The 226,020-nt window shown below is 54.2% G+C and carries 224 protein-coding genes, 2 tRNA genes, 1 other RNA gene and 4 pseudogenes (2 of these 231 cut by a window edge); 145 read left to right on the top strand and 86 right to left on the bottom strand.

All coding sequences use genetic code 11. The features are described from left to right. The 9 genes from FPV09_RS08445 to FPV09_RS08405 form a co-directional block, all read left to right on the top strand. Positions 1-427 carry the final stretch of an ABC transporter ATP-binding protein gene (locus FPV09_RS08445; protein WP_148883073.1) on the top strand. The gene continues 551 nt to the left of window position 1, outside the view, so the window shows 427 of its 978 coding nt (coding positions 552-978); its start codon lies beyond the left edge, outside the window; it ends in the stop codon at positions 425-427. A 92-nt stretch (positions 428-519) separates the two neighbouring features. Further along, positions 520-1,980 (top strand): radical SAM/SPASM domain-containing protein, encoded by a 1,461-nt coding sequence (locus tag FPV09_RS08440; RefSeq protein WP_148883072.1) that lies wholly within the window; start codon positions 520-522, stop codon positions 1,978-1,980. Between the two features lie 176 nt (positions 1,981-2,156). Then, a complete protein-coding gene (locus FPV09_RS08435; RefSeq protein ID WP_210411122.1) occupies positions 2,157-3,173 on the top strand; it encodes an ABC transporter permease subunit in 1,017 nt (338 codons plus the stop codon). 3 nt (positions 3,174-3,176) lie between these two features. After that, on the top strand, positions 3,177-4,358 hold the full coding sequence (locus FPV09_RS08430; RefSeq protein WP_148883070.1) for an ABC transporter permease: 1,182 nt from the start codon (positions 3,177-3,179) through the stop codon (positions 4,356-4,358). A 25-nt stretch (positions 4,359-4,383) separates the two neighbouring features. Continuing rightward, positions 4,384-5,904: an ABC transporter permease subunit gene (locus tag FPV09_RS08425; RefSeq protein ID WP_246112257.1), complete on the top strand. Its 1,521-nt coding sequence runs from the start codon at positions 4,384-4,386 to the stop codon at positions 5,902-5,904. Position 5,905: 1 nt separating this feature from the next. Further along, entirely contained in the window at positions 5,906-6,826 is a 921-nt protein-coding gene (locus FPV09_RS08420; protein WP_148883068.1) for an ABC transporter permease, read from the top strand. A gap of 5 nt (positions 6,827-6,831) precedes the next feature. Next, on the top strand, positions 6,832-7,749 hold the full coding sequence (locus tag FPV09_RS08415; RefSeq protein ID WP_148883785.1) for an ABC transporter ATP-binding protein: 918 nt from the start codon (positions 6,832-6,834) through the stop codon (positions 7,747-7,749). Positions 7,750-7,780: 31 nt separating this feature from the next. After that, complete coding sequence (locus tag FPV09_RS08410) at positions 7,781-8,779, top strand: ABC transporter permease subunit (RefSeq protein WP_148883067.1); 999 nt, start codon at positions 7,781-7,783, stop codon at positions 8,777-8,779. Continuing rightward, positions 8,769-9,998 (top strand): ABC transporter permease, encoded by a 1,230-nt coding sequence (locus tag FPV09_RS08405; RefSeq protein ID WP_148883066.1) that lies wholly within the window; start codon positions 8,769-8,771, stop codon positions 9,996-9,998. Before FPV09_RS08410 ends, FPV09_RS08405 begins: the two co-directional genes overlap by 11 nt. A 30-nt stretch (positions 9,999-10,028) precedes the next feature. Here FPV09_RS08405 and FPV09_RS08400 read toward each other — a convergent pair whose 3' ends face one another. Then, entirely contained in the window at positions 10,029-10,256 is a 228-nt protein-coding gene (locus tag FPV09_RS08400; RefSeq protein WP_014013114.1) for an Lrp/AsnC family transcriptional regulator, read from the bottom strand. 52 nt (positions 10,257-10,308) lie between these two features. Here FPV09_RS08400 and FPV09_RS08395 point away from each other — a divergent pair, with 52 nt between their 5' ends. Then, positions 10,309-10,956 (top strand): hypothetical protein, encoded by a 648-nt coding sequence (locus FPV09_RS08395; protein WP_058938976.1) that lies wholly within the window; start codon positions 10,309-10,311, stop codon positions 10,954-10,956. On the opposite strand, the gene FPV09_RS08390 is transcribed toward FPV09_RS08395, so the two are convergent. Further along, positions 10,924-11,250: a hypothetical protein gene (locus FPV09_RS08390; RefSeq protein WP_058938975.1), complete on the bottom strand. Its 327-nt coding sequence runs from the start codon at positions 11,248-11,250 to the stop codon at positions 10,924-10,926. The genes FPV09_RS08395 and FPV09_RS08390 overlap by 33 nt on opposite strands. Positions 11,251-11,367: 117 nt before the next feature. Here FPV09_RS08390 and FPV09_RS08385 point away from each other — a divergent pair, with 117 nt between their 5' ends. Continuing rightward, positions 11,368-13,233, top strand: coding sequence for an alpha/beta hydrolase family protein (locus FPV09_RS08385; RefSeq protein ID WP_148883065.1), 1,866 nt, complete (start codon positions 11,368-11,370; stop codon positions 13,231-13,233). On the opposite strand, the gene FPV09_RS08380 is transcribed toward FPV09_RS08385, so the two are convergent. Beyond that, complete coding sequence (locus FPV09_RS08380; protein WP_148883064.1) at positions 13,220-13,918, bottom strand: hypothetical protein; 699 nt, start codon at positions 13,916-13,918, stop codon at positions 13,220-13,222. The two genes, FPV09_RS08385 and FPV09_RS08380, sit on opposite strands and share 14 nt — an antisense overlap. Positions 13,919-14,073: 155 nt before the next feature. Between FPV09_RS08380 and FPV09_RS08375 the strand changes: the two genes are divergently transcribed. From FPV09_RS08375 to FPV09_RS08365, 3 genes are read left to right on the top strand one after another with little or no spacing between them, the layout of a single operon-like run. Continuing rightward, positions 14,074-17,049, top strand: a complete 2,976-nt coding sequence (locus FPV09_RS08375) for an OB-fold nucleic acid binding domain-containing protein (RefSeq protein WP_148883063.1) — start codon at positions 14,074-14,076, stop codon at positions 17,047-17,049. Positions 17,050-17,054: 5 nt separating this feature from the next. Beyond that, positions 17,055-18,377: a tripartite tricarboxylate transporter permease gene (locus FPV09_RS08370; RefSeq protein WP_148883784.1), complete on the top strand. Its 1,323-nt coding sequence runs from the start codon at positions 17,055-17,057 to the stop codon at positions 18,375-18,377. A gap of 6 nt (positions 18,378-18,383) precedes the next feature. After that, positions 18,384-19,784 carry a metal-dependent hydrolase gene (locus tag FPV09_RS08365; RefSeq protein WP_148883062.1) on the top strand — a complete coding sequence of 467 codons (1,401 nt, stop codon included), beginning with the start codon at positions 18,384-18,386 and terminating at the stop codon, positions 19,782-19,784. On the opposite strand, the gene FPV09_RS08360 is transcribed toward FPV09_RS08365, so the two are convergent. Beyond that, entirely contained in the window at positions 19,781-20,641 is an 861-nt protein-coding gene (locus tag FPV09_RS08360) for a class I SAM-dependent methyltransferase (RefSeq protein ID WP_148883061.1), read from the bottom strand. The two genes, FPV09_RS08365 and FPV09_RS08360, sit on opposite strands and share 4 nt — an antisense overlap. Before the next feature lie 80 nt (positions 20,642-20,721). On the opposite strand from FPV09_RS08360, the gene FPV09_RS08355 reads away from it, so the two are divergent. Beyond that, on the top strand, positions 20,722-21,435 hold the full coding sequence (locus tag FPV09_RS08355) for an RAD55 family ATPase (RefSeq protein WP_148883060.1): 714 nt from the start codon (positions 20,722-20,724) through the stop codon (positions 21,433-21,435). Further along, positions 21,435-21,878 (top strand): hypothetical protein, encoded by a 444-nt coding sequence (locus tag FPV09_RS08350; RefSeq protein ID WP_148883059.1) that lies wholly within the window; start codon positions 21,435-21,437, stop codon positions 21,876-21,878. The genes FPV09_RS08355 and FPV09_RS08350 overlap by 1 nt, the downstream gene beginning before the upstream one ends. Here the strand turns inward: FPV09_RS08350 and FPV09_RS08345 are convergent, their stop codons facing one another. After that, positions 21,879-22,814 (bottom strand): dipeptidase, encoded by a 936-nt coding sequence (locus tag FPV09_RS08345; protein WP_148883058.1) that lies wholly within the window; start codon positions 22,812-22,814, stop codon positions 21,879-21,881. Then, complete coding sequence (locus tag FPV09_RS08340; RefSeq protein WP_148883057.1) at positions 22,811-23,893, bottom strand: hypothetical protein; 1,083 nt, start codon at positions 23,891-23,893, stop codon at positions 22,811-22,813. The genes FPV09_RS08345 and FPV09_RS08340 overlap by 4 nt, the downstream gene beginning before the upstream one ends. A 63-nt stretch (positions 23,894-23,956) precedes the next feature. Here FPV09_RS08340 and FPV09_RS08335 point away from each other — a divergent pair, with 63 nt between their 5' ends. Next, entirely contained in the window at positions 23,957-24,508 is a 552-nt protein-coding gene (locus FPV09_RS08335; RefSeq protein WP_148883056.1) for a DUF531 domain-containing protein, read from the top strand. Then, positions 24,481-24,957 (top strand): signal peptidase I, encoded by a 477-nt coding sequence (locus FPV09_RS08330; protein ID WP_148883055.1) that lies wholly within the window; start codon positions 24,481-24,483, stop codon positions 24,955-24,957. Before FPV09_RS08335 ends, FPV09_RS08330 begins: the two co-directional genes overlap by 28 nt. A gap of 137 nt (positions 24,958-25,094) precedes the next feature. Here the strand turns inward: FPV09_RS08330 and FPV09_RS12235 are convergent, their stop codons facing one another. Continuing rightward, complete coding sequence (locus tag FPV09_RS12235; RefSeq protein ID WP_281288770.1) at positions 25,095-25,223, bottom strand: hypothetical protein; 129 nt, start codon at positions 25,221-25,223, stop codon at positions 25,095-25,097. 4 nt (positions 25,224-25,227) lie between these two features. Next, a complete protein-coding gene (locus tag FPV09_RS08325; RefSeq protein WP_246112255.1) occupies positions 25,228-26,010 on the bottom strand; it encodes a phospholipase D-like domain-containing protein in 783 nt (260 codons plus the stop codon). Between the two features lie 133 nt (positions 26,011-26,143). On the opposite strand from FPV09_RS08325, the gene FPV09_RS08320 reads away from it, so the two are divergent. Genes FPV09_RS08320 through FPV09_RS08310 form a run of 3 tightly spaced genes read left to right on the top strand, consistent with a single transcriptional unit; the run spans position 26,144 to position 29,641 of the window. Next, positions 26,144-26,440, top strand: a complete 297-nt coding sequence (locus FPV09_RS08320; protein WP_148883054.1) for a hypothetical protein — start codon at positions 26,144-26,146, stop codon at positions 26,438-26,440. Positions 26,441-26,495: 55 nt separating this feature from the next. After that, positions 26,496-29,237 (top strand): alanine--tRNA ligase, encoded by a 2,742-nt coding sequence (gene alaS / locus FPV09_RS08315; protein ID WP_148883053.1) that lies wholly within the window; start codon positions 26,496-26,498, stop codon positions 29,235-29,237. A 35-nt stretch (positions 29,238-29,272) separates the two neighbouring features. After that, positions 29,273-29,641: a hypothetical protein gene (locus FPV09_RS08310; RefSeq protein ID WP_148883052.1), complete on the top strand. Its 369-nt coding sequence runs from the start codon at positions 29,273-29,275 to the stop codon at positions 29,639-29,641. On the opposite strand, the gene FPV09_RS08305 is transcribed toward FPV09_RS08310, so the two are convergent. Beyond that, the gene (locus tag FPV09_RS08305; RefSeq protein ID WP_148883051.1) at positions 29,613-30,077 is read right to left on the bottom strand and encodes a hypothetical protein; all 465 of its coding nucleotides are present in this window, start codon (positions 30,075-30,077) and stop codon (positions 29,613-29,615) included. The two genes, FPV09_RS08310 and FPV09_RS08305, sit on opposite strands and share 29 nt — an antisense overlap. Positions 30,078-30,163: 86 nt before the next feature. Continuing rightward, positions 30,164-30,916, bottom strand: a complete 753-nt coding sequence (locus FPV09_RS08300) for a Nif3-like dinuclear metal center hexameric protein (RefSeq protein WP_148883050.1) — start codon at positions 30,914-30,916, stop codon at positions 30,164-30,166. Positions 30,917-31,015: 99 nt separating this feature from the next. On the opposite strand from FPV09_RS08300, the gene FPV09_RS08295 reads away from it, so the two are divergent. Next, on the top strand, positions 31,016-32,791 hold the full coding sequence (locus FPV09_RS08295) for a tRNA uridine(34) 5-carboxymethylaminomethyl modification radical SAM/GNAT enzyme Elp3 (protein WP_148883049.1): 1,776 nt from the start codon (positions 31,016-31,018) through the stop codon (positions 32,789-32,791). 15 nt (positions 32,792-32,806) lie between these two features. Here the strand turns inward: FPV09_RS08295 and FPV09_RS08290 are convergent, their stop codons facing one another. The 3 genes from FPV09_RS08290 to FPV09_RS08280 are packed head-to-tail and all read right to left on the bottom strand — an operon-like array spanning position 32,807 to position 36,662. Continuing rightward, on the bottom strand, positions 32,807-34,744 hold the full coding sequence (locus FPV09_RS08290; protein WP_148883048.1) for an NEW3 domain-containing protein: 1,938 nt from the start codon (positions 34,742-34,744) through the stop codon (positions 32,807-32,809). Continuing rightward, the gene (locus FPV09_RS08285) at positions 34,744-35,742 is read right to left on the bottom strand and encodes an ABC transporter permease (RefSeq protein ID WP_148883047.1); all 999 of its coding nucleotides are present in this window, start codon (positions 35,740-35,742) and stop codon (positions 34,744-34,746) included. Before FPV09_RS08285 ends, FPV09_RS08290 begins: the two co-directional genes overlap by 1 nt. Beyond that, complete coding sequence (locus FPV09_RS08280; protein ID WP_148883782.1) at positions 35,739-36,662, bottom strand: ABC transporter ATP-binding protein; 924 nt, start codon at positions 36,660-36,662, stop codon at positions 35,739-35,741. The genes FPV09_RS08285 and FPV09_RS08280 overlap by 4 nt, the downstream gene beginning before the upstream one ends. 205 nt (positions 36,663-36,867) lie before the next feature. Here FPV09_RS08280 and FPV09_RS08275 point away from each other — a divergent pair, with 205 nt between their 5' ends. Beyond that, positions 36,868-37,443 carry a hypothetical protein gene (locus FPV09_RS08275; protein WP_246112254.1) on the top strand — a complete coding sequence of 192 codons (576 nt, stop codon included), beginning with the start codon at positions 36,868-36,870 and terminating at the stop codon, positions 37,441-37,443. Positions 37,444-37,452: 9 nt separating this feature from the next. Continuing rightward, complete coding sequence (locus tag FPV09_RS08270; RefSeq protein ID WP_148883046.1) at positions 37,453-37,980, top strand: hypothetical protein; 528 nt, start codon at positions 37,453-37,455, stop codon at positions 37,978-37,980. 68 nt (positions 37,981-38,048) lie between these two features. Here the strand turns inward: FPV09_RS08270 and FPV09_RS08265 are convergent, their stop codons facing one another. Next, positions 38,049-38,681, bottom strand: a complete 633-nt coding sequence (locus FPV09_RS08265) for an HdeD family acid-resistance protein (protein WP_148883045.1) — start codon at positions 38,679-38,681, stop codon at positions 38,049-38,051. Positions 38,682-38,805: 124 nt separating this feature from the next. Here FPV09_RS08265 and FPV09_RS08260 point away from each other — a divergent pair, with 124 nt between their 5' ends. The 10 genes from FPV09_RS08260 to FPV09_RS08215 all read left to right on the top strand — a co-directional run bounded on the left by FPV09_RS08260 (position 38,806) and on the right by FPV09_RS08215 (position 46,474). Further along, positions 38,806-39,321, top strand: a complete 516-nt coding sequence (locus FPV09_RS08260) for a YkgJ family cysteine cluster protein (protein ID WP_148883044.1) — start codon at positions 38,806-38,808, stop codon at positions 39,319-39,321. 72 nt (positions 39,322-39,393) lie between these two features. Then, entirely contained in the window at positions 39,394-39,954 is a 561-nt protein-coding gene (locus tag FPV09_RS08255; RefSeq protein ID WP_148883043.1) for a hypothetical protein, read from the top strand. Between the two features lie 30 nt (positions 39,955-39,984). Continuing rightward, positions 39,985-40,491: a PUA domain-containing protein gene (locus FPV09_RS08250; protein ID WP_148883042.1), complete on the top strand. Its 507-nt coding sequence runs from the start codon at positions 39,985-39,987 to the stop codon at positions 40,489-40,491. Positions 40,492-40,648: 157 nt separating this feature from the next. Next, a complete protein-coding gene (locus FPV09_RS08245) occupies positions 40,649-41,671 on the top strand; it encodes a hypothetical protein (RefSeq protein ID WP_148883041.1) in 1,023 nt (340 codons plus the stop codon). Further along, positions 41,668-42,438, top strand: a complete 771-nt coding sequence (locus FPV09_RS08240) for an ABC transporter permease (protein ID WP_148883040.1) — start codon at positions 41,668-41,670, stop codon at positions 42,436-42,438. The genes FPV09_RS08245 and FPV09_RS08240 overlap by 4 nt, the downstream gene beginning before the upstream one ends. Continuing rightward, complete coding sequence (locus FPV09_RS08235) at positions 42,435-42,854, top strand: hypothetical protein (protein ID WP_148883039.1); 420 nt, start codon at positions 42,435-42,437, stop codon at positions 42,852-42,854. Before FPV09_RS08240 ends, FPV09_RS08235 begins: the two co-directional genes overlap by 4 nt. After that, positions 42,851-43,507 carry an ABC transporter ATP-binding protein gene (locus FPV09_RS08230; RefSeq protein ID WP_210411121.1) on the top strand — a complete coding sequence of 219 codons (657 nt, stop codon included), beginning with the start codon at positions 42,851-42,853 and terminating at the stop codon, positions 43,505-43,507. The genes FPV09_RS08235 and FPV09_RS08230 overlap by 4 nt, the downstream gene beginning before the upstream one ends. Continuing rightward, positions 43,464-45,083, top strand: coding sequence for a PEGA domain-containing protein (locus tag FPV09_RS08225; RefSeq protein WP_148883038.1), 1,620 nt, complete (start codon positions 43,464-43,466; stop codon positions 45,081-45,083). The genes FPV09_RS08230 and FPV09_RS08225 overlap by 44 nt, the downstream gene beginning before the upstream one ends. A gap of 99 nt (positions 45,084-45,182) precedes the next feature. Then, the gene (locus tag FPV09_RS08220; RefSeq protein WP_148883037.1) at positions 45,183-45,929 is read left to right on the top strand and encodes a KaiC domain-containing protein; all 747 of its coding nucleotides are present in this window, start codon (positions 45,183-45,185) and stop codon (positions 45,927-45,929) included. Between the two features lie 20 nt (positions 45,930-45,949). After that, positions 45,950-46,474, top strand: a complete 525-nt coding sequence (locus FPV09_RS08215; protein WP_148883036.1) for a hypothetical protein — start codon at positions 45,950-45,952, stop codon at positions 46,472-46,474. Positions 46,475-46,480: 6 nt separating this feature from the next. Here the strand turns inward: FPV09_RS08215 and speD are convergent, their stop codons facing one another. Next, positions 46,481-46,906, bottom strand: a complete 426-nt coding sequence (gene speD / locus FPV09_RS08210; protein ID WP_148883035.1) for an adenosylmethionine decarboxylase — start codon at positions 46,904-46,906, stop codon at positions 46,481-46,483. Between the two features lie 333 nt (positions 46,907-47,239). Here speD and FPV09_RS08205 point away from each other — a divergent pair, with 333 nt between their 5' ends. The 15 genes from FPV09_RS08205 (at position 47,240) to FPV09_RS08135 (ending at position 62,077) form a co-directional block, all read left to right on the top strand. Further along, positions 47,240-48,154: a protein translocase subunit SecF gene (locus tag FPV09_RS08205; protein WP_148883034.1), complete on the top strand. Its 915-nt coding sequence runs from the start codon at positions 47,240-47,242 to the stop codon at positions 48,152-48,154. Further along, positions 48,151-49,674 carry a preprotein translocase subunit SecD gene (locus FPV09_RS08200; RefSeq protein ID WP_148883033.1) on the top strand — a complete coding sequence of 508 codons (1,524 nt, stop codon included), beginning with the start codon at positions 48,151-48,153 and terminating at the stop codon, positions 49,672-49,674. The genes FPV09_RS08205 and FPV09_RS08200 overlap by 4 nt, the downstream gene beginning before the upstream one ends. Further along, entirely contained in the window at positions 49,674-50,366 is a 693-nt protein-coding gene (locus FPV09_RS08195) for a potassium channel family protein (protein ID WP_148883032.1), read from the top strand. Before FPV09_RS08200 ends, FPV09_RS08195 begins: the two co-directional genes overlap by 1 nt. Before the next feature lie 147 nt (positions 50,367-50,513). Then, entirely contained in the window at positions 50,514-50,825 is a 312-nt protein-coding gene (locus FPV09_RS08190; protein WP_148883779.1) for a V-type ATP synthase subunit H, read from the top strand. 2 nt (positions 50,826-50,827) lie between these two features. Continuing rightward, positions 50,828-52,807, top strand: a complete 1,980-nt coding sequence (locus FPV09_RS08185; RefSeq protein ID WP_148883031.1) for a V-type ATP synthase subunit I — start codon at positions 50,828-50,830, stop codon at positions 52,805-52,807. A 15-nt stretch (positions 52,808-52,822) separates the two neighbouring features. After that, positions 52,823-53,311, top strand: coding sequence for a V-type ATP synthase subunit K (locus FPV09_RS08180; RefSeq protein WP_014788773.1), 489 nt, complete (start codon positions 52,823-52,825; stop codon positions 53,309-53,311). 42 nt (positions 53,312-53,353) lie between these two features. Then, entirely contained in the window at positions 53,354-53,965 is a 612-nt protein-coding gene (locus FPV09_RS08175; protein WP_148883030.1) for a V-type ATP synthase subunit E, read from the top strand. Positions 53,966-53,970: 5 nt separating this feature from the next. Then, positions 53,971-55,071 (top strand): V-type ATP synthase subunit C, encoded by a 1,101-nt coding sequence (locus FPV09_RS08170; RefSeq protein ID WP_148883029.1) that lies wholly within the window; start codon positions 53,971-53,973, stop codon positions 55,069-55,071. Further along, a complete protein-coding gene (locus FPV09_RS08165; protein ID WP_058939585.1) occupies positions 55,068-55,376 on the top strand; it encodes a V-type ATP synthase subunit F in 309 nt (102 codons plus the stop codon). The genes FPV09_RS08170 and FPV09_RS08165 overlap by 4 nt, the downstream gene beginning before the upstream one ends. A gap of 6 nt (positions 55,377-55,382) precedes the next feature. Further along, positions 55,383-57,140 (top strand): ATP synthase subunit A, encoded by a 1,758-nt coding sequence (locus FPV09_RS08160; protein WP_148883028.1) that lies wholly within the window; start codon positions 55,383-55,385, stop codon positions 57,138-57,140. 5 nt (positions 57,141-57,145) lie between these two features. Further along, the gene (locus tag FPV09_RS08155) at positions 57,146-58,537 is read left to right on the top strand and encodes an ATP synthase subunit B (protein WP_148883778.1); all 1,392 of its coding nucleotides are present in this window, start codon (positions 57,146-57,148) and stop codon (positions 58,535-58,537) included. 27 nt (positions 58,538-58,564) lie between these two features. After that, on the top strand, positions 58,565-59,218 hold the full coding sequence (locus FPV09_RS08150) for a V-type ATP synthase subunit D (RefSeq protein WP_148883027.1): 654 nt from the start codon (positions 58,565-58,567) through the stop codon (positions 59,216-59,218). 89 nt (positions 59,219-59,307) lie between these two features. After that, entirely contained in the window at positions 59,308-60,075 is a 768-nt protein-coding gene (locus FPV09_RS08145) for an oxygen-binding di-iron domain-containing protein (protein WP_058938097.1), read from the top strand. A 9-nt stretch (positions 60,076-60,084) separates the two neighbouring features. Then, positions 60,085-60,846: a methyl-accepting chemotaxis protein gene (locus FPV09_RS08140; RefSeq protein ID WP_148883026.1), complete on the top strand. Its 762-nt coding sequence runs from the start codon at positions 60,085-60,087 to the stop codon at positions 60,844-60,846. A gap of 10 nt (positions 60,847-60,856) precedes the next feature. Further along, positions 60,857-62,077, top strand: a complete 1,221-nt coding sequence (locus tag FPV09_RS08135) for an alanyl-tRNA editing protein (RefSeq protein WP_148883025.1) — start codon at positions 60,857-60,859, stop codon at positions 62,075-62,077. A gap of 3 nt (positions 62,078-62,080) precedes the next feature. Here the strand turns inward: FPV09_RS08135 and FPV09_RS08130 are convergent, their stop codons facing one another. The 7 genes and pseudogenes from FPV09_RS08130 to FPV09_RS08100 form a co-directional block, all read right to left on the bottom strand. After that, entirely contained in the window at positions 62,081-63,352 is a 1,272-nt protein-coding gene (locus FPV09_RS08130) for an ABC transporter permease (protein ID WP_148883024.1), read from the bottom strand. Continuing rightward, on the bottom strand, positions 63,349-64,317 hold the full coding sequence (locus tag FPV09_RS08125) for an ABC transporter permease subunit (RefSeq protein WP_058938094.1): 969 nt from the start codon (positions 64,315-64,317) through the stop codon (positions 63,349-63,351). Before FPV09_RS08125 ends, FPV09_RS08130 begins: the two co-directional genes overlap by 4 nt. A 112-nt stretch (positions 64,318-64,429) precedes the next feature. After that, positions 64,430-65,260 carry a DUF7411 family protein gene (locus FPV09_RS08120; protein ID WP_148883023.1) on the bottom strand — a complete coding sequence of 277 codons (831 nt, stop codon included), beginning with the start codon at positions 65,258-65,260 and terminating at the stop codon, positions 64,430-64,432. A 30-nt stretch (positions 65,261-65,290) separates the two neighbouring features. Beyond that, the gene (locus FPV09_RS08115) at positions 65,291-65,974 is read right to left on the bottom strand and encodes a hypothetical protein (protein WP_148883022.1); all 684 of its coding nucleotides are present in this window, start codon (positions 65,972-65,974) and stop codon (positions 65,291-65,293) included. 310 nt (positions 65,975-66,284) lie between these two features. Beyond that, positions 66,285-67,181, bottom strand: a pseudogene (locus FPV09_RS08110) (radical SAM protein); the annotation flags it as partial. A 47-nt stretch (positions 67,182-67,228) separates the two neighbouring features. Continuing rightward, positions 67,229-67,930, bottom strand: coding sequence for a dihydroorotate dehydrogenase electron transfer subunit (locus tag FPV09_RS08105; protein WP_148883020.1), 702 nt, complete (start codon positions 67,928-67,930; stop codon positions 67,229-67,231). After that, entirely contained in the window at positions 67,908-69,140 is a 1,233-nt protein-coding gene (locus FPV09_RS08100) for a dihydroorotase (RefSeq protein ID WP_148883777.1), read from the bottom strand. The genes FPV09_RS08105 and FPV09_RS08100 overlap by 23 nt, the downstream gene beginning before the upstream one ends. 385 nt (positions 69,141-69,525) lie before the next feature. Between FPV09_RS08100 and FPV09_RS08095 the strand changes: the two genes are divergently transcribed. The 8 genes from FPV09_RS08095 to FPV09_RS08060 all read left to right on the top strand — a co-directional run bounded on the left by FPV09_RS08095 (position 69,526) and on the right by FPV09_RS08060 (position 78,770). Next, positions 69,526-71,931 carry an ABC transporter substrate-binding protein gene (locus tag FPV09_RS08095; protein WP_246112253.1) on the top strand — a complete coding sequence of 802 codons (2,406 nt, stop codon included), beginning with the start codon at positions 69,526-69,528 and terminating at the stop codon, positions 71,929-71,931. 180 nt (positions 71,932-72,111) lie between these two features. After that, a complete protein-coding gene (locus tag FPV09_RS08090; RefSeq protein ID WP_148883018.1) occupies positions 72,112-73,167 on the top strand; it encodes an ABC transporter permease in 1,056 nt (351 codons plus the stop codon). Positions 73,168-73,178: 11 nt separating this feature from the next. Further along, a complete protein-coding gene (locus FPV09_RS08085; RefSeq protein ID WP_148883017.1) occupies positions 73,179-74,648 on the top strand; it encodes an ABC transporter permease in 1,470 nt (489 codons plus the stop codon). Positions 74,649-74,658: 10 nt separating this feature from the next. Further along, positions 74,659-75,618: an ABC transporter ATP-binding protein gene (locus FPV09_RS08080; protein WP_058938085.1), complete on the top strand. Its 960-nt coding sequence runs from the start codon at positions 74,659-74,661 to the stop codon at positions 75,616-75,618. A 10-nt stretch (positions 75,619-75,628) separates the two neighbouring features. Then, entirely contained in the window at positions 75,629-76,636 is a 1,008-nt protein-coding gene (locus FPV09_RS08075; protein WP_148883016.1) for an ABC transporter ATP-binding protein, read from the top strand. A gap of 32 nt (positions 76,637-76,668) precedes the next feature. After that, positions 76,669-77,145 carry a hypothetical protein gene (locus tag FPV09_RS08070; protein ID WP_148883015.1) on the top strand — a complete coding sequence of 159 codons (477 nt, stop codon included), beginning with the start codon at positions 76,669-76,671 and terminating at the stop codon, positions 77,143-77,145. After that, a complete protein-coding gene (locus tag FPV09_RS08065) occupies positions 77,142-77,903 on the top strand; it encodes an NAD+ synthase (RefSeq protein WP_148883014.1) in 762 nt (253 codons plus the stop codon). The genes FPV09_RS08070 and FPV09_RS08065 overlap by 4 nt, the downstream gene beginning before the upstream one ends. A gap of 9 nt (positions 77,904-77,912) precedes the next feature. Further along, positions 77,913-78,770: an EamA family transporter gene (locus tag FPV09_RS08060; protein WP_148883013.1), complete on the top strand. Its 858-nt coding sequence runs from the start codon at positions 77,913-77,915 to the stop codon at positions 78,768-78,770. Here FPV09_RS08060 and glnA read toward each other — a convergent pair. Then, positions 78,767-80,092: a type I glutamate--ammonia ligase gene (gene glnA / locus FPV09_RS08055; protein WP_148883012.1), complete on the bottom strand. Its 1,326-nt coding sequence runs from the start codon at positions 80,090-80,092 to the stop codon at positions 78,767-78,769. The genes FPV09_RS08060 and glnA overlap by 4 nt on opposite strands. A gap of 220 nt (positions 80,093-80,312) precedes the next feature. On the opposite strand from glnA, the gene FPV09_RS08050 reads away from it, so the two are divergent. The 4 genes from FPV09_RS08050 (at position 80,313) to rnpB (ending at position 83,061) form a co-directional block, all read left to right on the top strand. Then, positions 80,313-80,720, top strand: a complete 408-nt coding sequence (locus FPV09_RS08050; RefSeq protein ID WP_148883011.1) for a DUF61 family protein — start codon at positions 80,313-80,315, stop codon at positions 80,718-80,720. Between the two features lie 5 nt (positions 80,721-80,725). Then, positions 80,726-81,001 carry a hypothetical protein gene (locus FPV09_RS08045; protein WP_058938078.1) on the top strand — a complete coding sequence of 92 codons (276 nt, stop codon included), beginning with the start codon at positions 80,726-80,728 and terminating at the stop codon, positions 80,999-81,001. Between the two features lie 40 nt (positions 81,002-81,041). Then, positions 81,042-82,664 (top strand): COG1361 family protein, encoded by a 1,623-nt coding sequence (locus FPV09_RS08040; RefSeq protein ID WP_148883776.1) that lies wholly within the window; start codon positions 81,042-81,044, stop codon positions 82,662-82,664. Positions 82,665-82,739: 75 nt separating this feature from the next. Then, positions 82,740-83,061: RNase P RNA component (gene rnpB / locus FPV09_RS08035), an RNA gene on the top strand. On the opposite strand, the gene FPV09_RS08030 is transcribed toward rnpB, so the two are convergent. From FPV09_RS08030 to priL, 3 genes are read right to left on the bottom strand one after another with little or no spacing between them, the layout of a single operon-like run. Beyond that, the gene (locus FPV09_RS08030) at positions 83,047-83,895 is read right to left on the bottom strand and encodes a DMT family transporter (RefSeq protein WP_210411120.1); all 849 of its coding nucleotides are present in this window, start codon (positions 83,893-83,895) and stop codon (positions 83,047-83,049) included. The genes rnpB and FPV09_RS08030 overlap by 15 nt on opposite strands. Further along, the gene (gene priS / locus FPV09_RS08025) at positions 83,892-84,965 is read right to left on the bottom strand and encodes a DNA primase catalytic subunit PriS (RefSeq protein WP_148883009.1); all 1,074 of its coding nucleotides are present in this window, start codon (positions 84,963-84,965) and stop codon (positions 83,892-83,894) included. Before priS ends, FPV09_RS08030 begins: the two co-directional genes overlap by 4 nt. Then, positions 84,958-86,193, bottom strand: a complete 1,236-nt coding sequence (gene priL / locus FPV09_RS08020; RefSeq protein ID WP_148883008.1) for a DNA primase large subunit PriL — start codon at positions 86,191-86,193, stop codon at positions 84,958-84,960. The genes priS and priL overlap by 8 nt, the downstream gene beginning before the upstream one ends. Positions 86,194-86,437: 244 nt before the next feature. On the opposite strand from priL, the gene FPV09_RS08015 reads away from it, so the two are divergent. The 3 genes from FPV09_RS08015 to FPV09_RS08005 all read left to right on the top strand — a co-directional run bounded on the left by FPV09_RS08015 (position 86,438) and on the right by FPV09_RS08005 (position 89,531). Continuing rightward, positions 86,438-87,184 carry an ATPase domain-containing protein gene (locus FPV09_RS08015; protein WP_058938074.1) on the top strand — a complete coding sequence of 249 codons (747 nt, stop codon included), beginning with the start codon at positions 86,438-86,440 and terminating at the stop codon, positions 87,182-87,184. A 68-nt stretch (positions 87,185-87,252) separates the two neighbouring features. Continuing rightward, entirely contained in the window at positions 87,253-88,419 is a 1,167-nt protein-coding gene (locus tag FPV09_RS08010; RefSeq protein WP_148883007.1) for a hypothetical protein, read from the top strand. After that, the gene (locus FPV09_RS08005; protein WP_148883006.1) at positions 88,401-89,531 is read left to right on the top strand and encodes a tripartite tricarboxylate transporter permease; all 1,131 of its coding nucleotides are present in this window, start codon (positions 88,401-88,403) and stop codon (positions 89,529-89,531) included. The genes FPV09_RS08010 and FPV09_RS08005 overlap by 19 nt, the downstream gene beginning before the upstream one ends. Before the next feature lie 10 nt (positions 89,532-89,541). On the opposite strand, the gene FPV09_RS08000 is transcribed toward FPV09_RS08005, so the two are convergent. Next, positions 89,542-89,850, bottom strand: a complete 309-nt coding sequence (locus FPV09_RS08000) for a DUF5748 family protein (protein WP_148883005.1) — start codon at positions 89,848-89,850, stop codon at positions 89,542-89,544. A 70-nt stretch (positions 89,851-89,920) separates the two neighbouring features. Between FPV09_RS08000 and FPV09_RS07995 the strand changes: the two genes are divergently transcribed. Both FPV09_RS07995 and FPV09_RS07990 read left to right on the top strand, forming a co-directional pair. Continuing rightward, on the top strand, positions 89,921-91,111 hold the full coding sequence (locus FPV09_RS07995) for a class I SAM-dependent rRNA methyltransferase (RefSeq protein WP_148883004.1): 1,191 nt from the start codon (positions 89,921-89,923) through the stop codon (positions 91,109-91,111). Positions 91,112-91,253: 142 nt separating this feature from the next. Continuing rightward, positions 91,254-92,057 (top strand): lipoate--protein ligase family protein, encoded by an 804-nt coding sequence (locus FPV09_RS07990; protein WP_148883003.1) that lies wholly within the window; start codon positions 91,254-91,256, stop codon positions 92,055-92,057. On the opposite strand, the gene FPV09_RS07985 is transcribed toward FPV09_RS07990, so the two are convergent. From FPV09_RS07985 to FPV09_RS07975, 3 genes are read right to left on the bottom strand one after another with little or no spacing between them, the layout of a single operon-like run. Further along, positions 92,054-93,034: an ATP-NAD kinase family protein gene (locus tag FPV09_RS07985; protein WP_148883002.1), complete on the bottom strand. Its 981-nt coding sequence runs from the start codon at positions 93,032-93,034 to the stop codon at positions 92,054-92,056. The two genes, FPV09_RS07990 and FPV09_RS07985, sit on opposite strands and share 4 nt — an antisense overlap. A gap of 12 nt (positions 93,035-93,046) precedes the next feature. Beyond that, a complete protein-coding gene (locus FPV09_RS07980) occupies positions 93,047-93,865 on the bottom strand; it encodes a dihydrolipoamide acetyltransferase family protein (RefSeq protein WP_148883001.1) in 819 nt (272 codons plus the stop codon). A 4-nt stretch (positions 93,866-93,869) separates the two neighbouring features. After that, the gene (locus tag FPV09_RS07975; protein WP_148883000.1) at positions 93,870-94,115 is read right to left on the bottom strand and encodes a biotin/lipoyl-containing protein; all 246 of its coding nucleotides are present in this window, start codon (positions 94,113-94,115) and stop codon (positions 93,870-93,872) included. 161 nt (positions 94,116-94,276) lie between these two features. Between FPV09_RS07975 and FPV09_RS07970 the strand changes: the two genes are divergently transcribed. The 7 genes from FPV09_RS07970 (at position 94,277) to FPV09_RS07940 (ending at position 99,340) form a co-directional block, all read left to right on the top strand. Then, entirely contained in the window at positions 94,277-95,281 is a 1,005-nt protein-coding gene (locus tag FPV09_RS07970) for a thiamine pyrophosphate-dependent dehydrogenase E1 component subunit alpha (RefSeq protein WP_148882999.1), read from the top strand. Beyond that, positions 95,269-96,252 carry an alpha-ketoacid dehydrogenase subunit beta gene (locus FPV09_RS07965; RefSeq protein ID WP_281288757.1) on the top strand — a complete coding sequence of 328 codons (984 nt, stop codon included), beginning with the start codon at positions 95,269-95,271 and terminating at the stop codon, positions 96,250-96,252. Before FPV09_RS07970 ends, FPV09_RS07965 begins: the two co-directional genes overlap by 13 nt. Before the next feature lie 25 nt (positions 96,253-96,277). Beyond that, complete coding sequence (locus tag FPV09_RS07960) at positions 96,278-96,580, top strand: DUF6506 family protein (protein WP_148882998.1); 303 nt, start codon at positions 96,278-96,280, stop codon at positions 96,578-96,580. A gap of 5 nt (positions 96,581-96,585) precedes the next feature. Further along, positions 96,586-97,023: an OsmC family protein gene (locus FPV09_RS07955; protein WP_148882997.1), complete on the top strand. Its 438-nt coding sequence runs from the start codon at positions 96,586-96,588 to the stop codon at positions 97,021-97,023. A 64-nt stretch (positions 97,024-97,087) separates the two neighbouring features. Then, positions 97,088-98,092: a thiamine pyrophosphate-dependent dehydrogenase E1 component subunit alpha gene (locus FPV09_RS07950; RefSeq protein ID WP_148882996.1), complete on the top strand. Its 1,005-nt coding sequence runs from the start codon at positions 97,088-97,090 to the stop codon at positions 98,090-98,092. A 1-nt stretch (position 98,093) separates the two neighbouring features. Beyond that, a complete protein-coding gene (locus FPV09_RS07945; protein WP_148882995.1) occupies positions 98,094-99,098 on the top strand; it encodes an alpha-ketoacid dehydrogenase subunit beta in 1,005 nt (334 codons plus the stop codon). A gap of 8 nt (positions 99,099-99,106) precedes the next feature. Further along, positions 99,107-99,340: a lipoyl domain-containing protein gene (locus FPV09_RS07940; protein WP_148882994.1), complete on the top strand. Its 234-nt coding sequence runs from the start codon at positions 99,107-99,109 to the stop codon at positions 99,338-99,340. A gap of 4 nt (positions 99,341-99,344) precedes the next feature. Here the strand turns inward: FPV09_RS07940 and FPV09_RS07935 are convergent, their stop codons facing one another. From FPV09_RS07935 to FPV09_RS07915, 5 genes are all read right to left on the bottom strand, one after another. Continuing rightward, complete coding sequence (locus tag FPV09_RS07935) at positions 99,345-100,088, bottom strand: methyltransferase domain-containing protein (RefSeq protein ID WP_148882993.1); 744 nt, start codon at positions 100,086-100,088, stop codon at positions 99,345-99,347. 29 nt (positions 100,089-100,117) lie between these two features. Continuing rightward, positions 100,118-101,407, bottom strand: a complete 1,290-nt coding sequence (locus FPV09_RS07930) for a serpin family protein (protein WP_148883774.1) — start codon at positions 101,405-101,407, stop codon at positions 100,118-100,120. A gap of 85 nt (positions 101,408-101,492) precedes the next feature. Continuing rightward, positions 101,493-102,761, bottom strand: coding sequence for a M20 family metallo-hydrolase (locus FPV09_RS07925; RefSeq protein ID WP_148883773.1), 1,269 nt, complete (start codon positions 102,759-102,761; stop codon positions 101,493-101,495). 13 nt (positions 102,762-102,774) lie between these two features. Continuing rightward, the gene (locus FPV09_RS07920; protein ID WP_148882992.1) at positions 102,775-103,110 is read right to left on the bottom strand and encodes a PqqD family protein; all 336 of its coding nucleotides are present in this window, start codon (positions 103,108-103,110) and stop codon (positions 102,775-102,777) included. Between the two features lie 51 nt (positions 103,111-103,161). Beyond that, positions 103,162-105,036: an OPT family oligopeptide transporter gene (locus FPV09_RS07915; RefSeq protein ID WP_148882991.1), complete on the bottom strand. Its 1,875-nt coding sequence runs from the start codon at positions 105,034-105,036 to the stop codon at positions 103,162-103,164. 296 nt (positions 105,037-105,332) lie between these two features. On the opposite strand from FPV09_RS07915, the gene FPV09_RS07910 reads away from it, so the two are divergent. From FPV09_RS07910 to FPV09_RS07895, 4 genes are read left to right on the top strand one after another with little or no spacing between them, the layout of a single operon-like run. Continuing rightward, positions 105,333-106,148, top strand: coding sequence for an MBL fold metallo-hydrolase (locus FPV09_RS07910; protein WP_148882990.1), 816 nt, complete (start codon positions 105,333-105,335; stop codon positions 106,146-106,148). Positions 106,149-106,157: 9 nt separating this feature from the next. After that, positions 106,158-106,382, top strand: a complete 225-nt coding sequence (locus FPV09_RS07905; protein ID WP_148882989.1) for a hypothetical protein — start codon at positions 106,158-106,160, stop codon at positions 106,380-106,382. 51 nt (positions 106,383-106,433) lie between these two features. Continuing rightward, entirely contained in the window at positions 106,434-107,042 is a 609-nt protein-coding gene (locus tag FPV09_RS07900) for an IS607 family transposase (RefSeq protein ID WP_148882988.1), read from the top strand. Then, on the top strand, positions 107,023-108,204 hold the full coding sequence (locus FPV09_RS07895) for an RNA-guided endonuclease InsQ/TnpB family protein (protein WP_148882987.1): 1,182 nt from the start codon (positions 107,023-107,025) through the stop codon (positions 108,202-108,204). The genes FPV09_RS07900 and FPV09_RS07895 overlap by 20 nt, the downstream gene beginning before the upstream one ends. A gap of 36 nt (positions 108,205-108,240) precedes the next feature. Here FPV09_RS07895 and glmM read toward each other — a convergent pair whose 3' ends face one another. From glmM to FPV09_RS07855, 8 genes are all read right to left on the bottom strand, one after another. Continuing rightward, on the bottom strand, positions 108,241-109,605 hold the full coding sequence (gene glmM, locus FPV09_RS07890; RefSeq protein WP_148882986.1) for a phosphoglucosamine mutase: 1,365 nt from the start codon (positions 109,603-109,605) through the stop codon (positions 108,241-108,243). A gap of 29 nt (positions 109,606-109,634) precedes the next feature. Next, the gene (locus tag FPV09_RS07885; protein WP_148882985.1) at positions 109,635-110,039 is read right to left on the bottom strand and encodes a UPF0146 family protein; all 405 of its coding nucleotides are present in this window, start codon (positions 110,037-110,039) and stop codon (positions 109,635-109,637) included. A gap of 32 nt (positions 110,040-110,071) precedes the next feature. Then, entirely contained in the window at positions 110,072-111,190 is a 1,119-nt protein-coding gene (locus tag FPV09_RS07880) for an ABC transporter ATP-binding protein (protein WP_148882984.1), read from the bottom strand. Between the two features lie 30 nt (positions 111,191-111,220). Continuing rightward, positions 111,221-115,282 (bottom strand): glucodextranase DOMON-like domain-containing protein, encoded by a 4,062-nt coding sequence (locus FPV09_RS07875; protein WP_148882983.1) that lies wholly within the window; start codon positions 115,280-115,282, stop codon positions 111,221-111,223. 9 nt (positions 115,283-115,291) lie between these two features. Beyond that, the gene (locus tag FPV09_RS07870) at positions 115,292-116,542 is read right to left on the bottom strand and encodes an ABC transporter permease subunit (protein WP_148882982.1); all 1,251 of its coding nucleotides are present in this window, start codon (positions 116,540-116,542) and stop codon (positions 115,292-115,294) included. Continuing rightward, positions 116,539-117,438: a carbohydrate ABC transporter permease gene (locus FPV09_RS07865; RefSeq protein ID WP_148882981.1), complete on the bottom strand. Its 900-nt coding sequence runs from the start codon at positions 117,436-117,438 to the stop codon at positions 116,539-116,541. Before FPV09_RS07865 ends, FPV09_RS07870 begins: the two co-directional genes overlap by 4 nt. 39 nt (positions 117,439-117,477) lie before the next feature. After that, the gene (locus FPV09_RS07860) at positions 117,478-118,824 is read right to left on the bottom strand and encodes an extracellular solute-binding protein (protein ID WP_148882980.1); all 1,347 of its coding nucleotides are present in this window, start codon (positions 118,822-118,824) and stop codon (positions 117,478-117,480) included. A gap of 204 nt (positions 118,825-119,028) precedes the next feature. Beyond that, complete coding sequence (locus tag FPV09_RS07855; RefSeq protein WP_246112252.1) at positions 119,029-120,933, bottom strand: alpha amylase N-terminal ig-like domain-containing protein; 1,905 nt, start codon at positions 120,931-120,933, stop codon at positions 119,029-119,031. Between the two features lie 73 nt (positions 120,934-121,006). Between FPV09_RS07855 and trmBL1 the strand changes: the two genes are divergently transcribed. Both trmBL1 and FPV09_RS07845 read left to right on the top strand, forming a co-directional pair. Then, positions 121,007-122,029, top strand: a complete 1,023-nt coding sequence (gene trmBL1 / locus FPV09_RS07850) for an HTH-type sugar sensing transcriptional regulator TrmBL1 (protein WP_148882979.1) — start codon at positions 121,007-121,009, stop codon at positions 122,027-122,029. Positions 122,030-122,085: 56 nt separating this feature from the next. Then, the gene (locus FPV09_RS07845) at positions 122,086-123,438 is read left to right on the top strand and encodes a glycogen synthase (RefSeq protein WP_148882978.1); all 1,353 of its coding nucleotides are present in this window, start codon (positions 122,086-122,088) and stop codon (positions 123,436-123,438) included. Here the strand turns inward: FPV09_RS07845 and FPV09_RS07840 are convergent. Continuing rightward, positions 123,435-123,797 (bottom strand): ribonuclease P protein component 2, encoded by a 363-nt coding sequence (locus tag FPV09_RS07840; protein ID WP_148883771.1) that lies wholly within the window; start codon positions 123,795-123,797, stop codon positions 123,435-123,437. The genes FPV09_RS07845 and FPV09_RS07840 overlap by 4 nt on opposite strands. A gap of 72 nt (positions 123,798-123,869) precedes the next feature. Between FPV09_RS07840 and FPV09_RS07835 the strand changes: the two genes are divergently transcribed. Both FPV09_RS07835 and FPV09_RS07830 read left to right on the top strand, forming a co-directional pair. Continuing rightward, a complete protein-coding gene (locus FPV09_RS07835) occupies positions 123,870-124,955 on the top strand; it encodes a radical SAM protein (protein ID WP_148882977.1) in 1,086 nt (361 codons plus the stop codon). 125 nt (positions 124,956-125,080) lie between these two features. Then, positions 125,081-125,722, top strand: coding sequence for a hypothetical protein (locus tag FPV09_RS07830; RefSeq protein ID WP_148882976.1), 642 nt, complete (start codon positions 125,081-125,083; stop codon positions 125,720-125,722). Positions 125,723-125,750: 28 nt separating this feature from the next. Here the strand turns inward: FPV09_RS07830 and ileS are convergent, their stop codons facing one another. Together ileS and FPV09_RS07815 are read right to left on the bottom strand one after the other, a co-directional pair. Next, entirely contained in the window at positions 125,751-128,951 is a 3,201-nt protein-coding gene (gene ileS, locus FPV09_RS07825) for an isoleucine--tRNA ligase (RefSeq protein ID WP_148882975.1), read from the bottom strand. A 241-nt stretch (positions 128,952-129,192) separates the two neighbouring features. After that, positions 129,193-129,545, bottom strand: a pseudogene (locus FPV09_RS07815) (hypothetical protein); the annotation flags it as partial. A 124-nt stretch (positions 129,546-129,669) separates the two neighbouring features. Here FPV09_RS07815 and FPV09_RS07810 point away from each other — a divergent pair. Then, positions 129,670-130,287, top strand: a complete 618-nt coding sequence (locus FPV09_RS07810) for a DUF116 domain-containing protein (RefSeq protein ID WP_148882974.1) — start codon at positions 129,670-129,672, stop codon at positions 130,285-130,287. Here FPV09_RS07810 and FPV09_RS07805 read toward each other — a convergent pair. Next, complete coding sequence (locus FPV09_RS07805) at positions 130,271-131,101, bottom strand: DMT family transporter (protein WP_148882973.1); 831 nt, start codon at positions 131,099-131,101, stop codon at positions 130,271-130,273. The genes FPV09_RS07810 and FPV09_RS07805 overlap by 17 nt on opposite strands. Positions 131,102-131,225: 124 nt before the next feature. On the opposite strand from FPV09_RS07805, the gene FPV09_RS07800 reads away from it, so the two are divergent. From FPV09_RS07800 to FPV09_RS07790, 3 genes are read left to right on the top strand one after another with little or no spacing between them, the layout of a single operon-like run. Beyond that, positions 131,226-131,753, top strand: coding sequence for a 4Fe-4S dicluster domain-containing protein (locus FPV09_RS07800; protein WP_148883770.1), 528 nt, complete (start codon positions 131,226-131,228; stop codon positions 131,751-131,753). A 5-nt stretch (positions 131,754-131,758) separates the two neighbouring features. Further along, complete coding sequence (locus FPV09_RS07795) at positions 131,759-133,630, top strand: aldehyde ferredoxin oxidoreductase family protein (protein WP_148883769.1); 1,872 nt, start codon at positions 131,759-131,761, stop codon at positions 133,628-133,630. A 14-nt stretch (positions 133,631-133,644) separates the two neighbouring features. Beyond that, positions 133,645-133,956, top strand: a complete 312-nt coding sequence (locus FPV09_RS07790) for a MoaD/ThiS family protein (protein WP_083500644.1) — start codon at positions 133,645-133,647, stop codon at positions 133,954-133,956. Here the strand turns inward: FPV09_RS07790 and FPV09_RS07785 are convergent. Next, complete coding sequence (locus FPV09_RS07785) at positions 133,864-134,172, bottom strand: hypothetical protein (RefSeq protein WP_058939364.1); 309 nt, start codon at positions 134,170-134,172, stop codon at positions 133,864-133,866. The two genes, FPV09_RS07790 and FPV09_RS07785, sit on opposite strands and share 93 nt — an antisense overlap. 124 nt (positions 134,173-134,296) lie before the next feature. Here FPV09_RS07785 and FPV09_RS07780 point away from each other — a divergent pair, with 124 nt between their 5' ends. Then, positions 134,297-136,027: a glycoside hydrolase gene (locus FPV09_RS07780; RefSeq protein ID WP_148882972.1), complete on the top strand. Its 1,731-nt coding sequence runs from the start codon at positions 134,297-134,299 to the stop codon at positions 136,025-136,027. A 104-nt stretch (positions 136,028-136,131) separates the two neighbouring features. Then, a complete protein-coding gene (locus FPV09_RS07775; RefSeq protein WP_058939366.1) occupies positions 136,132-136,350 on the top strand; it encodes a hypothetical protein in 219 nt (72 codons plus the stop codon). On the opposite strand, the gene cca is transcribed toward FPV09_RS07775, so the two are convergent. From cca to FPV09_RS07710, 13 genes are all read right to left on the bottom strand, one after another. Further along, entirely contained in the window at positions 136,273-137,640 is a 1,368-nt protein-coding gene (gene cca / locus FPV09_RS07770) for a CCA tRNA nucleotidyltransferase (RefSeq protein ID WP_148882971.1), read from the bottom strand. The two genes, FPV09_RS07775 and cca, sit on opposite strands and share 78 nt — an antisense overlap. A 9-nt stretch (positions 137,641-137,649) precedes the next feature. Beyond that, on the bottom strand, positions 137,650-138,204 hold the full coding sequence (gene thpR, locus FPV09_RS07765) for an RNA 2',3'-cyclic phosphodiesterase (protein WP_148882970.1): 555 nt from the start codon (positions 138,202-138,204) through the stop codon (positions 137,650-137,652). Positions 138,205-138,402: 198 nt separating this feature from the next. Beyond that, on the bottom strand, positions 138,403-138,705 hold the full coding sequence (locus FPV09_RS07760) for a hypothetical protein (RefSeq protein ID WP_148882969.1): 303 nt from the start codon (positions 138,703-138,705) through the stop codon (positions 138,403-138,405). Positions 138,706-138,868: 163 nt separating this feature from the next. Further along, complete coding sequence (locus FPV09_RS07755; RefSeq protein WP_148882968.1) at positions 138,869-139,459, bottom strand: hypothetical protein; 591 nt, start codon at positions 139,457-139,459, stop codon at positions 138,869-138,871. A gap of 68 nt (positions 139,460-139,527) precedes the next feature. Beyond that, positions 139,528-139,923 (bottom strand): hypothetical protein, encoded by a 396-nt coding sequence (locus FPV09_RS07750; RefSeq protein WP_148882967.1) that lies wholly within the window; start codon positions 139,921-139,923, stop codon positions 139,528-139,530. A gap of 205 nt (positions 139,924-140,128) precedes the next feature. Next, on the bottom strand, positions 140,129-140,593 hold the full coding sequence (locus FPV09_RS07745; protein WP_148882966.1) for a phosphoribosyltransferase: 465 nt from the start codon (positions 140,591-140,593) through the stop codon (positions 140,129-140,131). 137 nt (positions 140,594-140,730) lie between these two features. After that, positions 140,731-145,974 carry a vitamin B12-dependent ribonucleotide reductase gene (locus FPV09_RS07740; RefSeq protein ID WP_148882965.1) on the bottom strand — a complete coding sequence of 1,748 codons (5,244 nt, stop codon included), beginning with the start codon at positions 145,972-145,974 and terminating at the stop codon, positions 140,731-140,733. A 187-nt stretch (positions 145,975-146,161) separates the two neighbouring features. Beyond that, complete coding sequence (locus FPV09_RS07735; RefSeq protein WP_148882964.1) at positions 146,162-146,596, bottom strand: ferritin family protein; 435 nt, start codon at positions 146,594-146,596, stop codon at positions 146,162-146,164. Next, the gene (locus tag FPV09_RS07730; RefSeq protein ID WP_148882963.1) at positions 146,593-147,420 is read right to left on the bottom strand and encodes an HAD-IIA family hydrolase; all 828 of its coding nucleotides are present in this window, start codon (positions 147,418-147,420) and stop codon (positions 146,593-146,595) included. The genes FPV09_RS07735 and FPV09_RS07730 overlap by 4 nt, the downstream gene beginning before the upstream one ends. Positions 147,421-147,450: 30 nt before the next feature. Further along, positions 147,451-148,041, bottom strand: coding sequence for a TasA family protein (locus tag FPV09_RS07725; RefSeq protein ID WP_148882962.1), 591 nt, complete (start codon positions 148,039-148,041; stop codon positions 147,451-147,453). 94 nt (positions 148,042-148,135) lie between these two features. Next, positions 148,136-149,122 (bottom strand): DUF1616 domain-containing protein, encoded by a 987-nt coding sequence (locus FPV09_RS07720; RefSeq protein WP_148882961.1) that lies wholly within the window; start codon positions 149,120-149,122, stop codon positions 148,136-148,138. Between the two features lie 38 nt (positions 149,123-149,160). After that, positions 149,161-149,403 carry a hypothetical protein gene (locus tag FPV09_RS07715; RefSeq protein WP_148882960.1) on the bottom strand — a complete coding sequence of 81 codons (243 nt, stop codon included), beginning with the start codon at positions 149,401-149,403 and terminating at the stop codon, positions 149,161-149,163. Next, positions 149,394-150,152, bottom strand: a complete 759-nt coding sequence (locus FPV09_RS07710; protein ID WP_148882959.1) for a hypothetical protein — start codon at positions 150,150-150,152, stop codon at positions 149,394-149,396. Before FPV09_RS07710 ends, FPV09_RS07715 begins: the two co-directional genes overlap by 10 nt. Positions 150,153-150,209: 57 nt before the next feature. Between FPV09_RS07710 and FPV09_RS07705 the strand changes: the two genes are divergently transcribed. From FPV09_RS07705 to FPV09_RS07685, 5 genes are read left to right on the top strand one after another with little or no spacing between them, the layout of a single operon-like run. Continuing rightward, complete coding sequence (locus FPV09_RS07705) at positions 150,210-152,048, top strand: hypothetical protein (protein WP_210411119.1); 1,839 nt, start codon at positions 150,210-150,212, stop codon at positions 152,046-152,048. After that, entirely contained in the window at positions 152,045-153,067 is a 1,023-nt protein-coding gene (locus FPV09_RS07700) for a DUF4350 domain-containing protein (RefSeq protein WP_148882957.1), read from the top strand. Before FPV09_RS07705 ends, FPV09_RS07700 begins: the two co-directional genes overlap by 4 nt. Then, positions 153,064-153,993: an AAA family ATPase gene (locus FPV09_RS07695; protein ID WP_148882956.1), complete on the top strand. Its 930-nt coding sequence runs from the start codon at positions 153,064-153,066 to the stop codon at positions 153,991-153,993. The genes FPV09_RS07700 and FPV09_RS07695 overlap by 4 nt, the downstream gene beginning before the upstream one ends. Beyond that, the gene (locus FPV09_RS07690) at positions 153,990-155,270 is read left to right on the top strand and encodes a DUF58 domain-containing protein (RefSeq protein ID WP_148882955.1); all 1,281 of its coding nucleotides are present in this window, start codon (positions 153,990-153,992) and stop codon (positions 155,268-155,270) included. Before FPV09_RS07695 ends, FPV09_RS07690 begins: the two co-directional genes overlap by 4 nt. Next, on the top strand, positions 155,267-155,860 hold the full coding sequence (locus tag FPV09_RS07685) for a hypothetical protein (RefSeq protein WP_148882954.1): 594 nt from the start codon (positions 155,267-155,269) through the stop codon (positions 155,858-155,860). Before FPV09_RS07690 ends, FPV09_RS07685 begins: the two co-directional genes overlap by 4 nt. Here the strand turns inward: FPV09_RS07685 and FPV09_RS07680 are convergent. Then, the gene (locus tag FPV09_RS07680; protein WP_148883768.1) at positions 155,842-156,804 is read right to left on the bottom strand and encodes an NAD-dependent epimerase/dehydratase family protein; all 963 of its coding nucleotides are present in this window, start codon (positions 156,802-156,804) and stop codon (positions 155,842-155,844) included. The two genes, FPV09_RS07685 and FPV09_RS07680, sit on opposite strands and share 19 nt — an antisense overlap. 89 nt (positions 156,805-156,893) lie before the next feature. On the opposite strand from FPV09_RS07680, the gene FPV09_RS07675 reads away from it, so the two are divergent. The 13 genes from FPV09_RS07675 to FPV09_RS07615 all read left to right on the top strand — a co-directional run bounded on the left by FPV09_RS07675 (position 156,894) and on the right by FPV09_RS07615 (position 168,246). Continuing rightward, on the top strand, positions 156,894-157,889 hold the full coding sequence (locus tag FPV09_RS07675; protein WP_148883767.1) for a sugar phosphate nucleotidyltransferase: 996 nt from the start codon (positions 156,894-156,896) through the stop codon (positions 157,887-157,889). A gap of 102 nt (positions 157,890-157,991) precedes the next feature. Beyond that, complete coding sequence (locus FPV09_RS07670; RefSeq protein ID WP_148882953.1) at positions 157,992-159,083, top strand: AAA family ATPase; 1,092 nt, start codon at positions 157,992-157,994, stop codon at positions 159,081-159,083. A 410-nt stretch (positions 159,084-159,493) separates the two neighbouring features. Beyond that, the gene (locus FPV09_RS07665; protein WP_148882952.1) at positions 159,494-161,875 is read left to right on the top strand and encodes an STT3 domain-containing protein; all 2,382 of its coding nucleotides are present in this window, start codon (positions 159,494-159,496) and stop codon (positions 161,873-161,875) included. 94 nt (positions 161,876-161,969) lie between these two features. Further along, the gene (locus tag FPV09_RS07660; RefSeq protein WP_014788819.1) at positions 161,970-162,197 is read left to right on the top strand and encodes a ribbon-helix-helix domain-containing protein; all 228 of its coding nucleotides are present in this window, start codon (positions 161,970-161,972) and stop codon (positions 162,195-162,197) included. Positions 162,198-162,222: 25 nt separating this feature from the next. Continuing rightward, positions 162,223-163,362: a sulfate adenylyltransferase gene (gene sat, locus FPV09_RS07655; RefSeq protein WP_148882951.1), complete on the top strand. Its 1,140-nt coding sequence runs from the start codon at positions 162,223-162,225 to the stop codon at positions 163,360-163,362. A 47-nt stretch (positions 163,363-163,409) separates the two neighbouring features. Continuing rightward, positions 163,410-163,589 carry an antitoxin family protein gene (locus FPV09_RS07650; protein ID WP_139681552.1) on the top strand — a complete coding sequence of 60 codons (180 nt, stop codon included), beginning with the start codon at positions 163,410-163,412 and terminating at the stop codon, positions 163,587-163,589. Then, positions 163,586-164,038, top strand: coding sequence for a type II toxin-antitoxin system VapC family toxin (locus tag FPV09_RS07645; RefSeq protein ID WP_148882950.1), 453 nt, complete (start codon positions 163,586-163,588; stop codon positions 164,036-164,038). Before FPV09_RS07650 ends, FPV09_RS07645 begins: the two co-directional genes overlap by 4 nt. Then, a complete protein-coding gene (locus FPV09_RS07640; protein ID WP_148882949.1) occupies positions 164,039-164,974 on the top strand; it encodes a DHH family phosphoesterase in 936 nt (311 codons plus the stop codon). 5 nt (positions 164,975-164,979) lie between these two features. Continuing rightward, positions 164,980-166,410: an alkaline phosphatase family protein gene (locus FPV09_RS07635; RefSeq protein ID WP_148882948.1), complete on the top strand. Its 1,431-nt coding sequence runs from the start codon at positions 164,980-164,982 to the stop codon at positions 166,408-166,410. Positions 166,411-166,448: 38 nt separating this feature from the next. Then, complete coding sequence (locus tag FPV09_RS07630) at positions 166,449-166,700, top strand: DUF4258 domain-containing protein (protein ID WP_148882947.1); 252 nt, start codon at positions 166,449-166,451, stop codon at positions 166,698-166,700. Then, positions 166,697-166,915, top strand: coding sequence for a DUF2283 domain-containing protein (locus FPV09_RS07625; RefSeq protein WP_246112251.1), 219 nt, complete (start codon positions 166,697-166,699; stop codon positions 166,913-166,915). The genes FPV09_RS07630 and FPV09_RS07625 overlap by 4 nt, the downstream gene beginning before the upstream one ends. A gap of 29 nt (positions 166,916-166,944) precedes the next feature. Further along, positions 166,945-167,490: an adenylyl-sulfate kinase gene (gene cysC / locus FPV09_RS07620; protein ID WP_148882946.1), complete on the top strand. Its 546-nt coding sequence runs from the start codon at positions 166,945-166,947 to the stop codon at positions 167,488-167,490. Between the two features lie 15 nt (positions 167,491-167,505). Then, positions 167,506-168,246 (top strand): sulfite exporter TauE/SafE family protein, encoded by a 741-nt coding sequence (locus FPV09_RS07615; protein ID WP_148882945.1) that lies wholly within the window; start codon positions 167,506-167,508, stop codon positions 168,244-168,246. A gap of 69 nt (positions 168,247-168,315) precedes the next feature. Here FPV09_RS07615 and rfbD read toward each other — a convergent pair whose 3' ends face one another. The 6 genes from rfbD to FPV09_RS07585 all read right to left on the bottom strand — a co-directional run bounded on the left by rfbD (position 168,316) and on the right by FPV09_RS07585 (position 173,078). Further along, positions 168,316-169,179 (bottom strand): dTDP-4-dehydrorhamnose reductase, encoded by an 864-nt coding sequence (rfbD, locus tag FPV09_RS07610; protein WP_148882944.1) that lies wholly within the window; start codon positions 169,177-169,179, stop codon positions 168,316-168,318. 9 nt (positions 169,180-169,188) lie between these two features. Further along, entirely contained in the window at positions 169,189-169,746 is a 558-nt protein-coding gene (gene rfbC, locus FPV09_RS07605) for a dTDP-4-dehydrorhamnose 3,5-epimerase (protein ID WP_148882943.1), read from the bottom strand. A 2-nt stretch (positions 169,747-169,748) separates the two neighbouring features. Continuing rightward, positions 169,749-170,591, bottom strand: coding sequence for an ATP-binding protein (locus FPV09_RS07600; RefSeq protein WP_148882942.1), 843 nt, complete (start codon positions 170,589-170,591; stop codon positions 169,749-169,751). A gap of 13 nt (positions 170,592-170,604) precedes the next feature. Continuing rightward, positions 170,605-170,913, bottom strand: a complete 309-nt coding sequence (locus tag FPV09_RS07595; protein ID WP_148882941.1) for an STAS-like domain-containing protein — start codon at positions 170,911-170,913, stop codon at positions 170,605-170,607. A 95-nt stretch (positions 170,914-171,008) separates the two neighbouring features. Then, positions 171,009-172,010 (bottom strand): dTDP-glucose 4,6-dehydratase, encoded by a 1,002-nt coding sequence (gene rfbB / locus FPV09_RS07590; RefSeq protein ID WP_148882940.1) that lies wholly within the window; start codon positions 172,008-172,010, stop codon positions 171,009-171,011. A gap of 9 nt (positions 172,011-172,019) precedes the next feature. Further along, a complete protein-coding gene (locus FPV09_RS07585; RefSeq protein WP_148882939.1) occupies positions 172,020-173,078 on the bottom strand; it encodes a glucose-1-phosphate thymidylyltransferase in 1,059 nt (352 codons plus the stop codon). Between the two features lie 116 nt (positions 173,079-173,194). Between FPV09_RS07585 and FPV09_RS12190 the strand changes: the two are divergent. From FPV09_RS12190 to FPV09_RS07540, 11 genes and pseudogenes are all read left to right on the top strand, one after another. Next, positions 173,195-173,368: pseudogene (locus tag FPV09_RS12190) on the top strand (RNA-guided endonuclease InsQ/TnpB family protein); the annotation flags it as partial. Between the two features lie 442 nt (positions 173,369-173,810). After that, complete coding sequence (locus FPV09_RS07575) at positions 173,811-174,071, top strand: UPF0175 family protein (RefSeq protein WP_148882938.1); 261 nt, start codon at positions 173,811-173,813, stop codon at positions 174,069-174,071. Then, the gene (locus tag FPV09_RS07570) at positions 174,068-174,400 is read left to right on the top strand and encodes a hypothetical protein (RefSeq protein WP_246112250.1); all 333 of its coding nucleotides are present in this window, start codon (positions 174,068-174,070) and stop codon (positions 174,398-174,400) included. Before FPV09_RS07575 ends, FPV09_RS07570 begins: the two co-directional genes overlap by 4 nt. After that, positions 174,376-174,573: a DUF3368 domain-containing protein gene (locus FPV09_RS12255; RefSeq protein ID WP_342781737.1), complete on the top strand. Its 198-nt coding sequence runs from the start codon at positions 174,376-174,378 to the stop codon at positions 174,571-174,573. The genes FPV09_RS07570 and FPV09_RS12255 overlap by 25 nt, the downstream gene beginning before the upstream one ends. A gap of 141 nt (positions 174,574-174,714) precedes the next feature. Continuing rightward, positions 174,715-175,029, top strand: coding sequence for an AlbA family DNA-binding domain-containing protein (locus tag FPV09_RS12090; RefSeq protein ID WP_210411118.1), 315 nt, complete (start codon positions 174,715-174,717; stop codon positions 175,027-175,029). Further along, a complete protein-coding gene (locus tag FPV09_RS07565; protein WP_210411117.1) occupies positions 174,953-176,038 on the top strand; it encodes an ATP-binding protein in 1,086 nt (361 codons plus the stop codon). Before FPV09_RS12090 ends, FPV09_RS07565 begins: the two co-directional genes overlap by 77 nt. Before the next feature lie 157 nt (positions 176,039-176,195). Continuing rightward, positions 176,196-176,774 (top strand): MarR family transcriptional regulator, encoded by a 579-nt coding sequence (locus tag FPV09_RS07560; RefSeq protein WP_148882937.1) that lies wholly within the window; start codon positions 176,196-176,198, stop codon positions 176,772-176,774. Next, positions 176,762-177,139, top strand: a complete 378-nt coding sequence (locus FPV09_RS07555) for a hypothetical protein (protein ID WP_148882936.1) — start codon at positions 176,762-176,764, stop codon at positions 177,137-177,139. Before FPV09_RS07560 ends, FPV09_RS07555 begins: the two co-directional genes overlap by 13 nt. A gap of 5 nt (positions 177,140-177,144) precedes the next feature. After that, positions 177,145-177,519, top strand: a complete 375-nt coding sequence (locus FPV09_RS07550) for a hypothetical protein (protein WP_148882935.1) — start codon at positions 177,145-177,147, stop codon at positions 177,517-177,519. A 5-nt stretch (positions 177,520-177,524) separates the two neighbouring features. Then, positions 177,525-177,639, top strand: a pseudogene (locus tag FPV09_RS12290) (oligosaccharide flippase family protein); the annotation flags it as partial. Between the two features lie 474 nt (positions 177,640-178,113). Then, positions 178,114-179,199 carry an AAA family ATPase gene (locus tag FPV09_RS07540; RefSeq protein WP_148882934.1) on the top strand — a complete coding sequence of 362 codons (1,086 nt, stop codon included), beginning with the start codon at positions 178,114-178,116 and terminating at the stop codon, positions 179,197-179,199. A 780-nt stretch (positions 179,200-179,979) separates the two neighbouring features. On the opposite strand, the gene FPV09_RS07535 is transcribed toward FPV09_RS07540, so the two are convergent. From FPV09_RS07535 to FPV09_RS07525, 3 genes are all read right to left on the bottom strand, one after another. Further along, positions 179,980-181,293, bottom strand: coding sequence for an RNA-guided endonuclease InsQ/TnpB family protein (locus tag FPV09_RS07535; RefSeq protein ID WP_148882933.1), 1,314 nt, complete (start codon positions 181,291-181,293; stop codon positions 179,980-179,982). Positions 181,294-182,043: 750 nt separating this feature from the next. After that, entirely contained in the window at positions 182,044-184,038 is a 1,995-nt protein-coding gene (locus FPV09_RS07530; protein WP_148882932.1) for a UvrD-helicase domain-containing protein, read from the bottom strand. Beyond that, positions 184,035-186,989, bottom strand: coding sequence for a hypothetical protein (locus FPV09_RS07525; protein ID WP_148882931.1), 2,955 nt, complete (start codon positions 186,987-186,989; stop codon positions 184,035-184,037). Before FPV09_RS07525 ends, FPV09_RS07530 begins: the two co-directional genes overlap by 4 nt. 237 nt (positions 186,990-187,226) lie before the next feature. Between FPV09_RS07525 and FPV09_RS07520 the strand changes: the two genes are divergently transcribed. The 3 genes from FPV09_RS07520 to FPV09_RS07510 all read left to right on the top strand — a co-directional run bounded on the left by FPV09_RS07520 (position 187,227) and on the right by FPV09_RS07510 (position 189,233). Beyond that, the gene (locus FPV09_RS07520; RefSeq protein ID WP_148882930.1) at positions 187,227-187,652 is read left to right on the top strand and encodes a hypothetical protein; all 426 of its coding nucleotides are present in this window, start codon (positions 187,227-187,229) and stop codon (positions 187,650-187,652) included. Positions 187,653-187,850: 198 nt separating this feature from the next. Then, entirely contained in the window at positions 187,851-188,813 is a 963-nt protein-coding gene (locus tag FPV09_RS07515; RefSeq protein WP_148882929.1) for a hypothetical protein, read from the top strand. Positions 188,814-188,918: 105 nt separating this feature from the next. Further along, complete coding sequence (locus FPV09_RS07510) at positions 188,919-189,233, top strand: hypothetical protein (protein WP_148882928.1); 315 nt, start codon at positions 188,919-188,921, stop codon at positions 189,231-189,233. A 68-nt stretch (positions 189,234-189,301) separates the two neighbouring features. Here FPV09_RS07510 and FPV09_RS12230 read toward each other — a convergent pair whose 3' ends face one another. Beyond that, entirely contained in the window at positions 189,302-189,433 is a 132-nt protein-coding gene (locus FPV09_RS12230) for a hypothetical protein (protein WP_281288755.1), read from the bottom strand. 186 nt (positions 189,434-189,619) lie between these two features. On the opposite strand from FPV09_RS12230, the gene FPV09_RS07505 reads away from it, so the two are divergent. From FPV09_RS07505 to FPV09_RS07485, 5 genes are all read left to right on the top strand, one after another. After that, positions 189,620-190,081: an ATP-binding protein gene (locus FPV09_RS07505; protein ID WP_168194750.1), complete on the top strand. Its 462-nt coding sequence runs from the start codon at positions 189,620-189,622 to the stop codon at positions 190,079-190,081. 64 nt (positions 190,082-190,145) lie between these two features. Further along, positions 190,146-190,367 (top strand): DUF433 domain-containing protein, encoded by a 222-nt coding sequence (locus tag FPV09_RS07500; protein ID WP_148882926.1) that lies wholly within the window; start codon positions 190,146-190,148, stop codon positions 190,365-190,367. Then, positions 190,351-190,683: a DUF5615 family PIN-like protein gene (locus FPV09_RS07495; RefSeq protein WP_148882925.1), complete on the top strand. Its 333-nt coding sequence runs from the start codon at positions 190,351-190,353 to the stop codon at positions 190,681-190,683. The genes FPV09_RS07500 and FPV09_RS07495 overlap by 17 nt, the downstream gene beginning before the upstream one ends. 21 nt (positions 190,684-190,704) lie before the next feature. Beyond that, entirely contained in the window at positions 190,705-190,857 is a 153-nt protein-coding gene (locus FPV09_RS07490) for a hypothetical protein (protein WP_210411116.1), read from the top strand. A gap of 30 nt (positions 190,858-190,887) precedes the next feature. Continuing rightward, positions 190,888-192,417 (top strand): flippase, encoded by a 1,530-nt coding sequence (locus FPV09_RS07485; RefSeq protein ID WP_148882924.1) that lies wholly within the window; start codon positions 190,888-190,890, stop codon positions 192,415-192,417. On the opposite strand, the gene FPV09_RS07480 is transcribed toward FPV09_RS07485, so the two are convergent. From FPV09_RS07480 to FPV09_RS12225, 10 genes are read right to left on the bottom strand one after another with little or no spacing between them, the layout of a single operon-like run. Beyond that, positions 192,414-193,862, bottom strand: a complete 1,449-nt coding sequence (locus tag FPV09_RS07480; RefSeq protein WP_246112340.1) for an alkaline phosphatase family protein — start codon at positions 193,860-193,862, stop codon at positions 192,414-192,416. The two genes, FPV09_RS07485 and FPV09_RS07480, sit on opposite strands and share 4 nt — an antisense overlap. Positions 193,863-193,885: 23 nt before the next feature. Beyond that, a complete protein-coding gene (locus tag FPV09_RS07475) occupies positions 193,886-195,598 on the bottom strand; it encodes a hypothetical protein (RefSeq protein WP_148882923.1) in 1,713 nt (570 codons plus the stop codon). Then, a complete protein-coding gene (locus FPV09_RS07470; RefSeq protein WP_148882922.1) occupies positions 195,586-196,788 on the bottom strand; it encodes a glycosyltransferase in 1,203 nt (400 codons plus the stop codon). The genes FPV09_RS07475 and FPV09_RS07470 overlap by 13 nt, the downstream gene beginning before the upstream one ends. 32 nt (positions 196,789-196,820) lie before the next feature. Continuing rightward, positions 196,821-197,687, bottom strand: coding sequence for a glycosyltransferase (locus FPV09_RS07465; protein WP_148882921.1), 867 nt, complete (start codon positions 197,685-197,687; stop codon positions 196,821-196,823). A 24-nt stretch (positions 197,688-197,711) separates the two neighbouring features. Continuing rightward, positions 197,712-199,154 (bottom strand): B12-binding domain-containing radical SAM protein, encoded by a 1,443-nt coding sequence (locus FPV09_RS07460; RefSeq protein ID WP_148882920.1) that lies wholly within the window; start codon positions 199,152-199,154, stop codon positions 197,712-197,714. Positions 199,155-199,166: 12 nt separating this feature from the next. Further along, the gene (locus FPV09_RS07455; RefSeq protein ID WP_148882919.1) at positions 199,167-200,375 is read right to left on the bottom strand and encodes a glycosyltransferase family 4 protein; all 1,209 of its coding nucleotides are present in this window, start codon (positions 200,373-200,375) and stop codon (positions 199,167-199,169) included. 22 nt (positions 200,376-200,397) lie between these two features. Further along, positions 200,398-201,270, bottom strand: coding sequence for a glycosyltransferase family 2 protein (locus FPV09_RS07450; RefSeq protein ID WP_148882918.1), 873 nt, complete (start codon positions 201,268-201,270; stop codon positions 200,398-200,400). 18 nt (positions 201,271-201,288) lie between these two features. Further along, entirely contained in the window at positions 201,289-201,753 is a 465-nt protein-coding gene (locus FPV09_RS07445) for a type II toxin-antitoxin system VapC family toxin (RefSeq protein ID WP_148882917.1), read from the bottom strand. After that, positions 201,750-201,944, bottom strand: coding sequence for an antitoxin family protein (locus FPV09_RS07440; protein ID WP_246112249.1), 195 nt, complete (start codon positions 201,942-201,944; stop codon positions 201,750-201,752). Before FPV09_RS07440 ends, FPV09_RS07445 begins: the two co-directional genes overlap by 4 nt. Next, positions 201,922-202,053: a hypothetical protein gene (locus FPV09_RS12225; protein ID WP_281288754.1), complete on the bottom strand. Its 132-nt coding sequence runs from the start codon at positions 202,051-202,053 to the stop codon at positions 201,922-201,924. Before FPV09_RS12225 ends, FPV09_RS07440 begins: the two co-directional genes overlap by 23 nt. Positions 202,054-202,362: 309 nt before the next feature. On the opposite strand from FPV09_RS12225, the gene FPV09_RS07430 reads away from it, so the two are divergent. Beyond that, positions 202,363-202,440: transfer RNA gene (locus FPV09_RS07430), tRNA-Glu, on the top strand. Between the two features lie 10 nt (positions 202,441-202,450). Then, positions 202,451-202,528, top strand: a tRNA-Ile gene (locus FPV09_RS07425). A gap of 173 nt (positions 202,529-202,701) precedes the next feature. Here the strand turns inward: FPV09_RS07425 and FPV09_RS07420 are convergent. The 3 genes from FPV09_RS07420 to FPV09_RS07410 form a co-directional block, all read right to left on the bottom strand. After that, positions 202,702-203,010, bottom strand: a complete 309-nt coding sequence (locus FPV09_RS07420) for a hypothetical protein (RefSeq protein WP_148882915.1) — start codon at positions 203,008-203,010, stop codon at positions 202,702-202,704. A 164-nt stretch (positions 203,011-203,174) separates the two neighbouring features. After that, on the bottom strand, positions 203,175-204,104 hold the full coding sequence (locus FPV09_RS07415) for an ATP-binding protein (RefSeq protein ID WP_148882914.1): 930 nt from the start codon (positions 204,102-204,104) through the stop codon (positions 203,175-203,177). After that, positions 204,101-205,102, bottom strand: coding sequence for an ATP-binding protein (locus FPV09_RS07410; protein ID WP_168194749.1), 1,002 nt, complete (start codon positions 205,100-205,102; stop codon positions 204,101-204,103). The genes FPV09_RS07415 and FPV09_RS07410 overlap by 4 nt, the downstream gene beginning before the upstream one ends. A 216-nt stretch (positions 205,103-205,318) precedes the next feature. On the opposite strand from FPV09_RS07410, the gene FPV09_RS07405 reads away from it, so the two are divergent. From FPV09_RS07405 to FPV09_RS07355, 11 genes are all read left to right on the top strand, one after another. Continuing rightward, a complete protein-coding gene (locus FPV09_RS07405; RefSeq protein ID WP_148882912.1) occupies positions 205,319-205,672 on the top strand; it encodes an ATP-binding protein in 354 nt (117 codons plus the stop codon). An 8-nt stretch (positions 205,673-205,680) separates the two neighbouring features. Beyond that, positions 205,681-205,812 carry a helix-turn-helix domain-containing protein gene (locus FPV09_RS12285; RefSeq protein ID WP_148882911.1) on the top strand — a complete coding sequence of 44 codons (132 nt, stop codon included), beginning with the start codon at positions 205,681-205,683 and terminating at the stop codon, positions 205,810-205,812. A gap of 609 nt (positions 205,813-206,421) precedes the next feature. Beyond that, the gene (locus FPV09_RS07395) at positions 206,422-207,192 is read left to right on the top strand and encodes a type IV toxin-antitoxin system AbiEi family antitoxin domain-containing protein (RefSeq protein WP_148882910.1); all 771 of its coding nucleotides are present in this window, start codon (positions 206,422-206,424) and stop codon (positions 207,190-207,192) included. Then, on the top strand, positions 207,189-207,392 hold the full coding sequence (locus tag FPV09_RS07390; protein WP_246112248.1) for a nucleotidyl transferase AbiEii/AbiGii toxin family protein: 204 nt from the start codon (positions 207,189-207,191) through the stop codon (positions 207,390-207,392). Before FPV09_RS07395 ends, FPV09_RS07390 begins: the two co-directional genes overlap by 4 nt. A 491-nt stretch (positions 207,393-207,883) precedes the next feature. Beyond that, the gene (locus FPV09_RS07385) at positions 207,884-208,972 is read left to right on the top strand and encodes an AAA family ATPase (protein ID WP_148882909.1); all 1,089 of its coding nucleotides are present in this window, start codon (positions 207,884-207,886) and stop codon (positions 208,970-208,972) included. A gap of 700 nt (positions 208,973-209,672) precedes the next feature. Beyond that, entirely contained in the window at positions 209,673-210,464 is a 792-nt protein-coding gene (locus FPV09_RS07380; RefSeq protein ID WP_148882908.1) for a type IV toxin-antitoxin system AbiEi family antitoxin domain-containing protein, read from the top strand. Further along, positions 210,457-211,248, top strand: a complete 792-nt coding sequence (locus FPV09_RS07375; protein ID WP_148882907.1) for a nucleotidyl transferase AbiEii/AbiGii toxin family protein — start codon at positions 210,457-210,459, stop codon at positions 211,246-211,248. Before FPV09_RS07380 ends, FPV09_RS07375 begins: the two co-directional genes overlap by 8 nt. 88 nt (positions 211,249-211,336) lie before the next feature. Beyond that, on the top strand, positions 211,337-211,516 hold the full coding sequence (locus tag FPV09_RS07370) for a zinc finger domain-containing protein (protein WP_012572828.1): 180 nt from the start codon (positions 211,337-211,339) through the stop codon (positions 211,514-211,516). Between the two features lie 18 nt (positions 211,517-211,534). Next, complete coding sequence (locus FPV09_RS07365) at positions 211,535-211,810, top strand: elongation factor 1-beta (protein ID WP_014012768.1); 276 nt, start codon at positions 211,535-211,537, stop codon at positions 211,808-211,810. Between the two features lie 103 nt (positions 211,811-211,913). Next, positions 211,914-212,198, top strand: coding sequence for a DUF4258 domain-containing protein (locus FPV09_RS07360; protein ID WP_148882906.1), 285 nt, complete (start codon positions 211,914-211,916; stop codon positions 212,196-212,198). A gap of 56 nt (positions 212,199-212,254) precedes the next feature. Beyond that, positions 212,255-212,419, top strand: coding sequence for a DUF2283 domain-containing protein (locus FPV09_RS07355; protein WP_246112247.1), 165 nt, complete (start codon positions 212,255-212,257; stop codon positions 212,417-212,419). On the opposite strand, the gene FPV09_RS07350 is transcribed toward FPV09_RS07355, so the two are convergent. Beyond that, a complete protein-coding gene (locus tag FPV09_RS07350; RefSeq protein ID WP_148882904.1) occupies positions 212,416-213,441 on the bottom strand; it encodes a tetratricopeptide repeat protein in 1,026 nt (341 codons plus the stop codon). The genes FPV09_RS07355 and FPV09_RS07350 overlap by 4 nt on opposite strands. Positions 213,442-213,743: 302 nt before the next feature. On the opposite strand from FPV09_RS07350, the gene FPV09_RS07345 reads away from it, so the two are divergent. The 8 genes from FPV09_RS07345 to FPV09_RS07310 all read left to right on the top strand — a co-directional run. Next, positions 213,744-216,554, top strand: a complete 2,811-nt coding sequence (locus FPV09_RS07345) for an anaerobic ribonucleoside triphosphate reductase (protein WP_148882903.1) — start codon at positions 213,744-213,746, stop codon at positions 216,552-216,554. Between the two features lie 28 nt (positions 216,555-216,582). Beyond that, positions 216,583-217,296, top strand: a complete 714-nt coding sequence (locus tag FPV09_RS07340) for an anaerobic ribonucleoside-triphosphate reductase activating protein (RefSeq protein ID WP_148882902.1) — start codon at positions 216,583-216,585, stop codon at positions 217,294-217,296. A gap of 132 nt (positions 217,297-217,428) precedes the next feature. Beyond that, positions 217,429-218,556, top strand: a complete 1,128-nt coding sequence (locus FPV09_RS07335; RefSeq protein WP_148882901.1) for an ABC transporter substrate-binding protein — start codon at positions 217,429-217,431, stop codon at positions 218,554-218,556. A 2-nt stretch (positions 218,557-218,558) separates the two neighbouring features. Then, the gene (locus FPV09_RS07330) at positions 218,559-219,605 is read left to right on the top strand and encodes a FecCD family ABC transporter permease (RefSeq protein WP_148882900.1); all 1,047 of its coding nucleotides are present in this window, start codon (positions 218,559-218,561) and stop codon (positions 219,603-219,605) included. Continuing rightward, positions 219,598-220,374, top strand: coding sequence for an ABC transporter ATP-binding protein (locus FPV09_RS07325; protein WP_148882899.1), 777 nt, complete (start codon positions 219,598-219,600; stop codon positions 220,372-220,374). The genes FPV09_RS07330 and FPV09_RS07325 overlap by 8 nt, the downstream gene beginning before the upstream one ends. Then, positions 220,361-221,173: a class I SAM-dependent methyltransferase gene (locus FPV09_RS07320; protein WP_148882898.1), complete on the top strand. Its 813-nt coding sequence runs from the start codon at positions 220,361-220,363 to the stop codon at positions 221,171-221,173. Before FPV09_RS07325 ends, FPV09_RS07320 begins: the two co-directional genes overlap by 14 nt. Before the next feature lie 10 nt (positions 221,174-221,183). Continuing rightward, complete coding sequence (locus tag FPV09_RS07315; protein WP_148883764.1) at positions 221,184-224,936, top strand: cobaltochelatase subunit CobN; 3,753 nt, start codon at positions 221,184-221,186, stop codon at positions 224,934-224,936. After that, positions 224,912-226,020 carry the 5' portion of a VWA domain-containing protein gene (locus tag FPV09_RS07310; protein ID WP_148882897.1) on the top strand. 811 nt of this gene lie beyond the right edge of the window, so 1,109 of the gene's 1,920 nt are visible here — the first part of the coding sequence; it begins with the start codon at positions 224,912-224,914; the stop codon falls past the right edge of the window. Before FPV09_RS07315 ends, FPV09_RS07310 begins: the two co-directional genes overlap by 25 nt.

Here is a 226,020-nt window from a genome sequence, read left to right as displayed (position 1 = left end):
GCCGACGGTTTTTCTTGATGTCCTCACCAAGAATGAGATACATAATGCCATTTTAAGCCTTACTAAGGACTTTGGAACAACGGTCATCCTTACTACTCATGACCTTCAAGAGGCCGAAAAGCTCAGTGACAGGGTTCTGCTCTTCAACAAGAGGCCTATTCTGGAGGGAAAGCCTGAGAATATAGGCAGGAAGCTGGAGGTGGACTTCGACAGGAAGGTTCTCCTCGTGGTTGAGGGCTCCGCTCCGTGCCCTGGAGGCTACCTCGCCAGGTGCATCAGGAAGGGTAATTTCACCCACGTAACGGCCTACCTCAAGTCCACCGAGGTCAATGAGTTTCTCTCCAGGTTCCCCTCCGGGAAAGTATTGAGCGCGAGGGTTGAGAACCTGTCACTGGAGGACGTGTTCATGATTCTGTTTGGCAGTTGAATTCTATCGTTGGTATCTAGTTTATAACTGAGTTTTATCCAATCTTTCGAAAATTTTATAAATTTTAGTGGTGCTTATTATTCGGTGGTGTAATGAAAATCAGTAACACTACACCCAAGCCTGAGTTATATAATTTCGAAGTGGGTGGCAAGTACTTTGTTCTACATTCGTCCACGGGAACCCTCTTTGAGGTCGATAAGAAAACCTACGACTTCTGCAGGTTTGTGGCAGAACTGGGCTGGAGTGATGCCAGAGAGCGTTTTGTAATGGAGTACTCCGAATCTGACTGGGATTCTTTGATAAATGAGATTAAATCCGATGAGAGCCTGCGCCGGGTGTTCTTTGAAGCTAAACCCCCCGTAAAACCCTATCTTGGAATTATGAAATCTAAGATCTCCTCCCTCTCCCTTAACGTCATGGAGGACTGCAACTTTGCGTGCGTTTACTGTTACGGTGATGGTGGAACGTATCATACTCCCAACACCAGAATGAGTCCTGAAGTTGGTAAAAAGGCCATTGATCTGCTAATGAGGGAGGGAAAGAAGGTCGTTAACCTTCAGTTCTTCGGTGGCGAACCTTTGTTGAACTTTCCGCTGATTCGGGAGCTGGTTCACTACGCCAAAGGGAAGGCTGAGGAATACGGCAAAACCGTTACCTTCAGCATAACCACCAACGGCTACCTCATCACAGATAAGGTCATTGACTTTTTCCTCGAGAACAACTTCACGGTAACTTTGAGCTTTGATGGTCCCAGGGAGGTTCAGAACTATAATAGGCCATTGAGGGGGGGATTCCCCACGTTTGATGTTGTGGCCAAGAACGCTCGAAAGATGCTTGAGCGCGGCGTTAAGGTTAGCGTCCGCGCGACGATTCTGCCCGAACAGATCGGCAGGTACTATGAGATTTACCGGTTCTTCGTTGATTTTGGATTTAGGAGCGTTCATCTTGAGCCCGCCACCACCAGCACACCGCTAACCAAGGAGCATGCCAAACTCATTGAGTCTGCCCTGGAAAAGATAGCGAAGGACGAGCTTGAACACTACAAAGAGAAGGGAATCGTTTACACGAAGCTCCGTGAGATGGTTCACATGATTTACTCTGGCACCTACCGCCATTATCCCTGTGGCGTTGCCAGGAGCTACTTTGGAGTTTCGGCGGACGGGAAGATGTATCCCTGCCACAGGTTCGTTGGAATGGGAGAATTCGTGGTTGGTCACGTTGATGATTTCAGGTGGGAGAACGAGTTCATTCAGAAGATTCTGCGCCATACCGTAGATAGGAGGCCCAACTGTTCGAACTGCCCGATAAGGGCCTACTGTGGCGGTGGTTGTATCTACAACAACCACTACTACAACGGCGATATATTCCTCCCCGACGAGTTCCACTGCTCTTACATGTTTGCTCTTGTGAAGTGGGGTTCTTGGCTCTACTCGAATCTTGACGAGGATTGGTTGAATAAGGTCTTCTCACGCTCACCCCAATCTGGGGTGAGGGCCGAGGAAACCAATGAGGCCAAAACCCAAAAACCAAAGGAGGTGATGGAAAGTGTTTAAGAAGTTGAACGCCGAGGACAACCCGGTGGAGCCTAATTGGAACTGCTATATTGACACCTGCTTGATTGAAAGCTGTGGAACAGTGAGGGATATTGATTGCGAGTTGCGTGATATAATTTGAGTCTTTGAGCCTCCTTTTGATTTTTATAACCCAATTTTTTGTTGGGGGTGGTGAATTGCACAACTCGTTGGGGCTGTTTAGGGTTGCGGTGAGATTTACATTGGTGCTTGTGCTAGTCGCTTTTCTAGTGGGAACCGGTGTTAAAGCGGGACTTGAACAGCAGGCAAGGAACGAGCTTCTTGATTATCCCGATTACCTTGAACTCTATGAAAACGCCACCCGGCTAGGCATGGAGCCGGGTGATTACTACTTGAAGTATATAGCACCCAAAAAGCACCCCGAACTTGTAACCCCGACGGTTGTCGTGGGATTCGATGCACTGATATCCTCGTTAGCTCCTCCAAAAGATGAAATGTGGAGAAAGATTGAACATAGACATTTTGCTATATCAAGGAGGGAAGCCTTTCTGCGTACGTTCATTTTTCTTCTTGTCTCAGAGATTGTTTTAGTCCTTCTCTCGGTGGTGGTTGCTTTTTGGGCATTGAGAAGCCAGAGGGTAGCAGGCATTTTGAGTATCTTCTCCCGGGTAATTTCGGGTATCCCTGTTTGGTGGTTGGGGGTTGTTTTCATACTTCTTGTCATATACTCAGCACTTCCCGATGATATTCTTATCTCTCCCGGCCCCGGTGCGGGACTTTTGACTATTCTAAAGGCCATGATACTTCCAGTCCTTACAGTTGTCCTTATGTCTTTTTGGCGTCTTGCTGTGGAGTTCTATATGTTGCTAAGGCGAGAAATCCTTAGTCCCTACGTCAGCTACAAACGGGCTGTGGGACTTTCTGAAAACCGGATTTTGGTGTCTGTCTTTAAAGCGATCTCGGTACCCGCCCTCTCCGTATGGTTTTCCCACTTAATTGAGGTTGAGGGTATGGTCATTGTTGTTGATTACCTCTTCCGATTAGGGGGACTGGGTCAGATGATAGCTTCGAGCTTTTCGGGCGCCATGGCTGAAACTTTCTATTTTATTCCAAGTCTCTTTGCCTTTCCTCTTCTGGTGTTTATAGTGCTGAACCTTATCATTTCGATATCTATCGAGTTCATTAAACCTAAACTTGACCCAAGGGTGGGGTAAGATATGAGGGCAAACAGAAGGGGAGTTCTTATGATTGCGGTCTTTATTGCGTTCTTAGTGGGTGCACATTGCTCAGTTTCTTCATCAGATATGGAGCATTGGGACGACCGGCTCTACTGGAAGGATTACCCAAAAAACGCCCTTCCTGTATGGCATCCGAGTGCAGATATGGGGGTGCTCAGATTAGATGGGCAGGGAGAATTTGTGGTGTCTGTGGAAGCATTACCCACTAACTTGGTGCTTTCAAAAGCTACGCTTGTTATAACCCGTCCTGATGGTCGTTCAATCAGGCTTTCAGGAAATGGAAGTGTTAATTCCAATACTACCCTGGTTGCTGGGGCTAGGGCCTTTGCCAGAGAGCTGGGACTCGATGAGACAGCACTCATTCTCTATCAACCAACCCAGCTCCTCTTTCTTTCTGAAAACGGGACTCTTCTAAAAGGGGATTACATTTTTCGGATGGAGGTGGGGAGGGCTATACTATTCGGCAACGCGTACGGTCTGCTCGGCACTGATGGATACGGCAGAGATCTTTGGGTTGGTTTTGTAAAGTCCACGTGGGGTACTATTGTACTAACAGTCTTTACTGTGTCGTTCGTGATTCTCATTGGGCTACCATTTGGTGTAATCTCTGGCTATCACAGGAACGTTTTGGGTGATGCGGTGACGGTTATAGTGGATGCTTTTAACTCAATTCCAGCAATTCCCCTTGTACTGGTCATAATATATGCCGTTTCCCGTGTTGGTGCGTACACAAAACTTGTGGTCCCGGACTGGCTCACCGGGATTATTGTATCTATGTTCTTTTTCAGCCAGTACTCCAACTCTATACGTGGCATAGTGGAAAATGAAAAGGTAAAGGAATACATAGCAGCTAGTAAAAGCATAGGTGCTTCGGACATTTATGTGGTATTCAGGCATATCCTCCCTATTGTGCTTAGTTACACAGTCCCCTATGTCACCATGCTTTTCCCAAGGGTTATGGCTTTTATCTCAGTACTGGGGTTGTTCAACATAATTCCAGGTAATAATTGGGGATCCTATATCGCAGAGGCCCTCAAGCAAGGTGCGTTGATGGGGCGTTACTGGTGGTGGGTGATGGCTCCAGTGGCAGTTATTGCTTTCTTAGCAGTTGCGGTTTCGAATCTATTTGAGTATGTTGAAACTTCTGGAGTTCAACTATGATTGCTCTTTAGCGGGGGTTACCAAAGTGAAGGTTAAGCTCGCTATAATCTCGCTCTTTCCAGCTTTAGCAGTCGAGATAGACGTTTTCAGATTTACCACCCACTACCCGGATATTCCGACCGAGGAGCTTGCCCATCTTGTCACCGCCGACCTGCTCGCCAAGTGGCTCCCCGGTTTTCTCAAGTTCCTCCTGGTTCCCCTAATCTTAATCCTGCTCCTCTCGCGTTTCGGCTCGGACTTCGAGCGGGGCAACGTGGTATTACTCCTCTCAAAGCCCCTCACGAGGAGGCGCTACTTCCTCGGCTGGGTCCTTGAGGGATTGAAGCTTGCCCTGGTTTCCGCCCTGGGGATGGCACTCTCGGGAGCGCTCGCGATGCTCGCCCACGGCTTTGAGGTCAAAGACTACCTCATCGGCTCCCTTGCCCTTTCGCTCTCGCTCGTTGGAGCCCTCGGCATCGCCCTGCTCCTAATCCCCCTCGCGACTTCCCGGGACTCGGGGGTTTTCTTCGGGCTTGGAGCATTCGTCGCGCTCCTGCTCCTCGGAAAGTTCGATTATTCCTTCATCCCGACGGCTTACCTTGAGAGGGCCGTTTCCATTGGAGAGGGCGTTTCCATCTCCCATGAAGCTATTGGGCAACTTTTGGCCCTTTCCGTTGGCCTGTCGCTCGTTGGGATGGAAGCCTTCAGGAGGAGGGAGTTGAGGGGTTCTGAGTCTATCGCTGTCCCTGGTTTTTCCTTCTCTCTCCGCGGGCTCTACGGCGTTTTCCTCGGGTTAAGCCTTCAGAGCAAGCGCTTCATAGCTTTCGTCGCCCTGGCCGTCCTAACGGCCTTCCTTAACCTGGACACGCTTGGGGACTATTACGCCAGCCGGGGAGTTCCCGGTCTTTTAAACGCCCTAATTTCGACACTGGGTGGTGTGTTCCTGCCCTTCGTAGTCCTCCCTCTCGGGGCGGTCTCGATAAGCTCGGCCGTTGAGAATGGTACTGTTAGAGTTCTCCTCAGCAAGCCTCTGAGAAGGAGGGACTTCTTCCTCGGGACGCTTCTGAGCGACATCTTTGCCGTCTTCATCGGAACTACTCTCTATTTGGCCATTCTCGTTGCCTACGCCCTCCACTTGGGTGCCCCTCTGAACAAAACCCTCGAACTTGGCCTTGTCTTTGGCTTTCTTCTCTTCCTCTCGCTCGTCCAGTATTTGGCGCTCGGTCACCTGCTTTCAGCCTTCATGAGGGACAGGAAGGCGCTTTTCATCTCACTGGTCCTGGCCTTCCTCCTGGGCTTCGCCGTTCCAATCGCCATCATCGCAGCTTCAAATTCGGCAGAGGGTTCCTTTGTTGATGCTCTGGCCAAAAACTCCCTTCCCGTGCCGAGCCCTTTCCTGCACTACATCGTGCTTGAAACGGCAGTCTCTCCGAAGAAGCGCCTTCCGCCAAAGTCCCTTTCGGAGATTCTAAGCTATCCCGGCAATCTGGCTATGCTGGTCATACCTACGGTTGTTTATCTTGCAATCTCGTGGCTCAGGTTTAAGAGAGCCGACCTGAGGTGGTAGAATGTGGGGGCTTGAGCTGGAGCTGAAGAAAAGTCTGAGGACGAAGAAGTTTTGGCTGATACTGGTGTTGATTTTGCTGATCTATGCCATGGCCTTTAGAGAAGTGAAGGACAACCTCGAAGGCGCCACAAATCCTGGGGAAGTGCTCGTCACGAGCGTCGTTGGTTACATAGCGGTCAGTGCGTTCCTCTTCATCGGTGTCTACTCCCTCATGGCCGGCGCGACGGCCGTAAATTCGGACCTTGAAGATGGGACGGTGAGGGTGGCCCTCAGCAAGCCATTGGGGAGGGTTTCATACCTGCTCGGCAAGTTCCTCGGCCAGGCGCTCAGCATAGTCGTGGCGATGGCCTTTGCCACCCTGCTCTCCTTCGCGGTAACGAAGTACTACGGCCTCTCCCTTACCACTTCCCTCGTTGGGGATCTGATTCTCTCGAACCTACTGATACTGTTCGCCATGCTCCAGCTCCTCGCCCTTGGCCTGCTGATTTCTACGTTCGTGCGCTCCTCCAACACCGCCCTGGGGCTGGCCCTGGTCCTGTTCTTCGTTACCGGTCTCGTCATGCCCCAGGTGGTGGACGGCTTTGCGGAGGACAAAGCCAAGGAAGAGTTCGGAATTAAGGGCTGGAATGACTTCGATAAGCTCTCGAAAGACGAGTTGAGGGCCTATCGCGAGCGCCTGAACGAGCTTTACAGAGAGTACCACCTCAGATACCTCTTCTACGCCCCCCAGGTGCTCATGCTCGACATATTCACTAACATAGACAGAACCACCTTCAACGACGACGGCACGTACACCGTCGAGTACCTTGGGGTTAGGCGAGCCATAGCCGACAATTCCGCCCAGACTGCCTTGATAGTTGGACTTATCCCCGTCTACCTCGGATTGGCCCTCTTCAGGTTCAGGAAGATGGATTTGAGGTGATGGTCATGCTTAGGGTTGAGAACCTTGTTAAGGTTTATAAGGACGTTAGGGCTTTGGACGGTCTTAACCTTGAGGTTAAGCCTGGTCAAGTTTATGGCTTCCTCGGTCCGAATGGAGCCGGGAAGAGCACGACAATCCTGAGCACCCTCGGCCTCATCTTCCCTCAGGATGGGAGAATTGAATTGTTTGGCGAGGAAGTCTTCAGGGACGGCAAGTTTGACGAGGGTAAGCTCGTCAAAGCCAAGGCGAGGATTGGTTACATGCCCGAGCATGCTACTTTGTGGGATTTTCTGACTCCCGAGCAGACTCTCGAGGTTATCGCTGACGCTTTCGGGATTCCGAGGGCTGAGAAGGAGAGGCGGATTAGCGAACTTCTCGACCTGGTTGGTTTGAAGGAAGCTCGGAGTAGGAAGGTCGGCAAGTTCTCCAAAGGAATGCGCCAGAGGCTTCTCCTTGCCCAGGCGCTCATCAATGACCCGGAGCTTCTCATCCTCGACGAGCCGATGACTGGTTTGGATCCGCGAGGAATAGCGGAGTTCAAGGAGATTATTAGAGAGCAGAGGAAGGCTGGAAAGACGGTGTTCTTCTCCAGCCACATTCTGGCCCATGTTGAAGAGGTTTGCGACACGGTTGGGGTGATTGTTAAGGGTAAACTCCGGTTGGAGGACAGCATTGAGAACATCAGGCGGGAGTTCCTGAGGAAGGCTGGTTATACCATCATCATTGAGACTAACAGGCCGGTGGATTGGGGTTCGGTGGAGTGGAGTGTGAGTCCGCTCGGTGGGAACAAGTACCGGGTGGTTTCGCCAGAGGACATAAGGGAGGAGCTTCATGACTTTGTAGCGAATCAGGGGGCGAAGATTCTGACAATGCAGGTGAAAGAACCCAGCCTGGAGGAAATATTCCTCAAACTCGTCGGGTAGCCTTTGTTTCAATTTTTCGCGAGGTGATCCCATGGGCCGAGCTATCTTCCGCGCGCTCCTCAACTACCTCCTCCTCATCCTGCTCGTGGCCGTTATATCCGGCATAGGGATAAAGGATTACAGCTTCTACCGTGCGGACATGGATTTCAGCCTGCTACCTTCGGCAGAGAGGGCCGTGATAGAGGCCAACGCGAGTTCCGTCGGAATGGACCCCTACGACTACTACATGCGTTTCGTGGCCCCGAGGGACTACCCCACCCTCGTAATGAACCCCCTCCATGCGGGGCTCTACACGCTCCACCACGCCCTCTTCAAGCCGGACTACGATTACCCGATACCCAGAAGGCTCATGGTGGCCAGAACGCTGGCGCTAATCCTCCTCTCTGAGGTCACGATAATCCTCATCGGCTTCCCCCTTGCAAAGCTCGCCCTCAAAAAAAGGCGCCTCCGCTCGGCCGTCCGCTTTCTCGCCAGGGTCTTCAACGGCCTCCCCGTCTGGGCGGTGGCGGCGCTCTTCTCGCTCCTCGTCATAATGAGCGCGCTCCCCAACTATCTGATAAACGGCCTCGGCACATCGACCTCCCTCACCAGGAACCTCGCCTACATGGCCTTCCCGTTGATTTCCATAGTTCTCGTCGCCCTCTGGGAGTTCGTCGAGGCCCTGGTAATACTCCTCCGAGACGAGTTCGGGAAGGAGTACGTGCGCGCCAAGAGGGCGATGGGACTGCCGGAGCGCAGGGTCGAGAGACACGTCCTCCGCGCGGTCATGCCGTCTTTCCTCGGCTTCCTCTTCCAGCACTTCGTCGAGGTCTCGACGCTCGCCCTCGTGGTCGATGCCTTCTTCGGCCTCTTCGGCCTCGGCAAGATGCTCCAGTGGGGCTTCCGCATATCGGGCGACCTCTACACCCTCGACCCGGACGTTTTCTTCTACCCCATAGCGGTCTTCATGGTGGTGAACTTCTTCGTCCTTCTGGCCGTTACGGTTCTGTCGGAACTCCTAGCTCCCGGAGGTGGCGGCGTTGAGGCTTGATCTCAAAGCAAAGGTCGGAATAGTGCTGATAATGCTGGTGATGCTCCTCGCGGTCGTTCCAATGCATCTCCTCGTGCCCCCTGAAAAGGCCGCCAACTGGAACTACCTGCCCTACTGGAACGACTATCCCAAGAACGCCCGGCCCATCTGGCTCCCTTCGGGCTTCAGAACCCTTGAATCGGTTGGAACGAATTTTTCAATGACCTTCGCGGTTGATGGCATCGTTCCGGGAAACGTGATGATCGAGGGTAACTCGACGGTCAGGCTCGTGATTCACCGCCCCGACGGCCTTTCCGTGGTTCTCGGTCCGGTGAAGGTGGACGGGAGGACGAGCATCAACTCCAACCCCACCCTCGCGACGGGGGCTTACGATTTTGCCGAGTCCCTCGGCTACGGCCCAGAGAGCAGGCCCCTCTTCACGCCCACCCAGCTTCTCTTCATGGGGTACGGCGGCGAGGTTCTGGAGGGAAGGTACACCCTTGAGGTCGAATCCTCCTCCCCCGTTGCCGTCACGGTCTTTGGCGATTCCTACGGTCTCCTCGGCACCGACTCCTACGGCCGCGACCTCTGGGTGGGTTTCGTCCTGGCCGGTAGAAGCACGTTACTCGTGTCGCTTGAGGTCTCTGTCCTTGTGATTATCATCGGCCTGCTCCTCGGTCTCTTCGCCGGCTACTATCGGAGCCGGCTGGCGATTCTTCTCGAGAGCCTGCTGAACTCCCTGGGGGCGCTCCCCGTCCTTCCCCTCGCGATGCTGATGATATTCTCATTCTCAACGACGGGCATAGCGATGACCAGGGAAATAAAAACGGAAACCCTGTCGCTGATACTTGCCCTCCTGCTCGCGGGCAAGTTCGGGAGTGCCGTGAGGGGCTTCGTCGTTCAGGAGAAGGTCAAGGAGCACGTTGCCGCGGCGAGGGCGCTCGGAGCGGGTGATCTCCACATCCTCAGGAGGCACATCCTAAAGCCGGTGATTCCCTACGCCCTGAGCCACTTCAGCCTCCTGTTCCCCAAGGTGGTCGCGCTCGTGGCGATACTCGGGTTTTTCAACATGATTCCAAGCGACAACTGGGGTTCGTTCATACTGGAGGGCCTCAACCAGAATGCCCTCTACGCGGGCAGATGGTGGTGGTTTTTAGCTCCTGTCGTCACGATGGTGCTTCTGAGCGTGGGCTTTGCCCTGCTCTGGGAGGATGAGACTTCAGAGGGGGTGCTGGCATAATGGAGAACGGAAGAACGAAGAACGAGAGAATCAGATGGCTATCATCGTCGAGGTCATCTGGATTTCGGTCATTTTCCTTATCTTCTCGGTTATGAACTGGTCAAGGTCCTTGAGCGTGTCGGTTTCGACCTTTACGACAAGGTCGTATTCGCCGTAGACCACGTAAGCCTCCTTAACCTCTGGCATGGCCAGAAGCTTCTCCATAACTTCCCTTTCCTTTCCAGCGGCCGTCACCATCAAAATAAAAGCCGTCACCATGGCTATCACCAAAAGTATTTTATCTTCGGAGTATTTAAGCTTATCGAGGCATATGTTCGACCACTTGATAAGCGAAGCTCAATTGGGGCGGTTTTACTCCCGCCTGAAATCGCTTGGATTCGAGAAAATTCGACCCTACGCCAAGGGAACCACGAGTCTCATCTTCTGCGCCCGGTTGGATGAAAAAAACGTCATAATAAAGCTCCAGCGGCCGGACTCCCCGAGGCAGAACTTCGCCAGGGAGGCCGAAATTATCCGCGCGGTGGAGCCATTCGGAATAACCCCCCCGCTCGTGGCTTACGGCGTCTTTGAGGGCCTTGAGTATCTTGTTCGGGAGTTCGCAGAGGGAGAGATAATCTTCCACGCGGACCTCGAAAAGCGACACATCTTTGAGATAGTTGAGAAAACTGCCCTGCTCGACAGGCTCGGTCTCGACCACGGCCAAATTCAGGGGGGAAAGCACGTAATAGTCGGCGAGAGGGTCTGGCTGATAGATTTCGAAAAGTCCGGCTGGAGGAAGCCGAAGAACCTCACCTCCGCGATGGCAATGGTGTTCCTGAACGACAACCACATCTCGCGCCGAGTTCGGAAGAAATTCGGGGTGGACCGGGCATTCCTGGGGGAGATGAGGGAGGAGGTACGAAACTATAAGAGAACCGGGAAGCTCTCAGGTCTTCTGGACCTTCTTTCTAGACTTTAGCCTGTCTGCGTAGAGGGCCAGGAGAGGTATCGCCACCGCCATCGCTATCAGGCCCATCCTTGGATCCCAGAAGTAGTCGAAGACCAGTATCACGGCTACGGCTATCGCCATCATCAGGAAGAGGTCCCTGTCGAAGAGCCTGGACTTTGCCAGGATGTTCTGCTGCCGGGTGACGTACGCGAGGTAGAGGGGTATCCCGACGGCGGCTATTGTCACCCCTGCGTAGGTTCTGAATGCCACGGAGATGAATATTCCCAGACCGAGTATGATTCCAACCCCTTGCTCCTCCCTCATGCTTCCACCTGACCCCCCGCTATCGGTGATGACCTTTTAAACCTTCTCGCGTTTGTTACTGCGCACGATAGTTAAGTTTATATACTTTGGTGTCCATGATAGGCCGGTGATAGCGTTATGAGCAACATCGAATGGGATGAGAAGACCTTTTCTAGGTTTGCGTACCTGGGTGACCCGAGGGTGCGGGTGAGCTCCGTCGCCTACGTTCTCACCAAGGCCAACCTACAGGACAACAAATACGAGAGCACGGTGGTCGTTGAGGATCTTGAGACGGGGGCGAGGCGCTTCATCGAGAACGCCTCCATGCCGAGGATCTCGCCGGATGGAAAGAAACTCGCTTTCACGCGTCCCAACGGGGAGAAGAAGGCAACGGAGATATGGGTGGCAGACGTTCAGACTCTGAGCGCCAAGAGGGTTTTAACCATCAAGAACGTCCGCTCTGTGGAGTGGAACGACGACTCCAGAAGGCTCCTTGTTGTGGGCTTCAAGCGCCGCGACGATGAGGATTTCGTCTTCGACGACGATGTTCCGGTCTGGTTCGACAGCATGGGGTTCTTCGACGGTGAGAAGACCACCTTCTGGATTCTCGATACGGAAAGCGAAGAGGTGATAGAGCGGTTCGAGAAGCCGCGGTTTTCGAGCGGAATGTGGCACGGCGATTCCATACTCGTCAACGTCCCGCACCGCGAGGGCTCAAAACCAGCGCTCTTCAAGTTTTATGACATCTACCTCTGGAAGGACGGCGAGGAGGAGAAGCTCTTTGAAAAGGTCCCCTTCGAGGCCGTTGATTCCGACGGAAAGGCGATTCTCCTGAGGGGCAAGAAAGAAAAGCGGTTCATCAGCGAACACGAGTGGCTCTACATCTACGACGGCGAGCTCAGGCCCGTTTATGAGGGTCCGCTGGACGTCTACGACGCCAAGTTGGACGGGGGGAAGGTCTACTTCCTGACCCCCGATGCCGGCAGGGTGAACCTCTGGCTCTGGGACGGGAAGGCCGAGAGAATCGTTGCCGGTGACCACTGGGTCTACGGCTTCGACGTCCACGATGGGAGGGCGGTTCTGCTTATAGCGATCGCCACCCGCGTCCCCGAGCTCTACCTCTACGACGGCGAGCTGAAGCAGATAACCGACTACAACGGCCCGATATTCGATCGGCTCAAGACCTTCGAACCGAGGCACTTCCGGTTCAGGAGCAAAGATTTGGAGATAGACGGCTGGTACCTGAGGCCCGAGCTCAAGGAGGACGAAAAAGCTCCAGTGATAGTCTTCGTCCACGGCGGGCCCAAGGGCATGTACGGGCACCGCTTCGTCTACGAGATGCAGCTCATGGCGAGCAGGGGGTATTACATAGTCTTCGTGAACCCACGCGGCAGCAACGGCTACGACGAGGACTTCGCGCTCCGCGTTCTGGAGAGAACCGGTCTGGAGGATTTCGAGGACATAATGGCCGGAATAGAGGAGTTCTTCAGGCTCGAACCCCAGGCGGACAGGGATAGGGTTGGCATAACGGGCATAAGCTACGGCGGCTTTATGACCAACTGGGCGCTGACTCAGAGCGACCTCTTCAAGGCCGGCATCAGCGAGAACGGCATAAGCTACTGGCTGACTAGCTATGCATTCTCCGACATTGGGCTCTGGTACGACCTTGAGGTTATAGGCCCGAACCCGCTCAAAAACGAGAACTACCGCAAGCTGAGTCCGCTCTTCCACGCGGAGAACGTCAAGGCGCCGATACTCCTCATCCACTCGCTGGAGGACTACCGCTGTCCCCTCGACCAGAGCCTGATGTTCTACAACGTGCTCAAGGACATGGGCAAGGAGGCCTACATAGCGGTCTTCAAGAAAGGCCCTCACGGCCACAGCATCCGCGGAAGCCCGAAGCACCGCGCAAAGCGCTACAAACTCTTCATCGAGTTCTTTGAGAGGAAGCTGAGGAAGTACGAGGAAGGGTTTGATATTGAGAAGATACTCAAGGAGGGCTAAGGCCTCTTTCTTTGAGCTTTTCTTTCAGCCTCTTTTCGCTTCCCCGGAAGTAGAAGAGGCACCACCCGTTCCGGCAGAACAGCTTCAGCTCGCCCCTGACGTCATTGATGTCCCCCTTTCCCCGCGTGACCCCCACGAAACAGCCCCTGCCCCTCCAGGTTTTCGGCCCTTTGGGCCTCCACAGCTTCCGCGAGAGGGCTTCCCTCAGGGCCCAGAACTCGAAGGCGCAGCTGACGGTTCCGAAGCGGTGGTTGTGTTCTATGAGCTTCACCATGAACCTGAGGTAGTCCCCGTCTCTTGGCAGGTGCTCCGGGTTCGGGAGGTGTCTGAGGATCTCTGCCGGCACGGGCTTTCCGTCCGCGTAGAGCCTCGCGGCAGTGTAGAACGGAACCCACTCGTCCCCCGTCTCGATCAGCCTCACCCCCTCCCCCTCCGCCGCGGGCAGGAGTTCATCGAGGCGGTTGAACCCGGCCTGAACGCCAAGCAGAATACTCTCTTCGAGGTACTTTCCGAAGCAGTCCATGGGCATTCTCACTACCCTTTCGAAGAAGTAGTTCCTCTCGAAGGCCTCCGCAACGGCTTCAAAGGCCCTGAGATTGCCCCGGTGAAGCACCCTGCTGGCTGAGGCGACGAGCAGGGGGTGGAGCAGGTGCCTCCTCCTGTCCGTGACTATTACCGTCTTCACGGTCCGTCTTTTGAGTGAGGCCTTAAATTATTTTCCCCAGTTGTAACGTTCCACCTTATTCAAACCTGGTTACTCCTGTCCCGTTTTGACACGAAAGCGTTAAAAAGAGCATCCATCAACTGGGTTGCTACGTTAAATAATCCGGAGGTCTGCTCATGTCAGGGAAGAAGGGTGAGAAAAAGCTCTACTACCATGGACTCAAGGAGCAGAAGAAGCTCAACGTATCGAGGCTCAAATACCTCTCGATTCTCCTGTCTGTAATCGGCGTCGCCGTTCTGCTCGTTGCCGCCCAGAGCGCCCAGGCACCGCTCGTCAGGGTGAGCGACGTCTACGGCAACTACCTGATGAACTACGCCGTCGTCAGGATAAACGGAACGGTCGTTACGGTTCCCTACGTCTCCCAGACCGGCGGAAAGCTCGGCCTCACCTTTACGGTGGACGACGGAACGGGGCAGATAGACGTCAGGGTCTACTCCCCGCTCGCCGACGAGATGATACGGAAGGGTCTAGTCCCCTTCCCCGGCGACGAGGTCACGGCCGAGGTTCAGCTCCGCGTGAGGGAAACCTACACCTACTCGATGCTTCAGTACCTCGACGGCCTGAATTTCCACTCGAAACTCTACTCCGATAATCCGCCCATCGTCAAGTCCCTCAACGCCAACATGAGCGGCTCCTACGTGGCCGTTGAGGGCATCGTCACCGAGTTCTCCAACGTCAGCTCTGGCTACCTGATGACCGTCGATACCGGTGACTCCCTGATTTCCGTGCTCGTTCCGAGGGTTCTGCTCGTCTTCAACAACCTCTCCGTCAAGGTCGGCGACACGCTCTACGCCCCTGGAATAGTCTACCTCTACAAGGGCACCTCACCGGAGATAGTCGTCAGGAACCTCACCCGGCTCTCGGTGACCCCGATCGAAGAAGCTCCCGTCGTTCCGATAGGCGAGGCACCCAACTATCCGGGAATGGTCATGGCTGTTGAGGGAACGCTCGCCGGAATAACCTACGAGAACGGCCGCTACGTTCTGACCCTCACCGATGGAGAAGACTACCTCGACGCCCTCGTCCCGAGGGACGTTCTCGCGAACCTCAACCCCTTCAACGCCTCGAGCGAGAGCACGGTCAGGGTCGCGGGAAGAATGGGGGACGACGGCAGGCTCGTCACGGCCTACCTGGAGGTCGTTAGGCCTGTGAAGACGGAGTTCGAGCCGATAGGAACCCTCACCCTCGATATGCGCGGCTCGATAGCGGCCGTGAAGGGCAACATCGAGGAGGTCGATAGAATAGGCTCGAACCTTAAGCTCGTCATCGACGACGGAACCGGAAGGCTGGACGTCTTCATCCCCTCGGCCGCCCTCGCCGAGCTGTCCAACGAGACGATGGCCCAGCTTAAGGTTGGCCTCGGGGTCGAGGTCGCCGGCTACCTCGAGGAGTACCGCGGAAAGCTCGAGGTGGTCGTTTACACCGGAGGTGGAATAAAGGCCCTTGGAGAGCCTCTCCCGCCGGAGGAGATAGAGCTCCCGAAGGTCACCGCGGCTCAGCTCGCTGACTATGAGGGCCAGCTCGTGGATTTCGCGGGTTCAATCGAGGGCGTAACCTACGCCAACGGCACCTACTACCTCACCGTGGACGGCGTTAAGGCTTCGCTCCCGAGGGAGGCCCTGCTGAACCTCAACCCGCTCGAGGCTGGAACCGGGAGTCAGGTCACGGTCAGGGGCCTGGTCGAGAGCTCAATCCTTGTGAAGGGAGAGAACCTCACCGTTGAGGTGCCGATAGCTCCAATTCCGCTCAGACCCGATGAGGTTACCCCCGAGATGGAGGGCCAGCTCGTCGCGGTCGTTGGTAAAGTAACCGACGTGGCCAACCTCAGCGGCAACCTCAAGATAGTCGTCGGCAACCTTCCGGTCTTCGTGCCGCGCTCAACCGCCAACGAGCTGGCCTACGTCCCGGCCAAGGGCGACCTGGTGCAGATCGGCGGATACGTTGAAATCTACCGCGACGAGCCGGAGGTGGTGCTCTTCAACCCGGCCTCAATCGAGAAGATTGAGCAGGCTGGGCCCGTTGAGGGTACCGTCTCCGACCTGAAGACCGCGACGGAGCCCCTCCTCCTGACGGTTGCGTGGGACTCAATTGCTTACCAGAAACCCGACTACGCCTTGACTTTCCACGACTCCACCGGAAGCGCAGCCCTTCTCGCCGAGCGCTCCCTCCTGCCCAACCCGCTTAAAGCAGGAACGGGCAGCACGCTGAGGATAATAGCCGACCCTCTCTCCGGCAGGATAACCGCGCTGAACGTCACCAAGGCCAAGCCATCGCTGATCCTCAAGACCGGCTCGGTGAGCCTCTCGATGAAGGGCAGAACGGTCGCAGTGAACGGAACGGTTTCGAGCCTCTTCACCCTCGGAAGCAACCTTAAGCTTACCGTAGATGACGGAAGCGGCGGAATAGCGGTCTTCATACCCGGCGGCGCCAACCTGAGCGTCGGAAAGGGTCAGACTGTGCTCCTCGCTGGCTATGTGGACGAGTACGACGGCGAGGCCGAGGTTATAGTCTACGACCTCGATGCGGTCGTGGTGGCGGGGAAGCCCTCCGGAGGAACCGCGGGAATCGGAGAGGTGAAGGTCTCGGAGCTTTCCGCCGCCACCGGAAGGGTGAACCTCACCGTCACCTGGGATGGGCTGAGCTACGAGGACGGCTACGTCATGAAGGTCCACGACGACACCGGAAGCGCTGAGCTTCCCGTTTCGCGCGATGTCCTTCCCGACCCGAGGGAAGCGGGAACTGGAAGCACGCTGAGGATAACCTACGACGCCGACGCCGGTGAGGTGGTTTCCATAACCGTCGTCGAGGCGGTTCCGGCGGAGGAATTAAGGACGGGCGACGTTACCCTCGACCTCCTCGGAACGACTGTGGTCGTTGAGGGAACCGTGGTGGACGTCTACACCGGCAGTACCTTCGTCAAGCTGACCATCGACGACGGAAGCGGAGAGCTGGTGGTCTTCATACCCAAGAGCGTGGCAGGGGACTTAACCTTCAGCGAGGGTCAGACGGTCAGGATTGCGGGCTACGTTGCCGAGTACAAGGGAACCGTTGAGGTCATTCCCTACAGGAGCGACTGCATCGAGGTGAGGTGATGGCCATGGTTCCCCTTTCAGACCTTTTAATCTGGTCCCTTGCGGGGGTGCTCTTTGGCGCCCTCATATCCTGGATTCCGGGCTTCCACATATTCAACATAATGGCCCTACTCGTTGCCGTCTTCGGCGTTGGCGAGCTGATGCCGGTTCAGGCCTTCCCCTTCTTCGCCATCGGCGCCATAGTTGCCTACGCCTACGTGAGCGCGATATCGAGCGTCTACTTCAGCGTCGCCGATGAGAGCGCCGTCTTCCTCCTCTTCCCCACACAGCGCTACCTCCTCCTTGGTAGAGGCCACGAGGCGGTCCTGCTCTACCTCATCGGAGCGGTAGCGGGAACCCTCTTCCTCGTGCTGGGTGCCCTCTTCATCTTCCCGAGGGTTCTCCCGCCAATCTACCAGGCCACGAGTCCGTACATCACTTACTTCCTCGTCGCCATAGTGGTCTTCATGTTCATGAGCGAGTGGCCCAAGGAGGGCGACCGCGGAAGGACTCCGGCAGAGAGGCTCTGGCTGGCCTGGAGGCAGATACTTGGCGGAATCCTGGTGTTCTTCCTCTCCGGCCTCTTGGGCTTCATAGTCATGAACACCAACCTCCTGCCGACGACGAGCGCCTACACCAGGCTCACGCCGATGTTCATAGGCTTCTTCGGAATGTCCTGGGTGATACTCAACATACTCTCCAACCCGCCGATGCTCGAGCAGGTTCCCGACGACAGGGTTGAGAGTAGCCTCTACAACACCCTCAAGGCCAGCTTCGGCGGCGCCCTCGGAGGAACCATAGCGGCCGTTTACCCGATAATCACCGGTGGAATGGGGGCTTTGATAGCGGGCCACATGACGAGCCAGCGCGGAGACGACGCCTTCATCATAAGCCAGGGTGTGAACAGGGTCATCTACTACGTCGGAGCCTTCACGCTCCTCTTCCTGCCCCAGCTGAGGCTCACGAGGGGAGCTGCTGCTTGGCTGGTGAGTTCAATATACACCCCCAAGAGCTACGCCGAATACCTAGCCGCGATAGGCGTTATCCTGCTCAGCGCGGGCATAAGCTTCCTCTTCACCTACTACCTCTCCAGGTTCCTAGCCAAGAGCTTCAACGTCGTCCACATCAAGAAGCTCTCCTACGTGGTTGCAGTGACGCTCGTCGTCATCTCCTACCTCCTCACTGGACCGATGGGGCTGGCGGTGCTCTTCGTCTCGACGGCGATAGGCCTGATGGCGGCTGCTTTCAACACCAGGAGGAGCTACTGCCTCGGAGGACTTATCCTGCCCGTGCTCATCAGCATGACCGGCCACACCGGCTACTTCATGTCCCTGCTCGGACTGGGGTGATGGAAGATGAGGGGATTCACCCACTACATCTCGGGTCTCGCGGCGGCGACCTTCTTCGCCGCCCTCGTCGGTGATCTGCGCCTTGGCATACTCATTCCGGTCATAGCGGCTGCCGCCGCTTACTCTCCCGACTTCGTGGACTTCAAGTTCGGAAAGTTCCTGGAGAGAAGGGACTACGAGATAGACCCTGCCCCCTGGGACGAGAAGAAGCACTACGCGCCGAAGCTCGTTAAGGTAAGCGAGCTGAGCGAGGAAAACCGCTACCAGTTCTTCGCCGTTGAGGGCAAGGTCGAGGAGATACTGGCGAGGGGCTCTGGAAAGGTCTCCTACAGGGTTCTCCGCGAGGACGGAAGCGAGGAGACCGTCACGGAGAGCTACAACAGCATAGTCTTCACGCTCAGCGACGGAACCGGAAAGATAACCGTCGAAGCCTTCGGCGACGACTACGAGTTCTTCGAGGAGGAGTTCGGAAAAATCGAGGAGGGCAAGAAGCTGCTTGTCTTCGGCTACGTCGATGTCGAGGAGGACGGCTCGCTCAAGCTCGTCGTCAGCGATGCCCCCCACCCGCAGGGCATAGCGGACACCATAGCGAGGGCCATCGAGGAGGCATACCGCGAGGGCGAGAGGATAGTCAAGATACACAACATTCGCCTTCCTGGCGACGTTTACAGGCGCTTCTGGGTTCACCTCGACCCGCCCAAGAGAGAAGTCCGCGTCGAGATGGGGCCGATAGTAACGCCAGGTGGCGTTGCCATAGGCGGCGACGTTCCTGAGTACAGGAAGTACGGCATAGCCAAGGTGGACGTGCCCTTCATTAAGACCTATCCAAAGCCCACCAGGATAGACTCATTCTCAGGCCCGGAGATAGCCTTCAGGAGGGCTGAGTTCAAGGGCAAGACGGTCGTCAAGGACAGGTTCCTGCCCTGGCACCACGGCTTCAGCCACTCCCTCACGATGGGCATGATAATAGGCCTCGTCGTCTTCGCTTTCTTCAAGCTGATCGGCTATGAGCACGCGACGGAGCTTGCCCTCGCTTCGATGATCGGTCAGTGGCTCCACGTCTTCGAGGACCAGCTCGGCTTCATGGGAAGCAACCTGCTCCCGCCGATAACCAAGGACGTCGTTCCGGGCTTCAAGCTCGGAGAAAGCGGCAGCGGTTTGACCAACTTCTCGACGGCCTGGCTGATGATAGCATTTATGATATGGAACTTCAACCGCTTCACCGACCCGAGGCCTATACCAATAAGCGACGCCAAGCTGCTGCTCCTCCTGGCCTGGCCGTCGATAATAGGCTTTGGAATAGCAATAGTCAAGAGCTTCAGGCTTAGAAAGGAAATCTCGGAGCTCATGGACTACTACACCAATCTCGAAGCCTTCGAGGAGCTGGAAGAGGTCGGAGGGATTTAATTCTTCCCTCCTTTGTTTTCCGGTTTCCTTCCCATAACCCCGAGCGCCTCCTCGACCCTTCTAACCCCGGCGAAGCCTGCCCTTCTCAGTCTCTCCATGACGCCCTTCTGCAGGTCCTTCTTCCGATACTTCTTCCCTGGGTTGCCGACGTAGTGGAAGAGCCTCCCACCGGGTTTAAGAACCCTGAACAGTTCGCGGTAGAACTCTTCGGAGTAGAGTTGCCCGGCCAGAGAAAAGCGCGGTGGGTCGTGGATTATCACGTCAAAGCTCTCGTCCTTGAACTTCTTCACGACCTCGAAAGCGTCGCCCTGAATCACCTGAATCTTTCCGCCGGTGAAGAGCTCCCTGCTCCAGGGGTTTATCCTGGCGAGTTCGAGCACGTTCGGGTCCTTCTCGATGGTTATGACATAGGCCCCTCTCTTTGACGCCTCTATTGCCGTATACCCCAGCCCCATGCAGGTGTCGAGAACCGTTTCGCCCTCTCTCGGTTTTACGGCGTTCACCTTGTTCCTCGTGTCCTGGAGGGGGTTTACCTCCTTCGTGCGGTGCATTCTGATGCCGTTTATCTCAATCGTGGGCGGAATCGTGGGAACGAGCTTGTAGAAGTGCTCTCCTGCGATGGCGGCTTTGTAAACCCCACCACCTCTCACGAAGTAAACGCTACCCTCGTCCCTCGCGATCCTCTCGATGACGTCCCTCTCAACCCTGGTTCCATCTGGGAACATGAACCCGTCCCCGTCGAGGGTTACCAGCCACGAACGGCTGGTTTTCCTCAGGTCGAGGTTGAGCCTCGCTCCGCCCTTCGCGAAGAGCAGTCTTCTCGCGTCTTTTGCGGTTAAAAAGTACAACTCGTCCATGAAACTCCACCACTTTGATGCATCTGTGGGCTACTCTTTTATATGACTTCCGCCCAAATTATAAATCGGGGTGTGTATCGATGGGCCTCCCCGAGAGGATACCGAGTGGTATTAAGGGTTTTGATGAGATAATTGAGGGAGGACTCCTGCCGGGTAAGACGTACCTCCTCATAGGTCCGCCTGGCAGCGGTAAAACTACCTTTGCCATGCAGTTTTTGATTGAGGGAGCGAGAAGAGGGGAGAGGGTGGCCTACGTTTCCCTCATACACAATCCCGATGAGGTCGTCAAGGACATGGCCCGCTTTGACCCATCCGTTTGGATTTATGTTAAGTCCGGCAAACTAATCCTGTGTGACTTTGGAAAGGACCTGTGGAGGAGGTCTGGAAAGCCTCCAGCGTGGGGCGGGGTCCTCATGCAGGTGCGGGAGCTCGCGGAGAGGAACAGGATAAGCAGACTTGTTATCGATCCCTTAACCGCTATAGAATTCCAAACCAGCGATCCCGCGGAGAAAAGGGCCGAGCTTTCGAATTTCATCAGGGCAATTGAGGACCTAAACGTAACGACGTTTCTTGTGGCAGAGCTGACGGATTTGGACAAGTACACCGAGGAACACTATATAGCCGACGGCGTTATAATGCTGCACTACTTCATGAGCGAAGACGGATCGGAGATGGTCAGGGCCGTTCAGGTTCTCAAGATGAGGCGGACAAAGCATCTTACCAGGATGTTTGCGATGAAATTCTGCAGCAGTGGGCTGGTGGTTCTCGACGAATCTCCCCTTGGTGAGGCATGATGGATAGGGATTCCAAGCGGAGGATACGCCTGGGAGATGTCCTGAAGGAGGAAAACACACTCGAAAAAGCTTACCTGGCCGGATATCTGATAGGCTACGGCGGACATTCGGAGTGGAGTGGCTGGGCCAGGGAACTTAGGCGGAATGTCTACTCCAGGGCAGGGTCGGAAAACCTTCTGGACGAGGCGAGGATGGCGTATCTCCGGGGCAAGAGGGAGGGCATGGATGCCCGCTACAGGGATATACAGCGGGGCATTTACAGGGTTTCAAAGGTTGAAAAGGTCAGGATGCGCCGTTCGACCGAACGTTTTGCGCTGTTTGAGGGTTTGGGGGAGGGGGGTACCTACAGAAGGCCAAGGTTTCTGAGGCTTGGAAGGCTGGGGAACTCTTTGGGGATGCTCCGCCGGTCGTATGCAGGCCTGCCGAGGTTTCTCAGGAGGTAGTCACCCGACGACCCGCTCAAAAACACGCTCGAAGTTTTCGAAGGTTACCGCTTTAACCTCTTTCTCGCTGAGGGTCTCCGAGAGCCTCTCTATCAGGTGGGGTATCCTCGATTCGTCCTCGAAGCCCTCAACGCTCCTCCCGCTCCAGCCACTGAGGTAGTAAACGAAGTCGAAGCCGAGCCCAACGTGGCGGTAGCCGGCCAGATCGACCAGGTACGTTATGTGCTCCACGTACCCCTCCAGCGTTGCCCGCTCCCGGTGGATAAAGCTCGGGATGGCAACTGCACCTATAACGCCGTCCCTCTCTGCTATCGCCTTTATCTGCTCATCCGTCAGGTTCCGCGGATGGTCGCACAGCCTCCTCGCGTTGGAGTGGGACGCTATGACAGGGAACGCCGTGACATCCAGGGCGTCCCAGAAGCCCCTGTCGTTGATGTGGCTGAGGTCAAGCAGTATCCCGAGCTCCTCGGCCTTTCCGACGACTTCAACGCCGAAGTTCGTCAGTCCGCTCCCCGTTCTCTCAAAGACCCCGTCAGCTATGGCGTTTCTCAGACTCCAAGTGAGCGTCAGAACCCTCAAGCCGAGGCGGTGGAAGAGCTCCAGCAGACCAAGGCTCTCCCCTATCGGCTCCCCGCCTTCAAGGCTGAGCCACAGGGCGACCTTTCCGTCCCCGATGGCATTTTTCATTCCATCGACGGTTGTGACCAGCTCAAAGCGCTCGCTCTCCCCGACGTCCTTAAGCAGGGAGTTCAGGACCTCAAAACCGTAGGCCGTTGCGTCTCCCCTTCTCTCCGGCCGCGTCCAGATGGCCATAACCCTGGCCCTAACCCAGGGACCGAAGAACCTCTCGAAGTTCCTCTCCAGCACAAGGCTCCTTCCGTTCATCCTCTCGTCGTGGATGAGCGTTGGCAGGTCTGAGTGGGCGTCGAATATCACAGCTTGCCCTCCCTCAGCGTCTCGATTTCAATGAGGGCTTCTTCTCTCACCTGGGGGTCCGGGATGTTGATTGCAAGTTTTTCGGCACTGTCGACATCTTCGTTGAGGGCCAGTTCGATGGCTATTGCCTTCATTGCCTCGCTCTTCTTTCGAATGTCCTTTATCTTTATGGCGAACGCCAGTGCCCTCTTGAGGCTTCCCAGCGCTGTGAGCAGTCTGGCTATCTGCTGAACGTTCGCCTCGGTGAAATGCGGGTTCTGACAGTTCTCAAAGGCCTTATCCACAACGTCAAGGTACTCTGGGTTGTTCACTCTTTTCATCCACAGTGCTATCTCAAGTGCCCCTATGAGTCTAACTACGCCGCTGTAGTTCCTGTCCAAGATCGCCAGCGCGTAGTGATTTTTGCCCTCCAGGAGCGCCCGCCGAATCTGGGGGAGACCAACGTCGTAGACGGTTTTCGTTAGCTCTATTTTCTTTTCAACTATGGCCGCCTGCTGGTTAACGTTGAGCTTATCGAATATATCAAAGGACATCTCATAAAATTTTAGCGCTCTGCTGGAGGGTACGCTGTCTCCCGCCTTTTCCAGAAGTTCCGCAATCTTCAGCAGGCCGTCTACTTTGAGGCGGTACGCCATTTCCGCGTTAATGATGCTGTCAAAAGCGAGGTCAAAAACCTCCAAAGCCTGCTCTGAGTATCCAGAGAGGGCCATGTGGTACGCGAGGAATGCCAGGGCTATTCCCTTCTCCGTGGGATCTTTTACCCTGTCCAGCTCCTCTATGGCGCTGTTAAAAAAGTCCGCCGCCTCATCATGATACTCCATTCTTCCTAGGGCGGAGGCTATCATCGAGTACCCCATAGCCCTGTCCGTTGGGTAATCTATTTTTTGTACTATGTACGTAGCATCATCAATTATGGTGGGTATCCAATCCGCCGGCCCTCCTTTGGAGTGTATCGTAATGGCCATCTGGGTCATGGCGTCCACTTTGTCCAGTGGGTCGTTGAGCCTCTCTATCTTCTCCAGTGCCTCCTCATAGTAGCCCCGTTCTATCAGGGGAATGACATCCTCAAGCGTCGTCATACTAACTTTTTAATTCGCTCTAAATCCTTATAAATATTTATTGATTATCCGAGGTGAGGAGTTATGCTGACGATAGCCCTGTACAACACCTACGACTCCAAGAGGCTCCATGAGGCCCACCTGCGCGCCATAGCCCGAGCGGGACCCATAGCGTATGCCTACGGCTTTCACCTGGCCCTGGTGGGCTTCCCCTTCGAGGGCAGGCCGATCGATGTGGCGGAGGAGATAAGCGGCCACACCACGATAGGCGAGGGCGGCAGGTACCTCATGGAACTGGCGGAGGGGAACCGCTTCCACCTTCTGGACTTTCCCAGGCGGGGCTTCCCGCCGCAGTTCGGAACACCCGTTGCCACCACCAGGAAGCCCAGTGCTGAGAAGGAGATAACACCCCTTGAGCTCGCCGAACGCGCCCTCCGCGGTGAGAGCTTTCTCCTCCTGGTGGGCCTCGGGCGGCACGGCCTCCCCAAGGAAATCTTTAAGACCGCCCGCTACCACATGGACATAACTGGAAAAAGGGTGAGCCTCGAAACGTGCACCGCCATCGGTGCCATTCCTGCGAGGATAAGCACCCTCATGGAGGCTCTGAGATGGAAGACGGGTGGAAGAAGGATATAGCATGGGTGCTGATAGCGGTCATAGTTGTCTTCATCTTCCAGTTCGGCCTTAAGGTTGCGCTCCACACCGACTCCCCCCTCGTCATAGTCGTCAGCGGCTCGATGGAGCCCGTCTTCTACCGCGGGGACGTCGTCCTGCTGAAGGGGATAAGCGAGGAGAACATCGACGATGTTCACATCAATGACGTCATCGTTTACAAGCGTCCCGGCTACGAGTATCCCATCATCCACCGCGTCAGGGGGATAAGCGAGGTGAATCTCGGCGGCAAGACGGAGAAGTGCTTCCTCACGTGGGGCGACAACAACTGGGCCCCTGACCCCGAATACCCGACTCCCTACGGTATGGTGCCGTGCGTCCCGGCCTACGCCGTCGAGGACAAGGCCCTGCTGGTGCTCCCCAAGATAGGTCTGATTCCCCTCGAAATCCGGGAGAGTCTGGGCCTGGGATGATGTGAGGGTAGGTGGCCGAGCGGTGCGATGAGGAACTAATCGGCCCCTGACCGGGAACTTTTGCCGGGCGGAGGCGTGATCTAAATTCGTTTTTATTTTGTTAGAACATCCGTAACCGCCGGGATTGGGGAGATGCCTCAGTTTTTCACCTCCACCTTGAACTCCCGCGCCTTTCTCTTCATTCTCCACTCCTCGACCTTCCTCACGAACGGGCAGCGGGAGCGCCAGCGCCAGTAGGCCCTTTTCAGTCCATCCAGCATTTTCATCGACCTAATACCCCCTTTTAATCTCCTCGAAGTACTCCAAGAGCGACTCCGCAATCTCCTGGGACTCGATTCTAACGCTCACCTCGTGATTCCAGTCCAGCGCGGCCTCGCTCCAGTTGTGACTTCCGATGTAAACCACCCTGCCGTCTATCACCACCATCTTTGTGTGGAGGGTTACCGAGGGGGAATCAAAGACCACATCGACCCCGTTGGAGCGGAGGTAGTCGTAGGTGGCCCTGTTGTCCTCGATGCCGTTTTCGAGTATCACGTGGACGCTCACGCCCCTCTTCCTGGCCTCCACCAGCGCCCTTATCAGGTCGTTGGCGTGATCGTAGCTATCGTTGGGGTCGTACTTCATGAGGAACATAGTGACGTAAACGCTCTCCCGCGCACCGCGTATGTCCTCAATGAGGCTCCTGTAATACGTGTCGTCCACCAACAGTTCTGTCGGGGGGGCGTTCTCCTCCCTTTTTGACCCCTCCAGCAGGCAGTCGCGGTACTTCGCGCTGAGCTCCTCCAGGCTCTCACTCGTCCGGGCTAACGTCGAGTTCAGGAGCCGGAGGTTCTCGATGCAGGCGGTGAGGTTCTTTCTGAGCTCCGTTTCAACGCTGCGGTTCTCGATGTACTTGGTTTCTGTCACGGTGAGGGTTTCGGTGACCGTTCTGGTTTTTTCCAGAGTAACGGTTTTCTCAGTGGTGGCTTCCAGGGTTGATGTTCTCCCAAGACAGCCCGCCACTGCGAGCATCGCTGCCACCAGTACGGCCGCTAGGTACACTTTTGATCGCATGGATGGTCATAGGAGGCACGCCTTAAAGCTTTAGCGGGTGAAACCTTTTAATGTCCCCGCCGTATCCCCTGTGGTTGGGATGATGAGTCTGGAGCCCCCTGATCGGTGAGGAGGTTTCGCGGGGCTGACCGAGATGATAAGGGAACGCCTCTGTCGGGAGTACTTGGAGGAAATCGACCGGCTGGAGCGCTCGCTCCGGGAGCTGGAGGAGGAGCTTATAGAGCTGAGAATGCAGCTGAACCTCAAGGTGGACGAGGCCAACAGGCTCGCCATAGAGAACGCAAGCTTGAGGCACAGGATTGAGATGATGGAGCGGCGCGAGAAACGATTGGTGGAGTTTCTCCGGAAGCTTAAGATTCCGGTAATATACATCGACGAGGAGAGGTTTGAGGACGTGGATGTGGACCTCGGTCCCGATTCGAAGGACTGAGGAAAACCTTAATAGCCCAACTTCATTTTCTACTTCAGTTTAAGAGGTGAGGCTAATGAGCATGGATATGACCACGAGGATGTTTAAGGAAGAGGGGTGGATAAGGAAGCAGTGCCCCAAGTGCGGCAAGTTCTTCTGGACGCTCGATCCGGACAGGAAGACCTGCGGTGACCCGCCGTGTGACGAGTACTCCTTCATCGGAAAGCCCGGAATCCCGAAGAAGTACAGCCTGGAGGAAATGAGGGAGGCGTTCCTGAGCTTCTTCGAAAAGCACGGCCACGGGAGGGTAAAGCGCTTCCCGGTTCTCCCCCGCTGGCGCGATGACGTTCTCCTCGTCGGGGCTTCGATCATGGACTTCCAGCCATGGGTCATAAGCGGTGAAGCGGACCCGCCGGCCAACCCCCTCACGATAAGCCAGCCGTCGATTCGCTTCACCGACATAGACAACGTCGGAATCACGGGCAGGCACTTCACGATATTCGAGATGATGGCGCACCACGCCTTCAACTACCCGGACAAGCCGGTTTACTGGATGGACGAGACTGTGGAACTGGCCTTCGAGTTCTTTACCAAGGAGCTCGGGATGAAGGGTGAGGACATAACCTTCAAGGAGAACCCCTGGGCCGGCGGAGGAAACGCGGGCCCGGCCTTCGAGGTGCTCTACCGCGGTCTTGAGGTTGCTACCCTGGTTTTCATGCAGTATAAGAAGGCGCCAAAGGACGCCGACCCGGCTCAGGTTGTGGAGATCAAGGGCGACTACTACGTCCCGATGGAGACGAGGGTCGTTGACACCGGCTACGGCCTTGAGAGGCTCGTCTGGATGAGCCACGGGACGCCTACCGCCTACGACGCCGTCCTCGGCTACGTCGTCGAGCCCCTGAAGAGGATGGCGGGTGTGGAGAAGATAGATGAGCGCATCCTCATGGAGAACTCCCGCCTGGCGGGTATGTTCGACATCGAGGACATGGGCGACCTGAGGTACCTCTGCGAGCAGGTAGCCAAACGCGTCGAAATCAGCGTTGAGGAGCTTACAAAGGCTGTGAGGCCCTACGAGCTGATATACGCGGTGGCCGACCACACCAAGGCCCTTACGTTCATGCTCGCCGATGGCGTTATCCCGTCCAACGTCAAGGCGGGCTACCTCGCGAGGCTCCTGATAAGGAAGAGCATAAGGCACCTCCGTGAGCTCGGCCTCGAGGTCCCGCTGGCGGAGATAGTGGCCATGCACATCAGGGAGCTCTCGCCGACCTATCCCGAGTTCAAGGAGATGGAGGACGTCATTCTCGACATCGTCAACGTCGAGGAGAGGCGCTACCAGGAGACCCTCAGGCGCGGAAGCGACCTCGTGAAGCGAGAGGTGGCCAAGCTCAAGAAGGCCGGCAAGGACGAGATTCCGCTCGAAAGGCTCCTCCTGTTCTACGAGAGCCACGGCTTAACCCCTGAGATCGTCGCGGAGGTAGCGCAGAAGGAGGGAATCAGGGTCGAGATCCCTGACAACTTCTACACGCTGGTCGCTAAGGAAGCGGAGAGGGCAGAGAAGAAGGCCGCCGCTGAATACGCCGTTGACTTCGAACTGGTCAAGGATCTCCCTGACACGAGGACGCTCTACTACGAGGATCCGTTCATGAGGGAGTTCGATGCCGAGGTTCTCAATGTCATAGACGACTGGGTGGTGCTCAACCAGACCGCCTTCTATCCGGAGGGCGGCGGCCAGCCGTGCGACCTCGGTGAGCTCGAAGTTGAGGGGGAGAAGGTCGAGGTCAGGGACGTTCAGAAGATAGGGAAGGTCATCCTCCACAGGGTCGAGAGGCCGGAGCTCTTCAGGCCCGGCGCGAAGGTTCACGGAAGGATCGACTGGGACAGGAGAATCCAGCACATGCGCCACCACACCGGAACCCACGTCCTCATGGGTGCCCTCGTAAGGGTTCTCGGAAAGCACGTCTGGCAGGCCGGTTCACAGCTCCACACTGACTGGGCCAGGCTGGACATAAGCCACTACAAGCGCATAAGTGAGGATGAGCTCAGGGAGATTGAGAGGCTCGCCAACAGGGCCGTCATGGAGAACAGGAAGGTGACCTGGGAGTGGCTTCCGAGGACCGAGGCCGAGATGAAGTACGGCTTCCGCCTCTACCAGGGCGGTGTCGTTCCTGGAAGGACGATTAGAGTCCTTAAGATTGAGGACTGGGACGTCCAGGCCTGCGGTGGAACGCACCTGCCCAACACCGGTCTAATCGGTCCAATCAAGATTTTGAGAACCGAGCGCATACAGGACGGTGTTGAGAGGATAATCTTCTCCGCCGGAGAGGCCGCGGTTGACTGGATGCAGGAGACCGAGAGGCTTCTCAAGAGAACCGCCGAGACCTTCCGCGTCCCGCCCGAGAAGGTGCCGGAGACTGCCGAGCGCTTCTTCAGCGAGTGGAAGGAGGCGAGAAAGGAGGTCGAGAAGCTCAGGAAGGAGCTGGCCAAGCTCCTCGTCTACGAGCTCGAGGGGAAGGTCGAGAAGGTTGGGGAGGTTGAGTTCATCGGAGCCGTCGTTGAGGGCGCGATGGACGACCTCCGCGAGGCCGCCAACAAGCTCAGGAAGGAGAAGCGCGTCGTCGTCCTCATCAGCAGGGAGGGCCACTTCGTCGTTGCCGTTGGCGACGGCCTGGACGTAAAGGCCGGGGAGCTGGCCAGGGCAGTAACCTCAGTCGCCGGCGGCGGCGGTGGCGGAAGGAAGGAGCTCGCCCAGGGCAGGGTGAAGAACCCGCTGAAGGCGGAGGAGGCGATAGAGGAGGTTAAGAGAAGGCTCGGCTGAGCCCCCGTTCTTTCTTCCCTTCTTCCATTAGGGGAGTGATTTGCATCAAGGTCAAAACCCTCACCCGGCAGGTCGTTGCTCTCTGCGGGGAGCTGGGCCTTAGAGCCGTTCCGGAATACCGAACGCCCGACGGCACGAGGATAGACATCGCGATCCTGCGGGATGAGCGAAAGCTCCTCGCGATAGAGCTTGAGGCCTCCTTCAAGTGGTTTCCCCAAAGGGTTCTCTACGATGTGGTTAAGGCCCACCGAGCGGGTTTCCCGGAGCTCTGGGTTGTCACACCCTTCCGCGGCAACCCTGGATGGGTTCGGGGATACGCTGAGGAGCTTGGGCTGACCCTCAGGATAATGGGAGAAGAGGAGGCAATTTCAAGGCTCAAGACTTGCTCTCCTTGCGGTACTTGATGTATATGACGTCCTCCGCATGCCACATGGGTATCTTGTCGCCGGTTATCAGTATTTCGGCCTGGCCCTTCTGGTAAACTATCTCCTTGGTAAGCTCCGGTGGGAGCTGGAACTGTACGTAAACTTCACCGGGGAGGCCCTCTTTCTCGACCTGGATTCTGAATTCGTCGCTGCCCCTGTAGCTCATATCTCCGTAGCGCACTAGGTATGAGGTTCCCTTGGGAAACGCTATCTTCAGCTCAAAGGAGTCCACGTGAGGCTCTATTCTCATGGTGAACAATCCGACGCCGTCCTTCGTTACGAATGTGACGCTTTGATTGTCAATGTAAAATACCTCTTTGTACTCTATACTGGCGGGTGGTATCTGGGCAGTGTGGAACGCGTAGGCCACTAGGGCTACAGTGATGACCGCCATGATTACCAGTGCCTTGTTCACGAGTATCCCCCTCCATAAGACTCTCCCGGAAGGTTATTAACACTTTTGTGTAGGTGTTTACGATGATAAAATGAAACGTGTCGGTTTCAAAGCCCCGTCGGCTCGTCTATGAAGAGAACCTCCACGTCAAACTTTTCTCTGAGGGCCCGCATCAGAGCCTTGACTCCGAGAGTCTCGGTCTTGTAGTGGCCGGCAACGAGGACGCTCTGGGGCAGATCGATGGCCGTTAGATAATCCGCGTGGGTGAATTCGCCCGTTACAAGCAGGTCGATTCCCTTTCTGTGCGCCTCCTCGAGTGCGAAGGCCCCGGCGCCGCTCACGGCACCGACGGTTTTTATCTCCCTCGCCCCGAACTCGTAGGTCTTCACGGTCGTTCCGAGCTTCTCGGCGATTATCTGCGCCACCTTCTCGATCGACTGCGGCTCATCGAACTCTCCATAGAAGCCCACGCTCAGCCCCCTGTACTCGCCGAAGGGGCCCCTGGGCTCAATGCCAAGAATGCGGAGCAGTTCGACGTTGTTGCCGACCTCGGGGTGGGCGTCGAGGGGCAGGTGGGCGGCGTAGAGGTTTATCCCGCTCTCCATGAGGGCCTTCAGGCGTCTGTAGTGTATCCCGGTGATGTATCCGAGACCGCCCCATATCATGCCGTGGTGGACCACCATCATGTCGGCTCCGGCCTTTGCGGCCCTCTCGATTGTTCTTAGCGTTGTATCAACTGCAAAGGCGACCCTTTCGACTTCCGCCTTCCCTTCCACCTGGAGACCGTTGCTCGACTTGTCAGGGTAAGCCTGAACGTTGAGGTATTCGTCAAGGAAAGCAACGAGCTCGTCGCGGTTCATTCTCCCACCTCATATTCACTTGGTGAATTATTCACTAACTGAATATGTCCTGCAAACCCTTTTAAAACCGAGCCTCAACTCCAGCCGAGAGGTGTTGAGATGGGCGAGGGTGAGTTTAGGAAGGCCGTTGAGGAGCTCGCGAGGGCCGTCATGAACGGCGAGATAAAGGGCCGTGAGGAGCTCAACAGGTATAAGATAGCCGTATCCAGGAAGTATCATCTCTCAAAGATTCCCGGTAACTCGGACATCCTCAAGGCCATCCCGGAGGACAGGCGCGAGGAGTTCAGGGACCTGCTCAAGAGAAAGCCGACGAGAACGATAAGCGGCGTCGCTGTAGTCGCCATGATGACCAAGCCCTTCCCGTGCCCCCACGGGCGCTGCATCTACTGTCCCGGAGGACCGAGCGTCGGCTCCCCCCAGAGCTACACCGGAAGGGAGCCCTCCGCCCTGAGGGCCGTTCAGAGCGCCTACCATCCGTACATCATCATGATGCGTCGCCTTAAGCAGCTCACAGACATAGGGCACGACGTGGACAAGGTGGAGGTCATAATCCAGGGCGGCACCTTCCCAGCCGTGGACCTGGACTACCAGGAGTGGTTCGTCAAGTGCGCCTTCAAAGCGATGAACGACTTCCCGCACTTCAAAGACATCGAAAACCTCGAGGAGAAGCTCGTCAGGCTGATAGTCCACAGTGATGAGTCCGTCTTGGAGGAGGACCCGAAGTTCAAGGAGGCCTGGGAGAAAACGCACGCAAAGCCCTACTATTACCTCGAAGACGAGCAGAGGAAGAACGAGAGGGCTAAGGTCAGGATGGTTGGTTTAACCATCGAGACGCGTCCGGACTGGGCCTTCGAGAGGCACATAGACAGGATGCTGAAGCTCGGAACGACAAGGGTTGAGCTTGGAGTGCAGACCATATTCAACTTCATCCACGAGAAGACCAGAAGGGGACACGGCGTCGAGGAGATAGTTAAGGCCACCCAGCTTTTGCGCGACGCGGGCCTTAAAATCAACTACCACATAATGCCCGGCCTGCCGGGAAGCAACTTCGAGAGGGACCTCTACACCTTCCGCGCCATCTTCGAGGATCCCCGCTTCCGCCCGGACATGCTGAAGGTGTACCCCACCCTGGTTACGGCAGATGCACCGCTCTACCGCTGGTGGAAGGAGGGTAAATACCGCCCCTACCGCACGGAGGAGGCGGTGGAGCTTCTCGTCGAGGCCTACAGGTTCTTCCCGAAGTGGGTTCGCGTGATGAGAATCCAGCGCGACATCCCGGTTCAGCTCATCGTTGACGGCGTCAAGCACTCCAATCTAGGTCAGCTCGTCTTCAATGAACTCGTAAAGAGGGGCATAAGACCGAGGGAGATTAGGTTTAGAGAAGTCGGCCACATGATGGAGAAGTTCGGGGTTCAGCCCGAGGTCGAGCACATAAAGCTCCTCCGCGAGGACTACGATGCCGCCGGGGGAAGGGAGATATTCCTGAGCTTCGAGGACACAAAGAACGACGTTCTTATCGGCTTCATCCGCCTCAGGATTCCGAGTGAAAAGGCCCACAGGAAGGAGATAAACTGCTGTCCCTCCTCGATAGTCAGGGAGCTCCACGTGTACGGGCCGCTCGTGCCGATAGGTGGGAAGCCGAAGTACGAGTGGCAGCACAGGGGCTACGGAAGGGAACTGCTGGCGGAGGCCGAGAGGATAGCGAGAGAGGAGTTCGACGTGAAGAAGATGCTCGTCATCAGCGGGGTGGGGGTTAGGAACTACTACAGGAAGTTTGGCTACCGGAAGAACGGGCCCTACGTCGCCAAGAGGCTCGATAAAGGCTACGCGGACTTTGAGACGGGAGGCCACTTCGATGGACACCTGAACACATAGAAATGGAAAGGGAGATCAGCGCCTTCCGTATCTCCTCAGCAGGAGCCCCAGCACCAAGAGCGCTCCGAGGATTATGGCCAGCCCCAGGTACGTCTGACTGCTTCCCTTGCTCACGGTAACCCTGATGCTTGCCTCCTTAGTTTTCTGGTCGCTGATGGCGTTGAGGGTGATGAGATAGTCCCCGGCATCCACGTTCTCGGGAACCGCCACCTCAATTGTGAACTCTACCTCATCATCCCTCCTCAGGGAAGGCACTTTCCGCGGCTCCACCTTTACGTTCCATCCCTTGGGAGCCTTGACTTCTAGCCTGACATTGGTCAGCGGGCTGGTGCCCGTGTTATATACCCTGACCGTGGTCTTCGCCTCGTCTCCAGCGTCCACCTTCAAACTGTACCGTTCTAGAGTCACCGTCAGTCCGTAGCTGCCGGTCAGTTTTGCCGTGAGGTTTATCTCCCGCTCTTCCCCGCTCCCAGCTGAGGCCACACGGAGGGTTGAGCGGTACGTTCCGAGCTCCGCCGTGTCGGGGGGTATCAGGAGCACGTAAAGTTTTTTCTCTTTCCCCGACCTGACGTATGCGCTGGTTATCCCCGTGTGTGATGATGGGTCTTCCACCACCATCCCACCCCAGTTTTGCGGCACGCTTAGGCTCAGTGAGTACGTATCGTCCTCTGTTCCGAGATTTTTCAGGGTCACTTCGTAGGTGAAGACCCTTCCGAGAACCTGACTCTTCGACGGCTCAGGAACACTGATGTCCATGTAGTAAGGCAGTCTGCGCATGCTCACATGGAGTTCCTTTCTCCTGCCGGCCTTTATCTCAACGTTTTTCTCGACCTTGCGGTAGGATTCCTTCGAGACCCTCACGGTGTAGTGCCCCTCTGGAGCTTCGATTGAGGCGGTCCCATCGGAAAGTGTCTTTGCTTCCGTCACAGTCTTCCCGTTCCGAAGGAGCTCCACCTTGGCACCGGCCACGTAGGTTCCTGAGCCTTCATCCGTGACCCTGACCGAGAGTGTGCCGTTTTCACCGGCGTGGGTTTTGTTCACGTAGACTCCAAGCGTCTCCTCGGCATTCCCAGCCTTCACTTTAATTTCATACTCGCCGACGGATGCGTCGCTGGGCACGCTGACGACTACATCTACCAGGGCCTCTCCTGAAACCTTAACTGCCCGCACAGGCTGTTCACCGGCCATGAATTTCGCATTCCAGCTCTCGGGGACTTCTGCGCTTAGCGGCAGTATGGCGGGCGTTGAAGAACTTATGTGAAGCTGGAAGGACACCTTTTCACCGGCTTCAACTTCCTTTACCGGATAGTTGCAGTAAATATCTACTCCACTCGCCTCAACGGTAACGATGAGCCTCAACTCGCTCTCCCCAGCGTGAAGGGTTACCGGGAATTTACCGGTTCTCTGGGATGTTTTGACAACAACGGTCACCTGGGTGCTCTCTCCTTGTTGGAGGTAAACTCCATTGATTTCCGAATCTCCTGTTGTTATCTTGGTATCCCATCCTGCAGGGGCGTCTATGGAGAGGGGAATAAAAGCGTCCTTCCCCTTGTTCTTTATCGTTATAGTGAAGGTCACCTGTCCCCCAGGTTTGGTTATCTTGCTGGGGAACTGGGTTTCCAGTGCTATGTTGCCGGGGGGACTTTCTACGCGGATATCGTCGCCGGAGAGTATGATATGAACCGCACCCTCCTCTGGCTTAAGGCTGCCCGCCGTCATGTTCAGGCCTTCCGTAACCTTCACAGTGTCCCCGAATGAGAGAACATACGTGGTTCCGTTTATCCTGAAGGCGGCTTTCCCATCGCTTGAAAAGTCCGCGAACTCTATGGGAATCCCGTTGACCGTCACGCTCTGCCCCACGTGAAGGGTTAGGCTGATGGTTTCAGCGGACGCCGCGGGGACGGCCAGAAGGAGGAAAAAAAGGACTGCCGTGAGGGCCTTCTTCATCTCCATCACCTTATTTCCGCCCGTACGAATCCAAGGTATGCCGCGACAAAGCCTATTATCAGATACGCCAGCAGGAAGACGATTTCCCTCTTGGCGAAGGACAGGCTCTCGGCCAGACTGTACGTCGGCTGTTCGGGGCCCTCAATTCCCGGGGAATACATCGCGTCCTTCCAGGATTGCGCGTGGGGATTGAGCACGTACTCCGATATCTGCTGGAAGTCCGCCCTTGGGGACAGGCTGCTGACCGTTTCGATGGTGTCAAAGTATTTCTTGCTCCACTCCTGTATCAGTTCGTCGTACTCCTCCCACAGCTTTTCCTGTGCCTGCAGTTCCTCCAGGGTCACGTTCTCGGAATAGTCTATGAAAGCCCCTTCCGGTGGCTGGGGCTGTGGTCCTGCCACGTGATCTGCCACGATTGGCGCCACGGCTTCAAACACCACCGTGACGGCCAGGAAGAGAACCAGGGCGTACATCAGGGCGCTGCCGCTGGACTTGGAGTGTGCCGAAAACGCAACGGCTATTCCGAAGAACACCAGCAGGTACAGGTAGGCAAAAAAGAAGTACACCGCCAGTCTGGTGATTGCAGTGCCGTCCACTGTGACCCCCATCCACATCAGCGTTCCTAGAACGACGAGGAACGTTATCACCACCGCCACCGCCAGTGTCATGGCGCCCCCGAGGAGTTTTCCTAGTATTACCTGATCCCTGTAGACCGGATGGCCCATAAGGACCTTGAGAGTCCTGTTCTCCCTCTCACGGGTTATCGCGTCAAAACCGAGTGCGAGGGCGAATATTCCCCCGATGAGTCCCAGGTAATATGTGACCCCCCACATGACTTCGTAGACCTTTGGACTTTCCCCTTCCATGCCCCGCCACGTCATCATGCCTGTCTTTACCTGTGCCAGTGCGAGCAGGGTTATGAGAAGCAAAAATCCAAACAGAACCAGAAAACGCCTGCTGGTCATATAGTCACGGAACTCCTTGCTCGCTATTGCCCCTATCATTCTTCCTCCCTCCCGTAAACCAGCTCGAGGAAGACCTCCTCCAGCGTTGGTTCATGCAGGTGAACATCGATGACGGTGTAGCCCATGCCCGTTAGTTCCTCTACCAGCTCCTCTCTGATGTCCCGGGATGCGTAGACGGTCAGTCTGTTGCTTCCCGCTTTGCGCCACTCTATCACTTCGGTGTTCAGGTCATTAAGAACGAGCGGCTGCTTTGTTTCCACCGTTATAAAGACCCTCCCCTCAATGAATTTCCGCTTTATCTCCTCCTGGCTGCCGCTTATGAGGAGTTTTCCCCCGGATATTATCCCTATCTCATCGCTTACCTCCTCGACCTCCGGGAGGATGTGGGACGAGAAGAATACCGTCTTTCCATCTTTCTTCAATCTGCGTATCAGTTCCCTCATTTCCACAGCGCCCCTGGGGTCAAGACCGTTGGTCGGTTCATCGAGGAAGAGAACCTCCGGGTCGTTTAGAAGAGCCTGGGCCAGCAGAAGGCGTTGCTTCATACCGGTGGAGAATCCCCCCACCTTTCTATCCGCGGCGTCTTCGAGTCCCACAAGCTCGAGCAGTTCCCTTGCCCTCTTCTTGGCATCTTCTTTGGGAATCCTGTAAAATTTGGATATGTACATGAGGTTATCGAAGGCCGTCAGATTGGGGTAGAGTCCGCCCTCCGCGGGCATGAACCCGCTTATCCTTTTGACCTCCACCGGCTTTTCCTGAACATCTATCCCTGCCACGTAGGCCCTGCCCTCCGTTGGCTGAATGAGGCCCAGGAGGAGAAGTATCGTCGTTGTTTTTCCCGCCCCGTTTGGTCCCAGAAATCCGTAGACAGTCCCTTTTTTCACGGTTAGGTTTAGGCGATCCACGGCGGCAATGCCGTCATAAACTTTCGTGAGGTTTTCAGTTTCGATTATGTTCATCTTAATCACCCAACATAGTAGGGAACTCACTTTAATATAAGCGTTTTGGTTTGGATGGGTGAAGGTAAACAATACTTATTTCGTACGTTGTTTTTGTGATGCGTTGATTTGCTTTAGTGTTTGTCCTTAGGGGCAAGATAAAACATTTTCAGTTCAGTAAATCTTTTAAGCACCGCTGAACAAGTATGGACTGGGGTGTGTCTGAATGGAGAAAGGTGGTAAACCCCGAATATCATATGAGACAACCTTCAGGGTGAAGGTTCTCATCCTGACCCTCATCTTTGGAATCGCTATATTCATGATAGTCTATTACCCCATCATCTCCCATCAGGTTGACCCGTTTAAAGTGGAGTCCCCCAGGGGCCAGATACTACTGGCCAGGAATTTCTCCATCGGGGGAACCAACTACACGAACGCAGTTCCGTTCACCGCCGAGAACAACGCCCTCGTCCTGGGGGGAAGCGATGAACTGGACGAAACCCTCACGATCTCCTTGTCCACACCGCAGTGGTGCGCTGACCTGTGGGTCTGGGGAGGCTCGGCCAATGGCTGGGTGAGGAAGTACGATTGTGCGAGGGAGCTTCAGCTGAGCAAGTACGCCTTCAACAGGGTTCCAACCCACGAGGCCAAGGAGATAGCCCGCTGGAGCCTGGAGCCGGGATACGTCCTTGTTTTCCACAAGAACGGTCCGGTTCAGAAATATGAGCTCGTCAACTTCACCGTGACTTACGGGGGAGAAAGGGATTGGGGAGCCTTCAAAGTGTCCTTTAAAAGCTCGTGAGGTGTTCTTATGAAACTCTCCTATGAAACTGCTTTTCGTCTTAAGGTTCTTCTCATAGCATCGCTCTTCGGGCTGGTGATATTTTACATCGTGTACTACCCGATAATATCCTACAACCCGGTGCCGTACGGCGTTGCCTCGCCCAAGGGGCAGCTGCTGGTTATGAAGAACATGACGTTCGGCGGCATGAAATGGGAGAACGCCGTCGATCTGTACAACAACCTGGTTCTGAAGGGTGACGAGGACTACGGGGACTACGTGGTTCTTGATCTCAAGACCCCCGGCTGGTGCATGGACGTGGTCGTGTGGAGCGGGACCGCTTATATTAGAAAGGCGAAATGCGTCAGGAAGGTCACGATATCGAAATACACCTTCCGCATACCCCCCGGCTCCTACTGGTACCTCGACGGTTCCTACCACCTGATACTCTACAAGCCGGACGATGTTCCACAGAACTACGAGATGGTTAACTTCACCGTCACCTATGGCCCGAAGTCCGACTGGGGGGCCTTTAAGGCGGCCTATCCAAAGGACTGATGGTTAAAAGAAGGGACGGGAAAAGGAAGCGGTTTTGTTCTTTATCGTTTCTTTCGCTTTCCCTTGGCTCATGCCTGAGCCTCTGGCTTGTTCTTCATCGACCTTGCCCCGAGGGACAGCGCTATGAAGCTCGCACCGGCGACTATAAGCTCAATCGCCACGAAGATTCCTATGACCCACGGGCTCCACTCGGGCCAGTTGGCGAGTATCATGACTCCTATGAAGAAGTCTATGACGCCCGAGAAGATCACTATGCCCCCGCCTTCGGTCTTGAAGCCCATGAGAACCTTAACGATACCGAAGATGAAGTACGCGCCGCCCAGTATGAACGTCAGGATCTGGGCCGAGAGGATGGGCTCCTCCAGCATTGCCGCTCCGACTATTATGTAGAGCGCCGCCAGCAGGAGCTGAAATATCCGCGTTTCCCCGCTCTCACCGCTGGTGAACAGGGCAACGGCTATCAGAATGACACCGCTGAGTATGAGGAAAACTCCAAAGACAGCGATGCTGGCCAGGGTGACGAACGGCAGTATGCTGAGACTGACGATACCAAGAACGAGCAGAACGATTCCCAGAACCAGGTACCACTGCCAGTGCGCCATCAGGCTGGCCACCTGCTTCCTGGCCATCTCCTCCCTGTACTCCTCCGGGGTCATTGGCTTATTCTCCTCATCCCCTGCGGGTTCTTTAATCTCATCCATGGGTATTACCTCCAAAACTCTTTTTTGCAAATATAGTGTACATTTCAAACTCATAAAAACATTTCGTCGAATAGTTTTTGGAAACATCCGGTGCATTTTTAACCGGTTTTTTGAATGTAGCTCTATGAGATTCAAACCCAAACCCTTCAGGGAACCGGTGTCCTTCAGGTGTCTCTACTGCCTCGATTGCTGCAGGGGGAGGCACATCTATCTAACTCTGAATGATATAGAGAGAATAGCGGGGGCAGGTCACGACCCCCAGGACTTCGTGACATTCTCCGTTGAGGGGGACAAAATACGCTTCGTCCTCGCGGTGAGGGAGTGGGACCTGGGCTGCGTCTTCCACGACCCGGAGACCGGAAAATGCCGTGTTCACGATGCGAATCCGATAATCTGCCGCATCTATCCATTCATGGTCTCCCGCAAGCCCCTCGGTGTTGATGGAGAGATGCCCTTTGAGTACATGGGTCAGAGGCTGTGGCTCTACTACGACGAGAGCTGCCCGGGAATAAACGCGGAGGAGCCGGAAACGACGATAACCCCTGAGGAGATAGCGGAGCTCGGCCTTCAGTTCGAGAGGGAGTTCGAGAGAACGGACATGGCGGGATTCGCCGAGCTGCTCGATAAACTCGAAAGCTGACTCCTTTCCGCCCTAGTGGATGAGGCTTTCGGGGGAGGAAAAATAAATATACATACCAGACGAATGTTGATTATGGCCGACTGGAAGTCCTACCTGCTGCCCGTTCTCTTTCTCCTTCAGGCGGGGATTAACCTGATGTTCTACGGCTTTCCAGCGGTTATGTTCTCAGTCGTCATTCCTGAGGGTCTATACGGGAAGCTCGCCTGGGCTCTGTCCTTCCTTATGCTCTGCTACTTTGCCCTAGGAATACTGGCGCTCTACTACCTCTCGGCCCCTAACGTCCGTAGGGGAAAGCTCCTTGGGCTTTTGTATTTCGGCGCTGGAGCGCTGGGCTCGGTCGCGGTTCTCTCGGAGTCACTTCACGAGACGCCCCTGCTTCCGGCCATTTTTGCCCTCTGGCTGGCGCTGTCCCTCCTCGGAATGCTCCTTCTTTTCCGCGGAATCGAGGTTTCGTGGAAGCTTTCGCTCGTGGCGATGATCCTCCTCGGCATATCTGCCCTCGTCAGCGCATCTACCGCAGGGTGGGTCGTTGAGGACTACTACGCCCACGTCCACATAGGGGAAATTCCCGAGAACGCCACCGTTATCGTAGCCTACCCCGAAAACGTCAGCCCTCCGAACGGGACGGGCTAAGCTTTTAAGCTCGGTATCGAGGCTGGAATCATGGAGAGGGAACTCAGGTACAGACGCGCCTCCTCGTGGGAATACGATTTAATCCTCCGCGAGTCGGAAAAGTACGGCGAGCTAAGGCACCACTTCTTTGCCGTGGTTGAGGGGAAGTTTCGCGACGTCTACGCGGTAAACGGAAAGGTCTGGGCCGAGATTGAGGGGATGCCCCTTAAACCCTACGCCTACGGAACCTTCGTGGGCACGATAAAGGTGGACAAAAACCTGGTCGAGAAGTTCTACCCCAACGTTGAGTTCTTCTACTTTGTGAAGGTTGAGAGGAACTACGCCGTTCTAACACCCAGGGCGGGATTCCTCTTCACGACCGGTAAGGACGTGCCTAGGAGCGGCGTGAGGAGGTACGACTGGCAGGGGACAAAGAAGCTGGTGATTTACGACGAGAACGGCGTTATCCTGGGCATCGGCAGGATAAACCCCAAAAGCGGGAGGAAGTTCATACTCAACGTTACCGACATAGGAGAGTTTCTGAGGAGAAAGAGGTGAGGCCTTTCCCGATTCCTGCTTTCTCTGGGCACGTTGGTGATTGGCCGCCGTCGGGTTTTGGCGTACTTTGATGAAAGCATTTTTACTTAACGAAAATCCTTTAAAGTTTGATGACTATTAACGTCAGGAAATTTAACACAATTAAGGTGTCGAAGGAATGAGAACTGCCCTGGTGGCTGTCCTGCTGGCCTCGGCGCTCTGCTTCATATCTGTTGTGCAGGCCACGCCAACCTGGCTCAAACCCGGAACCTACGTTACCTATGCAGTTGTCGTCCCGAAGGACGCGAGGTTCGGGACGAACAGCGTCATGGTCAAGCTCGACATGCTCAACGAGCGCTCCTTCGAGGCACTCTATCCGTACCTCGTTAAGGCGGAGGGGCGAAACGTCTCGCGGGATGAGAACTACGTTACCGCCCTCTGGCCGACCGGAACCTCCTACCTCACCTTCAGGGTCCTCTCCGTGGACAACAACACGGCCAAAATCCTCGTCAGGCTTGAGCTCCACGATGTGGCGATTGAAAGGCCCGACCTCGCGAACGCGAGCGTGCTCGTGCTTTCTGAGGTTCTCACCCTCGACTTGAGGACCGGCGCCTACGTTATAAACGGCACGCCCGTTGGCAGGCCGAGCTTCTTCGTAGACCCCTCTTTCCCTCCCGGGCCCGGCGCCGTCCTCCTGAACGTCACGGTTCCGGAAGGGGGAAACTGGGTGATGAGGGTCAAAAACCTGAGCTACTCCCGTTACAGGGACTTTGAAGTCCTGACGCACCTGCGCGCCTTTCATCCGCCTTTCATCTACCTCGAATCTGACGTGGTGGGGTTCAACCTCCACGGCCCGGACTACAGCTTCTCCGGGGGCACGGCCTTCTCGGCCCTCTACGACCCCTCTACCGGCCTGATGATAGCGTCCGACATGTTCTCAACCCCTCCCGAACTCGTTCTCATGGGCGTGGTTAGCTCCACGATGGAGGACGTGAACGCCTCGCGGGCCCTCCGCAAACTCCTCGCCGAGAACTCCAACAGGCGCTGGCTCCAGGGCTGGAACCTCTACGCGACCAACGTGGAGTTTCGGGATGAGGGCCCCTTCGAGAGGCCCGGCAGTCCCCTCGTGTACTACTTTGCCCTCTCCGTCCTCATAGCCATCGCGGTTGGTATCAGGGACCTTTGGAGGTGGGTTCGATGAAAATCCTCCGCTGGGAGCTTGAAGACCCGCTCAACTTGGCGGTCTTTGCCTTCGGTTTCCTGCTCATCGGGACTTCCCTCTTCCTCAGGGGAATTCGGGTCTCAAATCACTTTATGGTGTCCCCACCCAAGGAGAGCCTCCTCTTGGCCTCCTCCTACAGAACCATGGGTATCAGCGTTCCCCTTCTCTCGGACGAAGTTTACACCGCCTTCATGCTGACGGCGGTTCTCCTGGCATCGCTCGTCCTGCGGAACGACAGGGACACGCGCTTCGCCCTCTCGCTCTACTCCCTCCCGGTGGGTAGGAAGAGGCTTGTTCTCTCCAAGGTTTTAGCCGTTTTCATAATGCTCTTCGTTGCATCTTTCGTCCCGTTCCTTCTGACCGTTCTTTACATCTTCGGCGACACAGGAAACTTCTTTCTCACGGCCTTCCTCTCAAAGGGCCCCCTTCCCTTATACCTGCTTTACTGGACACTGGCCGTTCTCTACGCGGTCGCGGTTTCCTCCCTTGTTGCCATGGGTTCCCCCAACACCTTCGTCTCGGTGATGGTTGGGCTCTCGGTTCTCTACCTGCCCCACTCGTTCGGAGTCTCTTCGTTGCCCCCGGCGGTTCTCAACTCGGCGATATTCCACGCCTACACTTCAGGCGTTTCTCCTTCCGGATGGTTCATGGAACTCCTCTCGTCCGCTTTCCTCTCCTGCGTTCTTCTCCCCCTTTTCCTCATTGCCCTGACTCTTTACCTCGCTGAAAGGAGGGACGTGAGGTGAGGTTCATCAGGCTCATCCTCTTCCTCGTCGCGGCCTTCACGCTGGTGGCTCTCGCGGTTCAGCACGCCGAGCTCTCCAAGCCCTACTCGGACTTCGCAGTTGGAACCTCCTGCTCGGTCGTCCCGTCGGCGAGGGTTCTCGTTCTCAACATGAACGGGCAGGGCAACTACTCCGTAACCTTCTACGACCCGGTGGAGGACAGGGTCATCCACTCCTCCACGCTCTTCGGTTCTGGAAGAGCAATCGTAACGCTCAACCACTCGGGCCCCTACTGTGTCGTGGTATCCTCGGAGGCACCTGCTTCCGTGGCAATCTCCGGCCGGGAGAGCTACCCGTCTTCGAGGGCCCTCTCAATTGAGTACCTCGTAGGCGGCACCTCGGCGCTCCTCTTCGCCCTCCTGGGGGTGAGGAGATGATAATCCGTGCAAAGCACCTCACGAAGCGCTTCGGCCACGTAACCGCGCTCGACTCGGTGAGCGTTGGAATCGGCGAGGGCGTAACCCTAATCCTCGGACCCAACGGTGGGGGCAAGAGCACTTTTCTTAACCTCTGTGCCGGAACTTACAGGCCGACGGCCGGAACCGTCAGGGTGTTCGGCGGCGACCCGTGGGCCGATGAGAGGGTTAGGGCGAGGTTCGGCGTTTCCTTCGACCCGCCGGCGCTACCAAAGCACAGAACAGGCCGCGAGTGGCTTGAGTTCCTGGCCGAAATCCGCGGGGGTTCAATCTCCGATATCGTTGAGGCTTTCTCCCTTGGGGGCTTTCTCGACAGGAGGATTTCAACCTACTCTGCCGGCATGTCGAAGCGCCTGAGCATAGCATCCGCCTTTGTGGGCACTCCCGAGCTGGTTCTGCTGGATGAACCCCTTGCGAACCTTGACTTTGACGCGATACCCGAAATCACCGGCCTGCTGAGGCGTTTTGCCTCCGAGGGCGTCTCGATGGTTGTCGTTTCCCACATATGGAAGCCCTTCGTCGAGTTCGCCGACAGGGCAGTCGTTATAGCTGGAGGGGAGGTGAAGCTCGATGGCAACGTTGAGGAGGTTGTTTCTGCTCTCAATCTTATTTAGCATGCTGTTCGTACCGTTCGCGTCCCCAACGCCCGTTCTCTTCGAGTTCAGCGGACGGGTGAGGGTTGGGGATTTAAACGCGACCGCCCCGACCGTGCTGAACCTGAGCACCGGGGTGTGGCCGGTTGAGCTGTCCGTCGGGAACGTCACTCTAATCTTTAACCTGAGCGTTGGCGACGTGCCCCTTGTGGTGAGGGTGGACGAGCCTCTCCTGGACGGGGCCCTGAGCGGATTCTCGACCGCGACCGTTTTCTTAGATGGGAGAAAAGTCCCCACGCCGGAGTCCGAGAAAAGCCCGTGTATGTCAGCTCCAAACTGGACCTCGGGGGAGGGTGAGACCTCGATGATGGGGCCATCAAAGCCTGTCCCGATGGAGACGGTTCTCTTCGCATCGTGCCGCGTGAGGGACTACCTCCTCCTTCCCAGCGGCCTACCGGTGGCGGTTGAGTACGCGGGCGTTAAAAAATACTGCCTCTTCAAAATTTCGGCAGATGGGGGTGGCTGGAGCTCCTACGGGGGCTGTTCCCGCCGGCCCGTTGAGAACGCCGTGGTTCCGGTTCAGGTGAGAATCCTCTCGAAGCCGGCCAACGCCACCGTTTACGTCAACGACTTTCACCTTTTCGGGGAGTGGTTTACCCCGATGAGGCTCTACCTCCCCTTCACTCCAGAACTGAGCTCTTACAGCATCTCGCTCGGCGCTAACGGCTACCCCTTTGTCTCTGGCGTCGTGGTTTCGGAGAAAAATCTCACCGTCTTCGCAGACCTCTCCGCACTGTCACGGGTGGTTTCGGTTCATCCGGAGAAGGGAACCCTCAAAGTCTCGACGAGGCCCTCCAACGCAAGTCTGGCGATTTTTGCGGGAAATCGGAAGGTTTTCTCCGGCAGGAGTCCGCTCAGGCTGGCCCTTCCCGCCGGGACGTACACCGTCAGCGCCTCTCTCCCGGGCTACGGGGGGATTGTGAAGAACGTGACGGTTCCGGTCAACGGAAGCGTCTCGCTGAACCTGACCCTCAGCCCCCTGCCGGCTGAGCTCAACGTTACCACCGTCCCGTTGGGAGCGGAGGTGAGGGTCGGGAACAGAACGTGCACCTCTCCCTGCTCCCTGAACCTGACCCCCGGTGTTTACAACGTTTCGGCCTCCCTTCGGGGCTACCTTCCAAATTCCACTCTCGTTCTACTGTCCCCGGGGGATTTACGGAACATTTCACTGCAGCTCGTACGGAGGCCTATCCTCAGAATCCTAACGTCGCCAGGGGGTGCCACCGTCACGGTTGGCGAAAAGAGGTGCCTCACACCCTGCAACATCTCCCTGATACCCGGTAACTACAGCGTGACCGTGGAAAAAGAAGGTTACGAGAAAGTCTTTCTCATGGTTTCCCTTCACGTTGGTGACGTGACCATGGTTAATGTTTCCCTGAGGGAAAGGCTTCCCCTCACGTCGTCATCCGAAACGGCCTCTCATGAAACCACCGGGACGGTGCCACGGTCTGTGGGGGGAGATTGGGAACCAGTGCTGGCAGTTCTTGCATTGCTAATTGTTGCGGCTCTGTTTATTAAAATACGGAGGGGAGGCTAATCTTGAGTCGGAACAGTTCCCTAATTCCCCGTAACTTTTTTAAGGTCTTGCCCCCATGAACTAATTGATAACAAAAAGTAACTAAAGGGGTGATGCCCGATGGTGGGGAGGGTGAGGACGGGCATCCCCGGGATGGACGAGGTTCTTCACGGCGGAATCCCCGAGAGGAACGTCGTTCTCCTGAGCGGCGGTCCGGGGACAGGGAAGACCATATTCAGCCAGCAGTTTCTGTGGAGCGGCATTCAGAACGGCGAGCCCGGCATATACGTGGCACTGGAGGAGCACCCCCTTCAGGTCAGGGGGAACATGGCGGGCTTCGGCTGGGACGTGAGGAAGTACGAGGAAGAAGGCCTGTTTGCGATGGTGGACGCGTTCACCGCGGGCGTGGGAAAGAGCAGGGAGTACGAGAGGTACATCGTCCACGACCTGACGGATATCAGAGAGTTTATAGACGTCCTGAGAACGGCTATCAAGGATATCGGCGCCAGGAGGGTGGTGATAGACTCCGTCACTACCCTCTACATTAACAAGCCGGCGATGGCAAGGAGCGTTGTCATGCAGCTCAAGCGCGTTCTGGCAGGCCTCGGAGTTACGGGCATACTCGTGAGCCAGATAAGCGTTGGTGAGCGCGGCTTTGGAGGGCCGGGCGTTGAGCACGGTGTTGATGGCATAATAAGGCTCGACCTCGATGAGATTGACGGCGAGCTTAAGAGAAGCCTGATAGTCTGGAAGATGCGCGGAACTAGTCACAGCATGAGGAGGCATCCCTTCGAGATAACGGACAGGGGAATCGTCGTTTACCCAGACAGGGTTCTCATGAGGAAAACAGTTGTGGAGCTCGATTAAAAACGGGAGGGGGTGAGAGAATGGAGGTCCCGCTGAACCCCCTCGGGAGGGAGGAGATACACAGGCTTGAGAGCGTGCTCCTATTCGCTACCCTCTTCAGACCGGAGGTCATAGGGCTGATTAAGGACCCGGCAGAGAGGCTGACCTGGGTGGACAGCTTAGCGGTCGCCGCTGGAGCCATAGCGAGGGAGAAGGCGGGAATGACAGTAAGTGAAATCGCGGAGGAACTCGGCAGGACTGAGGCAACGATAAGGAAGCACCTCAAGGGCGAGACCAAGGCCGGTCAGCTCGTCAGGGAGACCTACGAGCTCATAAAGCGGGGCAGGCTCGACGAACTGGCCAGAAACATTGAGGTCCTTGCCGAAGGCGGCCGACCGGCTGGGTTTGAGGAGTGCGAGAAGCTTAGGAGGGAGAACGAGGAGCTTAGGGAGCGAATCATGGCGCTCGAGGAAAAGAACCGCGAGCTGGTTGCGAAGCTCGAGAACGTCAAGAGAATACTGAACGATGCACTGGAAACGGTAAAAGAGATAGAAAAGCTTTTATGAGGCCTCTTATTCCTTCCCGTTCTTTCTGAGGGCCTCTTCCCACGTCATTATCATGTGGGTGTAGGTGTCGTCGTCCTCCTCTATTCCGCGCTTTATCTCCGAGACGTGGGCGTATTTGGCTTTAAACTGCTCAAGTATGTAATCGACGGCCTTCTCCGGGTCGGCCTTGGTGCCGCAGGTGTAGACGTCCAGAGCGGCATAGCCCCTCTCGGGCCAGGTGTGAACTGAGATGTGACTTTCAGCGACTATGACGACGCCGCTGACACCGGTCGGGGAGAACTTGAAGAAATAGCTTGACTTGACCTCCATATCGCTGACCTTCGCCGCGTCGAGGAATATCTGCCTTATCCTGTCAGCGTCACCTAGAACCTCAGGATCGCAACCTGCCGCTTCGACAACGTAGTGGAACCCGATGGTCTCTATCTCGCTCATGGTCTCTCACCTCTTGTTGCTCCTATTACGTACCCTTTTTAAAGTTAAGCCCTCAAGAGGGGAACTATGGGCGGGCCGTTCTGCCGTTGAACTGCTCTGAATTGGCCTGGAATGCATTGAACTGTTAAATTCTGGCTGTTATTGAAATTTTCCGAAAGCTCCTGGGGGATTGGGCTTAGTCCCGATTTGAAGGCTATTTCATGAATTAAGCCCCCTCTCCGCCCCCGTTTGGTCTGCTCATCGCTGGCCATTTTCAGGCATGAACCACTAATTTTAAAACTCATGCTTCCAACTAACGACAAGTTTTGCAAAAACTAACGACGGGGTGAAGGTATGTCGAAGCCTAAAACTAAGGCAAAGCCCACGGCCGGTGACGCCGTGAGGGCAAGGAAACGAAAGAAGCTTGGCTTTCTGGCCGAGATGGAATACAAAAGAATGATCCTGTATCCGTTGGTGGTATTCCTTGTGGCTCTGATTCTGCTCGCGGTTAACTTCCCCACGCTTGGAATAGACCTCCAGGGCGGTGTGGTCGTCACCGCCTATGGAATCGATGCGAACCCCGATGAGCTCGCCAAGACCCTGAGCGCCCAGCTGGGAGTGGACGTGAGGGTCGAGAGCTTCACCAGCGTTGATACCAGCGGCATCAGGGTTTACGCTCCCGTCGGTACTGACCCCGCTGAGATAATAAATGTACTGAAGCACGACTATCCAAACGCGGAGTACACCCACAGCGAGGTTCAGCCCACCTTCGGTAAAATCGCCCAGCAGCAGGGAATAAGGGCCCTCGTCTTCGCGTTCCTGGCTATGGCTGTGGTGGTGTTCCTGTTCTTCAGGAACCTCGTGCCGTCGATGACTATAATCTTCTCGGCCCTCTCGGATATGGCAATAGCCGTCGCCCTCATGGGTCTCTTCGGCATTGAGCTGACAACGGCCACGATAGCTGCCCTGCTCATGCTCATCGGTTACACCGTTGACAGCAACATCCTCCTGACCACCAAGCTCCTCAGGAGGAAGGAGGACAGCGTGGATGAAGCATACCTGAGCGCGGTCTCTACCGGATTCACGATGAGCACAACCACCCTCGGCGCCCTGCTCGTGCTCTGGATCATATCCACCAGCCAGACCATCGACAACATAGCCATCGTCCTCATCTTCGGTCTCCTCGCGGACTTCATGAACACCTGGGTTCTTAACGCCGGCGTGCTGAAGTGGTACCTCTCAAGCCAGGCAAGGGGTGGTAGCGAATGAAGAGAAGAACCCGGAATCTCCTCCTCAACTGGAGGATAATCCTGCTCATCCTGTTCCTCGTGGGCTCCGTGGCTACTCTGGCCTTCAAGCCCCTGACGTATGGAATCGATATATCCGGTGGTGTTGCCCTCGTCGCCCAGACAGAGCACCCCGTTGACAGCGATACGATGCAGCTCGTTGTCAGCTCGCTCCAGAAGAGGCTCAACACCCTTGGACTGAGGGACATCACCGTCGAGGCGCAGGGAGACCAGATAGTCCTCATCAAGGTCGCCAACGTTAGTACCGCAGAGCAGGCCAACCAGATAAAGTCCGTCATCGAGAGCCAGGGTGTATTCTACATGGAGTTCACAGGGACCGTGTTCGGAACCGGCGAGGACGTTGAGTACGTTGGAATCTATCAGATAAAGCCAGATAACAGCTGGGCTGTCCCGTTCAGGATATCCAAAGGCGCCGCCGAGAAGTTCGCCGCGCTGGCCAAGGGCAAGGTCGGCTGGCCCGTTGACATGTTCCTCGATCCCCCGGTCAACTCCCTGATGGTGGTTCCGGACTCGGTTTACAGGCTCATGAACAGCACGGACTTCAACGCCGAGGCCCCGAACGCCCCGACCCTCATGGAGAGGATTGGCCAGGCCTTCAACGTAACAGTCGTCGCCTACGCCAACCAGAGCGCGGATGAGATAGTCAAACTCGCGGAGGGCAAGGATAAGATAGTTCTCGTCGATGTCCCGCAGGACCTGCAGACCCAGCTTGAGGACATGAACATCACGGTTCGCTATATTCCGAGGGCCCCCGGTGAGAGCGATCACGCCCTCGTGGTCAGGGTTCTCGGGCTCTACGGCCCCTACTCCCTCGGTGAGGGCCTCACGGTGGGTGAACCTCAGCAGGACGTTCAGATCACAGGAACCGCCCCTGACAGGATGACGGCCGAGCAGGAGGCCAGCACGATATACACCGTTCTCAAGAGCGGTTCGCTTCCGGTCAAGCTCAACGTCGTCGGCATGGAGTTCATATCCCCGCGCCTCGGGGAGAACTTCAGGACCCAGGCCCTCTACGCCGGTCTCGCCGCCCTGATAGCGGTGCTCCTGATCGTGTACTTCCACTACAGGAACTGGAGGATTGCCATCCCCGTCGCGAGCACCAGCCTCTTTGAGGTTGTAATAATACTCGGCTTCGCGTCCCTCATAAACTGGAACCTCGACCTCCCGAGCATCGCGGGTATCATCGCGGCGATTGGTACCGGCGTCGATCAGCAGATAGTCATAACCGACGAGCTCCTCAGCGGTGAGAGAAGCACCAGGATAACCAGGCGTGCCAGCGTTCTCAGGAGGATGGGAAGGGCGTTCTTCGTCATCTTCGCCTCCGCGGCGACGACCATAGCGGCCATGAGCTTCCTGCTGGTTTACTTCGTCGGAACGCTCAAGGGATTCGCTTTCACCACCATACTCGGCGTCCTCATCGGAATCCTCGTCACCAGGCCGGCCTACGCGGAGATAGCAAAATACCTGCTCGGTGAGGACTGATGTTCGTAGTGATAATGGGCGCAGGAAGGGTCGGTTTCCTCGTCGCCAAGATGCTCGAGGAGGACGGCCATGACGTCACCATAATCGAGATGGACAAGGCGAGGGCCAAGGAGCTCTCCCTCCTCATCAACGGGCTGGTTATTGAGGGCGACGCGACCGACCCGAAGACCCTCGAGGAGGCCAACATCAAGCAGGCGGACGCCTTTGCAGCTTTGACAGGCAAGGACGACGCCAACCTGCTGGCCTGCATACTGGCAAAGCACCTGAACCCCAAGGTGAAAACCTCCCTCAGGCTGGGGAACCCCAAGAACAGGCGCATCTTTGAGGAGGTAACCGACCTCAAGCGCTACTTCGACTTCGTCATCAGTCCTGAGGAAATAGCGGCGGAGTATATAAGCAGGAACATAGTCACGCCGGGCTTCGACCGCGTCCTCTTCCCGAAGGAGGGCGCCGAGATAGTCCGCTTCACCATCGACGAAAACAGCGAGATAGCGGGCAAGTACGTCCGCGACCTCAAACTGCCCAGGGACGCCCTCATGATAGCCGTTTACGACGAGAAGGGCAACCTGATAATTCCGTCCGGCGACACGAAGCTCCCAGAGAGGGGTCAGGTCATAGTCTTCGCCAAGAACAGCATACTGGACAGCGTGAAGGGTCTCCTCGAGAGGAGAAAACCCGACAATGAAAGTTAATATGACATTTTTTTCAACTTTTATGTCCATCTCTGTTCTTTCCTCGTCATATCTTTGGTGTGGGGGCCAAAAACTATTTAAACCGGTTAGGGAAGCCAAAAGCGACGTGTGAGGAAACCTGTTTTCAGGGTCATTGGGGGGCTAATCATGGAGGACGTCATCAAGCAGATTGTTGATGCAGAGAAGCAGGCCGAGGCACGCATTGAGAAGGCCAAAGAGGACGCCAGGGAGATAGTGCTTAAGGCCCGTGAGGAGGCCAAGCTTCTCGAGAGGGAGATTATACGGAACGCTGAGACTCAGGCGGAAGCCCTCGTCGAGAAGGCCCGCGCCGAAGGCGAGGAGGAGGCCAAAAAGGTCCTCGAGGAGGGCAACGCTGAGATAGAGGAGCTCAAGGTGAAGGCCACCAACAACTTTGAGAGGGCCATCTCGGCTGGTATAGCACTCGTGAGAGGGAGCTGACGATGTTCAAGCCTGAAGAGATGGTCAAAATAGAGGTCATCACGCTCAACCGCTACAAGGACAGTCTTCTCACCTACCTCCACGAGAACGGCGTGATCGAGATAAGGGAGCTCAGCGTTGACGTGGCCCAAAAGGACTCGCCGAACGAGTACCACAGGAAGGCCGCCTCGTACAGCATAACCATATCCAGGCTCGTCGATTTTCTCAAGGCGTATAAGAAGCAGACCGGGGGCGGCATAAGGGAGTTCATCTTCCCGAGTGAGAGGGCGAAGAAGAAGTACCGGTACGAGGGAGTGGAGAAGCTCATCAAGGACGTTGAGGCGTTCCTGGCCACGGTCGAGCCCGAGATAAAGGCGGTTGAGGGCAAGATAACCTCCACCCAGACCGAGATCGAGAGGATAAAGAACGACATCGCGATTCTTGAGCTGCTCTCCGTGCTCAACCTTGACGTTTCGTACCTTAAATCAACGGGCATGCTCGAGATAATCGTAGGAACCATTGACAGGAACAAGTTCAGGCCCCTCGTTGAGGAGGTCGAGAAGGCCACGGAGGGAAGGGCCGTCGTCGTCTCCAAGGAGTTCAAGGACAAGGTTCTGGCGGTCTTCGCCTTCCTCCGGGCGGACTATGAGAAGGCCAACCCGATACTCGCCAAGTACTCCCTCGAGAGGCTCGAGGTTCCCGCGGGGGAGGGAACGCCGAAGGAGCTCATAGCGGTTTACGAGGAGAAGCTCCGCGCCAAGGAGGAAGAGCTTGAGAGCGCCAGGAAAGATGCCGAGATGCTGGCAGAGAAGTACTACGACGACGTCGTCTTCTACCAGGAGCTGATGGAGAACGAGCGCGACAAATCCACGGTGCTTCCGATGCTCGCCAGAACCAACATGACGTTCGCCCTCGTCGGCTGGCTCCCCAGGGCTGATGTCCCCAGGGTTCTCGAGGGAATAAAGAGGGTTACCGAGAACAAGGCCTACATCAACGTCCGCGAGCCGAGTGCGGAGGAGCTTGACGAGATTCCGATAAAGCTCAGGAACCCCGGCTGGGCCAGGCCCTTCGAGATGCTCACCGAGATGTACGGCGTTCCCAAGTACGACGAGATAGACCCGACCCCGATAATAACCTTCACGTACTCGTTCTTCTTCGGATTCATGCTCACCGACTTCATGTACGGTCTCATCATAGCCATAATCGCAGCGCTCCTCGTCAAGGGACACAGGAAGTTCAACGACGGCACCTACAAGTTCTCCTACACACTGCTCATCAGTTCGTTCTTCACCATGATCATGGGCGCCATCTTCGGCAGCTACTTCGGCAACGCACTCGATTTAGCTGGATTCACCGTCCCGCGCGTCTGGGACACCTTCCAGGATGCCCTAGTGGTGCTCCAGCTTGCTCTCGCGATAGGCATAGCCCACCTCTTCCTGGGCTACACCCTGGGCTTCGTGGTCAAGTTCAAGAACGGCGACAGGAAGGGAGCGGTGCTCGATCAGTTCTCATGGATGCTCATAATACTTGGAATAGTCACCCTAGTGCTCGGAAGCGGCAGCCCAAGCGCCGGGACGGCTGGCAAAGTCCTCTTCGGATTCGGTCTGGTGCTCTTCGCAATAGGGGAGATAGTCAACAACGGCGGGCTGGCGGTGCTGCTGATAATCTCGGACTTCTTCGGCTTCGTGGGAAGCTGGCTCAGCTACGCGAGGCTGATGGCGCTGGCCCTAGCGACGGCAGGAATAGCGATGGTCATCAACATCCTCGTGCAGATGGTCTGGGGTGTAAGCATAGGCCCCGTTCCAATAGGCATAGTCATAGGTCTCATACTCTTTGCCGGCGGCCAGCTGTTTTCGGTCGCCATCAACGCCCTCGGAGCGTTTGTCCACTCGCTCCGTCTCCAGTACGTTGAATTTTTCGGTACGTTCTATTCAGGTGAAGGTAAACCCTTCGAGCCCTTCAGGGCAAAAAGAGAAGTGTCTGAGTTGGAGTTTGAAGCTTAAGGAGGTGCATGAAAGATGGACCCGATAGTTTACGTATCCCTTGGTGCGGCCCTTGCGGCCGGTCTCGCCGGAGCCGCTTCGGCCTTCGGTGTTGGTATAGCAGGTGCAGCAGCGGCAGGAGTCGTCGCCGAGGATGAGAAGAACTTCAAGAACGCCCTCATCCTTGAGGGTCTTCCAATGACCCAGAGTATATACGGCCTCATTACCCTGTTCCTCATCCTGATGGTCTCGGGAATCCTCGGTGGCGGCTTCAAGTTCACCGACCCGACCAACATGGACAACATCGTTAAGAGTGCCATACTCCTCGGTGCCGGTCTCGTGGTTGGTCTCACCGGCCTCTCGGCCATCCCGCAGGGTATCATCGCCAGCGCCGGTATCGGTGCCGTCGCCAAGAACCCGAAGACCTTCACCCAGGGAATCATCTTCGCCGCTATGGCCGAGACCATGGCCATCTTCGGTCTCGTCGGTGCCCTGATCATGATAGTTACCGGAGTCGGCTTCTGACTCCGTCCAAAACTTTCTTTATAGCAGCGAGGAGGAAGGAGGATGGATGGAGCAGAGCTGATCATTCAGGAGATAAACAGGGAAGCGGAGCAGAAGATACAGTACATCCTCAGTGAGGCCCAGAAGGAAGCGGAGCAGATCAAGGAGGAGGCGAGGAAGAGGGCCGAGGCCAGGGCCGAGTGGATAATGAGGAAGGCCCAAACCCAGGCAGAGATAGAGAAGCAGAGGATAGTAGCCAACGCCCGCCTCGAGGTCAGGAAGAAGAGGCTCGCCGTTCAGGAGGAGCTCATCCAGGAGGTCATCACCGCGCTTCGTGAGAGGCTTGCGGAGCTTCCCGACGAGGAGTACTTCCCGATGCTCGTTGACCTTGCGGTTCAGGCGGTTGGGGAGCTCGGTTCCGAGAGCGTCGTCGTTCGCTCCAACGAGAGGACTCTGAAGCTCCTCTCAGAGAGGGCCGATGAGTTCAGAAAAGCCCTCGGCGAGAGGCTCGGCAGGGAGATCGAGGTGAGCCTCGGGGAGCCGATCGGCACCATCGGCGGCCTCGTCGTTGAGACCCCCGACGGCGCCGTCAGGGTTAACAACACCTTCGAGGCCAGGATAGAGAGATTTGAAGGCGAGCTCAGGGCGGAAATAGCCAAGGCTCTCTTCGGGTGAGGGCGATGGAACCAGGAGCGGTGAGCGGAATACTGGACACTACCCTTGCAGTGGTGTTCACGTGGGTGGGATACAAAACGGCCAGAATAATCTGGAAATACACCCCCTACTCTTACCCCAACGCCAGGATAAGGGCGATGGAGGCGAAGCTCCTCACCGAGCAGAGGTTCAACGAGCTGGCCGAGAGCAGGACGCTCCAGAACTTCGTCGTCGGTCTTGAGGACACCGACTACAGGGATTACTTCGCCGACCTCTCGGGCTACGACGTTGAATCCATAGAGAGGGCCCTGGAGAGAGCCCTGGCTGGAACCTACGAGCTGATGATTAAAATCCTCCCGAAGAGGTCCGCCCCCTTCTTCAGGCTCATGCTTGAGGAGTGGGACGTCAGGAACGTGGCGAGCGTCGTCAAGGCCAAGCTGGTAGGAGAGCCGGCGGCGGACTACGTCATCGAAATCGGAACCATGCTCCCGAAGATCAAGGCCATCGCAGGGGCCAAAACCATGGAGGAGATACTCGTCGTGCTAGAGGGTACCCCCTACGAGGAGCCCTACCAGAAGCTCATCCTCGGGGAGATAACCCCCAGGGAGTTTGAGACCGAGCTCTACAGGATGCACTACGGTAAGCTGCTCAGCTATGCCCTCTCCAGGAAGGAGGATGAACGCGTCATCCTTGAAGAGTTCATCAGGCTGAAGATAGACAAACTGAACATCCTCACAGTCCTCAGGGCCAAGGTCGCTGGAATGCCCGCTGAGGAGATCAGGCCCATGCTCATACCCGGCGGAAGCGTCAGGCTCGACCCACTCCTGCACGTGGACGACCTCGGCATGGCACTGGCGGAGCTGGACTCTACCAAGTACGGCCCGGTCATCAGGGACGTCAGGGAGGATGTCGAGAGGGATCTGAGCGTCCTCGAGAGGGCCCTCGAGAGGCACATCCTCACGCGGGTGAACGAGTTCAACAGGTTCTACCCGCTCAGCGTGGCCGCACCGCTCGGCTACGTCCTTCAGAAGGAGCGTGAGGTCAGGAAGCTCAGGGCCATAGCCAAGCTCATCAGCGACGGCCTCGAGCCAGAGAGGATAAAGGAGATGGCGGGTGATGCCGCATGAAGATAGCCGTGCTCGGGGACAGGGACACGGCGCTGGGGTTCAGACTCGCCGGCGCCCATGAGGTTTATTCCTTTGAGGACACGCCTCTGGAGATTGAGAGGCTCAGGAACAAGCTCAGGGAGCTTATCGAGAGGGGCGACGTGGGAATAATACTCATAACGGAGAGGTTCGCCCAGAAGGTTGAGATACCCGAGGTTACGCTTCCGATCATCCTTCAGGTGCCGGACAAGTCCGGCTCTAGGTTCGGCGAAGAGGCGATTAAGGAGATAGTTAGGAGGGCAATTGGTGTTGAGCTGAAGAGGTGAAAGGAAATGGGAAGGATAATTCGTGTTACGGGTCCCCTGGTCGTCGCCGACGATATGAAGGGCTCCAAGATGTACGAGGTCGTTCGCGTCGGCGAAATGGGTCTCATAGGAGAAATCATCCGCCTTGAGGGTGACAAGGCTGTTATCCAGGTCTACGAGGAGACTGCAGGTATAAGACCGGGTGAGCCGGTCGAGGGAACCGGTGCCTCCCTGAGCGTTGAGCTCGGTCCCGGACTGCTCACCGCCATGTACGACGGAATTCAGAGGCCGCTTGAGGCCCTCAGGGACCTCAGCGGAGACTTTATAGCCAGAGGTCTCACCGCCCCGGCCCTTCCGAGGGACAAGAAGTGGCACTTCACGCCCAGGGTCAAGGTCGGCGACAGGGTTGTCGGCGGCGACGTGCTCGGCCTCGTTCCCGAGACGAGCATCATCGAGCACAAGATCCTCGTTCCCCCGTGGGTGGAGGGTGAGATAGTCGAGATAGCCGAGGAGGGTGACTACACCGTCGAGGAGGTCATTGCGAAGGTCAAGAAGCCGGACGGGAGCATCGAGGAGCTCAAGATGTACCACAAGTGGCCCGTCCGTGTTAAGAGGCCCTACAAGAACAAGCTCCCGCCGGAGGTTCCGCTCATCACCGGACAGAGGACCATAGACACCTTCTTCAGCCAGGCCAAGGGTGGAACCGCCGCCATTCCTGGCCCGTTCGGAAGCGGAAAGACCGTTACCCAGCACCAGCTCGCCAAGTGGAGTGACGCCCAGATCGTTGTTTACATAGGCTGCGGCGAGCGCGGAAACGAGATGACCGACGTCCTTGAGGAGTTCCCGAAGCTCAAGGACCCGAAGACCGGAAAGCCGCTCATGGAGAGGACAGTTCTCATAGCCAACACCTCGAACATGCCGGTCGCGGCTCGTGAGGCTTCAATCTACACCGGAATCACCATCGCCGAGTACTTCAGGGACATGGGCTACGACGTGGCCCTGATGGCCGACTCGACGAGCAGATGGGCCGAGGCTCTGCGTGAGATTTCGGGCCGTCTCGAGGAGATGCCCGGTGAGGAAGGTTACCCGGCATACCTCGCCAGTAAGATTGCGGAGTTCTACGAGCGTGCCGGTCGCGTCGTGACCCTCGGAAGCGAGGAGCGCGTTGGCAGTGTTTCGGTCATAGGTGCAGTTTCGCCGCCCGGTGGAGATTTCAGCGAGCCGGTCGTTCAGAACACCCTCCGTGTCGTCAAGGTCTTCTGGGCGCTCGATGCAGACCTTGCTCGTAGGAGGCACTTCCCGGCCATCAACTGGCTCAGGAGCTACTCGCTCTACGTCGACGCTATCAAGGACTGGTGGCACCAGAACGTTGATCCGGAATGGAAGGCCATGCGCGACAGGGCCATGGAGCTCCTCCAGAAGGAGGCCGAGCTCCAGGAGATCGTCAGGATCGTCGGTCCCGATGCACTGCCGGACAGGGAGAAGGCGGTGCTCATCGTCACCAGGATGATACGTGAGGACTTCCTCCAGCAGGACGCCTTCGACGAGGTTGACACCTACTGCCCGCCGAAGAAGCAGGTCACCATGCTCAGGGTTATCCTCAACTTCTACGACAAGACCATGGAGGCCGTGGACAGGGGCGTTCCGGTTGACGAGATAGCCAAGCTCCCCGTCAGGGAGAAGATAGGCCGTATGAAGTACGAGCCCGAGCTTGAGAACGTCAGGGCTCTCACGGATGAGACGAACGCTCAGTTTGAGGAGCTCTTCAAGAGGTACGGGGCGTGATGTCGATGCCGGGAATGGAGTACTCAACCGTTAGCAAGATTTACGGACCGCTCATGATCGTCGAGGGTGTCAAGGGCGTCGCCTACGGTGAGGTCGTTGAGATAGAGACCGAGGGCGGAGAGAAGAGGAAGGGACAGGTCCTCGAGGCAAGGGAGAACCTTGCCATCGTCCAGGTCTTCGAGGGAACGAGAGACCTCGACGTCAAAACGACCCGCGTCCGCTTCACCGGAGAGACCCTCAAGGTTCCGGTCAGCATGGACATGCTCGGAAGGGTCTTCAACGGTATCGGAAAGCCGATCGACGGCGGACCGGAGATCATCCCAGAGGACAGGCGCGACGTCCACGGTGCTCCCCTCAATCCGGTTGCTCGTGCTTATCCGAGGGACTTCATCCAGACCGGTGTCTCGGCCATAGACGGAATGAACACCCTCATCCGCGGCCAGAAGCTGCCCATCTTCAGCGGTTCCGGTCTTCCGCACAACATGCTCGCGGCCCAGATCGCCAGGCAGGCAAAGGTCCTCGGTGAGGAGGAGCAGTTCGCCGTCGTCTTCGCGGCCATGGGTATCACCTACGAAGAAGCTAATTTCTTCAAGAAGAGCTTCGAGGAGACCGGTGCGATAGAGAGGGCAGTCCTGTTCCTCAACCTCGCCGACGACCCGGCCATCGAGCGTATCATCACCCCGCGTATGGCGCTGACGGTTGCCGAGTACCTCGCCTTCGACTACGACATGCAGGTGCTCGTCATCCTCACGGACATGACCAACTACGCCGAGGCCCTGCGTGAGATTTCCGCGGCAAGAGAAGAGGTTCCGGGCAGGCGCGGTTATCCGGGTTACATGTACACCGACCTGGCCACCATCTACGAGCGCGCCGGTCGTGTCAGGGGCAGGAAGGGTTCCATCACCCAGGTGCCCATCCTGACGATGCCGGACGACGACATAACCCACCCGATTCCCGACCTGACCGGATACATCACCGAGGGTCAGATAGTCCTCAGCAGGGACCTCCACAGAAAGGGTATCTACCCGCCCATTGATGTCCTTCCGTCGCTCAGCCGTCTGATGAAGGACGGTATCGGTAAGGGCATGACCAGGGACGACCACCCGCAGCTCAGCCAGCAGCTCTACGCGGCCTACGCGGAGGGCAGGTCGCTCAGGGACCTCGTCGCCGTCGTTGGTGAAGAGGCCCTCAGCGAGACCGACAGGAAGTATCTCAAGTTCGCCGAGCGCTTCGAGAAGGAGTTCGTCGCCCAGCGCTACGACGAGGACAGGAGCATTGAGGAGACCCTCGACCTCGGCTGGGAGCTCCTTGCCGAGCTTCCGGAGGGAGAGCTCAAGCGTGTCAGGAAGGAGTACATCCTCAAGTACCACCCCAAATACAGAAAGAGGGAGGGCTGACCTCCCTTCAACCCTTAGGTGGTCGAGATGGCAGAGCTGCTCAACGTCAAGCCCACCCGTATGGAGCTCCTGAACCTCAAGAGGCGCATTAAGCTGGCCAAGAAGGGTCACAAGCTCCTCAAGGACAAGCAGGATGCGCTCATCATGGAGTTCTTCACGATATACGATGAGGCGCTCCAGCTCAGGGAGGAGCTTGGGAGGAAAATGGACGAGGCCTTCAGAGCCCTTCAGGCGGCGGAGATAGACATGGGAATGCTCCGTCTCAAGGAGATAAGCCTCAGCGTCGAGCCCAACAGGGAGGTCGAGATAAAGCGGAGGAACGTTATGGGCGTCCCGGTTCCCCTCATAGAGGCGGACTCCTTCAGAAGGAACACGAACGAGCGCGGCTACGCCTTCGTCTCCAGCTCCGCCAAGGTCGACCTCGCCGCCGAGAAGTTCGAGGAGGTTCTCGATCTGGCCGTCCGCCTCGCCGAGGTTGAGGAGACACTCAAGAGGCTCGCGAGGGAGATAGAGGTCACAAAGAGGCGCGTTAATGCCCTCGAGTACATCATAATCCCGCGCATGGAGGCCACGGTGAAGTTCATCAAGCAGCGCCTCGACGAGATGGAGCGCGAGAACTTCTTCAGGCTCAAGAGGGTTAAGGCCCTCATCGAGGCCAGGACCCAGGCAGAGGGCTTCTGATGCTTTTTTATCCCATTCGTTTATGTAGGTAGCTGTGTAGGCAAATCGCTTAAATATTACCTCTTCGTAGTTCTCTTCCGGTGGTGGGGATGGGAGAGTACTTTATAGAACCCGGGCTTGATCCAAGGAAGGACCACGTTCTCTACCGTGATGATGAGCACCTCGTCGTCTATCTTGGAACCCAGGAGGGAGGAGAAGACGTTGATGTCAACAGCTATCTCATAGTCAGCAGAGGGAAGGGAATCCTCATAGACCCTGGAGGGTACAAGATTTTTTCGAAGGTTCTTGCCAACGCTTCCAAGTACATAGACCCGAGGGACATCGAGTACGTTTACATCTGTCACCAGGACCCCGATGTTGCGGGAAGCCTTCCCCTCTGGAGGGAGGTCAGCAACGCGCGGATAATAACCCACTGGCTCTGGACGAGGTTCCTGCCTCACTTTGGCTTTGAGGATGCTAGGGCCGTTACACACGAACTGCCCGACGAGGGTGAGTCGATGGCCTTTGGTGCAACGACCCTCGAGTTCATCCCCGCTCACTTCCTCCACAGTCCGGGCCACTTTACCATATACGACAGGAGGAGCAAGTTCCTCTTTAGCGGGGACATAGGCATAGCAATTCTCGATGATCCATACATCGTTGTTGAGAGCATGGAGCGGCATATACAGGCGATGAAACCAGTCCACGAGAGGCTGATGCCGACGAGCAGGGCCATAAAAGCCTGGCTCGATCGCGTCAGCTACCTTGACGTCGAGGCAATACTGCCACAGCATGGGGCGATTATACCGAAGAAGTTCATACCACGCTTTTACGACTTCCTGAGAAACCTCAAATGCGGTGTTGACCTCTACCGCTGAGGTGGTACCATGAACGTCAGAAGCATCGAGAAGGCATCGAGCGCGCTGGCCCAGTCCGTCCGTATAAAGACGTCCAGCCGGGAGTCCAGCAAAATCATAAACGAGCTGGCGGAGGAAATAAGCGGTCAGTTTATAGACAACAACATGGTGATAATTGAGAACATCGAGAAGCTATCCCAAGTGATGAAGGAACTTGAAAGGTTTCAGGAGGAGTTTCTGCCTTTCTTCCAGCGCTTTGAGGTCTTTGCCAGAGAGTTCAATACCCTGGTTGAGAACCTTGAGTACGTTTCGAGGATAAGCGACTCGATAGCGGGTGTCGCCAAGCAAACGAACCTCGTTGCCCTCAATGCATCGATAGAAGCTGCCCGCGCTGGTGAAGCGGGTAGAGGCTTCGCCGTCGTCGCCGATGAAATTCGGAAGATGGCGGTTCAAACGATGAACCTTGCTAAGGAGATTAAAGACTTCAACACCCGCGTTATGGGCCAGCTCGAAACCCTCAGGGATGCCCTGGCAGTCATGGATAGAATCCGGGAGGGAACCGAAATACTCGGCAGGGACATCGAGACTATGGTGGAGATAAGCTCCGTTCTCGATGAGATTTCCAGGGAGCAGGAGGAAATAGTCAACGATATCAGACGGCTCAAAGGGATAGCCCTGGCCTTGAGGAAGTTTGCGGAGATGCAGGATCGGTACAACAAAGAACTTGCTTCCCTCCTTCGGATGATGGTTAGTGAGTATGCGAAGGAGCAGGAGGAATTGGGTGAATCGTGAGGTGCTGGTTATGACAGAAAAGCTTTACTATTTGGATCCATATGTTAGGGAGACCACCGCGAAGATCGTTGAGGTTAAGAATTTGGGCAACGGTCTCGTGGAGGTTCTTCTGGACAGAACGATTTTCTACCCTGAAGGCGGGGGCCAGCCCTCCGATCGGGGACTCATAGAGGGAGACGGCTTTGTTATAGAGATTGCAAGGGTTAAAGAGCGGAAAGAAATCTGGCATGAGGGAACCCTCATCGGAAGGCTTCCGGGGGAAGGCGAGGAGGTACGGCTCAGATTGGACTGGGAGTGGAGATACGAGAACATGAAAAACCACACCGGCCAGCACATCCTATCGGCTGTTCTCAAGAGGCTTTACAACCTCGACACGACCGGATTTCAAATATTCGAGAACTACAACAAGATTGAGGTGAATGGTGAACTCGACTGGGGGATGGTAACTGCTGCTGAAATAGAGGCAAACGGGATAATCTCGGAAGGAATTCCGGTCACGGTTGATGAGTTCAAGTACCTACCGGATGATATAGCGGAGACCCTGAGGAAGCACGTGAGCAAGGTGACGGACAGGGTTCGGATAGTCACTATTGGGGACATTGACAGAACCCCCTGCGGAGGAACGCACGTGGAAAACACCTCCGAGATTGGCCTCATAAAGGTGCTTCGTTTCTATAAGAAGTCCCGGAACCTCTGGCGCATCGAGTTCGTCTGCGGGAACAGGGCTCTAAAACACCTGAACAGGCTTCTTGAAGATTACTGGAGGGCCCTGGACGAGATGCCCAACAAGAACCGCCCGCTGGTCGAGCGCGTGGGGGAGCTTAAGGTCGAGCTGGAAAGACTCGAGGGGGAGAAGGACAGCCTTAGGAGGGAGCTTTGGAGGTGGAAGGCCAGGGCGCTCCTGGAAGAAGCCAGGGAAATCGGCGGGATTAGGGTAGTCTCGTACGTTGAGGACGCCCCCATGAAGGACGCCCAGGCCTTCGTGGTGTACCTCGTGGACAAGAATCCGAACACCGTGGCCCTGGTGGTCGGGGAGAACTACGCGGTTTTTGCCAAAAACGAAAACGTTGCGGGAATCTCGATGAACGAACTGCTCAGGGAGGTTCTATCTGAGGCTGGTGGCGGCGGGGGCGGCAGCGAAGTGCTCGCGAGGGGAGGCGGCTTTGCAGCATCGCCTGAGGAGGTTCTCGAGCTGGCCCTTGAAAAATTGAGGGGGAAGCTTTCCCCTTGATTTCTACCCCCTCGACAGGAACCTCTCCTCCAGCTCGCGGTTTATCAGGACGAAGGCGAGGGCAAAGAGCACGAGGGCGAGGCCAATGGGCAGTATCATCCACCAGGCCATGCTGTATATCGCGTTTTGGCTGAGCACCATTCCCAGCATTGTTCCCCAGTTGAACCCCGGTGCGACCCTGAAGAAGCCCAGTATGGATACCAGCGCGATCACCTTGGGTGCGAAGAGCGAGAGCTGGTAGATTGAGTAGGGCCCCACTATCCGCAGTATGTGCCTCCTCAGCACCCACCTCCTGTCGGCGCCCAGACTTTCGGCCGCGGCCACGTACTCCTTGTTGAGCTCTGTCCTGACTATCGCTCCCACGTTTCTCGCTATCTTCCCGAAGAGCAGAAATGCCAGCGCCGGTACGAAGGCCCATACCGGTATCGTTATCCTGGCGTTGTAGGACACGCTCCCGGTTAGGGGTATGAGGGCTATCATGAATGGTATAACAGGAATTATCGTCGAGAGCTTTGAGATGGAGTCCACCGCGGTTCCTGCCCGTCCTCTTAGGGACGCGGCGAGGCCGGTGAGCGTCCCAAGGGCAACCGCCACGACCGCCGTAAGGTAGACGAGGATCACCGTCTGTCTCGCGCCCCACAGGAAAGCCGCCCCGACGTCCCTGCCGTAGGTGTCGGTTCCCAGGATGCCGTAGGTGGCTCCTACTATTTTGACCGTCGAGTTGATTGCTCCCTCAACGGTTATCGTGTAAACCCCGTGCTCCGGAACGACCTCCCCGCTCCGGTTCACGAAGAACAGCGGCCTCAGACCCCTCCTGAAGGCGGTGTCCTCCATTCTGAACTCCACACCCCTGTCGTTGGCTATCTCCATCAGCACCTGCCACTGGTAGGCGAGTGAGATCTCATCCACCGAGGTTCCCGGGTGAAACAGGTAGTTCTCGCCTGATGGTGTCGTCACAGTTACGGTAACCTGCCTTCCCTCGGTTCGGTTGAACTTGACGATTATGTTCTGTGGAGGCGTTGAGTACCTGAAGTCGTACTCAAAGACCTGCAAGCCCGGCTGACTCTTTACCGGGGCCAGCTCCTCCGTTGGGGGGAGGCTCTTTCCGAGGAGGTTCACCCACGAAGGCGGGGCCAGTCTGGGATTGTCCTTCCAGTAGAGGCCGTTGTACCAGTTCTCTATCTTCTCCTCGTTCACGAAGTACGGCGCCATGAACGCTGCGATGGTGTATATCACTATGATGGCCACTCCCAGCTTGAGTCCGCTGGTTCTCATTGTTCCCTCCCCCCTGAGCGCGGGTCAAGGTAGAGGTACAGACCCTCCATGACAACGGCGTTGATGAAGTAGAACAGCATCATAACCGCCGTTGCGAAGAACAGTATCTCCGGCGCGTAGGCAAAGCCGTAGCCGTCCCCGATGCGTGTCAGGCCGAAGGAAATCGCCATCAGGTAGCCGAGGCCGTGTATGTTGAATATGACCTCGATGAGCATCATCCCCGTCAGTATCTCCAGGAAGTTGTACGTCGTGAATGTCAGGAACGCCGGTAAAGCGGTTCTGAGGAGCTTGCGCATTATCCTTCCCTCGGGCAGTCCCCTCGCGACGTCGTAGAGCACGTGGTCACTGCTGCGCTCGTTCACTATCATGTTCCTGACGTTGAAGGCGTACTCCCACAGGCTCGAGAAGACGAGCGTTAGCACCGGCAGTGCGAGGGCCTTCAGGTAGGTGCCCGTTGAGAGCGTCCCGTGTACCTCGGCCCAGTTTATGGTGTCCTCAAAGTTGATGGGGAACAGGGAGAGCTTCCAGTAGAAGAGGAACAGGAACACCACGCCTATGAACCAGGAGGGCATGGCCGAGAACGTTGGCGCGAGCACCGAGACGACTTTATCGGCCCACCCCCTGTAGTAGCCCGCCCTTAGTCCGAGGAAAAGCCCGAATGCCAGGAGGAAGATCTCCGTCAGTACGAGGAGGGCGAAGCTCTTGATCACAAAGGCATTTAAACTGGTCCCCATTACTTCCGGTGGGTCCCTCAGGAACTTCCACGTGGCCGAGAAGTAGCCGCTGATAGCGTCTACGAGGCCCACTTCACCGTCTTTCTGGTAGAACTTGTAAACTCTGCCAAGGTCGTTCCGTTCGATGCGCAGCTCTCCGCCGGCTATAACGGTTCCAACGACGAGAAGGGCGAGGAGCAGAATGAGAAGGTTCCTGATGATTACATGGGTAACGCCCCTGACTTTAGTCATGATCCCACCCGGAATGACATCGGTGTACTCTTTAAAACATTTACGAACTCAAGTAATTTTAACCTGGTAGAAGAAGAAAATATGGATCAACGGTTTCCCGGAAATTAAAGTATCACTCCTGGATGAGTGTATCCAGTCCCAGTTTCTGGTAGACAAATCTTTTCTGTTCCTCGGATACCGTTGGCTTTGAGGTTTCCCTCTCTGCCTTCTCCCTGTTCATGAGGCCGTAGCGAACCAGGGCGGCTATTCTGCGGTGCTCGAAGCTGTGGCCGTGCTTCTCCCAGTAGCGCTCCAGGGCCGGGCCGAGGACGAGGCAGTTGGTAGTGTAGCCCGGTAGCTCCGGAAACTCGAAGGGTAGTTTCTCCAGGATTTCGAGCCTCTCCCTCTCGGTCATCATGGAGAGAAGCCTTATCTGGGTCACGCCGCCGCTCATGCGCCTGTACGGGTGGTGGCCGAATGGGAGTTCATGGCCGGTGATGATGTACTTATAGCCGTTTTTGAGTGCGTACTTTCTCAGCTTCTCTGTCGTTCTCTTGGAACAGCGTCTGCAGGGGGATTCGGCCTTCAGAAGGGCCTCGCGGAAGATGTCGGAGTAGTCGTAGCGGAGCACTTTGAACGGAACGCCCAGCGCTCTGGCGGTTCTTTCCGCGTTCTCTATGGCCTCCCTTGCCATCAGCCCGTGGTCTATCATAACCGCCTCGAGCTCGGGAACCTTGTAGACCTCCTTTGCCAGGTAGAGGGCCACGGTACTGTCCTTTCCGCCCGAGTAGGCGACGATGGCCCGATCCACGTTCCTCATAAGCTCCTCGAGCTCCCTCCTTATTTTCTCCGCGTCTACCGGGTGCTTCATGTAGACCTGGCACTCCCTGCACACGGGCTTCCCGTCGATGACGTCTATCTTTGCCGTCCTCTCGTCGTGAATGCAGATTGAGCACTTGAGCATGGTTTGGAAAAAGAGGGGATTCTTAAAAGCTTATCTGGACCTCTTTAGAACATTGGACTTCAGCCTGTCCGTTGTGTCCTTTGCCTTCTTCACAGTCTCGTTGGTCTTTCTCTTGCCCTTCTTCGTCGCGAAGAAGCCCACGGTGGCTATGGCATTCTGGAGGAGTATCCCTCTGTTGTTTCTGGCTATGAACCAGCCGAAGAGCAGACCGAAGGCCAATCCGGAGAGCCAGATGGAGAGGATGAATGTGTTTGCGCTCATCCCGTTGGGGGTGAGCGTTACCGAGAACGCCTTGTAGGCGAGGGCAAAGGCGACGACGAAAATCGTTTCGAGCAGTATTGACAGCTTGGTCGCCATTCCGATTATTCCCAGAACCGTGCTGTCCTCGGTGTACTCCTCTATGATTCTTTGGTCGTGGAGGCCGTAGATTAGAGTCCTGGTTATGTTGGCCCCGCTCCTGAAGGCGAGGAAACCGAAGAAGGCCGCGCTCCAGCTGGCCCCCCAGAGCTTCCAGAACGCCCAGGCTCCAACGGCTATCCAGGCCAGTGTGTAGAGTCTCTCGATGCCCTTCTTCTCGTTCTCTGGAACCTCGAGGCGGAGAACCTTCCTCCAGGCCATTCCGGTCAGGCTTCCGAAGGCCCGCATCAGCATCAGGAATAGGTTGATGAAGAGAAACGCCGTCAGAAATATGAAGGCCAGCATCTCGCGTATCATCGCTACCCCCGGCTATAAAAAGTGGGCGAGGAAATATTTAACGCTTCTCTTTTGGAGAATAGGGTTAATCCACGTTGTTCTCGAAGTATTTGCTGTAAATCTCCCTCGCTTTCTCCTCTCCAACGCCCTTTATCAGCACCTTCCCGTTTTTGAAGACCACAACTTCCGCGTTGCCATCCTTAAACCTGAGGGTGCCGTTTTTCATCGTGTATCCAATCCTGAGGGCACTCAGAGTTGAGGCGAGCTCTTCTAGGCTTAGCCCTTCGACGCTGAGTCTGAACGCTCCGTCGCAGGTTTCCTCTATCTTCGCCCGCTTCCTCTTTACTATCGGGGCGACGTCCCTGGCAACGCGCCTCGCACTGAAGAGCGTCAGCGGGTCCATGGTTCTGTATATCGCCAGCTGGCAGCCGCTTATACGGACGTCGATGTATTTCTTTGCCTCCATCGCCGTTTTCAGATATTCCCTTATGCTCTCCGCCCTCTCAAAATCCAGTCCTGCTTTTTTAAGCCTCTCAACGTTCAGCTCGTGAATCGTGAGTGGCTGGAGCATCATCTCGTCCACACCAAGCGAGGCGGCAAGTTCTGCTATCTTTGGGATATCCTCGTCATTAATGCCCGGCATGAATATAGTCCTGACGATCGAGCGGACGCTTTTATCTGAGCCGACTATTCTAAGCGCATTCACGACGTTTTCAAAGGTGTCGGCGTTGGTTATCATCAAATGCTTCTCCCTGCTTGCCGCATCAAGGCTTATCATGACTAAGTCGAAGTCGAGTTTGCTCCACAGTTCTTCCGTCAGCAGGGAACCGTTGGTCTGCAGGTCGAGCCTTGCCTCCGGAAACCTTTCCCTGAGCATTCTGTTGACCTCGACTATGCGCGGGCTCATGAGGGGCTCTCCATACTGTGACACAGTTATCGCGTACGGCCTGTTCCAGCCGTAGTAGCCGGGTTTGGGCGCCTTCCTGAGCTTTACGGCAACATTGGAGTAGCAGAAGATACAGTCGTGATTGCACGCGGGTGTTAACTCGTAGCTTGGGTGGTGAACGGGATTGGGGTTGCTCAAATCCAGCCCCTGGCAGCCCTGACAGTGAGTGGGAAACTTTAAATCCATCACAAACTTCTTTAACAGTCTCGCCTCTTTGTTCTCAAGGATTTGGGGCTCCACACCCATGCTTCTCGCGAACTCTTCCCAGCTCATCTTCTTCATTCTCTCACCGGCCGAAACGGAGAAAAGGGGTTTAAAAAGCTCACTGGTCAGAGCAGTCCCTTCAGCTGGAAGCCGTCGAAGACAGGTCCGTCCCTGCAGACGAGATACTTCCCGAGGTTGCAGGAGCCGCAGACGCCTATTCCGCACTTCATGTAGCGCTCCGCCGATACCTGGACGTTTCCGTAGTCCATGACCCTGAGGACGGCCCTCAGCATCGGCTCCGGGCCGCAGGCGTATACCTGGTCAAATTCTCCCTTTCTTTCGGCGAAAACCTCCGTGGGAAAGCCCTTTCTTCCGGCCGAGCCGTCATCGGTCGTGATTACCACTTCGTCCACGTAGTTCTCGATGTCCATCAGTGCCAGCTCCTCTCTGCTTCTTGCCCCGTAGAGGAGTGTTATCCTCTCAAATCTGCGCCGGTGCTGTTTTGCGAATGCATACAGAGGTGGAATCCCTATTCCGCCACCCACGAGGGCTATCCTCTTTCCCCCGGGCTCGAAGCCCCTGCCGTACGGTCCCCTGATCCAGAGGTAATCCCCCTCCCCCAGCTCGAAGAGCCTGGAGGTGAAGGGACCGACCCTTTTGACGACTATCGTGTCGTTCCAGGCCAGGCTGAAGGGCTTTTCCCCAACTCCCGGGAGCCATGTCATTATGAACTGTCCTGCATTGAATTCGAGCTTTTTATCGAAGCGGAATGCCTTGACGTCCCTGACGACGTCCCAAACTTCCCTAAGCGCTACCCTTTCCAGCATTTATCCTAACCCCCTGGGGCTTTCCTAGGATTTCATCTTCCTCCATAACGATTCTTCCCCTGAGAAGGGTCATCACTACCTTCCCTTTCAGTTTTCTGCCTTCCCAGGGGCTCCATTTTGCCTTCGTGTAGAAGTCCTCCGGTTTAACCGTCCACTCCCTCTTGAGATCCACCACGGTGAAGTCGGCATCTTTGCCAACTTCGAGACCCTTGTTCATTATTCCAAATATCTTAACTGGATTTGTGTGCATCTTCTCAACGATGTCGGAAAGCTCGAGCATCCCCCTGTTCACCGCGTCCAGAAGAAGGGCCACCTCGGTTTCCAGTCCGGGTATCCCGGCCGCCCCCGATTCCTTGTCCTCCGGCGTGTGGGGTGCGTGGTCGCTGGCTATGAGTGGAATGCGGGAAAAGTTCCTCCAGAGTGCCCTCCTATGTTCTTCGTCCCTCAGCGGAGGATAAACCTTGAGGAGCGGGTTCCCCTCGAAGTCCTTTCTCGTCAGAAAGAGATGGTGGGGAGTAACCTCGAAGCTTACCCACGGAAGGTTTCTCTGCAGTATCGCCCAAATTCCATCGGCAGTCGATACGTGGCAGATGTTGAGGGGCTTCCCCAGCTTTTCCGCCGCGTTCAATGCCCTTTTTATTGCTCTGATTTCGGCTTCCGGCGGTCTTTCAGGATTTTGGGCGATAATTTCGGCGTTCTCCGCGTGGACGCTTACGATCCCAGGGGCGCAGGAGTAATCCCCTTCAAAATCCTCCGAAAAGACTCCCCCCGTTGAGGCCCCCATGAAGATTTTGTAGAAGTCCGCACCGGCCTTCACCGCATCCCTGCAGTTGTTTCTTATCAGAAAGCTCAGGGCGTAGTCAGCGTATGCGGTCCCCTCGAACAGTGCTTTCCTACGTTCAAACGTCTTAACGTCTAAGACGGGCGGCTGGGTGTTGGGCATGTCGAAGACCGTGGTTATTCCCCCGTGAACCGCCGCCATCGTGCCAGTTTCGACAGTTTCTTTTTTTCTTTGGTCAAAATCCCTTAGGTGGACGTGTACGTCTATCAAGCCCGGAAGTATGACCTTTCCACGACCAATTTGAATGGTTTCTTCTCCCTTCAGCTCGCCCGTTGAGACGCGCAGAATCTTGCCGTCAGAAACCCTTATACTTCCTTCTATCAGTTTCCCACCCGTCAGGAACTTCCCTTTCAGAACTAGGTCGTACATAGTGCCCGCTTGGGGGTGGATGCTTTGGCATTTTAAGTTTTTTGCCTCTCTCTGGGAGGGGGTGTCCTTCAAAAAGGCGGCTAACGATTTTTTGGGCTTTCTCCACGTTTGTGTGGTCTTCTTTAGAAATTTTGTCTGATTTGCTGTTTTTTGGGGGTAGTACGTGGGTGTGCGATGGCACAATTGGCGCGAGGCCGTGTAATAGCTGTATTGAGGCTGATTGGCTCCATGTCCTCTTGTTTTCACCGGCGTTACTTTTACAAGAACGTAACCCTTAAATAGGCTTTCAATGTATATCCCCATGCCATTATACACCACATATGGCAATATTGCCAAAAAGTGAAGGAGGCAGTGGAGTATGAAGAAGGCTTTGGGATTGTTTATTATGGGCTTGATGTTGTTTAGTTTGTTTGCCATCCACCCGGTTAGCGCGGCGGACTATACCCCGAAGGACATACCGCTGAACAGCGACGAGGCCAAGGCCCGCTTTAAGGCAGACCTCCAGTGGTACCTCAAGTACGGTCACTTTGTCATCAGCAACGGTCCGTACATCCTCTCGATGTACTCTCCCGAGAACCTTTACCTCAAACTTGAGAAGTTTAATGGAAAGAGGAACGTTTTCAATGATGATCCCAAGCTCCCGAAGGATGGTTATGCCGACGTTATCGAGTACCAGGGTGTCCAGAACGAGGAGACCATAATTCTCCAGGTCGCCAAGGGTGAGTTCGACATTGGTCTCTTCGCCTTCGGTGCCAACAAGTACCAGGGTCTTGGAAGCGATGTTCTCGCCAACCTCAACCTCTACAAGAGCGCCAGCTCCTCCGTCGAGCTGAGCATCAACCCGTACAAGGACCCCGACCAGGACGCCCCGATCGTCACCGTTGGTGACAACGTTTACTTCAACCCGTTCGCCATCAGGGAAGTTAGGTTCGCCATGAACTGGCTCATCAGCAGGAACTACATCATCCAGAACATCTACCAGGGTAGCGGTGCCCCGGCCCTCAGCGGTATCACCCCGAGCGACCCGGCCGCCAAGTACTTCACCCCGGTTTACGATGCACTCCACCTCACCGCCGACGGTAACGAGGACCTCGCCCTCAAGATGATAAGCGACGCCATGCAGGAGGCAGCCCAGCAGGTCGCCGCTGCCGGCCACACCCTTGAGAAGAAGGATGACGGCTACTGGTACTTCGACGACCAGCCGGTTGAGGTCAAGTTCGTCATCCGTACCGAGGACGAGAGGAAGGACATAGGCCTTTACATCTCCGACCTCCTCGAGAAGAAGGTCGGATTCAAGGTTGACAGGATGCTCCTCGACAGGCAGAAGGCCAGTGAGATAGTCTTCAGGAAGCCGATCAGCACCTACGAGTGGAACCTCTACACCGGTGGTTGGGGTGCCGGTGGTCTCGGAAGCATGTACCCTGACTGGCAGATTTACTACTGGTACTCACCGCTCGGCTACTACCCGAACTTCAACGACCCCAGGCACCAGCCTGACGTCAACGTTGAGGACGCCCTCAAGTTCATAGGCGACGGCAGCGTTACCGCAGGTCTGCAGAAGCTCCAGACCAAGTACTACACCAGCGAGGAGAGCCTTGGCCCGATACTCAAGTGGACCAACAAGGAGATCGGTTACCTCCTGCTCATGACCCAGTACACTGATCCTGAGACCAACACCACCATCGTCCTCAACAGCGCTGACCAGTACTGGGACCTCCAGAAGATAGGTATCACCATGGGTATCATGGACAGCGTCAGGATCTTCCTCGTTGAGAACTGGGAGTTCTACCCGGTTAACAAGCAGAGGGTCACCGACATCATTAGTGACGACAGCGTTGGTATCGCCAGCAGGTGGAGCATAATGAGCGCCAAGACCCCGGACAAGCACCTCAAGGTCGCCCAGTTCGCCTCAACCGGTGCCCTCTTCATGAGTGCCATCAACCCGGTCGGCGGTATCACCGACGTTTACAGCACCAGGCTCTGGAACCTTATCCGCGATAGGGGTGGCGAGATCAACTTCGACGGTATCTACGTCCCGTACAGGTGCAAGTGGACCCTTGAGAGGGGCGAGTTCACCGTTCCGGAGGATGCTAAGATCTACAACCAGACCCAGGGCTGGATTGCCGCCCACGCCGGCGAGACCGCTAAGGTCAAGGTCACCGTCACCTGTGACATGGGCGAGTGGCAGAACGGCGTGAAGATGACCGTTGACGACATCAAGAACTACATCGCCTTCTACTACGCCTGGGCCTACAAGGACACCCCGGACGACCCGTACTACGACAGTGCCCTGAGTGACACCGCCGCCACCTACCAGACCTTCCTCGGCTTCCAGTTCACCGACAACGGCTACGTTGTCTACGGTAACTACGTCCACCCGTTCGCCGACGACGTCACCGCTGGCAACTACATCCTCTACCCGAGCATGCCGTGGGAGATGTACTGGGCCATGGGTGAGCTCGTCGCCAACGGCGACGCCTACGACGCCAGCAGCAAGTACTCCTTCAGCAGCAGCGGTGAGGGACTCCTCCAGCTTGACCTCCTCACCAAGCAGCACGTTGACGACCTCGCCAAGGTCATCCTCAAGATCTCCGGCCTTACCTGGGACGACATAACCAAGACCACTACCACCACCGAGACCGGTCCGACCACCACCAGCTCACCGACCGAGACATCATCGACCGAGACCCCGAGCGGAGGTGAAGGCGGCAACACCACCACCTACGTCGTCGTCGGCCTGGTGATAATCATCATCGCCGCGGCCGCCTGGTACTTCACCAAGAAGAAGTGAAGTAGTTTCGTTCTTTCCTTCCTTTTTTGAAATTTTACCCGCGTTTCTAACGGTTCTTTCCAAGCTCCATAGTGCACTTCTATGAAAATGTGCACATCTATGCAGTAAGATATATAAAGTCAGTTTTACAATGTTGAAAAAGATACATTAAACACGAGCAACCTACGTGGGGGTGAAAAAATGGGGTATCTAAAGTACCTGGTGTTTAGAATTCTGAACGCCATCCTCGTTCTGCTGATTGTGACGTTTATTATCTCGGCACTTTTTGTTAAGGTTGCGGAACAGAGCAACCTGGCAAAGATGAACGATGAGATGATGCAATGGGACAGGACCACCGGTCAGAATATCCTGAGAACACAGGGTCAGGATGCATATGAAAAGGCGAAGGCCGAGTATGAGCAGTTCCTCAGGGAAAAGTACGAGCTCAACCTCCCGTACTGGCAGAAGGTTTACAACAAGGCCGTACGTACATTGAAGCTTGATTTTGGAACCACCACCACGCCCATCTTCGGAACCAACAACGTCTCCGACATCATCAAGGTTGCGGTTCCGAGAAGCATCCTGCTCTTCACGACCGCGACGATAATAGTTATCATCCTGGGTATCTTCCTTGGAGTCAGGGCCGCCAGGCACGCCGGCAGTGTTTTCGACAGGGGTCTGTCCATCTTCGCACTGCTCACCTACAGTCTGCCGATGTGGTGGACCGGAATGATGTTCCTTCTGATATTCGCATTCAAGCTCGGCTGGTTCCCGCTCAGCTCGATGTTTGACCCGCAGCTCATCGGCTGGGAGCACGTTAAGGACGTTATCTACAAGCTCGCCCTTCCGGTCTTCACATACGTCTTCGTCGTCTTCGGCGGCTGGGCCTGGACGACCAGGAACATCATGATAGGCACCCTCCAGGAGGACTTCATCATGGCGGCTAGGGCCAAGGGTGTCCCTGAGCACAAGATTATCTACGGTCACGCCCTCCGCGCCGCCGCCCCGCCGATAGTTACCATGATCATCTTCGCCCTCCTCGGTTCGCTCGGCGGTGCCATCATCAGTGAGCTCGTCTTCAACTACCCGGGTATGGGCAGGCTCTACTGGGTCGCCCTCCAGCAGAACGAGACGAACCTCCTCATAGGTCTGACGTACTTCTTCACGGTGCTCTACCTTGCGGGAGTCGTCCTCGCCGACATGGTCTACGGATTCCTCGACCCGCGTGTCAAGGTCGGTGCTTCCGCCAAGATGTGAGGTGATTCACGATGAGATGGGTCGACGTCAAAGAAGGATTTAAGGAATTCCTTGAAGAGTTTAAGAGGGAGAAGACCGGTATAGCCGGCGTCCTTCTCCTCATCCTCCTCGTCCTCGTCGCGCTTACAGCCCCGTATACAACAATACCGAACCTCCCTGATAAGTGGAGGAGCTCTGCTTACTGGGAGGACAACCCCAAGAACGTTCCGCCGACCTGGTACAACATGTTCACCTCCCAGAAGCTCGTTCCCCAGGTAGCTTACTACAGCGATGAGCTCTCGATCACCCACCCGAGCAACACCGAAATCCTGATTGAGGCCCCTTACAGCTTTTCGAAGGGCTACTACCTCGGTCCTCAGGGAATCATCATAAGGAACATAAACGTGACCCTGAACATGCCGTCCGAGGCTCCGACGTACAGCCTGTACCTTGAGAGGCCCGATGGAAAGACCGTTCCCCTCGTGGACAACAAGCCCCTCACGAGTTCCACCACCATAGCCGTCGGTAGGGACGCGGCGATCTCCGCCAACATCTACGTGTGGCTCGTCAACGTTACCGAGGGCAAGGAGCTCGATCCGCTTCAGGCGCAGATGGATCCGATAGTCATCATGAACATCAACACCCTCGTGTCCGCGGCCTTTGCCAAGGTTGAGCCTGGAATGAAGGCGGAGGATGTTATAAACAACCCCGAGCCGCTCTGGGGCGACTACAAACTCGTCCTCAAGATCGACAACCCTGCCCCCGACCAGAACAAGGTCATCATCGATGACATAAAGATCACCTTCCTCGGAAGGAGCTACGGAACCATGGGTACCGACTACCTCGGAAGGGACCTCTGGGCAGGCATCATCTGGGGTAGCAGGGTCTCGCTCGTCATAGGTATACTCGTCTCCGTCCTCAGCACCGTCATAGGTCTTGTCTACGGAGTTACAAGTGCGTACCTCGGTGGAAACGCCGACGAGTTCATGATGCGTATCAACGAGATCTTCGCCTCAATACCGAGCCTGCCGATACTCATCCTCATCGGTGCCACGGTGGGACACGTGACCCTAATGTTCATAGTCCTGCTGTTGGTCATCTTCGGATGGATGGGAATAGCGAGGATTGCGAGAAGTATGGCCCTCCAGATCAAGGAGCAGACCTACATTGAGGCCGCCAGGGCCCTCGGTGCCGGCAACGGAAGGATAATCTTCAAGCACATACTGCCGCAGCTCCTGCCCTACGCGTTCGCCGTTATAGCCCTCAGCGTTCCGGGTGCGGTTATCGCCGAGGCTTCCCTGAGCTTCCTCGGTATCGGAGACCCGACGGCTGTTACGTGGGGACAGATACTCAACGCGGCTCAGGCGCAGGCGGCGACGACTAAGGGCTACTGGTGGTGGGTCCTCCCGCCCGGGCTCGGTATAGCTGTCGTCGGCCTGACCTTCGTCCTCATAGGTACGGCCCTCGATAAGATACTCAACCCGAGGCTCAGGAAGCTGTGAGGTGGTATAAATGGCCAAGAACGTACTCGAAGTTAAGAACCTCAAGATGTATTACTTCACCAACAAGGGTGTCGTCAAGGCCGTCGATGACCTTACCTTTAACCTCAAGAAGGGCGAGGTGCTGGGACTTGCCGGTGAGAGCGGATGCGGCAAGTCCTCCCTCGGTTTTACCCTTATGGGAATGCCCACCGCACCGGGTAAGATAGTCGGAGGCAGCATCAAGATCGATGGCAGGGAGATAGTCGGTCTCCCCGAGGACGTCCTCAGGAAGGAGGTCCGCTGGCAGAAGATAGCCATGATATTCCAGGGTGCCATGAACGCCCTCAACCCGGTTTACACCGTCGGTCACCAGATGATCGAGCCGCTCCTCCTCCACAAGGGCATGAGCAAGGACGATGCCATTGACAGGGCCCAGAAGTACCTCGAACTTGTCGGTCTCGACCCCGAGATCGTCTACCGCTACCCCCACGAGCTCTCGGGAGGTATGAAGCAGCGTGTCATCATAGCCTCTGCCCTCCTGCTTGAGCCCGAGGTGGTCATAGCCGATGAGCCGACAACGGCCCTCGATGTCGTTGTCCAGGCCCAGATCATCAACCTCCTGAAGAAGCTCAAGAAAGAGCTCGGTCTCTCGATGATATTCATCACCCATGACCTCAGCATCCTCGCCGAGATTAGCGACCGCGTTGCCATCATGTACGCGGGCAAGATCGTCGAGATTGGAGACAGCGAGAAGATCTACTACGAGCCGGCCCACCCGTACACCCAGAAGCTCCTCTCAGCTATACCGAGGCTCCACGAGGACATTGAGAGGCTTGAGTTCATCCCTGGACAGCCGCCCAACCTCATCAACCCTCCGAAGGGATGCCGCTTCAACCCGAGGTGCCCGTACGTTATGCAGGTCTGCAAGGAGCAGGAGCCCGAGCTGAAGGAAGTTGATAAGGACCACTACGCCGCATGCTGGCTGCTGTGAGGTGTGAGAAATGGCCGAGCCGGTACTTAAAGTTGAAAACCTCAAGAAGTACTTCCCCATCAAGAGAGGCCTCATAGACACAATCAAGAGTGCCCCGCAGAAGAAGGTTCACGCCGTTGACGGCATAAGCTTCGAGATATACAAGCAGCAGGTCTTTGCCCTGGTTGGTGAGAGCGGCTGTGGTAAATCAACCACCGGAAAGCTCATCGTCAAGCTCCTCGAGCCGACGGACGGAAGGATATACCTTGAGGGCAACGACGTCACTCACGTTAGAACCAGGGAAGAGATACTCAACTACCGCAGGCACGTGCAGATGATATTCCAGGACCCGTTCAGTTCAATGAACCCGCGCTTCAGGATATTCGACATCCTCGAGGAGCCGCTGCTCATACACGGCATCGGTGAAACCAAGGCCGAGCGCGAGGAGCTCATCTACAAGGCCCTCGAGATGGTCAAGATAACCCCGCCTGAGGACTACGTCGGCAGATTCCCGCACATGCTCTCCGGTGGTCAGAGGCAGCGTGTGGCAATAGCAAGGGCCCTCATCCTCAACCCGACCTTCGTCGTCGCCGATGAGCCGGTCTCGATGCTTGACGTGTCCATCCGTGCTGAGGTTCTCGAGCTGATGAAGGAGCTCAAGGAGAAGATGGGCGTCACCTACCTCTACATCACCCACGACATGTCCACCGCCAGGTACTTCGCCGACTGGATGGCGGTCATGTACCTGGGTAGGATAGTCGAGATGGGACCGGTCGAGAAGGTCATCGACAACCCGCTCCACCCGTACACAAGGGCACTGCTCTCCGCCGTTCCGGAGCCCAAACCGGAGCGCAGGAACGTCATCAAGGAGCTGCCCATCAAGGGTGAGGTTCCCAACGCCGTTGACATACCACCCGGATGCCGCTTCCACCCGAGGTGCATCTACGCCCAGAAGGGACTCTGCGACGCCAAGCACCCGCAGCTCGTCGAGTACGAGCACAACCACTTTGCGGAGTGCCACCTCGTCGGCAAGTACTGATCTTCTTCTTTTCTTTACTCTGGGTGATGCCTATGGGAACGTTCAGGGATGCCATGGAGTACCCTCTTCTCAAGGCTGGTCTGATAATGCTCGTCCTCGCCCTCGTTATATCCGCGGCGGGTTTCTACCGCGTTGGCAAGGTCTATTCGGCCAGTGGAACCCTGGGGGAGGGAATGCACTACCTGGGTGATGATAAATTCGAGACTGAGTATCTGTACCACAACAGAACGCTGATCCTCTCCTCTTCGGGTGCCAACCTCTCCCTGATTCAGGGGACCGAAATGACCAACTACACGATTGTGAACCGCGAGATAACGCTCCACCCGAGCGAGAGGCCGGTGATATACATTTTTAACGGGAGCGTGAACTATACTTACAGCGCGACGGCCATTGACTACCCCTACGCCATCTACTCGGTGGTGGCCTTCGTGCTGATGCTGGTTGGTGTCGTTATGGCTTTCATGGGTTATACTCAGCTGCTGAGGGATGTGAAGGAGGGTAGGAGATGAGGGAGCTTGATTACAGCGCCGTCATTGAGAGGATAACCGGGTTCATAAGGGAGAGCGTTGATGGAGCCGGCGCCGATGGCGTCGTCGTTGGTATAAGCGGAGGCATAGACAGCGCCACCGTTGCATATCTCGCCGTGGAGGCCCTCGGAAAGGAGAGGGTTCTCGGCCTGATAATGCCCTACTACGAGAACCGCGACCTTGACGACGCCCGGCTGGTATGCGAAAGCCTGGGGATTGATTACAAAGTAGTCAACATAAAGCCCATCGTCGATGAGTTCGAGAGGGCCGTTGGAGGGCTCGACACCAAGAGCAGGGGGAACGTGATGGCAAGGACGAGGATGGTGCTCCTCTACGCCCACGCCAACGCAATGAACCGCCTCGTCCTCGGAACCAGCAACAGGAGCGAGGTTCTCACTGGGTACTTCACGAAATGGGGCGACGGTGCCAGCGACTACGCTCCTCTCATAAACCTCTACAAGACCGAGGTCTGGGAGATAGCAAAGCTCCTTGGAGTTCCGGAGAGGATAATCAAAAAGAAGCCGTCGGCCGGCCTGTGGGAGGGACAGACGGACGAGGACGAGCTCGGGATAAGCTACCGCCTCCTCGACGAGATACTCTGGCGCATGGTTGACCTTGGAATGGAGAAGGCTGAAATAGCGAGGGAGCTTGGAATAAGCGTCGAGAGGGTCGAATACGTCGAAAGACTGGTGAGGGGCAGCGAGCATAAGAGGCGCCTTCCGGTTGGCCCCACCCTCTGAGGTGAGCCCATGAGGAGGGGATACCTCTTAGTTTTTCTCGCCGCGTCGAGCTGGGGTACCCTCGGCATATTCGCCAAGTACCTCGACGGCTTTGGCCTCAGTCCGTTCACGATGGTCTTTTACCGCGTTCTCTTCGCGCTGATGCTCCTCGGTACGTACCTTGAGCTCAGGGGGATTGGACTGTCCATAGGGAGGGAGAGGCTGAAGTTCTACGCCATCTACGGATTCTTCAGCATCTTCCTCTTCTATACCCTCTACTTCTACACGGTGACCATCTCGTCAGTCTCCTTCGCGGTCCTTCTCCTCTACACCGCCCCGGTGTACTCGATAGTTCTGGGCAGGTTGATCTTCAAAGAACCCCTGAGGAGGGAGAAGCTCATCGCCCTCGTCATGGTCATGGCGGGAGTAGTCCTCGTCAACGGTTCCGGGGCCGGGTTCTCGACCAGGGCGCTCCTCTTCGGCCTCCTGACCGGACTGACCTACGCTCTCTACGGGGTTCTGGCCAAGCTCGCGGTGAGGAAGGAGGAACCCGAGAAGGCCCTCTTCTACACCCTCCTGTTTGGACTCCTGTTTCTCCTTCCCTTCACTGACTTCAGCGTCCCAACGGGGGCGGTTCCATATCTCTTCGCACTGGCACTCTTCCCGACGTTTCTCGGCTACATCCTCTACAACCATGCGCTAAAGGAAGTTGAGGTCAGCAGGGCCAGCATAGTTGCCACCATAGAACCCGTGGTTGCCATAGTCCTGGCGTTCGTTCTTTTCGGCGAGAGGCTGAGTGCGGCACAGCTCGCCGGCGCCGCCTTGATCATAGGGGGCTCGGTGATAGTGCACATGGGGGAGAAGGAGGGGCCGGAGGAAGCCCGCTAGACGTGGAAGTACCTCTCGAGCTCCCACTCCGTCACCTTCTTTGTTTCCTGGGGAATATCCCGTGAGGCCAGGTACTCGAGGTAGTCTTCCCACTCGCGTTCTTTGTACTCCACGAAGTTCCGGTAGGCGCCGCCCAGGGCCTCCCTGACGACCCGGTCCCTCTTCAGCTCGTCGAGCGCCTCCCCGAGACTTCCGGGCAGGGTACCTATCCCGAGTCCGGCCCTCTCGGAGTCTTCCATCTCGTAGACGTTTGCCTCGGTGTACGCCTCCGGCTCCAGCCTTCTTTTTATTCCGTCGAGTCCGGCCATTAGAACCGCCGCGAATGCCAGGTATGGGTTGGCGCTGGGGTCGGGACACCTGTACTCTATCCTGGCCCCGTTGCCCCAGAACGCGGGAACCCTTATCAGGGTGCTCCTGTTGCGGTAGCCCCAGCTGATGTAAACGGGAGCCTCGTAGCCGGGGACGAGGCGCTTGTAGCTGTTCACCGTCGGGTTTGTGACCGCCGAGAGGGCCCTCGCGTGCTTTAGCAGACCGCCGAGGAAGTGCAGTGCGGTCTCACTGAGGCCGTCCTCCCCTATGAATGCGTTCTCTCCGTCCTTCCAGAGGCTTATGTGGAGGTGCATCCCGTTCCCGGGAAATCCGTGGATGGGTTTGGGCATGAAGGTCGCGTATAAACCGCGCATCTCGGCTGTCGCTTTGACGATGTATTTGAAGCTGACTATGTTGTCCGCCGTTTTGAGGGCCTCATCGTAGCGGAAGTCTATCTCGTGCTGGGACTTCCCGACCTCGTGGTGAAGAACCTCCGGGACGAGGCCAAAGGCCCGCATGTAGAGCGCTATCTCCCTCCGCAGGGTGCGGGCCCTGTCGAGGGTGACGAGGTCGAAATAGCCCCCGCTGTCGGGTATCTTAAGCTCCCAGGTTCCGTTCTTTTTGAAGAGGTAGAACTCCGGCTCCGGACCGATGTATGCCCTGAATCCCTCCTTTTCAATCCTCTCGATCGCCGCTCTGAGCACCCCCCTCGGATCCGCACCGTAGGGGCTTCCGTCTTTGTAGATGTACCCATAGACCCTCGCTATTCCCTCCCACGGAACCTCGGTGTAGGTGGCCGGATCTGGCTTCAGAACGAGGTCACTGTCCTCTATCCTCTGGAAACCGGATATGGACGAGCCGTCAAAGGCTATTCCCTCCGTCAGTGCGTCTTCGTATCTATCCACAGGTATCTCCATGCCCTTTGGAACCCCGTTGATGTCGACGAAGACCAGCTGGACAAACCCCGGCGACCCGGCTCCGTGACCAATCCCAACCGTGGAAATTTCGTTCATTTTTATCACCATCAAATGTTCTAACGTTCAATTTTTATGCCAGATTACTGAACGATTAATCTGATAAAAGCCTTTTCACTGGATTTTTGTCACTATGACGAGCGGATGTGCGGGACTTCCACCCTTTGACAGCAAAATGTTCATTCCGTTGTCAAAATCATATGAAATTTACATTTTAATGTCAAACAAAGCTTTTTGTGCTTTGGCCGTAGCCATAAACATGACAAAGGCGGAGGACATACTGAACAGGGAGATCGCGAGGATGAACCTTCACCTCCCCGCTCTCCGTCCCACCCTTTCCCAGCTCCTGGCGGAGGAGGAGCCAAGCGTTAGACTCCGCGACGGGAGCTATCACTACTTCCGGCGCTCCGAGCTTGAGTACCTGATGGGCCTGGTGGACGGTGATGAGTGCGAGCGCCTCAAGGTGCCCATAGTCCTGGAGATAAGCACCCTCCACAGGGGCTACTTCAGGGTCAGGGGGCGCGTGGAGGTCAAGGTCATAGATAAAATCCTGGGCACCTACAGCATCCTAGCGGAGCGGGACGAGGAGCTTTATCCCCGCTACCTGCTCCCGAGGATTAGACGGGCTCTCCCGACCACCACAACCTACGCGTTCATAGCGGAGTGATGACCATGGACGAGGACACTAAGGTTCTCAAGGACTACCTAATCTTCACGGTGCCCCACGTCACCGTGCTGGCGGGGGCCATTCTGGGCGTCATGATGATTCTAGGGGTTCCCGTTAACCTTGCCCTGGGGATTTTTGCCAGCCTGTATGGTGCAATGCTCCTGATCCTCGGCATGATAATCCGCCCCCACGTCTCCGGTATCCGTGCGTACTGGCTTTTTATTGCGTTCACGGTTTTTCTCATTCTCTCCGGGTGCTTTCTGTCCCTGCACGGTAGGTAAATTTATATCCAATTGCACTTAATAATAACCGGTGAGGTTCATGAAAAAGGCGGGCGTTTTACTGCTGTCCTTGATGTTGCTTTCCACTGCTCACCTTGTCTCCGCCCAATCCGGGCTGGTGACATCTGACGCAATTTCGGTTGTGCGGGGCGACTACTCCGAAGGGGTACTAACTCTCAGGAGCACCGTTGGATTCACCTATCATGTAGTTAGCTACAGGGGTTTCCTGGTGTTTGACGAGAAGATGAACCGTGTTAACGGGTTCAATTTCACAATCTCTCCGTCAGTGTTCACTGACTGGCAGGGGGGCGATACCCACACCGTGCGCTATCGGCTGGAGTGCCCCCGCAACATTTCCCCCGGCAATTACACACTTCGGCTCAATTTTATTGCATCGACGCAAAACGGTCTCGTATATGTTGTTCCGGTTGATGTGGCCCTTACCGTGATGGGCTCCCCCCTAAAGTTTGGCGACGTCGAGGCCTACGTTCAGGACAGGCCCGGCTCATCCTACGTTCTGAACGGGGAGACCATAGTCGTTTTCTCCTACGTCACCAACATCGGTCACGGGAACGTCTCCGCGGTGGGGCAGCTCTCCCTGGTCAGGGATGGAAAAACCTACTTCTTCGAGAACAGGACGCTGACCTTCGTACCCGGGGACAACCTCGTCCGGTTTGAGGTACCCGTCGGATACGACCTTTCCCCCGGGACGTACCGGCTCCACTATCTCCTAAGGTACGATGGGGGCACCTACAGGTACTCCAAAGACTTCCCCGTAAAGTTCGGGGTCACGCTGGTGGGGGTGTCCCTAAAATCCGACGAGGTGAAGGTGAACGAGGACAACAGGGCGTACGTGACGGTTCTCTCCGAGAGGCTCATCGGCATGAACCTGACGGTTGAGGCTTACAGGGACGGGGAGCTGATATCGAGGGCCGTGGAGCCAACGGAGATTGGAGGGGGTACAACGGTTCTCGAAGTTCCCCTCCCAACGAACGTGTCGGGCTCCATCACGGCCGTCATAAAACTGACCTTCGGTGAACGCCTGATCGGGGAAGGCAACGTTACCTACACCGTTTCAGCTCCCCCTGTGCTCGCAAACGTCTCCTACGAGAGGACTGCCAACGATGAGGTGCTCTTCAAGCTCGCCGTCGAAAACCCCGGGGACGGGAGTGTGAACGGCGTTCTCACCTACAGGATATCCTCGGACGACGGGGTACTGTACAAGGACTCCATAGAGGAGTCCATACCACCTGGGACCAGCGAGATAACGGTGAAGTTTGAGGTTCCGGTGGGGAAGACTGTCTACTACGAGTTTGCCCTCACCGCAGCAGGGGAGACGAGCACCGCAAAGGGAGGGCTCTACCTGGAGCTCCCCGAGCCGACGACCACGACTTCGTCCCCCACGCCCACGACCTCATCCACCGCACCATCGAACACCACGACTACCGGTGGTGGCGGTGGCTCCAGGGCCCCCTGGATCGGCCTCGTGGCAGTGGCTCTCATCCTCCTGGCGGTGGGTGCCTTCTACTACCTGAACCGCGCGGAGGGGACCCGGAAGAAGCGCGTCAGGCCAAAGCCCAAGAGACGCTCCCCCCTGGGCAGGTTCAAGAGGCCCAAGAAGCCGGAGTTTAATGAGAACAAGGAACTCCCCAGGAAGAAGTGAGCTTTCACTTCCTTTTTGTTTCGTTCAATGTCCCAAATGCCAACCTTTTTATTCCGGTTGTCCAAACTATCCACGGCGAGGGGGTCGGGGACTCTCGGGGTGCTCCCGAGGAAGTTCCGCCCACCTCACCGGGGCCGCGGTGCCGCGAGGCACCTCCCGAGAGGGAGGGCAACGGCGCAGAAACGACACGTCCCGGCGGGTATGGGGATGAAAGCGGCGAAGGACCCGGCGACGGGCTCCGAGCTAACCCGCAGACGACCCGTCGGGGACCGGTGAAACGGCCGTCCCGCGGGGTGCAAGGCCGAGGGAGGGGCGATGAAGTCCCGGTGCGAGCCCCGTGGTAGGCCGCTCAGTCGAATGTCCCCTTGAGACAGAAGGCGGGCTACGACCCCCTCGCCCTGATGTCCAGCAGGGATGCGAGGAGTATCAGGACCCCTCCGAGTGCTGTTCTGACTCCCGGGACCTCTCCGAATACCAGAAACGCATACACCACAGCGCTCATTGGGTCTAGATAGCTCAGCAGTGCCGCCTCGTTGACCTCCACCTCTTTGAGTCCGTCCATGTAAAGGAACAGCGCCAGAACGGTATGGACTCCGACGAGGACGAGAACCGCCCACCAGGCCGGCTCCTCAACGCCTGAAACCGCCATAAACGGGGCGAGCACGAGCGATGCTATCGCGAGCTGGAGGAACGTCAGCGTTTTGCCATCGATCCCGCGCAGGAATCTCCCGAGGTTCGGTATCATGGCGTAGAAGAAAGCCGCAGTCAGGGCGAGTAAGATCCCGACGAAGTCTCTGTTGCCCAAATCGATGTTCTGGCCGCTCATAATCAGGATAAGCCCCGTGAATGCGGTGCCTATCAGGAGCCAGCTCTTCAGGCTCAGCCTCTCACCGAGGAAGCGCCACGAGATAACCGTCGCTATTATCGGCGCTATATAATAGACGAGAACCGCGTTTGCTATGGTGGTGTAGTTGAACGCCGTGAAGAGGAAAACCCAGTTTAAGGCGAGGGAAACGCCCAGTGCCAGGAGGGGCTTCCATCTGGCCCTCAGGAGTGGGGGGAGCGATTGGAGCCATTCATTCTTTCCGGCAAGGATGGCGAGGAGCAGGAGGGCGCCGAGGGACACCCTGAAGAAGGCGACCCCTAGGCCGGATAGGTTTGAGAAGCGTGCGAATATCCCCACGCTGCCCCATATCAGCATCGCCGTGGCGATTTTTATCCTTCCGTTCACAGTGCATCCCCGTGCTCTTCCAGCCATTCTTCGTAGGCTTCCCTGACCTCCTCCTTCCTGAACCTGGGAACGGCATCCTCGAAGGGGTTAAACCTTTCGAGCTTTCTTTCATCCGAGCCGATGTACGTCGTCACGAGTCCAACCTTTGAGTGCAGGCTCGACGGGAGGCGGAGGATTCTTTTAACATCGACCGTAACGCGACCGTCAAAGTAGGCCTTTGAAAACGTACTCGATGCATTGAGGAGTATCATGAAACCGCTCCTCCTTTCCCCCTTCCGTGGGGGCCGTTTAAGGGAGTTGGGAAAAGCCACGTTGGGGGATTTTGCGTTTAGTACAAACTCATTATAGATCTTTTCTATGTTTTCAAGGATATCCTGGATCTGCTTGGGACTCAATCCAAAGTTCTCCAGGTGATTTTTGTTAATCCTCCTGAGGAAGTATCCGAATCTCAGTCGAAATACCCGGTAGTAGCCGGAGGAGAGCATTATCATATTGCTTTCAATGTCCTTCTTATAGTCTAACTCCTCCGCGGCACTGATGTATGTTAAAACCTTTTCCCTGGCCTTGCCGTCGAGGGAGAGCGCCCAGTCGTCCAGAATGCGGATGTGGTAGCCCCTGCCGGAATAGACCACGTGGACATCCTCGAAGCCGAAGTCCTCCTTGAGAACCACGAGGGTGTCCCTCGCCAGCTCCTTCGCGTCCTCGAGACATATCGGGCACACACGGCCGTGCTCGTGGATGTGGGAGCACCTCCTCAGGGGCAGGTCCTTCGCGTCTATGTCGAAAACGAGCTCGGCCCCGAGCCAGCCCTCCATATCCTTGGGCTCCTCGTAGAGGGCGACGCTGGAATAGACCGCGTAGGGGGCGGTTGTCTTCACGTAGTCCTCCAGGTCGCGGACGTCGAGGAAGACGTTCTTCCTGTCGCTCGGCCCCTCGCCGGTGTGGTCGAATCCAAACTCCCTGTTCTCGAGGGTTCTGACGATGAAATCGGGCAGCCTCTTCGCGCTCCATTCCCGTTTGTAGTAGAGCGCCCTCTCCTCCTTCGTCATCTCCCTAAGGAGCTCACCCATTTTCCTCACCGCCCTCTTTGGCCCCTCCGTCCGTTTCTTCGCCCTCGCCTTCTCCCTTCCGCCGGTTTTCGAGGTAGAGCTTCCTGAGGTAGTAGGTCAGGGGGTTCTTGATGTTCCTGCAGTCCCTGTCTGGCCTGCAGAGTTCCGGCGCGTTGGCCCGTATCTTGGAGCAGTTGGGCGGGAAGTACCAGGTCGAGTTCCCGCTGTCCTCAAGGGTAGGGTTGTCCGTGAGGCCGAAGCCGAGGTGGTACCAGATGTTCTTTACCTCGTGGGGCTGGTCCTCGAAGAGGGGCGGTGAACAGCGGTTGCCTGCCTCGATGATCACGGGCAGTATCTCCCTCTCCACAACGCCCAGGTCGCTCACGCAGTCCTTTATCCTCACGTCCCTCCTGGGGGGATTGGGGCAGAGCCTGGCGTAGCTCAGGAAGCTCGTCAGGAGAACGGTTATAGCGTAGTTCCTGAGGCCCGAGGGAACGCCGCCCAGGGCAATCTTGACGCACGGCGGGAACAGGTCGAAGCGCAGCGGCCCCGCCTTGGCGGGGCCCATCCTCTCCAGCCTCTCCTTGTAGTGCTCCCGCGCTATTTCGCCGAGCTTCTCGTAGAGCCGGAGGTAGTAGTCGGGCAGCTCGTCCCTTATCTCGTAGAGCAGGTTCACCGCCCTGTCAAAGTTTCTCTCGAAGGAGCGCTTCCACAGCTCAATGGCCCCTTCCTCTGTAAGGTACGCGTATCCGTTCCGCACGTAGACCTCTTTGAGGGAGCCCTCCCACAGCTCCAGGAACTTTGACAGGTGTATCCTGTATCCCAGCCGCAGCTTCCTCCTCTCGTCGGGGGACAGCTCCTTGTGGTGGGTTCTCTCGAGTATGGTTCTGTCCCTCTCGGGGATTTCGCCGCCGGGGACTGCCTCGAGGGGTGTGGAAACCCCCACGAGCGTTCCTCTCTGCAGTATCCTCCTGTGGTATATCCTCAGGTTGGCCTCCCTGACGACCTCCCTCTCGAGGCCGTACGGTGAGAAGGCCAGCGCTCCCAGGAGTGCGTAGAACGTGAGCAGATCCCGTATCCCCTCCAGCTCAAGGATGCCCTCGGGTATTTCACCGGACTTTATCCAGCTAACCCTCTCGAGGGCGGCATCAACCCCAACGTACGACGGTATTATCATGAGCAGCTCGGTTATTCCACCGAACTCGTCTTTAACGAGCCGCCTGGCCTCGGGCCCGAATGGATCCAGCATGGCTTCACCTCTTCAGGGTATTGGTCTCGATTATTGCTAACGGGCAAAAAAATGTTTTGTTGGAAAGGTATCCCGTTTCTCAGAGAATCTTTCCCATGAAAGAAAAATCTTGGACTTTATCCCACCAACGGCGGAGTGACGTGGGTGGAATTCCAAAAGTTTTATATTCTTTTCAATCCAGAAGTTATATTAGAGTGGGTGATCAGGTCAAAGCATTATCGACTAACGTTCAAGGGTGATTTAAATGGGGAGATACGCAGTGGAGAGGGTGAAGAGCGGCATCCCTGGCTTTGATGACTTAATTCAGGGAGGCTTCCCCAAGGGCACCACCGTCCTTGTCACCGGTCCAACTGGTAGCGGAAAAACAACTTTTGCCGTTCAGTTTGCATACAAGGGAGCTGAGTTATATAACGAACCTGCCGTTATCGTTACCCTTGAGGAGAGGGCCCAGGACCTCAGGAAGGAGATGGCCACCTTTGGGTGGGATCTTGAGAGGCTGGAGCGCGAGAAGAAGATCGCCATTGTTGATGGTGTAAGCGCGGTCGTTGGGCTTCCCTCTGAGGAGCAGTATGTGCTTGAGGGCAATCTCAACACGGAGGACTTTCTCCGCTACATCTACCGCGTCGTCAAGGCAATCGATGCCAAAAGGCTTGTGATCGACTCAATTCCATCCATCGCCTTCAGACTGCATGACGAGTCCAGGATACGGGAGGTCCTGCTTCAGCTGAACACTATCCTCCTGGAGATGGGGGTTGCTTCAATACTGACCACTGAGGCTCCCGACCCCGGAAGGGGTAAAATAAGCCGCTACGGAATGGAGGAGTACATAGCAAGGGGGGTTGTCCTTCTTGATTTCGTCGAGAAAGAGGTCGAGCTGAAGCGCTATCTCCTGATAAGGAAGATGCGCGAGACCAAGCACTCGATGAAGAAGTACCCCTTCGAGATAACCGAGGAGGGCATAGTGGTCTACCCGAGCGGTGAGGTATACTGACTTTCATTCCCCCAGTATCCCCCGGGAGTGAGGGCAAACTTTTTAAGGTTCAGTGATTACTTTTGACCATGGTTAAGGATATAAGAATCGTATTTGTATTATTGATAGGTTCTATTGTGGTTTTAACTGCACTGGCGGCAGTAAGTGAAAGTCGGGTCGAGTCCAGCGCGTTCGTTGGTCTCTGCGTGTATTCTGAGGATGGCTTCTCCATCCTGACCAACGGCACGGAGAGCGTCGGGGTCTATGCCTCACTCGACGTTGGACGGGTCTACCGGGTTACGGGCGTCCCGTACAACTCAACCTCCGGTCCAAGGATGAGACCCGAGAGCGTGGAGCTCGCGGAACCGACGTTCCCCCTCGACTCGGTGACTGGAGCGTACTGGCCCTCGCGGGGATACTACCTCCTCACACCCTCAAAGATACGGCTTGCGTTCCCGATAGACGCCGCTAAGGGGGAGATGGTCAGCGTCGAGGGCCTCTGGCACGGCGGGAGGTTCTACCCCCTCCACTATCGACGACTCGGCCTCCCCGACGGCCCCGTCGATGGAATGCCCTGGGAGGTCGAGGGGGTCGTCGTTTACTCCGGCAGGCAGACGCTCCTCTGGAACGGCAGTGAGGAGATAGCGGTCTATCCTCCCTACGGCGTCGAACTCGAGCCGGGTCAGAGGGTTCGGGTTCTTGGAACCGTCAGGCTCTACTCGAGAATCTCCCTGTTCGTCGATTCCCGGGACGACATCCTGGTACTCGGGGCTGCGGAGAGGAGACCTCTCCAGGGCGCGGGGATTGGGGATATCGCGGTCGGCAACTGCACCGTTGTGGGGCGCGGTCGCTCTTTGAAACTTGACTGCAGTGACCTCAGGCTCTACGGCTTCTCCGCCCGGGTTGGCGACGTGATCCACATGGAGGCCCTGCGGCGCCGTTCCTCCCTCCTCTGCCTTAACTGTTCTGTTATCATGCCCAGGGAAGAGCTCCCAAACGGCATCTGCTCCTTTTCGGAAGGAATGTTCGCCAGAATCCGCGGGAACGTCTCCTGGGTTAAGGTTTACAGAAACGGTTTCGGCATCGCCAACGTTACCGGCGGGGAATGCTGGGTGCTCCTCAAGATTAGGAAGTCGCTGGGAATAAGGCTGGATGAAAACGAAACCGTCACCGCCTACGGCTTCTTCACGACCTATCGCGGCATGCCCGCCTTTGAAGTTGCCTCGGGTGATGACGTGTGCTCCGGGAACTGCTGACGGGCATCGCGGGCGGCACCTTGAGCGGCATCGCGCCGGGGATACACGTCAACACTTTGGGCGCCTTTCTATCGGATATGGGAGTCCGCAGCAACCTCCTTCTGTTCGCGATGGGGCTGACCCACACTTTCCTTGACGTCATTCCCTCCGCCTTCCTGGGGGTTCCTGACGAGGGTACTGCGCTTGGAGTCCTCCCAGCCCACCGGCTCGTTCTCAGGGGGCGGGCAATGGAGGTCGTCAGAATCGCCCTGTGGGCGAGTTTTCTGGCCGTTCTCCTATCCATCCCCCTCGTGCCGTTCTACCTGCTGCTGGCCCCGGAGTACCGTCCAGAACTCGGCCGCCTCTTCGTTCTTTTCCTGGCGGTTCTCATAGTCGCGACTGAGAAGGGCTGGAGGAAGGTTTTTGTGCTCCTTGTCTTCCTGCTCTCGGGGCTCCTGGGCGTTCTGACCTTCAGGCTGGGTCTCTCTCAGCCGTTCTACCATCTGTTCACGGGTCTTTTTGGACTCCCCGTCGTTCTGCTGGCCCTGGGAAGTGGGGCATCCCCCGTGGGTGGTGGGGGAGATGGTAAAATCCTCCTGAGCAGGCATCGTTTTGCCGGCCTCTCCCTCATGGGGACGCTGCTTGGAATGGTTGCCTCCCTTGTTCCCGCCTTCACGGCATCCCAGGCGGCCCTCCTCGGTTCCTTCCTTTCGAAAGACGAGCGTTCCTTCCTGACCGTCGTGTTCTCAGTGAACACGGCCAACTTCATGTTCTCCTTTGCCAATTTCCTTTCAACTGGAAGGAGGCGAAACGGTATCGTTGCCCTGATGGCGCCCGCTGCAGGGAGTGATATCTACTTCTACCTCCTGGCGGCCCTCTTCGTTTCGATGGCGGTTCTCCTCTATGCCGAGCCCCTCGCCGCTCTCATACTCCATCTGCTCGGGCGGGTTCCCTACGGGGCGCTCAACTCCGCGGTCGCCGGGATTCTCGTGGCTCTTTCGTACCTCTTCGATGGTGCCACAGGTTTGGTTGTTCTCTCGGGGGGCGTGATGATTGGACTGCTGGCGGCGGTACTTGGGGTCAAAAGAACGGGCTGCATGGGGGTGCTGATGCTCCCCATAATAATCGGATAAGAAGGGGAAATCAAACGAACTTCTCCTTCATAATCTTTTGGAGCTCCGCGTAGTCGGTGACAATCCTCTTGCCGTCAAGCGTGGTGAAGCAGGCCTTCTTGACCTTCACCGTCTTCATTTCAGTGTACTTCATCTCGGGCGGATCGTAAGAACCAGGCTCGACGACCTCGTCCTCGACGGCGTAGATTTCAAGCTCCGGCTGTCCGACGTACTTCCAGACCTCGTAGAAGGCCTCTGGCTCGAGGTGGATTTCGCCGTCAATCTCTATCCAATCCGCCCCTATATCCTCAAGAAACTCCTTCACTACCTCGAAGTGCATAGAATCACCAGCATAATATAGGACGCTAAGGGTTATATACCTATCGCCGAACTTCCACCGGTGGTGAGAGATGGCGAAGGTTATAGTTGACGCTCAGGCTGCGAGAGCGATAGGCAAGGGTGCGATGATAGTTTTCAAAAAGGGAGTCGTGAGAACCGAGGGTGAGATAAGGCCGGGTGACATAGCGGAGGTCTACACGCGCGGGGGTAAGTTCCTGGGCAGGGGATTCATCAACCCGAACTCCAACATCATGGTCAGGCTCATAACCCAGGACGAGCACACGGAGGTTAACAAGGAGCTCTTCCGTGAGAGGATTAGGAGGGCCAACGAGTACCGCAAGAAGGTTCTCGGCTACGACAAGGCATACCGCATGGTGTACGGCGAGGCGGACTATTTGCCCGGCCTCATAGTTGACCGCTTCAACGAGATTGCCTCCGTCCAGATTTCGAGCATAGGCATGGAGAGGTTCAAACTTGACGTTGCCGAGGCGATAATGGAGGCCGAGCCCGAGATTGAGACCGTCTTTGAGAAGAACACCGGGCGCTCGAGGAGGAGGGAGGGGCTGCCCGAGATAGAGCGCGTCCTCCTCGGCAGGGAGAAGTACCGCACCATAATTGAGGAGGGCAGGGCGAAGTTCATCGTGGATATGCGCGGCCAGAAGACCGGCTTCTTCCTCGACCAGAGGGAGAACAGAATAGCCCTTGAAAAGTACGTCAAACCTGGGATGAGGGTTCTCGACGTCTTCACCTACACCGGCGGATTTGCGATACACGCCGCCGTTGCGGGCGCTGACGAAGTTGTGGCCGTCGATAAGTCCCCCTGGGCCATAAACATGGTGAAGGAGAACGCCAAACTCAACGGCGTGGATGACAGGATGAAGTACGTCGTGGGGAGCGCGTTCCAGGTCATGGAGGACATGATAAAGAGGGGCGAGAAGTTCGATGTCGTGATCCTTGATCCGCCGGCCTTTGTCCAGCACGAAAAGGACCTGAAGCGCGGGCTCAGGGCGTACTTCAACGTGAACTACGCGGGGATGCAGCTCGTTAAGGAGGGCGGCGTTCTGGTCACCGCATCCTGCTCCCAGCACGTCGATATGCAGGCCTTCAAGGACATGGTTATCGCGGCCGCCGCAAAGGCCGGCAAGTTCCTCCGGCTCCTTGAGCCCTACAGGACGCAGGCCCCCGACCACCCGATACTGATGGCCTCGAAGGACACCGAGTATCTCAAGGCCCTGTTCCTCTACGTGGAGGACATGAAGTAGCCGCTCAGTCGTGGGCGTTTCAGCATACACGCCGGCTCAGAGGAGGTGCTTTCTCTTCATTGCGGCCACTGAAAATTGGGGGTTCACAATTAAGGCTTTTTCTACCCCCAACTTTATTAGCATCCACAGAGAATCATTAATCATGTCCCTTCGGGTGTTGGTCTTCGATAGCGGCGACCCAAAGTTCGACCTAGCCTTTGAGGAGGCCCTGGGCAGGCTGAGGGCGGGGGATAAAATTCCGGACACCCTTCGCCTCTGGAGGACTTCACGCTCTGTCGTTCTTGGGTATTTCAGAAGTGCCGAGGAGGACGTCAACCTCGATGTGGCCAGCGGAAATGGAATTCCGCTCATCAGACGCTTTACAGGCGGTGGTACGGTATACCTTGACGAGGGCTGTCTCAACTACTCCATCGTCATGAAGAGGAAGGTCGAGTTTCCAATTTCCTACCTCTACGGAACAGTTCTAAAGGGCACGCTTGCTGCACTCAAATCTCTGGGCTTCTCCCCCTACCTTAGGAACACAAACGACGTTGTTGTGAACGGAAAGAAGGTTTCGGGCACCGCTGCGAGTATTAAGTGGGGCGTCCTCTTCCTTCACGGCTCCATTCTTGTTGATGCTGATTTGGGGATGCTGAATTCCCTCCTGAAGGTTCCTCGGGAGTTTAAACCCTCGGTTGACCCGGTGAAGTACCGGGTGGCAAACCTCCGTGAGTTCCGTGGGGGGATTGGAGTGGGGGATGTTATGGAGTCGCTTATCGAGGGGTATTCGAGCGCACTTTCGGTGGATGTTCGTATGGAAGAGCCTTCAAGGAGGGAGCTTGAGGCAGCTGAGGTTCTTTACCGGCTCAAATACTCGCGAGATGAGTGGAATCTAAAACTCCCCTCCTCCTATCTGGCAACCATGGATAAGACCATAGAAAAAGAACTGGGGAGGCTGTGCTTCTAATCCCCGAAGAAGCCTCTCTCTGCCGCAAGCCGAAGGGTTTTTCTGTAGTCTATCACCCTTGGTCCCTCTCTCGTGAGCCTGGCTGTTATTTCCCCGTCCATCTCGACCTCCCTTTCACCATCGAGGGCGAAGAGGGTGGGGCTGGTGCGTATCTCGACCTCCTCCCCGAGGGGTATCTCTTTGACCTCGCCTACAAGAACCCGCTTGAAAACCCCCGGTGCTATCGGTGCCTTTACCTGCTTGCCCCTGCCTATCTCAAGATACAGTCCCAAGTCGTCCCCTTCAGTTACCTCCCTCAGGATTCCGGCGATGGAGCTGAGGCCTATGTTTGAGGGGGAGCATCGGGTGACCACGAGTTCCTTAAGGTACTCCGGCTTCCACACGGCCTTTGAGCCGACAAAGGAGTGAGTCGTCGCGGCGGCGTCTATGAGTGCTATGTCCCTCAGCTCACCGTCCTCAAAGAGCTCTATCCGTTTCGTCCGGTAGGTGCCCTCCTCGGGCTTTACGACCCCGGTCGCTATCGCTGCCACCGCTTCTCCGGCTATTGTGGCCTCTATCATGTACGGAAAGACGTTGTTTGTTCCGGTGGATATGGGCATTATTGGCGTCTCCCCGCATGCCTTCGCGACTATCCTGTTGGTTCCGTCGCCGCCTATCACAACTATGACTGACGCCTCCTCTCTGAGGACTTCGGTCGCCTTGTATGTGTCGCGCCAGTCCCCGAAAACCTTCATGTCTATCAGCTCGACCTCGATGTTGAGGTGATCCTCCACTGCTCTCTTTGCACCAGGGATTATTCCAAAGGTCTCGGGCATGCCGATTACCCTCTCCACGCCTAGCTCCTGGAGTATCAGGAGGAGCCTCTCGACTATGCTGACCTTTTCCATGTTGTCGAAGACGCTCGCGTGGGCCACCAGCCGTCGTATGTCCCTTCCTGATTCGGGGTTGGCTATTATCCCGACGGTTCTTCTCTTCATTCTTCCAGCTCCCTACAAGTCTCCGAAGACTTCTCCGGGGTTTTCCAGGTAGTACTTTACCCGTCCAAGGAATCTCGCTGCTGGGGCACCGTCTATTGCCCTGTGGTCGAAGCTCAGGGATAGGATCATGACTTTGACCGTTTTTATCTCCCCATTCTTTACCACCGGTTTCTCGGAGATTCTGTTGAGGCCCAGAATCGCCACCTGGGGCGGGTTTATTATCGGAGTGAAGGACTCCACGCCTAGCATCCCTAGATTGGTGACCGTGAAGGTTCCTCCCACAAAATCCTTCTCCTTCAGGAGGCCTTTCTTTGTCCTCTCAACTATGTCCAGGTACTCATCGAGAAGCTCTTCAAGACTCTTTTCGTCAACGTTCCTGATAACAGGGGTTATCAGTCCTATGGGGCTGTCAACGGCCACGTTTATGTTGATGTCGTCGTAGACCGTTATCTTCTCCCCGTCCATCGTTGCGTTCACCTCTATGAAGTCCCTGATGGCCTTCGCAATGCACTTCATCATGAGAACGGTGTAGGAAGGCTTTCTTCCGAGTTTTTCTGTGAGCTCCTTTCTGATCTCGATTAGTCCGTCCATCTCGGCTTCCATATTGAGGGTGACGTGGACGGCCTGGCGGTAGCTCTCCGAGAGCCTTCCTGCTATTACCTTTCTTATCCCGATCAGTTTGGTCTCCTTCAGAACCTTCGGGTAGAAGTGCTCCCGGATATACTTCTCAAGGTCCTCAATGGTAACCTCGCCACCCGGTCCGGAGCCCTTGAGCTTCGAGAGGTCTATATCGTACTGCTCGGATATCATCTTAACCTCTTCACTCACCATAGGATCACTCTTCCGTCTCTATTATCGCTATAACCTCTCCAACGGGCACTTCCGCACCCGCATCGTGGAGTATCTCCACAAGGCGGCCGTCTTCGGGTGCCTTTATTTCCCCTGTCAGTTTCTCTGACTGGACTACCGCGATAACCTCTCCCTTTCGGACGGGGTCTCCGGCCTTCTTCCGCCATTCTAGGATTTCCCCCCGCTTCATGGTCATGCCGAGCTTCGGCATGATCACGTTTATTTTCTTCATATTTTCCCCTCCAAAATTCATGTCCTATGCGCTAGTAGTTGGACTAACCTATATAATACTTGCGAAATACGTATATAGGAGTTTTTTTCATTAGTATAGTGTTCAAATCTCTTCTTGAGAATAACATGGTGATGAATCTACGTTCTGAGGGAGGAGATGCCATGCCGGTTGAGGAGATTCCAAAGGAGAAGCTGCTGTGGATGTACAAGACTATGGTAAGGATCAGGGTGCATGAGGAGCGGGTCGCTGAACTCTTTGCCCAGGGAAAGGTGCCTGGCTTTGTGCACCTCTACGTCGGTGAAGAAGCCGTAGCCGTTGGCGTGATGGCCAACCTCAGGAAGGAGGACTTCATAACCAGCACCCACAGGGGACACGGCCACTACATAGCCAAGGGCGGAGACGTGAAGGCCTCGATGGCTGAGCTGTTTGGAAAGAAGACCGGAAGCGGAAAGGGCAAGGGCGGTTCGATGCACATAGCCGACCTCGACGTAGGGGAGCTGGGAGCAAACGGTATAGTGGGGGGAGGCATTCCCCATGCCGTCGGTGCTGCCCTTGGAATAAAGCTCAATGGCCTTGACAACGTTGCCGTTGCCTTCTTCGGTGACGGTGCCTCTAACCAGCAGAACTTCCACGAGGGAATAAACCTTGCCGCTATATGGAAGCTGCCCGTTATCTTTGTCTGCGAGAACAACCAGTACCAGATATCGCTCTCCTATGACAAACAGCAGACGATAAAGAGCGTGGCCGAGAGGGCTAAGGCCTACGGAATTCCCGGTGTGAGCGTCGATGGGCAGGACGTTCTGGCGGTCTATGAGGTGGCAAAAGAGGCCGTTGAACGGGCCAGGCGCGGGGAAGGGCCGACCCTGATAGAGGCCAAGACGTACAGGTTCAGGGGACACTTCGAGGGCGACCCCCAGGTGTACAGAACCCCTGGGGAAATAGCGTGGTGGAAGGAGAACAAGGATCCGATAAGGCTCTTCGAGGAGAAGCTTCTCTCCAAGGGGATAGTCACGAGGGAAGAGCTAGATGCGATCTGGAAGAAAGCCAAGGAAGAGATTGAGGATGCCGTGAAGTTCGCGGAGGAAAGCCCGTGGCCGTCGAAGGAGGAACTCCTTGAAGACGTCTTCTCCACGCCCACCAAGGGGGTGCTCGTATGGCGGTGGTGAGGGAGATAACCTTTGCCCAGGCTCTCAACGAGGCCTTGGACTACGAGATGAGCAAGGACGAAAAGGTCGTGGTAATGGGTGAAGATGTTGGAGTCTACGGTGGAATCTTCGGCGTGACTGCGGGGCTCTACGAGAAGTACGGGCCCGAGAGGGTCAGGGATACTCCTATAGCAGAAAGCGGCTTCATAGGCACTGCAGTTGGGGCGGCAGCCACGGGACTTCTTAGGCCTGTGGTGGAGCTCATGTTCATAGACTTCTTGGGCGTTGCCTACGACCAGATTTACAACCAGGCCGCAAAGATGAGGTACATGTTCGGCGGGAAGGCGAAGATACCCATGGTTCTCAGAACTACCTGTGGTGCGGGCTTTTCCGCCGCTGCACAGCACTCCCAGTCGCTCCACGCGCTCTTTATCCACGTGCCCGGGCTCAAGGTGGTCATGCCGTCCACGCCCTATGATGTGAAGGGACTGTTGATCTCGGCGATAGAGGACGACGACCCGGTTGTCTTCATAGAGCACAAGGGGCTCTACGGAGTGAAGGGTCCGGTTCCGGAGGAGCCGTATTCCATACCCCTAGGAGAGGCCGACGTAAAGCGGGAAGGGAAGGATGTAACGATAGTGGCAACGGCGGCGATGGTGCATAAGTCACTGGAAGTAGCGGAGAAGCTCGCGGAGGAGGGAATAAGCGTCGAGGTCGTTGACCCGAGGTCACTCGTGCCGCTGGACGTCGACACTATCCTGAACTCCATCAAAAAGACAGGAAGATTGGTCGTAGTTGACGAGGGCTATCCTAGGGCAAGCTTTGCGACAGACATAGCGGCACTCGCCGCCAGCAGGGCCTTTGAGCATCTGAAGGCGCCCGTCAAGATAATCACCCCGCCGGCGACACCGGTTCCCTTCAGTCCCGCCCTTGAGAACGAGTGGATACCCTGCACCGACAGGATAGAGAACGCGGTCAGGGAGGTTCTCTGATTTTCAATTTTTTGGAGGTGCCGGAATGCTGAAGGCAGCTTTCATGTTCGTCGCACCTGAAGCAGACCCCACGGAGCACAGGGCAATCGTCAGGACTCCAATGGTAGAGCTCCACGTCGTAGGCGTGAAAAACTACGATGAGGCCTGTGAAGTTGCAAAAAAGCTTGTCGAGGAAGGAATTGCAGCGATAGAGCTGTGCGGGGGCTTTGGTCATATCGGTGTAGCCAGGGTCGTTGAGGCCGTTGAAGGGAGGATCCCCGTTGGGGTGGTCAGGTTTGACTCCCACCCCGGCCTAGAAGGAAAGAGCGGAGATGGTATTTTCGGGTGATAGCCGTGGAGGAGTGGACGTTTTACATAACCGGAAAGTCCCTCTCGGGAACTAAGCTGCTCGCGAAGGTCAGGGATTTCGAGGTTCTCGTTGACGAGCCCGAGGAGATAGGAGGAACCAACGAGGCCCCAAACCCTGTGGAGTACCTTCTCGTGGCGCTGGCGGGCTGTCTGAACGTTACCATCAGGGGAATCGCGGAGGAAAAAGGAATACCGGTGGAGTCGCTTGAGTTGGCCCTCACCGGAAAGCTGAACCCTGCGAAGTTCCAGGGTCTCTCGGAGGAGGGGCGCGCGGGCTTCACCGAGGTGACGGTCTCTGTTTACCTGAAGGCTGATGCCCCCAGGGAAAAGATTGAGGAGCTCTTGAAGGAAGCGGAGGAGCGCTGTCCGATTACTGACAACCTGAAAAACGCAACCCCGGTTCGGATAGTGCTGAAGGAGTGATGTTTCGTTTTTGACACGCTAATCGAATCACCCCTTTGAATAAACGAAAAAGGCAGGTGGGAGAATGGGAGTTGAGGAAATACCGAAGGAAACCCTGTTGGGGATATACAAGACCATGCACAAGATTAGGACGTACGAGGAGACACTTGCGAAGTGGTACTACGAGGGAAAGAGCCCGCGCTTTGACATCTCAGCCGGCCCGATTCCTGGAGAGCTGCACCTGTCCTCTGGCCAGGAGTCAGCGGCCGTTGGTGTGTGCATACACCTAAAGGACGAAGATGCCGTTATAGGAACCCACAGGGCCCACCACTTCGCGATAGCGAAGGGAGTTGACCTGAAGAAGATGACGGCCGAGATATTCGGCAAGGCCACCGGTCTTTCCGGGGGCAAGGGCGGCCACATGCACCTCTTCGACGCAGCTAAAAACTTCAGCTGCAGCGGTATCGTCGGTGCGAGCTTCCCGCAGGCCGTTGGGGTTGGCATCGCGGCCAAGCTGAAAGGCGAAGACTACGTGGCAGTCGCCGTCGGCGGTGACGGAGCGGCCAATCAGGGAACTTTCCACGAGGCGCTCAACCTTGCAGCTGTCTGGAAGCTGCCGGTTATATTCTTGATAGAGGACAACGGCTGGGCGATCTCCGTTCCGAAGGACAAGTCAACGGCCGTCGCCAAGAACAGCGAGAGGGCTAAGGCCTACGGCATTCCCGGGGTCAGCGTTGACGGCGCCGACGTTATAGCGGTCTATGAAGTCGCTAAGGAGGCCGTTGAAAGGGCCAGGCGCGGAGAGGGGCCGAGCCTCATAGAGGTCAGAACATACAGGCTCAGGGGGCACTTCGAAGGTGATCCGCAGCTCTACAGACCGAAGGAGGACTTCGAGCTGGCGAAGGAGAAGGATCCGCTGGTCAACTTCAGAAAGCTGCTGCTCGAGAAGGGCATCGCCACGGAGAAAGAGCTGGCGAGAATCGAGGAAGAGAACGAGAAGGAAGTTCAGGAGGCCATGGACTTTGCCCTTAACAGCCCGTATCCTGAGCCGGAAGAAGCTCTGAAGGGCGTTTTTGCGGGGGGTGATTGAAATGGCGAGGAAGCTCCCCATGTACAAGGCGATAGCCGAAGCGATAGCGCAGGAAATGGAGCGCGATGAGAACGTCTTCGTCATGGGCGAGGACATCGGTGCCTACGGTGGAATCTTCGGTGCCACGAACGGACTCCTTGAGAAGTTCGGCCCCGAGAGGATTAGAGATACGCCCATAAGCGAGTCGGCCTTCATAGGCGCCGCCCTCGGGGCCGCATCGAAGGGCATGAGGCCGATAGTCGAGCTGATGTTCGTTGACTTCTTCGGCGTGGCGATGGATCAGATATACAACCACATCGCCAAGGCGCACTACATGTCGGGCGGACAGGTTAAGATGCCCATAGTCATAACCACAGCCATCGGCGGAGGCTACAGCGATGCGGCCCAGCACTCCCAGTGCCTCTACGGTCTGTTCGCCCACGTTCCGGGACTCAAGATAGTAATCCCCTCCAACTCCTACGACGCCAAGGGACTTATGATATCCTCCATACGGGACGACAACCCGGTCATGTACTTCTTCCACAAGGGACTCATGGGGCTCGGATGGATGCCCTCCCCGGAGGAAGCCGCGGTTGAAGTGTCCGAGGAGCCCTATACCGTCCCCATCGGCGAGGCCAAGGTCGTGAGGGAGGGCGACGATGTGACCATAGCGACGGTATCTCGCATGGTCTACGAGGCCCTGTGGGCGGCCGAAGAGCTCGAAAAGGACGGGATAAGCGTCGAGGTCATTGACCTGAGAACCCTCGTTCCCCTCGATAAGGAGACCCTCGTAAACTCCGTCAGGAAGACCGGAAGGCTTCTCGTCGTGGACGAGGATTACATGAGCTACGGGATGAGCGGCGAAATAATAGCCACCGTTGTCGAGAGGATAGGCAACGAGCTCAAAGCCCTGCCGAGGAGGATAGCCTACCCGGACGTCCCGGTTCCGTACAGCAGGGTGCTGGAGAGGTTCGTCCTTCCGGACAAGGAGAAGATAGTGAAGACAGTGAAGGACATGGTCGGGTGAGTGGCAGAATGGAGGTAGAGGTCAAGGTACCCCGGACGACGAAGGAGGAAAAGACCGGCGTCCTGCTGAGCTGGTACAAAAACGACGGCGACCCCGTCGAGGAGGGTGAAGAAATAGCGGAGGTCATGATAGAAAAGGTTACCGTGCACGTTAAGGCCCCGGCGAGCGGGAGGCTTAAGATTCTGGTGAAGGAGAACGAGGAGGTGGCGCAGGGCCAGGTGATAGGCCTCATCGTGGCCTGACCTTTCATTTTTTCATTATCAAACTGTGCCTCCACCTCGTCCCGACCTTGAACTTCACGTCCCTCACGGAGTAGCCCAGCTCTTTTCCCTTTTCTTCTATGGCCTTTATCAGAGGCTTTTTGTCCGGAAGGAAGAGGGCAACCCTGCCGCCGGGCTTCAAATGATCCAGCGCCTCTTCGATTAACCTCACCGAGAAGGCCTCGCCGTGTTCGCCTCCTCCAACGCCTTCCCTCTCCGTCAGAACGCCCCTTGTCGGCCTCTCGTAGTACGGCGGGGCTGAAAAAATCACGTCAAAGCGCTCGCCTTCAGGGATTACTCCCCTGATTATCCCCCCGTTGCTCCTGATGAGCTTAACTCCAGCGCCGTTCCGCTCGATGTTCCTCCTCGCGTACTCAAAGAACTCCTCGTCGAGCTCCGTCGCGGTAACGTCGCACTTGAAGAGCCTCTCTGCTATTAGCGCCATCATCGCGGTGTGTCCGGTTCCAATCTCAAGAACCCTCTCGCCCCCGCGCAGGAAGGTCTTAAGGAATAAGTAGCGCGAGACGGGGGTGGTCACGAGCCCGCGCGGGTGGTATTCTATCTCCAGCCCGAAGAGGGCCTTCGCTATGGCTTTGTTGTAGAGTATTCTCGCTTCCCTGTTCGAGAAGTCGAGCCTTCCGCGCTCGTCGAGGTAGTCGTTCAGCTCCGGAAATAGCTTCACGGCCTCTTTTACCGGCAGTCCTAGCTTCCCGTCCTTCCAGGCTGGCATGAAAAGAGTTAGGGGAGGGGCTTAAAAGCTCATCCCCTCGGGTCAACCAGCCTGCCGATGAAGAGCACGAGCCCGCTGTCCCTGTCGACTATGAGGAACAGGAAGGGATGGTCTGCCCTGAAGACCTTGTACTCGGGGGTTTCCACGGGAGCCGAAACCGCCGTGAATATCACCGCCGTCGCCGCGGCCGCCTCGGTGCCGTTCTCGGCGACGCTTATGAAGGTCTTGTGGACGACCTCGCTTATGGCGATGGGCTCCTCTGAGATGCCCGAGAAGTCCGCACGGTCTGTGAAGGCTTTTCTCATGCCCATTCTCCGGAGTGTCCCGCCCAGCTGGTATTCGCCCTCGAACCTGAACTTCGGTACCGTCACGTCAACTTCCTCCGGCTTGAGGGAGCCTAGGAGCCCCTTCAGGAACTGCGGGCTCAGCTTTTCCTCTATTTTTCCCAGGCCGTCCGTCTTCTTCGGGAGGATTATCACCATGCTGAAGTTGCTGAATCTGGAGCCCTCGTAGGGCATCTCAAGGGCCTGAAGCTCGTCGGTCTCAGCGTAGTTGAACTTTCCAACCCTGTTCATCATTGGAACCGTTACCCTTTCACCGGAGGGGAGGGTAAAGGTGCCGTTGTGAGTGGCATCCGGACTGAAGCGGAGCGTCCAGTTAGCCTTGAAGTATACGGCGTTGGTTATTATCAGTCTCGTGTCTGGTGTCAGGCCGCTCACGAGGTTCTTTATCCTGCCGTTGGTTGTTTCCTCCGCCCATTCGTTGATCGTTCTCTCCGCACCCTTGGAATCCCCCCTGAAGTCGAGTTCCCTCACCTCACCCAGATAGTACCGCCTTATGGTGTCGAGGTAGTCCTCCCTCACGGGATAGTCCTTCTGAACCCAGAGGGCATTGGCTATCCTAAGCTCTATCCCGGAGTGTCTCCCGGCGTCGAGCAGGAGTGTCCTGAACGCTTCCCTGCGCAGGGTTTCGTTCTCGGGAAGGTGGAGGACTGACCCCATTTCCTCAGCGGTCTCGCCGCGTGCGCCCTCGTAGGCCATTGCCATCGCCGTGAAGACGCTGAAGGGCGAGATGAAGAGGTTCCCGTTCCCCTTCGACAGCTCGCGGTAGAGTTCGATGCCGAAGAGGTTGCTGGCTCCGACAACGTCCCCCGCCTCCTCGGTCTGGGTTAGATCGAGAACGTCGTTTTTGGTCATCGGAGGGGTAGGCGTCCCGCTTGGGGGGTTCTGGGGGACGGTTGATGTTCCGTTGCCTCCATTGGCTATGCAGCCGGACGCGATGACCACAAAGACGAGTGCAAGCGCTAAAAGCCGCCTCATTCCAGCCACCGAATTACTCTCGGCGGGAAAATATAAATACATAGCGATAGTTTCAATCGAGTTTGAAACAAAATGGGAAGAAGGGTCAGAGAAGAGCCAGGGCCGCCATGACCTTGGCGTCTTCCACCAGGTTCTTTATCCAGGCGTACTCGTTGGGCTGGTGGGCCATCTCGTCGAGCGTCGCCCAGACAACCGCGGGAATTCCGAGCTTCCTGAAGTATGCCGCGAAGGTTCCGCCGCCTATTCCGCCGACCTTCGCCTCCTTTCCGCGGAGCTTCCTGAGCGCCTCCTGGAGGAGCTTCACTATCTCGCTGTTGGGGTCGGTTGGGGCCGGAGCGTCCATGCGCTGGAGAACCTCAAACTCTATCTCCGGCAGAACTTTTCCATCGAACTCCTTCCTGTACTTCTCCTTGACCTCCTCGGCAAGCCTCTCGGCGTCGGCAAGGATATCGTCTATGCTGTACCTCGGCAGAATCCTGCAGTCGAAGACGACCTCGTGCTCGCCCGGTGCTATGTTCGGGCTGTCGGCCGGACCGTGAACCATCGTCGGCTCGAAGGTGCTCTCCGCTGGCTCGAAGAGCTCGTCCCTCTCGCCGTACTTCTCGTGGAGGAGCCTGTCGAGGTGGTAGGCGAAGTCGAGGGCGACGCGGTGGGCGTTCAGGCCTTTGTCGGGCATGCTGGCGTGAACCTGCTTGCCCCTAACCTTGACCCTGAGCCAGAGGATGCTCTTCTCGGCCACCTCGATGAAAGTACCCTCCTCGTTTCCGCCATCCGGAACGAGAACTAGGTCGTCCTTCCTGAACAGCTCCGGGTGCTCCCTCATCAGCCACTCGACGCCGTACTTGCTCCCGGTCTCTTCATCGCTGACGAAGGCCAGAATGACGGTCCTCTTCGGCCTTATCCCGAGGTTCATCATAGCTTTTACCGCGTAGAGGGAAGCCACAAGGCTCTGCCCGTTGTCCTCGCTTCCCCTGCCGTAGACCTTGCCGTCCTTGACGACCGGATTGAACGGCTCCGTGACCGTCCACTTGCTCAGGTCTCCGGGCGGAACGACGTCTATGTGGGTGAGAATCCATAACCTCGGGCTTTCTTCGCCCTTTTCACCGTAGTAGTACGCTAAAATGCTCGGTCTCACTCCGTTTTTGGCCCTCTCGTCCGGCGCGTTGTAGACCTCGACCTTGTCGAAGGGCCAGTCCTTTATCATCTCGAGCAGCTTCTGCGCCTTGTCGTACTCGCCCTCGTAGCCGTAGTCCGGGCTTATGGCTGGGATTTTAATCAGTTCGACGAGGGTGTTGACCATCTCGTCCTGGAGCTTCTCAATCTCCTGCGAGACCTTCTCAAGGGCTTCGCTCATGGTTATCACCACCTTAGTCTAATTCATCCGTTCTTTTAAACTCAATCAAATACCTCTTCGCCAGCTCGAAAAGAAACGTCACCAGGCGCTCGTAGAGGGGCTCTGCGTCCTCTCCAAAGCGTGCCTTCAGAGCCTTCCCTATCTCCTTCACCGTTCTCTTGCCGTCACACAGCTCCCACGTGTAGGCCCCCATCTCGTCGAGCTCTATCCTCCTGTAGTCCCCGTGGAGCCTCCTGGCCAGAAAGTCCAGCTTTGAGTCCATGGGAATCAGGAGGTAGTACCTCCCCTCGATCTTCTTCAGTTCGATCTTCTCGTTGCGCACTGGCACGAGGTTCATGTACTCTTCCATGCCCATTCCTCCGGCGTTCAAAATTTAAAGGTTGGGAAAGAAAAGGGGAAGTCACTTCCTCTTGCCCGTCATGTAGAGCCAGAGCGCTATTCCGGCAAGGAGGATAACTCCCAGGATGTTGCTGCTGAAGCCCGAGCTCGGGGCGACGCCGGCGACTATGAGGGCGGCGAAGAATATGCCCATGAGGGCCTCACCGGCGATGAGTCCTGCGGCGCCGAGGACGCCCGGGTCGGTTGGGTTCTCCCCTTCCTCGTTCCTGGACTTGGTGACGAAGTGCTTGACGAGACCGCCGATGAATATCGGAACGCCAAGGCTGAGCGGCAGGTAGATACCGACCGCGACCGGCATGACTGGGGTCCTGAACTTGGAGCCCTTCATGGCGAGTATCTCGTCGAGGATTATGAGTGCTATGGCTATTCCAGCGCCTATGTATATCATGTTCCACTCGAGGTTGCCGGTGAAGACACCCTCCGTGACCTTGGCCATGAGGAAGGCCTGCGGGGCGGCGAGAGCGTTTTCCTTGGCGGTCGGGGTTCCCGCTATACCGTAGGCCTGGATGAGCAGGTTGAGCACCGGGGCCATGACGAGGGCGGCGAAGAAGGTTCCAACCATCTCGAAGACCTGCTGCCTCTTGGGGGTGGCGCCGACCATGTAACCGGTGGCGAGGTCCTGCATGGTGTCACCGGCTATGGCGGCGGCGGTACAGATAACGGCCGCGACGAGTATGGTCGCCGCCATGCCCTCCATCCCGCTGAGGCCGAGGGCTTTGAGGGCGAAGGCGGTGAAGAGCAGGCTCATGATGGTGATTCCCGAGACCGGGTTGTTGGATGAACCAACGACACCCGCGAGGTAGCCGGCTATCGAGCTTCCAAGGAAGCCGACGATGAGGAGTATCACCGCCATTATTGCCGCGATTCCCACCGAGCCGATGATGTGGAAGTAGAGCAGGAACAGCGGGATGACGAATGCTCCTATGAGCATGAGGACATAGTTGAGCGGGAGGTCCTCCTCGGTTCTGAGGATTGTCTCACCAGACTGCTTCCTCTTGGCGACTTCAAGGCCGGCCTTGATGCCCCTCCTTATCGGGTTCCTGAGCTTGATGAGGCTCCAGAGACCACCGACGACCATCGCGCCGACACCCATGTAGCGGATCTTGGTGCTCCATATGGTCCACGCGAGGTCGAGCGGGCTGAGGTCGGTATGGCCCATCTGGCCGGCGTAGATTGGGATGGCTATGAACCAGGCTATGGCGCCTCCGAGGAAGACTAGGAAGGCTATGTTGAGGCCGACGATGTAGCCGACGGCTATGAGCGCCGCGGAGAGGTCGCTTCCGAGGTAGTAGACGCGGGAGCCAACCATCTTGGCGGCCTCAACGGTTCCCGACCAGAGGCCGGAGCTTCCAAAGAGCTTGAAGAGACCTCCGAAGATTCCACCGTAGAGTATCGGTTTGGCGTGGCTTCCTCCCCTCTCGCCGGCTATGAGGACCTCGGCGCAGGCCATACCCTCGGGGTACGGGAGCTTCTCCTCGACTATGAAGGCCCTTCTGAGGACTATGGTGAAGAGGGCGCCGAGGGAACCACCGAGGGCGGCGATTATGGTGACTATGTAGTACGGGAAGGTCGTGTAGTAGCCGAGGACGACGAGGGCCGGGAAGGTGAAGATGACTCCCGCCGCCAGCGACTCACCCGCTGAAGCAGCAGTCTGCACCATGTTGTTCTCGAGGATGTTCCTGTCCTTGAATGCGAAGAGTATTGCCATCGATATGACCGCCGCAGGGATACTGGCACTCACGGTCATACCTGCGTACATTCCAAGGTAGGCGTTTGCCGCGCCCATTATGATCGAAAGGACGATACCCAAAACAAAAGCCTTGATTGTGTATTCGGGCAGTGATTTCTCCGGTGGTATGTACGGTTTCAACTCCATATTCGCACCTCCAAACGGTGACGTAGTAGTTGGACACATGAATCGTTAAAAATGTTTTGTTAGGCTTCCTATTTTACAAATATCTGGAAAATTTTTGACTCTATTCTGTTCCATTTTGTGGTATGATTATTTGAGAGGGATGTACCTTTTTGACATTATGTTATATGCCATTCATATGACTTCCCTGTTATCTATTTGGGTGTTCATATGTTTCCATCCGTGCGGGGAAAGGGCAATGTCTTATATACTCCCTCTGTGATACCCCTATGTCTGCAGAAGAACACGGGGGTGGAGATTTGATAGAGATAACCTTCCTCGGTAGCGGCGGCGGCAGGTTCATCACCATAACGCAGTTCCGCTCCACCGGCGGCTTCCACATACGCGCCAGCAGGAACATCTACGTTGACCCCGGGCCAGGCGCGCTGGTCAGGAGCTGGCGCTACAAGCTCGACCCTAGAAAGCTCGACGTCATCTTCGTCTCCCACAGGCACGTGGATCACTGCAACGATACCGAGGTCATGATAGAGGCCATGACGGGCGGCGCACTCAAGAAGAGGGGTGTTCTCATAGCATCCAAGAGCGTCGTCTACGGCGACGAGACCCACACCCCGGCCGTCAGCAAGTACCACCTGGACGTGCTCGAGAGCATACACATCCCGGAGCCCGGAAGCAGGATAGCGATAGGCGATGAGGAGATGGTGATAACCCCAACCCAGCACTCGGACCCGACCACCATCGGCTTCCGCATGAAGAGCTCCCTGGGCGACATCTCGTACATCCCCGACACCGCCTACTTCGACGGCCTGACCGACTGGCACGACGGTTCGAGACTGCTCATCGCGGCGGTCACCAGGCCAAGGGACATGGGCATCCCGTACCACCTGAGCACCGACGACATCGTTATGATGCTCAAGAGGATGCGTGAGAAGCCCGAGGCCCTCGTGGTGAGCCACATAGGCATGAAGATGCACTTCGCGAATCCCTACAAGGAGGCCAAGTACATCGAAACCGTCACCGGCGTCAAGACCTACGTGGCCAAGGAGGGCTTCAAGGTCATGGTGGAAAGGGACGGCATAGCTGTGAGAACCCTGAGACCAGCGAGGTTCGTCTGAGGTGGTTCCATGGGCGGAAAGGCCCTCGCCTCCGTTTCGGCTTTTTCCTTTATGCTCAATCTGTTCTTTGGGGAATCCTGCCTGTCACTCGATCTCCTGGTTCCTCTGCTCCTCTACTGGCTCTACCTGTTCGGAGCTGGAGAAAAACCCCGCGTGGGGATTCTGGTCAGGGATTTTGCGATAATTATCCTCGCCGGTACCGCCGGCTGGATCATAGGGCTGTTTCATAAATGATAACAAGCGAAACTTTTAGATATTTTTGGCACTAATTTCTTTTGGGCGAGGGTGGTGAGGCTTTATCGGACTGGTGAATTCGCAAAGAAACTCGGAGTTTCCAAGATGACAGTCCTCCGCTGGATTAAAGCAGGCAAACTCAAAGCCCACAGAATCGGCAAAGAATACCGAGTCCCCGAAAGCGAAATCAAGAGAATTCTTGAGGGCAAAATCCCCGATAAAGTTGTGATTTACGCCAGAGTCTCAAGCCGAGACCAGAAGGAAGACTTAGAAAGACAAATCGAATACCTCGAGAATTACTCTTCTTCAAAAGGTTACCAAGTGGCCAAAATCATCACCGACGTTTCCTCCGGCCTGAACGAGAACAGGAGGGGATTAAAACAGCTCTTCAAACTCGTCGAAAGCGGAGAAGTTACCAAAGTCGTCATAACTTGCCGGGACAGGCTCACACGCTTCGGCTTCAAATACCTCGAACAATACTTCAACTCTCACGGCGTCGAAATCGAAGTAATTTTCGACGATGAAGAGGCAATAGAAAAAGAACTTGTTGAGGACTTGCTGGCCATCGTGACCTCCTTCGCTGGAAAGCTTTATGGTATGCGTTCTCATAAGAAAAAACGCCTCGTCGAGGCGGTAAAGAATGTCCTCAGAGACGATTAAACTCACCGCCAAATTCAAACTCAAGGAAACTCCAGAGGGGTTAGATGGCCTCTTCCAAACTTACCGGGAGATTGTGAACTTCCTCATCACTTACGCTTTTGAGAACAACGTTACGAGTTTTTATCGCCTGAAAAAGGAGACTTACAAAGGCTTACGCAAGGAATATCCAGAACTGCCAAGCCATTACCTTTACACGGCTTGCCAGATGGCCACGTCAATCTTTAAAAGCTTCAGGAAGCGGAAAAAGAAGGGCAAAGCCAAGGGGAAGCCTGTTTTTAAGAAGGAAGTCATAATGCTCGACGACCACTTGTTCAAACTCGACTTGGAGAATAGAACCGTAAAACTCTCCACTCCGAAGAGGAGAATCCAGTTAGAGTTTTACCCGGCCAAATATCACGAGAAGTTCAGGGATTGGAAGGTTGGGCAAGCGTGGTTGGTTAGAACGCCAAAGGGAGTCTTCCTCAACGTTGTTTTTTCGAGGGAAGTTGAAGTTAAAGAACCAAAAGCCTTCGTTGGAGTGGATTTGAACGAGAACAACGTAACGCTTTCCCTCCCGAATGGGGAGTTCCTCCAAATCATTACTCACGAGCGGGAGATTAGGACGGGCTACTTCGTGAAGAGGAGGGGAATACAGCAGAAAATCAGGGCTGGAAAGAGACGGAGTGAACTCCTCGAAAAATACGGTGAGAGGGAGAAGAACAGGCTGAACGACCTTTATCACAAATTGGCTAATAAAATCGTTGAGCTGGCGGAGGAATGCGGTGGTCTTGCTCTTGAGGATTTGACAGAAATCAGGGAGTCAATCAGGTATTCGGCTGAGTTGAACGGTCGTCTTCACCGTTGGAGTTTTAGGAAGCTTCAGAGCATTATCGAATACAAGGCGAAATTGAAGGGTGTTAAGGTTGTTTTTGTCAATCCTGCTTTTACTTCCTCCCTGTGCCCGGTATGTGGGGGTAAGTTAAGCCTGAATGGGGGCAGGGTTTTGAAGTGTTCAAACTGTGGTTTTGAGGCTGACCGTGATGTGGTTGGCTCTTGGAATATTCGCTTGAGAGCCTTGAAGATGTGGGGAGTCTCCGTTCCCCCCGAAAGCCCTCCAATGAAGATGGGAGGAGGGAAGGTTAGCCGTAACGACGTTTACGAACTTTACACAAGTTACGGCTAACCAGAACGGCCCGCGTTTAAAGATGGAAAATAGGGCTCAGCCCTTCCTCATGGCTTCCTCTGCGGCCCTCCTGACGGTGCCGTAGGCCAGCTCGAATAGCTCATCACGCCTCTTCTCGCTCGGTGCCTCGACGACGACGCGAATCTTCGGCTCCGTTCCGCTCGGTCTGACTAGAACCCACGAGCCGTCCCTGAGGTTGAACCTGAAGCCGGAGATCGTCAGAACTTCCTTCACCTCACTGCGGAGAGCCTCCCCGAGGGCATTGTATGCCCTCTCCATCGCTTCTCTCTTGTGTTCGTCTGGGCATTTAACGTTCTTCTTGGTAAGGTAGTAGGTCGGTATCTCCTCCTGGATTATCTGGGAGAGCGGCTTTCCGCGCTCGTCTATGAGCTTTATGAGAAGCCCCATGGTCACGAAGCTGTCTATCCACGGCCCGAACCTCGGGTGGACCAGCTTCCACGGTTCTGCGGCAAATATGGCCCCGTACTTCTTTATCCCGTCATGGGGCTGGCCGAGGGGGATTCTTACGACCCTTCCGCCTGCGTTCTCAACGACGTGGTCTATCCTTGAGCCGGTGTCGATGGAAACAACAACAGTTCCCCCGCCGTGTTCCTCCACGTAGAGCTTCGCGAAGAGCGCTATCAGGGTGTCCTCGTTCACGTACTGGCCCTTTTCATCGAAGACCGCTATCCTGTCGGCGTCTCCATCCTGGGCGATGACGAGGTCAACTCCAAGCTCCCTCGCCAGCTCCCCTAGGTAGGCTATGTTCTCGTACCTCGGTTCCGGCTTCCTTCCAGGGAAGTGGCCGTCAACGTGGGCGTTCACGCTTATTATTTTCGCCCCCATCTCGCGGAGCAGATAGGGGGCCAAAACGCTTCCCGCGCCGTTGGCACCGTCGTAGAGAACTTTGAGCTCGGTTTCGTGGTTCACGAATTCGAGAACGGCCCCTATGTAGTCGTCGATGACATCGATGGCTTTTACCCTCTTTATCTCACTCCAGGTGGCCTTTCTGAAGTTTCCGGAGAAAACGAGTTCCTCAAGCTCCCTCTCCTGCTCGACGTAGAACTCCGTTCCGTCGCCGTTGAAGACCTTTATTCCGTTGTCCGTCGGTGGGTTGTGGCTCGCTGTTATCATGACTCCCCCATCGCCGTGCTCCCGCGTCCCCCACGCTAGAGTCGGCGTCGGAATCAAACCGAAATCAAGAACCTCGGTTCCCGTCGAGAGAAGTCCCGAGATGAGGGCGCTCTGGAGCATTACGCTCGACGTCCTTCCGTCCCTCGCGACTGCCACAGTTTTCCCGTTGATGTACGTCCCAACTGCCTTTCCGAGGTTCATCGCGAGTTCGGGGGTGACCTTCTCCCACAGGGTGCCCCTAATTCCAGCGGTACCGAAGAGCTTCATAACACCACCGTGCTTAATTGGGAGGCGGTTTAAATACCTTTAGCGGAGTATATGGCCAGCTCCCTGAAGTTGGTGAGCCTCATCGTCCTCGGCATGGTGTCCCCGGTGAGCGGGAGGATGTAAACGGGGACGTGGAGTTTCCGCCCGAGCCCCAGGATGGGCCGCACTATCTCTGGGGTCGGCCTCACGGAGTAAAGCGCCGCGACCCCCTCGTAGAGCCCCATGTTTGGGCTGAAGAGGTCGTCCCTGACGGCGTTCAGGCCGAGCTCCACCGCCCTCTCGACGGACGCCGGGTTCCAGTCAACGGCCAGAACGTCGTAGCCCAGTTCCTTGAGTCTGAGCGCCACTTTGAACTGGAAGCCTATTCCAAGCTCGGCTATCCTGCCCTTCGGCACCTCCCTGGCCAGAAAATCGGCGAAGTCCTTTATACTCATGGAAAAAAATAGGGAAGGGGATTTAAAAAGCTTCAGAATACTGCCTTTCCGCTTCCCTTCTCGAAGACGTGGACCTTGCGCATGTCGAAGACCACGTCAACCTCCTGGCCCTCCACGACCTTGGATTCCGAGCGGAAGGCGCCGAGGAAGTTTATGTCACCGACCCTCAGGTGGACTATCTTTTCGTTTCCTAGGTTCTCTATGATCTCCACCATGGCCCGCGCCATGTTCTCGCCCGGTATCTTTACCTGGGCGAACATGGCGTCGTAGAGGTCCTCAGGACGGATTCCGAAGGTAACCTCCTTTCCAAGGAGCCCCCTGTCCCTCAGAACCTCCACTTGGTCGGGGAGGAGCTTCAGCCTGAACTCGCCGAAGTCAGCGAAACCGTCCTCCGTTATGGTGGTATCGATGAAGTTCATTGGAGGGGCCCCGATGAAGCCCGCGACGAAGGTGTTGGCGGGCCTGTTGTAGACCTCGTCGGGAGTTCCGACCTGCTGGAGCACACCCTGGTTGATGACCGCTATCCTGTCGCCCATCGTCATTGCCTCCACCTGGTCGTGGGTGACGTAGATGGTGGTGACTCCGAGCTGCTTCTGGAGCCTCTTTAGCTCGGCGCGCATCTTGACACGGAGCTTGGCGTCGAGGTTGCTCAGCGGCTCGTCCATCAGGAAGACCTGCGGTTTTCTCACTATGGCCCTTCCGAGCGCAACACGCTGCCTCTGACCTCCCGAGAGCTCCCTCGGTTTTCTCCTCAGGAGTTCGGTGAGGCCCAGCATCTCGGCGACTTCCCTAACCCTTTCGTCGATCTCGGCCTTCGGGACCTTTCTGAGCTTGAGGGGAAACGCTATGTTGTCGTAGACTGTCATGTGGGGATAGAGGGCGTAGCTCTGGAAGACCATGGCTATGTCCCTGTCCTTGGGCGGGACGAAGATCCCCTTTTCGGGGTCTGCTACGAGCGTGTCCCCTATGTACACCTGCCCCCTGCTCGGCTCCTCCAGTCCCGCTATCATCCTCAGCGTCGTCGTCTTTCCGCAGCCGCTCGGGCCGAGGAGTATCATGAATTCTCCATCCTTGACCTCGAGGTTCATGTCTTTGACGGCGGTGAACTCCCCAAACTGCTTCCAGACGTTGATGAGCTTGACTTCGGCCATTCTATCACCTCAAAAATTTGAAATGAAAGGTCAGCGCCGCCTCCTGACGAGGAGCGGCAGCAGGGCGAGTCCCACCAGGGCGGCAGGGCCGCAGATTCCGCCTCCACCGCCGGTGGTAGTTGTGGTTGGGCTTGATGTGGTCGTTGGGGTCGTGCTCGGGCCGGTGGTCGTTGGGGTTGTGGTGGTCTGGCTCGGTGAGCTCGTCGTGGATGTGGTGCTCGAACTGCTCGTCTCGCTGGTGGTCTCGGTCGGGGTCGGCTCCTCCCCGCCGCTGCCCTCCACGAGGGGTATCATGAGGACGGTGGCGGGCTTCATGTCCTTTGCGTCGTAGCTGCTCAGCTGCTCCTCCTGGGTCGGACTGAAGTCCTCAGGAACGAGTTCGTCCACGACGCGCGGGGTTACACCGTTGATGACTGCGTCTGCCTCCGCCCCTCCAAGCTTCCACTGCTCCGCCTCAACGGCCACTGGCCTCCACTTGTCGGGGCCGTAGCCGTCCTGGGAGCCGGTGATGACTGCGGCATAGAGCCCGTACTCTCCAACGTTCGGCAGGTACTTCTTCGGAACCTTGACTATTATGGCGTTCTTGACGGGGTCAGCTGAAATCTGCATCTCACCCTGGTAAACGGTTCCGTTCGGGAGGATAATGAGGTTTCCGTAGTCCCATCCCGCGATTCTGAGCGCGAGGTCCCACGGGTGGTGCGGGTCGAGCTGGACGTTGCTTCCGGGCCCGTCCGGGAACATCTTTATCGCCGAGATGTTTCCGCCGTCTCTGAAGTCGAAGTACGCTTCGATTATCTGGAGGCTGAAGCCGTTTGGACCGTTCCAGGGGTTGCCGCCGAGATCCCTGAAGTAGAATTCGAGGGTCCAGTCATTGTCGCCCTCCGTCATCTTGAACTTGAGGAGATCGAAGACTCCCGGCTTGAAGACCGCGTCCGTTGGGTAGGTGTAGGTTCCGGGCCCGTGGTCGTCCCCCTCGGGGTCGCTAACAACGATGCCCTGCTTGAGGAGTGGGAGGGCCCTGACGGTGGCGAGCTTCATGTCGTTTGCATCGTAGCTGCTCAGCTGCTCCTCCTGGGTCGGTTCAAAGCCCTGCGGAACCAGCTCATCAAGGACGCGCGGGGTCACGCCGTTTATGACCGCCTGCGGGTCTGCGCCGCCGAGCTTCCACTGCTCCGCATCCACTGCCACCGGTCTCCACTTGTCGGGGCCGTAGCCGTCCTGCGAACCGACGAGGACGTCTCCCCAGAGGCCGTAGTCCTCGTTTATGGCGATGTACTTCTTCGGGACTTTCACTATCACAGCGTTCTTGACGGGGTCGGCCGAAATCTGCATCTCACCCTGGTAAACGGTTCCGTTCGGGAGGATGATGAGGTTTCCGTAGTCCCATCCTGCGATTCTGAAGGCGACGTCCCAGGGATGGTTAGGGTCAAGCTGGACGTTGGCTCCGGGTCCATCGGGGAACATCTTAATGGCGGTGCTGTTGCCGCCGTCCTTAAAGTCCAGATAGACCTCGATTATCTGGAGGCTGAAGCCGTTCGGTCCGTTCCAGGGGTTGCCTCCAAGATCCCCAAAGTAGAACTCCATCACGTAGCTGTCCGTCTGCTCGAGCATCCTGAAGCGGAGGAGGTCGAAGGCTCCCTCGACGAAGACCGCGTCCGTTGGGTAGACGTAGCTTCCGGGTCCGTGGTCGTCTCCCTCTGGGTCGGCGATGTCCGCTATCGTGACTCCCTTGACCTCGGTGGGGAGCTTGAGCTCGATGGGGGTGGTTATTGTTTCGAGCCGTCCGTCCTTGACGGTCGAGACCGCGAAGTAGAAGTCGCTCGGGTTCTTGATGTAATCGAAGGGCACGATGACTTCCACTCCGTCGTTCGTCTGCTCAACGGTTGCGTCTCCAAGCTTCTCGCTCTTCTCGTAGTCGGTGGCGCCGTATATCTCGGCCTTTCCGTTCTCGTACACGACGTGCTTGGTTATGAGGAGACCGACGCTGTCGGCGGAGAACGGGAACATCGAGTACCTGAGCTCGGTTGGCCTCTCCTGGAGGAGTGTGAATGTGTTGCCGACGCGCTCATCCTTCTCCCACACGCTGACCTCAAACTCGCTGAGGTTACCCTTAACGATGAAGTGGAGCCCATCGCCGTCGAAATAGACGCTCACGCCGTTTGCCAGCGGGGACATGCTCGAGTAGTTCTTCATCTCGCCCTCCTTGAGGCCGTCGAGGGCCCTGGTGACGTAGGGCTCACCGTCCGGGAAGTAGTTTCCAAAGAGGTAGCTCGGCGGCTCGACCCCGGCCAGCTTGTAAATCTCGTAGAGGTAGGTTTTGAGATACCTGTCAAAGGTGTAGTCCTGCCCGCTGTCCTGGTCGCTTCCATACCACCAGAACCAGTCGCTCGCCTCGGCGCGAAGCAGATACTCGTGGGCCTTCTCCCAGTCCGCCTGGCTCATGCCGCTCCTGTGCTCCATAAGGGCCTTCCTGGCTATGTAGAGCCAGTACCAGCCGTAGTTCTCCTGGGGCTCACCTATCCACGTGGAGAGGGTTCCGTCTATCCAGCTGCTCTCTGGCCACTGCATCTCCTCATTGACCCCGACGGCGTCGTAGAGGTCGCCGAGGCTCTGGGCCTTGAGGAGGGCGTTAACGTTGTCCCCGGTGAGGTCCAGTCTCTCCATCATCTTGGGGGTGAGCCTGTTGGCCTCGTCTCCGTAAAGCTGGATGTATTCGCTCGGGGTGAGGGTTCTTATGAGCCCCTGCTCCTGGAGTTCGGTGAGCCTCTTGTAGAGCTCGGTGAGGAAGAGCTTGCCGTCGTAGGGGTAGTTCTCCCACGGGTTCTCGCCGTCGAGCGTAACCACGTAAACCAGCGAACCGTCGTAGTTCTCCTTCTGGAGCTTGAGGAGCTCGTTCACAAAGTCCTCAACGGCCTGGTACTGGTTCATTCCGCCGTAGTTGAATCCCACGCGGTCGCTGAGAGCGTGGTCGCGCGGGAAGAGGTAGATTTTCTTTCCGTTGAACTCGGCCACCCAGGGCTTGTAGTAGTTCTCAACCGTCTTCTCGACGCCGAGCCTGTCAAGGACGAGCTGGTCGGTCATCACCCAGGTCCAACCGTTGTCCGCGAGTGTTTCGAGGGTTCTATCGTTGAGGGCACTTTCGGCCGCCCATCCGCCCTTTGGAACTGCGGTTCCACCGCCGAGGTACTGCTTGTACAGCTCGTCCGCCCTCTTCACCTGGTCGTCGAAGTCGCCCTCCCAGCCGAAGTCGTTGAGTATCGGGCCTATCGGGTGGGCGTAGGGAACGACGGTGACCTCGACGTTGCCGTTGCCAAGGAGGAGGTTTATCCTCTCGTGCTCCTCGAAGGTGTGGTTGATGAGCCAGAGCTGGGCGTCGAGAACGGTTTTAACGTCCTCCCTGGTGTAGCCGCCCTCATCAACCTTATTGTAGAGGTCCCTGAGGGCAGGGGTGTCCATTATGTACTTGTAGTCGATCCAGGCGAGGTTGAAGAGAACCGCGAGGTCGATGTAGTCCTGCTCAGTGAACTCGCCTGTGACCGCCGCCTTCTGCTCCTCGAGCGGCAGGTTGGCGTACTTAGCCTTGGCCTGCATCATCTTGTCCTTCAGCTCCGTGTAGCGATCCCAGGGGTCCCTTATCGGGTTGCCGCTGGGGTCAGTTATCGGCTCGCCGTTCCAGGGGATGGTGTGGTCGAAGAACCCTCCCGGTGCCTGCAGCATGAACCACTTCTCGTCAACGGTGAGCGGCTCGCCGTTGGCTATCTTCTCGGTGATTATCTGGTAGGTGTCCTTCTTCCCGTTCATGTAGTCGGCGAGCTGGGATATGAGCGAGCCCGATAAATCAATCGTGGCGTGAACGTCCGGATACTGGCTGAGGTAATAGGCCATCTTCCAGTAGTTGTTTGCCGCGTGGAGCCTGACCCAGGGCCTGGTGTAGACGTCCTGGACAGGGTCGTAGTAGTAGGGCTGGTGCTGGTGCCAGACTATTATGACGTTGAGCGGCTTCGGCTCGGCCGCCCCAACGCCCTTGAAGCTTACTCCCATTAGGCTTCCAACCATCAAAAAGGCAAGGAAAAGGGCAGCAACCCTCTTCATATTATCACCTCACTCCTTGAGACCTCCAACTGTAAGACCGCTCCTTATGTAGTTCTGGGCGAGCATGAACATCACGAACACCGGCAGGGCGAAGAGTAAAGCCGCGGCTGCAAAGTAGCTCCAGTCTATTCCCCTGCCTATGCCGCCCAGGAGAAGGTATATCCACACCGACAGTGGCTGGTGCGACTCAGTCAGTAGCAGGCTTGCCAGGATGAACTCCGTCCAGCCGCCTATGAAGGCGAATATCGACACGGTCGCTATTCCTGGTAGCGCCATCGGGAGGAGCACGTGCCTGATTATCTGAAGGTAGCTGGCGCCGTCCACCAGGGCAGCCTCGTCGAAGTCAGGGCTTATGGAGTCTATGTATCCCTTGAGCAGCCAGGTGTTGAAGGGAACGCTTCCCGCGGCGTAGATGAAGGACAGCACCGGCAGCTTGTCGTAGAGGCCCAGCTTGACTATCATACCGTAGAGGGCTATAAGGCCCGCTATTCCGAGACCGCCCGCCACCTGGGTGAACATCAGGTAGAAGTAGAGCACGTGCTCCCTGCCGAAGAACTTCATGCGCGAAAATGCGTAGGCGGCTGGGACGACGAAGAGCAGCGTCAGCAGGACCGTCAGTGTGGCTATGATGAGGCTGTTCTTGAGGTAGCCGAAGAACTTGGAGTTCACGAACTTCCCTATGTTGGTGAACCTGACGGTTCCGCTGTTCCTGGCAACGACGTACTTCTCCATCGGGCCCGAGACGTGGGCGCCCTCAATGGTTCCGCCCTTCAGCTCAACGTTCCTCATTATCGCGAAGCCCACGGTGCCGTCGTCGTTCATCCTTGTGAGGATGAAGAGCCCCCTGACCTCGCCCTTCAGCTGTCCCTGCGCGTTGACGTCCGTTGAAACGTCGAAAACCAGGTTTTTCACCGGGATCTCAAACACCAGTCCTGTGAAGGGCCCGTATTTGACCTCACCCTTTATCGTCCCTTCCAGCAGGTACAGCCTGCCGTCCTGAACGTGGGCGCTTCCCTCGATGGTTCCTGTGAAGTTCTCCGAGAGTTTGCTTCCTGAGAATCCAAAGAGCACCTCCCTGTACGAGTCGAGACTGACGTTTCGGGGGATAATGTGGAACTCCGTGGTTGCGAGCGTTGAGCCCGGGCTTATTGAGACGACGAAGATGTAGTAAACTGGGAAGAGTATGATAAACATGACGAAGATCGCCAGCAGGGTCAGGACAAAGCTCCTGACGACCTCCCCTTTGCGCCTTCCCATCATCCCTTGGCACCCTCCTGAAGTCTGGTTATCCTGACGTTAACGTACATGTACACGGCAAGCACGAGCGTGGCGATTATCATTATCGCCGCGGCCTTTCCGTAGTGGGGGCTGGCTCCGAAGGCCTTCCTGAAACCGTAGAGCAGTATGAACTTGTCCTCGAACAGGCCTGCGTTGTAGATGTAGGGCACCATGAAGTACTGGAAGCTCGCCGCGCTGGTGAGTATGGTGGCGAATGCTATCGGTTTGCCGACTATCGGGAGGACCACGTGTCTCACCCTCTGCCAGTAGCTGGCCCCGTCTATTATCGCCGCCTCAACGAGCGTGTCCGGCACGGACTGGAGCGCCGCCGTGATGACGGTTATCATGAATGGGTACGCGAGCCACACCTCGATTATGTTGAGCGCGAGAAAGGCCCACAGCGGGTCATTAATCCAGTTGGGGAGGTTGTGAACCCCCAGGGATTTAAGCAGCTGGTTTATCGGCCCGAATATCGGGTCGAACATGAACTTCCAGACGGTAACGGAGAAGAGCAGCGGCAGCGCCCAGGGGATTATGAGGAGGGAGCGGTAGATCATTTTTCCTTTGACGTATCTGCTGTTGTAGAGCAGGCTGAGGATGATTCCCGCGAGAACCTTCAGGGTGACGCTGGTCACCACGAATATCCACGTCCACAGGAAGGCGCTCCTGAATGTTTCGTCGCCGAGTATCCAGCGGAAGTTCTCCAGACCAACGAACTGAAGCTGCGGGGCGTCCGGGGCCTGAACCGGAAAGTTGCCGAGCTGGGCGTTGGTGAATGCGAGGTATATCGAGTATATTATCGGCCACAGGTTGAAAAACAGGAACGCTGCCATTCCAGGCAGGATTAGGAACAGAGCAATGGTCGTGGTCTTTTTCATTCCAATCCCTCCAAAAAGGTATGAAAAAGGAGAAAGGCTTCAGCCGTTCATGTTGTCGAGTATCTGCTGCTGGTACTTCTCGAGTATGGCCTTTATGTCGGCGTTCTCCGGGTCCTGGAGTATCTCGTTGATGGCTCCGTCAACACCGCCCCAGACGGCGCCCATCTTCGGGCTCTTGGGCATCAGGTACGCGTGCTGAACGGCCTGCCCGAAGCCGTAGATAACGGGGTCGTTCTGGATGTCCGGGTCGTTGAGAACGGGGGTGAGAACGGGGATGTAACCGAGCTGGAGTGAGAGCTCCTTGATGACCTCCGGGCTGGTGGTGAACCACTTGACGAACTTCCAGGCGGCCTCCTTGTTCTTTATACCGGCCGCGAAGTAGATGTCCTTGACTCCACCGTACGGCCTCGGCCAGTACTCCTTACCGTCCTTGGTTATCGGCGGGAGCGGGACGACGCCGAAGTCTATTCCGGCCTTCTTGACGTCGCTTATGCTCCACGGGCCGTTTATCATCATGGGAGCACGGCCCTCAAGGAATATGCTCTGCTGGGTTCCGTAGTCTGCGGTCGGGGCCATGTACGGCCAGATGTTCTGGAAGAAGAACTCGAAACCGTCTATCGTCTCGGGCTGGTCGAGACCGGGCATCTCACTCTGGTCGTCGAAGTAGTAGCCACCGAAGGCCTGGGCCCAGGCCGAGAGGAAGTAGGCGTTGAGCGGATACGCTATTCCGTACTTCTCATTGTCCGGGTCGTTGTACTGCTCCATTATCGCCTTCATCTCATCAAAGGTCTTGGGCGGCTCGCTCACCATGTTCTTGTTGTAGATGAGCGCGACGGTCTCGGCCGCGAAGGGCATGGCGTAGTAGTGCCCCTTGTACTGCATGGCCTCCTGGGCCATCGGGGCAAAGCCGTTGAGGACGTCATCGGTGATGTAGTCATCAATCGGCTCGAGCATGCCGGCCTCCGCGAACTTGCCTATCCAGTCGTGAGCCCAGATGAAGAGGTCCGGCCCCTGGCCGGTGGGTATGGCAGCCTTGAGGGCGCTCTCAAGCTCGGGCTTCTGCTCAAAGGTTATGGTGACGTCCGGGCACATGGCCATGTACTCCTCGGCGAGGCTCTGGAAGACCTCAAGCTCGTTAGGCTGCATGGCGTGCCAGATGACGACCTCCCCGCTTCCGCACTCCGTCTCGGGCGGGGTCGTGGTGGTCTCAGTGGGGCTCGGGCTGGAGGTGGTTGAACTCGGTGAGCTCGTGGTGGTCTCGGTTGGACTGGGGGAGCTGGTCGTCGTTGAACTCGGGCTCTCCCCTCCGGGGGATATACAGCCGCTGGCCACAACGCTAAGAACCAAAACCCCCACCAAAAGCAGGGCAAACAGTCCTTTCTTCATATCTTTATCACCCGCCTTGATTTTGGGTGATATAGTATCATCGACGGTGATATATATATCTTGCGCTTCTTTGATCAGAGTTGTTGGCCGTGCACATAGTTAGTCCTCCATGAAAAGAGTGGACCACAGGGAACGGGTCGGGGACAGGCTGTCTGTCCGTGGGGTGCCATCTGCCCCTTCCCCTTCATCCCCCGGGAGAAGACGTCAGGATGTCGTCACATGGAACACGCAGTCCTCAGGTTCCATCGAGTACCTGATCTCCACCCTGACCCTTTCGTCCCCGAGAACCCTCTCGTATATCATCGTGCGCCCCTGGAACCTTACAGGCACGAACTCGCCGAGCTGAAGCGCTCTGCTCCTCCTTCTGAGCCATATCAGCCGTTTCGTGGTTTCGAAAATCTCAGTGTCCCACTTCCCCCTGTCCCATACCATGGACGCCCTCCCGGCACTCAGGCCACCGTCCAGCCGTCCTCTGAGTCCAATTTCATCGCCGTAGAATATCGATGGAATCCCCTTGTAGGTCATCAGGAAGGCCAGGGCGCAGAGGTATCTCCGCCTGTCCCCCACGAGGTCGAGGAAGCGTTCGGTGTCGTGGTTGTCGAGGAAGTTGTACATCGCGTACTCCGCGGGGCCCAGGTGGGCGCTCAGTAGCTCCAGGCCGTTGAGGAACTCCCCCGCGTCGATTTCACCCTCCACAAAGAACCTGAGAATGAGCTCGTAGAGGGGGTAGTTCATGGTACCGTGGAATGCGTCGGGAACCCAGGGCCGGGGGTCGTCCATGACCTCCCCAACGAGGTACGCTTCCTCTGGCATGGCCTTCCGCATCTCCCTCCAGAGCTCCGGTGGAACGCCGTGGGCGACGTCCAGCCGCCAGCCGTCCGCTCCCCTCTCGAGCCAGTACTCCATTACCTCCCGGATGAACTTCCTTACCTCCGGGCTGTCGTGGTTGAGCCTCGGCATCAGCCACACCGAGTAGAAGCTCTCGTAGTTCCAGTCCAGGGATTTCATCCGGTGGTACCTCTCGATCCATGGTTCTTCCGAATGCAGAATCCTCAGGAACTGCTCGGGAACGACGGGAAAGCCGGTTATGCGGTAGAACCTCCGGTACTCACTTCTTTCCCCCGCCCTCACCACGTCCTGGAAGTACGGGTGGAAGAAGCTCGTGTGGTGGAAAACCCCGTCGAGAATCAGCCTGATGTCCCGCTTTTTGAGTTCCCTCACCAGCTCCCTGAAGACCCCCCATCCTCCGAGCTTTCTGTCGATACTGAAGTAGTCGGTGACGTCGTAGCGGTGGTACGTCATGGACTCGAATATAGGGGTGAGGTAGAGGGCGTTGACGCCGAGTTCTTCGAGGTGCCCCAGCCTCTTTATTATCCCCGCCAAATCGCCACCGTGGAACTGCTCCCCGCAGAACGCCCTGCCCCTCGGTGTTCCCGGAAGAACCCCCTCGAACCTGTCTGGCATTATCTGGTAAAAAACCCTCTCGTAGACCCAGCGGGAAGTTTCCGGGCGGTATGGAACGGCCCTGAATGGTCCCATTCTCCTTATCAGGCCTTTCCGCGTCCGAACCTCGAAGGAGTACTCCAGTTCACCGTCTCCGGGCAGGACTGCCTCGAAGTACTCGAACAGCCCCTCCCGGGCTTTTCTCCTCATCCCAACCATGCCCTCGCTTTCCGGGAGGACGAGGGTGGCCTTGGCGACTGCCCCTACTTTCGCCCTCAGGAGAACGTGGGTTCTTCCGGCAACGGTGTAGAGATAGGTCGCGCTCGGTGCGTGGAATGGCCCGCCCCCACCGTCGATAACCGCGACGCTCGTTTCCCTTTCAAATTTGTACGAGAGCCTCCTGTAGGTCTCCCGTCTGGGGTTTTCGGGGTCGGGGGTAAACTCGCCGTCGATGGAGAACGCGTAGTGCCAGATCCCCTCCGGCAGCTTTACAGCGGTCCTCCAGCGGTCCCCTTCCTTCCTCATCCGGAAGGAGCCTTCGTTGAACGCGTTGAAGCTCCCGAGCAGGTACGCGTACTTTCTCCCTGGTTCCGCTGGAATCGAGAACTCGACGATCGCGACCCTCCCGAATTTCCGGTCCGGTTTGAACCCGAAAATTTTATACACTTTCCTCACCCAAGATATCACTAGTGATGAATAAACTATCGCGAGTGAAACTTAAAAGATTGGAGGTCTCAGTATGAACGAAGAGGAAATAGTTGAAAAGCTTCAGAAGCTCGGTCTCACGAAGTACGAGAGCCTCGCATACATAACGCTCCTCAAACTCGGCCCGAGCAAGGCTACAGACATAACGAAGGAGAGCGGTATTCCCCACACGAGGGTTTACGACGTCCTCAGCTCCCTCCACAGGAAGGGGTTTGTTGACGTCATGCAGGGCTCCCCTCGCCTGTACAAGCCAGTCAACCCGGAGGTTGTTCTGGAGAGGATAAAGGAGGACTTCATAGAGGACGTTGAGAACCTCAAGGTCGCTTTCCTCGAGCTCTACCGCGAGGTTCACGGCGAGGATCTGCCCGAGATTTGGACCATCCAGGGCTTTGAAAACACCGTTGAGCGCGCTGAGTACGTTATTAGAACCGCCAAGCACGAGGTTCTGATAAACACCCCCTTTGAGTTCCTTCAGCTCCTCAAGAGCGAGATACGCGCGAGGAAGGACATAGTCTTCGTCATAATCAGCAACTTCGATGAGATACCCGACTGGCTCAAAGGGAACAACATAATACTCGCAAGGAGCGGGGGCGCCCCCTGGCTCATGGCCAGCTGGATAATCGGCGACATTGACTACGCTCTGTTCTTCGGTGCCCTCCCGAAGGACAAGCGCCGCGAGAAGTTCTACTCCTTCTGGGCCAAGAGCCCCAAGATAATCCAGAACTACATGCACTGGTTCTACACCATCTATCTCGACAACAGCGAGATAATCAAACCCCTCAACTATGCCGCGGCACCGAAGCCCCTCTCCCTCGTCAACATCAGGACGCTCATAACCGTCCTCAAGTACGTCGAGCTGCCGAGGAAGATCGAGGTCATCGGGAGGCTCGTTGACACGAAGGAGCCGGTGACCCTGGACGGGGAGATAACCGAATACGAGTACACCCCTCTCACCGCCAACATAACCGTGAATGCCGGCGGAAAGGAGTGGAAGATCGGCGGCATCGGCAGCTACTTCGAGGACGTCGAGGGCGAGAAGTTCATCCTCCTCGATTGAGCGGTTCTTTTCCTTCTTCATCTCCCATCCACTGGTTCATCAGGTAGGTGGTGTCAATGAGGATTCTTATCCTTGGGTTTGAGTACCTGCCCGTTAAGGTGGGCGGCCTTGCCGAGGCCGTGACGAGCATAGCTGAGGGGCTTGCCGAACTGGGAAACGAGGTCGTCGTTTTCACCCCCGACCACGGTAGAAACCTCGGCGAAGTCTTCGGCTCCTTCAGGGTTTCGGCCTTCGGCGGGGAAGTTTCGATAACCGTCAGAAAGCGTGAGCAGAACGGGGTGGTTGTCTACTCCCTCGGCGGAGGGCTTCTCAGCGAGTCCGATGTGTACGGCCCAAGCTGGGAGGGCCTGCTCAGGAAAGCGGTTCTCTTTGGAAAGGCGAGCCTCGGGCTGATGAACGAGCTGATCGAAACCTTCAAGCCGGACGTAATCCACGCCCACGACTGGCACACCGTCTTTGCCCTCGGCCTCTTGAAGAAGTACTTCGGGATAAGGAGCGTCTTCACGGTCCACAGGCTCAACAAGGCCAGGATTCCGGACCACTACTTCAGCGAAGCCAACCTTGCTGAACTCGCCCCCTACCCCGAGATAGACCCCGAGCATACCGCCTGCTACATCGCCGACATGGTCACGACGGTCAGCAGGAGCTACCTGTGGGAGGAATGGGAATTCTTTAAACACTTCGAGGGAAAGGTTACGCACGTCTTCAACGGTATAGACTGCTCCTTCTGGAACGAAGAACTCATGGAGACGAAGGACCTTCCACGGGAGGAGAGGAGGAGGCTCGTTCTGGAGCGCTTCGGTCTGAGCGATGGGAAGGCTTTCATGTTCATAGGACGCTTTGACAAAGCTCAGAAGGGCGTTGACACCCTCCTCCGGTCGATAGAGGTTCTCTCAGCCGACCCTGCCTTTAAAGAGATGAGATTCATCATAATCGGCAAGGGCCATCCCGAGCTTGAGGCCTGGGCCAGAGCCGTAGGAAACCGCTTCCCCGAGAACGTCAGGGTGGTTACCGAGCTCCTCGGCAGGGAAACCGTCAGAGAGCTCTACGGTTCGGTGGACTTCGTGATAATTCCCTCCTACTTCGAGCCCTTTGGTCTGGTGCAGCTTGAGGCCATGTGCCTCGGCGCAATCCCCATAGGCAGCTCCGTCGGGGGGATAAGGGATACCGTAATAGACCTCAACTCCGATCCGGAGAACGCCACAGGACTGCTCGTCCCCCCGAGGGACGCTTTCGCGTTGGCGAGGGCGATGGTTCTCGCCAAGGAGCTGGACGAAGGAACATTGAGAAAGCTCCGCGAGAACGGAAAGAGAAGGGCCAGAAACGACTTCACGTGGGAGAACGCCTGCGGGAGGTACATGAGGGTCTACGATGGAACGGTTGACAGGGCTGTCCCGTTCCTCCGCTAGCGCCAGCCGTACTCGGCCAAGAACTTCCTTTTCAATCTTTTTATCGTTCCGGAAACACCGAGGGTTCTGAATATGGCCCTCGAACCGTTTATCTCCGTAACAAGCGTCAGGGCGAAGCGCAGTTCCTCCACATGCTTCCTATCAACTCTGACGATTCCGGTCTGGCTCTTCTCGTCGAACTTGATGAACCAGGGCTTTGCCCTCGCCGAGCCGAGGGTTCCCAGCGCTGAGATGCTCGTATCCCATATGGCTCTCTTTATCTCATCCTTCTTAAACGGCCTCTCCCCGATTACCTGAAAGGCTATGTAGCGGTGCTTGTCCCTCAGCGTGGGCGGCAGGTATTTCGGCTTCTCCCTCATAGGCATCTGCACAACTTTGCCCGCCAACCTTTTTAAGCTCTCCCCCGCGTTTAGGGTTAGCGAGGTGAGTGGATGGTCTGGGAGACGCCTTACTTTTCATACGCTGTGAGAGAGCTCCCCAAGGGCTGCCAGCTCTGCGTTAGGGGTGAGAAGCTCGTCCTCTTCACAACCGGGGTCTGCCCGAGGGACTGTTTCTACTGCCCGCTGAGCGAGCACAGAATGGGCGATGTTGTTTACGCCAATGAGAGACCCGTCAAAAGCTTGGACGACGTGATCGAGGAGGCCCTTTTGATGGAGGCTAGGGGGACCGGCGTTACCGGCGGCGACCCTCTGGCGAGGCTCGACAGAACGGCTGAGTATATCCGCGCCCTCAAGGAGGCCTTTGGCGAAAACTTCCACGTTCATCTGTATACGACGGGTGCCTTGGCGACCAAGAAGAACCTCGAAAAGCTCTACGATGCAGGTCTGGATGAGATACGATTCCACCCCGATCTGTTCAACCCGAACTCGAAGCTCTTCAAAGTCGAGGTTGAGAACATAAGGAACGCCTTCGACTTCGACTGGGACGTTGGCGGCGAGATTCCATCGATTCCGGGAGGGTTCGAGAGAATGAAGTGGTACGCCGAGTTTCTCGATAATCTCGGAGCGAAGTTCCTCAACGTGAACGAGCTTGAGTTCAGCGAGACGAACCTGCGGGCGATTCTCGACAGGGGATACAGGCCGATAAGCGACGAGAGCGCCGCCATAAAGGGTTCCCTTGAGCTGGGCCTGAAGCTCCTTGAATGGGGCGAGGAGAACACCTCGCTGAGCTACCACCTGTGCACGGCTAGGCTGAAGGATGCGGTCCAGCTCAAGAACAGGCTGAGGAGGATGGCGAGGAACGTGGCTAGGCCCTACATGGAGATAACCGAGGACGGGACGCTCCGCTTCGGCATAGCCAAATACGACGACCTCAACGAGCTCTACGCGCTCCTCGTGGAGGAGGCCGAAGTCCCGGCGGAGTGGCTCTACATCAACCGCGAAAGGGGCAGGATAGAGATGCCGGAGGAGGTGGCGGTTGAGCTCGCCGAGGCGGTGGAAGGGGATGTGAAGTTCTTCATCGTTGAGGAGTACCCGACGTGGGACAGGCTTGAGGTGGAGAGGGTTCCTCTGCCTTAGTCCCTTCTGTTTCCTTTTAGTTTACTCCTTCGAGTTGCCGGTTCTGGGGGCGTAAGTAACTTACGGGGGCATAAGTTGTTATGGCTTCGAAAGAGTTATTTGCCCCTGCGGATATTAAACCCGGCATGCGGAAGATTTTGGAACTCGCCCTCCAGTCACTCTTTCTAATTGCGTTCTGGATAGTCATGTGGCTTTTTATTCCTGCAACAAGGAGGAACCTAAACGCCACAAACCTCTTCGCCGCGTTCTCTCTCCTCGTTCCCTTCCTCCTCTCGGCGAGGCATTTCGTGGGAAAAGCCCTTGAGAGCTACGGCTACTCCCGCGAGGACGTCAGACGGCTCCCGGAGATTCTTGAGAAAACGTGGGGCAGGAACTACCTCCCCAAGGAGGTTCAGGAGATAATTGGCCGCCACATCATGTTCTGGGGCTTCTTCGCAACGGCAGTAATTGGGACGGGAAACCTCACGGAGGGTATTATTGGCATGACTTCAATCTTCGCGGTGATATTCTCTTTCTTCATACTCTTAGTTTCGATGGTCATCTGGGTTATCGTTCTCCCGCTCTCTACCTACCGGATTCTCACCGGCAAAGAACCGCACCGGGGGCTTTTGATAGACGTTGCGGTCAAGTACACCCTCGCCCTTATGGTCCTCCTTATCGCGGTCAGGATTGGGCAGAGAAAAGCCGGAAAGCTGGCAGTTCTTCCATTGGTGGTCATCGTCGTTGCCCAGCTGTGGGTGGTGTGGTGGTTGCTGGTTGGGATTTAATAGAAGAAAAAATGGGGGCTAAAAAGCCTCACTCCACCTTCTCAATCCCTATCTTCGCCTGAACCTCGGGCCACTCAACCACGTAGCCCCTGGCCTCCTCAAAGCGGACCTCGACGGCCCTTGTCTCCTTCTCCACGTAGTCGAGGTTCTCCTTGAGCAACTCGCGGTTCTCGTCGGTGGTCTCTATGGTGACGACTATCCTGTCGTTGACGTCGAGGTCGAGCCTCTTCCTCATCTCCTGTATTCTCCTTACGAATTCCCTGGCGAGGCCCTCAGAGAGGAGCTCCCTCGTGAGGGTCTTGTCCACGAAGACCCTTCCGCCCTCGAACTCCTCGGCAACGAAGAAGTCCGGCAGCTTCTCCTCTATGCTCAGGTGCTCCCTGGTAAGGTGGAAGGTCTCTCCCTCTATCTCGACGTCCATCTCCCCCTTCTCGTAGAGCTCTCTGCCGTGCTCGTTTATCCACGCTATCACGGGCTTGGCCTTGCCCTTGAACTCCGGCCCGACCTTGGCGAAGTTGGGCTTTATGACGAGCTCCCTCTCTACCTTGCCAACGACGACCTCCTTGGCGTTGAGCTGGTCGCGGAGTATTCTGTTGAGTCTCTCGACGGCGCTCTTTACGGTCTCGTCCTCGGTTTCGACGATTATCCTCCTGACCGGGTAGCGGAGCTTTATTTTGGCCCTCTGCCTGGCACTTGAGCCGGCCTCGACTATCCTCCTGACGTATTCCATCTCCCTCTCAAGTTCCTCGTCCCTGGTGCCCTCCTCGACCTTAGGCCAGTCGAGCAGGTGGACGCTCTCCACTCCGACGAACGGCCTCAGCATGTTCTGATATATCTCCTCCGCTATGTAGGGCGTGAAGGGAGCCATGAGCCTCAGCAGGATGTCGAAGACCTTCCAGACGGTGTAGTATGCCGCCAACTTGTCCGGGTCGTCGCCCTCGACCCACATGCGCTTCCTGATTAGGCGGACATACCACCTGCTGAGGTCCTCAACGACGAAGTGATATATCGCCCTGGTGGCCCTTGTGAGTCTGAAGGTCTCTATGCCCTCGGTGACGTCGCCTATCAGCCCGTTGACCCTGCTGAGTATCCACTTATCTTCTTCGCGGAACGGAAGCTCCTCGGGCTTGAGCTTCGTCGGGTCGAAGTTATCCAGGCTCATGTAGGTGGCGCTCAAAACGTAGACATTCCAGAGTATGTTGAGCATCCTCTTGACCTGAGCCAGGCCCTTCCAGCTGAACTTGAGGTTCTCCCAGGGGTTGGTGGCCCAGAGCATGTAGAACCTGAAGGGGTCCCTTCCCTCCTTCTGGACGACCTCCTCCGGCCTTATGATGTTGCCGAGGCTCTTGCTCATCTTGTCGCCCTTCTCGTCGAGGACGTAGCCATGCATCGCCACGTGCCTGTAGGGGACGGTGTCGAAGGCTATAACTGAAGCCGCCTGCTGGGAGTAGAACCACTTGGTTACCTGGTCCTCACCCTCGACTATGAAGTCCGCCGGCCAGAGTTTCCTGAAGTTCTCCTCAGTTCTCGGGTAGTCGAGGGAAGCCCAGCTCGCTATTCCGCTGTCGAACCAGACGTCAACGACGTCTTTAACGCGCCTCATCTCCTTGCCGTTGACCTTTATGATGAAGGCATCGACGTAGGGCCTGTGCAGGTCTTCTGGGCCAAGCTTCTCCTCTATGGCCTTGAGCTTCTCCTCATAGCTCTCCGGGAGCTCTATTCTCTCGCCGTTAACCTCTATCGCGACGCTGAGCTCCACCAGCTCCTTGAACGAGCCGACGACGTGTATCTCGCCGTCCTCGCTCTGCCATATCGGAAGGGGTATTCCCCAGTAGCGCTGCCTGCTTATGACCCAGTCGCCCGAGTTCATGACGCCGTTATCGTAGCGCACTTTCACCCAGTCCGGATACCAGGTAACCTTCTCGTCGTTCTCCTTGATTATGAGGTCCTTGACCTTGCTTACCTTGAGGAACCACTGGTCTGTGGCGCGGAATATGAGCGGGGTCTTACAGCGCCAGCAGTGCGGGTACTTGTGCTCTATCGTTCCGGCCTTCACGAGGTAGCCCTTGGCTTTGAGGTGCTCTATTATCTCCGGATCGGCGTCCTTGACGTAGGTTCCCTTCCAGTGGCCCTCGGTGTAGCGCCCCTCGTCGTCGATCGGGCTGTATACCGGCAGGCCGTACTGTCTGCCTATCTCAAAGTCCTCCTCACCGTGGCCGGGGGCGGTGTGGACAAGGCCGGTACCCTCCCCCAGCGTCACGTGCTCGCCGAGGATAACCCTGTGAGCCCACTCGTACTTCTCGCGGAACTCCTTCTGGATGGGATACTCGTCCATGAGGACGTGGACGTAGCGCACTCCCTCGAGCTCCTCGCCCTTGAACTCCTCAACTATCTCGCCCTTAACGCCGACCTCGCTCAGAACCCTCTCAACGAGGGCCTTCGCTATTATCCAGTACTCCTCGCCCTTCTCGGTCTCGACCTTAACCTTGGCGTAGTCGTAGTCTGCGTGAACGGTGACGGCGAGGTTGGCCGGGAGGGTCCAGGGGGTAGTCGTCCAGATGAGAAGGTACTCGTTCTCCTTGCCCTCTATCGGGAACTTGACGTATATGCTCGGGTCCTCCCTTATCTTGTACTCGCCGCGGACCTCGTGTTCAGCTAAGGCCGTCTCACAGCGCGGGCACCAGTGGAGGACGCGCTTGTCCTTCTCAAGCAGACCCTTCTCGTGGGCCCTCTTGAGCGTGAACCAGCCTGATTCGATGTACTCGTTCTTTATGGTCATGTAGGGGTTGTCCCAGTCCATCCAGACGCCGAGCTGCCTGAACTGTCCGGTCATCACTTTGAGGTTGTTGAGGGCGAACTCCTTACACTTGCGTATGAAGTTGTCGACGCCTATCTCGGTTTCTATGTCCTTCTTGGTCTTGAGGCCGAGGGCCTGCTCGACCTTGACCTCTATCGGAAGGCCGTGCATATCGAAGCCCGGCTGTCTGCGGACGTTGTAGCCCTGCATCGTCCTGAACCTTATCACCATGTCCTTGATGATCTTGTTCCAGGCCGTTCCGAGGTGTATTGCACCGCTGACGTAGGGCGGCCCGTCGAGGAAGTAGTACTTCGGGCCGTTCTGGCGTGCGGTCTTCACCTTCTCGTAGGTGTTGTTCTCCTCCCAAAAGCGCTCGACCTTTTCCTCAAGCTTCCCTGGGGTGTACTCCCTAAACTCCGGTTCCTTTATCATGTCAAAACCCTCCAGAAATGATCTTTAGGATGGACTACCCTAGAACAGGGGGACTCAGGCCGCGAAACGGGCGAAGCGAAGGATAAAACACTCCCCCCTCATGGGCATCGGGGCAAAATTGGGAAGCGAGCTTATAAGGTTTTTGGGTGAGGTGCCCTTCCCGATGGACCTTGGTCACTTCTTCCGGGGTATTGTGGGGACCCCACTGGATTTTAAGGCGAGGACGATTTAAACCCGACGCCTCTTCATCTGGCTCACCTTTGCGCCTGCTCTCGTTCTTTATGACCTGAATCACGTAGTCTATGAACTTCCTGATCTCCTCGAGCTCCTCCTCAGGGATATCTTTGATTTTCCTATTCTTCGTCTTGTACGTCAGCAGCTTGAGGAGGGCAAGCCTTCCGAGCGCCGTCCTGGTGCCTATCTCCCCTCCTTCCAGTCATGTCAGATGGCGTTGGCTATGCCGTAGAACTCTGGGATGCTGTCAAGTCCCGGGTCTCCGACGTCTATGCCCTCCGTTCCGAGGTACTTGTAGCGCTTCTCCTTGTCCTCGCTCGAAAACTCCTTAGTCCTCTCCCTGATGTACGCGTGCACCATGGCCACCACCTCCGGGAATTATCTACCCTCAAGAATTTATTAACTTTTTGTTTCTAAACCCTTCCCAAAGGCTTATATTTCCCCTGGGACGGAGATATCACAAAGGAGTGTGGCGGGAGCTGGAATGGGCATCGAAAACCTGATTGCAAAACTGCTTGCTTCCGGTGCCGACCTGAGCACGAGGAGCGCCGTCAGGGCGGTTCTGTTCCTCATGGGGGAGGATGAGGAGCTGGCCGATCAAATCTACGTCGAACTCAAAAACAGGGCATACGCCGAGGATTTTGCGAAAGTCCCTCCCGAGAAGAGGGCGGTCTTCATCCCACAGTGCCTCAGAAACTTCCGCGAATGTCCGGCGGAGCTTGGGGAGTACGGCTTTGAATGCACGAAGTGCGGACGCTGCCCTGTGGGTTCGATAATTGAAGTTGGTGAGAGGCTGGGCTATAGGCAGTTCTACATAGCCCCCGGCGGGAGCCTCGTCAAGAAGATTCTCAAGTCGAAGGTTCCAAAGGGGGAAATCAAGGCTGCCATTGGAATCGCCTGCTGGCCGGAGCTTGCTGAGGCCGCTGAGAAGCTTTCCCATCTCAGGATTCCTCTCCAGGCTGTGCCCCTTCTTCGTGCCGGTTGCATCAATACGCTCGTGGACGTCAAGCGCGTGGAGGAGATCCTCAGCCTCGGCATAATGTCAGAGAGGTGGGGGAGTAAGGTACCGTCCATCGAGTCCAGCCCTACCCTTGGTTTCTAATCTCGTTCCATATTCCCGCCATTATCAGCGCCGCACCCAGGTAGCCCTTGGCGCTTAGGATTTCCCCTATCGTTATAAACGCCGCTATGTGGCCGAATATGGGCTCCGCGGAGTAAATCAGCGCCGCCTTGTGCGCCCTCGTGTTCCTCTGGTGCTTCACCTGGAGTGTGAACGCTATCACCGTCGCGAAGACCGAGGTGTAGAGCACCCCTGTCCATGGCAGGGGGTCCGTGGGGAACGTGAACGGCTCGGCGACGAGGGCAAAAACCAGCGAAAAGACGAAGTTCCAGGTTATCTGCCAGAAGGCTAAGCTTAGGTAGTCCTTTTCCCCGAACTTCTGAACGAGGACTATCTGGAAGGCGAAGCTGAGGGCGCAGAGGACGGTGAGCATGTCTCCGTAATTGAAGTTCAAGCTCGCCCCCGAGATGAGGTAGAGGCCGGTTAGGGCTATTGCGAGCGAAGCGGCATCTCTAAGCTTGAGTCTGTCCCTCAGCAGGAAGTAGGCTATGAACGGCGTGAAGACGACGTAGAGGGACGTTATGAAGGCAGAGTTCGAGGCTGTGGTGTACTTCAGGCCGACTATCTGGAAGCCGTGGCCGAAGAAGAGGGTCGTTCCCAGAATGAAGCCCTCTTTGAACGTCTCTCTCTTGAGGACCTTCGAGCGGAAGAGGATGAGCATTAAGAGGGATGCTATCCCGAAACGGTAGGCTAGGAAGAGAATCGGGGGAAGGTAGTCGAGGCTAACCTTCATGGCCGGGAACGTGAAGCCCCATATCGCAGTGATGCCGAGGAGTATGAACTCGGAGCGGTTCATCGCGTTCTGTAGTATCGTCCCTTTTATAAGACCTTCCCTCCGTATAAACCTGCATCTGCACGCTTCGTCATGGTTTCACTAAGATTATATAGGAGAGTTCCAACTATAGAATTAGGTGTTCCTCATGGGTTATGATGTTGCCGAGAAGATGTGGATTCTGATAACCCCTGACAAGTGCAGCGGCTGCAGACTGTGCGAGGTAGCGTGTTCCCTGGAGCACGAGGGGATAATATGGCCAGAGGCATCGCGTATAAGGATATACGAGCTTCTGCCCGGCGTTAACGTTCCCCACACCTGCGTCCAGTGTCCGGATTATCCCTGCGTAGAGTCATGCAACTTCGATGCGCTGAGCGTTGATGAGAAAACCGGTGCCGTGCTGGTGGATGAAGAGAAGTGCACCAAGTGCGGGGCATGCGTCCTCGCCTGTCCAGGCAACGTCCCGAGAATTCCGACTGGCAAAGGCAGCGTGGTAATCTGTGACCTCTGCGGAGGAAACCCGAAGTGCGTCGAGGTCTGCCACGAGGCCGGTCACGATGCACTGACGCTGGTGAAGGGCCAATACCGCTCGGTGTACAGGACTTTCGCCAAGGATCCGGTCGAGAAGAGTACCGAACTGGCAAGGAAAATGTACGGGGAGGAGTTTCTGGGGTGATGGAGATGAAGGGCTACGCTGGGAAGCTTCTGGACGTTGATCTGAGCACTGGGAAAGTGAAAACCGTTAAGCTGGACGAGGAGATGCTCCGCTTCTACGGCGGCAGGGGACTCGGTACGTACATCCTCTGGAAGGAGCTGGGGGAGAGGTGGGAAAAGGTCGATCCCCTCGGCGAGGAGAACCCGCTGCTTATCCTCACCGGCCCTCTGACGGGCTATTATCCTGGGATAAAGACGTCTGTGGTAGCCAAATCTCCGGAGAGCAACGGCATAGTGGGAAGTGTCCTCAGCAGCGAGGTTGGAATAGAGCTTAAAGCGAGCGGTTACGACGGAATAATAATCCGGGGAAGGGAAAAGGAGCCGGTTTACCTCTTCATCAACGACGACGAGGTGGAGATACGTGACGCTTCAAAGTACTGGGGCATGGGAGGAGTGGAGCTTCACAAGACCCTGCTGAAGGAAGTTCACGACGAGTTGAGAAAGCGGGCAAAGCTCCGTGGGGTTCCGAAGGAGCCGGCGATGATGTACATCGGCAGGGGCGGAGAGAAGAAGGTGAGGTTCGCAGCGATAATGAGCAAGCTGATGCACGCCGCTGGCTATGGTGGCTTTGGGGCTGTCATGGGCAGCAAGAACCTCAAGGCGGTCATCGTTAAAGGTAACGGCCCCCTGCCGGAAGTCCACGACAAAGAAAAGTTCAAGTCCATGCTCCGTGAGTTCCAGAGGGAACTCCTAACCCTCACCACGTTCCGCCAGTGGGGAACCGGTGCCGGAGGCTACAGCGTCGGCAAAGACCGCTCAAGCCAGCCGGTCCGGAACTGGCAGGAAGAGTACCACGACGACGAGAGGATAAGCGTGGTGAACTTTGAGCTCAAAGCCTGGATAAAGAAGTACTGGGCCGACTACGGCTGTCCGGTGAACTGCATGAAGATATCCTACCTCCGCTACGGCGAGTACAAGGGGGCCATAACGGATGCGCCGGACTATGAGCTGATGGCCTACATGGGAACCAACCTTGGCGTCTTCGAGCCGGAGAAGGTTGTTTACCTCTCCTACCTCGTCGATGAGCTTGGCCTCGATGGAATAAACGCGGGCAACGTCCTCGGCTTCGCTGCCGAGCTTTACCAGCGCGGAATTCTAACGGAAGATGACCTGAGCTTCAAGCTGGAGTGGGGCGACGAGAAGGCCTTTTCAAAGCTCCTTGAGCTGATAGTCGAGAGGAAGGGCATCGGAGAAATTCTGGCTGAGGGAACGTACCGCGCGGCAAAGAAAATCTCGGAGATGAAGGGCGTCGATGCCATGCGCTACGCCGTCCATGTCAAGGGTATCGGTGTCGGTGCCCACGGTGTAAGGAGCGACCTCGACTACACGAGGGACATAAGCTACGCCGTTTCGGTTCAGGGAGGCGACCACACCGCGACCGCTGGTCTCCCCGCAAGGAGCTACGAGGGCGAACTGGTCAATGCGTTCTACGACTCGGCCGTTATATGCATGTTCACGACGAAGCCGGGCTTTGAGCGTATCATCGAGTTCGGAAACGCGGTTACGGGCTTTGAGCTGACGCCGGAGAAGTGGTTCAACGAAACTGGCTTAAGAATAATCCACCTCCAGAGAATCCTGCTCCTCCTCGGAGGGCCCGACGTCCACTGGGATCCGAGGAGGGACGACGACAACCCGCCGAGATTCTACGAACCCCTCCAGACCGGGCCGGTCAAGGGCAGGGCGCCGACCAGGGAGGAAATAAGCGAAAAGGTTCGCCAGTACTACGAGGAGATTGGCTACGATGAGCACGGTATCCCGAAGGAGGAAGTTTTAGAGGAGTTAGGCCTTGGAGAGGCCAAGCGTGAGGTGAAGCGCATAAGGGAGCGCCTTGGCCTTTGAGCCAGGTGGTCTGCATGAGGGTAACGCTGATACTCTACGGAGAGCATGCCCTAAAACACGGCTCGCGGAGGGAACTTGAGGTCGAAGAAGGCAAAAGGGTAGGCGAGCTCCTCAGGGAGTTAGGGATAGGAACGGACGAGCACCATATCCTCGTGAACGAGAAGAGGGTGGAGGAAAGCCATCCCCTCAGTGAAGGCGACAGAATCAAGGTGCTTCCGGTAGTCTACGGAGGCTCATTCGCCCGGCCCGTTGACGCAGGACATGTTCATGGCGAGCAGGCTTTCCACGTACCCCGACTCAAGGTTTTCCTTTATTTTATCCGCTAAGGCTTTGAACTCCTCGGGGGTGAGCGGTCTTTTGGTCTTCAGCCACTTAATTTTCCCGTCGTTCTTGTCGAGGATTACTATCTCCCCCTCCGTGATGAGGGGCACGTAGTTCATCTTTATCCCGTACAGCTCCTCAGCGAAGGTCAGCTTCGCCCTCATGAGCTCGAGGTAGTTCGCCAGGTCTTCGCCCAGAATCTTCCTGAATTCGCGCTCCATCTTCCCACCGGTCAAATCTCAATGCACAGGTTTATTAATCTATCGGGCACATATGGGTAAAAATGCTCTTTAATTTTTCCGAAATCCAAATAAGCGCCTGTGATGTATCACTCCCGGTGAGACAATGGAGATGAAGTACGCCCACCACTTCCACGCCTACCAGCCCGGCGACATCGTCTACGTTAAAGACGGTGACGGGGATAAACCCATAGAGTACAAGGAGAGAAAAAGCCCCGTTGCGATAAGAATCCGTGGAGAAGAAGTCAAGGGCGAGAACTGGACGAGGGCGATGCTCTATTCCTACGAGCACATAGCCGATACCCTCTCGCGCATGAAGGGCGTGAGCATAGATATAGAGCCCTTCACGTTTCTAATGCTCCTCCGCTATCATAAAAGCGCCTTTGAAGAAACCGTTGAACTTCTCCGGAGATTTGACGCCGTCCCTACAACGCCATTCCACCCGATAGTTCCCCACCTTGATGAGTTTGAGCAGAGAATCCTGGCGAGGGTCTCCTTTGACTTCTACGCCCCGCTGATGGGTGACCGGCCTGTAATCGGCTACTGGCTTCCCGAAGCGGTTATAACGAGAAGAACCGCCCAACTGGTTGAGTCATCGACGGACAAAAGGCTCGTCTTTCTCCTCGATGAGAGACAGCTCCTTTACGACTTTCCCCAGGCGAAACACTCCTGCAATCGCTATTCAAGCTCCTTCGTCTTCGGAAGGGAATGGCACATAAGCGACGCCTTCGCCTTCAATACGCTTGACGTTCCCGGCCTGATTAGAGAGACCCTCTCCTACCACGATGACCACAAGGAGAACCTCGGCGTTCCCTATCTAATCTTCACGGCCAGCGACCTTGAGAGCCTCCTCGGAAACCCGGCACAGCTCGACCGCTTTACCGCTTGGATGGAGGGACTTGAGAGAAACGGCGTCGAAAGGGTCTCCGCCATGGAGTTCGTAAGGAAGAAGCTCTCCGGTGAGTTCAAGCGCCTTGACGGCGAATGTTCCTTTGAGATGCCCGTTAAGGACTACTCCGCCTGGAGCGACTACTTCGATTTAAGCCTCGACGGAAAGACGAGCGATTCCCGGTGGCTTGGCTATAGACGGGCCGATGGGAAGGTTTTTGCGAGGGAAGTGGGCGGAAGGAAAATCTCCCAGCTCTGGAAGGTGGCCTTCACAAGGCTCTTCGAGGAGCTCAACAGGGCCGTGAGGCTTGGTGTCTTGAAAGGCCTCGCGGAGCTTGGGGCTGATAACGCTGAGGAGTTCCTCGTTCGCTACACGAGGATTTTCTTCAGGGACTACTACGATCACTTTGACATGGAAACGTCTCTCGATTACGTCCTTGAACCCGTCTCTGGGGAGCGGAATGCCCTGAAGCTCGGCAGGATTTACTATCTTGCCCTCCTCGCCAACCACTCCTGCCCGCGCTTCTGGGAGAACCTGGATACGCGCGTTGCCTTCGGCAACGTCTCGGTCATGGCGAAGGCCCTCGTTGAGCTGATGGAGTACTTCAACGGCAGTGAACTCCAGGGCCTCTTCGTGGAGGCATACCTCAAACTCCTCAACTTCGAGAACCTCTACCACCTCTGGAACCTCTCGGCGATGCCCTCGATGGAGGGCTGGGAGACGAGTGAGAAAGCGTGGCTCGATGCGTTAAAGCCCGAAGTCCCGGGCAGCGGATACAACGTCGTGACGAGGGCGGCCCTCTATGTTGGGAAGAGAGACCTGAAGGGTGAACTCAGGAGTCTGATCGAACTCTACAACCTCGACTGGGCCGTCGTCGATACCGGCCACATCCCGGGCGAGGTTCACGGGGAGTGGGAGAACCGCGAGTGGTGTGAGCACCGGGGATGATATCCCTGCCCTCTCCGGGACGTTTGGTTATTTAATTTTGTTAGCCTAATCTTTAAAACTTTGGGGTACTATACAAAAACGACCCGGAGGCGGGGGGGATAGTGTTGGAGGAAAAGAAACGCTGTGAGGGGGAGTTGTCCCTTCTGGGGCCCGTGTTGATGAAGCTCGGTGGAAAGGAGTACCTGAAGCTCAAACGCATACTCGAGGACGCGGAAAAGAAGGGGATGGGAAAAAAGACCCTTCTTCTAGCCCTTCAGATTCCACTTCTCTCTGCTCAGGAAGAGGTAGGCTTCGTTCTCCAGCTCCTTCGGGACGTAGTCTAGCATTATCCCGGCGTCCCTGATGTTTTCTCTAACGCTTTTCCCCATGGCAACCTGGTTCTTCTCCAGGAGTTCGGGGATAACCTCAACTATTCCCTCCCTGACAACTTTTTCCGCGAAGAGTCTCTTTCCTATAATCCACACCCTATCGTTCTTCCGGTAGAAGTCCCGGCCCCGCTCTGTGAAGAACTCGGGTCCGGGCTTTATCATCATCCTCTCCCTTTCCCTCCTGTCCACCTCGAGCATTATGAAGGCTTTGCTGCCCTCATGCCCAACGTTCCATCCGAGGACTTTGAAACCTTCCCTTGTGAGGGCCTTCTCAAAGCCCCGCGCGCTCCTCTCCAGCTGGGGGAGCAGGATGTCATCCACCATGTCGGGGGCTCGAAAGACCAGTGTCACGAGGTGGGTTCCCTTTCTTCTAAGTTCCAGGATGTAGTTTCCTGCGGTTTTTTCCTTTGGAAAGAAGAACCCCTCGGATGGGTTCTCCAGGAACTGACGTGCCTTGAAGTAGAAAAAGCCATAGCGTTCCCAGCCCAGGTTTGCCGCGACGTTCCGCCTAGGGTCGACGGGGTCGATGACTATTAGAGGCCTGTCAGCCTCGGCCTCGCGCCTGACGGTTTTCATGGCTACCTCATGCTCCCGCTTGAGCCAGTTTCCGGGGTCTATTATCTTCTGCCTCAGCATGAAGTCGGCGTTTTCAAGGACTTCGAGAAAGGAACCGTATTTGATAACGAGGATTTCGGCTAGGTAGCCGGAAAAGCCCCTCACGTAAATCTCGCTCCCGTAGGCGTTTATGCCCTTCAAAAAGCGCTTGAGGAGCCTTACCTCGTCGTTCCTGCCCCTGAGGTTCTCAAAAACCCAGCGGTTGTGGAGTATCGAGCGGTCTACGGCAGTCTTCACGTCCCTCCAGCTTTCCACGTCGTAGCAGGGAACGAGGTCGACCTTCACGCCTCTGTACCGGGCCCTCACGTAGGGATGCTCCGCATAGGCGATTTCGTAGGAGTCGAGCCTCTCGGCGATGGTCTTCCCGAGCCTTAAGCCCTTCTCCCGGAGCTCTTCCAAGGGGGTATCGAGGGGGAAAGCCAGGAAGAGGTCAACGTCGTGGTCACCGGCCAGGTAGGTGTCCTTCGCGAGCGAGCCGACGAAGTAGGGCTTAACGTCGAGGCCTAGGCTTTCGATGGTCTCCTCTGCTATGGTCTCCAGTTCCCTCATTAGGTCTTCCACGAAGGCCCTCTCCTCATCCGTTGGGCGTATTCTCGGAAGAATTTTTTGAAGAACGGCCTCGACGTCCATTCCCACACCTCACCCGGCCAGCTCGAACCTGGCAACGGTCTCGTAAATCGGGCCCTTGGGAGTGAGCGTGCTCTTCTTCAGCTCTATGGCCTCAACATCAAACTCGCCGAAGTCTTCGTTCGCCAAATCCTTCAGCGCCATCGCCAGCTCCAGTTTGTCCCTCACGAACTTGACGCGGCCGATGGTTATGTGGGCCACGAAGTCCTTGTCCTTCTTGAAGCCCAGCCTTCTCATCTCCCGCTCAACGTCTTTCGCTATCGCCTTTATCCCCTCGTCGTTCTCTATGCCCGCCCAGATGACGCGGACGTAGTTCGGGTTTGGGAAGACGCCGATGCCCTTAACGCGGACGCGGTGCTTCCTGTGCTTCTTTGCTATCTCCGCCAGGGCCTTCTTGACCTCCTCCGCCGTAACCTCATCAATCTCGCCGAGGAACTTGAGCGTCACGTGGAAGTTCTCGCGCTCTACGAACTTTATCTTGGCTGATTTGCTCCCTATTCTCTCCTGGGCCTTTACGAGGTTGTCGCGGACTTCGTCGCTAACCTCAATGGCTATGAACGCCCTCATATCACCACCTGAGAAAAATTGGGGGAGGGGGTTAAAGAGGTTTCGAGCCTCCGCCAGTATCGCGTCCGGTTACCGCCAGCGCCCAGCCGATTATGAGCAGCATGGAGGCACCGGCCGTATGCGCTATGGTCAGCAGGTATTCCTCGGGAAGATACGGCGCCCTGCGGCATACCCCTTCAGGGGAAACTTCCAAGGGTGTTAGGATTGCGTCGAGGGGTGTGAAAGGGGGAGTGTGAGGAAGAATGAGAGTATCCATACAGGGATACCTATTTCCCTGAAACTATCCGTGCCGAGGAGTCTTCCGAGGAGGTATCCAAAGCAGAAGAAGACCACAGCGGGAATCAGAAAACCAAGGTGCAGACTTCTGTAGATGGGGGCAAAATCGGAGATTCCAGCTTTTCTCATCTCGTTCATGGATATCGAGACCACTGCCCAGCCGATTACAGAGGAGGAAATAATTAAAGAAAGGGTTATGATAAGCAGTACCCTTTGGCTTTTCATACCATCACCTCTACGACTCACGTTTGGTCAACATTATACTCCTTCCTTTGAAATCACAGCATCTTTGAGCGCCCAGTTTTGAGCGAGTGCATTGTCTGGGTATATGAGGGTTAAAATCATGAAAAGAATAACGATGGAAGCTCGTCGGTTCACCTCATTTCCCTCAGGACCTATATTCTCTCACGCTGTTGGGGCTGACCTCAACCTCGAATTTCAGCGTATCCGTTGGGATAATCATCCAGTTGGCAACGTTGAACTTCGCACGGGCCTCAAAGGATAGCCGGGCTGTGTTCGGCTTGGAGACAATGATAACGCTTGGGTTTGCCTCGAGGATTATTCCGTAGGCAGGTCTTGAGAGCCTTCCACTTCCAATCTTCTTTACAAAGTCGTAGTGGATGAACTTAATGTCCCTTCCTATCTCACGACTCCTGACCTTCCACCTGAATGTTATGCTATCGTTGGTTTCCTCGCTTACTGACGCGGATGCGGAATAACTGAGCAAGTTTCCACCCGCGTTTATTGTTGAAGTGTATGAGTAGTATTTTTTGGGTTCCCCATCCATGTTGGGTAGCCACTTGCTTATCCATATTTCTGATATGGGTATTCTGTCTGGGACACTTATGCCGACGGTCATTTCATCAATGGCTATGTCATCTCTCTTGGGGTGGCCCAACTGATGGATTTCCACAAGATAGTACTTCATTCCTGATGTTGTGGATACACAGCTGAATTCCGCCGTTACTCCCATCTCCATTGTGTTTCCGATGAAGACCTTTTTCCATGTGATCACCCCAATGTCGGTCCAATCTTGGGTTCGTCCCATTATCGATATCTTCCTGTGTATCTGCTTTTTGAGAAGTGCTCTACTTCCCCAATGAAGTCCCTTAGGACGGCCTCCTTTTTTACGGGCCCTTCTACGATGTAGTAATACACTCTACCGTGGGTGTCCCAGTATACTCCCGCGAACGTTACTCGGGATAACCTCTGGCTGGAAACTATTCTCAGTGTTATGTTTGTGTGATTTATCCCCACCAGTGCTTTCCCTGCGTTCTCCCCGTAGAAGTACATCATTTTGCCCATTGGGGTTGGCAGGAGTTCAATGTCCAACGTATCTTTGTCAGATTCCTTTGCCTCCTCCGCGGATATATTTGTTCCAGCCGCTGTCACCCCGACTATTAGCAATCCCAAAAGGACCGCTAGCAGGGGTTTCCACTCCACTAGGTCTCACCCTCTTGGGAGTTTTGCATTATTGATTAGGCACTAATCACTTATAAATTCTTCCTTTCATTATAAGTAAAAATTCTTTCTTTTTCTTTTGGGCATAGACTTATTCAAAATTGAGTTTCACTATCGGAACGAATCAGAAGAAACCCGAGTAAAAGAGTTGCATGGCAATGAAATCGGGAAACTTGAAAAACAAAGCTTACTCCCTCACCACAACCGGGAACTCCTCCCAGGGGAAGACTATCCACTTGTCGGTGCGGAAGACGTAGAAGTCCGGAGCCACCTTCGTCCAGGGCTTCATGCTGAGGCAGGCCACCTTGACATCCTTTGCCCCGGCCTTCTTGACCTCCTCGATGACAACTTCGAGGGTCTTCCCAGTGTCGCTCACGTCGTCGACGATAACGACCTTCTTGCCCTCCAGCGAGCCGTGGAGCGGGATGGTTATCTTCGGCTTCTCCATCCTCTCCTCGATGTCCTTGTAGAACTTGACGTCGATGACCTTGACCTCCAGGTCGCCGAGGATGTGGCTGAGCCTCACGGCCGGGATGAGTCCGCCCCTCGCGACGCCGACGATAACGTCGGGCATGAAGTTCTTTCTCAGCTCATCGGCGAGCGCGAAGATGGCCCTGTCAATCTGCCACCACGTGAGATAGACTTTGTCCATGACAACACCTCCGAATATCCAGTGTTTGGGTGAAACCTAATTAAGGCTTTCGTCTGAGTGGCAGAAGTTAAAACCTTTGGCTTAAAAATGATGTGTTGACACAAAAATGTTGAACAGAAAAATGGAATGAAACGGCTTCAGCTTATCACACACTTGCTCCATCCACACCTCGGGCAGGTGGCGCAGCCGCTCTCCATCTTCAGCTCCACCAGCTCTCCGTCCTTCTCATAGCATACCGGGCAGTACGCGATGCCCAGCAGTTCCTTTATTTTCTCCTCGGGGACATCGGAGGGTTCCGCGTGGTGGGGATGCTCGTGGGCAGGGGGTTTGGGCGCCGTGACGTGGGAGACCGAAAAAGTCAGCCCCGCGGGGGGATCGGCCTTCTCCTTGCCGTTGGTCCCGTTGAGTATCGCCTCCACGTTGATGAACTTGGCCAGCCCCGGCTCCGCCTCGACGATGGTCCTGAGCCTCTCGACGGCGTAGCTGCTCGGCTTGGCCTTGACGCGCTGCTTCTTCTCTCCCTCGACGCTGTAGACCTGCACCGAGAGCGATCCGTCGCGGTAGACGGTTATTCCCTTGCAACCGAGCTTGTAGGCGAGGAGATAAGCCGCCTTGACGTCCTCGACGGTGGCGTCGTTCGGCATGTTTATGGTCTTGCTGGCGCTGTCGGTAAGCCAGAGCTGGATGTTGGCCTGCGCCAGGAGGTGGTCGAGCCAGTGGATGTCCATGGAGGTTACGAAGACGCGCTGGAGGTCCTCAGGAATCTCCTCGAGACCCTGGACCGAGCCGTAGTTGTCGCTTATCTTCCTGAGTATCTCGTCGCTGTAGAGGCCGCGCTTCTTGAGTTCGGACTCGAAGACGGGGTCAACGTAGTAGAACTCACCGACGGTGACGCTCTTCTTATAGACGAGGGCGAATATGGGCTCGATTCCGCTGGAGGTGTCGGCTATCATTGAAACACTTCCGGTCGGCGGGCAGGTGGTGGTCATTCCGTTCCTCACACCGTAGCGCTTGATCTCCTCGGCCAGCTCGTCCCATGGCAGGTTCCATATCTCGCGGTGGTAGAAGCCCTCAACCGGGAGCTCACCGTCCTTGTATTTGCTCTTTTCATAGAGCGGGAAGGGTCCGCGCTTTTTGGCGGCCTCGACGGAGTATTTGTAGGCGTAGAAGGTGAGGTACTCGGTGGCCTTCCTCATGAAGTCGTAGCCCTCTTTGCTGTTGTATGCTATACCAAGCTTGAAGAGCGCATCCGCTAAACCCATCATTCCGACGCCTATTCTCCTCGTGAGCTTGGTGTTGCGGTCTATCTCGGGCAGCGGGAACTTGTTGACGTCGATGGCGTTGTCGAGGTACTTGGCGACCTTCTGAATGACATAGGCGTACTCGTCCCAGTCGAAGTACGGCTGGCCTTCCTCGTCGTACTTTACGAACTTTGCGAGGTTAATCGAGGCCAGATTGCACGATTCGTAGTCGTAGAGAGGCTCTTCCCCGCAATTGTGGCTCATGAAGCCGTTGCTTATGTAGCTGTGCTTTTCTGGGACGGTAAAGTCGTAAACCAGCTCCCTTCCGAGGATTTCAACGCTCTCGATAGTGACTACCGGTTCGTCCCGCTTGGTCTTCTTAAGGCTGAGCTTTTCCATCTTGTAGCCTTCAAAGCCAATCTTCTCCGCAAAGAGCTTCCTGCTGTAGTTGGCTATGACGAGCTCATGATAGCCCTCAGCCTCATAGGTTCTCTCCTCACCGTTCTTGGTGGTGTACTTGAACTCGCTTCTGTAGGGCCTCTCGTATATCTTGGACAGGATTCCAAAGAGCAGGAGCAGGTCCTGGACGTCCCTGAGGAGCCCTCTGTCGCGGGAGGTCAGCCTTACGGCCATGTCGTTGTCCACGTAGCCGTCAGCGCTGAAGAGGCCGCGGAGGAAGGCGGATATCTCCCTGGGCTTCAATCTGTACACGAGCTCTGGAACGCGTTTCTCGTTGGTCTTGACAACGCTCTCGATCCACTCATACGCTTTTCCGCGGACACCGAGCTTGATCTGGTTGCCGTAGCGGTGGGGTTCCGCCTTAATTCCAAAGTGCTTGGCCAGTATCTCCCTAATCTTCCAGGCGATTTCTTCCTCTTTCTCGGCGTTGAAGTAGAACCAGGCCCTCTTGTCGTTTGTGTTGAGGTAGCCGTCCCCAATGAACCACCCGAGGACGAAAGCCAAATCCTCGCCTATGCTCTCGCTTCCAAACTCGTCTTCAACTTCAAATCTCGGCAGGAGTATCTCGTCCCCCTGCTTGAGCTCCCCGACCTCTTTCCAGCCTTCCGGCGTCATCAGCCTGTGGTCGAGGGTAGCGGTTATTTCGTAGCCCTCCTTGGTTCTTATCCTTGCGACGGTCTTCATTCCGACCTTCCAGACGTACGCAGGAAGAGCCACTGGGTCAGCTATCGCAAGCTCGCCGCCATGGGCGGTTCTGTACTCGACCCTCTCTTCCCCTGGCAGCAGGACTTCGATGGAATATGCGTAGGGTTCTCCTCCTTCGGTTATTCCTTCAACGGCAACTGCTTCCTTCTTTCCGCGTTCCTTCGCCATGCTGAAGAGCTCTTGGGCCCTTATATATCCCTCCGGGGTTAGGACTCTAGTGTCACCGACGACACATGGGTTGGTCGCGCGGATTTTTTCGCCCTTTGCGGGCTCCAGAACGTTCCTCCTGTTGATGACGTCGAAGAACACCACACCGGGGTCTGCCTTCGCCCAGGCCATGAAGGCGAGCTCCTCGAAGAGACTCTTGGGGTCTATCTCCTTGACCTTCTCCCCCGTCCTCGGGTTGACGAGCGGGTAGCGCTTGCCCTCCTTGAGGGCCTCCCAGAAGTCCTCCCAGATGCCGACGCTGATGTTGAAGTTGCTGAGCACGTTGGTTCCGACGTTCTTCTCCTTGGCGTGGATAAACTTTTCTATGTCCGGGTGCCAGACTTCAAGGATGCCCATGTTGGCGCCCCTTCTAACGCCTCCCTGTTTGATGACGTCGCTGACGGCGTCGATGAGGTGCATGAAGCTGACTGGACCGGATGCCGCCCCGGTCGTAGTTCCAACCAAATCGCCCTCGGGACGGAGCTTCGAGAAGTTGAGGCCCGTGTTATGGACGAAGACCATTCCATTCTCGCCGGCCAGGTAATTCTGGTAGTCCTCCACGGTGAGGTCGTAGAAGGTCTTTGGCTCGTTGGTCGTGCTTATCTCCTTGACGACTTCGAGACTCTCAATAAGATAGAGCATCCTCCCGACTTCTTCACTATCCGTCACGTCGTGGAGCTTTCTAAGCATCTTCACGAGAACAGCCTTTGAAACCCTTCCCCTAGTGTGCCACTGCCCAAGGGATATCTTCTCGTTCTCTATGATGGCCAGGGTCTGACTGCCGTTCGTCTTGAACTCTACGCCGTACTTTGTGGCCCATTGCTTAAACGCATCAAAGTTGAGCGGGAGACCGAACGTTCCTCCCTTGTGTTTGCTTAGGAACTCTTCAAGTTTCTTTCTCTTCTCGGCGTTCTGGAGGTTCTTTCCTATAAGCTCGTGGAACCTGAGGAGCGATGAGTACTCTTCAACGTGAACCACGTAATCAACGCCGTCCTTTCTTGGTTTTGCCCTAATTCTAGCCTTTATTCCAAGGGAATTCAGGTAGTGTGTGATGTCCTCAATTAACTTTTTGTTTACCATACCGAGTTCAATGCCCGGCTTGCTGTTAATATGGCCTTCGGCATCAAAAAGGCCTGCTATGAACGATAGAACTGCATCGGGGCCGTGTTTGAGTATCTCTTGTGGGATTCCGTTCTCAATGTCTCCCAGAAGTTTCAGGTAGTGGGAGGTTATTTCCTTTGCCTTTATGTCGATGTAATAAATGTTCCTGTCCCTCTGAAGGCTGTATCTCTTTCCAAAGGTTTTTTCGAGGTAGTTGTTTATGATTTCGAAAGTTTCAGTCATGTAATCGTATATCCTCAGCCTGTCGTAGACGTACTCGTGCCCCTTAACGCGCGAGTGATGCTTGTCAAAGCTTCCGTCTCCCGCTATGAATCCGGCAAGCCAGTAGTCAAAGAGGAACTCGTAGTCCTCGCCGTTTGGCATTCCTCCCACTAGGATGTCCCCTTCCTTAAGTTCGTCTGCTCTCTTTTCAATGACATTAAACTCCGGTGTAATGACAAAGAACGGGTGCCACGGCGATGTTAGAATCTTCGTACCTTTGTTGGTCTTTATCTCGTACTTGGTCACTTCCTCTCCAAGCTCGTATCTCCAGAGGACGTTGACCTTTCCTTTGGTTACTCTCTTCGTTGTAGGGTCAAAGGATTTTACGTATATCGGAACATTCTCGACCTTTATTCCCCAGCGATTGTATTCTGGGTCGTAGAACTCTCCGAGGTCCTTATAGCGCTCGTACATCTCGACCATCGTGGTGAGATGCTCCTCACCTTCGTTCTCGAACAGTATCTTGGCGTTCCCGTCTATGCATCCCCCGCCCATCTTCTGTATCATGGCAACGTCGTGTGCCGCCTTCATGATGCTCTCCATGTCATCCTCTATCGGCACAACGAAGCACGCCGAGAGCATCCCGAGCGGCCTGCCCGAGTTGATGAGCGCCGGGCTGTTGGGCATGAAAACCTGGCTCGTCATCAGCCTGAAGTACTCCTCCACCTCGTCCTCGTAGCGGTCGAAGGCACCGTTTTCGAGCATTTTTATTACATCGTCCACCGGTACCTTCATCTGGCCCTTCTCCGCCAGCTCGCGGTAGAGGTTGAGGAGCCTCTCGAAGTGGTATTTGTTGAGCTTGAACCTTCCGATGGAGAGCTTCCCGTCGTACTCGTCGAGGACTTTTAGATAGTGCTCCACCCTGCCCGGGTCCTGCTCATGGCCGCCCGCCCTGTCAAAAACGCGCTCGTCGTAGAGCAGGTCCGGAATGACAGCGAGAACAGCGACGCGCTCGAAGAGCTCCCTGGGGCTCTCAATTATCTCCCCCTTCTCGTTCTTTATCAGATAGCGTGAAGCAAGGACGCGGAGGGCGTTGATCGAGAAGCGCTTGTCTATCTCGTCCAGCCTGTCCTTGTTGAGTACCTTTTTCTTCTCCTCGCGTATCTCGGCCTTTCTCTTGCGGTAGAGGATGTAGGCCTTTGCTACGTCGAAGAGGCCGGCGCGCATGAGTTCGAGCTCGACTATGTCCTGAATGTTCTCTATGTGTGGGGTTTGGCCGTCGTACAGCTCGTTGACCCTTCTAACGACCCTTCTAACGACTTTGTTGAGGAGCTTCTCGTCGCGAACGCCGACTTCAAGCATTGCCCTCTGTATAGCCCACTTTATACGCTCTTTATCAAACGGGACAATTCTGCCATCCCTTTTCATCACTTTTTCAACTGGCATATAAACACCCCTGACATACAGTTATCTATCGTTGCCCCTGTTAGGAGAAGCATCAGCGTAGCCCTATGATGCGCCCGGTAATATACCTTACCCCACTCAGTGTTGCCACGGTGACGAATTTTGACTTCAAAATTTGCCCGGAGGGTGAAGGGATAGAAAAATGGATGTCGGATAATTTATCCGAATGTCAAAGGGTTTCGTAGACCAGTTTAAGTCGGTAGGCGTGTTTTAGCTCTTCCCCGGCCATCATTTTGAATATGTGTCCCAGGGAACCGTCCACTATCTGAGCGAGCTTTGTGTAGAGCTCGTAGGCGTGCTTCTCCCTCACGAGGGCGTCGAGCACCAGCTCCTCGAGGCTCCCGGGCTTTGCCCTCTCATCACCCAGCATCGGTTCGAGGGACAGGGAGTCGAGGTAGTCTATGACCGCGGTTCCCTTCAAACTGCCCTCCGCGAGCATTGCCTCGAGGGTTCTCCTGTGCCTCAGCTCCTCCTCGGCCATCAGCTGAAATGTCTCCACCAGATCGGGCCTCTCGAAGGTGGCGAAGGTCTCACCGAGCTTATGGAGGTTGTACAGCTCGTTCTCCTGCCAGACCAGCCTCTCAAGAAGTTCCCCGAGTCTCATTCCGATGCCTCCACGAAGGTCTTCAGGTAGTCGAGGAGCTCCCTCACGCTCGGAAGGATGATGTTTGGGGCTATGCCGGTTTTCTCAATATCTCCCGGCGTGTTTACGCCCGTCAGGACCATTAGGGCTTTCATGCCGAAGCGTTTGGCGAAGACGATGTCGGTGTCGAGCCTGTCGCCGACCATCCAGATTTCATCAACGTCCCCGAACCCCATCAGCCTCTCCCTGGCCACCTCGAAGGCCGGTTCGTTTGGCTTGCCTATCACCAGCGGCTCCACACCCGTTGAGGCCCTCAACGCGGCTATTATCGCCCCTGCCCCTGGGTGGATGCCGTCCTCCGCGGGGTACGTGGTGTCGGGGTTGGTGCCTATGAACCCAGCGCCGTTCCTTACCGCCAGCGTGGCGTACTTGAGCTTCTCGTAGGTCAGCTCCGGGTCGAGCCCTACGACGACGTATTTGACTTCTTTCCATCCGCCGTTTCTGGCTTCATCGACACCAATGATCCCCCATCCGAGGCGCTCCATCTCCCTGCGCAGCCCTTCCCCGCCGATGACGAAGATTTCTCCTGGTTTAAGGTGTTTTTCCATGTAGAGCCTCGTTGCCAGGCCGGAGGTTACTATCGCCTCCTCAGGGACGTCTATCCCCATCGAGATGAGCTTCTCCCGGTACATGGAGGGGTCCTTTGTGGAGTTGTTGGTGAGGAAGATGAACGGAACGCCCGTGTCCTTCAGGAATTCTATCAGCTCCCTGGCACCGTCAACCGGTTTGTTCCCCCTGTAGAGAACGCCGTCCATGTCGAAGATTAGGCTGATTTTTCTCCGCATGAAAAAAGAATGGAGTTGGGGTTTAAAAGCTCACTGCTCCGCGCTTACCGTCAGGTTCACCTTTACCCCGTCCGTCTGGCATTCGTTTCCAACGGTCTTGGGCAGGGCGAAGCGTATCCTTATCCTCATGGTTTGTCCCGGGGTTAAGGAACCCCTGAAGATTGGGATATTCTTCCCGCTCAGCTCGGCTAAGCTTACTCCAGCGGCCTCCTTCACAGTGTGCTCACCGTTTGGCCCCTCAACGGCCACTTCAGTTACAACCAGATTTTTGCTGAGCTCCCCTTTGTCGGGCGTATTGTCGACGGTCTTCTCCGAGGGGGAAAGTTCACCTGCCTCGTAGTCCTGAACGTGGAACGTTAGAGACACCTTTGATACCGGCATGTCTCCCCTGTTCTTCACGGTGAGGACTACGGTTTTTTCGTCCCCTGGCTTTATGTCGGAGAACTCGAATGCCTTCACGTCCCTGTAGAACCTTGATCCGTCTTTGCTTATCCCTATCGAGAATTCGCCTGTTTCTATGGTTCCTCTGGACGTTACCGCGTCAGTAAAGAGCGCCTTCCCCGCGGTCGTGGCTAGGAGGGCGGCCAGGATCCCCAAAATAACGATGGTCTTTGGTTTCATATTAACCACCGACAATGGTTATCACTGGATTTTCGATGGAATTGCTTATAAGATTTTCTATCAACAAAAGAAAAATCGAGATTATAGTGGATCGTCAGCTGACGCGGACGTTCAGTTTTAAGCTCTGCACGGTGCCGTTTATTGCCTCCAGGATAAGGTTCTTTGCATCCGTTTCTACGTAGTTTCCGTTGGGCGGCGCGGGGGGAAGCTCTGGAGGTTTATCTTTGAAGAGGAGGAACCAGACCTGCCACTGGCCGGGCTTATCGATTCTGAACGTGTAGTTGGTCTCGAACTGGGGTGTCCAGTTGCCTTCGATGTTGACTGGAACATTGGGAAGGGTCACGTTGAACCAGCCGGGCATGGGGTACATCTCGTGGATTAGGGTGGTGTTGGTCGTGTTGTCCCAGGTCAGGTTGACCAGCCAAATCTGGACGTAATAGGTCACGTTTCTGTGTTCGTGGTTCACTATGCCGATTATCACCGTTCCGTTCTCTCCAGCGAATAGCTCCGTCGGGTAGTCGTCCGCGATACCCCCTGGTCCGAGGATGTAGAACTCTGTGAACGCTTCTCCCGGCTTGGGGTGCGTAACCACGTAGGCAAGCGTTCCGATAGAGGTTATTATTGCGATTATCAGAATAACCGTCAGTGCTTTGTCGAGTTTGCTTGACTCGTCCCATTCGAGTTCTTCCTTTATCCTTTCAATGGTTATCCAGGGTATCCAGGGTTCGATCGCGGTCTCCCTGCGGTAGATTGCGGCGAGGGCGAAGGCGGTGTTGAAGACGGTTAGGCTAACGAGGATGGGGGTGAGCCTTATGCCCCAGGGCGTGTAGTTGAGGGCCAGTCCTATGAGGGGGACGATGGCAATGCTGATGCCGAAGCTGAGGGCCAGCCTCTCAAGGCTGTCGAGCTCTTTCTTCTCCGGGAAGAGAGCGGTTATGAAGACGTAGCCCGGGAAGAACAGAACGAACGCCATGCCGAGGGCTTTTCTAACGATGCTGTCCGGAAAGAACGCGATGAGGAAGTCCAGGAACAGTGAGAGGATGATTATTGTGAGCGTGTCCCAGTGTTTTCTCCACTCCATTTCGTCCACCTGTTGCTTTTATGGTTTCAACCATCGTGTTAGCCCGAGAGCACCTCGTAGACTTTCTTCAGCACTATAAGGGCGAATAGGAATATCAGCAGCTCCACGATGGGCTTTATCTCCTCTTTCTTCTCCCTGCTGAGGAAGATGCCACCCACCTCGAGCGTCACGAGGAGGCCTATCAGGGTGAGCGTTATGAACACGTCCACGGATTTGACCGTGAGGGCGCTGATCAGTATCCACAGGGAGATGAACAGCATTACCCCGTCCTCTACATCCATTCTTCGACTCCCCCGAGCGTTCTGGCTCGCACTTCAATTCCGTACTCTTTCCGTTCGATGCTCTCGGTGACTATGAGCCTGCCGGTGGCCCGGGCCAGGGAGAGCATTATCGAGGAGCAGACTGGACAGGCCACCTGGTCGCAGCCCTCTGGACTGCACTGGAACGCCGGTCTGACCACGACCCTGAACCCGTCGTCCACCTCCTCGATGTAGACGGTTTTGGCGAGGTTAAGCGCCCTCAGGACTGAGCCCGCGACACTCTCCACGACCTCGGCTCCCGTCCCGTTGAGGGGGCCCTCAAAGAAGTCCTCGAACTCCCTCACAAGCTCTAGCCCAGTGGGCCTTATTGAGAGACCCATCTCCCGTTCGTTGCTCACGTTCGTGAGGAAAACCGTCTCGCTGTCCAGCTTCCCGAGGCTGGGTTCGAAGTCCTCGCGCAGGGGAATGAAGGTTCCGCCCTCCGGGAGGTTCTCATAGGGGGGTATGTAGACGGCCTTTCCCTCCAGGCCGAGATCCTCGACCATCTTGAGGAGGAGCTTTCTGTAGGATTTCATGACCGCCTCGAAGCCCTCTCGGTGGACGTAGCCGGGGCTTTTGAACGTGAAGACCACGGCGCCGAGGAAAAGGCCCGCCAGTCCGATGTTTATGAGTCCCACGTCTCCCCTGATTGCACCGGTGATGGCCGTTGCCCCGCCGATCACCGCGAGGAGGGCGCTTGCGGCGTTCTTTGCGTTGAGCTCCAGCTCCATCTGCTCACCTCTTTCATCTCCGGGCAAAAATTTAAAACGTTTACCAATCGACGGTGATTGGGGACAATGAGGCGGTTAATAATCCCTGCTGTAATAATTGGTCTGCTTCTTCTAACCTCGCCCCTTGGGCTAGCCCTGGAAAGGCAGGTGCCCGTTGAGGAGTCCCAACCCAGCGATGGTGGGATTTACGACTTTCTCTCTATCCTGATTGGCCTTTCTGAGTCCCTAACCGGCGCGGTTCTCGATGAGAGCAACGCTTCGCTGGGATACCTTGAGAGGATGGGGTTTGCGGTCAACGAGACCTCCCGTGAGGTGCTGCTCTACAGGGAGAGAGGGGTGAGCACGAGGCTCGATGAATACTTTCCCCCTTTCATTGATCTCTACATCGCCATGGTCGATATTGTTGAGGGTCAGCTTAAGTTCACTGAGTACTTCCCCATGGTTACCGGCGGCAACTCAAGCGCCTACCTCCCGGCGCTCCATGGTGTTGAGCTTGGAATTGAGGGGGTCTCCCGTGCCAGGGAAGCCCTGGGCGAAATAGCCGGACTCCCCTTCAGAACGTCCTCCGGCAACGTCACCCTGGACACATCGAGACTGGCGGGGAACCTAGACGAAGTGGAGCGGCTGTTCGAACGCTATGAGGCCCTTCTCAGAAGGTACCAGCCCCCGGAGAGCCCGCTCGTTCTCTACGTTTCGGATGATACCCCTCCCATCGGTTCCAACGTCACCGTCTACGGATTGGTCAGGGGAATGGGCTCGGTAACCCTCCACATGGTTTCCCCAAGCGGTTCCGAGGACATAGCCGGCGTTCTCGTCAGGGACGGTTCCTTCAGCAGGGCCTACACCCTTGGGGAACTGGGCATTTACAGGGTCTTTGTCACGGGCTATCTCAACGGGAGCCCCGTCCGCTCCAACACCGTCGAGATAAACGTCACCCGCATTCCAACGAGAATAGTGGCCGGCAACGGGAGCGCCTACATAGGAAGGCCCTTCCAGGTGACGGCGGTTCTTCAGGATTACCTTGGCAGGCCGATTGCCGGGGAGAAGGTCTTTGTGAGGGTTCCCGGCGGCACAACGACCCTGCGGACCGACCGGCTTGGCTACTTCCGCTTCAACGTCACCAGCGGTGCCGAGGGCACCGTACATGTTGTCATGACGTACCCGGGTTCCGGGCTTTACGGTCCGAGCCAGGCGAACATTTCCGTCCTCTTCACTCGGTATCCCCTCAGGATAACCCTGGGTGGGCCGGAGCGGGTTCGGGTCGGGCGGAACTTTACAGTTACGGTCAACGTGACTTCCGTTCATCCGGTTCCCGTCAGTATACTCGTCGACAACTCGACCTATGCAGTCGTGAACGCCTCGGCCCCGTTCAACGTCTCCGTGGTTCTCGATGATGCGGGAATGCACTCCATAGCCGCGGTTTTTTCGGGGGACTCACTCTACGCTCCCTCCCGCTCCAACGTTCTCTCGGTTGAGGCCGTTCCGGGACCGCCCTACCTGCGGTTTGTTCTTGTGGTTGTTGCAATGGTTGGGGCGCTGCTCATCTACCGCAGGCTCTCGGGTGGAAATGCTGGTGAGGGCATCACCGACGAGGAGCTGGTGGCCCTTCTCCGTGCGGAGGGGGAAGGCAAAAAGCGCGGCAAGAGACTTAACGAGTACTACCGGCACGTGTACCTGCGGCTGCTGTCCCGCTACAACCTGCGGAGGAGTACCACACCAAGGGAGCTTCTGACGTTCGTCCGCGGGGAACCCTTCGAGGGGCATCTCACGTCGGCCACTGACTACCATGAGCGCTACACCTACGCGGGGAGGAGGCTCACCGCCGAGGAGATAGTGGACTTCATCCGCTCCACCGCCAACGTTCTCCTTAAGCTCTTTGTGGGGGATGAGCTGTGAGGCGAGTAGTTTACGCGGTACTGCTGGTGGTCGGCCTGTTCCTCGTCATCGCCCCCCTCTCGATCCCCGTGTTCACCAGCAGCACTCCGTTCAGCGTGCTCAACACCGGCTGGGACGGCTGTTCCAGGTTTGGAAAGCTCCTCTACGGCACCGCAGATGGGAAGATAGTACCGGTGTTCTCTCCCTTTGATTCCTTTGGGCTGTCCGGCAAAAGGGGAACGCTCCTGATCATCGGTCCGGATATGGGATACAGCTCTGCGGAGATAGACGAGATACGGGAGTTCCTTAAGAACGGCGGTACGCTCGTGCTGATGGACGACTTCGGGACCGGGAACGAGATACTCTCCGGTCTGGGCCTGAGTGCCCGCTTTTCGAGCAAGCCCTACCGGGACGTGTTCTACTACAAAAACGAGAACTTTCCGGTTCTGGTAAGGATACTCGACCCGGCCCTGGCTGAGAACGTCAGCGGTGTTATCCTGAACGTGCCATCCGTTCTCCAGGGAGTTGGGGGTGAGATTTACACGAGCAAGGTGGCGGTAGTGGGGAGCGACTTTTCTCAGTATCCTGTTATGGCGGAGGTGGATTACGGTGATGGGAGGGTGATTCTTTTCTCGGATCCGAGCGTTTTCATAAACGATATGTACGGGCTGAATGAGAACTTTATACGGAACTTCGCCGACTACGCTTTTTCGGGGCCGGTCTACATCGACGAGGCCCACCACTCCAACTTCAACCTGTACCAGAGGGGGTACATTACGGTAAGGAGGAGCACGGACAGTGAGACGATTTTCTACGTCTTCCTGTTCGTTGCGCTCATTGCCCTCTTTGTGGAGAGCGGGCTTGCCTGGCTCGTGGTTGAAAAAACTCTGGCCCTGGTTTCCCGCCTCCTTCCGTCTGAGGCCGGCGAGCCCGTCGAGGCGGTGGTTCGGCGCCTCGCCGAGAGGGGGTACCGTGAGGATATACTCTTAAAGATGGTCCGCGAGATTGAGACGGGTAGAAAACTGGGTGGTGGAAAATGAAGGGTACCGACTTCCTCGAGAAGCTCAAAGATGAGATGCACAACGCCGTTGTAGGCAAGGATGATGTTATAGAGATGCTCGCAATAGCCCTCCTGGCGGAGGGCCACGTTATACTGGAGGGAATCCCGGGAGTGGCCAAGACCACAATAGCCAAGAGCTTTGCCCAGGCCATTGGACTGAAGTTCTCCAGGATTCAGCTTACCCCGGATCTGCTTCCCGCAGATATAATCGGAACCGTCTACTACAATCAGAAAACGGGCGAGTTCAAGATAAAGAAGGGCCCAATCTTCGGCAACGTCGTGCTGGCGGACGAGATCAACCGCGCCCAGCCCAAGACCCAGTCCGCTCTGCTGGAGGCCATGCAGGAGGGGCAGGTTACCATAGAGGGCCACACGCTCAGGCTTCCGCGCCCGTTCCTTGTTATAGCCACGAAAAACCCCCTGGAGTTCGAGGGCGTCTATACGCTTCCGGAAGCCCAGCTCGATAGATTTATGATCAGGGTTAAGGTGGGCTATCCCGACAGGGGGGAGGAGCTTGAGATGCTCCTGAGAAAGGACCGGGGTAAGTTCGTCGAGGTCAGACAGGTCTTCACGGCCAAGCAGGTTCAGGCCCTTATATTTGAGGCCAGGAAGGTCGGCACGAGCGAGCCGGTTCTTGAGTACTTATACGAAATAATCTCGCGGACGAGGAGCGACGACAGGCTACTCATCGGTGCCTCCCCCAGGGCGGGTGAGCATCTCCTCTACGCGTCAAAGGCCAGGGCATTCCTCCAGGGCAGAACGTACGTCATACCTGACGATATAAAGGCCGTTGCCGTTAACGTCCTGGCTCACAGGCTCATAGTGAGGGCCGAGTACGAGCTGGAGGGACTCAAACCTGAAACCGTCGTCAGGGAGATACTTGACTCCGTTGAGGTGCCTGTATGAAGCGGGAGGACGTGCTGTGGACGCTCGCGGGACTGGGCTTCGTTCACGGCTACCTCACTTCCAACGTCTTCAGCGCGATGTTTGGGATGGGGTTAGTTGCGTACATTCTCCACCACGACTCATCGTTTTCCCCCTCCCTGGAGGCCTCCGTTGAGGTTCCCGGCGAGGTGGAGGAAGGGGAGGAGTTCAGGATTAGACTCCAGCTTAAGAACACCGGGGGCCCGGTGGGAGTGGAGGTCTTTACTGAGACCTCCCCGGAAGTCGAATCCCGTCTGGTCTGGCTTTTCCTCGGTCGAGGGGAGTCCAGGGTTGTGGATTATCCCGCCCGGGCCTCCATGAAGGGCATCTACCGCGTCTCGACCGTCCTTCGCCTCTACGATCCGAGCGGCATGTACTTCGAGGAAATCGGGCTGGGGGAGGGGGAGCTGAGGGTATATCCGTCGGTCGATTCGATCCGAGAGGCCGCGAGGGAGGAGGCCAACATCAGGATCGCCCAGAGGATGAAGAAGGGTATCACCTCCGGTATCGACAGCATGGAGGTTCACGGCCTCAGGGAGTACTATCCCGGCGACGACCTCAGGAAGATAGACTGGAAGGCCAGCGCCAGGCTGGGCGAGCTGATAGTTAAGGAGTTCCTCCGCGAAACGGAAAGCCCGGTTTACATAGTTCTCGACGCCACCAGGGGCATGCGGCGGCGCGTGAAGAGGGCCAGGATAGATTACGCCACCAGCCTGGTCCTCTACCTCGCCACGCTCCTGGTGATGAAAAACCGCCGCGTCGGCCTGGTGGTGTACTCCGAGGACGGATTCAGACTCGTTCCCCCCTCTGCAGGAAAGGAGCAGGTAAACCGCATTCGGAACGCTCTGGAGTTCAGGCCGGCTGGAGGGAGGCCAGGCTTCAGAGCCAGGCTTGGCGAACTCTCCCCCCGGGGCAGGCGCTTCCTCTCGCGCATCTTTCCCCGCAGAAGGGCGGGCCTGGCGGAGGCTCTCCTGGGCATCAAGGGGTCGGCGCATCTCCTCCTGGTTACAGACCTAATGAGCGACACGTCCAGGCTCTACAGGCTGGTCTCAATGCTGAAGAAAAAGCACACAATAGCCATCCTCTCGCCAAACCCGGTGCTCTTCCACCCCGGCCCCCTGGATGAGGAAACCCTTAAAATCCTCTACGAAAGGTACCTTGAGAGGGAGGAACTGATCAGGAAGTTCAACTCCCTGGTACCAACCCTTGATCTCGGGCCCGAGGACTACGCGAGGGAAGTCGTGAGGGAACTGAGATGATGTGGCTCTTCGTTGCCCTCCTCGGTGGACTGGCACTGGGCGCCAGATCGGTTCTCCTGCTGCCCCTGGCCTACCTGGCCTCGTGGAAGCGGCGGGACTGGGGCCTGGCGATCTACTTCCTGTTCGGTGTTCTGGCCCTCAACGAGGTGCGCATCGGGGACGTACTCTCCTACGCGGCCGTTAAGGCGGTTTTCTTCCTCATCCTTCCCTCCTTCATGGCCCTGCGTGAGATGATGTCCTGGACTTCCCTTCCGAATCTTCCGAAGGACTACCGCGAGATTAGGCCGGAGGATGCGGTTCCCGCCGTCCTGGTGCTCCTTGGGATGGTCTACTGGCCCCTCTTCATCGCGGGCGTTCTTTTGCTCCTGGTGCAGGGCAGTGACGTGGGGGGTCTGGCATCCTCCAGACTGCCCCTTGCCACGGTGGTCCTGCCGATACTGGCGCTGGCCGCTCTGAGGGTGCTGCGTGGTGAACTTTACACTCCGGAGACCCAGGTCGCGCTGCTGGCGGCGTTCTCAATCTTTGCCCTCCTGTGGCGCTGGAGGGAGAGAAAAAGGGTGGATTTCAGGCTCTACGGGGATTCGATGTGATGGAGGAGCTCCCCCACGGTCCTCCTTACGGCCCCGTAGCTGTTGAGCCTTGGCCTCCAGCTCGTTTCCTTCGCCTTCTCTATGCTCAGGCGCATGAACTTGACGTCGCCCTTCCAGCCGCGGCCGCCGTCGACGCCGCCGGTGAAGCGGAACTCCGGCTCCAGGCCCATCCCCTCGCTCACTATCTCGGCTATCTCCCTCACGGTTATCCAGTCGTCGTTGCCGAGGTTGTAGAAATCGACCGTTTTACCGCTTTTCCTGAAGTGCTCGAAGATCTTAAGCATTCCATCAACGGTGTCGCTCACGTGGAGGTAGCTCTTCCTCTGGGTTCCATCTCCAAGTATCTCAAGCTCCTCCGGGTTCTTCCTGAGCTTGTTTATGAAGTCGTAGATTACCCCGTGGTTGGAGCGCTCGCCTATGATGTTGGCGAGGCGGAATATCAGAGCTTTGAACCCGAATGTGTGGGCGTAGCCGCTGATTAAAGCCTCAGCCGCCAGCTTCGCCCCGCCGTAGACGCTTATCGGCTCGAGCGGGGCGTAGTCCTCGGGCGTTGGAATCACAGATGCGTCGCCGTAGACCGTCGATGAGCTCGTGAAGACGAGGTATTCGGCCTTTGAGTCCCTCATCGCGTTGAGCAGGTTGTACGTTATGAGCACGTTGGTCTCGTAAAGCAGCTCCGGGCTCTGGGAGCCTATTCTAACCTCCGGGTTCGCCGCGAGGTGGAAGATGGCATCGACGCCCTCAACCGCCTCCCCAACGACCTTCGGGTCCCTCATGTCGCCCTCGATGAACTCGAAGCGTTCATGGTTTAACCAGCGCCTTATGTTTTCCAGACTTCCAGCGCTCAGGTCGTCGAGAACCCTGACCTCCCAGCCAAGCTCCATCAGCCTGTCCACCAGGTGAGAGCCTATGAAGCCGACGCCTCCCGTAACGAGAACCTTCATTCGTACCACCGCAAATGATGAGACAAAATTATTTAAATACGTTTGGACCCAATCTGTGACGGCTTTGATAACTCCTTGCGGTGATGTCAATGAAGGTCCTCATAATGGCCGGCGGCTACGCGACGAGGCTATGGCCCATAACCAAGGACAACCCCAAGGCTCTGCTGCCCGTTGGCAACAGGGTTATACTGGACTACATACTGGAGAAGGTGGGGGAGCTTGGACTTGAGACCTACATCTCCACGAACCGCTTCTTCGAGGCTCACTTCCGCCCCTACGCAGAGGAGCGGGGGGTTGAACTCATCGTCGAGGATACTCTCCACGAGGAGGAGAAGCTCGGCACGATAGGGGCCATGAAGAAGGCCGTCGATGAGCTGGGCCTTGACGACTACCTCGTCATCGCCGGCGACAACCTGTTCTCCTTCTCCCTGACGGACTTTCTCAGGGCCTATGACGGCAGGACGCTGATAGCGGTCTACGACGTCGGCGACCTCGAACTGGCGAAGCGCTACGGCGTTGTGGTTCTTGAGGGGGACAGGGTGATCTCATTCGAGGAGAAGCCGGCCCAGCCGCGCTCAACACTCATAAGCACCGGCGTCTACGTCTTTCCAAAAGTCGTTATGGAGCGCATCGATGAGTACCTCTCCAACGGCAACCGCGATTCCCCCGGCTACTTCCTCCAGTGGCTCCTCTCCAAAGGCGAGCCGATAAAGGCCTACCGCTTCTCCGAGTACTGGTACGACATAGGCTCGGCCGACAGCTATCTCGAGGCCCTCAAGACGCTCCTCCGGGAGAGCCACGTTGAGGAGATTCAGATAAGCCCCTACGCGAAAATAATCCCGCCGGTGGTTATAAAGAGGGGCGCCAAGATACTCGGCCGCTCCATAATCGGCCCCTACGCCTACATAGGCGAGGGCTGCGTCATCGAGAACTCCGACGTCAGCGACTCCATAATCTTCAGGAACACCGTCATCAAAAACTCCACCATCTGGCGCTCCATCATAGACGAGAAGTGCGAGATAAGAAACCTCGAGCTCAGGAAGAGTCTCGTCGGCGGGCACGCGAAGATACAGAGGGGTGAGTGAGACCCTACCCGTTTCGGGTGGGGTCTGCTTTTCTGGCCTTGAGATAGATCAAATCGCAATCCTTATTAACAATAAGACCCTACCCGAAACAGGTGGGGTCTAATGCTTTTTGACACCCGTCCAAAGGCTTCGATGGATGAGGTTTTTGGAAGGAAAGCGGAGTACTGGGAACTGGTTGAGAAAATCGAAAACGGGAGGAACTTCTTCGTCATCACCGGTCCAAGGAGGATCGGAAAGACCACCTTTCTCACCGCGGCGCTGAATGACCTTCATAAGAAGTACAAAATACCCCACATAATAATCGACGCAAGGACCATATCGACCGCCAACTCGAAGAACCCCCAGGGGCAGATCGTGAGGGAGATCCTCAGCATTAAAAAACATTCCAGAAAGGGGAGGCTCTCGAAAATAACGGACTCCATTGAGGGCATCACCGTTAAGGGGGTCAAACTGAAGCTCAAGAGGAACACTGAGTACACTTTGCCGGATATCCTGAGGGAGCTCAACGACTCCAACGAGATGCTCATAATAGCGTATGATGAGGCGCAGTATTTCAGGTACGCGAACGAGGACTTCACAAAAACCCTCGCCTGGGTTTACGACAGGCTGCCCAACATAGTCACGATCGTGACGGGCTCGCAGGTGGGTGTTCTTGAGAACTTTCTTAGATTCGATGACTACAAAGCGCCCCTCTACGGCAGGTACCACGTCAAGATACCCCTGGTGAGGTTCACTCCGTCCCAGAGTTTCGAGTTCCTTGAGAGGGGCTTCAGGGAGTACGGACTGTCCCCTGATCCAAAAGAGATTCTCTCGGCCATCAAAGCCCTCGATGGAGTACCCGGCTGGCTGACCCACTACGGTGCGAGCAGGGTCGATGGGAAGACCCACTGGGACGCCGTTCAGGAGGTTCTCATCGAGGCTGAGGGATACATCCGGTCGGAGTTCGAGGAACTTGACAGGGCTTCTCCGAGGTACAGGGCGATCATGGAAATCGTGGCGGGCATCACTTCCAGGAAGGACTCTGCCTCGTGGACGGAGATAAAGAACGCCCTTGAACTCCGGGAGGGCAGGGGGATCGATGATAAGAACCTTAATCTGCTCCTCAAGAAGCTCGTTAACTACGGCTTTCTGGAGCATGTGGGAAGGGAATACATCATCCCGGACCCCGTGATCAGAAGGCTCTTCCAGACGTGATGTTTTCAGCAAATTGATTTTTCAAACGACGTTAGAAGGAGTGAGGAGCGCCGTACAGACGAGGCCGGAGTGAAGTTCCACTCTTGACGGACCTTTCCCTAGTTAGTGATCCCGTGACCCTCTCAGATCATGGAACCACCGTTTGGGTTGGGCCTGCTCGGAGTGAAGCTTTCGCTTCAGTCTCCCCTGCACAGCACTCCTCATATGGTATTAGGTGCTTTAACTATATAAACCTTTGCTTTTAGTTAAAGCAAAATTTTTTTGAAATGATTCAAAATAATTCTGTCCCCGATGGGCCCTTTCCCCACGCTCAACGGAGGTGGGTAACTCATCCGGTGGTTGCGCAACGCTTTTATTACTTTGCGATGGTAGTGAACTGGAGGATAAATTACCGCGAGAGGGGAACTTTAATGGGACGGTGGTGGAGGTCTGGAATAGCATCCTTTCTTTACCGGAAACTCATAGAGCCGAAGTTCGCGGCCACCATCATAGCCGTTATCGCCCTCGTTCTCAGGCTCCTCCCCATGCGCTTCGGGTACCTCCTCGGCTATGACCCCTACTTCCACCTCGCCTACATCAGGTACTCCCTTGAGCGGGGGGAGTGGGTGAACTTCATCACCTACGCTGGAGGACCGTGGGGATACCTGATTTCCGGGTTCCATCCCTTAGGCCTCTGGATGACGCCCGCCTACTTTTATAAACTCCTCTCCCCCTTCGGCGTTTCGCTCTACAACGCCTTCAGAATAACGCCCGTCATCTTCGGTGTTCTCACCGTACTGTTCACGTACTTCGCCGTGCTGAGGCTCTACGGTAAAAGGGAGGCCTTTCTCTCGGCCTTTATCCTGGCCGTGAGTTTCGGCCACGTCTTCCGCTCGATGGCCGGCTACTACCGCGGCGACAACTACATGCTCTTCCTCTACAGCGCGGCTCTCCTTGGAACCGCCGTTCCCCTTTCCCTCAGAGGGCCCAAGTGGCGGAACGTCCGGCTGGTCCTCTACCTCCTTCCAGGGGTCTTCGCAGGCCTTTCCGCGGCCTTCTGGCAGGCTTACTACCCGATATTCGCCCTTGTTACCGCCAACGCCCTGCTCATCGCGGTTGGTGGCTTTCTCCTCGGGAGGGACAGGTACCTGAAAGACGCGCTGGTTCTCACAGCATCCCTGGCCGCCGGCGCCCTTCTGGCAAACTCGATAGGCTCCCACCTCGGGTACGGTATGGTGGGTTCAACTCGCTGGCTCGGCAGAAAGCTGGCGGAGGAGCTCGGGGTTCAGTTTGGGTTTATCGGGGACCTCTTCCTTCTGCTGTATCTTAAATACATCATTCCCCTGACAGCTGCGGCGGTTCTTGCCCTTCTGGTGCTCTCCAGGCTGGTTAGGGACAGGCGGGCTAGGGGCGTGGTTGTTCTGCTTGGAGCCGTCGCCTCCATCTGGCTGGCCCTCAGGTACTACGGCGTCATAAACGATGCCCTCCTCCGTCTGTTCCCCACCAGCCCAATATCTGAGACCCAGAGAACGACCTTTGGGGACTGGTGGGAGGCCTACGGCATCGCCGGACTGCTCGTCCCCCTGTTCCTCTTGCGCTTCCTCAGACGCCCCCGGATGGCGGATTTCCTCCTCCTCGGCACCGCGCTCGTCATGATACCAATGGCCGTCGTCTGGACCCGGTTCCTCTTCATTGCATCCCCCGCCGTGGCCCTGATGGCCGGCCTTGGACTTGTGGCCCTCGGTGATGTGGGGGGTGCTTTGGTTGAGACTTTCCCCGAGAACAAACGGAGATGGCTCTCCGCTGCCCTTTCCTTACTCCTGATTGGCGTCCCCCTGATATCCGCATACCAGGGAACCAGCACAACGCTGAGCGTCCACCCCTTCATGACGGAGGAATGGGAGTCCGCGCTGGCTTATCTGGGCAAAATCTCCAGCCCCAACGATGTCGTCCTGACCTGGTGGGACCAGGGCCACTGGGTGACCTACTACTCGATGAGGGCCCCCGTTGCGCAGGGTGGCCCCAGTAGATGGGTGGCCCAGTACTACCTTGGCCTCAAGGGGGAGAAGGACCTGATGAAGCTCGGAGTGGACTACGTCATCGTCTCCTACGACACCCTGACGAAGTTCGGGGCGGTCATCGATACCGCGGGCGTCTCCCCCGGAGACTACGTCCTGATGGTTCTCCCCTGGGCGGGTTCCTACGGCAACCTCATGGTGTTCTCCAGCGGTCCCTACTCGGTCATGGCCGCCTCTGTGGACGGCGGATGGGACGTCAAGGTTCGTGCAGGGAAGGGTGTCGTGATACCCCGGAAGGTGTTCGTTGAGAGGGGGAACGTCGTTAGGGAGGTGAACGTCTCGGGAGCCCCAACGGCCGATGCCTACGTTTACATTAACCTGAACTACGGCTACGCCGTGCTGATGAACGGCGGGGCCTTTGACACCCCCCTGGCGCGGCTGATGTTTACCGATGACTATTCCGGGAATTACACCCAGGTTTACTCCGACGGCGGCTACGTGAAGATCTTCAGATTCGAGCACCCGAACGTAATAGTGGGAGTTGAGAGCGGTTCCATCGTTATCAGGTTCACCAACGCCACCGGAACCGGCCTCGGCATCTACGGCTACCTCGACAACGGCACGCTCGTCTTCAAGAGGTGGTACGGCGTCGGTGGAAAGGATGCGTTTGTTCTCCCCGCGGACATCAACGGGAGCGCCGTCGTGAGGTACGTCTACGTCCGGAAGAGGACGGTGCTGGATAGGGGGGTTTTCAGGATAGACGATGTACTATTTGGTGCAAGTGATACGGATTAATGTTTCTGATTCCACTATTTTCCGAAATCTTTATATTGTACGTTCCCGCTTAATTAAATGTCATTAAATATAATTAAAACCGGAGGTGTTCGCCATGGCAGAGGAGAAGAAGTACACAACCGTTTCCATCCCCAAGCCCCTCTACGACAAGATTAAGGCCAGGATAGAGGGCACAGGCTTCACTTCGGTTTCAGACTACGTCACCTACGTCCTCCGCGAGGTTCTGGCGAGCCTCGAAGAGGAGGAGAAGGAGGAAGTCTTCACCGAGGAGGAGGAAGAGAAGGTCAAGGAGAGGCTTCGCGCCCTCGGCTACCTTGACTGAGGTCTTTCCTTTTTGAGGTGATACCATGGTCTCAAAGCCCCACGGAGGCAGACTTGTCAGAAGGCTCGTTGCCGAGAGAACCCGCGAGAGGATTCTGAGCGAGCAGAAAGAATACCCCCGCGTCCAGATTGAACACGGGAGAGCTATAGACCTTGAAAACATCGCCCATGGTGTGTATTCGCCCCTCAAGGGCTTCCTCACGAGCGACGACTTCGAGAGCGTCCTCGACCACATGCGCCTGAGCGACGACACGCCCTGGACGATCCCGATAGTGCTCGATGTGAGGGAGAGAACCTTCGACGAGGGCGACGCGATACTCCTGTATTACGACGACCTGCCCATAGCGAGGATGCACGTCGAGGAGATATACACCTACGACAAGAGGGAGTTTGCAGTTAAGGTCTTCAAGACCGACGACCTTAACCACCCCGGCGTGGCTCGCGTTATGAACATGGGCGACTACCTCGTCGGCGGCGAGATTGAACTCCTCAACGAGCTCCCGAACCCCTTCGCCAAGTACACGCTCAGGCCGGTCGAGACGAGGGTTCTCTTCAAGGAGCGCGGCTGGAAGACTATAGTAGCATTCCAGACGAGGAACGTGCCGCACCTCGGCCATGAATACGTCCAGAAGGCGGCTTTGACGTTCGTGGACGGTCTCTTCATCAACCCCGTCCTCGGAAGGAAAAAGAAGGGCGACTACAAGGACGATGTCATAATCAAGGCCTACGAGACGCTATTTGAGCACTACTACCCGAAGAACGCCGCGACCTTAGCGACCGTCCGCTACGAGATGCGCTATGCCGGACCAAGGGAAGCTATTCACCACGCGATAATGAGGAAGAACTTCGGTGCGACGCACTTCATCGTGGGAAGGGACCATGCAGGCGTTGGCGACTACTACGGGCCCTACGAGGCATGGGATATGTTCAGCAACTTCCCCGACCTGGGAATAACTCCGATGTTCATCCGCGAGTCCTTCTACTGCAGGAAGTGCGGCGGCATGGTCAACGCGAAGATATGCCCCCACGACAGGGAGTTCCACGTCCACATAAGCGGGACGAAGCTCAGGAAGATGATAATGGCCAATCAACAACCGCCGGAGTACATGATGAGGCCAGAAGTTTATGAGGTCGTGCGGAGCTTCGAGGATCCGTTCGTTGAGTGAAGCAAATCGTTATTACCTTTTATGTTTATTTTCTAGTGGTGAGGGGAATGGAGGAAGTTGAGGTAGTCTACGAGAACGGCGTCTTCAAGCCGCTGAAAAAGGTCAATCTCAAGGAAGGCACTCATGGAAAAGTAATCCTCGAGCTTGGGTTAGCCGACATCATTGAAAAATTCGGCAAGAAGGTGGAGAAAGACGCCCTCAGAGAGTTCCTGGAGGAGCGGAGATGATAGTGGTAGATACCTCCGTCTTCATCGACGCTATCTTTGAGTACAGAGAGGAAAGAACAGCCATTGCAAGGAAACTTTTCAGAACCCTCCAGGAGGCAAAAACTCAGGTCTTAGAACCCGATATTTTCAAGATAGAGCTGATAGGACAGCTGGTCCGAAGAATGGAAGTTCAAAAAGCTATGAACCTGTACGAGCTCCTGATGGAGAGAATCGAGACCATGGACACAGCCAAATTAAGGGAAGTGGCGTTTGAAATCGCACTCAAAACCGGTTGCAGGGCCATTGACTCGTTCTACATAAGCGCTGCCCACTCACGAAACGCCATCTTGGTCTCCAATGACAAGTTTCAGGTTGAGAGTGCCTTAAAATACGGAATCAAGGCGTTTTATCTCCTTGAAGAATGGCAAGAGTTAAATAAACTTCTGAAAAAATCAGGTTGGGTGAGTTAGGTGAACCTAATCGTCCACCACTGGGACACGGACGGGATAACCTCAACCGCCATTCTAGTAAAAGCCCTTGGACTGGATGAATTTACCAACTTAACCGCTCCGGTAGGCGAGTTCCGCTTTGACGAGAGGATATGGAAGGCCGTCGAAAAAGCCGAGAGGCTGTACGTCCTTGACTTCAACGTTCCAGACGAGGTTGAGAGGGTAAAGATACCAACGCTCTTCATAGACCACCACACCCAGCCGAGAATCAAAAACCCACTTGTTGAGCAGGTGAACCCCTCGCTGGGTGGGGAGTACTGGCCAGCCAACTCCCTCGTCGTCTCGGAGCATTTCGGAATATGGAACGCCTGGAGCGCTCTCGGCGCCGTTGGAGATGTAGGAGAGAAGGCCTTTGAGCTGGAGAGGGTCAGAAAGCTCCTGGATAGGGAGGGAATCTCGCGGGAAGAGGCTCTAAGGCTCGTCGAGCTTATCGACTCCAACTACATCGCCATGGAGAGGGAAGCCGTGGAGGAAGCAGTTGAGGTTTTCCTGAGCCATCCCATCAAGGAGCTCCTCGAATACGAGCCGTGGGTGAAGAAGGCAGAGGCGATCAGGGAGGCCATTGAGGGTGCAGTTTTGGGCGTTGAGGAGCGGAACGGCTTCGCCATCGCTCACTTCGAGAGCCCCTTCAACATCATCTCAAAGGTTGCCAGAAAGCTCGTCTGGGAGCTCGGTTATCGGGGCGCAGTAGCTATCAACGGGAACTTCCACGGAAAGGCACAGCTTTACTTCAGGATTTCCGGCGAGGAAGCGGAGAGGATAAAGGTGGCCGAGGTCATTGAACGCCTCAAATCCCTTGGAGCCAACGCCGGCGGCAAGAGGGAAGTCCTCGGCTGCGTCTGCGAGAGGGATAAAATCGAAGACGCGCTCAAGATCGTTGAAGAATACCTGAGGTGAGGAGAATGGAGTTTGAAAGGAAAGTTAAGGAGGGAATGGAGCGTACGAAGAAAGTCCTCGTCATAGGGCTGGATTCGGCCCCGCCGGAGCTCCTGTTCAACCGCTTCATCGACGACATGCCCAACGTGAAGAAGCTCCTCGAAAAATCCGTCTACGGCCCGATGCAGACGGGAATCCCGGCAATAACCATCCCGATGTGGATGGTGATGGTCACCGGAAAGACGCCGGGTGAGCTCGGCCTCTACGGCTTCAGGCACAGGACTGGCTATTCCTACACCGACTACTGGATAGCCCACAGCAAAAAGGTCAAGGAGCCGACCCTCTGGGACTACCTCGGCGAGCGTGGAAAGAAGTCGATAATAGTGGGAGTCCCGCCGACCTACCCTCCGAAGCCGATCAACGGCCACCTCGTGAGCTGCTTCATAACGCCAGATGCAAGCGTGGACTACACCTATCCAAAAGAGCTGAAGGGCGAGATTGAGAGGCTCGTTGGGGAGTACATCTTCGACGTCCCATTCAGGAGAGAAGCCAAGGACGAGGTCAAGGAAGGCATCTGGGAGATGACGGAGAAGAGGTTCGAGGTTATTCGCTACCTCATCCAGGAGAAGGAGTGGGACTACTTCCACTTCGTCGAGATAGGCTTGGATAGACTCCACCACGCCTTCTGGCGCTACTTCGACCCGAACCACCACCTCTACCCTGGCAAGGGGAACAGGTACGAGAACGTCATTCCAGACTACTACAGGCTGCTGGACAAGGAGATTGGGGAAACCCTCAAGCTCATAGACCTCGACGAGACCGCTGTCTTCATCGTCTCCGACCACGGGATAAAGGCCATGCACGGCAACTTTGCGGTGAACCAGTGGTTAGCGGAGGAGGGGCTGCTGAAGGTCAGGAACCCGGAGGTTCTCCACGACGGAAAGGTCAAGCGCTTTGAGAGCCTTGAGGTTGACTGGAAGGAAACCACCGCCTGGGGCTGGGGCGGCTACTACTCCAGGGTCTTCCTCAACGTCCTCGGAAGGGAGAAGGAAGGAAAGATACCGCTCTCCAGGCTCGAGAAGGTAAGGGATGAGGTTGCCGAGCAGATAAAGTCAATACGGGGCCCGAACGGCGAGAAGTGGGACACGAAGGTGTTCTACCCGGAGGATATCTACCCGGTGGCGAAGGGAAGCAAGCCGGACATAATGGTATACTTCGACAACCTCAACTGGCGCGCCGCCGGAACGGTCGGCCACCCGAGCAACTACCTTCCTGAAAACGACACCGGGCCGGACGATGCCAATCACTCCGAGTTCGGAGTGTTCTCGATGTATCTGCCGGGCTTCGACGAGAGCAAAGCAACTCAGCTCACCATCTACGACTTTGCCCCAACCATGCTTAGGCTCTTCGGGGTAGAGGAACCTCTCGCGGGAATGCACGGGAGAAGCATTCTTTAGCATTCCTGATATTTCAATATTTTAACCGGTGGGACACCATGGAGATTCGGTTCATTCCCCACGCACTGGAGAGGCTTGAGGAAAGGGGGATTCCCCGGGAACTGGTGGAGGAGGTCCTCCTAAACCCGGAGGGTGTTTCGGAAGGATACTTCGGGAGGAAGGTTGCCCAGAAGCGCCTGAACGGCAAGCTGATAAGGGTCATCTACGAGGAGACGTCTGATGGAATGGTTGTGGTCATCACGGCATACATAACTTCCAAAGTCAGAAAATATGGAGGGGGTGAGAAATGATGAGGATATCATACGACCCAAAACACGATGTCATGTACATAAAGTTCTCCGACGCGAGGATCGTCGAGACGGTCGAGGTTGAGGAGGGCGTGATAATAGACTACGGCGAGAAGGGGGAGATAGTGGGCATAGAGATAATCAACGCCTCCCTGAGAACTCACTCGCATCCGTTGAACGAGATAACCGTGAGGATCGAAGAGGCCACTGTCCACTGACTCTGCTATTGCTGGTTGGGGGAGATAAAATGAAAGGGCTCAAAAACCTCGAAAAAGGCTTTACAATCTGGCTCACGGGGCCGAGCGGTGCCGGAAAGACAACTTTGGCTGTGAAGCTCGCGAGGAAGCTCATGGAGATGGGCTACCGTGTAGAAATACTCGACGGAGACACCATAAGGAAAACCCTCTATCCGGAGCTGGGGTTCAGCAAGGAAGCGAGGGAGATGCACAACAGGGTTGTAATCCACATGGCCAAGCTCCTCAGCAGGAACGGGGTAATAGCGATAGTCTCCCTGATTTCGCCCTACAGGGCCGTCCGTGAGTACGCAAGGAATGAGATAGGGAACTTCATCGAGGTCTACGTCTACGCTCCCCTGGAGGTGAGAATCCAGCGCGACCCCAAGGGGCTGTACGCCAAAGCCCTCAGGGGAGAGATAAGGGGCCTGACCGGCTATGACGGCGTCTACGAGGAGCCCGAAAACCCGGAGGTAAGGGTGGACAGCTCGAAGATGACGCCGGAGGAGGAGGTCGAGGCGGTCATAGCCAGGGCCAGGGAGCTCGGCTACCTGCCCTGAACCGGGGGTAATGCCTTGAATCCGCCCACCTTCGTTGGACTGGGCTTCATCGTCGGCTTTCTCGTGGGCCTAACGGGGGTCGGCGGCGGGGCTTTGATGACCCCTTCCCTAATCTTTCTCGGTGTTGAACCCCTAACAGCGGTCGGAACCGACCTGCTCTACGCCACTGCCACCAGAATATTCGGAGTCTTTTTCCGCGGGAGGAGGGGCGGGATAAGGTACGACATAGCGCTCCGCCTCCTCGCTGGAAGCGTCCCGGCGGTAATCCTGGGTGGGGTAATCCTCCGCGAGATAGATAGGAACGCCCTCAACGACCACCTTACCGTGCTCCTCGGGGCAATACTCGTCGTCAGCGCGGTTCTGAGCCTCCTCAAGGGCGAATTCGACCTCCCAGTGAGGCCGAGGTGGGCCTACGTTTACCTTCTCGGCTTCATCGTTGGTCTGACCGTCCAGTTCACCTCGGTCGGGGCCGGAGTTATAGTGAGCTTCACACTGATGAACGTGGCTAAACTCGACCCGAAGGACGTGGTCGGGGTTGCGATAGTCTACGGGCTGGCGCTTTCGGCCTTCAGCTTCCTTAACTACGCGGGCATCGGTGGGGTTGATTATGGCCTTGCGGGAACCCTTATCCTCGGGACGATTCCCGGGGTTTACCTAGGCACTCACGTGAACCGTAAAACGGATAGGGAGGAGCTTAAAAGGGCCATGAACGTGATAATACTGCTGATCGGCCTGTTCACGCTGCTGGGTGGGTGAGGGGCTTGGCGCGCTCTGGGGGATACTCTGCCGTTTCTCTCAAAAAGAACAGTTAACGAAGGCATTCAACTAGAGGTATTCCCTCTTCGTTAGATACTCCCTCAGCCCCCCTTTCCAGTCAGGCATCCTTACACCGAGTTTTTCCAGCTTCCCGTTCTTCAGAGCCGAAAACCTCGGTCTCCTCGCCAGCCGGTTGAGTTCGCTCGACTTTATGGGCCTTACTTCAACGTCCCAGCCTAAGATTTCAAAAATTGCCCTGGTGAACTCGTACCACGAGCAGTGGCCCTCGTTGACCATGTGGTAAACTCCCCGTTCAGGCTGGATTTTCAGTAATTGCCTCAGAGTCTTGGCGACGTCCATCGTGTAGGTGGGACTCATGAACTGGTCGTTCACGATTTTCGGCTCCTCCCCGCGCTTTGCCTTCTCAATAACCCACTCAACGAAGTTGCCGCCCTTTCCGCTCGCCCCAGCTTTTCCGTACAGGCTCGCGACCCTGATGATGTAGTATTTTCCGGAATAATTCCTCGTGAAGATTTCACCAGCGTACTTGCTAGCCCCATAGACGTTTATTGGATTTGGAACGTCTTCCTCGGTGTAAGGCTCACCTTTCTCGCCGTCGAAGACGTAGTCCGTGCTGATGTAGATGTTGATGGCATCGATTTCACTGGCAATCCTTGCAACGTTCAGTGCACCTATAGCGTTGACCGCAAAAGCTTTCTCCGGATAAAGCTCGGCATCATCCACTCTAACATAAGCAGCCGTGTTGATGATGACGTCGGGCTTCAGCTCTTTCAGCGCCTTCAGGGTCTCGGGAACGGTAACGTCCAAATCCTTGTGAGTCAAGGGAATAACCTCGAACGAGGGGTCTTCTCCAAAAACCTTCACCAAATCCGTTCCGAGCTGGCCGTTGGCACCGATTATCGCAACTCTCATTGAATCACCTCAAAAGGCCCATCCCCTTTCAATCGCTTCACTCAGTGTCGGCCACTTCTTATCCTTTTCCGAGACTATGGGCTCATCAATCGGCCAGTCTATGCCTATCTCCTGGTCATTCCAGATTATTCCTCCCTCGTAATCCGGAGCGTAGACGTTGTCCACCTTGTAAACTACTTCCGCAACATCGCTCAGCACAAGGAAGCCGTGGGCAAAGCCCCTCGGGATGTAGAGCTGGTATTTGTTGTGCTCCGAGAGTATTGCCCCCACCCACTTCCCGAATGTCGGTGAGTTCCTCCTCAAATCCACGGCGACGTCGTAGATGGCCCCCCTAACGGCCCTCACGATCTTGGCCTGGGCGTAGGGCTCGCGCTGGAAGTGAAGACCTCTGAGCACGCCGTACTTGGAGCGGGAGTGGTTGTCCTGGACGAAGTCTCCTTTGATCCCGGCCTTTTCAAAGTCAGACTTCTTGTAGGTTTCCATGAAGAAGCCGCGCTCGTCCTCGAAGACTTTGGGCTTAATCAGGATAACATCGGGAATTTCCAGTCGTTTAAACTCGAAAGGCATTTTTATCCCTCCAAGAATGAGTATATATCCACAGGATGTTTCGGTTTAGGAATCTTGTATGAGATTATTACTCCATCCCAGTAAAAATCGGGAAGTTTGTACATCAAATTATTATCATTTGATGAGTAAAAAGCAGCACTACCTGAAATTAGGAGAAATTCTCCCCCAAGGCCTTCACAAATGACCCTTTTAGATGTTCTTACTCCATAACCTCTGGAGTCATCTTTTGCAGAATAGCCTTCTAAAGCCAGTTTGATGGCTTCTTCATCACTTACTTCAAGCCCCCTGCGTTTCTTGTATGAATTTGCTATTCCAATTCCTCTGTCTACAATAGATAACTCTAAGAATTTTTTTGTAGGATAATACTGGGCAAATACAAATCCCTCATTTCTTTGACTATGCTGGAATATATTCTCTACAAGTTCCTCGATTGGATAGTAAATAGCATTTTTAACCTCCACACTAGGGGCTAGAACCTTATAGATCATCTCCAAAAATTCACTCTGTAGTTTTGCCCTCTCTATCGGGTCATCATCATTCAAGAGTGTTATTGGAATATAACTTCGTTCTCGTTTTTTAAGTTCGGAGGCTGAACTGATGCCCTTCGGAAAATTAATAATGGTAAGATAAGAGTTGACATCAGGTCGGATTGGAGGTAAGAAATCGCTGTCTGTATAATATATGTAGCTTGCAATAGGAAGAATCAACGTTGGAAATATCCACTTTACGTCTTGAAAATCAAAGACCACCTTCTCGTGTCTGATATTTTTAAATACTACATACAAGGAATAAAGTTGCCGTAGTAGGCCCTCCCCATGTGCCTCTGGAACTTTTACTACCTGCATGGCGTTTTCACGCCTATCCTATTATAGAGATGATGTTCCGAGTTTCTATTCTGACTTTGGGAGGCTTTGGTTTTCTTTGTAATTGCTGTTCAACTACCTCAAACATCCGAGATACTGAACTGTTCATATTCCTAAGTTCTATGTTTGGATTTTTGAGCTTATACTTCAATAATTCATGAGCAAATGAGTGTGTGACAAACTCCACATTCTTAAAGTCTAGAATAACCTTATCATTTGTAATCTTACTTTCTATTACCTTGACTAATTCTCTAGACCCCAGAACTGGAGCTATTTCCTTCCCCAGGTCTATCGTCATGTGCATTCCAGGTCACCTTTCCGAGATGTAGTCTCTTGAACACTTATTTAAACCTTACGGGAGAATCTTTTTGGAGTATATAAAACAAAGGATTAGATTTCTCACCACCCCAGCTTCCAGGGCGTCGGGTGGAGAACCTTCTCGTTCACCAGCGGCCTCCACCAGCCCTCGTTTTCGAGGTACCATTTGACCGTCTTCTCTATTCCCTCTTCAAAGCTGTGCTTCGGCCTCCACCTAAGGTCGCGCGTTATCTTCCACGAGTCGAGGGAGTAGCGCAGGTCGTGGCCGGGCCTGTCTTCAACGAACTCGATCATGTCCTCGTCCCTGCCCATTATCCGCAGAATTGTCTTAACGACCTCCAGGTTGGTCTTCTCCTCGCCGGCGGAGATGTTGTAAATTTCCCTGGGCTCCCCTTTGAGCAGAACGGCCTCAATTGCCCTCACGTGGTCTTCAACGTAGAGCCAGTCCCTCACGTTCTGGCCGGTGCCGTATACCGGAATCCTGAGCCCCATGCTGGCCCGTATTATCGTCTTGGGGATAAGCTTCTCCGGGAACTGGTAGGGGCCGTAGTTGTTGGTGCAGCGCGTTATGGAGGCGTTGAGCTTGTAGGTTCTCGCCCAGCCGAGGATGAGAACATCACTGGCGGCTTTAGTGGCGGAGTATGGGGATGAGGGCATGAGGGCGTCCCTCTCTGTGAACGAACCTTCCAGGATATCCCCATAGACTTCATCGGTGCTCACGTGAACCAGTCTGACTTCGGGGTTTGACTTCCGGATAGCTTCGAGGATGGTGTAAACACCGATTACGTTGCTCCTCAAGAAGTGCTCTGGGCTTGAGATGCTCCTGTCAACGTGGCTCTCGGCGGCGAAGTTAACCACCGCATCAACTTTCTTGATCAGCCCCTTAACGAGCTCGAAGTCCGCTATGTCGCCTCTGACGAAGGTGTAGCGCGGGTCGTCCTCGATGTCCTTTAAGTTGGCCGGATTCGAGCCGTAGCCAAGCTTGTCGAGGTTTATCACTTCCCAGTCGAGGTGCCTTTCCAAGATATATCGGATGAAGTTGCTCCCTATGAAGCCCATTCCGCCGGTTACTAAAAGTTTCATCCTTCCACCTCACAGTATAAGCCTTGAGTTGTCGCCGATGACAAGCTTTCTGCCGAAGGGGTGGCTGGTTCCATTGATTATTTTTACTCCTCTCCCGATCAGGCTCTCAACTATCCTGCCAGCGTTTCGTATCTCGCTTCCCTCCAGCACTATTGAGTCCTCGATCTCCGTGTTCTCGATGATGCAGTTGTCGCCGATGCTCGTGTACGGCCCAATGTATGAGTTCATAATCTTCACGTTTCTTCCTATCACAGCCGGGCCCTTAATGACGGTGTTCCCGTCTATTACAGTGCCCTCGCCGATGGCGACCCTCCCGTGGATACGGGCGCTGGTGTGTATCCGGATGTCGGTCTTAATATCGTCAAGAATGAGCCTGTTGGCGTCGAGTATGTCCTCCGGTTTTCCCGTGTCCTTCCACCAGCCGGTAACTTTCGTCCATCCAACGCGGTAGCCGTGGTCGATGAGCCACTGGATCGCGTCGGTAATCTCTAACTCGTTCCTCCAGGAGGGCTTTATGTTTTCGACCGCCTCGTGGATAACTGGCTTAAAGAAGTAGATTCCAACCAAGGCAAGGTTGCTCGGCGGCACCTTGGGTTTCTCAACCAGTCTTCTTATCGTCTTTCCATCCTCGCTAAGCTCGGCAACGCCAAACTGCTGGGGGTTTGGGACCTCCTGGAGGAGTATGCTGGCATCGAAATTGCCCTCTTTGAAGTGCTTCAGGTGCTCAACAATGCCCTCCCTGAGGATGTTGTCACCGAGGTACATAACAAAGTCATCATCACCGAGGTAGTCCCTGGCGACCAGAATAGCATGGGCCAGTCCTTTTGGCTCGCCCTGGTAGATAAACTCTATCTCAGCGTCCCAATCAACGCTCCTGACGGTCTCCATCACCTGCTCCTTGTTCGGGCCGACGATAATTCCAATCTCGTGAATTCCGGCCTCGATGACATCCTCGATGGCATAGAACAGGACGGGCTTGTTCGCGACTGGAATCAGCTGCTTCTGCTGGGAGTACGTTAATGGCCGTAATCTGGTGCCGTGACCTCCGGAGAGAATAAGCGCCTTCATGATTACCCACCGCAGCTTATACTATCCAATGAAATAAAAGTTTATCGTTAGAGTAAAGATGTGATAGCGGTCATTCTGTTCTATGTTATCAGCTGAGTTCCTTTCTTGATATTTTTCTTTTTCAAAAGACTAAACTTCAGGCGAAGCACTATGTTAACACGGCGGTTAGACAAACGGTTAGGAAGCTTTACGAGCTCGGCGTTTCTAAAATCGTGGTTGATTACCCGAGAGGAATTAGCAAGAATTCTGGTAAAGGCAGGAGGCAGACTTTCCTCCTTTCCCACAGCTGGGCTGTTTCTTAGTTAGTAACTTTCGTAACTTTTGTTGGTTTTTGTTTTGCGTAATTTTTAAATAGTTTGTGGACTTATTTTGGAGTGGTTTAGCAGTCTCCAGTATGTGGGGTTGTTAAGCCCGAATGGGGACTGTCAATACTCCCGAAGATGTGGGGAGTCACCGTTCCCCCCGAAAGCCAGCCAATGAAGGCGGGAGGCTGGAAGGTTATCCGCTACGATTGGTTCACAAGTTCCAATGGTAGCGGATAACCAGAACGGGTCCAATACGGTGATTCAACGCCTTAGGGGAGTGGTGGAAGAGTAGGTATTAGTGTTGGGGTTGTTGATGAGGCTTTTACATTTTTCTTTTGAAAGCCTCGCCCTTCAGGGCGAGGAGGAGGTCAGTAAGAGGGCGGTATGTTTTTAATGCCACATGTTCACAATCTTTATGGTGTGAGAAATGAATGAGGTTCTGGTTTCCTTCCCCCAAGATCTGGCGAGAATTTTAAGGGTTAGTGGAAAGGAGCTCCCCAAGACTGTTAGAATTTACCTTGCCCTTGAGCTTTACCGCGAGGGCATAGTCAGCCTCGGCAAAGCTGCGGAGATTGCAGGGGTGAGCAGGTGGGAGATGATGGAGATTCTGGCGTCAAAAGGAATACCCCTCCAGTACAACGAAGAGGACTTGAAGGAGGACATTGAGACCCTGGAGAGGTTGTTATGATAGTTGTCTCTGACTCGGGGCCGTTAATAGCACTGGCCAAGGTCAGGAAACTGAACATTCTTAATGAGCTTTTTGGAGAGGTTATAATTCCGAGGGCAGTCTGGGTTGAGGTTGTGGAAAGAGGAAAAGGAAAGCCCGGCTCTGAGGACGTTGAGAGCGCAACCTGGATTAGAGTTTTGGAGGTTAAGGATAAGCTGAGCGTTGAAATCCTCACGCGGGAAATTGAAGTCGGAGAGGCCGAGGCGATAGTCCTCGCTAAAGAACTCAATGCTGACCTGATAATTCTGGATGAGAAAATCCCCGGATTATTGCCAAGTCTCTCGGGCTGAATGTTGCTGGGAGTCTGGCTCTTCTCTTTATTGCGAAGAAGAAGGGGATAATAAACGAAGATCTGGAACTTATAATAGGGGAGTTAAGAGCCAGGGGTGTTCGTTTCAGTGATAAAGTCGTTGAAGAGCTGAAAAGAATGTACAATGTCAGTGATGCAAAAATGAAGCAATAATAATGCAAAAGATGCAAAAAAGGTGAATCCCGTGAGCGAGGCAAGCGGCAGAAGATTACAAGAGGTACGGAGCTGTTTTTTTCTCCATTATGCTGAAAAGCTTATTAACTAATTACTCCCTCAAAATGTTAGGTGGGCTGTATGAATGTTAGTGACCTGCTTAAGAAAGGCGAGAGCGAAACCAGTGAGTTTAAGAGGGAGCTGAATGATTCCATGTATAAGACACTGTCAGCCTTTGCTAACACCCACGGTGGAATTTTGCTTCTCGGCGTTGGCGATGATGGAAAGGTTTATGGCTTTTCTGGGGACTTAGATAGTTTAGCCAGGTCAATAAGGCACAACCTCGGGATAAACTCGTCCATAAAGGTTGAGGAGATTGATGGGAATAGAGTCGTCACCCGTCCCGGTTTCTTTCAGGGGGAGATACTACAGGAGGGTCGGTGCCCAGACCGTTGAGATGGGCTGGGAAGACCTGGGAAGGTTTTTCCTTAAAAAATCCGGAGTTACATGGGATTCCTTGCCATCTTCCGCAGCGTTAGAAGACCTGGATGAGGAAACTATCAGAAAGTTTGTTCACATGGCTAGGAATAGGTTGCCACACATAAGTGAAAATGAAAATGTTGAGTCAATTCTGGATAAGCTGGGACTTCTGGAAGATGGAAAGATAACCAACGCCGCGCTGCTACTCTTTGGAAAAGAGCCGCAGAGATATTATATCCAGGCCAGGGTTAGAATAGGCAGGTTTAAAGACCCGATAACTATCATAGACGACAAGGAGATTGGAGGAAATCTCTTTACACAGGTTGAAGAGGCCATGAAGGCGATAATGGGTCACATTGGAGTCAGGTATGAGTTTGAGGGAGAGCTGAGGAGAAGGGAAATCTGGGATTATCCATTGGATGCCCTCAGGGAGGCTATAATAAACGCCCTGATTCACAGGGACTACACCGACCCGAGCAGTATACAGATTAAGATCTTTGATGACTTCATCTGGATCTGGAATCCCGGGAAGCTGCCGGAGGGGATTAGCCTTGAAGACCTGAAAAAGGAGATGCACCCATCCAAGCTGAGAAACCCCAAGATTGCCCAGGTCTTCTACTACGCCGGATTGATCGAGAGGTGGGGGACAGGAACGTTTAAGATGGTTCGTCTCTGTCTGGAGAACGGCCTGCCCGAGCCCGAGTTTAAGGAGGAGGCCGGGGGATTCCTGGTTCTTTTGAGAAAGGATATCTATACTGAGGATTACCTGAGGAAGCTGGGTCTAAATGAAAGGCAGATTAGGGCAGTACTTTATGTGAAGGAGAAGGGGAGGATAGGGAATAAGGAATATCAGGAGCTGTTCGGGGTTTCAAAACCAACCGCTTCCAGGGAATTAGACAGTCTTGTTAAGAAAGGAATCCTGACGAGAATTGGGGCCACGGGAAGGGGTACCTATTATGTGTTAAAGGGCTCACAGGAATCATAAAGGGCTCATAAAGGTATCGTAAATTGAAAAAGGTGACTCTCATGAGCGAGGCGAGCCATGCTCTGCAGAGGATTGCAAGGGGGACGGGAATTGTCTTTATTTTAGTGTATCCTATGTATCCTAAACTTTATAAAGTATAGCATACAAAGGATACAACATGAGGGCTCCGATACTGAAGGAGAAGATATTGAGAGAGCTGGCGGTTAAAGAAGAAATTTCTGTTAAAGAGCTTCTGGCCAAATTTAAGATTAACAGGCCTTACCTTTACAGAATCCTCAGATCATTGGAGAGCAACGGTGCGATAATTTTGGAGACAGGGAAAATAAAGGTTGTTGACAAAAAAGTTCTCCTCTATACCTGGGGAGAGGAAAAGAGGAAGATATTTCAGGTTGTTAGAGGAGCAACATACAGGGTGAGGCCGAAAAAGGTTAGGGACTTTGTGGTGTTCTCTGGTACGTCGGCGTTATGGGTTCTTGGAAAGGTTCTGGAGCCGAGCTTCGGGACGGCATACATTAAAAAAGATGATTTAGATATGTTAAAGCAGATTGGGATCAAAAGAGAGGGGTATCCCATCAGGTTCTACTCCTATGATGAGGATGTTTTTAACTACACGATGGGCATAAGAGGATATAGGCTGGCAATAATTGAACAGGTCATTGCCGATTCCATTGGGGAGGGGATGTATACGAGGATCATAGAAGAACTGCTGGAGGAGATAGAACAATGGAAGAGATAGTGGTGAGGAGCTGGGACAATCCGATAATCAGGGAGTCCTATGAGTGGATGCTGAGAGTTGGCAGAAAACTGAAGGAGAAGCTTGTGTTAGTTGGGGGGTGGGCAACTTACCTCCAAGCTCAGAACCTGGATAGCAGGGCTTTGCCATCCTTGGACATTGATTTTGTTGCTCTAAAAGAGAACTTTAGAGGGATTGAAAAACATTTGCTGGCCGATAACTTTGTGCCGGTTAGTTTCAGGTATATCAAATATTATCACGAAACACTGGACGGAGGATTAAAGGAAATAAGCTTAGAAGACTCCAAACGGATTCCTCCATTGAACTTAGAGAACTGTTTCTGGACATCTTATGGGATGAAAAGATAAGTCCGATGAGCTTTGCGCATCCCTACGTTGAGGTGGTTTTTGAAAAAGAACTCTATGATGAAATTGAAGGCCTCAGGGTTGCCCTTCCTGAGGTCATCCTGTCAATGAAGTTTCTGATAGAGAAAAACAAGTACCGGGGACAAAAGCAGTTGAAAGACCTAGTGGATATTTATGTATTGACTGTTGGTCCTGAAGAGCTGGACTTTGAAGTGTTTAAACTTCTGTACTCCCGGGAAAAATTCAACCTGGAGTGGGTGGTTCGATATTTCAGGGAGAATGAGGAGTTCCTAGCTTCAGTGGTACGTGAGCTGGGGGTAGTGTTTGACAGGGAGGAGTTCTTGTTCATCATCAGCGAACTGAAAGAAAGCTTAGAGGGGTGAACCCTATGAGCGAAGCGACTCAAGCCTTACACAGGATCGCGAGGGGCACTGGGATTTATCTTTGCGGGGACGGTTATTTCAATGTTCTTCGGGTTTTTGAGTCGGACTTTGATTGCGAGGTTTCCTAAAATTGCACTCATAAGGGTTCATTCATAACAATACACTTTTCCTGTGCGGGAACTTAAATGCCTTCAATGTTTACCTTGACTTTCCTCTTTTTCAAGCCTCGTCCTTCAGGGCGGGGAGGAGGTCAGGCGCCGCACGTATTGTATGATGCAAAAATGAAGCAAGAATGATGTAAAAGATGCAAAAAACGGTGAACCCCGTGAGCGAGGCGAGCCAAAAGGTTAAAATGGACGAATATATAACCGATACTGGAGACACTATCAGGCAGAATGTTTCGCCCGCTCCCTTGCGAAGCCCGTCCGATGACAGGAGGGGGCGGATGAGCAGGTGTGTCCTTGTTCTTTTTAATGTTTTAGCCCTCTTCTCCCGAGATTAACGTAATTGGGAGCGCATTGCTTCTTTGCTTCCCTGCCTTACAGGAAGACTTAAATATGGAAGGCCCTTCTATATAGAATAGGGTGTCCATAAATGTTTGAGGTCCGGCCGGTGACCAGTGAGAGAAACCTTTACGGGAGAGAACATCGGGAAGCACTTGGACGGCTGAAGGAGAACGTTGAGGAGAAAACTTTTACAGCAATTCTCGGTCCGAGAAGGGTTGGAAAGACGAGCATAATCAGAGTCTTCCTGAACAAGTATCCGTACAGGTACATATACTACGACCTCTCTCCCTTTATGGGCAGGCAGGGTATAAGCTACACCGAGCTGGCCCCGGCGATGATTAACATTGAAACTGAAAAGCTCTCATACAGGGCTCAGCTCAGCCTGGGCCTTATACGGCTTGATCTCAAACCTGAAAGTGGGGTGCAGTTTCAGAACGCCCTGATAAACCTGCTCAGGGAGCTGAATGGTAAGTACGACGACCTGCTTCTAGTAATAGACGAGGCCCAGGTGATGCCGCTCATCAGGGGAATTAACATGCTGGGCCTTCTCCAGCTAATAAGCAACACGATGGACAACACAACCGTGATAATGACGGGCTCAATGCCGGGTTTGCTTGAAAGAATCCTAAACCCCTCGGCGTCAAAGCCTATGTTTGCCAGGTATGTTGACAGGATATTCATACCCAGGTGGACGTCCGATGAGAGCATCGGGTACCTCAAGAAAGGGCTACGCGAGGCGAAAGTTCCTCACACTAGGGCCGAACTCGAAGAGGCTGTGGAAGAGCTTTCAAACGTACCAGGATTCCTGGCGTATTACGGCAAGATGAGGACAAGGGGGATGGGTCACGAGGAGGCACTCAGGGAGGCATCAAACTATGCGGTAGGCATCTGGGAGCAGGATCTGGAGGCTTTCCTCAACATATACAGCACCAGGGCCTATGTAACAGCGCTGTGGGTGCTGTCACGGTCCAGGTTTGGTCTCACACGGAAAGAAATTGCCAGCGAGGTTCTCAGGAGGGAGAACATCAGTGACAGAAGTCTCAGCCGTATACTGAAAAACCTCGTTTCCTCGGGGATGGTTGAGCACAGCAGAAAACGCGGAAAGTACCGCATTGCGGAAATCCCGCTGGCAAAGGCAATTGAGAACATTGCCCTTAGATACGGTATTCGTTAAAAAGGGAGTCCCAGGTTAAAAGGTGAACCCCATGAGTGAGGCAGTTTCGGCCTTATACCTTTCTTTGAAAGCTCCCCTTTAGACAGGAGGAGGTCAGGCCACTAATATTCGAATCATGTTTATTATAATCATGGATTCGAAAATTTGTCAAGCAAATAAGTGAGACGAGCTGGACATAACTCTTCTCCAAGCCTCACCCTTCACGGCGAGGAAGGATCAGAGGAACTCTAGAAAGTTTTCGAACTCGGATGATATCGGGCTATTGGAAGCCGGCTGAAAAAGTTCAAGATGAACCCGGGTCAGGAAGTTCGTGGTGAAGTTTATCCAATCGGCATCAGTATGGAGTACATATATGTACACCCATAAAAACCCCTACCCCCTGCGCCCATGCCTGCCAATGGAGGGAACAAAATCCCCCCCAGCAGCGCGCCCTGCCCCTGGGCTAGATTTTATGGGAAGGCTCCCGTTGGCTCCATTCCTGAGACTTTCAAAAAACAAGGCCTTTTTTGCCCCGAACGGAGCTCTCTCGTGCCTTCTTTTTGAGAAGTGGTTTTGTGAATGTACAAGTTTAAGCGTTGCATTTTTTGCAACTCGCGTTTAAATGCAAGAATTAATGAAAACAAGCCTTCAAAAAAAGCCCTCTCCGGCCTTCTTTTGCTCCTCGCGAGTTAACAAATTTGATAACTCGAAGGTGTCCCAGTTAGCAGATTTGATAACTCGTGTGGATGGGGGCGTTGGTCTGACCTCCTCCCCGCCGTGAACGGCGAGGGTTCCAACGAGTTACCCCCTCGCCAACGACGGAGAGGTTTGAGGGGTTCTCATCAGGGCACCCGTTACAACAGGTTCCTCGAACCTCTCGGGGAGGGCCTTCCCCCCATTACCCCTCCTCTGAGCATAAAGACCGCTTAGATTCGGGGTTATGGTTCTCACAACCTTCTTCAAAATATTGAAAGCTCCAACCAAGTCTGCGTTAAACACAAGCCCCGTCACGGGACACTTAAATAACCCCCGAACAAATCTTGCTCCCTCGTGGGGCTTCCCGCAGACAGGGCAAAGCTTAGAAGTGAAAGCCTCATTAACAACCACAACACGAATACCATACTCCTCAGCAACTTCAGTCAAGCGTTTAATGAGATAATCGAACCGCCACACGTGAGAGAGGAGGAAATTCTGCCTTTTGTCCTTCTTAGAATTCCTCGCTATGCCTTTAGGATAACCGAGGACGATTTTAGAAACGCCGAGCTCGTGGAGTTTTCTAATTGTTTGTCTAACCGCCGTGTTAATGTAGTGCTTTGCTTGGAGCTTAGCCTTCTCATGCATTCTCCTAAGCTTCCTACTCGTTTTCGCTCCAGACTTGTTGAGTTTCAATTGGTAATTGGCAATTTTTCTCCTCCAGTAAAAGTCAATGCTTTTGAGTGGCCTCCCATTCACGAGGAAACTTTCGCCGTTTTCCACATAGACGGCCATGAGATTGTTTACTCCCAAGTCGATTCCGGCGGAGAGATTTCCCCTTGGCTTTCTCGGAACGCTTACCCATTCCCCGCCATCAAGTTTTTCTTCCACCGTAAAGCTCACGTGAGCGTACCACTTCCGCTTTACCGGGTCGTAAGTGATTTCTAACCTTCCCTGTTTTCCCTTCAGGTGTATTCTTCCCTTGAACTGGATTTCCAAGCGTTTAAACTTTCCAAGGCCTTTTAGAATAAGTTTATTGCCTTCAATCTTGTACTGGTCGTTTCTAAGGACGATTAAGGGTTTTCTCCTTCCGTCTTCTTTGAGATAGTTTGGTGGTTTTGGTTTGAGCCAAGAGGGGAGTTCACCATTCCGCTTTTTCCGGAGGAGGGTGAAGAAACCCCGCCATGCCTCGGCGTTTTTTCTCGCTATTTGTTGAACAGTTGCGGAGCCGATTTCCCGTTTAAACTCTTCATAAACGGTCTTCTCGGTTTTGTTAAAGTCCACGATTTGCTCTTGGAAGTATTGTTGTCGTCTCAAGTAGTTTACCCTATTCCATACTTTGGCTCCAATGTCGGCTAACCGATGGAGAATTTTCTCTTGTTCCTTTGAGGGCTGGAGTTTTACTGTTACTGTTCGCTTCATTTCGAAGTATGGTATGGTTTTTGGGTTTTAAAAAAGATTGCTTTCCTGCTTAATGGCCGTTGGGTTGTTTACTGCATTCCCGCCCTGAAGGGCGAGGCTTTCAAAAGAAAAATGTAAGGCTTTTGCCTGACACCGAATTGTTGGACTGCTGCATCTTGATGAGTGTGTTATGGTGGATTCTTTCCGTGAAACTCAGATGTAAGGCGATCACCTTACACCACCCCTCGGGCGGTCTTGTTGAGGTGGGTATTGTTCGAGTTGCCTGGCCTAAGCATGAGTGGGCTGTGTAAGGCAGTTGCCTTACACCGGCGAGTTCATGGGCCAATATTCCTCCCGTCCCTTTTTGAAAAACCTCCAAAAAACTGGAGATACGTAGTACACGGTACAAGTTCATACTGGTGAACGACGTAAGTGTCTGTACCGGTGTACTCCTGTACCGCCGTCTTTTTTGCTGTTTTTATTTCTTGAAATTGGGGCCCCAATGAACCCCTCGTGTTGGCGTCGTGGTGAGAGAGCCATCAACGGCCTGATTTTTTCACAGGGGGTGTTGGTGTAATACCGCAGTAACTCCTTTTCCTTCGTCTCAGGACTGATTGAGAAAAGAGCCATGGTACGGATTATTACATCAAACGCTGGTAATAAAGTGTACCCCTGCTGCTTATCTTCTGCCTTTTTTGGATTCTGATCTCCTCCCCCGCCCTGGAGGGTGAGGCTTGTGAAAAAGAGAAAAGTCAAAAAGAAGGATAAAAATCAGGCGGCGGCCTCCGCCGCGATGAGGGAGTACGTCACCGGGTGGAGAGTCCTGATTGCCGAGGTGTTGGTGTAGACGAATATGAGCTCGTGCTTTACCCTGGTGAGGCCGACGAAGAGGACTCTGGCTTCCTCAAGAAACTGCTCCACATCGCTCTGTATCAGCTCAAGCCTCGACGATGAGTACAGGTCGATGAGTATCACCACGTCCCCCTCGTGCCCCTTCGCGGCGTGGATGGTGTCGACGTAAAGGAGCCCCGTATCCTGGAACTCCTTACCGCTGAGGAATACCTTCTGAATGAATTCGACGACCCTCTTGCCCTCGTATCTCTTTATCTCCTCGAAGTCAATCAACTCCTCTGGGGCGGCTTTGAGCTTCTTGAGGAGGTGTTTAAGGTATTTCACCGTCAGCACTGGCGGGAGCGGGGTCAGTGAGGCGTTGTTCTTGGCGACGTCCTTGAAGTCGTGGGGCAGGGGAAGGGATTCAAACTTCCCGTCCAGGTGGATTATCTCCCCAGTTATCTTCTCCGGATCGAGGTGGCCGGTTAGCACCTTTCTTGCGATCCCCAGGAGCTTTTCTCTCGCCCGTTTCTGGTCACCCTTTGCAAGCTTCACCGCCTTTCTGAATATCGTGTATCTTAAGAACGCCTCCGCCTCGTTATGGGTGAGTGGTTTATTTGCCCTGATTGTCTCCACTGCCTCAAGCACGTGTTTTGCCCTCTGGAAGAGGCTCCCTCGTTTCTTGAGGGAGTTAACGGCCAGCCCCTCCCCATAGAGGGCCATCTCGACCTCATAGGCTATCTCGTTCGTGCGTACGAGTATGAGCACCTTCTTTCCTTCGTTTATCCTGGCGCGTATTAGGGGGATGAGGCTCTTGGTTATTGCCCCGGAGTCGCTTGAATACGCCGGGAAGATCCTTATCGTCGCGCGCTCCTCCCTGGCGTTGAACTTGTACCTTATCCCGTACGCCTCCAGGAGCCTGAGCTGGGGCTCAACCAAACGGAGGGCGATTGTCTTGACGTTCTCCGCCAGGCGGTAGGAGTTGTCGAGGACGTGCTTCTTGGAGTCTTTTATGAAGTGCAGGAACTCGAAGAAGTTTGCACCTTGGAAGCTGTATATGCTCTGCAGTGGGTCGCCGGCGACGATGACGAGCTCGATGTTGCCCGACTCGATGATGTGTCTTATGAGCTTCCACTGTAGGGGGCTGAAATCCTGAGCCTCGTCGAGGATCAGGACCTTTGTCGCTTCGAGCTTCGTGCCGGCGAGGGTGTACCCCCCGATGTAGGCGCGAAGTAGGACCTCGCTGAAGTCGGCTGTGCCGTTGAGGGCCTTCCATTCTAGGTACTCGTCGATGATTTTGATTACATCTTCTCCTTCCGGCGTCTCTCTGTTGGTGCGGGCAAGCAGGGTTAGGGCCTCTTTCATAATGACCTTGCGGAGTTCGCTTGTGAACCCCTGCCTGCTGTCCCTTATCTTTATGAGGTCCGCCTCTGAGAGGGTGTTTACAATAAAGGTGTATAGCGTCTCAGCGGAGTTTCCAACGGTTTGCTCTTCCCCGAGGGGGTCGTATGGGATGCCCCTCTCCCTAGCGAAGATGGCGAAGGGGCGTCCATTGTATTTATGTATGAACTTTATTGTCGCCTCCCTGTCGTTGTGGTACCCCGTGCCCCTGCCTCCTTCCGAGAGGATGAGGGTCATGGCGACGCTGTGAAGCGTCCGCACCTGGTTGCTGATTCCGGTTCTTTTCCTGTTCTTTGGACTCTTCCCTGTTATACGCTGGATGAGTTCACCCTCGGCTGATGTGGAGAAGGTTATGAAGAGCACCTCGTCAGTGCTGTAAGCCCCGGCGAGGTTCTCAAGCGGACCGAGGATTTTCTCTGCCCTTTCTGTGTCTTCCTCGTGTACGTTTGTGCCGGTGAGGACTCTGAAAATTGAGATAAGGTGTGTTGTTTTCCCTGTTCCGGGAGGGCCGATTATCGTGACCTTTCTGATCACTGGGCGCCACCCCCTTCGGTAGCCGCCTCCGCTGTCCCGGGGAACATGCCATCTGGGGCCGTCTCCCGGTTGCTGACGATGCGGAGCCCCACTCCGTTTTTATCCTGAATTTCCTCGACGGTGTAGCCTTTCTCTGTCAGTTCCTGCTTGATTCTGTCCAGGATCTCACGGGAGATTTCCGGGTCCTGGGCCATTGTCTGAATCTGCTCGATGTCAACGCCTCCGTACTCCTCCGCCAGTCTCAGGAAATAGTTGACCAGTTCCTGCTTTTTCTGAAGTTTCAACGCCTCTGCTTCCTCAATGGCCTCAAGAATGACGGCCATGAAGCTCTCGGGGCTTGGGAGGAAAGCCTCGGCAACCTCCTTGATTCTGTCGAGTCTGAGTATGTACGCCTTGTCCCTGCCCTGAAAGCCCTCCGTCCTGTCCCTGACGTACCTTTCCTCAGCTAGAAAGACTTTATTCAGGACGTCCGTGACGTTCTCGAACCGCACGCCCGCGACAAGCTCTTTCATCTCCTTGAAGAGCTTAAGGAGAACCCGGGTGGGCATTATGATTTTCCATTCTTCATACCCCTCTTTACCTGGAATGACTGTCACCATATGCGTATCGACAGTGGAAATATCTCCCCCAACCACTATGGGGGCTCTAGCGAGCATGTCGAGGAACAGAACGGCGGCCTTCTCAAGCTCGCTGGTGACCTCGATGTTCGCCCTTTCGGCCAGCTCCCTAATGACCTCGCCCAGGGTCCTGTAGACGAGGGAGTAGTAACCCTGGAGAACGTCGTCGAGAAAACCTGCGTATCTGCCCTCAAACTCCCTCCGGTCTTCATTGTCAGTCATTCTGGTGAGCCTTTGGATTGCTGTGTCTGGAGAGAGGAAGAGGGGGCTCCCCAGTACTGTCAGGACGTCATTAAGCCCCATGAAGGGCCTTAGATTGGGCGATTTTTCCTTTCCGTTCTTTATTAATACTGGGATATTGGTGTCGGCGATATCCAGAACGTAAATCTTGAAGTCCCCGAGCCTTATGAGCTCCCTGCGTCCGTTTTTGAACTTTATTGCGAGCGCCAGGCTGGACGGCTTCCTCCCCCGCTCCTCTCGCAGTTTTACTATGCTTAAAACGAGGCTTTTTTCATAGTATGGGCTGAGGAGCTCTCTGTAATAATATTCCAATTCTTCCCAGACTTGAACGACCTCGTCTTTTCTGTCCACTTCTTCTGGGGAGTACACCTCCGCGAGTTTGTGGAGAACCTTATCATGTATGTCTCTTGGCTCAAAGTTATGCAATATTTTCGGCTTTATCCGAGCTTTGTCCCTGTCGGGCGACTTGGCAGTTTTCTTTCTCTTGGATCTCCCTCCCTCTGAGCCCTCAATGGCACTCCTGATGAGCATTCCCAGGGATGCCAGGGTCTTGAGGATATGCCTGCGGAGCCCCTGCTCCCCAGTTACAGCCCTTATGCCAAGTCCCTGTCTTAGATCTTCGGGCATCTGTGCAAGCCTCTCCCTGATGGCTCTCCATTCACTTCTGAGCCGGGGGTTCTCCCTCTCCTCCGGGTTCTCGAAGATGACGCTCCTCCAACCGGCGGGCGGCTTTGTGAACTCCTCGCCGAGCTTCCAGCTGATGAAGTTTACAACGGCCTCAACCGTGGCAGCGGCCCTGTCTTTGACTTCCTTTTCCTCGTCCCAGCCGAAGGCAATGGCCTCTCTGAGGGCGAGGGCAAAGATTTTCACGACGGTCTTTGGTCCCAGCCCCCGCAGTAAGAAAAAGCTCGGGAACTGCAAGAAGAAGTTGTGGCGCATGCCCTCCGGCGGATATATCCTGAGTAGGGTCTTTGCCAGGGTTCTGACTGTGTTCTCGTCCTCGATTTCCACAAGTCCAAGCCCCTGTGCCCTGGAGATCGCGGAGGAGAAGTCATATTTTTCGAACATCTGTTGCCATACCGCATCCAGTATGGGGGTATCTGTGTTGGAGGGTTGAGCCTCCCGGATTCCTTTGGGCTTCTTCATGCCCTTTGCCTTTTGGTATTCTCTGAGGAGCCATTCCACATCTAGTGGGTCGTTCTCAAGTCCGTTATGGCCGAAGAGTTCGTTTTCCTCGATATCATAAAAGAGCACCCTTGTTTCCACCAGGCGAGATGGGTCGAAGGTTATTTCCCCGTCCTCAACGCTGTAGGCCAGCTTTGAGTTGGGAATCCCAGGGACGCGGGTGATTCTCGCAACATCGGCCACAGCATTGTCGATTATCTCCGCGATGACTTTAGTCTCCTCAACTTTCTGCCCTTCGGCTTCAACTGTGACGACCTCTTCGAGGACATCGATGAGTACGCTCTTCACGGCCTCGAAGACCTCTCTGTACTTATTCTCAAAATCCCTCTGTTGCTCCAGCGGGTTTGGGAGTTCCTCATTGCGGACTATTAATGGATTAAGCCTGAAGAACATGTGTATGCCGAAACCGCTGTCGGTTATTATTGCTGGCGCCATCCCCCGCTCCACAAGCAGGTGGTATACGTTAACGGCCAGCAGTTCGAGGAACCGCTTTGCGGTCTCCTTGTTCCGAACCGCCCACTCCTTGCTTGGCTTTACTCGCACTTCTTCAACAACGAGCCAGACGTCCGAACTCTCGGAGCCCTTCTTGAAGACGTCGAAGTCAATGAAGAGCGTCGAGCCGTACCTGACGTCGGTGGCCTTGCTCCCCACGGAGTCCTTCTTGACTTCCTCGCGGGGGTTGACGCTAAAGTAAACCCCGTGCGCCGCCCAAGTTCCTCTCTCGATTCGCCTTTTTGCGTTCTCAAGGAAGCGCACCATGGCATCGACATCGTGGGGATACCTGAAGTGCTTGATTCTGTTTGCTGTGCTGATGCCCCTTGCCTTGCCTCCGCGGAGGGAGAGCACGCGAATCTCTATAACGTCGCCGGGTATGAACATCCTCTCCAGGAGCCTGACGAAGTCATCCACCTTACCACCCCCGTACTGTGATGCAAAAGGGGCGGTACGGTACGAGATATTAAATATAACTCGCCGAGAATTTGCAACTAACAGTCAAATTCTGTCCCAATAAGTCCAGCATTTTTCTGTAAAAGTGTCAATGTATTCTGGGGCTTAACAACATGCCAATATATTACATCTTTCTTTTTCAGTCGCGAGAGCCGTTACCTTTAACTGACCTCTCTTCTTCTGGCGCCCGGTGGTCACATGAGGGCGGAACAAGTGGTGCTCCATCTTCGGGATGGTGAGGTCTTTATCGAGGTGCTTGGACCGGGCAGGGCTTGGCAGAGCGTCAGCGAAATTGAAGTGCCGGCAAGTGCCCTCGTGGCACTGATAGCCGAAGTGCTGGACACGAGGTTCAAGCGCGGCGAAGCGATATTCGGCTATAGGAAGATGAGGGGTACCCTTAGACTCACGCTAAACAGGCTTAAAGTTGAGATAAGCCCGAAGAAGGCCTTCCGGCTGAAACTCCAGAACGGCAGGTACCCTGAAAGGTTCATGGCCGTCATCGTTCTTGGAACCGGCAGTATGTACGACTACCTGCCCAAACTCCTCAAAGGACAAATGTGCTCCACATTTGAACTGATGGTTGAGGAGGAATCCCGACGGGTTTATCGTCTTCGGGATGTTTGAAGCTTATCCTTCTTTTGGTATTTTTTGATATTTGACAAGTGATATTCCTGAAAATTTTAGAACTAAATCCATGAGAAAGCATTGTTTATGCTCAAATTTTTGTCCTGAAACATGACATTCAACTAGGGAAGAAGCGGGGAGTTATATTTAATTCCCCATAACTAACTCTTCTTTTCGACAACACTATGGGGGTGGTAGATGATGAAGGTTGTATACCTGGATACGTATAGGAATGAGGTAAGGCACTCTCCCTACGTCGAGGACTACATGGCAAAGATGGCCATAAAGGTGAATGAACTCTACAAATACAATGAAGATGGTGGGCCGTGTAATGAGCTATACTACAGCGTCTTCAGGCCTTTCGTGGAATCATTATCGGTTCTAGCTGAGTTCCAGGAAAATGATGTCAGTATGGCTTTAAAAAGGATGTTGCCGAAGATATTCAAGAACCTTAACTTCCTTCCGGGTACCACTTGTGTGCCAGTGGATTTCTGGGAAATATCCTGGATTTGCTTCTTTGACGAAAATGAGCCCTCCAGTATGGCTGCATATAATACAGTATACCGCCTTATAACCCTCGTTAAGACATTTAACAAGACTGGCTGGATCGAGCGCAGTGATTTCCATAAATGGCTGGACTTCTTGATCAGGCTCCATAAACTGAGCTTTCCTACTTTAGGCCCCCAGTTCTATCAGGGGGAGCCTGTATCTGCTTCACTGGCCGCACAAGTATGTGAGTCGGGGTCGCCTTTTGGAGTGCACAGGTACATTAGACTACTGGCCCAATGCGATTCAGACTCTGAGGGAGATATGTGTGTGCAAATTATGTCAGAGAAAATGGAAGAACAGACAGCCAAGCGGTATTCCCGTGTTGAAAAGCTCACCTCCGACGAGTGGAGGTTGTTTGAGGCTTTCCTCGATGCCTTGGGACTGAGGAGTATCAGAAATGACAAGAAAGGCTGCAAACTCTATTTGCTCCCATCGGGGAAGGTTGGTGAGCTCGTTGATAGGGCTTTGAACTCCCTTTTGAACATTCTGTCAGTGAGCAGGGTTCATGACCGAGCCATTGACTTTGACAGCGTGTTTTATTATGGCCTGAAGGAGTTCCTGGAGGCCTACACTTCACTTTGGTCCATTGCCTTGGTAGGGAACACGTTCTGACGTTCTTATTTTTCTTTTTCAAAACACCGCCAGAAGATACGTTTGTCGATAAACCGAAACCTTTAACCAAAGTAAACACTGGTCATGTTCGGGTGGCTCTTTTTGATGTACCTCCCAGTCGAGGTTCTTGAGGAAGTTCTGAGGAGGGCAGAGTTTGCGCTGTTGCTTGAAAGCTCCGCCGAGGTCAGGGATGTCTTTCTGATACTCAGGGGCAACAGGATTGCAGGGTTTCTGCTCTTCACACTCAAAAAGCCGTCTCAAGAGGATTTGGAACTTATCTCCGAGCTGTCGGAGAATCTGGGAGTTCAGGGGTATGCAATTTTTCGGAAGGGCAAAGGCTTCATCGCAGTTGACGGCAACGGCGAAGAAATACCGCTGGAGCAGGGGGAGCTCGCGGCTTTTGTGAACATTGTCTTTTGATTTTTATTTCCTCACCTGTGCCCTCTGCAGGGGAAAACCTCTCTTGGGGCTCTAAAAGAAAAGGGGTATTAGATGGCTTCTTCCTCCATACTCTCAATGGGGAGCAGGTTCCAGAGGAAAAGCTCCGCTCCGATGAGCCTTATATAACTGCCGTCCACGAGCTGTACCCTGTCCCATGAGCGGTGTCTTTTGAGGTACATCAGGTTGTAGACCAGCTCGGAGAACTCCTGACCTCCTCCCCGTCCTGAAGGGCGAGGCTTTCGAAAGAAAAATGCAAGCCGGGCCCTGAGGAGGATGCAGGGAGGACCGGGATAGTTTTTGCCTGGACTGTAATTAATTTTTGTTGAGTCCTGAAAAATCTCTGAACATCAATGTTTAAATACGTGATGACCCCCAATGTAACATGGGGTGACCCCACAATGTTGTTCAGTCGCATAAAGAAGTCGAGGAATGAGATGTTTGACCGTGAGTATGAGTTTGACAAAATCGTCTCGGCCATAAAGGATGGGGTGCCGCTTATAGTGGTCACGGGCATCCGTCGCGTAGGTAAAACAACGCTTGTAAAAGTCCTGCTTAATGAGATAGACACGCCCGGAGTGTATATAGATGCGAGAAAGCTCTGGAGCATCCATGCAAACATCTCTCCCAATGTTATAAAAAAGGAGATAGTAAAATCCCTCGATGCAAGGAAAAGCTACGCACCCGTCATGAGACTCCTGCAGTCTTTGAAAAGCGTGACGATTGCGGGCTCTGGTGTGGAGTTTAGGGACAAAAACACGGACCTTATAGATGTTCTTGATGATATCGAGGACAGCGGGGAGAGGACGCTGACTTTCTCCCTGCCCTGAAGGGTGGGGTGGTGAGGCAATGTTTTAAATAGCCTTACACGTAGGGTGTAGGTGGGTGAGGTTATTGAAGAGGGTAGAGAGCAGGATTGGAGTTTTGGGGGGTAAGCCCGTAATCAAGGGGACGAGAATACCCGTGTATTTGATTCTGGAGCTCCTTGGTGCGGGACTTAGCATTGAGGACATCCTTAAGGAGTACCCAGAATTGACTAAGGAAGACATCCTTGATGCCATCAAATTTGCATCAAAGCTTGCAAGGGTGGAAATCATTGATGCGGTATCTCCTTGATGAGAACATTCCTTTCTCGTTATATAAAGAGCTGCAGAAAAAATATGACGTTAGAAGGGTTCAAGAGATACGGAGAGGTTTACCAGACGGAGAAGTTCTCCGGATAGCAAGAAAGGAAGAACGCATTCTTGTTACTTTAGATAAAGACTTTGCCCGGCTTCAACTGGCCTCAAGAAAAGTAACCGTTGTACTAATTGATATCCACCCGCCCACACCATGGAAAGTTACGGAATTGTTCGTGAACAACATTAAAATAGTTGAGGAGAATCTCGGGAAGCTCATACTAATGAGAGAGGACAAAGTTATTGTTCTTTGATGCAGATCAGAGTGGTACTCCATGGGGAGAATAGGAGATAAGAAATATTGGGGGCTGTTCGGGGTTTCAAAACCAACCTCTTCCGGGGAATTAGACGATCTTGTTAAGAAAGGAATCCTGACGAGAATCGGGGCCACGGGAAGGGGTACTTATTATGTGTTAAAGGGCTCATAAAGGTATCATAAATTGAAAAAGGTGAACCCCATGAGCGAGGCAAGCCAGGCCCTGCAGAAGATTGCGAGGGGGACGGGAATAGTTTTTGCTGGAACGGTTATCTCGATGTTCTTCGGCTTTTTGAGCAGGGCGGTGATAGCGAGGTATTTTTCCACTGCAGAGTACGGGGTGTTTAATTTAGTTCTGACTGTTTTGAACATCGCCCTCGTTATAGCCACGCTCGGATTCCAGAACGCCCTCCCGCGGGAGGTCGCTTTTTACCGGGAGAGGGAGCCTTCGAGGGTCTGGGATCTGGTTTCAACGGCTCTGGTGATTGTCGCGGTGAACAGCGTAATCTGGACGGCCGTCCTCTTCGCCTTCTCAGGGAGCATCTCCCGGCTCTTCGGCGATGAGAGGTTAGTTAGGGCGCTGAGGATAGTGGTCTTTGCCCTGCCTTTTTGGGCGTTAACCGGAGTTATTATTTCAGTATCAAGGGGCTTTGGAAGGGTCAGGGAGCAGGTGTATTTCCAGAACATAGTTTATCCAACGCTGTTCATGGCCTTTGTTGTGATAGGGGCGTTCCTGGGGCTCCCGTTTGCGTTTGTTTTTGGTGCCTACGTTGTTGCCCAGGCTCTTACACTTCTGGCGCTCACTTTTGATGTGTGGAAGAAGGGGATTTTTAAACCCGGGATTTCCCTGAATTCAAAGCTCGGAAAAGAGCTGGTCAGGTTTTCAATCCCTCTAATGCTGACGGGTATTGCTGGCTTCGTGATGACGTGGACTGACACGTTGATGCTCGGTTATTACCTGGGTTCTGAGGTTGTTGGCCTGTACAACGCCGCTGCTCCGATTGCCAGGCTTTTACCGATATTTTTGAACTCTGCGGGACTGATTTTTCCACCTTTGGCGACTGTCCTTTATGCCCATGGAAAGGTTGAGGAGCTTAAGAGGGTGTATCAGATTCTGACCAAATGGATATTCCTGGCCACTTTTCCGCTGTTTGCTTTGATATTTCTATTTCCGGAGGTCACTATAAGCTTCTTCTTTGGAGCAAAGTACCTTTCAGCGGCACCGGTGCTTCAGATTCTGGCTTTGGGCTTCATGTTCCACACGTTTTTGGGGCTGAACGGCTGGAGTTTAATTGTGATCAGGGATAGCAATTTCATAATGTATTCCACCCTAATCTCAGCGGGGATAAACGTGGTTCTGAACGTCCTTCTGATACCCCACTATGGCATCGAAGGCGCGGCTGTCGCCACCACCGTCTCATATTTTGTAACCAACGTTTTGAATTCCCTCAGGCTTTATCGGAAAATCAGGATCCACCCATTTGGCCGGAGCTATGTTAAGTCGCTGATTATTGGTTTTGTTCTGCTGGGGCTGGTTCTGGGACTGCACTTGAGGGTTTCAAGTATCTGGTATGCGGTTCCCATTTTGGTGGTGTTCGTTGGGGCGTACCTGCTCCTAGTTCTCCTGAGCAGGAGCATTGACGAGGAGGACGTTGAGCTGCTTTTGGTAATAGAGAAAAAGTTGGGAGTTGATTTAAAGGTTGTAAAGAAAATTGTGGAGAGGTTTGTTTAGATTATGCCTTTTAGCTTTAGGTTTTTGATTGCTTTTTTAAGCTTTTCATCTTGCCTCTTCTTCTCGTAGTAGCTTGGATCCACGTATTTTGGTTTTCTTCTGGTAAATTCTGAGTCTTTTTCGAATATCTCTGTTAGAACTCTACCGTCCATGTCGTCTGGGATGGGTAGACCAAAGATGTGGAGGATTGTTGGAGCAATGTCAAAGACGGTAACTACTTTTTTGAATTCGGGTGTCTCGGCGATGTCCTTTCCAGATATATAAAGAATGCCCTCTGGATGGTGATCCCCTTTATATACATTGTCAATAGGTTCTCTAGCAAATAATTGGGAAAATGTAACTCCCTTATTGGGAATTAGGATTATGTCAGGCATATCTTTTGAATATGGGCCGTGAAATACTTCATAGGAATGCAAGACCTTTTTTATCTCAGGCATGTTTGAGAATATCATCTGAACAATTTCAGCGTCTTTTTTTGTTTTGCAGTACACACCCCAAACAGTTGGCTCTATCATAAATGCCTTGTTCTCTGTGAGGTTGGTCTCATATGCCATTCCACTACTCTGAAGGTTCAGAGAAGTAACGATCTTATTTACTAAAGGTTTTGGAAGTTTTCTAGCTAGATTCACTAGCGTGGATTTTAGGCGAGAATATTTAATTAAACCCCGCCTCTTTAAGATCTCGTTTACATGGACTACTTTTTTCTTGATTTCAAATCCGTGATCACTTACAATGAATACTACATCGGCTATTTCTTTAGCCTGCTCTATGAACTTATTAATAAGCTGGAATGTAGGCGTTACTATGTTTTTTTCTTTTTTCTCGAGTATCTGGGGGTATAGATGCGAAAACCAATCGGTCTCACTAAATACGATTGAATATAGATCCCACTCTTCCTTCTCAAGGAGATCATAGTAAATTTGAAGACGTGTCCGTGTGTATTCGTACACTATCTTTGCGTAATCTTTTTTATTACCTTCCCACTTGGACCATTGATGTGGCGGCTCTACCAAGTAATCTTCGTATTTCCTATGTAGCTCTCTTGGATATATTGTCTGTGTTGGTGCGGCCCAATCTGACACTATGATTGAGTTATTTTTGTTTTGAATTCCACTAAATGGGTACGTCATTGGGAAGTTGATGAGAATTGTTTTGTAACTCGCTCTGTCCAAGAGTTCTGTTAGCCTTGGAAATTTGACATCTCTAGAAGTTGTTAAATTTATCGTGTTTTCATCCCTATTGAATTTTTGCCATCCAATTATACCATGCTTTCCTGGATTTACCCCTGTAAGTATGGATGTCCAAGATGGGGGTGTGTATGGAGGGATTGTTGACATTAGTGTAGTTTCAATTTCGAAGTTTTTTAATCCAATTAATCTTGCTGTGTTTGCATTTGCTCCGTCGAGTCCAATTATCGCGACTTTTATGTTGTTATCCATTTTCATCACCGATTTGAATATTTAGGAATTCAATATTTAAGATATATTGAAATGTCTGATGACGAATATATGACCTCCACCTCTCTGCTGGTTTTTAATTTTGTTAGTTCAAACGGGTGTAACCTCCACAGTTCTTTTTTTTCAGGCATAGTTGCATTATAGTAATCAAAGATAGCTCTGCCAACTATTATGTAAACTGGCTTAGAAGATATAAAATTAAAGTGTTCTGGTATTAATGAACGACCTGCCCCAAAATATAAGAGATTTTTGGCTTCAAGTGCTTTGTCACTACCGTACATTGCTTCGTAAAATCTGTACTGAGTTATCTGACCGTCTTCGTATCCCTTCCAGTTTTCGTTTCTATTGTCAAACCACCAACCCATGCCGTAGTACTCAGAACTTGATACTTGGGAATTTAGTTGGCCGCTAAGAGGACTTTTATGTACTGTAAAGATGGCAAAATATGAAATTAGCAGGATAATAAAAATGGCCAAAGCCTTATTCTTCTTTGGCAAATATCTAAAATATATCATGGCTCCTGCAGGTAATGAGAATGCAAGTATAAACCGTAAAGAGCGCTCAAAATTGACTGTGTGTAAGAATATGTTCATACCACTCCAGAATATAAAGATTAATGATAAAACAAAAAATGGTAAATATCTAAAAAATAATGATTTTCTGTTTTTATATATTATCATAAACAAAAAGAGCCCTATTAAATATGCAAAAACTCCAAAGTATTTGTAGAGAGCAAATTGTAGTAGTTTGGTAATCGGGAGCTCATATCTGCTTGCAATGCTAACGTACATCTTCACGAATGGGTTTTCACTAGGTTCTATTAATGAACTTAGAAATAATACTAGACCTCTCTGTGTTTCCTTAAAAGACAGATACCACGCTGTCCATGCACTCACAAATATGCCAAGCACGTAGAAGATGCTTCTTTCTTTCGAAAAGAGGAAATTCCTTTGAGATATTTTTGAAAAAATTGTATATGCAACTAAAGCAACGATAAAGTATATTGACTGAAGAGGATGAAAATAGACGAGTGCAAAAATGATGATCGATATTAACACGCTCTTTTTTAGCTTTTGAATGTCTGAAGCCCATACTGCTAACCCTAAGAATATTAGGTAATACGCGAACATGTTTCCAACCATGGTGGTGTGCCAGTATCCAAGAGGAAACAACGCCCAGGCGATTAGAGAAGCCCTCGCAAAAATGTCGCCAAGTGTGTTTTTAACGAAAATATAAAACCAAAAAAGAGATATTGCCCAGAAATAAGATGGAAGTAATACTGTCAACACATTAGGAAAAATGTTGCTAACCTTAAAAATATCGGAAATCAGAATGTGCATTAATGGATAAAAATTGTTATCCCCAATGTGGCCAGTTAGCAATATATCTCTAACTTTTCCGAGATGCTCCAGTTCATCGGTTCTCCCATAAATGAAGTAGCCTCTAAACAAAGGTATGAGAAGTACAGTAACATTTGTTATAGTTAAAATTGTCATAAGCCAATATTGTACATTTCTATTCTCTGTTTCAGATATAGTTATAGTACAATAATAGAAACTAGATACTCCAACAATAACAACCAAATTTAGCCAAACCCAAAAAGGATAAACTGAATATACCGATACGTCATAATGTGTTGCCTGTTCTGTCGATAATATAGAATATTGAGTGATAACAAGAAAAAGTGCAAGTAAAACCAAAATCACTCTTTTTAGACTTGCCATTTTCGATCGCCCTCCAGCACTGGAAGATATACTTCTTCGAGTATTTTTTTTGCAATATTATCCCACGTAAACTGCTCCGAGTACTTTCTTATCTTCTCTCTGTCCCACTCTTTGTCGATGGCTATTAAAATTTTTTCTGCTAAGCACTCTGGATCAGCTGGGGGGCAGAGAAGGCCGTAGTCCTCGGAGACAATTATTTCAGGAACCCCCCCAATTGCTGTCCCCACAAAGGGTAAGCCGACACCTAAGGCCTCAAACATAACTGTTGGATTGCCTTCGTTCAGACTTGGGAGGACAAAAACATCCGTAGCATTCATCCATAGGGCAAGTTTTTCATCAGGTACAAAGCCCAAAAGTTTAACATGGTTTTGGAGGCTAAGACTGTTTATCTGATTCTGCAACTTGCCTTTCCACGGCCCATCTCCCCCAATGAAGCATAAGACGTCATTCCTAGTTTTAAGAATCTTTGACATTGCTTCAATTAGATAGTGAAAGCCTTTTCTTTCTACTAAGTTTCCAAGGCTAAAGATTATTTTTTTATTTAGAGGGAGACCCAAGCGTAGACGGGAAACTTCCTGTGTAAGTGGGGGAAGCTTGCTAGGGTTGAAACCATTAGGGATTGGGTAAACATTGGAGTTAAATTCTTTTAGTAAAGGAACATCTTTTTTATTTACTCTAATTAAAGCATCTGCATTTCTCCAAGTCCAATAAATTTTTTCATTTTTTGAGTTGTATTCTTTTAGGAACCAATCTCTATCTTCGTGAATTGTGAGAACTACTGGTACTCCAAATTCCTTACCAAGCTTGGCTGCCACATACCCCTGAGGCCACGTCGTATGTCCGTGGATTAGGTCGAACTCTATTTTGTTCTTTCTTATATATTCACTAAACTTCCTAACTAGCTTTTCCCCTAGGTTTATGTTTTTCCCATCAGGAACAAAATAAAACATTGAGATTACGTGAACTTTCACATTATTGGGTAATCCTTTTAAGTTAACTAAATTTCTTTTTGAAAATTTTTCCACCCATCTGAAACGTGAAAATGGTAAATACAAAGCTAATTCAGATAGATAATTATGATGGACAAACACATTGATATTTCGAACATAAATGGAGGTGGCTTCTGTCAATTCTTTTATAAAAACGTTATAGTAAGGTGCAATTACGAGGAGAGTTATATCCTCTTTCATTTCGCTTTCCTCCGTTTTTGCTATTATTGCCTTTAGTAGCTATCTAGTTTCTTTTTCTCTTTTTTAGTTTTTGAACTTGCCTCTACTAAGATACCTATAAAGAGGCCAGCTGTTGCGGCGGTATATCTGGTGATTTCATGGAGTATAAATCCGAGTGTTAAGACAGGGTGTCTCAGAAAATTTTTCCAGCATCTCAATAGTGATTTCTTTATTGGAGACATTCTAGATAATCCTTGCACTTTATTTTTTCTTAGAAAATGCTTTAGAGTTTTACCATAGTAATAATTTTTCCTAATGATATCCCCAATGGATTTGGGCTCGCCAATATGTAATTCTTCTGTTTTAGCTAACCCAATTTTAAAGTTTGCTCTTAGTAATCTCTCATGAAAATCATAATCTTCACCAGCAACTAAGCTCTCATCAAAACCTCCGAGCATCTCAAAGACGTCTTTTCTAAGGAATCTAGCACCTCTGTAAAAGATGTCATTTCTGTAACACTCTTTTTCTAACCTCCTAACTTTTGCCCAAAAGCTGATAGTAGGATCTGGTAACACAAGTGTTGAAACAGCATCATAACCATGTATTTCACATAGTCTAACAGCTTCCTCTACCATTTTTGGAGGTAAAATGAAATCTGAGTCAACTCTGTAGATATATTTGCCTCTCGCAACCTTCACACCATAATTTATTTGCTCTGATCTTTCATTTGCTGGGATAACATGTACTTCACACCCATACTTTTTAGCAATTTCTATAGTTTCATCCTTTGAACCCTTATCAACTACAATTACTTCTATGTTGGAGTATGTCTGTTCTTTAATACTTCTTAAACACTTTTCTAGCGTTTTCCCCGAATTGAAAGTAGGTATAATTATTGAAACTAATGGTAAGTTTTCCAAATATTATCACCTCCTTCTATATGTTTAATGTGCATGTTCCATCCTGTAAAGGAGATAGTTCTTCAGGGCCTTTGCGTAATACCTCACACCCAGTATAAAGTCCTCTGGATGGGTAAGTACCCATTTGACATTCTGAAATATCCATCTTGGATTGAAGTACAATGCCCTATATGCTCTCTTACGAGCTCTTTCTAACTCTTCAGGAGAAAGCTCTTCTGTTCTGATAACGGCTTTATGTTGGTAGAAACTTTCCCATGAGGGGTTTCCTATAAATAGGTTCTTTTGTTTGACATATTCGTAGAATTCTGTTCCGGGATATGGTACTGCAACGTTAAATTGAGCCCCGTGAGGAAGAGTTTCTTTTACAAACCTAATGGTCTCTTCGATAGTATCTTTCGTCTCTCCGGGCAATCCAAATATGAAGCTAGTGAATACTTTTATCCCTGCTTCTTTAGTCCACTTGATGGCGTTCTTTGCCTGCTCAACGGTGATTCCCTTCTTAGCATTATCTAGAATCGTCTGAGAGCCGGATTCGACTCCGTAGGCTATCCCTCTGCAGCCACCCTCGTACATTATTTTAAGTAATTCTGGATCAACTAAATTCACCCTTGTGTTGCAGTACCACTTTAACTCAGGAAGTTCCTTTTTTATATACTCGGATATCTTTATGACCCTCCTTCTGTCAATGGTGAATGTCTCATCGAAGAAAGACACTAGGCGTACATTATACTTGGTGTATAGTAGTTCTAGTTCCTCGATGACTCTCTCTGGAGACTTTATCTTAAATGGCGTTCTAGCTACAGTACAATAAACGCAGCTATATGGACATCCTTTACTTGTGTAAATAATCATATAATTGCCAGAAATTGGTGTGTTGGGTCTATAAATCTTAAAGTCTGACAATAAATCATAAGCTGGTAGCGGCAGAGAATCATAGTTTTTGATAGGTTTGGCAGGATTTGTAACTTTTATTTGGTCATGTTCTCTAAAACTGATGCCATCTACTGTACCTAGCGGACTCTTCTCTTCTAGTGCATTGATTAAGTTTGGTATTACAGTTTCCCACTCCTTTGGAACATAGATGTCTAAGTACCTAGCTCTCTTTAGAACTTCCCATGGGAACTTCCATAGTGTTAAACAAAGTCCTATCGTCGTTGCCCCGGGGTTTATTTTTTTGGAAATCTCCGCAGTTTTCATGTCCCAATCGAATGTTGTGGGCGTGAATCTAAAGATAACTGCATCGAAATTTTGAGACCTCATTTTGTTTTCCAGTTCGCGGTAAGTCATGTTTAGTCCATTTGCATCAATTAACGTGACTGAATGTCCTTGCTCTCGAAGGATTGAAGCTATCCAAATAAGTGAGTACGGTGGGACAATTGCGTACCTTTCAGTTATTTCGCACCGGTCCTCCCTAATAACGGGTATTTTTTCCATATATCTTGGCGGATTTATGAGTAAGACTTTCATTTTTGTCCCTCCTTATCTCATTTCCAATATACTCTCATAATATTCTTTTGTCTTTTTTGCTGTCTGTTTCCAACTGAACTTTTTAATTACTGTCTTTCGGGCATTTTTGCTTAGTTTTCTTCTTAGAGGATCGTTTTCTATTAGCTCTACAATAGCTTTGATTAGTTCATCTTTGTTTTTTGGTGGGATCAGAATTCCGTCCTTACCAGATGTGATCATTTCGGGAATCCCCCCAACCTTTGTAGCAAGTACTGTGGTTTCAGAAGCCATAGCTTCAAGTATACTGATTGGGAAGTTTTCGTAAAGGGACGGTAACACGAAGATATCAGATAATGCATACAGAAATGGAGTATCCTCATGATTAATGTATCCAAGAAAAGTGTAGTTCTGTTGTGGTATCTTATACTTACCAAAATCTGGTTTTTTTCCGGGACCTGCAAAAACAAAATGAACATCCTCCCTTTTGAGGATCGATGAAATCGCCTTTAACAAAATACTTATGCCTTTTTTCTCGATGAATCGGGATAGGTATAATACTTTTGGGATTTCTATATCTGTGAGCATTGGAAAATATTTTTTTGCTTCTTTTTCCCTTTTGGGACTAAATTTAGTGGGATCTACTCCGTTGTATATGACAGTGATATTTGCTGGTCTCAACTTTTTTTCTTCTACTAAACGGATTTTACTGAACTCTGAAACTGTTATGTAATATTGATTCTTGATATAATGCATACGCTCTAATGGTTCTAAAAAAGGACTTAATAACAATGTCATCTTTTCTGAAAATTCTAATTGAGAAAATTTTGAGTCCGTCTCTTTTATAGTTCTTATTTGGTCTCCAATTGTTGAATGGATTGTATTTACAATTGGAACATCCAGTTTTGATGGGTTTACAAATAATGTGGCTGTTCCGTTGCCGTGAACTATGTCTATATCATATCTCTCTATGAATTTCCAAAGATACACGGAGCAGTTTATCTGAAATTTAAAGTTATAGATAAAAGTATCTCTAGCGGTTCCAATATAATGAATAAAGACATTTGGTGGGAGGTTTGGGGCAGTAGGACTCTCGTTAATTTTGGATTTTCCGAAGTTCTCTCTTTTTGGAGTTACTATATGAAGCTCCACATCTTTTGGCATGGCTCTACTAAGTTCTAGGGCATAAGTTCCTAACCCACCCCAGACAGGGTAGAACTCTGGAGTTAACATTAACACTCTCATATTCGGCACCCGATTTGCTAGTTCACTCCCTCACCATCTTTGCCAGCACGTTCAGCGTCAACCCAGCAACGAACAGCTGAATTCCAATGATCGCAAATATTCCAGCTCCTATTGCCTGAGTTAAATAAACCTGCCCACCGTTGTAATACGGCTCCAGGGCCAGATATCCCAAAATGCCGGCTATGATAAACGACATCAAGCTCAAAACGCCGAACAGCAGCAACGGCCTCCTGTATCCAATCAGCCCTATAATGCCGGCAAGCACCCCGAGTCCATGCGATAGGGGGTTCTTCTTGTGCTTGTTCGGCACATCGTACCTGACGGTTATGGGAACCTCCATGAGCCTGATCCCCCTCTCGCTCGCCTTCACAATCATGTCGGTCTCTATTGAGTAGCCGTTGCTATTTAAGTCTAACCTCTCCAGGGCTTTCCGGTTCAGGGCCCTGAAGCCGCTCTGCGAATCAACATCAACGTTTGAAGCAACTTTGGTGCTTTTGTTCAGCACCCATAGACCAAGCCTTCTGTAAAGGGGGATCTCCTTTTTGCTCCCGTTTAAATATCTCGACCCGATAACAAGGTCGGCCTCCTCCTTAATTATTGGCTCAAGCAGGAGGGGAATCTCATCTGGGTTGTGCTGGCCGTCGGCGTCAATGGTTACAACAATATCATAGTCCCTGCTCAGAGCGTACTCAAAACCCGTTTTGAGGGCTTTCGCCTTTCCCAAGTTATGCTCATGCCTTATTACAACTGCCCCACACTCCCTCGCAACCTCCGACGTCCTGTCCCCGCTCCCGTCATCAACCACTAGAACGTCGCCGTACTTCTTGGCGAGGACAACCACCGACCCAATCGTGAGCTCTTCGTTGTAAGCGGGGACGATTATCAGGATGTTCATCGAGACCCCTCCACGTGATTAACTTCCCATCCCAGACATGCCTTCCCCACCGAGCAGTTTTGTGATATCATCAATGACCTTCTCACCTTTGAGGAGATAAAACGCGCTGATTCCAAAGTCCCTGGCGCTCTTTACCTGGAACTTATCGTTTGATACCAAAATTGAATCCGTGACCTTGGCTGTGGCTATATAAAACGAGTCAGCTGCCTTACACCCCGTTTCAAGGGCGATGAGAAACGCCAGCTCAAAGAGCTCGCCAGTTTCTACGAAGTTTATGACCTTAAAAGTCGACTCCGCTGTCAGGATTGCCTCGTCCTTTTTCATCCTCCTGACTAGTTGCGAGACAAGTTCAATCTTGAAAAGTTCGGGTTCAAAGATGGGAACGCCATTAACCTTCTCAAAAAACCTCTCCGCTAACCTTGTTCTGCTTTCGTCGTATTCAAAAAATAAATCAACAAACACAGAGGCATCAACGACTATCATCGTCTCTCCTCCAAAAACGCAATCAACACATCCTCCTGAACCTTTTTCCGGTGTTTTCTGGCGAATTCTACGAGTTCTTTACCGGAAGTTAGAATAACAACCCCCCGCGCTCCCTCCCTAACGTGGACTTTCTTTAGGGGGACAAAGACTCCGTCCCTATAAACTACCTCAATTCTCTCCAACGCCGCCACCTCTGCTCCTTTTCAAAACATCCCCGTACTTCTTGGCTAAAGCAACGACTGACCCAACCGTCAGCTCCTCATTGTAGGCGGGGATGATTATCAGGATGTTACGGTCCATACCTTTTCACCGGCGGTATCGTTGCTTAATACTTTGCGATATGTGATACGTCCCTGATTGGGAATATACGCTCCAACATGCTTGGATACCTATATTACTGCATACTTTTAAGTTTTTCGAGTTCCGTGGAACGTTGGGTTTCCGGGTGGAACGTTATTTGACATGAATACCACTGGTCTAATTTTAACATTGAACCTCCTGCGATTATCTCAAGAAGTACCACCAGAAAATCCGTGTTTCTGGTTGGACTTGGGGGTCGTTCCCCACCGAAAACTTTTTAAATCCTCTAAGCTCTCTAATCTCGGACACGCCCCGGTGGTGTAGCCCGGTCAATCATGCGGGACTCTCGATCCCGCGACCCGGGTTCAAATCCCGGCCGGGGCACCAGAATTCTCTTGGGCCCGTGGCTCAGCCTGGTCAGAGCGCCCGCCTGATAAGCGGGAGGTCCGGGGTTCGAAGCCCCGCGGGCCCACCATTTCAGCCCTTGCTTCGCAAGCGCTGGCGGAAGAAAGAGTGCTTTTCTAAGAATTGACAAGTTCTGAAATGGGTTTTTCATTTACTCGCTCCTTTGTGAGTGTTTCTCTTTGAGAAGGCGCCCGAAGGGCGCCAATGGTAAGTTGAAACTGCTCTGAAAAGCTTCCTTTTATGTTAAACCCCGCTTAAAATTATCCAGTTCTTTAGTGCACGACTAATTTTTGCTTTTCTTTGAGAAGGGTGTTCTTTGGTCAAACTTTGCTCTGCAAAGTTTGCTCGCCTGCGCAAAGTTTCATCAAAGTTGGCAGCTCCCTCTTGAAGTGCAAGTTCTCTAGAGGGTTTCTGCTTAAAATCAATTGTTTTGAGTGAGAACTCCTTTAGGGACTCCTTGTAAAGGAGTTTAACCTTAAAAAGACGCCCGTAGGGCGTCAGAGGAAAAGTAAACCCCTTTGATACGCTCGGCATTTTGTTCATTGTTCTCATCAAGAACAGGGTTCCCGAGAAGAAAACCAGAACTTTTCCAAACGCGACAATGCAGAGAGCTACAAACTTTTGGCGAAGCTTTTTCCAATTTTTCCAAAAGCTTCCTGTGCTCCCAAACGTGCATTATTACACAAAAATACATACTCAGAAGAATGAGTATGTATTTATATGTCAAAAAACTGAAATGGTATTGGTGTCTTTACCATATCTTTGTTCAAAAAGTCAACATAGCCAAGCTCATACAATGGGAATAAATATCTTGACAGCGATTTTTCATCTATGCCATACTTTTGGACAATGTCTTCACGCTTTACATATTCCCGAACCCTGGTTTCCTTTGCAACCGCCGCGGCCACCTCAACGAGTTTCCTGCCCTTTTTGGGCCCCTTCGGTGCGAGGTCGCGAAGAGCGATTTTGCTGATCATCCTCCTGTATTCTTTGATATCACAGTCCACACTCCGGAGAAGCTCAAGAGCACCCCTTAAACCACCAGTCAACCCATAAACTCTCACCACATCGAAGGGGCAATCGCCGAGAAATTTTATACTCTCATTTGGCGAGAGTGGAACAACTTCAACGAAGACCTCAAACCTGCCGAACAGGGGCGAGGAGTAGTCTCCAACACCGAGGTAGTTCAACAGGCGGGACGTCGAACGCGGTACGAAGACGAAACGGAGGTGACCAAGGTCGATGAACTCTTGGAAGAACTCACGGGGATCACCGTCGTCCTTTCTCGCATAGCCAAAGAACTCGGCATGATCAAAAACGACGTGGGTGCCCTGAGGGAGCGCGGAGAGCATGGAATGGAAATCGTTGAAATCACCAATCCCATCGAGGTTGAAGAAAACCACCGAGCCAACGGGCGCACTGGTTTCAATTGAAAGTTTCAAGTCCTCAACGAGGCCCCTCACAACCCATAAATCCTTCTTCATCCACGCATTGAAAACGTCGAAGATGACGTAGTTCTCCTGTGATCCTTCAAAGTACTCCCTTATAAAGTGGCTCTTACCCGAGAGCCTCGGCCCGCGAAGGATTACGAAGTGCTGATTTATGAAGCGGTCCATCTGGTACTTTTCAAACTCGTAGAACCTCATTCTACACCACCCCACTTGGATAGTATCCTTCTCAGACACGGGTCATCAACAATCCCACCTTTTACCACGCCAAAGATTTTGAGGTCTTCGAGAAGCTCCCTCTCGTTCCTGTCAAATTCATTGGTTCTCCTGTCGAGTAAGAACTCAACAAAACGCTTTTTATCAACAGTGGGGTGTTGGTTGATGATCTCGTCGAGATCTTGGATTATGCTTTCACCATCACCGGAAACAAAATCTTCGTAAACGTGCTCCACAGCATCCTCAATGTCATAGTTTCTAAGGATTACGAGTTTGGCCACGTCAATTATGAGACCAGGTGTACCACCAACACCGTGGTATATCGTGGAAATATCATCTGCATCAAGTAACATCCCATTTTGTTTGAATCCCTTTTCAATGAACTCACGGGCCTTCATTTCATCGAACGGATATAGAGTAAACCAGTCAATTTTTCGTGCTATTCCGAGATTTCTTATCTTATAAACGCTTGAGCCCGTGAGAACTATCGTGGCAGTTGATTCAAAACGCTTGTAAAAATCATTTACAACCTCTCTCAAATCTTCCGACTTCAAACGTTGAACTTCATCGAGAATGATATAACACTTTTCCTTACAAACTTCGTCGATGTCGGGAGCTTTTGTTGTTGAAGTGGATTTGCTTGCAGACCCGCTTATCCCAAGACTGACTCCTCCACCGACATTCCATCCTTCTGTTTTTGAACCATAAATGCTTTCAATTTTTTTGTTGAGTTTATCAAATACTTTGTCAGCATCCCACCCGCTATGAACTTTCAACGGAATCGGATTAAGACTTTCAACCTCACCATAAGCGTAAGCAAACACACTTTTTCCAACCCTTCTATAACCAATTATTGACACTACAACACTTCTCCCATTGATGAGCTTCCTGAATTTTCTTCTTTCCGGATCTCTTCCATATATTTCTTCCCACCTCTTTATCTCGCCAGGTTTGAAGTATCCCCTGAGATCGACTGCCACCTCTCCACACCGGATAGAACTCTCACAGAAAGTATAAAAGATTTCATACTCTTGTGCCACATCGAAGGCAGATACATCCGGTACTTCTCAATGTCATCTTGCACCATCTCGTTTCTTATAAAACAACGAAATAAAATGGTGCGATTGAGTTTGTTGACTGGGGAAGGTAATCTCAATGAACAAAAACTATTCCGAGACCCCCTTACCGCCTGAAGAATGACGAGACCCTTCTCGGGAGAAAAGCGTTTCAAAGAAATATTCCCAATACGCTTCCTTGAGGAGGGCTTTGAGCAAAACGAATTTGATGATTATGACTTCGATGAACTCATACTTGCGTACGATGAGGTAGGTGGAACGCCGGGCTGGCTCATTGATTATGCAAATGACCGCCTTGAAGGCTACACTCACAGAAAAGCGCTCAAAAACATGATTGAGAAGGCTAAAAAGAATGTGATAAGTGAGTTCAAGCAACTGAGAAAAGACAAGAAAAAAGAATCAAACTACGAAAAGGTCATGAGGGTCATCGCGAAGAAAGTTATGAGAGAGGATATGCGACGTTTGGGGAAATAAAGAAATATATGGGTCTGAATGATTCCACGGTGAGAGAATTACTCATCAAGCTTGAGGATTATGGATACATTGAACAGGTAGGCCATAATAGGTATACAATCTTTGACCCCATTGTAGCAAATGTGTTTATTGATGTATAAAGTTCCACATCCCAAGTAACTTGGGATGTTGAAAGTTGTTCGTTGATAGACATGTTTGGTGCAGTTGGGGGTATATAAGCCATTCGATGAGCCTGGGACCTGAAGGGATGTTCTTTTCGACCACAAGAAACTTTTGCCAAGCAAAAGTTTCATCAAGGTTCGTAGCTCCTTATAAAGACTGATTTTTGGGTGATTTCTTATTGTGGGATTGTTTTGAATTTGAGAACTTTTAAAACTGCCCTGTTGGTGTGGGTTTAACTCCAAACGACGCCCTTTGGGCGTCAAAAAAGAGTAAACCTTCTTCAAGTCTCATTTAAAGTGTTCTCCTCTATGAATCCTGATTGACGGATGAAATCTTCTCAGAAGGTTATTTTAGGAGAGCTACAAACTTTTGGTCAAGCTTTTCCCAAAAGCTTCAGCGCTGGCGGAAGATTAGGTGCTTTTCTAAAAATTGGCAAGTTCTGAAATGGGTTTTTCATTTGCTTGCTCCTTTATGGGTGTTTCCCCCTGCAAAGTTTGCTCTGCTGGCACGAGCAAAGTCTTCCCAAAAGCTTTAAATTCAAAATTTCTCAAATAACACTAAAAATACTCAGTATAAGGAGAGAAAAAATGAACAAGGTGGAAGTGCTGAGAAAGCTCATGGAGCTGGGGGAGGCGTTCACCGTCATGGAAGCCAGGGAGAAGTTGGGCCTGAGCGACAAGCTTCTGAACTACTACCTCCAGGAGCTCACCAAGGAAGGATTCCTGAAGCGAATTTACAGGGGTGTTTATGCCGTAACCCCCAACCCCGCCCAGCCACCGGTAGTGGACGACTTCCTCCTGGCCTCGTTAATCGTGAAGCCCTCCGCGGTGGCATACTGGAGCGCCCTCAACTACTACGGACTCACTGAGCAGATTCCACGAACGACGTTCATCCAGACCCCCAAGAAGAGGGGATACCCTGGGAGGATAAGCATCGGTGGAAGAAGATTTAGAGTCGTGACGGTCAGGCCTCACAAGTTTTTCGGGCTGACCACCATAAGGAGGGGCGGAAGGAACGTCAGCATCACCGACCCGGAAAAGACGTTAATTGACTGCCTTGACAAGCCCCAGTACTGTGGGGGTATCATCGAGGTAATGAAGGCGCTGAGGAACGGCGCCTTTGATAAGGAAACCCTATTAGCGTATGCGGAGCGGATGGGGAGCACAACAGTCCTGAAGAGGCTCGGCTTCCTCAGCGAAAGGCTTGGACTCGATCTTGAGGAGGAGATAAAAATACCCGAAAAGAACCTCAGGAGCTTTTCCCTGCTGGACCCAACAATGCCTCCCGATGGCCGTTTTGATCGCAGATGGGGCCTCAGAGTGAACGTCCCCGATGATTACTGGGGTGAACTTGAATGATGGAGGATGAAATAAAACGGAAGGCCAGAGAGCTCGGAGTTCCCGTTTCCACGGTTGAGAAGGATTACGCCATAAGCTGGATGCTTTACGGGCTCTGGAAAAGTACACTCTGGAGGCAGCTGGCGTTCAAGGGCGGAACATGCATCAAGAAGGCCTACATTGAGGACTACCGCTTTTCAGAGGACCTTGATTACTTTTGATACAGACTTTAGGGACAGGCTGGGCTTTGAGATTTATCCCCTCAAAGATCTCCAATCAAAAAAGACCAAAGTTCGCAGGGGTGCCATAACCGAGGAGAACATTAATAATGGTCTATCATTTTTGCAAAATTTTTTGGAGAACTCCACTGGTCTTTTATAGTATGTGCATCACTATCCCTAACTTTTCCATCTGCTTCCCCTAACTACAAAGGCTTTCCCAGCACTTCCATCTGTGTCTCACCGTCCCTAGTGAAGGGGGTTCATTTGCGGGGGATCCTCTCTGGTCGATTCTTGCTAAGTGTTCAACTTCGGAAACAGAAATGACGTGTGGTTTGTCCCCTGTGAACTGTTTCTCCTGATGCTTTGAGCTTTTTCGTAGTTCCCTTTATCCAAACCCGTATGAGAGGAGGCTAGTGTTGTTAGGGGTTGGTTAAGCCCCGCAACTCTTATATACATCTTTGGACATCCCCCATAATGGGGTGTGTCCAGACATGTTGTTTGATGTCCAGCCAAAGACCTCAATTGACGAACTGTTCGGGAGAAGAGCGGAGTATTTGAGCTTTCTTGACGCTATTGAGAAGAGGAGGAACTTCTTCATAATCACCGGGCCGCGCAGGATAGGGAAGACGAGCTTTCTCTACGCCGCGCTCAACGAGCTTGAACAGGAGTACGGTATTCCATACGCCGTGATTGACGCGAGGGCCGCCACATCCCTGAACTCAAAGTACCCGCAGAGAATCATTGCCGAGCGTCTGTACAAAGCTATCTCGAGGAAGGGCTTCGTTGGGGGTGTAATCTCAAGGATAAAAGGGATCAGAATCAGCGGCATTGAAGTTGAGCTGCAGGAAAAGGGCTTTGACATTGTAGATGTTCTCTCGGCGATAAACGAGGGGAACGAGCTCGCTGTGATAGCCTTTGATGAGGCCCAATACCTCCGCTTTTCGAATGAAGACCTCACAAAGCTCTTTGCATGGGTTCTCGACAGCCTTCACAACATAGTGCTCGTGTTCACTGGCTCCCAGGTGGGCGTTCTTGAGAACTTCCTTCGCCTTGATGAGGGAGACTCCCCTCTTTTCGGGAGGTACGAGGTGAGGATAAGCTTACCGCGCTTCAACCCCTCGGAGAGCCTTGAGTTCCTGAGGAGGGGCTTTGAGGAGTACGGGATCGACGTGAACGAGCGGGAGCTCCTCCCGGTGGTGAACACTCTCGATGGGGTTCCAGGATGGCTTGTTCACTATGGGGCCCACAGAATCGATGGGCTTACTAATGAAGAAGCCATTGAGAAGGTTTTGGAAAAGGCCATGAAGTACGTGCAAACGGAGTTTGAAGAGTTGGACAAGCTCTCTCCTCGTTATCGTGTTGTGGTAAGGGCGATAGCATGGCTGAGCGAAGGAAGAGGTTATGCAAGATGGGAGAGAATAAAGGGGCTTGTTGAGGAAGAATTGGAAGAGAAAATAGATGAAAAGGCAATGAGGGGGTACTTATCAAAGCTAATGGACTATGGCTTCGTGGAGACGATTGGGTACGGAAAGTATAGAATCCCTGATCCGGTCATGTACCGAGTCTTCAGAAGAATGTAATTGTATGTACTATTTTAGACATCCCCCATAATGGGGGACCTCTCATTTCTCTGAGAACCTGCCCCGCAGGCTGTTTTCTGAGTAGTGTTTTTTGTTTCGTTTGTGTATTTTTGTGACCGTAAGTTTTTTGGGGTTTTGCGTGATTTTCTTTTGTGGGTCGTTTCCGTTCGGCCTTGAGGTTGATGACCTCCCGTTTGAGGTGCCTGGTAGCCCCAATGTGAACGGGAGTGTGAAACCAACCGCACCGATTGCAACAAAAGCAACCGGTAGCGGAAACGGTAACCCCCGGGGCGTGGGGGCGGAGCCCCCAGCAACCTTTGCTTGGCAAAGGTTGACCAAAAGTCCTAACTGCGTAATCTGCTAAAGTGAGTTCGTGTGTCTTCTATTAAGTTTGAGAGTTTTGGCTGGGTTTTATTTCAATAAGCCAATTTTGTTTTTGGTTTCTCTATTGTTTTAGCGCCCGGAGGGCGCTGTTGGAGTGAAACCATGTGAGAGTGAATGTTATGTGGATAAACCCTTTGGAGAAGACCATCAATGAGGACACACGAACTTTGATGAAACTTTGCGCAGGCAAAGTTTCTTGCGGGGTGGAACCCCGCATCTCACCATATCAAGATGAGCGATTGTGTGCTATCGTAAGTTCCACCCCTTTAACCCCTTCCGAAAATTTTATTAAGAAAATTACTATAACGGTCACTATATGCAGAAAAATTACTACCTCACAAAAACTGAACAGGACATAATGAGGGCTATACGGGGAGCGGATATTGTGAGTGCCGATGAGATTAGAGAGCTCTTCCCAGGTCTCAGCAGTGGGATGGTTAAAAAGGTCCTTTGGAGCCTCTCAAAAAAAGGATACCTCACAAGGCTGAAGAAAGGCATCTACCTCGTCAACGAACAGCCAGGAAACCCCTCAATAAAAAACCCCTATCGGATAGCCCTTGCCATATTCCCAGGATATATAGCCTTCTCTTCCGCCCTGAGGCTTTATGACCTACTCGACTATGAGCCGTTCACGATATTCGTGGCAACACCGAGAAAATCCGGCAAAAGAAGCATTGGGGAGTACACGATCAAGGCCGTTGCCCTCGGAGAAAAGGCCACTGGAATGACGCTTAAGGATGGCGTCTACACCTCCACCCTTGCAAAGACATTCTTCGACTGCTTCTACAAGCCTGCCTACTGCGGGGGCTACTCCGAGATAATCAAGGCCCTCTACGAGGCCGAAAAACTTGACTGGGATGAATTCTTGAGCTACTTCGAACACTTTGCCAGCGACTCCCTCTGCCAAAGGACTGGCTATGTTCTGGAGCTCCTCAAAAACGAGCTGGGGGTAGACATCCCTGAGAGGGTTCTTGACTATCTAAGGGGCAGGGTTAGAAGCTGGACGAAGCTTGTCCCGACTCTTCCCTCCCGCGGGAGAAGCATTAAAGAATGGAAGGTGATAGACAACCTTGGAAAGGAAAAGATACTGGGGTGGGTCTATGGATGAGGAAATGCTCCGGTATCTGGCAGCGAAGACCGGGCTGGGCCTGAACTACATCGCCAAGGAGGAGCGCATTTCTTTCCTGCTGAGCCAGCTGTGGGGAATCTTCGGCGAGAAAGCGATACTTAAGGGCGGCACTGCCCTCAACAGAGTCTATCTCGCCAGAATCGGGGCGGCAAGGTTTTCCGAGGACATAGACATTGACTATTTCAACGGCGACGTTGGAACCGCAGCCGAGGAGATAAAAGAGGGCATGAGGCTCGTGGAGGGATTTGACGTTAAGGGACCGAGGGTTCTGCACAGGACTTTTCGGTTTGACTGCTATTACAGGAACCCCCTCGGGAACCGGGACAGAGTTAAGGTTGAGTTCTACCTCAGCAGGCCGCCCTATATTGAGGTCAGAGTTGAGCTGGTCAAATCACCCTTTGTGGGTGAGTACCCAACCATGTTCAGGGTCTACTCCTTCGAAGACCTGCTCGCCAAGAAACTCGCCGCCCTCTACAACCGCACTGAAGGCAAGGACATCTACGACTCCTTCCATGCCCTCAACATGGAGTTTGATAAGAAAAGGCTGGGGAATGCTTTGAGGCTCACCCTTGAATTCTATCACATCGAGGATGAGTTTTGGAGGGGTTTGATTGAGAAGCTCGATCACGCAAAGGAAAATGCCCGGTACATCGGCAACTCCACCAACCACTTTATCCCCAAGAGCCTGCGCCCCAACTGGGAAGAGATGATAGGAAGCCTGAAGCTCAGAATTGAAGAACTTGGCCAGGTGATCCCTCTGTAGTTCGCGCCTTTTCCCAGAGAAAGGTTTATAAGCCAACCCCCTCAATGCCCACCAGTGATTAAAACCACCTTTCTTGGAGGTGTTCGCAGTGGAAGCCAAGTTCGAGATACCCGTATGCACATCATGCGGAAAGGAGATAACCCCTAGGGAGCACGCCACTCACTTCGTCTGCCCGAACTGCGGCGAGGAGATAATCTGGCGCTGCGAAAGCTGCAGGGTCCTCTCAGTCCCCTACAAGTGCCCCAAGTGCGGCTGGGAGGGGCCGTGAATTAGGAGGTGAAAAGGAATGAGCGACTTCAACCTCGTTGGTGTTATTAAGGTCATGCCGACCGACCCGGATGTCAACCTCGACGAGCTCGAGGAGAAGCTGAAAGCTGTTATCCCCGAGAAGTTCGGCCTCGCCAAGGTCGAGCGCGAGCCTATAGCTTTTGGTCTCGTCGCCCTCAAGTTCTACGTCCTCGGAAGGGACGAGGAGGGCTACTCCTACGACGCCGTCGCCGATCTCTTCCGCGAGGTCGAGAACGTCGAGAGCGCGGAAGTTGAGACCGTCTCGAGGATCTGAATCCTCGTTCCTTTTTCTCTATCCGAACCACATCCTATTTTGGGGCGCCTTCAAAAACGCAGAAACCACAATGTTTTTAGTTTTTTGAGATGATTAAGTTTTGATGAAGATTGTCTTAACTGAACATGCAAAAGAAAGGCTTAAAGAACGGGAAATTGACCTCAAAGAGGTGGAAGCGGCCATTAATTTACCCAGAAGAAAGTTCTATGATCTGCGCTCGGGTCATTTCATTGCAGTTGGCCTGAGGAACATTCCAGGGCACTGGCTGATAATAGCCTACGACAAAAGAGAGGATACTGTTGAAGTTATAACCGTTATAGACACCAGTAAGAGCCTTGATAAAATCATTGAAAGGAGATTATCATCTCGGAGGTGGGTTGAGGTATGAAGGTTAGGTATGACCCAAAGGCTGATATCCTATACCTCTTGATTAGGGAGGGTCCCGTGGCCGATACCGACGAGGTTGACGACGATGTATGGTTTGAGTACGACGAGAATGGAAACGTTGTTGGAATTGAGATATGGAATGCTGGGGAGAACGTAATCAGAAAGAGCCTCCTTGAGATAGAGCGCTACACAAAGGGATTAGAGGAAGAAATAAAGACTTAGAGCCCCAGCTCCAAACTCAGCTTCGGCTTCTTCCACTCGTCGAGAATCGAGCGGAGATCCTCGTTCTCCACCTTTGAATAAAGCTCATCGAACCTCTCCTTTGCACCCTCTTCTCCGGCCTTCCAGCGGGCCAGCTCCGCTATGGCCCTGAAGAAGTATGCCGTATCGTCCTCGAAGAGCTCGGCAAAGCCTTCCATGTTCCTGGCAACCGTTCCGTACTCGCTCTCGTTGAACAGTCCCTCTATGAAGTCAACGAGCGTATCGAAGACGAGGCCAAAAATCTCGTCGCTTACGTTTATGGCCTTGACGAGGGCGTCCCGTATAGCTCTGAAAGCTTTGTCGTACTCCTCCCTTCCGGCCAGTATCTCGGCCTCGACCAGCCTGGCGTTTATCTCAATCTCGTCCTCCCTCGGGTTCCGGAGAACCTCGTTTATCAGCGCCTCCGCCGCGTCGTAGTCCCCGAGTTCGTACCTGAAGTGCGCAAGGTCGAGGAGGCTTATCATGTGGTTCTTCTCGTCCCGTATCCCCTCGAAGATCCCCCTCGCGCGCTCCATGAGCTCGATGGCCTTCTCGGTCTCGCCCATCTCGTCGTAGTTCACCGCCAGGTTCGCCAGCGTGAGCGCTATCTCCCTCTCGTTCTTCAGAACCTCTTCCTCGAGTTTGAGGAGCTCCTCGTAGGTCTCTATCGCCTTCTCCGGCATGCCGAAGTGCTCGTAGGCGTCCGCCAGGTAGTAGAGCGCGGTGGCGTACTCCTCGGGGTCATCCTTCTTCCTCTCGGCCACCCTCCGGTAGAGCTCGATTCCGGCCTCAGCGTCGTCGAGGTGCGCGTAGACGTGGCCTATCTCGTGAGCCAGGTCGTAGGGATCCTCGCACTCCTCGGCGACCCCCTTGAGCCTCTCGAGCTCCTTTCTGAGGGTCTCCTCGTCCTCTATGGAGTCTATGTAATCGTCAAAGAGCTCCAGGAGCCTCTCACAGTCCTTCGCGGTGAGGGCATTCTCCCATTCGGCCTTGATGTCGCCCATTTTCACATCACCTGGTTTCGGTTCGCCGAACGGGTTAAAAAGCTATGGTCGCTAGAAACTGTGTTTTATAGTCAAATATTGATTTAGCATTTTGTATGGATGACAATTATTTGTCGATACTTGTTTCAGTGGCATCCTGTGTTGTCAGTTTGTCTGTCTAACTATCAATGGATGTCTGTCCAGCCTGTCATTTGGTACTAAAGCATAGGAAGATTTTGCAGAACTGACTATGGGTTCAAGGAGAAGTGTTATATCCTGCATTTGTTTCCATTATTGTTGGACAATTTATCCAGGTGGTGAACGTGGAGAGTGTTAAAAAGGACATAATTCAGGAGTACGCGGGCTGGAGCAGTCTGGACGTTCTGGAGAATGCCAACCGCTATCCCGGACCAACTGGCTTCTTCGCCTACGTGATGGAAGAAGCGCTCAAAGAGCACCTCTCGCTCATCCCAACGGGGGGCAGGGAGGCCCACTTCAGCGGCGATATCTACATCCACAAGCTTCCCTACAGCCTCTACATCCCCTACTGCACCGGCCACAGCACGGCGAGGCTCCTGGAGAAGGGTCTGAGGACGCCAACGATAGTGTCGAGGCCCGCTAAACACTTCGACACCTACGTCGACCACATAGCCAACTACCTCATAACCATGCAGCACTACTTCAGCGGCGCTCAGGCCCTCTCAAGCGTCGAGTGGTATGCGGGGCCCTTCATAAGGAAAGAGGGCCTCGACAGGAGGAAGATACGGCAGAACATTCAGAGACTGGTCTACAACCTCAACTATCCGAGCAGGGTGGGGATGCAATGCCTATCTGAAGACACGGTTATACTAACCCCCTATGGGTGGAAGAGGTATGATGAAGTAAACGTTGGGGACATCATATATACATTCAATGTTGAAACTAAGAGTATAGAGCCAAAGGTTGTCCGGCATGTGCATGTATCCCGCTATTCAGGTAAGATGTACAACTTAAGAAACAGAACACAGGATCAGCTGATTTCTCCAGGGCATAGGGTCGTAAGAAAGGTCTTCAACTCGGACAGGTATACCCTCACTCCGGTTGAAGAGGTGTTGAAGTTCAAATCGCCGGTACCTATTCCCACACCAGCCATTACTAGACTGGAAAACGATGGTATTGAGATAAATGGGGAATGGATAAAACTTCTTGCGTGGATACTTTCTGAAGGTTCGATTGAAAAGAGGCCCAAAGGAACACCACGAATAACCATAGTGCAGTCTCCTGAATCGCATCCTGAGGAGTACATAGAAATACTGGAGCTGTTATCAAAACTGGGACTTGAGTACACAGTAAGAGATGACCCAGGCTGGGGAAATGCAAAGGCAATCCGCTTGAACGCCGAATCCTCAAGGACGGTTATAGAAAAGCTTGGGATACATGGAAAGAAGCCTCCGCTGTGGCTTTATCAGCTGAACAGAGAGCAGGCCAAGGTTTTCATCGAGACATACGTTAAGGGGGGTGGGTACACTGAAAAGGGGAAGAACAGAATCAGAATAACAACGACGGATGAGGAAATAAAGGATGCTATAGTGGCGGTTGCCGTTCTTGCGGGATACAACGTTTCGGTTTCAGTGAGAACGCCAAATCCACCCTCCAAGAAAGTTCAGTACACAATCACCCTAACAAAGACAGGACACGAATATATTCAGGAGATAAGAGAGGTCGAGTATTCCGGGATAATCTGGTCAGTGAACACAGAGAACGAAACAGTTATAGCAATGAGGAAGGGCTCTGTGTTTATAACAGGAAACACACCTTTCACCAACTTTACCGTAACTCTAGACGTGCCGAAGAAAATGCTCGAAGGTGACCACGCGATTTACGATGGCAAAAAGCTTGATCCACTCGGAGAGTACGAGAGAGAAGCCAAGGAGTTCTTCATAGCTCTGACTGAGGTGCTCAGAGAGGGTGACGCGATAGGCCAGCCCTTCACGTTTCCTATCCCCACCCTGATGGTCACAGCTAAAATGCTCTGGGACGATCCAGAGGTCTTCGAGGCCGTCTTTGAAACGGCGTCGAAGCGCGGAAGCTTCTACTGGCTCAACACGAACGTCGTTGACCCCGATGCGAGCTACGCGATGTGCTGCCGGCTTAATATCGACAAAAACGAGTTTATGTATGCTTTCGGGCTGAACGGGAAGAGCTCCGGGGAAAAAGCGCTGGAAAGGCTAGAGAGACAGCGCTTCGGCGGCCTCTGGGCGATGCCCGACGTCACCGGCTCCGTGAACGTCACGACGGTCAACCTTCCGAGACTTGCACTCAAAGCCAATGGCGATGACGATAGGTTCTGGGAAGAGTACGGGCGCGTTCTCCAGGTCGTCCGGGACACTACCGACTGGTTCCGTGAGCGCTACGTGAGATTGATAACGAACTACCGCCAGATGTATCAGATGATCCACCTCTACCTCGAGGAGTTCCCGTCGAGCCACTTCAACACAATAGGAATTCTTGGTTTGCCCGAGGCGGCTGCAATATACCTCAACGAACCTGAACTCTGGACTGAAGGAACGAGGAAGGACTGGCTCAAAGCTGCGGAGCTGATGAGGGATATGGTCGAGTTCGCCACTGCTAAAGCGAGGGAGTGGATGAGAGAAACCGGAACGCCCTGGAACGTTGAGGAAGTTCCGGGAGAGAGCGCTGCGGCAAAGCTTGCCATAAAGGACCTCAGGGAGTTCCCGGAGCTTAAGGAATACCTCAGCGACCTGGAGAACCCGATTTACTCAACCAGCATAGCGCCCTACTACGGCTCGCTTGAGCTGGGCGACAGGATACGCATAGAGGAAAAGGTTCAGAGGAGCTTCACAGGTGGAGTAATGATGCACATCTTCTTAGGAGAAGAGCCGGACCCGGAGGCACTGGCAAAGCTCACGAAAAGGCTCATGAGGACAGACCTCGTCTACTGGAGCTACACGCCGGCTGTGACGGTCTGCAACGACTGTAACCACTCAACTACGGGTATTCACACACACTGTCCGCGCTGCGGAAGCGAGAACGTCGAGATATGGAGCAGGATTATCGGCTACTACCGCCCGCTCAAAAACTGGAATCCCTTTAGGAAGAAGGAGTTCTGGACGAGGAGGCACTACACCTCCTGACATCTTCTTTTCTCTTGGGGGTGATTCGATGCTCACAAGTGGCTGGAAAGCCGTCAGCATGGTGGATGTCCGCGGAAAGGTTACCTTTACGCTCTGGCTGTGCGGCTGTAACTTGAAATGCCCCTTCTGTCATAACTGGCGGATAGCTGAGGGAAAAGGCTGCTTCGAGCTGGAACGGGGAGCAATGCTTGAGGAGCTTGAGGTGAACTCCTTCCTCATAGATTACTTCCACGTCACCGGTGGCGAGCCGCTGATGCAGTGGGCCGAGCTTTCATCGCTGTTAGCCGGTGTGAAGGCTCTTGACGTTCCCGTCAGCCTCAACACGAACCTCACCCTTGTTGGGCCGCTTGAAAAACTCCTTAATGCCGGGCTCGTTGATCACATCGCGACCGACCTGAAGGCACCTCCGGCTGTTCTCTATGGCCTTCCCGAGGAAGCCAGCGAACGGCTCTGGAGGCTGTTCCTGAGGGGACTTGAGCTGGTATCCGACTACGGTCTTCCCCTTGAACTTCGCATTCCCGTTCCCAAGGGCTTTGACGTATGGCCATGGATCGAGGAGGGACTCGAACACATCGACACGGACTTCTACGTTGTCCTTAATCCGCTCGTCGGAAAACCGCTGACAAATCCTCGCGACGAAACATGGTGCTCCGCCCACTGCTGGCCGGATGAGGAAGTCAGAAATCCTGGAGAGAGACTTGATGAGCTTGGTATTGAATTTCATGTAAACAGGTGGGCTTAATTCTTTTCGTTTTGGTGTTATCAAAACCATAAGTTGGGAACCTATTGTTTTAAAAAGTGTTAAAAATCCGCAATATCTTTCCGGTTTTGTATTACTAAATTGGAAATTAGTATCACAATGGCGGTGAGCACAATGAAATCCCGCGGAAAGACATTCACCCTGTTTCTGATCGGCGTCTTGCTACTCGCCGTCGTGGCGAGCGGCTGTATAGGCGGCGGAACTACTACACCTACCACCGCGCCCCCCTCCAGCCCAACGGAGACGGTTTCGTTCCCGACAACCACCACTGCCGCTCCCAAGTACCCGATAACCGTCACGGACTCCGCGGGAAGGACCGTCACCATAGATAAGCCGCCGGAGAGGGTGATAGTGCTCTCCGGCTACTGGGCAGAGGTGCTCTGTGTCCTTGGGGTCTGCAATAAAATAGTGGGAGTTGGCAACTACATCAAGTACGACCCGTACCTTCCGGATGACGTGAAGAACAGGACCGTCGTTGGCAGCAACTTCAAGGGGCTCAACTGGGAGACCGTCGTCGGTTTGAATCCAGACCTCATAATAATCGACTGGTATGGCGGCAAGTACGCCGACGCCGAGACGATACGGAAGGCAGAAGAGCTCGGCATACCTGTCATAGCGCTCACTGCCAGGACCATTGAGGACAACGTGGAGGTCGTCGAGCTCCTTGGAAAGGTCTTTGACAAAGAAGAGAAGGCCGGTGAGCTGGCCGGATGGATGGAGGAGAAGCTCAACGCCGTGAAGAAAACCGCCGCCCAGATTCCAGAGGACGAGAGGAAGAAAGTCCTCCTCATAAGTGCCCCCAAGGACATCGCCGGCCCGGTTACTGTCTACGCCAACGGAAGCGCGTGGGCGAGCATGGTGGAGCTCGTCGGTGCCCACAACCTGGCCTTTGACGTCAGCTTCGACACCCAGTGGCCCAAGCTCGACCTCGAGAAGATAATAACTTACTGGGGCAACCAGACAGACGTGTTAATAGTGACGTCATTCAGTCAGGACAGGCTTGACAATGCCGTGAACGGCATCAAAAATGACTCAAGGTGGCAGGAGATCAGGGCAGTCAGGGAGGGACACGTCTACGGCATCCTCGCAGGTTCAAAGGGCTACCTCGACTGGGGCCCGAGGATAATAGTCGGCCTCTACCAGATGGCCAACATAGTCTACCCCGACCGCTACCAGAGCTGGGAGTCAGTCAGGGACGAGCTGATTGAGAAGTTCTACAGCCCGTTCTACCAGGGTGGGTGAGCATGAAGAAGGCCCTCCACCTTTTATTTTTGCTTTCCCCTGTTCCTGCCCTCATCGTGAGCCTGTGTATGGGAACCTACCCAATTCCTCCCTCCACCGTGGTGAGCATGCTGGCCCTTAAAGGGGCTCAGCTTATCTCCGAAGTTTTGAAAACTTTAACCCTTGGAAAGATATCCTTCTCCGTCACGATTCCCTACCCGAGCGTTTACCAGACCATACTCTTCCAGATACGCCTCCCCCGTGTCCTGATGGCCATGCTCGTCGGCTCGGCCCTTGCCATTTCGGGTGCCGTCCTGCAGGCCATATTCAGGAACCCCCTCGTCAACAGCTACATCCTCGGCATCTCTTCTGGAGCCGCATTCGGTGCGGCTTTAGCTATAGGCCTCTCCGTTGGCGTAGGGGTTACTCCTTCAGCGTTCGCCTTCGCGCTCCTCGCGGTCTTCATAACGACCTCGCTGGCGAGGGTCGGCGGAAGGATAACCCCAGTCTCGCTCGTACTCGCTGGAATCATAGTCAACGCCTTCTTTTCAGCTTTAACGTCCCTCCTCAAGTTCCTTATGGAGCACGACAAGCTGGCGAGCATCGTCTACTGGCTCATGGGGAGCTTCGCCAACTCGGACTGGGGCTCGGTCAGAGTGGCCTTCCCGGTGATCCTCGCCGGCTGTTTCCTGATATACTCAATGCGCTGGCAGCTGAACGTGCTCTCCTTCGGTGAGGAGGCCAAAATCGTGGGTGTCGAGACGGAAAAATTAAAGTTCGTCTTCATAGTCATCGTCTCCATGATAACGGCCGTCTCAATAGCCTTCTGCGGTATAATCGGGTGGGTCGGGCTGGTGATACCCCACATAGTCAGGATGGCCTTCGGCCCGGACCACAAGACCCTGATACCCCTGACGATAACCCTCGGGGCTTCGTTCATGGTCTTGGCGGATACGCTCGCGAGGTCTGTGGCGACCTACGAGATACCGATCGGTATAATAACGACCCTCCTTGGAATTCCCTTCTTCGCTTACCTGCTCAGGAAGACGGGCGGTGGATGGGATGCTTGAGGTCAGGGGTTTGGCCTTCAGCTACGGCGATTTCAGCATCGAAGGGGTCACCCTCGAGGTGAAGGAAGGGGAAGTCGTGACGCTCCTTGGCCCCAACGGGAGCGGGAAGACCACCATACTGAAGGCCATCTACGGGCTGCTGAAGCCCAAGGAGAGGTGCGTCTTCATTGACGGCCGGGACTTCCATGAACTGCCCATCAGGGAGAGGGCCAAGCTGGCCGGCTACGTCCCACAGTCCCACACGCCGCCCTTCCCATACACGGTGCTTGATGTTGTCGTCACGGGCTTGGCTTCCCAGCTCGGCCCCTTCGAGAGCCCGGGAAAAGAGCACTACGAGAAGGCCCTCGAAAAGCTCGGGCTCCTCGGGCTCGAGCGCTTTAAGGATAAACCTTACACCCAGCTGAGCGGCGGACAGATGCAGCTGGTTCTGATAGCGAGGGCCCTCGTTCAGGAGCCGAGGTTTCTGCTCCTCGACGAGCCAACGGCTCACCTTGACTTCAAGAACCAGGTCAAGGTCCTCGGGATGGTCAGGAGGCTCGCGCGGGAGGGTATTTCCACCATCATGACGCTCCATGACCCCAACCTCACCTCTGTGTACTCGGATAGGGTTGCACTGGTGAAGGGAGGACGAATCGCGGCGATTGGAGAGCCAAAAGAGGTGATAAGGGAAGACGTACTCGAAGAGGTTTACGGAATGCCGGTTTCAGTGCTTGAGTTCAATGGATTCAGACTGGTGATTCCAGGGGGTGAGTTGAATGGAGCTGATTGACTGGAACGAGGTCTGGAAGAGGCGCTGGGAGTGGGTGAAAAGGAACGATCCCCACCGCGGTTCCGAAGCATTCTGGAACAAGTACGCCGAGACGTACTACCAGAGAATGAAAAAACAGGGAAGGGAAAGGGAGGAGATAGCCGGGTGGCTCTGCGAGACCTTCGGCCTCGATGAAAGCTCGACCGTCCTGGAGATAGGGCCCGGTCCTGGCACCTACACGATTCCCCTTGCAAAGCGCGTTGCAAAGGTCACGGTCGTCGAGAGTTCATCGAAGATGATAGAGTTTCTCCGGAGGCACATGGAGGAGGAAGACGTTGAAAACGTTGAGGTAATCCACTCGCGGTGGGAGAACGTCTCCGGGCTGAAGGCTCATGATGTCGTCTTCGCGGCCTATTCCCTCAGCGTTCCAGACCTGAGGGAGGCGCTTTTGAAAATGAACTCCCTCGCAGTTAAAGGGGCCTGCATACTCACGAGCGCCGGGAACTCCGGCTGGTCGAAGGTCTACGCCAGGCTCTTTCCCCTCGTGTATGGCAAGGAGTACATGCCCTCCCACGGTCACATCGTTTTTTACAACCTCCTCTACCAGCTCGGGATATACGCCAACGTTTTAATAACCCGGAAGGAACACACCGTCGAGTACGGGAGCGTTGATGAAGCCGTGAAGGACTGGGCTCTCCGGCTGAACACCGAGAATCTCGAAGCCGTCAGAAAAGGCCTGATGGACTTTCTTGAGGTTTCGGAAAATGTGATTCTCCTAAGGTACGAGCACAGGGACGCGAGAATATGGTGGTACAAGTGAGGTGGTGGAGTTGATATGCCTGATACTTGGCTACGGTGCGAGGTCCCTGCCCATGCTGAGGGAGATACTTGATGAGGAGAGAATAGATGGGCTCGTGCTCACCGACCAGAACTGCGAGAGAGAGCTGGAGGGGATAGAGAAGTCGGATGTAATCTTCATTTACGCCCACGAGCTTCCTGAAATAGTAGAGGAAAGGATTAAAGAAAGCAAGGCTAAAGTCATTGCCTGCGCCGGCCTGGAAAGCCTAACTACTGTCCCGGAGGAGGTTCTGATAAAGGCCAAGACCTACTACGTCCTCGGGGGCAAAAAGAACCTGAGGAACCTAGTTAGGTTCCTTGCGAGCCTCGCTGGAGCGGAGATTGATTACGAAGATCCCCAGGAGGTGCCGATGCACGGCATCTATCACCCCGAGCTGGGCCTTTTTGAAAGCCTGGACGAATACCTGAAAGCCTACGGGAAGGGACCCCTCATTGGAGTTCTCTTCTGGAGGAGTGCCTGGCTTTATAAGGAGTTCGGACCAATTGGAGAACTTATCAGGGCCCTTGAAGAGGAAGGCTTTGGGGTAATCCCGGTCTTCACCTACGGAAAAGACTCACGGACTGGGCTTGGAAGGGAGAAGAGCGAGGCCGTTGAGGAGTTCTTCATGAAGGATGGAACGCCGGTTGTGGAAGCTTTAATCAGCTTAATCTCCTTCGGCACGGTCGAGCTGAAGAACCTGGGGAGGCTCAACGTCCCGGTCTTCGCCCCGATAAGGTCCTACTACCAGTCCGTCGAGGATTGGAAGAAGGGTGAGAGCGTTGACTACATGACTCAGGTCTATGGGGTAATAATTCCGGAAGTTGCGGGTGCAATTGAGCCGATTTTTGTAGCAGGAACCAGAAACGTTGAGGGCTACAAGAAGGACGAGCCCTATGAAGAGCACATAAGGTACCTGGCCAGAAGGGTGAAGAAGTGGGTCGAGCTCAGGAAGAAGCCCAGGGATAAAGTTAGGATAGCAATCGTTTTGATAAACCCGCCGTGCAAAGGCCTTGAGGCGAACGTTGCTGTGGGCCTCGGCCTGGACGTTCCCGAGAGCATCGTCAGACTTCTGCACAGGCTCAAGGAGGAAGGATACTACGTTGGTGAAGACCTGCCGGAGAACGGTGAAGAGCTGATAAAACTAATTTTAAAGAGAAAAGCGATAAGCGAGTTCAGGTGGACGAGCGTTGGGGAGATAGTCAAAAGCGGAGGGGCGATTGACTTCGTGGGCCTGGAGGAGTACCTTGAGTGGTTCAACGAGCTGCCGGGGGACCTGAGGGAGAGAATCGTCAGAGACTGGGGAAAGCCAGAGGAGATTTTGGCTGGAAAAGTGGACAAAGCGCTGGTCGGCATGGTTTACGATAGAAAGTTCGTCGTCCCGGGGATAAGGTTTGGAAACGTCCTCATTACGCCCCAGCCCAAGTTCGGCTGCGCCGGGGCCAGGTGCGACGGAAAGGTATGCAGGATTTTGCATGACCCAACGATAACCCCACCTCACCAGTGGTGGGCCGTTTACAGGTGGATAACGCGCAAATTTAGGGCTGATGTAATGATTCACTTCGGAACCCACGGCTACCTTGAATTCAGGCCCGGAAAAGGCGTCGGGCTCTCCCCCTCGTGTGTCCCTGAAGCTTCTTTGGACGACGTTCCTCACATCTACGTTTATGCTGTCTCCAACCCGATGGAGGGCGTTATTGCCAAGAGGAGAGGCTACGCAGCGCTTGTAGACCACATCTACCCCCCGATGGGGATGGCGGAGGTTCTGGATGATTTAGATTCTCTCCTAACCCAGTATGCAAAGGCAAAGAGCCTGGGAGACGAGGCAAGGAGAAAGAAAATTTACGAGCAGATCCTTGAGAAGGCCAAGGAAAACAGGCTGAGAATAGCGGATCCCGAAGATGAGGAGCGGACGATAGAGGAGATACACCGCTACGTTGAGCTGATGAGGGGCTCCCAGATAAACCTCGGCCTTCACATCTTCGGATACCCACCAAACGAACCCGAAAGATTGGCGGAATACGTTGCCACTGCAATGGCCTATGATTCCTACGCTTCCCCTTCGATTAAGCGCGTCATAGCCGAGGCAGTGGGCCTGGACTACGATGAACTAAAAAAGAATCCCCTGGGAACTACAAACGGGTTCACGAACAGAGAGCTTCTGGAGGTTTTCCACAGGATAGCGGTCAAGAGCCTGGAGCGTTTGCTTGAGGGAGAAAGCTTTGAAGTCGTTGGGGAAGAGATTGAGAAGTTTGGATTTAAAGTTAAGGAGAAAGAAAAGCTTGAAGAAACGTTTAGAAAAGCCCTGGAAGTTGCGGAGAAAATAATCGGGTGTAAAAAAGAGCACGAAGGATTCTTGAAGGGACTGAAGGGAGAATACGTTGAACCCGGCCCCTCAGGCGCGATAACGAGGGGGAAGTTCGAAATTCTGCCAACGGGAAGGAACTTCTATGCAGTTGATCCAAGGACTCTGCCGACCAAAGCGGCGTGGCAGATAGGAGTCGAAACCGCGGAGAAGCTCCTGGAGGAATACATGAAAAAGCACGGAAAATACCCGGAAAGCGTCGGACAGGTTCTCTGGAGCATAGACGGCTATAAGGCGGATGGAGAGCAGATAGCCCAGATTCTGTATCTGATTGGAGTCCGGCCGGTTTGGAAAGGAGATGTAGTTGCAGGGCTTGAAGTAATTCCCCCAGAGGAGCTCGGAAGGCCGAGGATTGATGTTCTGGTGAGGATAAGCGGAATAGTGAGGGACACGCTGCCGAACTACATCTACCTGATTGACGAGGCCATAGAGAAGGTCGTTACGCTGGATGAACCCCCGGAAATGAACTACATTAGAAAGCACTACGTTGAGCACATCAAAAAGCTCATTGAACTCGGAAAGAGCTTTGAGGAAGCGCAGAGGTTCGCAAGGTTTAGGGTTTTCTCGGCCCCGCCGGGTGCCTACGGGGTTGGAGTGAATTTAGCGGTTGAATCATCGGGCTGGAGGAGTGACGAGGATTTAGCTAAAGTGTGGATTCAGTGGAGCGGCTACGCCTACGGAAAGGATGCCTCTGGCGTTGAAGCATATGACTCGCTGGTCTTGAACCTGAAAGAGGTGGACGTGATTAACAGAAACCACATAAGCGACGAGCACGACCCGACTAACTGCTGCTGCTATTTTGCCCATCACGGAGGATTCAAGGCCGCAGTTGATGCCCTAACCGGCAAGAACGCTGAAGTGGTTCAGACGGACACGAGGGACATAAGCGATACCAAAATCGTTGAGGTGAAGGTTGAGCTTGAAAGGGTCGTCAGGGCAAAGCTCCTCAACGAGCGCTGGATTGAGGAGATGAAAAAGCACGGCTATCGCGCTGCTGAGTTCTCCAAGAAGATCAACCACCTATACGGCTGGGAGGCAACGACGAAGCTCGTTGAGGACTGGGTTTTTGACGAGATAGCGGGGAAATACGTTCTGGACGAAGAGATGAGGAGATGGTTCGAGGAGCACAATCCCTACGCCATCGAGGAGATCGCGAGAAGGCTAATTGAAGCCTATGAGCGCGGCCTGTGGGAGACGAGTGAGGAGCTCATTGAAAGGCTCATGGAGGTTTATTCGGAAATTGAAGGAATTCTGGAAGAAAGCCTCGGTGAAGGGGAAGTCCAGGGCGGGACGATCGAAATTTACACTGCCCAAGATGATGAACACTGGAATGAAAAAATTAAGGAGGTGGATAAAATATGGAGCCTCGTGAAAAACGATTAGTCTTCCCGTTCTCTGCAATAGTCGGGCAGGAAAAGGCCAAGCTGGCACTACTCTGTGTAGCCGTTAATCCCCTGATCGGTGGTGTCCTGCTTAAAGGAGACAAAGGAACGGGAAAATCGACCCTGGTCAGGGCTCTGGCCAACGTTTTGCCCGAGATTGAAGTCGTGGCGGACTGTCCCTTCAACTGCAATCCGAGGAATCCTTTGGAGATGTGCGACAGCTGTTATGAGAGATATGAAAATGGGGAAGAGTTGCCTATAGCAAAGAGGAAGATGCGCGTTGTGGACTTGCCCTTAAGCGTTACAATAGACAGATTAGTCGGAACAGTTGACGTTGAGCGCTTTTTAAAAGAGGGCAAAAAAGCTCTGCAGCCGGGAATACTCGCGGAAGCAAACAGAGGGGTCCTTTACATTGATGAGGTGAACCTTCTCGACGACTACATAGCCGATTCACTTTTAGATGCTGCAGCAATGGGATGGAACACGATAGAGAGAGAAGGGATTTCCTTTAGGCATCCGGCGAGGTTCATCTTGGTTGGAAGCATGAACCCTGAGGAAGGCGAGCTCAGACCGCAGATCCTCGACAGGTTCGGTTTATGCGTTGAAGTTTCAGCACCGATGAACCCAGAGGAGAGGATAGAGATAGTCAAGCGCGTTGAAGAGTTCCATGAAGACCCCATAAGCTTCTATAAAAAGTTTGAGAGCGAAGAGAAGAAGCTCACGGAGAGGATCGTTAAGGCGAGGGAGATTCTGCCGAAGGTCGAGATAAGCGACGATTTGCTGAAGCTTTTGGCTGAAACGGTCGTTAACCTGGGAATCAAAACCAACAGGGCCGAGATAGCCACGATAAAGACGGCCAAAGCAATAGCCGCCCTGAACGGAAGGAGAAGGGTCTCATTGGAAGACCTAGAAAAAGCCATGGAATTAGCTTTACCGCACCGCCTGAGGGACAGGCCGTTCCAAAAGCCACCCCGGATGAGGCCCCCGAAGCCTAAGGACGGTAAGGGGCACGACCACAAAGGCGACCACAAGCATGAGCACAAGAAGGAAGAAAAAGGTGGAAAGAGAAACCAGGAGTCCCAAAG

The organism is Thermococcus aciditolerans, from assembly GCF_008152015.1.
GTDB lineage: Archaea > Methanobacteriota_B > Thermococci > Thermococcales > Thermococcaceae > Thermococcus > Thermococcus celericrescens.
This window is presented reverse-complemented; position numbering and strand designations above follow the sequence as displayed.

Coding starts and splice junctions, on each gene's coding strand:
- FPV09_RS08440 (WP_148883072.1), top strand. CDS start 520: ATGAAAATCAGTAACACTACACCCAAGCCTGAGTTATATAATTTCGAA.
- FPV09_RS08430 (WP_148883070.1), top strand. CDS start 3,177: ATGAGGGCAAACAGAAGGGGAGTTCTTATGATTGCGGTCTTTATTGCG.
- FPV09_RS08420 (WP_148883068.1), top strand. CDS start 5,906: ATGTGGGGGCTTGAGCTGGAGCTGAAGAAAAGTCTGAGGACGAAGAAG.
- FPV09_RS08415 (WP_148883785.1), top strand. CDS start 6,832: ATGCTTAGGGTTGAGAACCTTGTTAAGGTTTATAAGGACGTTAGGGCT.
- FPV09_RS08410 (WP_148883067.1), top strand. CDS start 7,781: ATGGGCCGAGCTATCTTCCGCGCGCTCCTCAACTACCTCCTCCTCATC.
- FPV09_RS08400 (WP_014013114.1), bottom strand. CDS start 10,256: ATGGTGACGGCTTTTATTTTGATGGTGACGGCCGCTGGAAAGGAAAGG.
- FPV09_RS08395 (WP_058938976.1), top strand. CDS start 10,309: ATGTTCGACCACTTGATAAGCGAAGCTCAATTGGGGCGGTTTTACTCC.
- FPV09_RS08390 (WP_058938975.1), bottom strand. CDS start 11,250: ATGAGGGAGGAGCAAGGGGTTGGAATCATACTCGGTCTGGGAATATTC.
- FPV09_RS08385 (WP_148883065.1), top strand. CDS start 11,368: ATGAGCAACATCGAATGGGATGAGAAGACCTTTTCTAGGTTTGCGTAC.
- FPV09_RS08375 (WP_148883063.1), top strand. CDS start 14,074: ATGTCAGGGAAGAAGGGTGAGAAAAAGCTCTACTACCATGGACTCAAG.
- FPV09_RS08370 (WP_148883784.1), top strand. CDS start 17,055: ATGGTTCCCCTTTCAGACCTTTTAATCTGGTCCCTTGCGGGGGTGCTC.
- FPV09_RS08365 (WP_148883062.1), top strand. CDS start 18,384: ATGAGGGGATTCACCCACTACATCTCGGGTCTCGCGGCGGCGACCTTC.
- FPV09_RS08360 (WP_148883061.1), bottom strand. CDS start 20,641: ATGGACGAGTTGTACTTTTTAACCGCAAAAGACGCGAGAAGACTGCTC.
- FPV09_RS08355 (WP_148883060.1), top strand. CDS start 20,722: ATGGGCCTCCCCGAGAGGATACCGAGTGGTATTAAGGGTTTTGATGAG.
- FPV09_RS08350 (WP_148883059.1), top strand. CDS start 21,435: ATGGATAGGGATTCCAAGCGGAGGATACGCCTGGGAGATGTCCTGAAG.
- FPV09_RS08340 (WP_148883057.1), bottom strand. CDS start 23,893: ATGACGACGCTTGAGGATGTCATTCCCCTGATAGAACGGGGCTACTAT.
- FPV09_RS08335 (WP_148883056.1), top strand. CDS start 23,957: ATGCTGACGATAGCCCTGTACAACACCTACGACTCCAAGAGGCTCCAT.
- FPV09_RS08330 (WP_148883055.1), top strand. CDS start 24,481: ATGGAAGACGGGTGGAAGAAGGATATAGCATGGGTGCTGATAGCGGTC.
- FPV09_RS12235 (WP_281288770.1), bottom strand. CDS start 25,223: ATGAAAATGCTGGATGGACTGAAAAGGGCCTACTGGCGCTGGCGCTCC.
- FPV09_RS08325 (WP_246112255.1), bottom strand. CDS start 26,010: ATGCGATCAAAAGTGTACCTAGCGGCCGTACTGGTGGCAGCGATGCTC.
- FPV09_RS08320 (WP_148883054.1), top strand. CDS start 26,144: ATGATAAGGGAACGCCTCTGTCGGGAGTACTTGGAGGAAATCGACCGG.
- alaS (WP_148883053.1), top strand. CDS start 26,496: ATGAGCATGGATATGACCACGAGGATGTTTAAGGAAGAGGGGTGGATA.
- FPV09_RS08300 (WP_148883050.1), bottom strand. CDS start 30,916: ATGAACCGCGACGAGCTCGTTGCTTTCCTTGACGAATACCTCAACGTT.
- FPV09_RS08295 (WP_148883049.1), top strand. CDS start 31,016: ATGGGCGAGGGTGAGTTTAGGAAGGCCGTTGAGGAGCTCGCGAGGGCC.
- FPV09_RS08290 (WP_148883048.1), bottom strand. CDS start 34,744: ATGGAGATGAAGAAGGCCCTCACGGCAGTCCTTTTTTTCCTCCTTCTG.
- FPV09_RS08285 (WP_148883047.1), bottom strand. CDS start 35,742: ATGATAGGGGCAATAGCGAGCAAGGAGTTCCGTGACTATATGACCAGC.
- FPV09_RS08280 (WP_148883782.1), bottom strand. CDS start 36,662: ATGAACATAATCGAAACTGAAAACCTCACGAAAGTTTATGACGGCATT.
- FPV09_RS08275 (WP_246112254.1), top strand. CDS start 36,868: ATGGAGAAAGGTGGTAAACCCCGAATATCATATGAGACAACCTTCAGG.
- FPV09_RS08270 (WP_148883046.1), top strand. CDS start 37,453: ATGAAACTCTCCTATGAAACTGCTTTTCGTCTTAAGGTTCTTCTCATA.
- FPV09_RS08265 (WP_148883045.1), bottom strand. CDS start 38,681: ATGGATGAGATTAAAGAACCCGCAGGGGATGAGGAGAATAAGCCAATG.
- FPV09_RS08260 (WP_148883044.1), top strand. CDS start 38,806: ATGAGATTCAAACCCAAACCCTTCAGGGAACCGGTGTCCTTCAGGTGT.
- FPV09_RS08255 (WP_148883043.1), top strand. CDS start 39,394: ATGGCCGACTGGAAGTCCTACCTGCTGCCCGTTCTCTTTCTCCTTCAG.
- FPV09_RS08250 (WP_148883042.1), top strand. CDS start 39,985: ATGGAGAGGGAACTCAGGTACAGACGCGCCTCCTCGTGGGAATACGAT.
- FPV09_RS08245 (WP_148883041.1), top strand. CDS start 40,649: ATGAGAACTGCCCTGGTGGCTGTCCTGCTGGCCTCGGCGCTCTGCTTC.
- FPV09_RS08240 (WP_148883040.1), top strand. CDS start 41,668: ATGAAAATCCTCCGCTGGGAGCTTGAAGACCCGCTCAACTTGGCGGTC.
- FPV09_RS08230 (WP_210411121.1), top strand. CDS start 42,851: ATGATAATCCGTGCAAAGCACCTCACGAAGCGCTTCGGCCACGTAACC.
- FPV09_RS08225 (WP_148883038.1), top strand. CDS start 43,464: ATGGCAACGTTGAGGAGGTTGTTTCTGCTCTCAATCTTATTTAGCATG.
- FPV09_RS08220 (WP_148883037.1), top strand. CDS start 45,183: ATGGTGGGGAGGGTGAGGACGGGCATCCCCGGGATGGACGAGGTTCTT.
- FPV09_RS08215 (WP_148883036.1), top strand. CDS start 45,950: ATGGAGGTCCCGCTGAACCCCCTCGGGAGGGAGGAGATACACAGGCTT.
- speD (WP_148883035.1), bottom strand. CDS start 46,906: ATGAGCGAGATAGAGACCATCGGGTTCCACTACGTTGTCGAAGCGGCA.
- FPV09_RS08205 (WP_148883034.1), top strand. CDS start 47,240: ATGTCGAAGCCTAAAACTAAGGCAAAGCCCACGGCCGGTGACGCCGTG.
- FPV09_RS08200 (WP_148883033.1), top strand. CDS start 48,151: ATGAAGAGAAGAACCCGGAATCTCCTCCTCAACTGGAGGATAATCCTG.
- FPV09_RS08195 (WP_148883032.1), top strand. CDS start 49,674: ATGTTCGTAGTGATAATGGGCGCAGGAAGGGTCGGTTTCCTCGTCGCC.
- FPV09_RS08190 (WP_148883779.1), top strand. CDS start 50,514: ATGGAGGACGTCATCAAGCAGATTGTTGATGCAGAGAAGCAGGCCGAG.
- FPV09_RS08185 (WP_148883031.1), top strand. CDS start 50,828: ATGTTCAAGCCTGAAGAGATGGTCAAAATAGAGGTCATCACGCTCAAC.
- FPV09_RS08180 (WP_014788773.1), top strand. CDS start 52,823: ATGGACCCGATAGTTTACGTATCCCTTGGTGCGGCCCTTGCGGCCGGT.
- FPV09_RS08175 (WP_148883030.1), top strand. CDS start 53,354: ATGGATGGAGCAGAGCTGATCATTCAGGAGATAAACAGGGAAGCGGAG.
- FPV09_RS08170 (WP_148883029.1), top strand. CDS start 53,971: ATGGAACCAGGAGCGGTGAGCGGAATACTGGACACTACCCTTGCAGTG.
- FPV09_RS08165 (WP_058939585.1), top strand. CDS start 55,068: ATGAAGATAGCCGTGCTCGGGGACAGGGACACGGCGCTGGGGTTCAGA.
- FPV09_RS08160 (WP_148883028.1), top strand. CDS start 55,383: ATGGGAAGGATAATTCGTGTTACGGGTCCCCTGGTCGTCGCCGACGAT.
- FPV09_RS08155 (WP_148883778.1), top strand. CDS start 57,146: ATGCCGGGAATGGAGTACTCAACCGTTAGCAAGATTTACGGACCGCTC.
- FPV09_RS08150 (WP_148883027.1), top strand. CDS start 58,565: ATGGCAGAGCTGCTCAACGTCAAGCCCACCCGTATGGAGCTCCTGAAC.
- FPV09_RS08145 (WP_058938097.1), top strand. CDS start 59,308: ATGGGAGAGTACTTTATAGAACCCGGGCTTGATCCAAGGAAGGACCAC.
- FPV09_RS08140 (WP_148883026.1), top strand. CDS start 60,085: ATGAACGTCAGAAGCATCGAGAAGGCATCGAGCGCGCTGGCCCAGTCC.
- FPV09_RS08135 (WP_148883025.1), top strand. CDS start 60,857: ATGACAGAAAAGCTTTACTATTTGGATCCATATGTTAGGGAGACCACC.
- FPV09_RS08130 (WP_148883024.1), bottom strand. CDS start 63,352: ATGAGAACCAGCGGACTCAAGCTGGGAGTGGCCATCATAGTGATATAC.
- FPV09_RS08125 (WP_058938094.1), bottom strand. CDS start 64,317: ATGACTAAAGTCAGGGGCGTTACCCATGTAATCATCAGGAACCTTCTC.
- FPV09_RS08120 (WP_148883023.1), bottom strand. CDS start 65,260: ATGCTCAAGTGCTCAATCTGCATTCACGACGAGAGGACGGCAAAGATA.
- FPV09_RS08115 (WP_148883022.1), bottom strand. CDS start 65,974: ATGATACGCGAGATGCTGGCCTTCATATTTCTGACGGCGTTTCTCTTC.
- FPV09_RS08105 (WP_148883020.1), bottom strand. CDS start 67,930: ATGCTGGAAAGGGTAGCGCTTAGGGAAGTTTGGGACGTCGTCAGGGAC.
- FPV09_RS08100 (WP_148883777.1), bottom strand. CDS start 69,140: ATGTACGACCTAGTTCTGAAAGGGAAGTTCCTGACGGGTGGGAAACTG.
- FPV09_RS08095 (WP_246112253.1), top strand. CDS start 69,526: ATGGGCTTGATGTTGTTTAGTTTGTTTGCCATCCACCCGGTTAGCGCG.
- FPV09_RS08090 (WP_148883018.1), top strand. CDS start 72,112: ATGGGGTATCTAAAGTACCTGGTGTTTAGAATTCTGAACGCCATCCTC.
- FPV09_RS08085 (WP_148883017.1), top strand. CDS start 73,179: ATGAGATGGGTCGACGTCAAAGAAGGATTTAAGGAATTCCTTGAAGAG.
- FPV09_RS08080 (WP_058938085.1), top strand. CDS start 74,659: ATGGCCAAGAACGTACTCGAAGTTAAGAACCTCAAGATGTATTACTTC.
- FPV09_RS08075 (WP_148883016.1), top strand. CDS start 75,629: ATGGCCGAGCCGGTACTTAAAGTTGAAAACCTCAAGAAGTACTTCCCC.
- FPV09_RS08070 (WP_148883015.1), top strand. CDS start 76,669: ATGGGAACGTTCAGGGATGCCATGGAGTACCCTCTTCTCAAGGCTGGT.
- FPV09_RS08065 (WP_148883014.1), top strand. CDS start 77,142: ATGAGGGAGCTTGATTACAGCGCCGTCATTGAGAGGATAACCGGGTTC.
- FPV09_RS08060 (WP_148883013.1), top strand. CDS start 77,913: ATGAGGAGGGGATACCTCTTAGTTTTTCTCGCCGCGTCGAGCTGGGGT.
- glnA (WP_148883012.1), bottom strand. CDS start 80,092: ATGAACGAAATTTCCACGGTTGGGATTGGTCACGGAGCCGGGTCGCCG.
- FPV09_RS08050 (WP_148883011.1), top strand. CDS start 80,313: ATGACAAAGGCGGAGGACATACTGAACAGGGAGATCGCGAGGATGAAC.
- FPV09_RS08045 (WP_058938078.1), top strand. CDS start 80,726: ATGGACGAGGACACTAAGGTTCTCAAGGACTACCTAATCTTCACGGTG.
- FPV09_RS08040 (WP_148883776.1), top strand. CDS start 81,042: ATGAAAAAGGCGGGCGTTTTACTGCTGTCCTTGATGTTGCTTTCCACT.
- priS (WP_148883009.1), bottom strand. CDS start 84,965: ATGGGTGAGCTCCTTAGGGAGATGACGAAGGAGGAGAGGGCGCTCTAC.
- priL (WP_148883008.1), bottom strand. CDS start 86,193: ATGCTGGATCCATTCGGGCCCGAGGCCAGGCGGCTCGTTAAAGACGAG.
- FPV09_RS08015 (WP_058938074.1), top strand. CDS start 86,438: ATGGGGAGATACGCAGTGGAGAGGGTGAAGAGCGGCATCCCTGGCTTT.
- FPV09_RS08010 (WP_148883007.1), top strand. CDS start 87,253: ATGGTTAAGGATATAAGAATCGTATTTGTATTATTGATAGGTTCTATT.
- FPV09_RS08000 (WP_148883005.1), bottom strand. CDS start 89,850: ATGCACTTCGAGGTAGTGAAGGAGTTTCTTGAGGATATAGGGGCGGAT.
- FPV09_RS07995 (WP_148883004.1), top strand. CDS start 89,921: ATGGCGAAGGTTATAGTTGACGCTCAGGCTGCGAGAGCGATAGGCAAG.
- FPV09_RS07990 (WP_148883003.1), top strand. CDS start 91,254: ATGTCCCTTCGGGTGTTGGTCTTCGATAGCGGCGACCCAAAGTTCGAC.
- FPV09_RS07985 (WP_148883002.1), bottom strand. CDS start 93,034: ATGAAGAGAAGAACCGTCGGGATAATAGCCAACCCCGAATCAGGAAGG.
- FPV09_RS07980 (WP_148883001.1), bottom strand. CDS start 93,865: ATGGTGAGTGAAGAGGTTAAGATGATATCCGAGCAGTACGATATAGAC.
- FPV09_RS07975 (WP_148883000.1), bottom strand. CDS start 94,115: ATGAAGAAAATAAACGTGATCATGCCGAAGCTCGGCATGACCATGAAG.
- FPV09_RS07970 (WP_148882999.1), top strand. CDS start 94,277: ATGCCGGTTGAGGAGATTCCAAAGGAGAAGCTGCTGTGGATGTACAAG.
- FPV09_RS07965 (WP_281288757.1), top strand. CDS start 95,269: ATGGCGGTGGTGAGGGAGATAACCTTTGCCCAGGCTCTCAACGAGGCC.
- FPV09_RS07960 (WP_148882998.1), top strand. CDS start 96,278: ATGCTGAAGGCAGCTTTCATGTTCGTCGCACCTGAAGCAGACCCCACG.
- FPV09_RS07950 (WP_148882996.1), top strand. CDS start 97,088: ATGGGAGTTGAGGAAATACCGAAGGAAACCCTGTTGGGGATATACAAG.
- FPV09_RS07945 (WP_148882995.1), top strand. CDS start 98,094: ATGGCGAGGAAGCTCCCCATGTACAAGGCGATAGCCGAAGCGATAGCG.
- FPV09_RS07940 (WP_148882994.1), top strand. CDS start 99,107: ATGGAGGTAGAGGTCAAGGTACCCCGGACGACGAAGGAGGAAAAGACC.
- FPV09_RS07935 (WP_148882993.1), bottom strand. CDS start 100,088: ATGCCAGCCTGGAAGGACGGGAAGCTAGGACTGCCGGTAAAAGAGGCC.
- FPV09_RS07930 (WP_148883774.1), bottom strand. CDS start 101,407: ATGAGGCGGCTTTTAGCGCTTGCACTCGTCTTTGTGGTCATCGCGTCC.
- FPV09_RS07925 (WP_148883773.1), bottom strand. CDS start 102,761: ATGAGCGAAGCCCTTGAGAAGGTCTCGCAGGAGATTGAGAAGCTCCAG.
- FPV09_RS07920 (WP_148882992.1), bottom strand. CDS start 103,110: ATGGAAGAGTACATGAACCTCGTGCCAGTGCGCAACGAGAAGATCGAA.
- FPV09_RS07915 (WP_148882991.1), bottom strand. CDS start 105,036: ATGGAGTTGAAACCGTACATACCACCGGAGAAATCACTGCCCGAATAC.
- FPV09_RS07905 (WP_148882989.1), top strand. CDS start 106,158: ATGGGCGGAAAGGCCCTCGCCTCCGTTTCGGCTTTTTCCTTTATGCTC.
- FPV09_RS07895 (WP_148882987.1), top strand. CDS start 107,023: ATGTCCTCAGAGACGATTAAACTCACCGCCAAATTCAAACTCAAGGAA.
- glmM (WP_148882986.1), bottom strand. CDS start 109,605: ATGAAGCTCTTCGGTACCGCTGGAATTAGGGGCACCCTGTGGGAGAAG.
- FPV09_RS07885 (WP_148882985.1), bottom strand. CDS start 110,039: ATGAGTATAAAGGACTTCGCCGATTTTCTGGCCAGGGAGGTGCCGAAG.
- FPV09_RS07880 (WP_148882984.1), bottom strand. CDS start 111,190: ATGGCCGAAGTCAAGCTCATCAACGTCTGGAAGCAGTTTGGGGAGTTC.
- FPV09_RS07875 (WP_148882983.1), bottom strand. CDS start 115,282: ATGAAGAGGGTTGCTGCCCTTTTCCTTGCCTTTTTGATGGTTGGAAGC.
- FPV09_RS07870 (WP_148882982.1), bottom strand. CDS start 116,542: ATGATGGGAAGGCGCAAAGGGGAGGTCGTCAGGAGCTTTGTCCTGACC.
- FPV09_RS07865 (WP_148882981.1), bottom strand. CDS start 117,438: ATGAAAAAGACCACGACCATTGCTCTGTTCCTAATCCTGCCTGGAATG.
- FPV09_RS07860 (WP_148882980.1), bottom strand. CDS start 118,824: ATGAAGAAAGGACTGTTTGCCCTGCTTTTGGTGGGGGTTTTGGTTCTT.
- trmBL1 (WP_148882979.1), top strand. CDS start 121,007: ATGAACGAAGAGGAAATAGTTGAAAAGCTTCAGAAGCTCGGTCTCACG.
- FPV09_RS07845 (WP_148882978.1), top strand. CDS start 122,086: ATGAGGATTCTTATCCTTGGGTTTGAGTACCTGCCCGTTAAGGTGGGC.
- FPV09_RS07840 (WP_148883771.1), bottom strand. CDS start 123,797: ATGAGGGAGAAGCCGAAATACCTGCCGCCCACGCTGAGGGACAAGCAC.
- FPV09_RS07835 (WP_148882977.1), top strand. CDS start 123,870: ATGGTCTGGGAGACGCCTTACTTTTCATACGCTGTGAGAGAGCTCCCC.
- FPV09_RS07830 (WP_148882976.1), top strand. CDS start 125,081: ATGCGGAAGATTTTGGAACTCGCCCTCCAGTCACTCTTTCTAATTGCG.
- ileS (WP_148882975.1), bottom strand. CDS start 128,951: ATGATAAAGGAACCGGAGTTTAGGGAGTACACCCCAGGGAAGCTTGAG.
- FPV09_RS07810 (WP_148882974.1), top strand. CDS start 129,670: ATGGGCATCGAAAACCTGATTGCAAAACTGCTTGCTTCCGGTGCCGAC.
- FPV09_RS07805 (WP_148882973.1), bottom strand. CDS start 131,101: ATGAACCGCTCCGAGTTCATACTCCTCGGCATCACTGCGATATGGGGC.
- FPV09_RS07800 (WP_148883770.1), top strand. CDS start 131,226: ATGGGTTATGATGTTGCCGAGAAGATGTGGATTCTGATAACCCCTGAC.
- FPV09_RS07795 (WP_148883769.1), top strand. CDS start 131,759: ATGAAGGGCTACGCTGGGAAGCTTCTGGACGTTGATCTGAGCACTGGG.
- FPV09_RS07790 (WP_083500644.1), top strand. CDS start 133,645: ATGAGGGTAACGCTGATACTCTACGGAGAGCATGCCCTAAAACACGGC.
- FPV09_RS07785 (WP_058939364.1), bottom strand. CDS start 134,172: ATGGAGCGCGAATTCAGGAAGATTCTGGGCGAAGACCTGGCGAACTAC.
- FPV09_RS07780 (WP_148882972.1), top strand. CDS start 134,297: ATGGAGATGAAGTACGCCCACCACTTCCACGCCTACCAGCCCGGCGAC.
- cca (WP_148882971.1), bottom strand. CDS start 137,640: ATGGACGTCGAGGCCGTTCTTCAAAAAATTCTTCCGAGAATACGCCCA.
- thpR (WP_148882970.1), bottom strand. CDS start 138,204: ATGAGGGCGTTCATAGCCATTGAGGTTAGCGACGAAGTCCGCGACAAC.
- FPV09_RS07760 (WP_148882969.1), bottom strand. CDS start 138,705: ATGAAAAGCCAAAGGGTACTGCTTATCATAACCCTTTCTTTAATTATT.
- FPV09_RS07755 (WP_148882968.1), bottom strand. CDS start 139,459: ATGGAGATGGGAGTAACGGCGGAATTCAGCTGTGTATCCACAACATCA.
- FPV09_RS07745 (WP_148882966.1), bottom strand. CDS start 140,593: ATGGACAAAGTCTATCTCACGTGGTGGCAGATTGACAGGGCCATCTTC.
- FPV09_RS07740 (WP_148882965.1), bottom strand. CDS start 145,974: ATGCCAGTTGAAAAAGTGATGAAAAGGGATGGCAGAATTGTCCCGTTT.
- FPV09_RS07735 (WP_148882964.1), bottom strand. CDS start 146,596: ATGAGACTCGGGGAACTTCTTGAGAGGCTGGTCTGGCAGGAGAACGAG.
- FPV09_RS07730 (WP_148882963.1), bottom strand. CDS start 147,420: ATGCGGAGAAAAATCAGCCTAATCTTCGACATGGACGGCGTTCTCTAC.
- FPV09_RS07725 (WP_148882962.1), bottom strand. CDS start 148,041: ATGAAACCAAAGACCATCGTTATTTTGGGGATCCTGGCCGCCCTCCTA.
- FPV09_RS07720 (WP_148882961.1), bottom strand. CDS start 149,122: ATGGAGTGGAGAAAACACTGGGACACGCTCACAATAATCATCCTCTCA.
- FPV09_RS07715 (WP_148882960.1), bottom strand. CDS start 149,403: ATGGATGTAGAGGACGGGGTAATGCTGTTCATCTCCCTGTGGATACTG.
- FPV09_RS07710 (WP_148882959.1), bottom strand. CDS start 150,152: ATGGAGCTGGAGCTCAACGCAAAGAACGCCGCAAGCGCCCTCCTCGCG.
- FPV09_RS07695 (WP_148882956.1), top strand. CDS start 153,064: ATGAAGGGTACCGACTTCCTCGAGAAGCTCAAAGATGAGATGCACAAC.
- FPV09_RS07690 (WP_148882955.1), top strand. CDS start 153,990: ATGAAGCGGGAGGACGTGCTGTGGACGCTCGCGGGACTGGGCTTCGTT.
- FPV09_RS07685 (WP_148882954.1), top strand. CDS start 155,267: ATGATGTGGCTCTTCGTTGCCCTCCTCGGTGGACTGGCACTGGGCGCC.
- FPV09_RS07680 (WP_148883768.1), bottom strand. CDS start 156,804: ATGAAGGTTCTCGTTACGGGAGGCGTCGGCTTCATAGGCTCTCACCTG.
- FPV09_RS07675 (WP_148883767.1), top strand. CDS start 156,894: ATGAAGGTCCTCATAATGGCCGGCGGCTACGCGACGAGGCTATGGCCC.
- FPV09_RS07670 (WP_148882953.1), top strand. CDS start 157,992: ATGCTTTTTGACACCCGTCCAAAGGCTTCGATGGATGAGGTTTTTGGA.
- FPV09_RS07665 (WP_148882952.1), top strand. CDS start 159,494: ATGGGACGGTGGTGGAGGTCTGGAATAGCATCCTTTCTTTACCGGAAA.
- FPV09_RS07660 (WP_014788819.1), top strand. CDS start 161,970: ATGGCAGAGGAGAAGAAGTACACAACCGTTTCCATCCCCAAGCCCCTC.
- sat (WP_148882951.1), top strand. CDS start 162,223: ATGGTCTCAAAGCCCCACGGAGGCAGACTTGTCAGAAGGCTCGTTGCC.
- FPV09_RS07650 (WP_139681552.1), top strand. CDS start 163,410: ATGGAGGAAGTTGAGGTAGTCTACGAGAACGGCGTCTTCAAGCCGCTG.
- FPV09_RS07645 (WP_148882950.1), top strand. CDS start 163,586: ATGATAGTGGTAGATACCTCCGTCTTCATCGACGCTATCTTTGAGTAC.
- FPV09_RS07635 (WP_148882948.1), top strand. CDS start 164,980: ATGGAGTTTGAAAGGAAAGTTAAGGAGGGAATGGAGCGTACGAAGAAA.
- FPV09_RS07630 (WP_148882947.1), top strand. CDS start 166,449: ATGGAGATTCGGTTCATTCCCCACGCACTGGAGAGGCTTGAGGAAAGG.
- FPV09_RS07625 (WP_246112251.1), top strand. CDS start 166,697: ATGATGAGGATATCATACGACCCAAAACACGATGTCATGTACATAAAG.
- cysC (WP_148882946.1), top strand. CDS start 166,945: ATGAAAGGGCTCAAAAACCTCGAAAAAGGCTTTACAATCTGGCTCACG.
- rfbD (WP_148882944.1), bottom strand. CDS start 169,179: ATGAGAGTTGCGATAATCGGTGCCAACGGCCAGCTCGGAACGGATTTG.
- rfbC (WP_148882943.1), bottom strand. CDS start 169,746: ATGCCTTTCGAGTTTAAACGACTGGAAATTCCCGATGTTATCCTGATT.
- FPV09_RS07600 (WP_148882942.1), bottom strand. CDS start 170,591: ATGCAGGTAGTAAAAGTTCCAGAGGCACATGGGGAGGGCCTACTACGG.
- FPV09_RS07595 (WP_148882941.1), bottom strand. CDS start 170,913: ATGCACATGACGATAGACCTGGGGAAGGAAATAGCTCCAGTTCTGGGG.
- rfbB (WP_148882940.1), bottom strand. CDS start 172,010: ATGAAACTTTTAGTAACCGGCGGAATGGGCTTCATAGGGAGCAACTTC.
- FPV09_RS07585 (WP_148882939.1), bottom strand. CDS start 173,078: ATGAAGGCGCTTATTCTCTCCGGAGGTCACGGCACCAGATTACGGCCA.
- FPV09_RS07575 (WP_148882938.1), top strand. CDS start 173,811: ATGAATGAGGTTCTGGTTTCCTTCCCCCAAGATCTGGCGAGAATTTTA.
- FPV09_RS07570 (WP_246112250.1), top strand. CDS start 174,068: ATGATAGTTGTCTCTGACTCGGGGCCGTTAATAGCACTGGCCAAGGTC.
- FPV09_RS12090 (WP_210411118.1), top strand. CDS start 174,715: ATGAATGTTAGTGACCTGCTTAAGAAAGGCGAGAGCGAAACCAGTGAG.
- FPV09_RS07565 (WP_210411117.1), top strand. CDS start 174,953: ATGGGAATAGAGTCGTCACCCGTCCCGGTTTCTTTCAGGGGGAGATAC.
- FPV09_RS07560 (WP_148882937.1), top strand. CDS start 176,196: ATGAGGGCTCCGATACTGAAGGAGAAGATATTGAGAGAGCTGGCGGTT.
- FPV09_RS07555 (WP_148882936.1), top strand. CDS start 176,762: ATGGAAGAGATAGTGGTGAGGAGCTGGGACAATCCGATAATCAGGGAG.
- FPV09_RS07550 (WP_148882935.1), top strand. CDS start 177,145: ATGAGCTTTGCGCATCCCTACGTTGAGGTGGTTTTTGAAAAAGAACTC.
- FPV09_RS07540 (WP_148882934.1), top strand. CDS start 178,114: ATGTTTGAGGTCCGGCCGGTGACCAGTGAGAGAAACCTTTACGGGAGA.
- FPV09_RS07535 (WP_148882933.1), bottom strand. CDS start 181,293: ATGAAGCGAACAGTAACAGTAAAACTCCAGCCCTCAAAGGAACAAGAG.
- FPV09_RS07520 (WP_148882930.1), top strand. CDS start 187,227: ATGAGGGCGGAACAAGTGGTGCTCCATCTTCGGGATGGTGAGGTCTTT.
- FPV09_RS07515 (WP_148882929.1), top strand. CDS start 187,851: ATGATGAAGGTTGTATACCTGGATACGTATAGGAATGAGGTAAGGCAC.
- FPV09_RS07510 (WP_148882928.1), top strand. CDS start 188,919: ATGTACCTCCCAGTCGAGGTTCTTGAGGAAGTTCTGAGGAGGGCAGAG.
- FPV09_RS12230 (WP_281288755.1), bottom strand. CDS start 189,433: ATGTACCTCAAAAGACACCGCTCATGGGACAGGGTACAGCTCGTGGAC.
- FPV09_RS07505 (WP_168194750.1), top strand. CDS start 189,620: ATGACCCCCAATGTAACATGGGGTGACCCCACAATGTTGTTCAGTCGC.
- FPV09_RS07495 (WP_148882925.1), top strand. CDS start 190,351: ATGCGGTATCTCCTTGATGAGAACATTCCTTTCTCGTTATATAAAGAG.
- FPV09_RS07490 (WP_210411116.1), top strand. CDS start 190,705: ATGGGGAGAATAGGAGATAAGAAATATTGGGGGCTGTTCGGGGTTTCA.
- FPV09_RS07485 (WP_148882924.1), top strand. CDS start 190,888: ATGAGCGAGGCAAGCCAGGCCCTGCAGAAGATTGCGAGGGGGACGGGA.
- FPV09_RS07480 (WP_246112340.1), bottom strand. CDS start 193,862: ATGAAAATGGATAACAACATAAAAGTCGCGATAATTGGACTCGACGGA.
- FPV09_RS07475 (WP_148882923.1), bottom strand. CDS start 195,598: ATGGCAAGTCTAAAAAGAGTGATTTTGGTTTTACTTGCACTTTTTCTT.
- FPV09_RS07470 (WP_148882922.1), bottom strand. CDS start 196,788: ATGAAAGAGGATATAACTCTCCTCGTAATTGCACCTTACTATAACGTT.
- FPV09_RS07460 (WP_148882920.1), bottom strand. CDS start 199,154: ATGAAAGTCTTACTCATAAATCCGCCAAGATATATGGAAAAAATACCC.
- FPV09_RS07455 (WP_148882919.1), bottom strand. CDS start 200,375: ATGAGAGTGTTAATGTTAACTCCAGAGTTCTACCCTGTCTGGGGTGGG.
- FPV09_RS07450 (WP_148882918.1), bottom strand. CDS start 201,270: ATGAACATCCTGATAATCGTCCCCGCTTACAACGAAGAGCTCACGATT.
- FPV09_RS07445 (WP_148882917.1), bottom strand. CDS start 201,753: ATGATAGTCGTTGATGCCTCTGTGTTTGTTGATTTATTTTTTGAATAC.
- FPV09_RS12225 (WP_281288754.1), bottom strand. CDS start 202,053: ATGGACCGTAACATCCTGATAATCATCCCCGCCTACAATGAGGAGCTG.
- FPV09_RS07420 (WP_148882915.1), bottom strand. CDS start 203,010: ATGAGAACAATGAACAAAATGCCGAGCGTATCAAAGGGGTTTACTTTT.
- FPV09_RS07415 (WP_148882914.1), bottom strand. CDS start 204,104: ATGAGGTTCTACGAGTTTGAAAAGTACCAGATGGACCGCTTCATAAAT.
- FPV09_RS07405 (WP_148882912.1), top strand. CDS start 205,319: ATGACGAGACCCTTCTCGGGAGAAAAGCGTTTCAAAGAAATATTCCCA.
- FPV09_RS12285 (WP_148882911.1), top strand. CDS start 205,681: ATGGGTCTGAATGATTCCACGGTGAGAGAATTACTCATCAAGCTTGAG.
- FPV09_RS07395 (WP_148882910.1), top strand. CDS start 206,422: ATGAACAAGGTGGAAGTGCTGAGAAAGCTCATGGAGCTGGGGGAGGCG.
- FPV09_RS07390 (WP_246112248.1), top strand. CDS start 207,189: ATGATGGAGGATGAAATAAAACGGAAGGCCAGAGAGCTCGGAGTTCCC.
- FPV09_RS07385 (WP_148882909.1), top strand. CDS start 207,884: ATGTTGTTTGATGTCCAGCCAAAGACCTCAATTGACGAACTGTTCGGG.
- FPV09_RS07380 (WP_148882908.1), top strand. CDS start 209,673: ATGCAGAAAAATTACTACCTCACAAAAACTGAACAGGACATAATGAGG.
- FPV09_RS07375 (WP_148882907.1), top strand. CDS start 210,457: ATGGATGAGGAAATGCTCCGGTATCTGGCAGCGAAGACCGGGCTGGGC.
- FPV09_RS07365 (WP_014012768.1), top strand. CDS start 211,535: ATGAGCGACTTCAACCTCGTTGGTGTTATTAAGGTCATGCCGACCGAC.
- FPV09_RS07360 (WP_148882906.1), top strand. CDS start 211,914: ATGAAGATTGTCTTAACTGAACATGCAAAAGAAAGGCTTAAAGAACGG.
- FPV09_RS07350 (WP_148882904.1), bottom strand. CDS start 213,441: ATGGGCGACATCAAGGCCGAATGGGAGAATGCCCTCACCGCGAAGGAC.
- FPV09_RS07340 (WP_148882902.1), top strand. CDS start 216,583: ATGCTCACAAGTGGCTGGAAAGCCGTCAGCATGGTGGATGTCCGCGGA.
- FPV09_RS07335 (WP_148882901.1), top strand. CDS start 217,429: ATGAAATCCCGCGGAAAGACATTCACCCTGTTTCTGATCGGCGTCTTG.
- FPV09_RS07330 (WP_148882900.1), top strand. CDS start 218,559: ATGAAGAAGGCCCTCCACCTTTTATTTTTGCTTTCCCCTGTTCCTGCC.
- FPV09_RS07325 (WP_148882899.1), top strand. CDS start 219,598: ATGCTTGAGGTCAGGGGTTTGGCCTTCAGCTACGGCGATTTCAGCATC.
- FPV09_RS07320 (WP_148882898.1), top strand. CDS start 220,361: ATGGAGCTGATTGACTGGAACGAGGTCTGGAAGAGGCGCTGGGAGTGG.